The organism is Exiguobacterium sp. s183 (genome assembly GCF_018617655.1).
Classification (GTDB): Bacteria; Bacillota; Bacilli; order Exiguobacteriales; family Exiguobacteriaceae; genus Exiguobacterium; species Exiguobacterium aestuarii_A.
In genome coordinates, this window is the sequence record NZ_JACSKN010000003.1 from 56,538 (window position 1) to 287,223 (window position 230,686).

At 48.9% G+C, this 230,686-nt stretch carries 227 protein-coding genes, 1 other RNA gene, 1 pseudogene and 3 other annotated features (2 of these 232 only partly in view); of the genes and pseudogenes, 63 read left to right on the forward strand and 166 right to left on the reverse strand.

Annotated features, from left to right (window positions below; all coding sequences use genetic code 11):
* From alaS to KNP62_RS08655, 3 genes are all read right to left on the reverse strand, one after another.
* Nucleotides 1-77: the start of an alanine--tRNA ligase gene (gene alaS, locus KNP62_RS08645; RefSeq protein WP_214785244.1), read on the reverse strand. The gene continues 2,566 nt to the left of window position 1, outside the view; 77 of the gene's 2,643 nt are visible here — the first part of the coding sequence; the start codon lies at nt 75-77; its stop codon lies beyond the left edge, outside the window.
* A 309-nt stretch (nt 78-386) separates the two neighbouring features.
* Nucleotides 387-2,594, reverse strand: coding sequence for an SF1B family DNA helicase RecD2 (gene recD2, locus KNP62_RS08650; protein ID WP_251125647.1), 2,208 nt, complete (start codon nt 2,592-2,594; stop codon nt 387-389).
* 70 nt (nt 2,595-2,664) lie between these two features.
* Nucleotides 2,665-3,351, reverse strand: coding sequence for a hypothetical protein (locus KNP62_RS08655; RefSeq protein ID WP_214785246.1), 687 nt, complete (start codon nt 3,349-3,351; stop codon nt 2,665-2,667).
* A 115-nt stretch (nt 3,352-3,466) separates the two neighbouring features.
* Here KNP62_RS08655 and KNP62_RS08660 point away from each other — a divergent pair, with 115 nt between their 5' ends.
* Nucleotides 3,467-4,015 carry a VOC family protein gene (locus tag KNP62_RS08660; RefSeq protein WP_214785247.1) on the forward strand — a complete coding sequence of 183 codons (549 nt, stop codon included), beginning with the start codon at nt 3,467-3,469 and terminating at the stop codon, nt 4,013-4,015.
* A gap of 57 nt (nt 4,016-4,072) precedes the next feature.
* On the opposite strand, the gene KNP62_RS08665 is transcribed toward KNP62_RS08660, so the two are convergent.
* From KNP62_RS08665 to cymR, 4 genes are read right to left on the reverse strand one after another with little or no spacing between them, the layout of a single operon-like run.
* Complete coding sequence (locus tag KNP62_RS08665; protein ID WP_214760583.1) at nt 4,073-4,732, reverse strand: tetratricopeptide repeat protein; 660 nt, start codon at nt 4,730-4,732, stop codon at nt 4,073-4,075.
* Nucleotides 4,733-4,742: 10 nt separating this feature from the next.
* Nucleotides 4,743-5,864 (reverse strand): tRNA 2-thiouridine(34) synthase MnmA, encoded by a 1,122-nt coding sequence (mnmA, locus tag KNP62_RS08670; RefSeq protein WP_214785248.1) that lies wholly within the window; start codon nt 5,862-5,864, stop codon nt 4,743-4,745.
* Nucleotides 5,865-7,001 (reverse strand): cysteine desulfurase family protein, encoded by a 1,137-nt coding sequence (locus KNP62_RS08675; RefSeq protein ID WP_214785249.1) that lies wholly within the window; start codon nt 6,999-7,001, stop codon nt 5,865-5,867.
* A gap of 18 nt (nt 7,002-7,019) precedes the next feature.
* Nucleotides 7,020-7,427, reverse strand: a complete 408-nt coding sequence (cymR, locus tag KNP62_RS08680; protein ID WP_214695418.1) for a cysteine metabolism transcriptional regulator CymR — start codon at nt 7,425-7,427, stop codon at nt 7,020-7,022.
* Nucleotides 7,428-7,487: 60 nt separating this feature from the next.
* Between cymR and KNP62_RS08685 the strand changes: the two genes are divergently transcribed.
* Complete coding sequence (locus KNP62_RS08685; protein WP_214785250.1) at nt 7,488-8,804, forward strand: replication-associated recombination protein A; 1,317 nt, start codon at nt 7,488-7,490, stop codon at nt 8,802-8,804.
* A gap of 12 nt (nt 8,805-8,816) precedes the next feature.
* Here the strand turns inward: KNP62_RS08685 and KNP62_RS08690 are convergent, their stop codons facing one another.
* The 3 genes from KNP62_RS08690 to KNP62_RS08700 all read right to left on the reverse strand — a co-directional run bounded on the left by KNP62_RS08690 (nt 8,817) and on the right by KNP62_RS08700 (nt 11,155).
* Complete coding sequence (locus KNP62_RS08690) at nt 8,817-9,584, reverse strand: tRNA threonylcarbamoyladenosine dehydratase (protein WP_214785251.1); 768 nt, start codon at nt 9,582-9,584, stop codon at nt 8,817-8,819.
* Nucleotides 9,585-9,679: 95 nt separating this feature from the next.
* Nucleotides 9,680-9,866, reverse strand: a non-coding RNA gene (ssrS, locus tag KNP62_RS08695) — 6S RNA.
* A gap of 74 nt (nt 9,867-9,940) precedes the next feature.
* Nucleotides 9,941-11,155, reverse strand: coding sequence for a DASH family cryptochrome (locus KNP62_RS08700; RefSeq protein WP_214785252.1), 1,215 nt, complete (start codon nt 11,153-11,155; stop codon nt 9,941-9,943).
* Between the two features lie 336 nt (nt 11,156-11,491).
* Here KNP62_RS08700 and KNP62_RS08705 point away from each other — a divergent pair, with 336 nt between their 5' ends.
* Complete coding sequence (locus KNP62_RS08705; RefSeq protein ID WP_214785253.1) at nt 11,492-12,145, forward strand: YczE/YyaS/YitT family protein; 654 nt, start codon at nt 11,492-11,494, stop codon at nt 12,143-12,145.
* Between the two features lie 27 nt (nt 12,146-12,172).
* On the opposite strand, the gene KNP62_RS08710 is transcribed toward KNP62_RS08705, so the two are convergent.
* Together KNP62_RS08710 and KNP62_RS08715 are read right to left on the reverse strand one after the other, a co-directional pair.
* Nucleotides 12,173-13,213 (reverse strand): alcohol dehydrogenase family protein, encoded by a 1,041-nt coding sequence (locus KNP62_RS08710; protein WP_214785254.1) that lies wholly within the window; start codon nt 13,211-13,213, stop codon nt 12,173-12,175.
* 101 nt (nt 13,214-13,314) lie between these two features.
* Nucleotides 13,315-15,027, reverse strand: coding sequence for an ABC transporter ATP-binding protein (locus KNP62_RS08715; RefSeq protein WP_214785255.1), 1,713 nt, complete (start codon nt 15,025-15,027; stop codon nt 13,315-13,317).
* A gap of 120 nt (nt 15,028-15,147) precedes the next feature.
* On the opposite strand from KNP62_RS08715, the gene KNP62_RS08720 reads away from it, so the two are divergent.
* Complete coding sequence (locus KNP62_RS08720) at nt 15,148-15,498, forward strand: iron-sulfur cluster biosynthesis family protein (protein WP_214748512.1); 351 nt, start codon at nt 15,148-15,150, stop codon at nt 15,496-15,498.
* On the forward strand, nt 15,471-15,692 hold the full coding sequence (locus KNP62_RS08725; RefSeq protein ID WP_214785256.1) for a hypothetical protein: 222 nt from the start codon (nt 15,471-15,473) through the stop codon (nt 15,690-15,692). The genes KNP62_RS08720 and KNP62_RS08725 overlap by 28 nt, the downstream gene beginning before the upstream one ends.
* Before the next feature lie 114 nt (nt 15,693-15,806).
* Here the strand turns inward: KNP62_RS08725 and KNP62_RS08730 are convergent, their stop codons facing one another.
* The 8 genes and pseudogenes from KNP62_RS08730 to secD all read right to left on the reverse strand — a co-directional run bounded on the left by KNP62_RS08730 (nt 15,807) and on the right by secD (nt 28,440).
* The gene (locus tag KNP62_RS08730) at nt 15,807-16,985 is read right to left on the reverse strand and encodes a hypothetical protein (protein WP_214785257.1); all 1,179 of its coding nucleotides are present in this window, start codon (nt 16,983-16,985) and stop codon (nt 15,807-15,809) included.
* Nucleotides 16,986-17,102: 117 nt separating this feature from the next.
* Nucleotides 17,103-18,875, reverse strand: coding sequence for an aspartate--tRNA ligase (gene aspS, locus KNP62_RS08735; protein WP_214785258.1), 1,773 nt, complete (start codon nt 18,873-18,875; stop codon nt 17,103-17,105).
* Entirely contained in the window at nt 18,872-20,152 is a 1,281-nt protein-coding gene (gene hisS / locus KNP62_RS08740; protein WP_251125666.1) for a histidine--tRNA ligase, read from the reverse strand. The genes aspS and hisS overlap by 4 nt, the downstream gene beginning before the upstream one ends.
* A gap of 44 nt (nt 20,153-20,196) precedes the next feature.
* Nucleotides 20,197-20,431 (reverse strand) — a binding site (T-box leader).
* A 38-nt stretch (nt 20,432-20,469) separates the two neighbouring features.
* A complete protein-coding gene (gene dtd / locus KNP62_RS08745; protein ID WP_031421442.1) occupies nt 20,470-20,913 on the reverse strand; it encodes a D-aminoacyl-tRNA deacylase in 444 nt (147 codons plus the stop codon).
* Between the two features lie 16 nt (nt 20,914-20,929).
* Nucleotides 20,930-23,119, reverse strand: coding sequence for a RelA/SpoT family protein (locus KNP62_RS08750; protein WP_074035181.1), 2,190 nt, complete (start codon nt 23,117-23,119; stop codon nt 20,930-20,932).
* Nucleotides 23,120-23,308: 189 nt separating this feature from the next.
* Nucleotides 23,309-23,827: an adenine phosphoribosyltransferase gene (locus tag KNP62_RS08755; protein ID WP_074035183.1), complete on the reverse strand. Its 519-nt coding sequence runs from the start codon at nt 23,825-23,827 to the stop codon at nt 23,309-23,311.
* 1 nt (nt 23,828) lies between these two features.
* Nucleotides 23,829-26,123: a single-stranded-DNA-specific exonuclease RecJ gene (recJ, locus tag KNP62_RS08760; RefSeq protein WP_214785260.1), complete on the reverse strand. Its 2,295-nt coding sequence runs from the start codon at nt 26,121-26,123 to the stop codon at nt 23,829-23,831.
* Between the two features lie 99 nt (nt 26,124-26,222).
* Nucleotides 26,223-28,440: pseudogene (gene secD, locus KNP62_RS15740) on the reverse strand (protein translocase subunit SecD).
* A gap of 211 nt (nt 28,441-28,651) precedes the next feature.
* On the opposite strand from secD, the gene zupT reads away from it, so the two are divergent.
* Nucleotides 28,652-29,512 (forward strand): zinc transporter ZupT, encoded by an 861-nt coding sequence (gene zupT / locus KNP62_RS08775; protein ID WP_214785262.1) that lies wholly within the window; start codon nt 28,652-28,654, stop codon nt 29,510-29,512.
* Between the two features lie 36 nt (nt 29,513-29,548).
* Here the strand turns inward: zupT and KNP62_RS08780 are convergent, their stop codons facing one another.
* From KNP62_RS08780 to KNP62_RS08820, 9 genes are all read right to left on the reverse strand, one after another.
* A complete protein-coding gene (locus KNP62_RS08780) occupies nt 29,549-31,321 on the reverse strand; it encodes a methyl-accepting chemotaxis protein (RefSeq protein ID WP_214785263.1) in 1,773 nt (590 codons plus the stop codon).
* A 181-nt stretch (nt 31,322-31,502) separates the two neighbouring features.
* Nucleotides 31,503-31,781, reverse strand: a complete 279-nt coding sequence (yajC, locus tag KNP62_RS08785) for a preprotein translocase subunit YajC (protein WP_211781462.1) — start codon at nt 31,779-31,781, stop codon at nt 31,503-31,505.
* A gap of 84 nt (nt 31,782-31,865) precedes the next feature.
* A complete protein-coding gene (gene tgt / locus KNP62_RS08790; protein ID WP_015881169.1) occupies nt 31,866-33,011 on the reverse strand; it encodes a tRNA guanosine(34) transglycosylase Tgt in 1,146 nt (381 codons plus the stop codon).
* Nucleotides 33,008-34,051, reverse strand: coding sequence for a tRNA preQ1(34) S-adenosylmethionine ribosyltransferase-isomerase QueA (gene queA / locus KNP62_RS08795; protein WP_214785422.1), 1,044 nt, complete (start codon nt 34,049-34,051; stop codon nt 33,008-33,010). The genes tgt and queA overlap by 4 nt, the downstream gene beginning before the upstream one ends.
* Nucleotides 34,052-34,069: 18 nt before the next feature.
* Nucleotides 34,070-35,071, reverse strand: a complete 1,002-nt coding sequence (gene ruvB / locus KNP62_RS08800; protein ID WP_214695364.1) for a Holliday junction branch migration DNA helicase RuvB — start codon at nt 35,069-35,071, stop codon at nt 34,070-34,072.
* A 10-nt stretch (nt 35,072-35,081) separates the two neighbouring features.
* On the reverse strand, nt 35,082-35,669 hold the full coding sequence (gene ruvA / locus KNP62_RS08805) for a Holliday junction branch migration protein RuvA (RefSeq protein ID WP_015881166.1): 588 nt from the start codon (nt 35,667-35,669) through the stop codon (nt 35,082-35,084).
* Nucleotides 35,670-35,762: 93 nt separating this feature from the next.
* The gene (gene nadA / locus KNP62_RS08810; RefSeq protein WP_214785264.1) at nt 35,763-36,842 is read right to left on the reverse strand and encodes a quinolinate synthase NadA; all 1,080 of its coding nucleotides are present in this window, start codon (nt 36,840-36,842) and stop codon (nt 35,763-35,765) included.
* Nucleotides 36,805-37,674, reverse strand: coding sequence for a carboxylating nicotinate-nucleotide diphosphorylase (nadC, locus tag KNP62_RS08815; RefSeq protein WP_214785265.1), 870 nt, complete (start codon nt 37,672-37,674; stop codon nt 36,805-36,807). Before nadC ends, nadA begins: the two co-directional genes overlap by 38 nt.
* Nucleotides 37,628-39,061 carry an L-aspartate oxidase gene (locus KNP62_RS08820; RefSeq protein WP_214785266.1) on the reverse strand — a complete coding sequence of 478 codons (1,434 nt, stop codon included), beginning with the start codon at nt 39,059-39,061 and terminating at the stop codon, nt 37,628-37,630. The genes nadC and KNP62_RS08820 overlap by 47 nt, the downstream gene beginning before the upstream one ends.
* A 95-nt stretch (nt 39,062-39,156) precedes the next feature.
* Here KNP62_RS08820 and KNP62_RS08825 point away from each other — a divergent pair, with 95 nt between their 5' ends.
* The 4 genes from KNP62_RS08825 (at nt 39,157) to KNP62_RS08840 (ending at nt 42,383) form a co-directional block, all read left to right on the forward strand.
* A complete protein-coding gene (locus tag KNP62_RS08825; protein WP_214695356.1) occupies nt 39,157-40,287 on the forward strand; it encodes a cysteine desulfurase family protein in 1,131 nt (376 codons plus the stop codon).
* Nucleotides 40,265-40,804, forward strand: coding sequence for a transcription repressor NadR (locus KNP62_RS08830; protein ID WP_214695354.1), 540 nt, complete (start codon nt 40,265-40,267; stop codon nt 40,802-40,804). Before KNP62_RS08825 ends, KNP62_RS08830 begins: the two co-directional genes overlap by 23 nt.
* A gap of 107 nt (nt 40,805-40,911) precedes the next feature.
* Nucleotides 40,912-41,490 carry a DedA family protein gene (locus KNP62_RS08835; RefSeq protein ID WP_214785267.1) on the forward strand — a complete coding sequence of 193 codons (579 nt, stop codon included), beginning with the start codon at nt 40,912-40,914 and terminating at the stop codon, nt 41,488-41,490.
* 119 nt (nt 41,491-41,609) lie between these two features.
* Nucleotides 41,610-42,383: an NUDIX domain-containing protein gene (locus KNP62_RS08840; protein WP_214785268.1), complete on the forward strand. Its 774-nt coding sequence runs from the start codon at nt 41,610-41,612 to the stop codon at nt 42,381-42,383.
* 43 nt (nt 42,384-42,426) lie between these two features.
* On the opposite strand, the gene KNP62_RS15745 is transcribed toward KNP62_RS08840, so the two are convergent.
* From KNP62_RS15745 to KNP62_RS08965, 25 genes are all read right to left on the reverse strand, one after another.
* The gene (locus KNP62_RS15745; protein WP_214785269.1) at nt 42,427-43,704 is read right to left on the reverse strand and encodes a hemolysin family protein; all 1,278 of its coding nucleotides are present in this window, start codon (nt 43,702-43,704) and stop codon (nt 42,427-42,429) included.
* A 43-nt stretch (nt 43,705-43,747) separates the two neighbouring features.
* Nucleotides 43,748-45,037 carry a GTPase ObgE gene (obgE, locus tag KNP62_RS08850; protein WP_074035227.1) on the reverse strand — a complete coding sequence of 430 codons (1,290 nt, stop codon included), beginning with the start codon at nt 45,035-45,037 and terminating at the stop codon, nt 43,748-43,750.
* Nucleotides 45,038-45,478: a Spo0B domain-containing protein gene (locus tag KNP62_RS08855; RefSeq protein WP_214760561.1), complete on the reverse strand. Its 441-nt coding sequence runs from the start codon at nt 45,476-45,478 to the stop codon at nt 45,038-45,040.
* 66 nt (nt 45,479-45,544) lie between these two features.
* Complete coding sequence (gene rpmA, locus KNP62_RS08860; RefSeq protein ID WP_015881155.1) at nt 45,545-45,826, reverse strand: 50S ribosomal protein L27; 282 nt, start codon at nt 45,824-45,826, stop codon at nt 45,545-45,547.
* Between the two features lie 12 nt (nt 45,827-45,838).
* Nucleotides 45,839-46,174, reverse strand: coding sequence for a ribosomal-processing cysteine protease Prp (locus KNP62_RS08865; RefSeq protein ID WP_074035231.1), 336 nt, complete (start codon nt 46,172-46,174; stop codon nt 45,839-45,841).
* Between the two features lie 3 nt (nt 46,175-46,177).
* A complete protein-coding gene (gene rplU, locus KNP62_RS08870) occupies nt 46,178-46,486 on the reverse strand; it encodes a 50S ribosomal protein L21 (protein WP_015881153.1) in 309 nt (102 codons plus the stop codon).
* A 15-nt stretch (nt 46,487-46,501) separates the two neighbouring features.
* Nucleotides 46,502-46,574: a sequence feature (ribosomal protein L21 leader region), on the reverse strand.
* 55 nt (nt 46,575-46,629) lie between these two features.
* Entirely contained in the window at nt 46,630-47,955 is a 1,326-nt protein-coding gene (locus tag KNP62_RS08875) for a ribonuclease E/G (protein WP_214785270.1), read from the reverse strand.
* Between the two features lie 43 nt (nt 47,956-47,998).
* Nucleotides 47,999-48,856, reverse strand: a complete 858-nt coding sequence (minD, locus tag KNP62_RS08880) for a septum site-determining protein MinD (RefSeq protein WP_214695335.1) — start codon at nt 48,854-48,856, stop codon at nt 47,999-48,001.
* Between the two features lie 5 nt (nt 48,857-48,861).
* Nucleotides 48,862-49,530: a septum site-determining protein MinC gene (locus KNP62_RS08885; RefSeq protein ID WP_251125649.1), complete on the reverse strand. Its 669-nt coding sequence runs from the start codon at nt 49,528-49,530 to the stop codon at nt 48,862-48,864.
* A 5-nt stretch (nt 49,531-49,535) separates the two neighbouring features.
* The gene (mreD, locus tag KNP62_RS08890; RefSeq protein ID WP_083600174.1) at nt 49,536-50,030 is read right to left on the reverse strand and encodes a rod shape-determining protein MreD; all 495 of its coding nucleotides are present in this window, start codon (nt 50,028-50,030) and stop codon (nt 49,536-49,538) included.
* A 1-nt stretch (nt 50,031) separates the two neighbouring features.
* Nucleotides 50,032-50,922: a rod shape-determining protein MreC gene (gene mreC, locus KNP62_RS08895; protein ID WP_074035245.1), complete on the reverse strand. Its 891-nt coding sequence runs from the start codon at nt 50,920-50,922 to the stop codon at nt 50,032-50,034.
* 13 nt (nt 50,923-50,935) lie between these two features.
* The gene (locus KNP62_RS08900; RefSeq protein WP_214695333.1) at nt 50,936-51,973 is read right to left on the reverse strand and encodes a rod shape-determining protein; all 1,038 of its coding nucleotides are present in this window, start codon (nt 51,971-51,973) and stop codon (nt 50,936-50,938) included.
* 613 nt (nt 51,974-52,586) lie between these two features.
* The gene (locus tag KNP62_RS08905; protein WP_214785272.1) at nt 52,587-52,820 is read right to left on the reverse strand and encodes a hypothetical protein; all 234 of its coding nucleotides are present in this window, start codon (nt 52,818-52,820) and stop codon (nt 52,587-52,589) included.
* A gap of 44 nt (nt 52,821-52,864) precedes the next feature.
* The gene (locus KNP62_RS08910; RefSeq protein ID WP_214785273.1) at nt 52,865-53,230 is read right to left on the reverse strand and encodes a hypothetical protein; all 366 of its coding nucleotides are present in this window, start codon (nt 53,228-53,230) and stop codon (nt 52,865-52,867) included.
* A 223-nt stretch (nt 53,231-53,453) separates the two neighbouring features.
* Nucleotides 53,454-54,083, reverse strand: coding sequence for a RadC family protein (radC, locus tag KNP62_RS08915; protein ID WP_214785274.1), 630 nt, complete (start codon nt 54,081-54,083; stop codon nt 53,454-53,456).
* A gap of 23 nt (nt 54,084-54,106) precedes the next feature.
* Nucleotides 54,107-54,691: a Maf family protein gene (locus KNP62_RS08920; RefSeq protein WP_214785275.1), complete on the reverse strand. Its 585-nt coding sequence runs from the start codon at nt 54,689-54,691 to the stop codon at nt 54,107-54,109.
* 141 nt (nt 54,692-54,832) lie between these two features.
* Complete coding sequence (locus KNP62_RS08925; protein ID WP_214785276.1) at nt 54,833-55,540, reverse strand: hypothetical protein; 708 nt, start codon at nt 55,538-55,540, stop codon at nt 54,833-54,835.
* Nucleotides 55,537-57,105 (reverse strand): pilus assembly protein PilM, encoded by a 1,569-nt coding sequence (gene pilM, locus KNP62_RS08930; RefSeq protein ID WP_214785277.1) that lies wholly within the window; start codon nt 57,103-57,105, stop codon nt 55,537-55,539. Before pilM ends, KNP62_RS08925 begins: the two co-directional genes overlap by 4 nt.
* A gap of 13 nt (nt 57,106-57,118) precedes the next feature.
* Nucleotides 57,119-57,871 (reverse strand): prepilin peptidase, encoded by a 753-nt coding sequence (locus KNP62_RS08935; RefSeq protein ID WP_214785278.1) that lies wholly within the window; start codon nt 57,869-57,871, stop codon nt 57,119-57,121.
* 86 nt (nt 57,872-57,957) lie between these two features.
* A complete protein-coding gene (locus tag KNP62_RS08940) occupies nt 57,958-58,425 on the reverse strand; it encodes a prepilin-type N-terminal cleavage/methylation domain-containing protein (RefSeq protein ID WP_214785279.1) in 468 nt (155 codons plus the stop codon).
* Nucleotides 58,426-58,566: 141 nt separating this feature from the next.
* Nucleotides 58,567-59,784, reverse strand: a complete 1,218-nt coding sequence (locus KNP62_RS08945; protein ID WP_214785280.1) for a type II secretion system F family protein — start codon at nt 59,782-59,784, stop codon at nt 58,567-58,569.
* Between the two features lie 6 nt (nt 59,785-59,790).
* On the reverse strand, nt 59,791-60,828 hold the full coding sequence (locus tag KNP62_RS08950) for a type IV pilus twitching motility protein PilT (RefSeq protein WP_214785281.1): 1,038 nt from the start codon (nt 60,826-60,828) through the stop codon (nt 59,791-59,793).
* The gene (locus KNP62_RS08955) at nt 60,821-62,491 is read right to left on the reverse strand and encodes a GspE/PulE family protein (protein WP_214785282.1); all 1,671 of its coding nucleotides are present in this window, start codon (nt 62,489-62,491) and stop codon (nt 60,821-60,823) included. Before KNP62_RS08955 ends, KNP62_RS08950 begins: the two co-directional genes overlap by 8 nt.
* Nucleotide 62,492: 1 nt before the next feature.
* Nucleotides 62,493-62,777: a hypothetical protein gene (locus KNP62_RS08960; RefSeq protein WP_074032840.1), complete on the reverse strand. Its 285-nt coding sequence runs from the start codon at nt 62,775-62,777 to the stop codon at nt 62,493-62,495.
* A complete protein-coding gene (locus KNP62_RS08965; protein WP_214785283.1) occupies nt 62,774-63,985 on the reverse strand; it encodes a G5 domain-containing protein in 1,212 nt (403 codons plus the stop codon). The genes KNP62_RS08960 and KNP62_RS08965 overlap by 4 nt, the downstream gene beginning before the upstream one ends.
* A 158-nt stretch (nt 63,986-64,143) precedes the next feature.
* On the opposite strand from KNP62_RS08965, the gene KNP62_RS08970 reads away from it, so the two are divergent.
* Genes KNP62_RS08970 through KNP62_RS08980 form a run of 3 tightly spaced genes read left to right on the forward strand, consistent with a single transcriptional unit; the run spans nt 64,144 to nt 66,749 of the window.
* Nucleotides 64,144-64,593 (forward strand): prepilin-type N-terminal cleavage/methylation domain-containing protein, encoded by a 450-nt coding sequence (locus tag KNP62_RS08970; protein ID WP_214785284.1) that lies wholly within the window; start codon nt 64,144-64,146, stop codon nt 64,591-64,593.
* Complete coding sequence (locus KNP62_RS08975) at nt 64,535-65,095, forward strand: PilW family protein (RefSeq protein WP_214785285.1); 561 nt, start codon at nt 64,535-64,537, stop codon at nt 65,093-65,095. Before KNP62_RS08970 ends, KNP62_RS08975 begins: the two co-directional genes overlap by 59 nt.
* Before the next feature lie 16 nt (nt 65,096-65,111).
* Complete coding sequence (locus KNP62_RS08980) at nt 65,112-66,749, forward strand: hypothetical protein (RefSeq protein ID WP_214785286.1); 1,638 nt, start codon at nt 65,112-65,114, stop codon at nt 66,747-66,749.
* A 45-nt stretch (nt 66,750-66,794) separates the two neighbouring features.
* On the opposite strand, the gene KNP62_RS08985 is transcribed toward KNP62_RS08980, so the two are convergent.
* Nucleotides 66,795-67,814, reverse strand: coding sequence for a hypothetical protein (locus KNP62_RS08985; protein ID WP_214785287.1), 1,020 nt, complete (start codon nt 67,812-67,814; stop codon nt 66,795-66,797).
* 575 nt (nt 67,815-68,389) lie between these two features.
* Complete coding sequence (locus tag KNP62_RS08990) at nt 68,390-69,604, reverse strand: bifunctional folylpolyglutamate synthase/dihydrofolate synthase (RefSeq protein ID WP_214785288.1); 1,215 nt, start codon at nt 69,602-69,604, stop codon at nt 68,390-68,392.
* Nucleotides 69,605-69,713: 109 nt separating this feature from the next.
* On the opposite strand from KNP62_RS08990, the gene KNP62_RS08995 reads away from it, so the two are divergent.
* From KNP62_RS08995 to KNP62_RS09010, 4 genes are all read left to right on the forward strand, one after another.
* Entirely contained in the window at nt 69,714-71,150 is a 1,437-nt protein-coding gene (locus KNP62_RS08995) for a protein adenylyltransferase SelO (protein ID WP_214785289.1), read from the forward strand.
* 89 nt (nt 71,151-71,239) lie between these two features.
* The gene (locus KNP62_RS09000) at nt 71,240-71,416 is read left to right on the forward strand and encodes a hypothetical protein (RefSeq protein WP_158024788.1); all 177 of its coding nucleotides are present in this window, start codon (nt 71,240-71,242) and stop codon (nt 71,414-71,416) included.
* A complete protein-coding gene (locus KNP62_RS09005) occupies nt 71,413-71,607 on the forward strand; it encodes a hypothetical protein (protein WP_214785290.1) in 195 nt (64 codons plus the stop codon). The genes KNP62_RS09000 and KNP62_RS09005 overlap by 4 nt, the downstream gene beginning before the upstream one ends.
* On the forward strand, nt 71,604-71,780 hold the full coding sequence (locus KNP62_RS09010; protein WP_214760521.1) for a hypothetical protein: 177 nt from the start codon (nt 71,604-71,606) through the stop codon (nt 71,778-71,780). Before KNP62_RS09005 ends, KNP62_RS09010 begins: the two co-directional genes overlap by 4 nt.
* A gap of 16 nt (nt 71,781-71,796) precedes the next feature.
* Here the strand turns inward: KNP62_RS09010 and KNP62_RS09015 are convergent, their stop codons facing one another.
* The 24 genes from KNP62_RS09015 to KNP62_RS09130 all read right to left on the reverse strand — a co-directional run bounded on the left by KNP62_RS09015 (nt 71,797) and on the right by KNP62_RS09130 (nt 97,549).
* Nucleotides 71,797-72,552: a hypothetical protein gene (locus KNP62_RS09015; protein WP_214785291.1), complete on the reverse strand. Its 756-nt coding sequence runs from the start codon at nt 72,550-72,552 to the stop codon at nt 71,797-71,799.
* An 82-nt stretch (nt 72,553-72,634) separates the two neighbouring features.
* Nucleotides 72,635-73,387 carry a hypothetical protein gene (locus KNP62_RS09020; RefSeq protein ID WP_214785292.1) on the reverse strand — a complete coding sequence of 251 codons (753 nt, stop codon included), beginning with the start codon at nt 73,385-73,387 and terminating at the stop codon, nt 72,635-72,637.
* Between the two features lie 94 nt (nt 73,388-73,481).
* Nucleotides 73,482-76,133, reverse strand: coding sequence for a valine--tRNA ligase (locus KNP62_RS09025; protein ID WP_214785293.1), 2,652 nt, complete (start codon nt 76,131-76,133; stop codon nt 73,482-73,484).
* A 57-nt stretch (nt 76,134-76,190) separates the two neighbouring features.
* Nucleotides 76,191-76,413: a binding site (T-box leader), on the reverse strand.
* Nucleotides 76,414-76,460: 47 nt separating this feature from the next.
* Complete coding sequence (gene hemL / locus KNP62_RS09030) at nt 76,461-77,765, reverse strand: glutamate-1-semialdehyde 2,1-aminomutase (RefSeq protein WP_214785294.1); 1,305 nt, start codon at nt 77,763-77,765, stop codon at nt 76,461-76,463.
* Nucleotides 77,762-78,742 carry a porphobilinogen synthase gene (gene hemB, locus KNP62_RS09035; protein ID WP_015881120.1) on the reverse strand — a complete coding sequence of 327 codons (981 nt, stop codon included), beginning with the start codon at nt 78,740-78,742 and terminating at the stop codon, nt 77,762-77,764. The genes hemL and hemB overlap by 4 nt, the downstream gene beginning before the upstream one ends.
* On the reverse strand, nt 78,739-79,434 hold the full coding sequence (locus tag KNP62_RS09040; protein WP_353047528.1) for a uroporphyrinogen-III synthase: 696 nt from the start codon (nt 79,432-79,434) through the stop codon (nt 78,739-78,741). The genes hemB and KNP62_RS09040 overlap by 4 nt, the downstream gene beginning before the upstream one ends.
* Nucleotides 79,397-80,314 (reverse strand): hydroxymethylbilane synthase, encoded by a 918-nt coding sequence (hemC, locus tag KNP62_RS09045; RefSeq protein ID WP_214785295.1) that lies wholly within the window; start codon nt 80,312-80,314, stop codon nt 79,397-79,399. Before hemC ends, KNP62_RS09040 begins: the two co-directional genes overlap by 38 nt.
* A gap of 53 nt (nt 80,315-80,367) precedes the next feature.
* The gene (hemA, locus tag KNP62_RS09050; protein ID WP_214760507.1) at nt 80,368-81,714 is read right to left on the reverse strand and encodes a glutamyl-tRNA reductase; all 1,347 of its coding nucleotides are present in this window, start codon (nt 81,712-81,714) and stop codon (nt 80,368-80,370) included.
* 183 nt (nt 81,715-81,897) lie between these two features.
* Complete coding sequence (locus tag KNP62_RS09055) at nt 81,898-83,067, reverse strand: AI-2E family transporter (protein ID WP_214785296.1); 1,170 nt, start codon at nt 83,065-83,067, stop codon at nt 81,898-81,900.
* Nucleotides 83,068-83,177: 110 nt separating this feature from the next.
* A complete protein-coding gene (gene yihA / locus KNP62_RS09060; protein WP_074032795.1) occupies nt 83,178-83,771 on the reverse strand; it encodes a ribosome biogenesis GTP-binding protein YihA/YsxC in 594 nt (197 codons plus the stop codon).
* Entirely contained in the window at nt 83,772-86,072 is a 2,301-nt protein-coding gene (gene lon / locus KNP62_RS09065) for an endopeptidase La (protein WP_214785297.1), read from the reverse strand.
* 73 nt (nt 86,073-86,145) lie between these two features.
* Nucleotides 86,146-87,414 (reverse strand): ATP-dependent protease ATP-binding subunit ClpX, encoded by a 1,269-nt coding sequence (gene clpX, locus KNP62_RS09070; protein ID WP_015881113.1) that lies wholly within the window; start codon nt 87,412-87,414, stop codon nt 86,146-86,148.
* A 211-nt stretch (nt 87,415-87,625) separates the two neighbouring features.
* A complete protein-coding gene (gene tig / locus KNP62_RS09075) occupies nt 87,626-88,918 on the reverse strand; it encodes a trigger factor (RefSeq protein ID WP_214749748.1) in 1,293 nt (430 codons plus the stop codon).
* Between the two features lie 89 nt (nt 88,919-89,007).
* On the reverse strand, nt 89,008-89,919 hold the full coding sequence (locus tag KNP62_RS09080) for a hypothetical protein (protein WP_214749751.1): 912 nt from the start codon (nt 89,917-89,919) through the stop codon (nt 89,008-89,010).
* Between the two features lie 250 nt (nt 89,920-90,169).
* Entirely contained in the window at nt 90,170-90,583 is a 414-nt protein-coding gene (locus KNP62_RS09085; RefSeq protein WP_074032786.1) for a group I intron-associated PD-(D/E)XK endonuclease, read from the reverse strand.
* 226 nt (nt 90,584-90,809) lie between these two features.
* Entirely contained in the window at nt 90,810-91,322 is a 513-nt protein-coding gene (locus tag KNP62_RS09090; protein WP_074032782.1) for a metallophosphoesterase family protein, read from the reverse strand.
* 5 nt (nt 91,323-91,327) lie between these two features.
* Nucleotides 91,328-91,918 (reverse strand): XTP/dITP diphosphatase, encoded by a 591-nt coding sequence (locus tag KNP62_RS09095; protein ID WP_214695264.1) that lies wholly within the window; start codon nt 91,916-91,918, stop codon nt 91,328-91,330.
* Nucleotides 91,915-92,664 carry a ribonuclease PH gene (gene rph / locus KNP62_RS09100; protein ID WP_214785298.1) on the reverse strand — a complete coding sequence of 250 codons (750 nt, stop codon included), beginning with the start codon at nt 92,662-92,664 and terminating at the stop codon, nt 91,915-91,917. Before rph ends, KNP62_RS09095 begins: the two co-directional genes overlap by 4 nt.
* Nucleotides 92,657-93,460, reverse strand: a complete 804-nt coding sequence (gene racE / locus KNP62_RS09105; protein ID WP_214785299.1) for a glutamate racemase — start codon at nt 93,458-93,460, stop codon at nt 92,657-92,659. Before racE ends, rph begins: the two co-directional genes overlap by 8 nt.
* 113 nt (nt 93,461-93,573) lie before the next feature.
* Nucleotides 93,574-93,837 (reverse strand): phosphocarrier protein HPr, encoded by a 264-nt coding sequence (locus KNP62_RS09110; RefSeq protein ID WP_015881106.1) that lies wholly within the window; start codon nt 93,835-93,837, stop codon nt 93,574-93,576.
* Between the two features lie 74 nt (nt 93,838-93,911).
* Nucleotides 93,912-94,352, reverse strand: a complete 441-nt coding sequence (locus tag KNP62_RS09115) for an acyl-CoA thioesterase (protein ID WP_147537790.1) — start codon at nt 94,350-94,352, stop codon at nt 93,912-93,914.
* An 8-nt stretch (nt 94,353-94,360) separates the two neighbouring features.
* A complete protein-coding gene (gene sdhB / locus KNP62_RS09120) occupies nt 94,361-95,149 on the reverse strand; it encodes a succinate dehydrogenase iron-sulfur subunit (RefSeq protein WP_214785424.1) in 789 nt (262 codons plus the stop codon).
* Between the two features lie 8 nt (nt 95,150-95,157).
* Complete coding sequence (gene sdhA, locus KNP62_RS09125; RefSeq protein WP_074032768.1) at nt 95,158-96,915, reverse strand: succinate dehydrogenase flavoprotein subunit; 1,758 nt, start codon at nt 96,913-96,915, stop codon at nt 95,158-95,160.
* A 16-nt stretch (nt 96,916-96,931) separates the two neighbouring features.
* Nucleotides 96,932-97,549, reverse strand: coding sequence for a succinate dehydrogenase cytochrome b558 subunit (locus KNP62_RS09130; protein ID WP_015881102.1), 618 nt, complete (start codon nt 97,547-97,549; stop codon nt 96,932-96,934).
* Between the two features lie 223 nt (nt 97,550-97,772).
* Between KNP62_RS09130 and KNP62_RS09135 the strand changes: the two genes are divergently transcribed.
* The gene (locus KNP62_RS09135; RefSeq protein WP_251125650.1) at nt 97,773-98,165 is read left to right on the forward strand and encodes a YslB family protein; all 393 of its coding nucleotides are present in this window, start codon (nt 97,773-97,775) and stop codon (nt 98,163-98,165) included.
* Between the two features lie 25 nt (nt 98,166-98,190).
* Here the strand turns inward: KNP62_RS09135 and KNP62_RS09140 are convergent, their stop codons facing one another.
* Both KNP62_RS09140 and uvrC read right to left on the reverse strand, forming a co-directional pair.
* Entirely contained in the window at nt 98,191-98,967 is a 777-nt protein-coding gene (locus KNP62_RS09140; protein ID WP_214785301.1) for an aminoglycoside adenylyltransferase domain-containing protein, read from the reverse strand.
* Nucleotides 98,964-100,754 (reverse strand): excinuclease ABC subunit UvrC, encoded by a 1,791-nt coding sequence (gene uvrC, locus KNP62_RS09145; protein ID WP_074032756.1) that lies wholly within the window; start codon nt 100,752-100,754, stop codon nt 98,964-98,966. The genes KNP62_RS09140 and uvrC overlap by 4 nt, the downstream gene beginning before the upstream one ends.
* Nucleotides 100,755-100,824: 70 nt before the next feature.
* Between uvrC and KNP62_RS09150 the strand changes: the two genes are divergently transcribed.
* Nucleotides 100,825-102,138 (forward strand): dihydrolipoyl dehydrogenase family protein, encoded by a 1,314-nt coding sequence (locus tag KNP62_RS09150; RefSeq protein ID WP_214785302.1) that lies wholly within the window; start codon nt 100,825-100,827, stop codon nt 102,136-102,138.
* A gap of 42 nt (nt 102,139-102,180) precedes the next feature.
* Here the strand turns inward: KNP62_RS09150 and mnhG are convergent, their stop codons facing one another.
* The 16 genes from mnhG to KNP62_RS09230 all read right to left on the reverse strand — a co-directional run bounded on the left by mnhG (nt 102,181) and on the right by KNP62_RS09230 (nt 115,895).
* Nucleotides 102,181-102,540, reverse strand: a complete 360-nt coding sequence (gene mnhG, locus KNP62_RS09155; protein ID WP_015881097.1) for a monovalent cation/H(+) antiporter subunit G — start codon at nt 102,538-102,540, stop codon at nt 102,181-102,183.
* Nucleotides 102,518-102,814, reverse strand: a complete 297-nt coding sequence (locus KNP62_RS09160; protein WP_026826530.1) for a Na(+)/H(+) antiporter subunit F1 — start codon at nt 102,812-102,814, stop codon at nt 102,518-102,520. The genes mnhG and KNP62_RS09160 overlap by 23 nt, the downstream gene beginning before the upstream one ends.
* A complete protein-coding gene (locus tag KNP62_RS09165; protein WP_214785303.1) occupies nt 102,814-103,299 on the reverse strand; it encodes a Na+/H+ antiporter subunit E in 486 nt (161 codons plus the stop codon). The genes KNP62_RS09160 and KNP62_RS09165 overlap by 1 nt, the downstream gene beginning before the upstream one ends.
* A gap of 7 nt (nt 103,300-103,306) precedes the next feature.
* Complete coding sequence (locus KNP62_RS09170; RefSeq protein ID WP_214785304.1) at nt 103,307-104,791, reverse strand: Na+/H+ antiporter subunit D; 1,485 nt, start codon at nt 104,789-104,791, stop codon at nt 103,307-103,309.
* Nucleotides 104,784-105,125 (reverse strand): Na(+)/H(+) antiporter subunit C, encoded by a 342-nt coding sequence (locus KNP62_RS09175; RefSeq protein WP_015881093.1) that lies wholly within the window; start codon nt 105,123-105,125, stop codon nt 104,784-104,786. The genes KNP62_RS09170 and KNP62_RS09175 overlap by 8 nt, the downstream gene beginning before the upstream one ends.
* Complete coding sequence (locus KNP62_RS09180; protein ID WP_214785305.1) at nt 105,125-105,562, reverse strand: Na(+)/H(+) antiporter subunit B; 438 nt, start codon at nt 105,560-105,562, stop codon at nt 105,125-105,127. The genes KNP62_RS09175 and KNP62_RS09180 overlap by 1 nt, the downstream gene beginning before the upstream one ends.
* Nucleotides 105,534-107,975, reverse strand: a complete 2,442-nt coding sequence (locus KNP62_RS09185; protein WP_214785306.1) for a Na+/H+ antiporter subunit A — start codon at nt 107,973-107,975, stop codon at nt 105,534-105,536. The genes KNP62_RS09180 and KNP62_RS09185 overlap by 29 nt, the downstream gene beginning before the upstream one ends.
* Nucleotides 107,976-108,322: 347 nt before the next feature.
* Nucleotides 108,323-108,637 carry a thioredoxin gene (trxA, locus tag KNP62_RS09190; RefSeq protein WP_015881090.1) on the reverse strand — a complete coding sequence of 105 codons (315 nt, stop codon included), beginning with the start codon at nt 108,635-108,637 and terminating at the stop codon, nt 108,323-108,325.
* Nucleotides 108,638-108,744: 107 nt separating this feature from the next.
* The gene (locus KNP62_RS09195; protein WP_214695236.1) at nt 108,745-109,710 is read right to left on the reverse strand and encodes an electron transfer flavoprotein subunit alpha/FixB family protein; all 966 of its coding nucleotides are present in this window, start codon (nt 109,708-109,710) and stop codon (nt 108,745-108,747) included.
* A 14-nt stretch (nt 109,711-109,724) separates the two neighbouring features.
* On the reverse strand, nt 109,725-110,498 hold the full coding sequence (locus tag KNP62_RS09200; RefSeq protein WP_214785307.1) for an electron transfer flavoprotein subunit beta/FixA family protein: 774 nt from the start codon (nt 110,496-110,498) through the stop codon (nt 109,725-109,727).
* A gap of 80 nt (nt 110,499-110,578) precedes the next feature.
* A complete protein-coding gene (locus tag KNP62_RS09205; protein ID WP_214695232.1) occupies nt 110,579-111,157 on the reverse strand; it encodes a fatty acid metabolism transcriptional regulator FadR in 579 nt (192 codons plus the stop codon).
* A 79-nt stretch (nt 111,158-111,236) separates the two neighbouring features.
* A complete protein-coding gene (locus KNP62_RS09210) occupies nt 111,237-112,910 on the reverse strand; it encodes an AMP-binding protein (RefSeq protein ID WP_214785308.1) in 1,674 nt (557 codons plus the stop codon).
* Nucleotides 112,911-113,046: 136 nt separating this feature from the next.
* The gene (locus KNP62_RS09215; RefSeq protein ID WP_214785309.1) at nt 113,047-113,511 is read right to left on the reverse strand and encodes a DUF4825 domain-containing protein; all 465 of its coding nucleotides are present in this window, start codon (nt 113,509-113,511) and stop codon (nt 113,047-113,049) included.
* A 12-nt stretch (nt 113,512-113,523) separates the two neighbouring features.
* A complete protein-coding gene (locus KNP62_RS09220) occupies nt 113,524-114,648 on the reverse strand; it encodes an ABC transporter permease subunit (RefSeq protein ID WP_214785310.1) in 1,125 nt (374 codons plus the stop codon).
* Nucleotides 114,638-115,519 (reverse strand): ABC transporter ATP-binding protein, encoded by an 882-nt coding sequence (locus KNP62_RS09225; protein ID WP_214785311.1) that lies wholly within the window; start codon nt 115,517-115,519, stop codon nt 114,638-114,640. The genes KNP62_RS09220 and KNP62_RS09225 overlap by 11 nt, the downstream gene beginning before the upstream one ends.
* Nucleotides 115,506-115,895 carry a GntR family transcriptional regulator gene (locus KNP62_RS09230; RefSeq protein WP_074032742.1) on the reverse strand — a complete coding sequence of 130 codons (390 nt, stop codon included), beginning with the start codon at nt 115,893-115,895 and terminating at the stop codon, nt 115,506-115,508. The genes KNP62_RS09225 and KNP62_RS09230 overlap by 14 nt, the downstream gene beginning before the upstream one ends.
* 183 nt (nt 115,896-116,078) lie before the next feature.
* Here KNP62_RS09230 and KNP62_RS09235 point away from each other — a divergent pair, with 183 nt between their 5' ends.
* From KNP62_RS09235 to KNP62_RS09255, 5 genes are all read left to right on the forward strand, one after another.
* Nucleotides 116,079-116,843, forward strand: coding sequence for a hypothetical protein (locus tag KNP62_RS09235; RefSeq protein ID WP_251125651.1), 765 nt, complete (start codon nt 116,079-116,081; stop codon nt 116,841-116,843).
* A 106-nt stretch (nt 116,844-116,949) separates the two neighbouring features.
* The gene (locus KNP62_RS09240) at nt 116,950-117,360 is read left to right on the forward strand and encodes a MarR family winged helix-turn-helix transcriptional regulator (RefSeq protein ID WP_214691163.1); all 411 of its coding nucleotides are present in this window, start codon (nt 116,950-116,952) and stop codon (nt 117,358-117,360) included.
* 23 nt (nt 117,361-117,383) lie between these two features.
* Nucleotides 117,384-118,022 carry a nitroreductase family protein gene (locus KNP62_RS09245; RefSeq protein ID WP_214785313.1) on the forward strand — a complete coding sequence of 213 codons (639 nt, stop codon included), beginning with the start codon at nt 117,384-117,386 and terminating at the stop codon, nt 118,020-118,022.
* Nucleotides 118,023-118,049: 27 nt separating this feature from the next.
* A complete protein-coding gene (locus KNP62_RS09250; protein ID WP_026826548.1) occupies nt 118,050-118,334 on the forward strand; it encodes a putative quinol monooxygenase in 285 nt (94 codons plus the stop codon).
* 1 nt (nt 118,335) lies between these two features.
* Entirely contained in the window at nt 118,336-118,695 is a 360-nt protein-coding gene (locus KNP62_RS09255; protein WP_214785314.1) for a DUF1304 domain-containing protein, read from the forward strand.
* Between the two features lie 101 nt (nt 118,696-118,796).
* Here KNP62_RS09255 and KNP62_RS09260 read toward each other — a convergent pair whose 3' ends face one another.
* The 8 genes from KNP62_RS09260 to KNP62_RS09295 all read right to left on the reverse strand — a co-directional run bounded on the left by KNP62_RS09260 (nt 118,797) and on the right by KNP62_RS09295 (nt 131,282).
* Nucleotides 118,797-120,335, reverse strand: coding sequence for a hypothetical protein (locus KNP62_RS09260; protein WP_214785315.1), 1,539 nt, complete (start codon nt 120,333-120,335; stop codon nt 118,797-118,799).
* 128 nt (nt 120,336-120,463) lie between these two features.
* On the reverse strand, nt 120,464-120,721 hold the full coding sequence (locus tag KNP62_RS09265) for a hypothetical protein (RefSeq protein WP_015881071.1): 258 nt from the start codon (nt 120,719-120,721) through the stop codon (nt 120,464-120,466).
* Nucleotides 120,722-120,735: 14 nt separating this feature from the next.
* Nucleotides 120,736-121,200, reverse strand: coding sequence for a hypothetical protein (locus KNP62_RS09270; RefSeq protein WP_214785316.1), 465 nt, complete (start codon nt 121,198-121,200; stop codon nt 120,736-120,738).
* A 2-nt stretch (nt 121,201-121,202) separates the two neighbouring features.
* A complete protein-coding gene (locus KNP62_RS09275) occupies nt 121,203-123,557 on the reverse strand; it encodes a DEAD/DEAH box helicase family protein (RefSeq protein ID WP_251125652.1) in 2,355 nt (784 codons plus the stop codon).
* Nucleotides 123,550-123,879: a nucleoside triphosphate pyrophosphohydrolase gene (locus KNP62_RS09280; RefSeq protein ID WP_214785317.1), complete on the reverse strand. Its 330-nt coding sequence runs from the start codon at nt 123,877-123,879 to the stop codon at nt 123,550-123,552. The genes KNP62_RS09275 and KNP62_RS09280 overlap by 8 nt, the downstream gene beginning before the upstream one ends.
* Nucleotides 123,880-124,815: 936 nt before the next feature.
* On the reverse strand, nt 124,816-127,785 hold the full coding sequence (locus KNP62_RS09285) for a type I restriction endonuclease subunit R (RefSeq protein ID WP_214785318.1): 2,970 nt from the start codon (nt 127,783-127,785) through the stop codon (nt 124,816-124,818).
* Nucleotides 127,785-129,149, reverse strand: coding sequence for a restriction endonuclease subunit S (locus KNP62_RS09290; RefSeq protein WP_214785319.1), 1,365 nt, complete (start codon nt 129,147-129,149; stop codon nt 127,785-127,787). The genes KNP62_RS09285 and KNP62_RS09290 overlap by 1 nt, the downstream gene beginning before the upstream one ends.
* A 6-nt stretch (nt 129,150-129,155) precedes the next feature.
* A complete protein-coding gene (locus tag KNP62_RS09295) occupies nt 129,156-131,282 on the reverse strand; it encodes a type I restriction-modification system subunit M (protein WP_214785320.1) in 2,127 nt (708 codons plus the stop codon).
* Between the two features lie 224 nt (nt 131,283-131,506).
* On the opposite strand from KNP62_RS09295, the gene KNP62_RS09300 reads away from it, so the two are divergent.
* The 4 genes from KNP62_RS09300 (at nt 131,507) to KNP62_RS09315 (ending at nt 138,977) form a co-directional block, all read left to right on the forward strand.
* Entirely contained in the window at nt 131,507-132,442 is a 936-nt protein-coding gene (locus KNP62_RS09300) for an IS30 family transposase (RefSeq protein ID WP_214785321.1), read from the forward strand.
* Nucleotides 132,443-132,953: 511 nt separating this feature from the next.
* Nucleotides 132,954-134,987, forward strand: a complete 2,034-nt coding sequence (locus tag KNP62_RS09305; protein WP_214785322.1) for an ATP-dependent nuclease — start codon at nt 132,954-132,956, stop codon at nt 134,985-134,987.
* Nucleotides 134,968-136,851, forward strand: coding sequence for a UvrD-helicase domain-containing protein (locus tag KNP62_RS09310; RefSeq protein WP_214785323.1), 1,884 nt, complete (start codon nt 134,968-134,970; stop codon nt 136,849-136,851). The genes KNP62_RS09305 and KNP62_RS09310 overlap by 20 nt, the downstream gene beginning before the upstream one ends.
* A gap of 578 nt (nt 136,852-137,429) precedes the next feature.
* On the forward strand, nt 137,430-138,977 hold the full coding sequence (locus KNP62_RS09315; RefSeq protein WP_214785324.1) for an ISL3 family transposase: 1,548 nt from the start codon (nt 137,430-137,432) through the stop codon (nt 138,975-138,977).
* Nucleotides 138,978-139,018: 41 nt separating this feature from the next.
* On the opposite strand, the gene KNP62_RS09320 is transcribed toward KNP62_RS09315, so the two are convergent.
* Both KNP62_RS09320 and istA read right to left on the reverse strand, forming a co-directional pair.
* Nucleotides 139,019-139,303, reverse strand: coding sequence for a helix-turn-helix domain-containing protein (locus tag KNP62_RS09320; protein ID WP_214785325.1), 285 nt, complete (start codon nt 139,301-139,303; stop codon nt 139,019-139,021).
* A gap of 65 nt (nt 139,304-139,368) precedes the next feature.
* On the reverse strand, nt 139,369-140,736 hold the full coding sequence (gene istA, locus KNP62_RS09325; RefSeq protein ID WP_251125653.1) for an IS21 family transposase: 1,368 nt from the start codon (nt 140,734-140,736) through the stop codon (nt 139,369-139,371).
* Nucleotides 140,737-141,077: 341 nt separating this feature from the next.
* Between istA and KNP62_RS09330 the strand changes: the two genes are divergently transcribed.
* Complete coding sequence (locus tag KNP62_RS09330) at nt 141,078-142,085, forward strand: FtsX-like permease family protein (RefSeq protein WP_251125654.1); 1,008 nt, start codon at nt 141,078-141,080, stop codon at nt 142,083-142,085.
* A gap of 38 nt (nt 142,086-142,123) precedes the next feature.
* On the opposite strand, the gene KNP62_RS09335 is transcribed toward KNP62_RS09330, so the two are convergent.
* The 7 genes from KNP62_RS09335 to zapA form a co-directional block, all read right to left on the reverse strand.
* Complete coding sequence (locus KNP62_RS09335) at nt 142,124-142,588, reverse strand: hypothetical protein (RefSeq protein WP_214785326.1); 465 nt, start codon at nt 142,586-142,588, stop codon at nt 142,124-142,126.
* Nucleotides 142,589-142,621: 33 nt separating this feature from the next.
* Entirely contained in the window at nt 142,622-143,455 is an 834-nt protein-coding gene (locus tag KNP62_RS09340) for an EcsC family protein (protein ID WP_214785327.1), read from the reverse strand.
* 253 nt (nt 143,456-143,708) lie between these two features.
* Nucleotides 143,709-144,119, reverse strand: a complete 411-nt coding sequence (locus KNP62_RS09345) for a DUF350 domain-containing protein (RefSeq protein ID WP_031421322.1) — start codon at nt 144,117-144,119, stop codon at nt 143,709-143,711.
* A 12-nt stretch (nt 144,120-144,131) separates the two neighbouring features.
* Nucleotides 144,132-146,486: an endonuclease MutS2 gene (locus KNP62_RS09350; RefSeq protein WP_214785328.1), complete on the reverse strand. Its 2,355-nt coding sequence runs from the start codon at nt 146,484-146,486 to the stop codon at nt 144,132-144,134.
* Nucleotides 146,487-146,501: 15 nt separating this feature from the next.
* Nucleotides 146,502-148,196 carry a DNA polymerase/3'-5' exonuclease PolX gene (gene polX, locus KNP62_RS09355; protein ID WP_214785329.1) on the reverse strand — a complete coding sequence of 565 codons (1,695 nt, stop codon included), beginning with the start codon at nt 148,194-148,196 and terminating at the stop codon, nt 146,502-146,504.
* A gap of 67 nt (nt 148,197-148,263) precedes the next feature.
* Nucleotides 148,264-148,800, reverse strand: a complete 537-nt coding sequence (locus KNP62_RS09360) for a CvpA family protein (protein ID WP_074032727.1) — start codon at nt 148,798-148,800, stop codon at nt 148,264-148,266.
* Between the two features lie 8 nt (nt 148,801-148,808).
* The gene (gene zapA / locus KNP62_RS09365; protein ID WP_015881047.1) at nt 148,809-149,030 is read right to left on the reverse strand and encodes a cell division protein ZapA; all 222 of its coding nucleotides are present in this window, start codon (nt 149,028-149,030) and stop codon (nt 148,809-148,811) included.
* A 217-nt stretch (nt 149,031-149,247) separates the two neighbouring features.
* Between zapA and KNP62_RS09370 the strand changes: the two genes are divergently transcribed.
* The 3 genes from KNP62_RS09370 (at nt 149,248) to KNP62_RS09380 (ending at nt 151,586) form a co-directional block, all read left to right on the forward strand.
* Nucleotides 149,248-150,456: a dicarboxylate/amino acid:cation symporter gene (locus tag KNP62_RS09370; protein ID WP_251125655.1), complete on the forward strand. Its 1,209-nt coding sequence runs from the start codon at nt 149,248-149,250 to the stop codon at nt 150,454-150,456.
* A 70-nt stretch (nt 150,457-150,526) separates the two neighbouring features.
* Nucleotides 150,527-151,372 (forward strand): GNAT family N-acetyltransferase, encoded by an 846-nt coding sequence (locus tag KNP62_RS09375; RefSeq protein WP_214785331.1) that lies wholly within the window; start codon nt 150,527-150,529, stop codon nt 151,370-151,372.
* Nucleotides 151,373-151,415: 43 nt separating this feature from the next.
* Nucleotides 151,416-151,586, forward strand: a complete 171-nt coding sequence (locus KNP62_RS09380) for a hypothetical protein (protein ID WP_198929991.1) — start codon at nt 151,416-151,418, stop codon at nt 151,584-151,586.
* Between the two features lie 34 nt (nt 151,587-151,620).
* Here the strand turns inward: KNP62_RS09380 and KNP62_RS09385 are convergent, their stop codons facing one another.
* A complete protein-coding gene (locus tag KNP62_RS09385; RefSeq protein WP_214785332.1) occupies nt 151,621-152,922 on the reverse strand; it encodes a murein hydrolase activator EnvC family protein in 1,302 nt (433 codons plus the stop codon).
* A gap of 294 nt (nt 152,923-153,216) precedes the next feature.
* Entirely contained in the window at nt 153,217-153,735 is a 519-nt protein-coding gene (locus KNP62_RS09390) for a VanZ family protein (RefSeq protein WP_214785333.1), read from the reverse strand.
* Nucleotides 153,736-153,897: 162 nt separating this feature from the next.
* On the opposite strand from KNP62_RS09390, the gene KNP62_RS09395 reads away from it, so the two are divergent.
* Nucleotides 153,898-154,371, forward strand: coding sequence for a glutathione peroxidase (locus KNP62_RS09395; RefSeq protein WP_074032722.1), 474 nt, complete (start codon nt 153,898-153,900; stop codon nt 154,369-154,371).
* 35 nt (nt 154,372-154,406) lie between these two features.
* Here KNP62_RS09395 and KNP62_RS09400 read toward each other — a convergent pair whose 3' ends face one another.
* Both KNP62_RS09400 and KNP62_RS09405 read right to left on the reverse strand, forming a co-directional pair.
* Complete coding sequence (locus KNP62_RS09400; RefSeq protein WP_214785334.1) at nt 154,407-155,321, reverse strand: CAP domain-containing protein; 915 nt, start codon at nt 155,319-155,321, stop codon at nt 154,407-154,409.
* A gap of 13 nt (nt 155,322-155,334) precedes the next feature.
* Nucleotides 155,335-155,787: a MarR family winged helix-turn-helix transcriptional regulator gene (locus KNP62_RS09405; RefSeq protein ID WP_214695145.1), complete on the reverse strand. Its 453-nt coding sequence runs from the start codon at nt 155,785-155,787 to the stop codon at nt 155,335-155,337.
* Nucleotides 155,788-155,904: 117 nt separating this feature from the next.
* Between KNP62_RS09405 and KNP62_RS09410 the strand changes: the two genes are divergently transcribed.
* The 3 genes from KNP62_RS09410 (at nt 155,905) to KNP62_RS09420 (ending at nt 158,496) form a co-directional block, all read left to right on the forward strand.
* Nucleotides 155,905-156,318, forward strand: a complete 414-nt coding sequence (locus KNP62_RS09410; protein WP_074032719.1) for an organic hydroperoxide resistance protein — start codon at nt 155,905-155,907, stop codon at nt 156,316-156,318.
* Between the two features lie 93 nt (nt 156,319-156,411).
* Nucleotides 156,412-157,257, forward strand: coding sequence for a metallophosphoesterase (locus tag KNP62_RS09415; protein ID WP_214785335.1), 846 nt, complete (start codon nt 156,412-156,414; stop codon nt 157,255-157,257).
* A 99-nt stretch (nt 157,258-157,356) separates the two neighbouring features.
* Nucleotides 157,357-158,496: an alcohol dehydrogenase catalytic domain-containing protein gene (locus KNP62_RS09420; RefSeq protein ID WP_214785336.1), complete on the forward strand. Its 1,140-nt coding sequence runs from the start codon at nt 157,357-157,359 to the stop codon at nt 158,494-158,496.
* 35 nt (nt 158,497-158,531) lie between these two features.
* Here KNP62_RS09420 and KNP62_RS09425 read toward each other — a convergent pair whose 3' ends face one another.
* From KNP62_RS09425 to abc-f, 3 genes are all read right to left on the reverse strand, one after another.
* A complete protein-coding gene (locus KNP62_RS09425) occupies nt 158,532-159,434 on the reverse strand; it encodes a cation diffusion facilitator family transporter (protein ID WP_214785337.1) in 903 nt (300 codons plus the stop codon).
* 108 nt (nt 159,435-159,542) lie between these two features.
* Nucleotides 159,543-160,301 carry a hypothetical protein gene (locus KNP62_RS09430; RefSeq protein WP_214785338.1) on the reverse strand — a complete coding sequence of 253 codons (759 nt, stop codon included), beginning with the start codon at nt 160,299-160,301 and terminating at the stop codon, nt 159,543-159,545.
* Nucleotides 160,302-160,312: 11 nt separating this feature from the next.
* A complete protein-coding gene (abc-f, locus tag KNP62_RS09435) occupies nt 160,313-162,010 on the reverse strand; it encodes a ribosomal protection-like ABC-F family protein (protein ID WP_214785339.1) in 1,698 nt (565 codons plus the stop codon).
* 368 nt (nt 162,011-162,378) lie between these two features.
* Between abc-f and KNP62_RS09440 the strand changes: the two genes are divergently transcribed.
* The 3 genes from KNP62_RS09440 (at nt 162,379) to KNP62_RS09450 (ending at nt 164,806) form a co-directional block, all read left to right on the forward strand.
* The gene (locus tag KNP62_RS09440) at nt 162,379-163,284 is read left to right on the forward strand and encodes an MBL fold metallo-hydrolase (RefSeq protein ID WP_251125656.1); all 906 of its coding nucleotides are present in this window, start codon (nt 162,379-162,381) and stop codon (nt 163,282-163,284) included.
* Nucleotides 163,285-163,345: 61 nt separating this feature from the next.
* A complete protein-coding gene (locus KNP62_RS09445) occupies nt 163,346-164,179 on the forward strand; it encodes an aldo/keto reductase (protein ID WP_214785341.1) in 834 nt (277 codons plus the stop codon).
* A 12-nt stretch (nt 164,180-164,191) separates the two neighbouring features.
* On the forward strand, nt 164,192-164,806 hold the full coding sequence (locus KNP62_RS09450; RefSeq protein WP_214785342.1) for a PH domain-containing protein: 615 nt from the start codon (nt 164,192-164,194) through the stop codon (nt 164,804-164,806).
* Nucleotides 164,807-165,028: 222 nt separating this feature from the next.
* Here KNP62_RS09450 and tnpB read toward each other — a convergent pair whose 3' ends face one another.
* Entirely contained in the window at nt 165,029-166,117 is a 1,089-nt protein-coding gene (gene tnpB / locus KNP62_RS09455) for an IS200/IS605 family element RNA-guided endonuclease TnpB (RefSeq protein WP_214785343.1), read from the reverse strand.
* 127 nt (nt 166,118-166,244) lie between these two features.
* On the opposite strand from tnpB, the gene KNP62_RS09460 reads away from it, so the two are divergent.
* A complete protein-coding gene (locus KNP62_RS09460) occupies nt 166,245-166,517 on the forward strand; it encodes a hypothetical protein (RefSeq protein ID WP_214785344.1) in 273 nt (90 codons plus the stop codon).
* 38 nt (nt 166,518-166,555) lie between these two features.
* On the opposite strand, the gene KNP62_RS09465 is transcribed toward KNP62_RS09460, so the two are convergent.
* Nucleotides 166,556-167,074, reverse strand: coding sequence for a DUF1836 domain-containing protein (locus tag KNP62_RS09465; RefSeq protein WP_214747800.1), 519 nt, complete (start codon nt 167,072-167,074; stop codon nt 166,556-166,558).
* 126 nt (nt 167,075-167,200) lie between these two features.
* Between KNP62_RS09465 and trhA the strand changes: the two genes are divergently transcribed.
* The 3 genes from trhA to KNP62_RS09480 all read left to right on the forward strand — a co-directional run bounded on the left by trhA (nt 167,201) and on the right by KNP62_RS09480 (nt 169,943).
* Entirely contained in the window at nt 167,201-167,845 is a 645-nt protein-coding gene (trhA, locus tag KNP62_RS09470) for a PAQR family membrane homeostasis protein TrhA (RefSeq protein WP_074032708.1), read from the forward strand.
* Nucleotides 167,846-167,932: 87 nt separating this feature from the next.
* Nucleotides 167,933-168,628 (forward strand): DsbA family oxidoreductase, encoded by a 696-nt coding sequence (locus KNP62_RS09475; RefSeq protein ID WP_214697332.1) that lies wholly within the window; start codon nt 167,933-167,935, stop codon nt 168,626-168,628.
* 97 nt (nt 168,629-168,725) lie between these two features.
* A complete protein-coding gene (locus tag KNP62_RS09480; protein WP_214785345.1) occupies nt 168,726-169,943 on the forward strand; it encodes an MFS transporter in 1,218 nt (405 codons plus the stop codon).
* A 22-nt stretch (nt 169,944-169,965) separates the two neighbouring features.
* Here the strand turns inward: KNP62_RS09480 and KNP62_RS09485 are convergent, their stop codons facing one another.
* The gene (locus KNP62_RS09485) at nt 169,966-171,060 is read right to left on the reverse strand and encodes an MBL fold metallo-hydrolase (protein WP_214785346.1); all 1,095 of its coding nucleotides are present in this window, start codon (nt 171,058-171,060) and stop codon (nt 169,966-169,968) included.
* A gap of 183 nt (nt 171,061-171,243) precedes the next feature.
* On the opposite strand from KNP62_RS09485, the gene KNP62_RS09490 reads away from it, so the two are divergent.
* Complete coding sequence (locus KNP62_RS09490; protein WP_214785347.1) at nt 171,244-171,966, forward strand: DUF4386 domain-containing protein; 723 nt, start codon at nt 171,244-171,246, stop codon at nt 171,964-171,966.
* On the opposite strand, the gene KNP62_RS09495 is transcribed toward KNP62_RS09490, so the two are convergent.
* The 4 genes from KNP62_RS09495 to KNP62_RS09510 all read right to left on the reverse strand — a co-directional run bounded on the left by KNP62_RS09495 (nt 171,926) and on the right by KNP62_RS09510 (nt 174,287).
* The gene (locus tag KNP62_RS09495) at nt 171,926-172,519 is read right to left on the reverse strand and encodes a Crp/Fnr family transcriptional regulator (RefSeq protein WP_214785348.1); all 594 of its coding nucleotides are present in this window, start codon (nt 172,517-172,519) and stop codon (nt 171,926-171,928) included. The genes KNP62_RS09490 and KNP62_RS09495 overlap by 41 nt on opposite strands.
* 104 nt (nt 172,520-172,623) lie before the next feature.
* Entirely contained in the window at nt 172,624-173,211 is a 588-nt protein-coding gene (locus KNP62_RS09500; RefSeq protein ID WP_285800613.1) for an SCO family protein, read from the reverse strand.
* A 4-nt stretch (nt 173,212-173,215) separates the two neighbouring features.
* Nucleotides 173,216-173,629: a disulfide oxidoreductase gene (locus KNP62_RS09505; protein WP_214785349.1), complete on the reverse strand. Its 414-nt coding sequence runs from the start codon at nt 173,627-173,629 to the stop codon at nt 173,216-173,218.
* 1 nt (nt 173,630) lies between these two features.
* Nucleotides 173,631-174,287: a DsbA family protein gene (locus tag KNP62_RS09510; protein ID WP_214785350.1), complete on the reverse strand. Its 657-nt coding sequence runs from the start codon at nt 174,285-174,287 to the stop codon at nt 173,631-173,633.
* A gap of 123 nt (nt 174,288-174,410) precedes the next feature.
* On the opposite strand from KNP62_RS09510, the gene KNP62_RS15680 reads away from it, so the two are divergent.
* A complete protein-coding gene (locus KNP62_RS15680) occupies nt 174,411-176,003 on the forward strand; it encodes a diguanylate cyclase domain-containing protein (protein WP_214785351.1) in 1,593 nt (530 codons plus the stop codon).
* A gap of 47 nt (nt 176,004-176,050) precedes the next feature.
* Here KNP62_RS15680 and KNP62_RS09520 read toward each other — a convergent pair whose 3' ends face one another.
* The 3 genes from KNP62_RS09520 to KNP62_RS09530 all read right to left on the reverse strand — a co-directional run bounded on the left by KNP62_RS09520 (nt 176,051) and on the right by KNP62_RS09530 (nt 181,016).
* Complete coding sequence (locus KNP62_RS09520) at nt 176,051-176,725, reverse strand: DUF6241 domain-containing protein (RefSeq protein ID WP_214785352.1); 675 nt, start codon at nt 176,723-176,725, stop codon at nt 176,051-176,053.
* Nucleotides 176,726-176,870: 145 nt separating this feature from the next.
* Nucleotides 176,871-178,145 (reverse strand): 2-oxoglutarate dehydrogenase complex dihydrolipoyllysine-residue succinyltransferase, encoded by a 1,275-nt coding sequence (gene odhB / locus KNP62_RS09525; protein WP_214696050.1) that lies wholly within the window; start codon nt 178,143-178,145, stop codon nt 176,871-176,873.
* 18 nt (nt 178,146-178,163) lie between these two features.
* Nucleotides 178,164-181,016 carry a 2-oxoglutarate dehydrogenase E1 component gene (locus KNP62_RS09530; RefSeq protein ID WP_214785353.1) on the reverse strand — a complete coding sequence of 951 codons (2,853 nt, stop codon included), beginning with the start codon at nt 181,014-181,016 and terminating at the stop codon, nt 178,164-178,166.
* Between the two features lie 337 nt (nt 181,017-181,353).
* Between KNP62_RS09530 and KNP62_RS09535 the strand changes: the two genes are divergently transcribed.
* The 3 genes from KNP62_RS09535 to KNP62_RS09545 all read left to right on the forward strand — a co-directional run bounded on the left by KNP62_RS09535 (nt 181,354) and on the right by KNP62_RS09545 (nt 183,362).
* A complete protein-coding gene (locus KNP62_RS09535; protein WP_214785354.1) occupies nt 181,354-182,286 on the forward strand; it encodes an ABC transporter ATP-binding protein in 933 nt (310 codons plus the stop codon).
* Nucleotides 182,264-183,001, forward strand: coding sequence for an ABC transporter permease (locus KNP62_RS09540; RefSeq protein WP_214785355.1), 738 nt, complete (start codon nt 182,264-182,266; stop codon nt 182,999-183,001). The genes KNP62_RS09535 and KNP62_RS09540 overlap by 23 nt, the downstream gene beginning before the upstream one ends.
* 166 nt (nt 183,002-183,167) lie before the next feature.
* Nucleotides 183,168-183,362: a hypothetical protein gene (locus KNP62_RS09545; protein ID WP_214696058.1), complete on the forward strand. Its 195-nt coding sequence runs from the start codon at nt 183,168-183,170 to the stop codon at nt 183,360-183,362.
* 42 nt (nt 183,363-183,404) lie between these two features.
* Here the strand turns inward: KNP62_RS09545 and KNP62_RS09550 are convergent, their stop codons facing one another.
* Together KNP62_RS09550 and KNP62_RS09555 are read right to left on the reverse strand one after the other, a co-directional pair.
* Nucleotides 183,405-184,184, reverse strand: coding sequence for a sulfite exporter TauE/SafE family protein (locus tag KNP62_RS09550; protein WP_214785356.1), 780 nt, complete (start codon nt 184,182-184,184; stop codon nt 183,405-183,407).
* A gap of 32 nt (nt 184,185-184,216) precedes the next feature.
* Complete coding sequence (locus tag KNP62_RS09555; RefSeq protein ID WP_251125657.1) at nt 184,217-184,591, reverse strand: rhodanese-like domain-containing protein; 375 nt, start codon at nt 184,589-184,591, stop codon at nt 184,217-184,219.
* 115 nt (nt 184,592-184,706) lie between these two features.
* On the opposite strand from KNP62_RS09555, the gene KNP62_RS09560 reads away from it, so the two are divergent.
* The 3 genes from KNP62_RS09560 to KNP62_RS15750 all read left to right on the forward strand — a co-directional run bounded on the left by KNP62_RS09560 (nt 184,707) and on the right by KNP62_RS15750 (nt 187,625).
* The gene (locus KNP62_RS09560; protein WP_015881009.1) at nt 184,707-185,003 is read left to right on the forward strand and encodes a rhodanese-like domain-containing protein; all 297 of its coding nucleotides are present in this window, start codon (nt 184,707-184,709) and stop codon (nt 185,001-185,003) included.
* A 33-nt stretch (nt 185,004-185,036) separates the two neighbouring features.
* Nucleotides 185,037-186,437 carry an MBL fold metallo-hydrolase gene (locus KNP62_RS09565; RefSeq protein WP_214785357.1) on the forward strand — a complete coding sequence of 467 codons (1,401 nt, stop codon included), beginning with the start codon at nt 185,037-185,039 and terminating at the stop codon, nt 186,435-186,437.
* 66 nt (nt 186,438-186,503) lie between these two features.
* Complete coding sequence (locus KNP62_RS15750; protein ID WP_214785358.1) at nt 186,504-187,625, forward strand: TlpA family protein disulfide reductase; 1,122 nt, start codon at nt 186,504-186,506, stop codon at nt 187,623-187,625.
* A 41-nt stretch (nt 187,626-187,666) separates the two neighbouring features.
* Here the strand turns inward: KNP62_RS15750 and nfsA are convergent, their stop codons facing one another.
* Nucleotides 187,667-188,416 (reverse strand): oxygen-insensitive NADPH nitroreductase, encoded by a 750-nt coding sequence (gene nfsA, locus KNP62_RS09575; RefSeq protein WP_214785359.1) that lies wholly within the window; start codon nt 188,414-188,416, stop codon nt 187,667-187,669.
* 171 nt (nt 188,417-188,587) lie between these two features.
* Here nfsA and KNP62_RS09580 point away from each other — a divergent pair, with 171 nt between their 5' ends.
* Nucleotides 188,588-189,481 carry a DNA/RNA non-specific endonuclease gene (locus KNP62_RS09580; protein ID WP_214785360.1) on the forward strand — a complete coding sequence of 298 codons (894 nt, stop codon included), beginning with the start codon at nt 188,588-188,590 and terminating at the stop codon, nt 189,479-189,481.
* An 88-nt stretch (nt 189,482-189,569) separates the two neighbouring features.
* Here KNP62_RS09580 and KNP62_RS09585 read toward each other — a convergent pair whose 3' ends face one another.
* Entirely contained in the window at nt 189,570-191,039 is a 1,470-nt protein-coding gene (locus tag KNP62_RS09585) for a catalase (RefSeq protein WP_214785361.1), read from the reverse strand.
* 83 nt (nt 191,040-191,122) lie between these two features.
* Nucleotides 191,123-191,719 (reverse strand): DUF2238 domain-containing protein, encoded by a 597-nt coding sequence (locus KNP62_RS09590; RefSeq protein ID WP_214785362.1) that lies wholly within the window; start codon nt 191,717-191,719, stop codon nt 191,123-191,125.
* 155 nt (nt 191,720-191,874) lie between these two features.
* Here KNP62_RS09590 and KNP62_RS09595 point away from each other — a divergent pair, with 155 nt between their 5' ends.
* Both KNP62_RS09595 and KNP62_RS09600 read left to right on the forward strand, forming a co-directional pair.
* Nucleotides 191,875-192,288, forward strand: a complete 414-nt coding sequence (locus KNP62_RS09595; protein WP_214761047.1) for a VOC family protein — start codon at nt 191,875-191,877, stop codon at nt 192,286-192,288.
* Nucleotides 192,289-192,389: 101 nt separating this feature from the next.
* On the forward strand, nt 192,390-192,938 hold the full coding sequence (locus KNP62_RS09600; protein WP_214785363.1) for a GrpB family protein: 549 nt from the start codon (nt 192,390-192,392) through the stop codon (nt 192,936-192,938).
* A 42-nt stretch (nt 192,939-192,980) separates the two neighbouring features.
* On the opposite strand, the gene KNP62_RS09605 is transcribed toward KNP62_RS09600, so the two are convergent.
* The 11 genes from KNP62_RS09605 to KNP62_RS09655 form a co-directional block, all read right to left on the reverse strand.
* Nucleotides 192,981-193,706, reverse strand: a complete 726-nt coding sequence (locus KNP62_RS09605) for a class I SAM-dependent DNA methyltransferase (RefSeq protein WP_214785364.1) — start codon at nt 193,704-193,706, stop codon at nt 192,981-192,983.
* Entirely contained in the window at nt 193,706-194,053 is a 348-nt protein-coding gene (gene rsfS / locus KNP62_RS09610; protein ID WP_074032684.1) for a ribosome silencing factor, read from the reverse strand. Before rsfS ends, KNP62_RS09605 begins: the two co-directional genes overlap by 1 nt.
* Before the next feature lie 10 nt (nt 194,054-194,063).
* On the reverse strand, nt 194,064-194,621 hold the full coding sequence (gene yqeK, locus KNP62_RS09615; RefSeq protein ID WP_214785365.1) for a bis(5'-nucleosyl)-tetraphosphatase (symmetrical) YqeK: 558 nt from the start codon (nt 194,619-194,621) through the stop codon (nt 194,064-194,066).
* Nucleotides 194,611-195,180: a nicotinate-nucleotide adenylyltransferase gene (locus tag KNP62_RS09620; RefSeq protein WP_214785366.1), complete on the reverse strand. Its 570-nt coding sequence runs from the start codon at nt 195,178-195,180 to the stop codon at nt 194,611-194,613. The genes yqeK and KNP62_RS09620 overlap by 11 nt, the downstream gene beginning before the upstream one ends.
* Entirely contained in the window at nt 195,177-195,473 is a 297-nt protein-coding gene (yhbY, locus tag KNP62_RS09625) for a ribosome assembly RNA-binding protein YhbY (protein ID WP_074032681.1), read from the reverse strand. Before yhbY ends, KNP62_RS09620 begins: the two co-directional genes overlap by 4 nt.
* Before the next feature lie 6 nt (nt 195,474-195,479).
* On the reverse strand, nt 195,480-196,265 hold the full coding sequence (gene aroE, locus KNP62_RS09630) for a shikimate dehydrogenase (protein WP_214785367.1): 786 nt from the start codon (nt 196,263-196,265) through the stop codon (nt 195,480-195,482).
* A complete protein-coding gene (yqeH, locus tag KNP62_RS09635) occupies nt 196,262-197,374 on the reverse strand; it encodes a ribosome biogenesis GTPase YqeH (protein WP_015880995.1) in 1,113 nt (370 codons plus the stop codon). The genes aroE and yqeH overlap by 4 nt, the downstream gene beginning before the upstream one ends.
* A gap of 133 nt (nt 197,375-197,507) precedes the next feature.
* Nucleotides 197,508-198,134, reverse strand: coding sequence for a YqeG family HAD IIIA-type phosphatase (locus KNP62_RS09640; RefSeq protein ID WP_214785368.1), 627 nt, complete (start codon nt 198,132-198,134; stop codon nt 197,508-197,510).
* Between the two features lie 125 nt (nt 198,135-198,259).
* Nucleotides 198,260-199,039 carry a phosphatidylserine decarboxylase gene (locus KNP62_RS09645; protein ID WP_214785369.1) on the reverse strand — a complete coding sequence of 260 codons (780 nt, stop codon included), beginning with the start codon at nt 199,037-199,039 and terminating at the stop codon, nt 198,260-198,262.
* Nucleotides 199,036-199,458, reverse strand: a complete 423-nt coding sequence (locus tag KNP62_RS09650) for a thioredoxin family protein (RefSeq protein ID WP_214696100.1) — start codon at nt 199,456-199,458, stop codon at nt 199,036-199,038. The genes KNP62_RS09645 and KNP62_RS09650 overlap by 4 nt, the downstream gene beginning before the upstream one ends.
* Before the next feature lie 75 nt (nt 199,459-199,533).
* Nucleotides 199,534-199,728: a YjzD family protein gene (locus KNP62_RS09655; protein ID WP_074032676.1), complete on the reverse strand. Its 195-nt coding sequence runs from the start codon at nt 199,726-199,728 to the stop codon at nt 199,534-199,536.
* Between the two features lie 162 nt (nt 199,729-199,890).
* Here KNP62_RS09655 and KNP62_RS09660 point away from each other — a divergent pair, with 162 nt between their 5' ends.
* The gene (locus KNP62_RS09660; RefSeq protein ID WP_211781573.1) at nt 199,891-200,703 is read left to right on the forward strand and encodes a Cof-type HAD-IIB family hydrolase; all 813 of its coding nucleotides are present in this window, start codon (nt 199,891-199,893) and stop codon (nt 200,701-200,703) included.
* A 50-nt stretch (nt 200,704-200,753) separates the two neighbouring features.
* Here the strand turns inward: KNP62_RS09660 and KNP62_RS09665 are convergent, their stop codons facing one another.
* The 9 genes from KNP62_RS09665 to KNP62_RS09705 all read right to left on the reverse strand — a co-directional run bounded on the left by KNP62_RS09665 (nt 200,754) and on the right by KNP62_RS09705 (nt 210,987).
* Nucleotides 200,754-201,602, reverse strand: a complete 849-nt coding sequence (locus tag KNP62_RS09665) for a YitT family protein (RefSeq protein ID WP_074032674.1) — start codon at nt 201,600-201,602, stop codon at nt 200,754-200,756.
* Between the two features lie 146 nt (nt 201,603-201,748).
* Complete coding sequence (locus KNP62_RS09670) at nt 201,749-204,046, reverse strand: glycoside hydrolase family 65 protein (protein WP_214785370.1); 2,298 nt, start codon at nt 204,044-204,046, stop codon at nt 201,749-201,751.
* A 215-nt stretch (nt 204,047-204,261) separates the two neighbouring features.
* Nucleotides 204,262-204,411, reverse strand: a complete 150-nt coding sequence (locus KNP62_RS09675; protein WP_214785371.1) for a hypothetical protein — start codon at nt 204,409-204,411, stop codon at nt 204,262-204,264.
* Nucleotides 204,412-204,444: 33 nt separating this feature from the next.
* Nucleotides 204,445-204,675 carry a general stress protein gene (locus KNP62_RS09680; RefSeq protein WP_214785372.1) on the reverse strand — a complete coding sequence of 77 codons (231 nt, stop codon included), beginning with the start codon at nt 204,673-204,675 and terminating at the stop codon, nt 204,445-204,447.
* A gap of 116 nt (nt 204,676-204,791) precedes the next feature.
* Entirely contained in the window at nt 204,792-205,847 is a 1,056-nt protein-coding gene (locus KNP62_RS09685) for a LacI family DNA-binding transcriptional regulator (protein WP_214785373.1), read from the reverse strand.
* Between the two features lie 55 nt (nt 205,848-205,902).
* The gene (locus KNP62_RS09690) at nt 205,903-207,405 is read right to left on the reverse strand and encodes an alpha-amylase family glycosyl hydrolase (protein ID WP_214785374.1); all 1,503 of its coding nucleotides are present in this window, start codon (nt 207,403-207,405) and stop codon (nt 205,903-205,905) included.
* A gap of 23 nt (nt 207,406-207,428) precedes the next feature.
* Nucleotides 207,429-208,262, reverse strand: a complete 834-nt coding sequence (locus KNP62_RS09695; RefSeq protein WP_074037639.1) for a sugar ABC transporter permease — start codon at nt 208,260-208,262, stop codon at nt 207,429-207,431.
* A gap of 1 nt (nt 208,263) precedes the next feature.
* Nucleotides 208,264-209,616 carry a sugar ABC transporter permease gene (locus KNP62_RS09700; protein WP_074032667.1) on the reverse strand — a complete coding sequence of 451 codons (1,353 nt, stop codon included), beginning with the start codon at nt 209,614-209,616 and terminating at the stop codon, nt 208,264-208,266.
* A 105-nt stretch (nt 209,617-209,721) separates the two neighbouring features.
* The gene (locus tag KNP62_RS09705; RefSeq protein WP_074037640.1) at nt 209,722-210,987 is read right to left on the reverse strand and encodes an extracellular solute-binding protein; all 1,266 of its coding nucleotides are present in this window, start codon (nt 210,985-210,987) and stop codon (nt 209,722-209,724) included.
* Between the two features lie 371 nt (nt 210,988-211,358).
* Here KNP62_RS09705 and KNP62_RS09710 point away from each other — a divergent pair, with 371 nt between their 5' ends.
* Both KNP62_RS09710 and KNP62_RS09715 read left to right on the forward strand, forming a co-directional pair.
* Nucleotides 211,359-213,143, forward strand: coding sequence for a glycoside hydrolase family 13 protein (locus KNP62_RS09710; protein WP_214785375.1), 1,785 nt, complete (start codon nt 211,359-211,361; stop codon nt 213,141-213,143).
* Nucleotides 213,144-213,303: 160 nt separating this feature from the next.
* Nucleotides 213,304-214,662, forward strand: a complete 1,359-nt coding sequence (locus KNP62_RS09715; protein WP_211781580.1) for an MATE family efflux transporter — start codon at nt 213,304-213,306, stop codon at nt 214,660-214,662.
* 23 nt (nt 214,663-214,685) lie between these two features.
* Here KNP62_RS09715 and KNP62_RS09720 read toward each other — a convergent pair whose 3' ends face one another.
* Entirely contained in the window at nt 214,686-215,420 is a 735-nt protein-coding gene (locus KNP62_RS09720; RefSeq protein ID WP_214785376.1) for an enoyl-CoA hydratase/isomerase family protein, read from the reverse strand.
* 151 nt (nt 215,421-215,571) lie between these two features.
* Between KNP62_RS09720 and ybaK the strand changes: the two genes are divergently transcribed.
* The 6 genes from ybaK (at nt 215,572) to KNP62_RS09750 (ending at nt 220,818) form a co-directional block, all read left to right on the forward strand.
* Nucleotides 215,572-216,036, forward strand: coding sequence for a Cys-tRNA(Pro) deacylase (gene ybaK, locus KNP62_RS09725; RefSeq protein WP_214785377.1), 465 nt, complete (start codon nt 215,572-215,574; stop codon nt 216,034-216,036).
* A gap of 19 nt (nt 216,037-216,055) precedes the next feature.
* A complete protein-coding gene (pssA, locus tag KNP62_RS09730) occupies nt 216,056-216,754 on the forward strand; it encodes a CDP-diacylglycerol--serine O-phosphatidyltransferase (protein WP_031421233.1) in 699 nt (232 codons plus the stop codon).
* 89 nt (nt 216,755-216,843) lie between these two features.
* A complete protein-coding gene (locus tag KNP62_RS09735; RefSeq protein ID WP_214785378.1) occupies nt 216,844-217,593 on the forward strand; it encodes a carotenoid biosynthesis protein in 750 nt (249 codons plus the stop codon).
* Nucleotides 217,559-218,257, forward strand: coding sequence for a lysophospholipid acyltransferase family protein (locus KNP62_RS09740; RefSeq protein WP_214785379.1), 699 nt, complete (start codon nt 217,559-217,561; stop codon nt 218,255-218,257). Before KNP62_RS09735 ends, KNP62_RS09740 begins: the two co-directional genes overlap by 35 nt.
* The gene (locus KNP62_RS09745) at nt 218,254-219,321 is read left to right on the forward strand and encodes a glycosyltransferase family 2 protein (protein WP_214785380.1); all 1,068 of its coding nucleotides are present in this window, start codon (nt 218,254-218,256) and stop codon (nt 219,319-219,321) included. The genes KNP62_RS09740 and KNP62_RS09745 overlap by 4 nt, the downstream gene beginning before the upstream one ends.
* 30 nt (nt 219,322-219,351) lie before the next feature.
* On the forward strand, nt 219,352-220,818 hold the full coding sequence (locus tag KNP62_RS09750; RefSeq protein ID WP_214785381.1) for a phytoene desaturase family protein: 1,467 nt from the start codon (nt 219,352-219,354) through the stop codon (nt 220,816-220,818).
* Nucleotides 220,819-221,260: 442 nt separating this feature from the next.
* Here the strand turns inward: KNP62_RS09750 and KNP62_RS09755 are convergent, their stop codons facing one another.
* The 8 genes from KNP62_RS09755 to KNP62_RS09790 form a co-directional block, all read right to left on the reverse strand.
* Entirely contained in the window at nt 221,261-222,103 is an 843-nt protein-coding gene (locus tag KNP62_RS09755; protein WP_445236742.1) for a phytoene/squalene synthase family protein, read from the reverse strand.
* The gene (locus KNP62_RS09760) at nt 222,069-223,547 is read right to left on the reverse strand and encodes a phytoene desaturase family protein (RefSeq protein WP_214785383.1); all 1,479 of its coding nucleotides are present in this window, start codon (nt 223,545-223,547) and stop codon (nt 222,069-222,071) included. Before KNP62_RS09760 ends, KNP62_RS09755 begins: the two co-directional genes overlap by 35 nt.
* Entirely contained in the window at nt 223,544-225,037 is a 1,494-nt protein-coding gene (locus KNP62_RS09765; protein ID WP_214785384.1) for a phytoene desaturase family protein, read from the reverse strand. Before KNP62_RS09765 ends, KNP62_RS09760 begins: the two co-directional genes overlap by 4 nt.
* A gap of 69 nt (nt 225,038-225,106) precedes the next feature.
* Nucleotides 225,107-226,138 (reverse strand): class I SAM-dependent methyltransferase, encoded by a 1,032-nt coding sequence (locus KNP62_RS09770; protein WP_214785385.1) that lies wholly within the window; start codon nt 226,136-226,138, stop codon nt 225,107-225,109.
* A 100-nt stretch (nt 226,139-226,238) separates the two neighbouring features.
* Nucleotides 226,239-226,622 carry a YisL family protein gene (locus KNP62_RS09775; protein ID WP_214696141.1) on the reverse strand — a complete coding sequence of 128 codons (384 nt, stop codon included), beginning with the start codon at nt 226,620-226,622 and terminating at the stop codon, nt 226,239-226,241.
* A gap of 117 nt (nt 226,623-226,739) precedes the next feature.
* On the reverse strand, nt 226,740-229,298 hold the full coding sequence (locus KNP62_RS09780; protein WP_214785386.1) for a sensor histidine kinase: 2,559 nt from the start codon (nt 229,296-229,298) through the stop codon (nt 226,740-226,742).
* Nucleotides 229,295-229,657, reverse strand: coding sequence for a response regulator (locus KNP62_RS09785; RefSeq protein WP_074032651.1), 363 nt, complete (start codon nt 229,655-229,657; stop codon nt 229,295-229,297). The genes KNP62_RS09780 and KNP62_RS09785 overlap by 4 nt, the downstream gene beginning before the upstream one ends.
* A 134-nt stretch (nt 229,658-229,791) precedes the next feature.
* On the reverse strand, nt 229,792-230,686 hold the 3' end of the coding sequence (locus KNP62_RS09790) for an ABC transporter ATP-binding protein (RefSeq protein WP_285800615.1). Its footprint extends 977 nt past the window's final position; only the last 895 of its 1,872 coding nucleotides appear in the window; its start codon lies off the right edge, out of view — the gene reads right to left on this strand; it ends in the stop codon at nt 229,792-229,794.

Consider the following 230,686-nt stretch of genomic DNA (forward strand, 5'->3'; position numbering starts at 1 on the left):
CTGTGACCTTTTGATTTGAAGAAATCTAAGTACATTTGGCGAATCTGTGCGCCAGTCAATGATTTGAGCGGTTTCATGAACAATTCCTCCTTATTTCTGAACGAAACGAAAAAAAGCGATGCCTGCCCCTGTGGAAAGGGACGAAAGCATCGCTTCGTGGTACCACCCTCGTTCGCACGGTAAACACCGTGCCTCGAACATCCGTTAACGTGGATGAGGCGCCCAGGTTGAGTGGGGACTCCAGAATAGCTTCGGTCGGCCGACCTCCATCTTCTCGCAGCCTAGGAAGATGTCTCTGTAGAGGCGGTGACGACGTACTCATTTCCTTCATCGTCTGTATCGTTTCAGTTGTCTATTCGTCATTATCACATGCGCTTATGAAGACGTCAAGACTTCCCGCCTAAGCGTTCGACCAATTTTGTCCGCCGTACGGGTTCTTCTTCTCGCGTTGCCGCCTCGAGTGCCCGTACGTCCCCAAACAACAGCAAGCTTTTCTTCGCCCGTGTCACGGCCGTATAAATCAAGTTTCGCGATGAGCGGAAGCCGCCGTTAAAGAAGACCGGCATGAGTACGATTGGGAACTCGGACCCTTGTGACTTATGAATCGTGATGGCGTAGGCGTGGGTGAACTGATCCCATTCACTACGGTTATATTCGACTTCCGTCTGATCGAATCGGATATAAATTTTATCGACTTTATCAACGTTCTCTTTCGCGTAGAAGATGTTCGTGATCTCACCGATGTCCCCGTTATAGACGTTCTCCTCGGCGTTGTTGACGAGTTGTAGCACTTTATCCCCATTTCGATAAATACGCGTCCCATGTTTCACTTCACGGGCACTCGATTTTGGATTGAACACGTGTTGAAGCGCTTCGTTCAGCCCATCGATTCCGCATACACCTCGATATGTCGGCGCGAGCACTTGGATATCAAATGGTGAATATCCTTTCCGGAGGGCCGCTCCTGCCATCTGACAAATCGCTTGAAGCGCCGTCTCTTGGTTCGCCGTGTAGAAGCGACGGTCCGGGAGCGCCGCCAATAAATCTTCTGGCATCTTTTTGGCGTTCAAGGAATGGGCGAGCCGTAAAATACTCGACTCCGACGCCTGACGGTGGACGACGTCGAGGCGGACGACGGGAATCCCATCCGTCGCCATTAGATCGGCGAGCACTTGTCCCGGTCCGACTGACGGGAGCTGATCGCGGTCCCCGACGAACAAGATTTTCATCCCGTTCGGTACCGCTTTGAGTAAGCTTCTGAATAAGAAAATATCAATCATCGACGCTTCGTCGACGATGAGCACTTTCCCCGCAAGTGGGTTCGTCTCATCGACTTGGAACGAACTTCCGTCAAATTTCAAGAGACGGTGAATCGTCGATGCCGGAAGACCCGTCGATTCACTGAGTCGCTTCGCGGCCCGACCCGTCGGTGCGGCCAAGACGAACGGGAACGGTTGGTTCGGTACGGGCTCTAACTTCCAGTCGAAGACGTCACTGAGTGCGTGAATAATCCCACGAACGACCGTCGTCTTCCCCGTACCCGGCCCACCGGTGAGCACCATGAGTGGCGATTTGAGCGCAAGCTCGATCGCTTCTCGCTGTTGGGTCGCATATTCAATCGAAAACATCTCCTCGACACGTCCGACCGCGTCAAAGATGGTCGTCATGTCCACGTCTTCCGTCGTCGATGTCGCCATGATACGCGCCAATTCCTCTGCCGCCTTTCGTTCAGCGCGGAACACCCGAGGATGATAGACGACCCCGTCATCGATGACGACCCGCTCGTCTTTTGCGAGCGACTCTAATGCCGTGACGAGTGCGTCACCTGGGTCTGCCCCGATGATTCGAGGCATCTCCGCTTCAAGTTGCTCCGCTGTCACGTAGAGGTGACCGTTCCCTTGTTCGAGTTCTAACACGTAAAGCACCGCTGCCGCGATACGTTCAGGATGAATGCCTTGAATCCCGAAATGCGCGGCGATGGCATCCGCCGTCTTAAATCCGATGCCTTGTACATCGTACATGAGTGCATACGGATTCTTCTCGATCGTCTCCATCGCCCGTCCTTCATATTCTTTATGAATCTTTGAGGCGAGACGCGGTGTCACGTCAAACGGAGCGAGAAACAAGAGCAGTTGGTCGACCCCGTATAAGACGTTCAGACGTTCCGTGATCACACGCGCCTGCTTTTCTTTTAATCCCTCGACTTCCGAGAGAATACTCGGATGCTTCACGATTTGGTCGATACAGTCGTCCCCAAGGGAATCCGCAATCTTTTGCGCCGTCTTTTGTCCGATCCCGGGAAAGGAACCGTTCGTCAAAAAGCGGACGGCGGCCCGTTTCGTCATCGGAACGACGCGACGAATCCAATCCGCCTTCATCTGTTTTCCGAATCGGGGATGTTCGACGAGACGACCGTGCGCCTTATACGTTTCCCCTTTTTCGATACCGACCCCGACGCCAGCGATGACCATCTCGGTCTCGTCCGTCTCAAAGTTCTTTTCTTTTATTCGTACGAGCGCAATGGTATGCGCTTCTTCTTCTGATTGAAACAGGACTCGAATGACTTTTCCAGTCAACTCGTAAGGTGCTGCCATCATATCCGACACCTCCAGCTATTTTTCCATCATTCATTATAGCCCGAGATGAATCGATTGAACAAATGACCTAGTCGAACAGACTCAAGATTTGCTCGATTCGGTCAAGGTCAACGACTTCCAAAATGCGAATAAGTTGTTCAAGGTCGACCCGGTCCAAAATCCGCTCGACTTGTTCGAGGTCCACCTCTTCAATCAAGCGTTGGATCCGGTCTAAGTCACCTGACGCCTCGTACGCCTCAAGTCTCGTGAAGAGTTCTGTCTTCTCGATTCGAATCGAATCCTCCAACATCCCCCGCGTGCCAAACAGGACGAGACCGATGACCGCTAACTGAATCAACCAATTCGTCACGACTTTCCAGAATGGGACGGTCTGTCCAATCAATGGGATGAGCGGGATGAACGTCAATTGTAGGAATAAGATTCCGACCTGAACGTATACGTTCGGAATCAACAAACCTAAAATCGCAAGAATCAACGGAACGATCCAGCCAATCCCAACATGTTCAGACGTGAGTTGCCAGGACTTCTCTTCCGCGTACACATAATGAACAATCCATCCGACAATGAGGAGCGCCACGAATAGAATGAGCAACAGCGTTAAAAGCCCCTGCGGTTCGACGACAACTTGATATAAAATCGTGTTCGTCCACTTCCCATCCGCAAGTCGCTGGTTCACCGTTTCAAATAATTGCGTGAACCACACATACTCAATAATAAAAAATAAAATGACACTGACCATGCTATATTTTCGCAAACGATTCGACCTCCTTCTATAAAGTGTCATTCCCTCACTTCAAGACAGCTAGTCGCGTTTTTGATTTGAAGAAAGCGGGAACTGTTCGAATGACACATTGAAGGAGGAGTCATACATGGGTAAACGAATTCCAGTCAGCGGATTATGTGAACTTGTATTAGAAGTGACAGATATGGAAGAAGCCGTATCCTTTTGGCATGAAAAATTAGGTCTCCCCGTCGTCGAACAATGGGTCGGAGACGATGCCGAGCCAAGTGAATCGCAAGAACAAGCGAATGAGCCATGGGCAACGTGGCTCTACATCGGAGGGAATACGCGGCTAGGGCTTTGGCTGAAACGTAACTTTACAGAAGAAGAGGATGCGAACCGAAAACAGGACGTGACCGAGTGGGACACGCTCTATGATGAAGGTGGGGTCCACGTCCACTGTGCGTTCTTCGTTCCGATGGAGTCGTTTGAAAAGGCACTCGAGATCCTAGATGAGACCGATGTGCCTGTAAAACTACGGACGTGGGACGAGGACGAGACAAAGAATGGGAAAGAACGCTCGGCATACTTTAAAGACCCGAGCCACAACATCATCGAACTGTATACGAAAAATATGGACGAGGCATACGGCGACTTCGCCGGAGAACCCGTCAAAATCACGACGAAACAACTTTAATTGCCACCAAAAAAAGTGCCATCGCTCCATTGCGATGGCACTTTCCTATTCAAGAGATCAGTTCCCGAGCAGTGCGTCCATCTTCGCGATGGCATCACGTGCGAGTTCGTGATCCGGTTGCATCTCCAAGACGCGTTGAAGTTCGGCATACGTCCGTTCCTGGTCACCCAAGAACGCATACGCGATTGCCAAGTTGTAACGGGCATCCGTATGGCTCGCATCGAGGTCGAGCGTCTCTTCTAACGCGACGACCGCTTCTTCAAGCTGTTCGCTTTGTGCGAGTGCAAGTCCGTATTGGAACGTGATTTCCACGTCTTCCGGCGATTGTTTCTTCGCTTCACGCAGGCGCGGCATCGCACGAACGAAGTCACCCATCGCTTTGTACGTCAAGCCGAGCATGAAATGAAGATCGGCATCATCCATCCCCGAGAGGAGCGCTTGGCGAAGCGACGCTTCTGCCGTCTCCAATTGCTCGAGTTCATAGGCAAGGGCACCTTTCGCATAATGCGCGGCACCGAACGAGCCATCGAGTTCAATCGCTTTGTCATAAAAGATGACGGCACGATCGTAATCGTTGATCGCCTGAAGCAACGTCCCCATGTTGACGAAACCAGTCGGGTCCGTCGGGTTCGCTTCAATCGCCTCATTGAAATGTTTGGCTGCCTGTTCGAATTCACCTTGTTGCATCGCTTGGATGCCTTGTTCGTTTGCGTTCATATCAATCACCTCATCCGATATAGTCGAGTCGTTTTCCGTTTCGGTACGCTTCGTCAATCGTTGCCCCACCGAGACAGATGTCGCCGTCATAGAAGACGACCGCTTGTCCAGGAGTGATGGCACGTTGTGGCTCGTCGAACTTGACGAGTACTTCGCCGCCCTCAAGTGGAGCGACCGTGACCGGCACGTCTTGTTGACGATAGCGGAACTTCGCTGTCGCCCGGAACTCTCCTGAAGGAGCAGCCCCTGTCCAAGACAGTTTCGAAGCGAGGAGCGCATCTGAATAGAGCGCGTCGTGATGGAAGCCTTGTCCGACGAACAAGACGTTGTTCTCGACGTCTTTCCCGACGACGAACCAAGGGTCCCCGTCGCCACCGATTCCGAGACCGTGACGCTGTCCGAGCGTGTAATACATCAACCCGTCATGACGCCCTTTGACGACACCGTCGAGCGTCCGCATTTCACCTGGCTGTGACGGCAGGTATTCCGACAAGAACTCCTTGAAGTTCCGCTCACCGATAAAGCAGATTCCGGTCGAATCTTTTTTCTTCGCTGTCGCGAGTCCTGCTTCTTCAGCAATGACACGTACATCCTTTTTGTCCATATGACCAATCGGGAACATCGTCCGCGCGAGCTGGTCTTGAGACAATTGGTTCAAGAAATACGTTTGGTCTTTGTTGTCGTCTTTCCCGCGCAACAAGCGGTGTTCGCCGTCGACGTATTCCACTTGTGCATAATGGCCGGTTGCGACAAAGTCCGCACCGAGTCGAAGCGCATGGTCAAGAAACGCCTTGAATTTGATTTCTTTGTTACACATGACGTCCGGGTTCGGTGTACGACCGAGACGATATTCTGCCAAGAAATACTCAAAGACACGGTCCCAATATTCTTTTTCAAAGTTGACCGCATAATATGGGATCCCGATTTGGTTCGCGACGGCGATGACGTCTTCATAGTCCTCTGTCGCCGTACATACACCATTTTCGTCCGTGTCATCCCAGTTTTTCATAAAAATCCCGATGACGTTATACCCTTGTTCTTTCAATACGTGGGCCGTCACCGATGAATCGACGCCACCTGACATCCCGACGACGACCGTCGTCTCTTCAGGGGCTTTCGTGCGTAAATTCATCTATCTCACTCCGTTCATAAATGTCGAGACGACTTCTTGTAGTCGCTCCGCGAGCCGTTTCGCGCCCTCGACCGAGTTACCGTGGCCAAAACTGATTCGAACAGACTGACGCGTCCGTTCTGAATCCCCGTACATCGCCGACAATACGTGGGACGGTTCGACCGACCCTGCCGTGCAGGCACTTCCGCTTGAAATCGCCATGCCCCGCATATCCATCATGATGAGGAAGGGTTCAAGGTCAATTCCAGGAAGGTATAGGTTCACGATGTGAGGTAAACGATTTGATCCGTTCACCTCATAAGATACGCCTAGTTCGTCAAGGCGCTGACGTAGTGCCAGATCGAGCGACTCATAGAGAGCCACTCGGTCCTCACGCTCTGCCATGACGAGTTCAGCTGCTTTTTGGAATCCGACGGCACCCGGAACATTTTCCGTGCCGGCTCTACGTTTACGTTCTTGTTGTCCACCAAAAGAACGTGACGCTAATTTTACACCTGTTTTCATGAAAAGAAAACCGATACCTTTTGGTCCATTCACTTTATGTGCGGACGCCGACAATAAATCGACATGAATCGCCTTTACATCAATCAGTTCTGTCCCGAGGGCTTGTACCGCATCGGTATGGAAAATAGCTTGATGGTCTCGCAACAACTCACCGATTTCTTGAATCGGTTGGCGTGTCCCGACTTCGTTATTGCCGTACATGACCGATACGAGAATCGTGTCATCCCGTAAGGCTGAACGCACGGCGTCGACAGTGACGGATCCCGACGCATCGACATCGAGATACGTGACCTCGAAGCCCTCACGCTCGAGCTGTTCCATCGCATGAAGAACGGCATGGTGCTCGACTTTTGTCGTGATGATATGTTTGCCTTTTTCCTGATGGGCATATGCCGCACCGAACAAGGCATAGTTATCTGACTCCGTCCCACCCGACGTAAAGACGATCTCGTTTGGTGAAGCACCGATCCATTTCGCGAGGACGCGACGTGACGAATCGAGCGCCGCCCGCGCGTTACGCCCAATTCCGTGAATGCTCGACGCGTTGCCGTACGTCTCTAAAAAGTAAGGGGTCATCGCCTCGAGGACTTCTGGTCGCATCGGTGTCGTCGCAGCGTGATCAAAATAGTTCATGTAAGGGTCACCTCGTTCTTAAATATAAAACATATAGCCGTCTGACTCTTCCTCGGCAAGGTCGGCGAGTGTCGTTTCGTCAAGGACGGTATCGATGGCTTCTTTGATTTTATCCCAAAGCTTCCGTTTCACCGCATCATCTGCTTCAGATTCCTCGACCACGGCTAACGGCCCTTCGAGTAAGCGAATGATTTCACCCGCCGTCACTTCTTCTGCCGGTTTGACGAGCTGATAGCCACCGTACGCGCCGCGTACACTCTTGACGAGTCCACCATTACGGAGTGGACCGATCAATTGCTCCAAATAATGCTCCGGCAACTCATGGCGTGCCGCAATCTTCTTTAAGCTGAGCGGCTTGTTGTCAGTTTCTCGCGCCAACGCAATCATGATCGTTAAGCCATAACGGCCCTTAGTAGATATTTTCATCTTCAAGTCTCCTTCTGTTATACTAATCGAACAAACGTTTGTCGAAAGGAATGGTTACGTATGCCTGATTTGTTTCATCAATCGAATGGCGGACCGCTCGCCAACCGCATGCGCCCCGAAACGTTAGATGACGTCATCGGACAGCGCCATATCATCGGTGAGGGCAAGCTACTTCGCCGTGCCATCGAAGCCGACCGACTCGGCACGATTATCCTATACGGTCCACCGGGCACTGGGAAGACGACACTCGCCCGTGTCATTTCGAATTACACGAAAGCGACATTTGTCCAATTGAACGCCGTCACAGCCAAACTCGATGAATTGCGGAACGTCATTCGTGAAGCGGAGTCCCGGTTTGACTATGAGGACGAGCGCACGATTCTCTTTTTAGATGAGATTCATCGATTTAATAAGCTCCAGCAGGACGCGCTCCTCCCTGCCCTTGAGTCCGGAAAACTCGTCCTCATCGGAGCGACGACCGAAAACCCAAGCTTTGAAGTGAACGCAGCCCTCTTGTCACGGGCAACCGTGTTTCGGCTTGAGCCACCAGGTGCCGAGGAGTTACGTATCGTCCTCGAGCGTGCACTACACGACTCACGTGGGCTCGGAAATTACCCGGTGAAGATGGATGAAGCTGCCGCTGACCATTATATCAAAATGGCAGATGGTGACTACCGTGTCCTATTGAACGCACTCGAACTCGCCGTCTTGACAACACCAGAAGTAGATGGACAAATTCACATCACGCTCGAGGTCGCGGAAGAGTCTATTCAACAGAAGTCAATCAAATACGATAAGACGGGTGACCGACATTACGACGTCATCTCGGCGTTTATCAAATCGATTCGTGGGTCGGATCCTGATGCGGCGCTATACTGGTTAGCCGTCATGATCGAAGCTGGCGAATCGCCGCGCTTCATCATGCGTCGCCTTTACGTCCATGCTGCCGAAGATATCGGAATGAGCGATCCGAACGCACTACTCATCGTGGATGCGGCGGCTCGAGCGAGCGAATACATCGGTTTCCCGGAAGCCCGCATCCCGATTGCCGAAGCTGTCATCTATTTGGCGACCGCACCAAAATCAAATGCGGTCATCACCGCCATCGACAAGGCACTCCATCACGTCCGTACAGTTGAGGGTGGACCTGTACCCGTACATCTCCGTGATGCTCATAGTCCAGGGGCTCGCGAACTCGGAAACGGGGTCGGATATAAATACCCACATGATGAAAAAGATGGGTTCGTTCCTCAAAACTACTGGCCAGAAAACTTAGCCCGAAAACGACCAACCTACTATAAACCGACGCCACGTGGATTCGAGCAACAGATTCGAAAACGGCTCGATTATTGGGAAAAACGACGCGACTCGAAATGAGCCAGCGTCGTTTTATTTTTGGATGCGGTTGATGTCGACGCCCGCTTTTTCGAGCAAATCGTTAATCACGTAACCGGCAGCCACAAGTCCTGCAACCGATGGGACGAAGGCGTTCGAACTCGGTGGCATCTTCGCTTTGCGGATCGGAGCGTCTTTCTTCCCGACGACTTCATTCACGTCTTCGCGTGTCACGATCGGAGATTCATCTGAGAAGACGACCGGAACACCTTTGTAGATTTTTTCTTTACGTAGACGGGTACGGACCATCTTCGCGATCGGGTCGTATGACGTGTCTTTAATGTCGACGACTTTGATACGTGTCGGGTCCATCTTGTTTGCCATCCCCATACTCGAGATGACCGGGATGCCGCGACGCTTACATTCCACGATTAAATGAATCTTATAGATGATCGTATCTGAGGCGTCGATGACGTAATCGATATTTTGAGCGAAGAACTCTTCGTATGTCTCTTCTGTATAAAACATTTTCAATTGGACGAGGTCTAAGTCCGGGTTAATGTCGAGAAGACGCTTCCCCATCGCTTCGACTTTCGGTTGACCGACTGTCGACAATAATGCATGGATTTGACGGTTGACGTTCGTGATGTCGATGTCATCTTTGTCGACGAGGACGATGCGCCCGACGCCACTGCGCGCAAGTGCCTCTGCCGCAAACGAGCCGACGCCACCGACACCTAAAATCGCGACCGTTTTATTCTTTAGAGCATCAAGGCCTTCAGAGCCGATGGCCAATTCATTTCGTGAAAACTGGTGTAACATATTTCTTCCTCCAACTAATTCTATTTTCTCATACTATTTTACTCGGAATTATAATCAAAAAAAAGACGTCTCGCGACGTATTTACAAAAAAATCGATGGGGCCCGGAGTGCCGTGACGATGCCCTGCTTTTGAACCTGCGTATGCAGGTGGGTGACCTAGCGTTTCCTTCACAAGTCCTCCTGCACGTGATGAGGCAGTTGATCTGGTTAGCAGTTCGGTCTCCCGTATTCAAAGTGTTGGCTCAAAATAACGAAGGCGGCTCTCGTACACCTCAGGTATCCCATCTGTTGATTTAACTATAGCGCTTCTGTAAAAAGAAGTCAATGAGAAACACCGACTTCTCGTGACAGTTTGGTCACAACCATTTGTTACGAAACGCACGATCTGGATCATACGTGAACTGCTGACGATCGATGTTGAAACGTCGGTCACGTGAGTCGTTTCCGACACCCGCCTGGTACGCCCAATTCCCCCAATTGCTCGCGACATCATAATCAATCAGTTTCGATTCAAAGTAGGCAGCCCCGTAGCGCCAGTCCTGCTTTAACTCTTTGGCAAAATAATTGGCCACGATTTGCCGTCCCCGATTGGACATCCAGCCCGTCGCATTCAATTCACGCATGAACGCATCGACGAAATCGACGCCCGTCTCTCCCCGTCGCCACTTTTCAATGACATCCGCCTCGACGCGCCAGTCTTTTCGCTTCGACCGGATACCTTGTGCCCGAAACAATTTCTTCCCTTGTTCGAGCGCAACCCATTGGAAAAATTCACGCCACAAGAGTTCAAAGTAGAGCCAATAGGTCGATTCGTTCACCCCATGCGTTCGTTCATGCGCTTCAAGTTCAAAGAACACCCGTCGTGGCGATAATGACCCGTTCGCTAAATACGCAGACAACTTCGTCGAGTCATCGACTCCAAACCCATTCCTCGTCTCTTTATATGTTCGAATCGGTACGGACAAATAGTCATTCAACCGACGCTTCGCAGCCAGTTCGCCACCTTTAAACGGAAATGCCGTCCTTGGGTCTTGCTCGACTTTTTGAAGCGGAAACGGGAACGTCACCTCGCGTGTAGCAGCAGTCGCCTTTCGGGAAATTAGTTCACGAGGACGGACATCATATTCGACCGCTTTTCTAAACTCTGTGAAAAGAAACGGCATTTTTTCAAACGGGATGTCATCCTCTTCAAATAACGTGAATCCATCGAACGCCTCGTACTCCCCTTTCCACTTTTTCATCACCTCTTCTTCACGCCGGCGCTCATTGTACCCGATGGCCCGTTGAAACAAGAGACGGTCGGTCGGGTCGAGCGTTTCGAGCGGATGACCGACATGAACAAAAAATGGGATTCCGAGCGCATCCAATGAACCGGCCACATCCTCCAACGACTCCTTCAGGAAATGGAGTCGTTCGCTCCCGAGCGGAATGACGCCATAACGATTTTCAGCGAGCTGTTTTGGACTGATAAAGTAATGACCTTCAATCGGATCATCATGACGCAATGCTTCCTCGAGGGGTAAATGATCATCGACACGTAAATCGTTTTGATACCAAATGATTGTTTTCATGAATAGACCTCCTCCACTCCTTAGTATGATGGGTTTATATGCAGTCCATAAGAATAGAATGTGCTAGAGATATGTTTTTAAAATCAATTTGTGTGGAATATATTCTTTTAGAAGAGAAAGGGGTGCAACATAATGGCTAAAAGAGGCAAAATGGGAACATTGATTAAAATCGCGACGGCGGTCGCACCGTTCGTCTACGATTACTATAAAAAGAACAAAGCAAAGAAATCACCGAAGAAATGAATCCAGCGTCTCAGCCAACAAGCTGAGGCGTTTTTTTCATGTTTTCAAACCGAGTGTGCTAAGATAAATCAATCATTTCATGGAAACGAGGCGATGTTCGTGCAAGTCCGATCCATCCACTTTTTACGTATTCTCTTCAAATGGGGTCTTTTCATGACCGGGCTGTTCTTGCTCGCACTCGGGTCATCTATCATGATCACGGCAGATCTTGGTGTCTCTACATGGGACGTCCTGCATATCGGGATTGCCCACCACCTTCCGATTTCAATCGGAACGGTGATTTTATGCGTGGGACTTCTACTCGTCCTATTCAAATACATACTCGACCGAATCCGTCCTCAATTCGGCACGCTCGTCAACGCGGTGTTTGTCGGGGTATTTATGAACCTGATTTTGAACGAGCAATGGCTCCCGACATTCGATGGATTATTTGTAAACGTCGTTTGGCTCACGTTCGGGATATTCGTGATGGGAATGGGAGCCGGCTTGTACGTCGCCGTCGGATATGGAGCCGGTCCACGCGATGGATTGACACTCGCCTTAGCAGACCGGTTTAACACGTCTGTCCGTTCCATGCGGACCTGGATGGAGCTGATCGCCTGTCTCATCGGTTGGGCGCTCGGGGGACCGCTCTTCTTCGGTACCGTCCTATCCATCTTCCTCATCGGTCCGTTCTTCCAGTTCTGGTTGGAACGCTTCCGTCTGTTCATCGCCTACGTCGATCGCTTGAAAGTCAAATTTGCATGAAAAAGAGAGGGATCACCCCCCTCTCTTTTATGTGTTCGGAATCAAGACAATCTTTCCGAACTTACCGGATTGTTTGAAATACGTTTGTGCCTCACGCGCCTCTTCGAGCGGGAACGTCCGATCAATGACCGGTTTCAGCTTCCCTTCTGCAATCGACCGCAACATTTCTGCGAATTCATAGCGTGTCCCGAGCACAGACCCGTACATGGCGATATGCTTCAAGTAGAGTGTCCGGAAGTCGAGATGGGTCGTCTGTCCGCCAGCAGAACCGGATATACAGAACTTCCCGCCCTTCTTCAATACTTGAAGAGACACACCAAACAACGCATCTCCGACAACGTCAAGCACGGCATCGACCGGACCACCGTTCGCAACGATGATGTCTTCCGCAAGCGTCTCAGAACGATAAGAAAAGACTTCCGTCGCCCCAAACGCCTTTAACTCTCTCTCATTCTTCAAATCACCAACGATGGCGAACACTTTCGCACCAAAAACGTTCGCGGCAATTTGAACGTTGAGCGAACCGACGCCACCGCTCGCACCCGTGACGACAATCGTTTCACCGGTACGGATGTGTAACTGCTCGTTCATATGCCATGCCGTGAGTCCACTCACGGAAAAGACCGCACTCTGGACAAAATCATCAAGTGGCATATCAAAACAAAGGTCAGCCGGCCAGGCTACGTATTCTGCGTAACCTCCGTCATATTCCGACCCGATAAAGGACATATCGTCCGACAAATGTTCTTTTCGTTCAGGACCGCTCGAGGTGAATGGGAACAAGACGACGTGTCGTCCCATCCAAGCTTGATCGACCCCATCCCCGAGCTCGACGACTTCACCTGTGATGTCTGAACCGGGAATGCGTGGGAACTGGACGCCTTCCGGGCGCCACCCTGACTTCTCGCCAGTTCCATACGCCCCTTCTCGCATCCATATTTCTGTATTGTTAATGGCACAGGCGCGTACCTTAATCAGCACTTCTCCAGTTTTTGGTGTCGGTTTTGGGATATCGACCACTTGGAGTTGATCGACATCACCGTATCCTACGACTTGTACAGCTTTCATGGTGAATCTTCCTCCTTCTCTTTCGTTCATCCATATGTATTTACCCACGAACCACCTATATCACGCCAGAAAGGCCACCTTTTAGAGAGGTGACCTTCCGTTTACAGTTGTTGACGTTGTAATAGGTTCGTGAAGACGCCGCCTTTTTGGCTAAGCTCTTCATGCGTTCCATCTTCTACGATTCCTTCCGCCGTCACGACAAGAATGCGATCGGCATTTTTTACTGTCGCTAAACGGTGGGCGATGATAAGCGTCGTCCGATTCGCAGCCAGTTCATTGAGTGAATCTTGAATGATGGCCTCCGTTTCCGTGTCGAGCGCCGAGGTCGCCTCATCCAAAATCAAAATCGGCGGATTTTTCAAGAACATGCGCGCAATGGCGATGCGCTGTTTCTGACCACCCGAGAGCTTCAGTCCACGTTCCCCGATTTGTGTGTCGAGACCGTGCTCGAGTTCCTCGACGAGCGTCCCAAGATGTGCCTTCTCGACCGCATGCATGATATCCGCATCGCTCGCATCGAGCTTCCCGTAAGCGATATTCTCACGTAGCGTACCCGCAAACAAGAAGACGTCCTGTTGCACGATTCCGATTTGACGACGTAAGCTCTCTTTCGTCATGTCGCGGATATCCATGCCGTCGATCGAGATGGCACCATTCGTCACATCATAAAAGCGTGGGATGAGTGAACAGATGGTCGTTTTACCCGCTCCGCTCGTCCCAACTAACGCGACGGTAGTCCCTGCCTTGATCGACAAGTCGATATCCGTCAACACTTGACGGTAGTCCGAGTAGCCAAACGAGACGTCGTCAAAGACGATATCGCCTTTCAACGTCTCGACTTCAATCGCATTCGCACGATTCTCGATGTCTGGCTCCTCATCGAGCAACTGCGTGAATCGCTTGAACCCGGCCATCCCTTTCGGATACATCTCTAAAAGTGCCGTGATCTTTTCAATCGGCTTGATAAGTAAGTTCATGTACAAGATGAACCCGACGAGCTGTCCGTATGATAACTGACCCTCGTACGTTAAGTACGCCCCGTAGACGAGGACGAGCAACGTCATCAGACGCGTCGTGATGTAAATGCCCGCGAGCGATGTACTCATGACACGATATGCCTCAATCTTCGAGCCACGATAGAAATTGTTGTCTTTTTGGAAACGTCCGATCTCGAACGCCTCGTTCGTAAACGACTGGACGACACGTGCCCCAGACACACTGTCCTCGACACGTGCGTTCACTTCTCCGATGTTCGTGTACATCTTTTGCCACGCCTTGTTCATATTCTTATTCGCATACGTGATCATGATGATCAGGAACGGTACCGCGACAACGGTGACGAGTGCGAGTTCCGGGTCGATCGAGAACATGATCCCGAACGCACCGAGCAACGTCATGATGGCGATAAAGAAGTCTTCCGGTCCATGGTGCGCCACTTCCCCGATGTCGAACAAGTCGTTCGTCACCCGGCTCATCAAATGTCCGGTCTTATGATTATCAAAGAATCGGAACGACTGTTTATGGATATGTGTGAACAACTCTTCCCGCATGTCTGTCTCGATGTTGATCCCGAGCTTATGCCCCCAGTAGTTGACAACATACTGCATCATCATGGCCAATATGTATAGAATCAACAGACCGATGCTGACGATGATAATCCAGTTCCATTCCCCACCCGGCAACAAGTCATCGATGAACCATTGAACGGCGAGCGGAAACCCGAGTTCAAGCAATCCGACGAGAATCGCGAATGAAAAATCGAGCAGGAATAACTTTTTATGTGGTCGATAATAACTAAAAAAACGTGAAATCATTCTCTTTCCCCCTTCTCAACACTCTAAGTGTACGCTTTTTTCCGAAAGGTGGAAAACAGGATGCATCCCTTTTTCATTCTTTTTTCAATCGGCGTATAATGAAAGTAAGGAGTGATACACATGCATGTACACATTACAGAACGTGCGCTCGAACGAATCGAGTCATTGAAAGGCGAACGTGAGGGACAAATGCACCTTTTCTATGAGACGGAAGGTTGCGGCTGTGGAAATAGCGGGATTTTCGAAATTCGATACGTCACGGAGAAGACCCCAGAAGACGTCGAAATCGAATCGAACCTTGGTCCGATCTTAATCAAAAACTGGACGAAAGTATTTTTAGACGAACAGATGAAAATCGACTTCCTTGAAGACCGTCGTACGCTCGTCTTGAAAAGTGACGGACAAGTATTCAATTCCAACCTTCTCGTCACGGACGGTACAGGTTGTCAGTTGAACGTCCCGAGCCGATGAAACAGACGCTGAAACAACATCCGAGACTGCTCATTCTCTTTTTCGCGAGTTTCGGGCTTGGCCTGCTTGGAATTTATTTAGCGTTCATCGATTCAGTCTATACGATGTCCGCAGTCATCGCCTCGCTGTTTGCGTTTGGTTTTGCGTTGCAGCGAACAGCAAAGTATATGCAACGCGATGAGGAAAAGAATTAAGGGAGATATCGTCTTTCAGGGACGAATCTTCCTTTTTTATATTCAAAAGAAAAGGGTTCGCATTTGCGAACCCCCTCCCTTCATAAAACCGTACTACCGATGACATTCATCGTTTTACTTCACATCAATGACGTAGAAACGAACCAATCCCTCACCATCTAATTCAGCATACGCTAATTTGCCATCTTTAAAGACCGGCTTGGATACCGTTCCACCGTCATTCGGTAAATACGAAACGGTCTCTTCTTTTAAATCCGCGATAAGCAATCGATTCATCCCTTCACGGAACAATATATAATCGTCACGCAAATAGCGAAACGCATCGAACGTAATGTTTTTCTGCGAGCCGTTATACACGTATTTTACAGGGGACGGAGTTGCGGATATAAATTCGACTCTTCCCTCTTTGCCAAGGGAGACAAACTTGCTTCCTCGTTCGAAATCAATCAATGCCCCACCTTCTTCATCAAATGAACCATCGGTCGTGACTAATCTACTCGTCAGGTCACCTTTGTTGAAGATACTTTTATGTAGGATTAATCCTTCCTCACCCGAGCGATAATCAAAGATATATTCCCCGTCACGCTTTCCCTCTTCTTGGAGCGTAAATGCCTCAATCGTTTGAATCGAATCCGACATCGGTGAGAACTGCATGACCGTCGTCTTCGTATCCGATGCCGACGCCTCATAATCGACCCATGTGACGGTATCATCTGAAGCTGTTACATAAGGAACGGGCGTCTCAAACCGACTAGTCCCTTCCGCTATTTGTTCAGGCTTTTGTTCATCCAACGACATCGTAAAAATCGACCATTCATATGCATACCCTTCAGCCTGTACATATTCAACCCAAAATACTTCATCTTGAATCCCGACAAGATTCCCAATCGTTTTTGAGGACGTATGAATAAGATCGTTTGTATTACGCCCCGTATCGTATACATTTATTTGACTGCTGCTTTCTTCAATCAACTCCGTATAGACGATTCGGTTGCCAGTGATGTGCTCTGGTGCGATCATCGGTACTTGATCTGCAAAGAATAAAGATAAGTCATACGATTCCACTTCCCCAATCGGTTCGCTCTCTCCCGCACTTTGTAAACGGATGGCTGGTTCCGATGTTTCCTCCGGTTCGGATGTTGCTGGTGCATCCGGTGTCGATTCTGTCGTCGACTCCGTCTTTTGAACAACCTCTTCCACTTCTGGTGCAGCTTCTGTGTCATCCGTACACCCGGATAACACCGTTGCAACCCCTAGACATACCCCTAATGCCAACGTATTAATTCGCTTCAACATTTCCCCTACTTTCAAAATACATTTTATTCCATAATCGTATCATAACCTTATACAAAGTTGTCAGAAAAATATAAAAAAGGATTCGCCGAGAACGACGAATCCTGTTTAAGCGTATTATTTTTTCTCTTTCACTGCCGTACGAATCGACAACTCTTCAAGTTGTGCGTCCGCGACCGGGCTCGGTGCTTGCGTGAGCAAGTCGCTTGCCGAAGCCGTTTTCGGGAAGGCGATCGTGTCGCGAAGGTTCGAACGACCTGCAAGAATCATGACGAGACGGTCGAGACCGAGTGCGATTCCCGCGTGTGGTGGCGTGCCGTATTCGAACGCTTCGAGCAAGAAGCCGAACTGTTCAACTGCTTCTTCTTGCGTGAAGCCGAGCAATTTGAACATGCGTTCCTGAATGTCACGCTCGTAAATACGCTGTGAGCCACCACCGAGCTCGTAACCGTTCAAGACGAGGTCATAGGCGATGGCGCGTACGCTTGCCGGGTCTGTCTCGAGAAGATGAAGGTCTTCACGGTTCGGCATCGTGAACGGGTGGTGGTTCGCATAGAAGCGACCGTCTTCTTCTTCAAACGTCACGAGTGGGAAGTCTGTCACCCATAGGAAGTTGAATTTCGACTCGTCGATGAGACCGAGGTCGTGTCCGAGTTTGACGCGGAGTGCGCCAAGGCTGTCTGCGACGACAGTTGGTTTCGATGCGACGAAGAGGAGAAGGTCTCCTGCTTCTGCATTCGTCGCTTCGATCAACTTCTGTGCGTATGTTTCGTCGAAGAACTTCGCGATCGGACCGTTCAAGCCTTCCGCTGTCACTTTGAGCCATGCGAGACCTTTCGCACCGTAGACCGCTGTGAACTCTTGAAGCTTGTCGATGTCTTTACGTGAGAAGTTGTCCGCCTCACCTTTGACATTGATCGCTTTGACTTGTCCGTTTGATTCGAGTGCTGCGTCGAACACTTTGAAGCCGGCACCTTTCACGGCGTCAGCCACATCGATGAGTTCGAGGCCAAAACGTGTGTCCGGCTTATCTGAACCGAAACGGCGCATCGCTTCTTCGTGAGTCATTCGTTCGAACTTCGCTGGTGTATCCGTACGACCGAGCGTCGATTCCATGACTTGTCCCATCATTGATTCCATCATCGCCATCAAGTCTTCGATGTCCATGAAGCTCGTCTCGATGTCGACTTGTGTGAACTCAGGCTGACGGTCTGCACGAAGGTCTTCGTCACGGAAGCAGCGTGCGATTTGGAAGTAACGGTCAAATCCTGCGACCATGAGCAACTGTTTGAAGAGCTGTGGTGATTGCGGGAGTGCGTAGAACTCACCACCGTGGACACGGCTCGGTACGAGATAGTCACGTGCGCCTTCTGGTGTCGACTTCGTCAAAATCGGCGTTTCGACTTCGAGGAACTCTTGCTCCGTCAAGAAGTTACGAATCGTGTTCGACGTCTTCGAGCGGAGACGGAACGTCTCTTGAAGCGCTGGACGACGAAGGTCGAGGTAACGGTATTTGAGGCGAAGGTCCTCTGAGACGTTTTCCGCTTCGTCACCGATCGGGATTGGTGTCATCTTCGCCGCGTTCAAGATGTTGATCTCAGACGCGATGACTTCGATGTTTCCTGTCGGCATGTTCGGGTTCTTGTTCTCACGTTCGAGAACCGTTCCTTTCACGTCGAGGACATACTCGCTACGAATCGTCTCCGCGAGTTGGTGGACTGCTTCGTTTTCTGGGCGTACGACGACTTGGACGATCCCTGTGCGGTCACGAAGATCGATGAAGATGAGTCCTCCGAGGTCACGACGTTTTTGTACCCATCCTTTTAATTGTACTTCTTGGCCGATGAGTGACTCTGTCACGCGGCCGTTCATATGTGTGCGTCCGATCATTGTCCTGCTCCTTCCGATAGTTCACGAATTTTGTCTGCGACGGCCGAGAGTGGCACGTCGACTTGTTCACCAGTCGTCATATCTTTCAAGGCGGCTGCCCCACGTTCGACTTCGTCATCCCCTAAGATGACTGTGAACTTGGCTTTCAGGCGGTCCGCCTGTTTGAATTGTCCTTTGAACTTGCGTCCTTGATAATCACGGTCAGCCTTGAACCCTTCCATGCGGAGGAGTTGCAAGAGGCGTGTCGCCGTCAATTCGACTTCTTTCTCACCTTGGGCGACGATGAAGACATCAAGGCCTGTCTCGAGTTCAGGCAAGACCCCTTCATTCTCCAATGCGAGGATGAGGCGCTCCAATCCAATCCCAAACCCGATTCCCGGCATGTCCGGTCCACCGATATCCTGTACGAGACCGTTATAGCGTCCGCCACCACAAAGTGTCGTGATGGCTCCGAATCCTTCTGCCTCGGACATGATTTCAAACGCCGTGTGCGTATAGTAATCGAGTCCACGAACGAGCGTCGGGTCGACTTCATAAGCAACGCCGAGTGCGTCGAGCTGTGCGAGCACTTGGTCGAAATAAGCTTTCGACTCTTCGTTCAAATATTCAAGGATTGACGGTGCTGTCTTCATCGACGGGTGATCGCGATCGACCTTACAATCCAAGATGCGAAGCGGGTTCTTGTAAAGACGTAACTGGCAGTCTTGGCAAAGTTCGTCTGCCACCGGCTCGAAGTGACGGATGAGCGCATCGCGGTGGGCGTTGCGGCTTTCCGCGTCCCCAAGCGAGTTGACGACGACTTTGATTTTCTGAAGCCCAAACGACTTGTAGATCGAGTAGGCGAGGCTGATGACTTCAGCGTCAACGGCTGGATCGCTACTGCCGATTGCTTCGACACCGTATTGGTGAAGCTGACGGAAGCGGCCTTTTTGAGGACGCTCATAGCGGAACATCGGTCCCATGTAGTAGAGCTTCGTCGGTTGGTCCGGATTTCCGAACAGTTTGTTCGTCACGAACGCACGGACGACAGATGCCGTTCCTTCTGGGCGAAGTGTGTACTCGTCTTTCCCTTTCTTCACGAGCGTGAACATCTCTTTTTGTACGATGTCCGTCGTTTCCCCGACACTGCGTGTGAACAGGTTCGTTGTTTCAAAGATTGGTGTGCGGATCTCTTTATAGTTGTAACGGGCGCTCATGTCGCGAAGTTTTTCCTCGACATATTGCCACGTCTCGACCGTGCCCGGAAGCAGGTCTTGTGTACCGCGTGGTGCTTTCATCATCACATTTCCCTCCTTAAAAAATACAAAAAGGCCCTCGTCCGCAAAGGGACGAGAGCCTGTGTAAGTTTCCCGTGGTACCACCCTCGTTGCAGAGCCATTACTTGAAACTCTGCCACTCGAAATCGGTTAACGCCCGATGAGACGGCTCCCCCTACTTGTTTTCAAGGGAGCACCTCCAAAGTGTCGTTCGGGTCATCATCCAGTCGATGCTTTCAGCCAAGGCATCGCTCTCTTTGCTGGTGGGTTGACCGTACTCTTCTTTATCATAGGTGTTTGACTATATGCTTCATGATGCCGAATCAAGCCGGCATCTGTCAAGCGTTTTTTTCGAGCATGAGTGTGACCGGTCCGTCATTGACGAGTGCGACGTCCATCATCGCACCGAAGCGTCCCGTCTCGACGACGAGCCCGTTCGACCGGAGTCGCTCATTGAATTTTTCATAGAGCGTCTCGGCCATGTCCGGTTTTGCGGCCTTTGTGAAAGCAGGTCGCCGTCCTTTCATCGTATCTCCATACAATGTGAATTGTGAGACCGACAAGATTTGACCGGACACATCTTGAATCGATAAGTTCATCTTTTCTTGATCGTCCTCGAAGACGCGGAGCCCGGTCACCTTGTCGGCGAGCCAGTTCACTTCCTCTTCTGTATCTTCATGTGTCACACCGACGAGAAGCAAGTACCCGGCGTTGATTGCCCCGACGACTTCTTCCTCGACTGTGACCGATGCTTCTTTCACTCGTTGCAATAATACACGCACGTTCCTCTTCCTTTCGTCACGTCATCATGACTCGGCTGACCGAATACACGTCTGAGATTTGTTTGATGCGCTCGACGACTTTCTGCAAGTGATTCACGTTCGGAATCGAAATCGTCATCGAGATGCGGGCTTGTTTGTTTTGGTCGCCCCGACCACTGACGGCCACGATATTCGTATTCGTCGCCGATACCGCTTGAAGGACGTCGTTCAAGAGACCTGAACGATCATATCCCGTGATCTCGATATCGACGTTATAGTTCTTCTCTTTCGCCTGTCCGACTTCCCATTCGACGTCAAGGAGACGCTCCGGGTGTTGTTCATTGACGATGTTCAAGCAGTCTTTCCGGTGAATCGAGACGCCGCGTCCACGGGTAATGTATCCGACGATTTCATCTCCTGGGACCGGGTTACAGCAACGGCTCATACGGACGAGCATGTTGTCGATCCCTTTGACCGTTACGCCCGCTTCCGTCGTTTTCTTCTTCGGTGCCTGACTGACTTTTAGTTCGCTGATCGCTTCAGAAAGTTCGAGTTTCGGCTCTTTCCGCTGTTTCTCCGTCAATTTATGTGCGACTTGGGCGGCCGTGATGCCTTGGTAACCGACAGCGGCATACATCTCTTCCTCGTTCCCGAAGTTGAACTTCTCGACGACGATACTGAGTGCCGGCTCATCGATCACTTCTTTCGGTTCAAAACCGAGTTTTTTGATTTCTGCCTCGACGAGATCTTTCCCTTTCTCGACGTTCTCTTCACGCTGTTGACGTTTGAACCATTGACGAATCTTGTTCTTCGCCTGACTCGAAACCGCGAGTTTCAACCAGTCCTTGCTCGGTCCATAACTGTGCTTCGATGTGATGATCTCAATGATGTCACCCGTCTCGAGTTTATAGTCGAGCGGCACCATCCGACCGTTCACTTTCGCACCCGTCATTCGATGACCGATTTCCGTATGGATCCGGTAGGCGTAGTCGATCGGGACAGAGCCTTTCGGCAATTCGAATACGTCCCCTTTCGGTGTGAAGACGTAGAGCATATCGCTAAAGAAGTCGACTTTGAGCGATTCCATGAATTCCTCAGCATCGGTCGTATCTTTTTGCAATTCAAGAATCTCACGCAGGTGCGCAATCTTCTCATCGAACCCGTTCGTCGAGACGTTCTTCCCTTCTTTATACGCCCAGTGTGCCGCAATCCCGAACTCGGCGATAAAATGCATGTCTTTCGTCCGAATCTGAACTTCGAGCGGCTCACCTTTCGGCCCGATCACGGTCGTATGGAGCGACTGATACATGTTCGGCTTCGGCATGGCGATATAATCTTTGAAGCGTCCTGGCATCGGCTTATATTGCGTGTGGATGATCCCAAGTACCGCATAACAATCGCGGATCGAGTCGACGATAATCCGAACCGCCATCAAGTCATAAATTTCATTGAATTCTTTTTTATGCTTCACCATCTTATTGTAGATGGAATAGATATGTTTCGGTCGGCCGTTTACATCGGCATCGATATGCACTTCTTCAAGAACTCCGTTCACTTCCGTGATGACAGAAGTGACGAGTGCTTCTCGTTCCGTCCGTTTTTGTTTCATCATCGAGACGATTTTATAATATTGTTGCGGGTTGATATAACGTAACGAAATATCCTCGAGCTCCCACTTAATCGTCGAGATCCCCATCCGGTGTGCGAGCGGGGCAAAGATCTCTAGCGTCTCTTCGGCCTTTTGGACTTGCTTTTCTTTCGGCATATGCTGAAGTGTCCGCATGTTGTGAAGACGGTCCGCGAGTTTGATCAAGATGACGCGCACGTCTTCCGCCATCGCGATAATCATCTTCCGATGGTTCTCGGCGAGTTCTTCTTTTTTCGACTTGTATTTAATCTTACCAAGTTTCGTGACGCCATCGACGAGCATGGCCACGTCCGGACCAAAGTCGTCCGTCAATTGCTGTAACGAAATGTCCGTATCTTCGACAACATCATGTAAAAGCGCTCCGATAATCGTCGTGGCATCTAAGCCGATATCAACGAGAATACCGGCCACTTGGACCGGATGGAGGATATAGGGCTCGCCCGAACGTCGGAACTGACCGGTATGATGAAGTTTTGCGTATTCGTAAGCGCGTTTCACTTCGGCTATATCGTCGTCACCCATATACTCCCCGAGCGCGTCGAGAAGATCCTCAATACTTACGATTTGTTTTTTGGTCATAACATTCGACACCCTTTTTCTTACCGCTCCTATCGACTCAGATTCGTCGCAGCATGGTAGTAGTTTATATACAAGATTCTCTAATTTTTATAACCATTATCGAAAAAATCTGACGACCTGTCAAAGGTTGTAGGTTATTTTCCTCAAAAACTATTCAAAAACGGGAAGCATATGCTTCCCGTTTAAACATTAGTCTTCGTATCGGATGAGTGAGAAGACGTCATATCCTTCAAGACGCTCACGTCCACCGAGTCCGTCGAGTTCAATCAAGAACCCGATTCCTGCCACAACTCCACCGAGTTGTTCAATCATTTTGATTGTCGCTTCAATTGTACCACCTGTTGCGAGCAAGTCGTCGAGGATGACTACTTGTTGTCCAGGTTGGATTGAATCTTTGTGCATCGTTAAGATGTCTGTTCCGTACTCGAGACCGTATGATACACGTACAGTCTCACGTGGTAACTTTCCTTCTTTACGTACAGGTACGAACCCGAGTTCAAGTGCATAGGCTGCCGGGCAACCGACGACAAATCCGCGCGCTTCCGGTCCAGCAATCAACTCTGCTCCACGTTCACGTGCATAAGCGACGAGCTCATCTACCGATTTCTTGTAGACTTCGCCATTTTGCATGAGTGACGTGATGTCTTTGAAGCTGATTCCTTCCTTCGGGTAATCCGCTACTTCTTTAATATGATGTTTGAAATCCATTTTATGTGTATGCCTCCTGCATCTTGTTCGATCGCAACGATTGTAACCGCTCTTTGAGCTCCGCCAATGACGCGTATACGAAACGCTCTTCGAGTTGTTGGCGCCCAATCCGGCGTTGATAGCACGGCGCCTCGGTCAAATCGCGTTTCGGTGCTTCTGGATTGACTCCAGGCAGTCCGTCTTCCATTGTAACAAGAAATTCGAGTTCAGAGAATACTTGATGCATAAATTGAATCGTATTTTTTGACCATTTTCGCTCTTTTGACAGACGAATCAGGTTTTCACGTAGATTTTTCCGTTCGCATGTCGCCATGTGTATATAATACGTTCGGAAATCCTCGCGTGATGGTAGACGCTCAAAGAACGAGTCTCCTTGACCGAACGCGCAATAAATTCGCTCGACGCCTTCATGGAGTTTTTCTGCAAGAACGTCTTCATCGTCAGGCAAATCGAGCAGGACGACGAAACGATTGAGCGGTTCGTCTCCTTCATGGAGCGGGTAGTCTTCCGTTGTTCCCTGGAACGACAAGAACGACGTATGTTCTTTCGGTAAGTCTTTCAGCTCTTGTACCGATTTTTTCTTCCCGCGATAGTCGAACACTTGGAAGTCATCGACGCGTAAGTCTTGAATCATGAGCTGCGGTTTTCGCATCCCGTTCCATTCATTCACTTGAAGACTGCCCATCACGGAGATGTGGGCCATCTGCGAGATTTCCGAGACGACATGCCCGAACCCGAAGCCGATGCCGTCGAGCTCACGCTTGTCTCCGGCGAGCTGCACTTTCAAATGTGTCGCATCGCGTCCGATTTGACGAATGTCACGAAGTTTCGCATCTGCGACGACGACGCGTGGAGACGGGTTGCCCATGCCGAACGGCGCCAGTTTCGCAATCTCTGAAATCAAATCGAGCGAGACGTCATTGACCGTCAGCTTTAAATCGACGTTGACCCGTGGCACGAATACGTCATCTGGAATTATTTCCGCTTGGCGATTCAGTCGTTCACGCAATTCGGCGACGTTCTCGGACTGAAGCGTCATCCCGGCAGCGGCCGGATGCCCCCCGAAGTGCGGCAAGATGTCTTCATTTTTCGAGAGTTCTTTAAATAAGTCAAACCCGTCAATCGAGCGACCCGAACCTTTCGCCTTGCCCGTCTCCGGGTCGTGGCAAAGGAGAATGACCGGACGATAGTACGCCTCGACGAGACGAGAGGCGACGATCCCGACGACACCCGGGTTCCACTTCTCACTCGCGACGACGAGCACACGGTCCTCTGTCATCGATGCTTCGACGAGTTCTTTCGCTTCAGCCGTAATCGTTTTGACGATATCTTGACGTTCTTTATTTTGCTTATCGAGCTGTTTCGCAAGTTCAAGCGCTTCTTCAACGTGTTCGGCAAGGAGCATTTGAAGCGCCGGCATCGCTGAATCGAGACGGCCCGCCGCATTGATCCGTGGACCGAACGCGAAACCGACCGATTCTTCGTTCAACACGCTATCACCGAGACCACACACTTCACGTAGTGCTAAAATACCTGGTCGTTTCGAAGCTTCGAGTGCCGCAATCCCTTTTTTCGCGAGCAATCGGTTCTCACCGTCGAGTGGGACGAGGTCGGCGATCGTTCCGAGTACTGCCAAATCAAGCAGTTCTTCTGGCATTCTTCCTAAAACGGCATGTGCCACTTTGAGGGCGACACCTGCACCGGCGAGTTTATCGTATGGATATCTCGGGTCGATGTGTGGGTGGATAATGGCATACGCGTCCGGCAATGTCTCTTTCGGCTCGTGGTGGTCCGTGATGATCAAATCGACACCAAGGTCTTTTAACAGTGTCGCTTCTTCAATCCCTGAGATTCCACAGTCCACGGTGATCACCAAGGTGAACCCTTCGTTCGCTGCCCATTGGAACGCTTCCTTGTTCGGTCCATACCCTTCCGTGAAACGGTTTGGGATATAGCACTCGGCCATGACACCAATCTCGGTCAAGGCGTGCCACATGACCGAAGAGGCACTGACACCATCGACATCGTAGTCACCATAGATGAGCACCATTTCACCCTCGTCCGCTGCCTGCTTGATCCGGGATACGACTTTTTCCATCTGTTCAAACAAATACGGGTCATGAAAGACGAGTTCTTCCTCGGCATACAAAAATGCCTTGGCCGCTTCTACATCCTGATGTCCACGCTGAACGAGCAACGTCGCGAGTTGTGCTGATATATTTAATTCGTTTTGTAAACGTGTGACGTCGTCCGGGTTCGTTTCCGGATAGAGCCACTGTTTCTTCGAATGGTACATGTCCTTCACTCCAATCAATTGTAGATTATAGCAGACCACGTGAAAGATGTGCCGTCTTGACATTTAAAAAGGTCTCCCGTTTAAAGGGAGACCCACTCATTACGCCTCTGTGACCGGCGTATCTTTTTTCTTGTTGATGGTCGTGCGTTTAATAAGGAGCCACAAATACGATGCAATGAAGATCGAAGAATACATCCCCATGAGGAGTCCAACGATGAGCGCGAGCGAGAAGCTTTGAATTGATTCTGCACCGAACGCATACAAGGCTATGGCTGTAACGAGTACTGTGATGACCGTATTCACGGACCGAACGATTGTCTCTTGAATCGACTTGTTGATGATCGACTCATAGACGTCCATCGACTTGATTTTTCGTTCTTTCTCATACGATGTGATATTCTCGCGGACCCGGTCGAACGTAACAATCGTATCGTTGACGGAATAACCGATAATCGTCAGGATCGCTGCGATGAAGTACAAGTTGACCTCAATATCAAAGAGTGAAAATGCGACGATCATGAAGAAGGCATCGTGTAACATCGCCACCACGGTCGCAACCGCATAGGAGAACTGGAAACGGACCGTGATATACAGGATGATCCCAATCGACGCAACGGCTACCGCGTACAAAGCATTTTTCGCCAAGTCACGACCGACTTGAGCCGAGACGGTGCTGATGTTCGGGTCGTTCCCGAACTGTTCTGTGAACGCCGTCTTGACGTTCGCGACTTCCTCTTGACCCAATTGTCCAACAAACGTCACGTATGCCAAACGTCCTTCATCAGCATATTGGACGCTCGAAATCTCTTGGTTGACACCGGCATCGTTGAACGCTTGTGTGAATTCTTCTTGCGAGACACGTTCTTCTGTTAAAATCTCGACACGTGTTCCTGAAGCAAAGTCAATCCCAAGGTTCAATCCTCGGAAGAACAAGAGACCGATTCCGAGAACGACGATTGCTGTCGAAACCAAGAACATCGTGCGCATATGTTTGACGTAATTCCATTCAGTAAGCTTAAAGTTCACGGATTTCACTCTCCTTCACACCAAACCATCCTTTACGTTTGTCGAACAGACGACTTGAGACAAGGAGGTGCATCAAATAACGTGAGATGAATACGTTCGAGATGAACGTCATCCCGATTGAGATCATGAGCATGACGGCGAACCCTTTGACCGAGCTTTGTCCAAAGTAGAACAAGACCGCAGCCGAGATGAGCGTCGTCAAGTTGGCATCAATGATCGTACTGAGGGAACGACGGTTACCTGCACGGAATGCCGACAAGACCGACTTCCCAGAGCGGAGCTCATCTTTGATTCGTTCCGCCGTGATGATGTTCGCATCGACCGCCATCCCGACCCCGAGGACGAGTGCCGCAATCCCTGGGAGCGTCAAGACCGCATTGATTCCATTGAAGAACAACATGATCAAGTTAATATACAGTACAAGCGTGATGATCGACACGAGTCCAGGTAGACGATAGAAGAACAACATGAAGATGAACACGGCAATGATCCCGATTGTAGCGGCAAATACCGTTTCTTCTAATGCGTCTTGACCGAACTGAGCCGATACCGACGTCGAGTAGATTTCGTCAAGTTTGACCGGGAGCGCCCCTGCGTTCAAGATGTCCGCAAGGCGTTGACCGCTTTCCGCGTCAATTCCACCACCTGAGATGATGGCTTTATCCGATAAGATCGGACTCGTTACCGAAGCATCTGACACAATTTTCGAGTTCTCTTTTTGAACTTCTTCCTCATATGTGTCGCCCTCTTCATAGTCGAGCCAGATGACCAGACGGTTCTCAGGAGCTGGACGTTGTGCAATCTCAGATGTCACTTCGCCAAACTTGTCGGCCGATTGAAGTGTCAGCTCAACGACCGGTTGTCCTTGTTGGTTGTAGCTGAGCGCTGCCCCACGCGGCGCCAAGTCTTTCCCGTCGAGCAAGACGTTGTCATCCACGTCACGGAACGTCAATTGTGCTGTTGACGAGATGACTTCGCGCGCTTCATTTTGGTTCGATACGCCAGCGAGCTGGACACGGATTCGATTGTTCTCTTCGATTCGAACGTCCGGTTCGGAAACCCCTAGGACGTTGATTCGGTTGTTGATGGCGCGAACGGTTGCATTCATCGCCGACTCGTCGATGACGTCGCCGTCTTCGAGCGGTTGTACTTCATACAAAACTTCGAATCCACCTTTTAAGTCGAGTCCGAGGTTTGTGTTCTTGACGATCCAAGGTGTCGAGAACACAGCGAGCAGGATCGTCGCAATCATGATGATCGCGAAAATCGCAATGTTGCCTTTTTTGTACATACGACTATTTCCTTTCTAAACCACTGTTCTTGATGTAACTTCTCTCGTTAACATTACAAATTTTCTAAACATTTATCAATCATTTTCCTAAAATTGTAACGTCTATTCACGTAAATGTAGCGTTAATTTGCATATAAGACTAAATGTTGCACAAGGGCAAAACTTCATGTATGATGTAGCTAACATCACAACATCAAAGGAGTCTTTCCACATGGACAGCACAATCATTTTTGCGTTTCTCCTCACCTTGTTCGCAGGGCTTGCGACGGGAATCGGGAGTATGATCGCATTCTTTGCGAAACGAACAAACACGGCTTTCTTGTCCATCTCTCTCGGATTTTCAGGCGGTGTCATGATTTACGTATCGTTCATCGAGATTTTCCCAAAGGCACTTGAGGAACTTGTCGGTGCACACGGGGAATATACCGGAACGATTTACACCGTCCTCGCGTTCTTCGGGGGAATGTTCTTGATTGGTATGATTGATAAGTTCATCCCGAAAATGGAGAACCCGCACGAGGTCAAGTTCGTTGAATCGATGCAGAACGATCCGTCAACGCAAGAGTTGGCAACGACAGCAACAAATGAAGCGGCTCCACTCAATCATCCTGAGACACAAAGTCGTCTAAAGAAAATGGGAGTCTTCATGGCACTCGCCATCGGGATTCACAACTTCCCGGAAGGACTTGCGACGTTCATCTCGGCGCTTGATGACCCAACCGTCGGTGTGGCCATCGCCATCGCCATCGCACTGCATAACATTCCGGAAGGGATCGCCGTCTCCGTCCCGATTTATTATGCGACAGGATCACGAAAGAAGGCGTTCAAACTTTCGATGTTATCCGGTCTCGCCGAACCAGCTGGGGCTGCCATCGGATTTTTAATTCTCATGCCGTTCTTGAGCGACACGGTCTTCGGACTGTTGTTTGCAGCAGTCGGAGGGATCATGGTCTTCATTTCGCTCGACGAGTTGCTTCCTGCCGCCCGTGAGTATGGGCATGCCCATCATTCGATGTATGGAATGGTCGCCGGAATGATCGTCATGGCGACGAGTCTTATCCTATTAATGTAACGAGCAATGCCCTGACGCGAGGCGTCAGGGCATTTGTCATGTCGTCTTAAACACATGGACGACATCCTTTAATTCAGACGACATATGGCTCATCGTTTCGGCGATGCTGTTGATTTCTTGGATCGCCGCGAGTTGTTCTTCGACATTGGCCCCCGCCTCTTCGACGCTTCGTTGTGTCGAGACGGCGTTCGTGGACATATCCTCGACCGAAACGGCAACTTCTGTCGTATTGGCACTGACTTCTTCTGTCGCCGCGGCAATCTCACTCATCTGACGCGACGTCTCTTCGATGACCGATACAATCTCACGGAACGCCGAGGCGACTTCACCCATCTGTGATACCCCACTCTCGACATGCACGCTCGATTCTTCGAACGCCGACTCGACTTGCTCCGTGTCTCGCTGGATGTCACGGACGACAGTCTGAATTTGGATGGCAGATTGCTTCGACTCCTCGGCAAGCTTTCTCACTTCTGCCGCGACGACCGCGAAGCCTTTCCCATGTTCACCCGCACGTGCCGCCTCGATGGCCGCATTGAGCGCAAGCAAGTTCGTCTGTTCCGTGATGGCCGTGATCGAACGCGTAATCTTCTCAATCTCAAGCGACTGGTTCGAAAGTCGGGTCACCATCTGTTGCGTGAGCTCATTGGCTCGACGTATCTCTTGCATTCGTTGCTCTGCTAATTGAACGGTCTCAAGCCCACCGTTTGCCGCTTCAAGTGTATGAATCGTCTGTTCGTTCACTCCTTGTGACGCTGCGGCAATCTGGTTCAACCCATCGACCGCTTGATTGACGCCAATCGTCCCTTCTTCCGCTCGTTTAGACGATCCTTGGGCCGCCACATTCATGTCTTCAAACAAACGAGAGACACCTTGAGTCGTTGTCGCCACGTGTTCCGTACTCGCATACAGTTCTTCAGAATAGGCAGTGACTTTCTCGGAAGCCTCGCCAACTCGACGAATCAATCCGACGAGGTTATGTTTCATCTCGTTGAAAGCCGTGACAAGGTCTCCGAGCTCATCGTTTGAGGCGACCTCAATATCTTCGCCCGTCAAATCGCCGCTTGCCATGATTCGCGCTTGACGACCAAGTCGATTGATCGGTTTTAAGAAGAGGCGTTGCAGGGCGAGCAAGGACAAGATTCCGATTACGACACCGACGACGCTGATGACAAGCATCCAGAGGATTGAACTCTCCGCTTCGGCCTGTACAGCTTTCGTCTCGGATGCGAGGAGTTCGCCCTTGTATTCGACAAGGTCTGTCACCGTCATCCGAACACGGTCCGTTGTCGGAGTCACACTCGTGTTGAGGACCGTTTTATACCCAATCTCATCTTGTTGCTGGCGAAGTTCGATGGCGCGACTCATCTCACGGTCCAACAACTCATTAAATTTCTCCAAATCCCCCAACCAAGATAAAATCTTCTCATCTGAAGAGGATGCTTTCAGTGAAGCCATCAACTCGTCACGCTGCTCTTGGACACTTTGCAGACTGATGAGTGTTTTCGGATTGGCAACGAGCATATAGTAGTTCAAATAACGTTCTGCATCGGTCACCGCAAGCGACAGATTTTCAGCCAACAGCATCTCCTGCGTCCCCTCGCTCAACACCCGGTCATATGCAGCAGTCGATTGTCTCAGCTGATATGAACCGAGCGCTCCGACAAGGACGAGCGCGATAATTGTGGGAACTAGCGCAATCGACATTCGTCTTCTGAGAGAAGAACGCCCTTTCTGTTTTGTACCGCTCCGCTTCCATGTCCACCCTTTCCACTTCTTCATCGGTCGTACCAATCGTTTCACGTCCATGTCATCCGTTCTCCTTCATCTCGAATTTCTTCTCACTTTGACATTAATGCAAACGTTTTCATGAATCAAATCGATTTTTCGAAATGAGGTGGATGAATCACCGAATTGACATACTTTGTCAAAAAACAGTCGCTTTTCTATAAAAAAAGCGTCTGACCATAATGGTCAGACGCTTACTGGCTTATTCCTCAAATGAGGCATTCGCTTTTTTCACGACTTCCGCAACTGCGCTTCGGTTGAAACGGAGAAGCGATTGATCGCATTTCAAAACGACATGTGTGTCTTCGATTTGATGAACGACGCCGTGTAAACCGCCGATTGTGACAACGTTGTCGCCACGCTCGAGGGCGTTTTGCATCGCTTGAACTTCTTTTTGGCGTTTCGTCTGTGGACGAATCAACAAGAAGTAAAATACGACGAAAATCAAGATCATTGGTAATAACGCAACGATTGTTTCCATGAGTAACATTCACCCTTTCCTTCAATATCAGGTTCATTATACCGTGAAACTGAAGCATTGTCACACAATGTCCGACACGTTTGCTTAGAAATTCTTCGCGTTCGGCTTGTTGTAGCCGTATTCTTCGAAGAACTCTTCTTTGAAATCGAGCAAACGGTCTTCGCGAATCGCTTGACGAACCTGCTCCATCAACTTCACAAGGAAGTGAAGGTTGTGTGTCGTACATAAGTGAAGGCCGAACATCTCGTCCGCACGAATCAAATGATGGACATAGGCACGTGAGTAGTTCTTACACGTGTTGCAGTCACACTTCTCATCGATCGGGCCGAAGTCTGTCTTATACTTCGCTTGCTTGATTGTGACGCGACCTTTCGAAGTCATGAGCGTCCCGTTCCGTGCAATCCGTGTCGGGAGGACACAGTCGAACATATCGATTCCACGAATCGACCCTTCAATCAATGCATCCGGCGAACCGACACCCATCAAATAACGTGGTTTGTTTTCCGGCATGAGCGGCGTCGTGAACTCGAGGGCACGATACATGACGTCTTTCGGTTCACCGACCGAGAGACCGCCGACCGCATATCCTGGGAAATCGAGTGAGACGAGATCTTGTGCACTTTGACGACGAAGGTCCTCATATTCCCCACCTTGAATGATCCCGAAGAGCGCTTGGTCTTCTGGACGCTCGTGTGCCTCAAGGCAACGTTCTGCCCAACGGCTCGTGCGTTCGACCGACTTCTTCATGTATTCATGCGTCGCCGGATAAGGTGGGCACTCATCGAATGCCATCATGATATCCGAGCCGAGCGCGTTTTGAATCTCCATCGCCTTTTCCGGTGACAAGAACAACTTGTCGCCGTTCAAGTGGTTTCGGAAATGCACGCCTTCTTCTTGAATGTTTCGGAGGTCGGCAAGTGAGAACACTTGGAAGCCGCCTGAGTCCGTGAGAATCGCGCCGTCCCAGTTCATGAACTTATGAAGCCCGCCAGCTTGTTTGATGACCTCATGTCCCGGGCGGACCCATAGATGATACGTGTTCGACAAGATAATGTTCGCACCCATCGCCTTGACTTGTTCTGGTGCCATCGTCTTGACACTCGCTTGCGTCCCGACCGGCATAAAGACCGGTGTTTCGAACGACCCGTGCGGCGTATGGACGATTCCGTGCCGCGCTCCGGTCTGTTTACATGTGTGAATGTGTTCGTATGTGACTGCGTGTTTTGTCATTTTGTTACTTCCTTCCTCGTGATGAGCATCGCGTCTCCAAAACTGAAGAAGCGGTATCGTTCTGCGACCGCAGTCCGATAAGCGTGTAAGATGATGTCGCGCGTCGCGAATGCCGAGACGAGCATGACGAGTGTCGATTTAGGCAAGTGGAAGTTCGTGATCAATCCATCGATTGCTTTCAATTCGACACCAGGGTAGATAAAGATATCCGTCCAGCCCGATGACTCGACGAAGTCCCCATGGTCTCGCATGATTGTCTCGAGCGTGCGTGTCGATGTCGTACCGACCGCAAAGATGCGACCGCCACTCGACCGGACATCTCGGAGCGCTTCAGCCGATTGAGCTGACAACTCGAAATATTCGCTATGCATCGTATGTTCTTCAATCGAATCAGCCGTCACCGGACGGAACGTACCGAGACCGACGTGAAGCGTGAGCGGGATCAACCGAACCCCTTTCGCCTTCGCTGCCTCGAGCAGTTCTTCTGTGAAATGGAGACCTGCTGTCGGAGCGGCTGCACTGCCACGTTCCCGCGCATAGACCGTTTGATAACGATCTTGGTCATCGAGTTGTTCACGGATGTACGGTGGGAGTGGCATCGTTCCGAGTTCGTCTAAAATCTCGTAGAAGATACCGTCGTAGCCGAACTTGAAGCGACGTCCACCTTCCGGGAGTTCCTCGACGCATTCCGCGCGGAGAAGTCCGTCACCGAATTCGACGATGGAACCGACGCGAACTTTTTTCGCCGGTTTGACGAGTGCTTCCCATACGTCGTCCTCCGTCTGCTTCAACAAGAGCAACTCGACTTTCCCGCCTGTTTCTTGTTTCGCTCCGAAGAGACGAGCCGGTAAGACGCGCGAATCGTTGACGACGAGCGCATCTCCCTCGTTCAAGTAGTCGAGCACGTCACGGAAATGACGATGCTCGATGTCTCCTGTCTCACGGTCCAATACGAGCAGACGTGAGCTCGTCCGATCGAGCAACGGAACTTGCGCAATCAACTCTTCAGGCAATTCAAAATCATAATCGTTTACGTTCAATTGAATGTCTTGCATACCTTACTCCTCTTCCTCTTCATAACCAAAATGCGACTTGGCAAACTGTGTGATCATCCGTCCTCGCGGCGTCCGCTGCAAGAACCCTTGTTGTAATAAATATGGCTCGTAGACGTCTTCGATCGTCTGAGCATCCTCGCCGATGGTTGCGGCGAGCGTCTCAAGCCCGACCGGTCCCCCTCCAAATCGTTCCACCATGGCCCGAAGCAATCGGTGGTCGACTTCATCGAGTCCGAGCGCATCGACGTGTAGACGGTCGAGCGCATCGGATGCGAGCACTGGATCGATTTCTTTCGTGCCGGCTACCTGAGCGAAGTCACGGACTCGACGCAAGAGACGATTGGCGATTCGTGGTGTCCCTCGCGAGCGCTTCGCAATCGCGCCACTCGCCTCAGGTGAGATCGAAAGGCGGAACAGCTGGGCCGTCCGACTGACGATGGCCGCGAGTTCATGTGGCTCATAGTATTCAAGTTTCAATGTGACCCCGAAACGGTCCCGAAGCGGCGCCGATAACATCCCGGCCCGCGTCGTCGCCCCGACGAGTGTGAACGGTGGCAAATCGATGCGTACGCTTCGCGCCATCTCGCCTTGTCCGTAGACGATATCGAGACAGTAGTCTTCCATCGCTGGATAGAGAATCTCTTCAATCGTCCGACTCAACCGGTGAATCTCATCGATAAATAAGACGTCACCCGGCTCAAGTGTCGAGAGGATTGCTGCCAGGTCACCCGGTCGTTCAATCGCCGGTCCGGCGGTCGTCTTGATGCCGACGCCCATCTCGTTGGCGATAATTTGCGCGAGCGTCGTCTTCCCGAGTCCCGGTGGTCCATACAATAGGACGTGGTCGAGCGTCTCACTGCGAAGTTTGGCGGCCTGGATGAAGACCGACAAATTGCCTTTCGCCTTTTCCTGCCCGATATATTGCTCGAAGCGCTGCGGACGTAAGCTCCACTCTTCAGAGTCTTCATATTGCTGATGAGATTGTGACAACAATCGTTCGTCCATAGCTTCCTCCTTATTTCAATAACAGCTGTAGCGCGCGTTTTATGTACGCGTCGGTCGTCAAGATCTCCCCGCTCAATGCTTTGCGGACTTTCGCGATCTCTCGTTCAGAATATCCGAGGGCGACGAGCGCCTCACACGCCTCGTCTAGTTCTGATGCACCTTGTGCGAACAATCCTTCGTTCGGCACATAATCTGGTGCAAGTTCGGATAACTTCCCTTTCAAGTCGAGTGCCATCTGTTTGGCCGTCTTCTTCCCGACTCCCGGGAACTTCGTCAAATACTTCTCATTCTCGGTTTCAATCGCATCGATCAATGCGTCGATATCTCCAGAGGCGACGATGGCGAGTGCCCCTTTCGGTCCAATACCGCTCACGCTAAGGAGTTTATTGAAGAGCTCCCGTTCTCGGCGTGACCGGAAACCGTATAGCGTCTGTTGATCTTCACGGACGTAATGATGCGTAAACACGATTACATGTTCGTCTTGTTCACGATAAAAAAACGGGTTAGGCACATGTACTTTGTAGCCGACGCCCGAGACATCTAACGTTATATATTCCGCACACACATAGGCGACGGGTCCTTTTACGAATTCAATCACGGTGTAATCTCCTTTTCGGTCGGAAAAACTGCATTTATTGTACCATAACGAGCGATATGAAAAAAGGACAGGCGTTTGCCTGTCCTGAAGCGATTACCGTGCGAGCATACGTTCAAGTGCACGTTTCGACCACTCTGTCGTCTCAGCATCGACGCGAATGACGTTCACAGGGTCCGTCTCGAGCGACTCGAGCGCCCAGAGGAGATGTTGCAAGTCGATTCGGTTCATCGTCAGACATGGACACATGAACGGGTTCAACGAGACGATATCGAGATGCGGGTACGTCGCCGCCAATCGGTTCACGAGGTTCATCTCCGTCCCGACCGCCCATTTTGTCCCGGGTTCGCTCGCATCAATCTTGTCGATGATATATGACGTCGATCCTGCCTCGTCGGCTGCCTGCACGACATCAAACGTACATTCCGGATGGACGATGATGCGACGATCCGGTTCGCGCTCACGGAACGCTTGAATTTGCGAGACGGTAAACTTCTCATGGACAGAACAATGGCCTTTCCAAAGAATGACCCGAATCTGTTCGAGGTCTCCTTCTGCCACTAGTTCTTCGCGGAGCGGATCCCAGACGGCCATCGCCTCGAGTGGGATACCGAGGTCATACGCCGTATTCCGTCCGAGATGCTGATCAGGAAGGAACAAAATGCGCTCTCCTGCCTCTAGTGCCCAACGGACGATCTCATGCGCGTTCGACGATGTGACCGTCGCCCCGCCATGACGTCCGACAAACGCTTTGATGGCTGCCGTCGAATTGACGTATGTAATCGGGATGATGCCTTCCCCGAACTGCTCCGTCAACTCTTCCCACGCAATCTCCGTCTGGTCGATATCAGCCATGTCTGCCATGGAGCAACCGGCCCGCATATCAGGCAAGACGACAATCTGATCGTCGCGTGTCAACATATCTGCTGTCTCCGCCATGAAATGCACGCCACAGAAGACGATAAATTCCGCTTCGCTCATCTGTTCTGCGAGCCGTGCGAGCTGGAGCGAATCTCCTGTCGCGTCCGCGAATTGGACGACCTCGTCTTTTTGATAATGATGCGCAGGTAAGAAGAGACGTGTCCCGAGCCGGTCCTTGACCGTTTGAATCCGCGTCTCCATTTCCTCCACTGACAGATTAGCGTACGTCGGTGGGAGTGTTCCGAGTAGTTGCATGTTTCATTCCTCCTTGTAAATTCATACTGCAGTCGAGCGCCCGTACCGAGTGGGTCAACTGACCGAGTGAGATGACATCGATGCGAATCCCTCGATAGTCGTCAATCGAGTCGAGCGTGATGCCGCCAGACACTTCGATGGTGATATGGTCCGGAATATGCGGGACCCATTCTCGCAGTTCATCCGGCGTTCGATTATCGAGCATTACAATATCCGGATTCGCTTGAACGGCTTCTAAGAGCTGGGCTAACGATTCGACCTCGACTTCGATCGGAGTCGTATGACCGACTCTCGAACGTGCGGCGTGAATGGCTTCTGTCACACCGCCGAGTGCGACGATATGGTTGTCTTTGATCATGACGGCATCGTCGAGGCGGAGTCGATGGTTGTAGCCGCCACCGACACGAACGGCGTACTTCTCAAGCATGCGGAGTCCTGGTGTCGTTTTCCGCGTATCCGTGACGTGAATCGAGTCGTCATCGAGCGCATCGACACATTGACGTGTCATCGTCGCAATCCCGCTCACACGCTGAATCACATTCAATAGGACGCGTTCCGTCTCTAATAGGACACGGGTCTTCCCTTTCAAGATGATCAGTTCATCGCCTGGTTCAATCCGCTTCCCGTCATCTTGGCAATCCACCAATTCGAGTTGCTGCATCTTAGCGAGCTCTTGGACGATCGGCTTCCCGCAGAAGACGCCTTGCTCTTTTGCGATGATGGTCGCGATTGACTCGTCGTGTTCATCAATCAATTCACTCGATAGATCGCCATATCCGATATCCTCAATCAGAAACTGTCGTAGCTGTTCGCGTAGATAAATCGTGTTCATCGTACCTCTCCATTTCGAGGATGCTTTGCGCGATGAGGCGCGCCGCATCAAGTTGTAAAGTTTGTTCACTTAATTGTCTTGTCACGTGTTTCGTCATGGTCAACGTTTGGGTATTTTGTAAGAAACATTTTATTTCGTCGTGATTCGGTGAAATCGTCAACCACTTGCCGATTTGATGACGGAGCGAACGGAACGTGTCAGGTGAGATGTCATACGCCATCACATCACTCGTCGCAAAGCCTCTTTCCTTCACTCGAATCGCCTCAGCGACACGTTTTCCGAACACCCAGCATTCCAAGAGTGAATTTGAGGCCAGTCGATTCGTCCCGTGTACACCTGCTTCCGCCACTTCTCCGACGGCATACAATCCGTCGACGTCCGTTCGACCCGCGTCATCCACTTCGATTCCGCCCATATGAAAATGGAGCCCTGGGCGAACGGGGATTTGGCGAAGGTCGATGCCTAACTTGTCACACGTCGTTGCGAGTTTCGGGAACCGCTCACGTAGTCGCGTCACACTAGTCGTATCAAGAAAGACGGGTCCAACTCGGTCTGTTAAGACACGGGCCACCACGTCTCGAGGGGCGAGACTCCCAAGCGGGTGATGCGCCATCACATCGTTTCCGTATGGATCGACGAGCTTCGCACCGGCACCACGGAGCGCTTCGGTGACGAGATGAGGTTCCTCTGCGGCCAATAAGGTCGGGTGAAATTGGATCCGTTGTAAGTTCGTCAGTTTGGCCCCGCATCGATTTGCCAAGACGAGACCATCACCGGTCACCGTCTGAGCGTTCGAAGTCCAATCGACAAGTCCACCGATTCCACCGGTCGCGAGAACGACGGCACCTGCCTCGATGTGTAGCCATTTTTCTTTCTGAAACGCCATCGCACCGATAACTCGTCCTTCCTTCATCACAAGGTCATGGACGAGGACGTGTTCGAGTATGTTCACGTTGTCCGGTAAAGACTGACGCAAGTGCCGCATGACATGTCGACCGGTCTCGTCGCCCCCGGCATGAAAGATGCGATGCAACCGATGAGCCCCTTCCCGCCCGAGGGCATACCCGTCCTCGTCACGATCGAAGTGGACACCGAACCGTTCCATCTCTTCAATCGCTCGACGTCCTTCTTCCACGAGAATGTCGACGCGTTCCGAACACGATGTCTGATTCGAAGCAAGCATCGTGTCTTCTTTATGTGCCTCACTCGTCTCCTCGAGATACGAGCTCGCAATCCCTCCTTGTGCCAAATCGGAGTTCGTCGACGTCGCCTCCCCTTTGGAAACGAGGAGGACAGACAATGAGGATGGCACATGTAGCGCCGTCGCGACGGCGGCAAGTCCCGTTCCAATAATCAAAATGTCGGTTTTCTCTATATGTAAAGACACCTGTATATCACCTGTTTTTCATATGTAATGTTGACTTGTAAACTAGTTTCGCATAATTTTGTGTAGAAGACAACATGAGAAAAGGGGAGTCCATGATGAACCGCTACTTCGACTACGCCGCTACACATCCTATGACACACGCAGCATTAGACCATTACGTGGCTATGGCCAAAAACGTTTATGGAAACCCATCATCACTCCACGCGCACGGATATATGGCTGAAGATTATTTGACAGAGGCACGGCGCTTACTTAAACAAGCACTCGGACTCGACGTCTTACGTGGGAAATTATTGTTTACCGGAAGTGGTTCTGAAAGTAACTACATCGCACTGACGAGCTTACGGAAGCGCATGAAAGGCAAAGAAGTGATCACGTCCTGGCATGAACATGATTCGGTCGCCCTTTTGCTTGAAGAATGGGAACGCGAAGGGGTCATCGTCCATCGTTTGAAACTGAAAGACGGAAAGTTTGATTTAGAGACGTTCACACACTTACTCGACCGTGATATCGGACTCGTCACACTCCAACACGTCAATTCCGACACAGGATGGGTGTTGCCGCTCCATCACATCCAATGTCTCCTAAAATATAAAAAGATTCTCTTTCACGTGGATGGGGTACAGGCACTGGGGAAAATCCCGATTTCTGTGGAAGGAATCGACGCCTACTCGTTCAGCGCCCATAAGGTCGGTGGACCAAAAGGGATTGGCGCCCTCTATATGGAACGCTTGATTCCCCCACCTTACTACCCGGGTCATCACCAATACGGGATTCGTCCGGGTACGATCGACGTTCCAGGAATCAGCGCCTTCGTCAAAGCGCTCGGGGAACGTCAGGATCAACTGACACGTTTTCAGAGAAATTTCATGGCGTTTCGTGCTATCTTGAAAGAGAAGACGTCAGCGTATGTCCATTGGCTCGAGTTTGACGAACAAAGTCCCGCTATCTTTTCCTTCGTATCCCATCAACGCGACGGACAATGGTGGATGACCGAGCTCGACGATCTCGGGTTCCAAGTATCCGCCGGGTCAGCATGTCGCGCCGGTCAGAACGGACCGAACCGCATGCTCGAAGCACTCGGATATGAGACGAGCGCCTGCCACGGACTCGTCCGCATTTCCTTCGGCGCGCAAACGACCGTCGAAGACACATCGGCCCTCGCCGATGCCATCGTCACTTTAGCAAGGAGAGTCGAACATCATGAACAAACGTTTAGCCGGTGAAGAACGCCGTCGCACTTTACTTCAACTGATCGAATCGAGCAATGAACCGATCACTGGATCTGAACTGGCAAGGCACGTATCCGTCAGTCGCCAGGTCATCGTCCAAGATTTGTCGCTCTTAAAAGCGAAAGGTCACCAAATCGTCGCCACCGCGCGCGGTTACGTTTATTTGCACGGCGACTTCACCCCGTCTACTTATTCAAAAAAGGTGGCTTGCCGCCATACGGCAGAAGAGATGGAGGCAGAGATGAACGCCATCGTCGATGAAGGGGTCACCATCAAAGATGTCATCATCGACCACCCCGTTTACGGATCCATCACGGGACAGCTCATGGTGAAGAGTCGACGTGACGTCCGCGCCTTCCTCGAACGGGTCAAGGCACACGGGGCCTCACCGCTCTCGCAATTGACCGGAGGATTACATGTCCATACACTTGAAGCCGATCATCAGGAAGCGATTGATGCCGCGGTGAAAGAGCTTGACCGGCTCGGTATTCTCGTATCCGAATTAGATTGAAGAGATGTCACGAATATGTGACATCTCTTCTTTTTCTTTTCAGTCATGTCCGTTATACTGATGGATGGAACAAGTTTCCTGCAATCACTTTGAAAGGAGATCTCGTCATGAACGTCCTCGAGCACATGCTTGCCGTATGTGGTGTTTTCAGCATTCCTCTCGGCATCTTCATCCAATTCATCCCGAACGAACTCGTTCTCGCATATGGCGGCTTTCTCGTCGATTCGCATGACGCGTCTTTCTTCCTGATGTTCCTACTGGCGTGGGTTTCCTTCACGCTCAGTCAGATCGGTCTGTACTGGATTGGTCGATATGGTGGGCGTCCCGTCGCCTTGAAGCTGTATCGTTATTTCCGGATTCGGCAAGACAAGCAACTGCGGGCCGAGCGCTGGTTTGAGAAATACGGGGCATGGATCGTCTGTCTCAGCCTGTTCTGGCGCCAGCTGTTCGCGGTCAGTGCCGGCGTGATGCGCCTGTCGTTCCGAAAGTTCTTGTCGGTGACGACCGTCATTTTTGCCGTCTGGTCATTCATCTTCATTCATGTCGGGATGATGCTCGGCAACAACTGGCGGATGATTGGCCACTTCATGGACGACATCCTGCCCTTCCTGGCGCTCGCCATCGGAATTTTTCTCGTCGTCCGTCATCTTCGTCAGCAACCAAAACATGTGAAAGAATCAGCGTAACGAACGCTGATTCTTTTTTTGTCGGAAAGGGAAACGCTATCATCTGTCGAATAAGAACCATGTAAGCGAATCGCGGTCACACAAACAGGACACCGCACAACGAAAAAGGAGGAATCACCATGTTCCATCGCCGTAAAACGTATACGATTCGACCTGAACGCCTGCAAGAATTCACCGACTTCTTCCATACATACATCTATCCGATTCAAGCGTCCCATGGCGCCCGACTCGTCGGACGCTGGGTGACCGAAGACAAGTCGGAGGTCATGGCACTATGGGAATACCGGGACCGTGAACACTATGAACAAGTCGAGCGGGACTACCGCGGTAGCATGTTACGACGGGACGCCATGAAGCAGCGCGCCCGCCTCGGAAAAGACCTGTATATCAAGTCGAGCGAAGAGTTCATGATGCCGACCGGTCACTATACGCCACCGCGTGCAATCGTCTGTGTGACAGCGTATATCACGAATGAAGCAGGTGAGGTCCTCCTCGTCAAAAACATGCACCGAAACGACTCCTTCGAGATGCCGGGCGGACAGGTGGAAGAGCACGAGTCGCTCGTCGACGCCATCCACCGTGAAGTGGACGAAGAGACAGGCGTGAAAATCGAGGTCGAAGGCATCACGGGAATTTATCAAAACGTGTCGTCCCGCGTCCTCTGCGTCACGTTCCGTGCAAAATATGTATCCGGGGACCTCAGACCACAAGCCGGGGAAACACAGGAAGTCGGATTCTACAAAGTCGATTCGCGTAACGTCGGTGACTATATCAAACGGGAGCACTTCCAGATGCGCTTCCTCGATGCGATCGACCCTGTATATATGCCATACGCCATCTACAAAGTACGTCCATACGAATTGATTGAGCGCATCGAGCGCCAATCGGTGTAACGCAAAAAGGGATGATCCGCTACGCGCGAATCATCCCTTTTCTTTATGCTTCTTCTTGTAGATCTTCTTGCTGTGATTGTCCAGTCTCCACTAACAGTTTCCGGACACGGCGTTTTTCCACGTGGAGAACGGTGAACGTCATGTCTTGATACGTGACTTGTGCACCTTTCTCCGGAATGTCGCCGAGTAATTCAACGAACCAACCGCCCATCGTGTTGGAATCGACGTCTGGTTCCGCAATCCCCATCTCTTCGGCGAATTCATCGACGTTCATGTCAGCCATACACTCGTAGACCCCTTCACGGAGACGTCGGAGATAGACGACAGATTCGTCGTGCTCATCCCAGATGTCGCCGACGAGTTCTTCAAGCATGTCTTCTAACGTGATGAGACCCGCCGTGCCCCCGAATTCATCGAGGACGACAGCCATGTGAGATTGTTTCTGTTGGAGAATCGGAAGTAGTTCAATCAATTTCGTCTGTGGTGACACGTATGTGAGCGGTCGGATGAGCGAACGGACATCCGTCACTTCATCCTTCATCATCGAACGTAAGAAGTCACGTTCTGACAAGACACCGATGACGTTGTCAATCGAGTCTTTGTAGACCGGCAAACGTGAATGTCCTCCACTGAAAATCGTGTCTTTGATTTCATCGAGCGAATCGTCGATGTCGACAGCCAAAATATCGATTCGCGGCGTCAAGACGTCATCGACGGTAATATCGTTGAAGGCGAAGGCGCTATGGACGAGCTCAGCTTCCGTCTCACCAAGCACACCTTCCTCTTCTCCCATATCGACGAGCACTTTCAACTCTTCTTCCGTGACGGACGGTTCCTTGTCTTTCATCCCGATCATCCGAAGCGTCAACTTCTTCAACCCAGTGAAAATCATCGTCACCGGTTTGAGGACTTTGACGAGGAACACGAGAATCCCGCTGATGAGAAGCGAATACTTCTCCGCAAACTCTTTGGCGAGCGACTTCGGTAAAATCTCACCGAAGATCAAAATGATGACAGTCGTCGCGAACGTCGACACGAGAAGACCCGTACCGCCACTAAAAATCGACGTGGCGATGGCGGTCGATACCGTCGCCGAACCGATGTTGACAATGTTGTTCCCGACGAGGATCGTCGAGAGCGTATCGTCAAAGCGGTCGACGAGACTGAGGACGCGTTTTGCGGCTTTGTCGCCGTCTTCTGCCATCCGAATCATCCGAACACGGTTTACACTCGAAAGCGCCGTTTCTGCTGATGAGAAAAACGCTGACAACATGACGAGAACTACATATAGAATTAAACTTGACGAGGGCACAGGGTCCACGTTAGCTTCACACTCCGTTTCTTCTTAACAAATAATTTTTTTCTTACTCCACGAACTCGAATTCGAAGTCGAGAATCGCAACGACGCTGCCGTCTTCGGCACCGAGCTTACGAAGATCATCATCGACGCCCATCTGACGCATTTGACGAGCGAATCGTTTGATCGACTCATCATGGTCAAAGTTCGTCATCTTGAAGAGCTTCTCGATGCGTGGGCCCGTGATCACGAAGCGATCGTATTCATCGATGTGGATCTGATAGCCTTTCTCTTCCTTCTCATAACGATACACGACACGAGGCGTCGCTGTCTTCTCTTCAAGCTCATCGAGTGGGAATTCAGGTGTCGTATCGACAAAGTTCGCCACTTCGATCAACAAGTTACGAAGGCCATCTTGTGCGAGGGCAGAAATTGGGAAGACTTTGACATCGTCTCCTACTTTCTTCTTGAACTCTTCAAGATGTTCCTCTGCGTCCGGCATATCCATTTTGTTCGCCACGACGACTTGCGGACGCTCGAGAAGACGTAAGTTATACGACTCAAGCTCACGGTTGATTGTCGTGTAATCTTCGAACGGATCGCGTCCTTCCATCCCACTCATATCGATCATGTGAACGATGACTTTCGTCCGTTCGATATGACGAAGGAATTGGTGACCGAGACCGACGCCTTGGCTAGCCCCTTCAATCAAACCTGGAAGGTCGGCCATAACGAAGCTGCGGTCGTCCGCTGTCTTGACGACACCGAGGTTCGGTGTGATCGTCGTAAAGTGGTACGCCCCGATTTTCGGACGTGCCGACGAAACGACAGATAGAAGCGTTGATTTCCCGACAGACGGGAAACCGACGAGTCCGACGTCTGCGAGGAGTTTCAATTCAAGACGCAATTCACGCTCTTGACCTGGTTCACCGTTCTCCGCGATTTCTGGAGCCGGGTTGGCCGGTGTCGCGAAACGACAGTTCCCACGTCCACCACGTCCACCTTTGGCGATCGTCGCTTGTTGTCCGTGCTCCGTCAAGTCGGCGATGACCGTATCCGTCTCTGCGTCGAATACGATGGTACCAGGTGGGACTTTGACGATGAGCGGCTTCGCTTTACGTCCGTGCATCCCTTTTGACATTCCTTTTTCGCCATCATGGGCGATAAACTTCTTCGAATAACGGAAATCAACGAGTGTGCGCAATCCTTCTTCTACTTCGAAGACGACGTCTCCACCGTGACCACCGTCACCACCTGCAGGTCCACCATCTGGGACATACTTTTCGCGACGGAAGGCAACCATCCCTTTTCCGCCGTCTCCAGCTTTTACAAAAATATTAACCTGATCGACAAACATTTATTTCCCCTCCTTTATGTGAAACGTAGTCATCTCTACGTTCTGTTCGTACACATCGGCTGACGTGAACACATCTTCCGGGACTTCTCCCGTGACGCGAACCATCAGTCCGTCCGTGAACGTCACATGAATCGGCCCGTCCGTGTCTTTCAACAAGCGGACAAGCATCTCTGCCACTCGCGCATCATCGATGGCGAGTTGGTCGGTCGAAATCGTATACGTCATCCGTCCTTCCCAATTCGCTTGAATCACGACAAGGCTCGTCTGTGGCACATTCAACCGAACGAGCGCACTCTCCTCGTCGGCCTGTTTCCGATAGCGTTCGTAAAGTTCCTCGAGCTTAGTCGGATCGAGTGCCGCATAGAGCGAGATCAATTGAAGCCGATTCATCCATTCGTGACGGACGGTCGATAAAAGCTCGAGTGTCTGTTCTGAATCCATTTGATCCTCTCCTAGAAAAAAAGACTCTAACCAAAAAAGTGGCTAGAGTCTTCTGCGTCGTTCAACTTACGCGACTGGGTAAACGCTCACTTGTTTCTTGTCGCGACCAAGACGCTCATAGCGTACTACGCCGTCAACTTTCGCAAACAAAGTGTCGTCGCCACCACGGCCAACGTTTTCACCTGGGTGAATCTTTGTACCGCGTTGGCGGTAAAGGATTGATCCAGCTGAAACTGTTTGTCCGTCAGCGCGTTTTGCACCGAGACGTTTCGAAATTGAGTCACGACCGTTTTTAGTCGAACCAACTCCCTTTTTCGAAGCGAAGAACTGAAGGTTCAATTGTAACATGAGGTCCACCTCCTATTGTTCAATTTGGATATATTCACCGTAGCTTTGGGCGACCGTGTCTAACTGCACGAGCATCCCTTCTAATAACAGTTGGGTGCGTTCCATATCCTGCGGTGATAAGTCAGGATACGTCTCGACATAAAAGTAACCACCCTCTGTTTGATCTGCCATTTCTACAAGAAGCGATTGACCCGCAAGCGTTTCGACGGCGTTATAGGCACCAAATATGATGGCTGAAACACCGGCGCACACCAAGTCAGAACCAGGTTCTGCAAAGTTGGCATGACCAGTCACTTCGACGGAGCGAATCGAGTTCGCCTCGTCTCGTCTTACCTTGACCCGAATCATAGCTTACGCTTCGATTTTCTCGATGCGAACTTTCGTGTAAGGCTGACGGTGACCTTGCTTACGACGGTAGTTTTTCTTAGCTTTCATTTTGAAGACAGTGATCTTCTTAGCGCGGCCGTGTTTTACCACAGTACCGACAACTTTAGCGCCTTCTACGAGTGGAGCGCCGACTTTAACATCGTCACCACCAACGAAAAGAACCTCACCGAATTCTACAGTACCTTCGACATCAGCATCGAGTTTTTCGATGTAGATCTCTTGACCTGCTTCAACTTTGATTTGCTTACCACCAGTTTTGATGATTGCGTACATATACGTGCACCTCCTTGTTAAACTCAGACTCGCCATCCTGGGCAGGGCAAATACCTTTAAAACCCGTTCTGTGCGGTTGTAGCCATTTGGGTGCTTCCAAACGAACTAACGTTATAGATAATACCACTCTCAATTATTCATTGTCAACGGCGAGATAAGAAATTCTGACATTCTGCAGACGTCCCGTAAAAGGCGAACTCTGGCTCCCCTTCGATGAGGTGCACGTCGATGTCGAATTCATGCCAGGAAGCGTCATGCCACTTTTTCGGTAGTGCGAGCACGACCGCCTCGTATTGCCCGCTCAAATCAAGGAGTGCGCGTTCAAACTGCGAGAAGACAGCCAGTTTCGACGGCTTGCCTCCATACGTCATTCGGTCTTGAATCGAGCGTCCGGTCCGCTCCCGTGACAATTCGAATAACCCCATTCGTGTGAATCCGTACACTTCGACGCGTCGTGGGTCACGTGCCCCGAGCTCTTTCATCTTTTTCAGGAGACGGGTCTGACCATCTTTCGAACCGCGTAGGAAGTCGATGACAATCATGCCGCCGATGTTACGTAAACGCAACTGCTCCATGATCGTATAGAGCGCTGCTTCATTGATTGTGTCGGCCGCGCGTCCCTTGTCTTTGACGGCGACGTTCTTCCCGCTGTTGACGTCGATGACGGTCATCGTCTCGACTTGTTCGATTAAGACGAACGCCCCGCCATCTAACCAAACGGCACGACTCTCGAGCTTTTCAATCGCCTCGTCGAGACGCTTCGCCTCAGGGATGCGCCCTTTCCCGATGTGACGTTTCACAGGAACGTCCAAGCGTTCAACGCGAGCTTGTCCTTCCTTGTCGTTCAAGAGGACCGATTCGACCGCATGACGCCGTACGAAATGTTCACACAGTAGTTCGTCTTGTCCGTATCGCTGTTCGATTACAGCTTTCGCACGATCTCGGAGCAGATCGAGTTCTTCCTGTAAGGCGTCTGGTGCCACTTGTCCGGCCTCCGTCCGAAACAGGACCCCTTCCTCTTCTGTAAGGGCACCCGACTTCGAGAGACGGTCCTGCGTGACGAGGTCGAGCTTGCGACTGAACAGTTTCCGACGACCGTACGGGAAGTAGACGAGATAGCGTCCACCGAACCGAATGTTTTCGGTCACTTTATGATGCTTGCCGTTGATGCCTTCTTTCGTCACTTGTACGAGTCGTTTTTCCCCGACGACAGCCGCTTGTCCGATGGCAGGCACGTCCGGATACGAGGCAAGTGCGCGAAGCGTCTCCGCAATCGGTAAAAAGAACGTCGTCTCCCCGTCCGTCAAAAAAGCTGCGCCGAGTGACGGGTGGATCCGTTCAATCGCAGCCTCGACGATTGTACCGACCGACAGTTGGTCGACGAAGCGTTCTTCGACCTCGAGTAACCGTTCCCCGTCCACGAGCATCGCCCGTTCAATGGAAGGTGTTCGTTCGTAGATTAACTTCATGTGCACCTCTCCTTTCGACAGAAAAAGGCAACTTTCGTTGCCTTTACGCTTTTTTCATTCCAAATTTCATCATGAGTCGTGCCCAGAAGCCGACCGGCGCCGTCTCTGTCTGAATCGACATGAGCGGGACCGATTCGCCGAGGATGCGACGTGTGATGTTGCGGTACGCTTGTCCGGCATTGTTGTCCGGGTTCATCGTGACCGGCACCCCGCGGTTCGCAGCGGCAATGACTTCCTCATCGTCGATGACGACGCCAAGGAGGTCGATCGACAAGATGCGCATGATGTCATCGATATCGAGCATATCACCCGATTCGACGAGGTGGTTCTTCACCCGGTTGACGACGAGTTTCGGTGCTTCGATGTGACTCGCTTGCTCGAGCATCCCGATGATGCGGTCCGCGTCTTGAACGGCCGCCTTCTCAGGCGTCGTGACGACAATCGCCTCGTCCGCTCCGGCAATCGCGTTCATGAACCCTTGCTCGATCCCAGCAGGACAGTCGATCAAGACGAAATCATATTCCGTCTTCAACTGGTCGACAATCTCTTTCACTTGCTCAGGATTGACCGACGTCTTGTCTTTCGACTGCGCGGCCGGAAGTAAGTACATCTCTTCAAACCGCTTGTCGCGAACGAGCGCCTGATTCAACTTACATTGTCCCGTGATGACATCGACGAGGTTATAAATGCTCCGGTTGTCGAGTCCGAGAATGATATCGAGGTTACGCAACCCGATATCCGTATCGACGAGACAGACCGAGTGTCCAGACAAGGCGAGCCCCGTCCCGATGTTGGCGGTCGTCGTCGTTTTCCCGACGCCCCCTTTTCCTGATGTCACGACGATGGCTCTGCCGTTTTTCACTTCTTTTTCTGTATGTACAGGCTCCACTACTTGCTCCATTCCACTCACCCTCTCTGTAATTCCATTGCATATGCGTCTTTCAGACCGGTCATGACGTGGCGGAGACGTGTCATCTCAATCCCGTCATTCGTCTGATACGCACAACCCATCTCAATCTCAGGAAGTTCTTCCTCATCGTCGGACGTGAGAACATGTTCGCCGATTGCCAAAAACTTCGGATGGAGGAGGCTTGCGGTAATGACCGCTTCTTCCCATCCTTCGACACCCGCACGCACATTTCCTCGTATCGTGCCCAAACAATAAATACTTCCTGTCGCCCGGACCTCAGAACCAGGGTTGATATCCCCAATTACAAGCACCGAACCATCAAACGCGAGGACCTGCCCACTGCGAATCGTCCCGCTATGATAGTGGAACGTCTTTCTGCCGTACGTCGTTTTCGCTTCTTCCGTCAACATGACATCGCTCGACAAGTCTTCAATATAAAAAACGCCATGACGAGCGACGACCTCACGAATTTGACGTGTCAGCTCCTCGTCAAGATAACGAGTACCCGCGTGCAACTTCAGGGCAATCTTACCGGACGGCGGCTCCATTTCTTGTAATGTCGCTTCAAAGTCCGTAAGCACCTCGTCGATGCCACTCTTCGGATTGAAGTGGATGGCAATTCCGTTGCGATGTCCTTTAATCGTAATGTGTCGTTTACGCTCCATCATGGCTACCCTCTTTTCACAACAGGTCTGATCGTCACATACCGCATCATCGGATAATAAAGAATCACGATGGCGATGGCATTGACGAGCACGGTCCCTGGAATCTGTTCAATCAATAGTGTTTGAATCGTCATCAACGTCCCACCGATTGCTGCCATGATCCCGTATATCGCAACTGTGAATACGACAATCATGAACGTGAAGGTGATGGTGACGGAGAAGAAGTTCTCACCTATATATTTTAACACGAAGCTGGCTAAGAGAGGAATGAGTGAAAAAGTAAATACATAAATTCCGAGCAAGTCGGTGTAGACGATATCATACAGCAATCCGAATACAAGACCGAACCCGAGCGCCGTCTCCCATCGACCGTACAGACTGACGAACATCAGCCCGATCAAGGTCAATAAAAGATACGGCGTGGCATAGTGCCACGAGAAAATCGATGCCCATGTTCCTTCAATAAGAAAAAGGAGGAACAGGGCGATGAACACTTTCATGTTACTCACCCGCTGCTCCTCCTTCCTCGGGACCCGTTAGAAACGGTTCGTCTAGTGTCCGATCAATCACGTACATTTGTGAGAACTCATTGAAGTCGGCCTCCGGTTTGATCCGGGCGACTTGAGAGACGCCATATTCGTCTGTCTCGATCGACTCGATCGTACCGATGACGAGTCCGGCCGGGTAACGTCCTCCGAGTCCAGAGGTCGATACAATTTCTCCTTCTTTCAGCTTGACGCTATTCGATACTTTCGTGAAGAATAACTCGTTCGTCTCCGTATCGAAGCCGTCAATCGTCCCATACGTCGCTTTGCCGTCAGCATCTTTGACGACAGCCGAGACGTTGTTCGTCCGGTTGTTGTCGCTGAGCAGCTGCACTTGTGACGTATAGGCACTCGTTTGAATGACACGACCGACCATCCCGCTCGCCGCGGTCACGGCCATGCCTTTCTCAACGCCGCTTTCAGAACCGACGTTGATGGTGACGTAGCGTTGCCAATCGTTCGGTGTCCGCCCGATGACCTCCGCCGGAATGAGGTCGAAGTCGCGTAACGACTCGTCTTTCGCTTCGACCATTTTTCGAAGCTCCTCATTCTCACGGCGCAAATCATCCGCCTCAACCGATACCTCAGCATACTTCGCCAAATGTTCTTTCAGTTGACGGTTCTCTTCGTAGATGTCGCGGACGTCCGAGATGGATGAGACGGTCGAGTCCATCCATCCGATTGGTACCGCGAACACTCGCTGGAACGTGCCGACCACATCACGCGTGACGTCTTGGTACCAGGCTGATTCCGATCGTCCTCGAATCGAAACCCCTAAAATGACGAAAAACAAGATCAGTACAATTAGCGTGATGATGAGCTTTTTATTACGTACGAATCGGCTCATCGTGTCTCACCTCTCATCGACGTGACGAGATGCCTGATTTCGAACGGAGGACGTCCATCATTTCAAGAGATTTTCCTGTACCGACTGCTACACAGTCGAGTGGCTCATCCGCAACGAGTGTCGGGATGTGCGTCTCGTCTGAGATGACGTCGTCCAAGTTTTTGAGGAGCGCGCCGCCGCCAGTCAAGACGATTCCACGGTCCATCACGTCAGCCGCGAGTTCTGGTGGTGTTTGTTCAAGTGTCTGCTTGACACCTGCCAAGATCGCTTCGACTGTATCTGAGAGTGCTTCGCACACTTCTGTAGACGATACTTCGATTTGTTTCGGAAGTCCTGTCACGAGGTCGCGACCACGGATTTCCATCTTCTCCGCCTCGTTTGATGCGTCGATACGTGCTGAACCGACTTCCATCTTGAGCGTCTCGGCCGTACGTTCCCCGATCATGAGGTTGTACTTGTTTTTGATGTAACGAATAATGGCGTCATCCATTTCGTCACCACCGACACGAATCGATTGGCTTGTCACGATGCCGCCGAGTGAGATCACTGCGACTTCGGTCGTACCGCCACCGATATCCACGACCATCGAGCCAGTCGGTTCCCAAACCGGGAGACCTGCTCCGATTGCTGCCGCGAACGGTTCTTCGATTGTATAAGCTTCACGAGCGCCTGCTTGTTTTGCCGCGTCTTCAACAGCGCGTTTTTCAACAGACGTGATGCCACTTGGCACACAAATCATGACGTTCGTCTTCGATGAGAACAAACCGCCTTTTGATTTTTGAGCTTGCTCCATGAAGTATTTGATCATCGTTGCTGTCGTTTCAAAGTCAGCGATAACGCCGTCTTTCATCGGACGACGAGCAGAGACGTTCCCTGGTGTGCGTCCAATCATATCTTTGGCCTGGTTACCAACGGCCTCAATTCTACCTGTATCTGTGCGGAACGCCACAACGGACGGTTCACGAACAACAATTCCTTGACCCTTTACGTAAACGAGCGTGTTAGCCGTTCCAAGGTCGATTCCGATTTCTCGGTTAAAACTACGAAACATAGGTGTTGCTCCTCTCTTCGTTACACTATTTTTTATTATAACGGAAAAATCATGTTTGAAAACGTTCATTCGATTACAGGTTATTTACAATAACCGCATCTCAGTCCTGTCTCACCGTCTACTAGTTTGCCTTCTTTTGAGGAAAAAGGCAAATCAAAAAAGCAGACGCGAGTGGGCGTCTGCCTAAGAGAGAACGGTTACAAACCAGGTTGGAGCGGAAGTAGTAACATCGCGCCTTGACACTCCCACGATTAAAACCGTGGGATTCTGAAGTGCTTGTGCGAGCGCAGTCCATTTCTGTTTTGCTCAAGCCTTCAGATGAGGGTGTGCCATCACCCTTCCTGAGACAGACCGTATAGGTTCTCAGGCTGGTGGACTGTTACCATCCACCACAGGTCGTTGCAGGCGTGTCTATCTGATGTTTTAGCGTCTTTTGCATGACGACAGGCATCGTTTTACCGGTCATATGTTTTCATGACCGAACCGTATACGATTTTCAAGGGACGATGGACACAGGCGTTTTAGAGACTTGTTCTTGTCTATGGGATAAGTATACCAGAACGTCGGATGTGAAAACATCCGAACTCACTTTCATCCCATGCCTAAAGGCGGGCTATGCCCGATATGGGCTTTTCCGTTCGTAAAATCTGTAAAAGAAGACTGAGAAGATCAGGACCGGTCGAAAGAAGCGGGACGGCTTCAAGCGCGTCGCTCCGGCTAAAAAGCTCGTCGTCGTCATGACGAATATGTAAATGCCGGTGTACATGAGAAGTAAGCGTACGAGTACCGTACAGATGCCGAGTTGGTCGAGTTGGTCGAGTTGGTCGAGTTCGTTGAATGCGAGCACGATTAGACCGAGGTAGGCGATGAGCGATATTCAATTGATATCGGCTAATTCATCGAATTGTTTATCCTAGTTTTTTTTACTAGTTTTGATTCTGTGACTAACACAATCGGATAAACCATAATCAAGACTAATGTAATATACATGGAAAGTTCAAACATAGTTTGAAACATTTCTAGAGACCATCTACCTTCACCGATTATCCAATAGGCAATTTGATTTGAGATCCCTATTCCATCGTTTGCTTCAGGTATTAAACTTTGCGTGTAATTTTGACTAAGACTAATTGTCCCTAAGACTGATAGGGCGACTGCAATCCCAATACCTTTAGAAAATGCATTGTGAATACCAAGATTTTTGAAAATCAATATAGAACAGATTGTTATTACTAAACAACCGAATATATAAATCATTGCTCTCCTCCTACTAATTGATAAAAAACGGTTTAAAATGAATGATTGTTCTGTCTTTATATTCAATTGAAGTTTGTAGATTCCTGTAATTTAACGATTATTCTATATAAATTTAATTTACAATAATCAAACGATAGCACACTTACTTAATGATGATTAATTTTACAAAGTTAAGTAATTATTCCATATATGAAAAGGACAGGTGAACTCACCTGCCCTTAATTCACCCATTCATATATCCCCGCTGCTTCATGCTGACGTAGTGGTCTTCTCCAATGATGACGTGATCAAGACAGGCGATGCCGACGATATTACCCGCTTCAACCAACCGTTCGGACACCTCGATGTCTTCCCGACTCGGCGTCGCGTCCCCGCTCGGATGATTGTGCACGGCAATAAAGCACGCCGCCGATAACTTGAGCGCTTCGCGGAACACGTCGCGCGGATGCACAATCGACGAATTGAGTCCACCGACAAAGAGCGTCTTCCGGGCGATGAGTTGATTCTTCGTATTCAAATACAGACAAACGAAATGCTCCTGATTCAAAAGCCGCAATTCATCCCGCAACAACTCATACGCATCTTGCGGCGACCGAATCGTCGGCATACTCGCTTTCGGTTCTTCGACGTATCGAATCCCAATCGTGAACGCGGCCAGGAGTTGCTCTGCTTTCTTCTTCGTCATCCCTTCGATTTTGCACAAGTCATGGACGGACGCCTGTGACAGCGCCCGTAACGTCGGATACACATCCGAGATGCGGCGTGCCGTCTCCATCGGGTCCGGTCCACGTCCTCCGATTTGAAGCAATCTCGCGATGGCGGTCTCTACACTACGGTCAATCACCATGGTCATTCCTTCACCTACTTTCAAGGCATTCACAGGAAGCGAGGTGTCACCCCATGCCGTTCGAGCGTCTTGACGAGAGGATGAATCGGTAAGCCGACGACGTTATAAAAATCACCTTCGATTTTCTCGACGAAAAGACCACCCGACCCTTGGATGCCATATGCTCCTGCCTTGTCATACGGTTCTGTGGAATCAAGGTAATCTTCCATCCAACTTTCCGGAATCACATCGAACGTCACATGCGTCGTCGTGACGAACAAGTCCTGCGTCGCACCGATAATGCTCACGCCCGTCAGCACTTCATGGGTCGAGCCGGACAAGCGTTGGAGCATCCGTTTCGCATCCTCTCGGTCCGCTGGCTTCTCCAAGATGACGCCGTCTAAGACGACGACCGTGTCCGCACCAATCACGATAGCATCTCGATGATCCCGTGCCACATCCATCGCTTTCTCACGAGCGAGACGGGCGACATAATCGCTCGGGGACTCCTTGCCGTCCGTTCCTTCCGTCACGTTCGATGGGATGACCTCATGCTCGATTCCCGCTTTACGCAGTAACTCCGTACGTCGTGGTGACATCGAGGCGAGAATGACACGCTTCTGTGTTGAATTCATTGTATCGACTCCTTCTCTTCTTCTAAAACGGGCTTCCTTGCCGTTTCACACTTCTCTGTTGATTGTAGGCAACACGGGTCGTAAACACAATCACTCGGGTCGAAAAAAACGCCCCTTCATTTTCTGAAGGGACGTGTCGATTTATGGTGTCGTATAGTCGTAAACCGGGATATCCTTCTGTTCGAAGGCTGGTTCCGGGATGTAACGATCTGGAATGAGTTGATCGAGGTCCGGGCGATAGAAGGCATCTAGCTCGACCGTAAAATCAAGCGCCTGTACTTCTTCGACCGTATTCGGTCCTGTCTCGGCTGGTCCTGTGAATTGAATCGTCCGCAACACATGGATGCGGTTCATCGACTCAATCGATTCTAAAAACGAGACGAGGGCATCATACGTTTCGGCCTGAAGGGTCACGGTCGAACGAATTGTCGAGGCGTTGACCGGTGCGACGTCTGTCGGTTCAGCCGGTTCATTCGTCTCACTGACGTCGGCCGGATTGAACGGCTCGACTGTCTCAGGTACCTCTGACTCGGCCACCAAGCCGTCCGCGAAGGCGATGCTTGTCACATCGACGCCAGCGAGCAAGCTTGCCTGTGACAACGCCTCGACGACCGTATCGAGTGCAGGTGCCGTCGGAACACGCGTCTGGAGCGTTTGTGAGTCTGCCACGTCAACGGCTTTCCCTTCCTGACGCAACAGTTCAAGCTTCGTCCGTTCGAGCGAGAGGTCTCGCTCGAGCGCTTCGACTTCTCCTTGTTTGATGAAGTACGTATAGCCGAAGTAAGCCGGTGCTAGGATGGCTGCGAGGAGGCAAATCGCAAATAGCGCATAAATTGTCGAACGTTTCATTGACTCACCACCTCCGCATCTGCTTCCTCTTCTTCAGTCAATTCTTCCTCCACATCTTGGAACATGAACGTGAACTCTCCGATGTAGCGTGGAAGCGGGTTTTCTTCGAATGAATTTTCCTCTTCTTCCTCTTCTACCGCCTTCAATTCTGTCGTCACGCCGAGAAGTTTCACGTCAAGGAAGCGTTCATCGGTCATAAGCGAACGTTGGAAGGCGTTCAAATCCTCGAGCGTTTCAAATTGTGTCCGTACGCTCATAATCGATCCGTCCGCGTAGTTATACGTCAACACGTAACCCGTCGGAGGCAATTGTTCGGTCAGCGCCCGAAGTGCCGGCACCGCATCTTTCTCCATGTCCGTCAACGCCGTCACGGTCTGGTCGAGCGAGAGCACTTGTTGTGCTTTCGAGTTCACTTGTTCCGTTTGATAGATTTCAACAAGTTGGAGTTCCTCTTCAATACGTGCTTGTTCTGCTTCCAATTGCCCCACCTCATAGTACAGGTAACCGGCAGCGCCTCCTCCGAGGAGAAGTGCGACAAGTCCCGTCACGATTGGCCAACGGAGCGTCACATCGGTCGAGTTGATGAAGTTCGTATCCTGGTCCCGTTGAAGGGTCGCCATCCCGAGTAAAGGAAGCATCTGATGCGATAGCGGTGTCCCATGGGCAATCGCGAGCGGTTGTTCGACTCGAGTCACGGAGACGAGAGATTCGGCTTGAATCATGCGGACGAGGTCATCCACTTCAGATACTGTACCCGAGACGTACAAGTGGTCGATGGCACGACCATCCGTCCGTAGCGAGTAACGATAGAAATCAAGGAATCGGGCGAGTTCGTTCAACCAGTCATCCATCTGGTTCGCTTTCATCTCATCCGTTCCGTTGTATGTATACGTCACTACGCCGTCTTTCGTCCCGACTTGGTACGGAAGGTCTGACTCGATGGAACGAATGAAGCGAATCTGTCCTTCTTCTAACACCAACAATTGATGCGAGAATGGTGTCACGTGCCAAATGAGCGTCGACTGGAGCGAATCGATGTCTGATAAACGCATGACGCCGTTCGCGACTGCGACCGAGCGAGGCGTGATTTTCTTCAATGCGAGACCACGTTTTTTCATATACGAGCGCAGTGACTTCGTCAGCTCAATCGATACGGCATGGAGCATGACGTCCGTCTTGACCCCGTCTTCACCTAACACTTCATAATCGAACGACACATCGTCGAACGGTAAGATGATGGAACTACCGATTTCCATGAACAAGTAGCCACGGATCTCATCCTTCGGAATCGTAGAAGGAATCTCAACTTTCCGTGACAACACTTCTGTCTCATCCAATGCGACCGCACACGTCATACCGCGACGGACTTTCAACTTGCGGCAGAGTTCGTCGAAGGCGAGACTGAACGCCGTCTCATCGAGAATCTTCCCTTCGCCATACGCATCTTTCGCCAACTGAACTGAGGCGCTTCGCTTGAACACACCTTGTTTGATGACGGCACCGTGGATGCTGAGCGCATCAAACGAAAAATAGGTGACCGTCCCTTTCTCTATCCCACGACTCATGATCGTTTTCCCCCTACATCAACTCATAATACCAATCAAAAAAGCTTTCACTAAACCAAAACGTCAACATCGTCCCGAGTGCGATCGATGGCACGAACGGAATCGGTTGTTTGCGTCCAATTTTCTTTGAAGCGATCAAGGCCACTCCGACAACCGCACCAATCAAACTCGATAAGAACAACGCGACGAGCACATCCCGAGGACCGAGCACGAGACCGATCATGGTAAACAATTTGACATCACCTGCCCCAAGTCCCCCTTTTGAGACGAAAAAGACGGTCGCTAAAAGAGAAAATCCAAGGAGCGCCCCAGCAAGGGGTGACCACCACGTGGCACCTGCTACATATGTAAGGACGAGTAATATCGGTGCCGTTACACGCAAGATGACGTTCGGCACGAGCATCGTTGATAAATCAGACATCGCGAGCGCCAACAACGTCGATAAAAAGGCGAACGCGAGAAGCGTCGTCATGCTAAATCCGTAAAGCGCAAAGCTATAGCCATATCCGATGGCTCCGAGCAATTCAAAGATCGGATACGTCGGCGCGATCCGCTCGCCACACCCACGGCATCTCCCACGAAGGGCGAGATAGCCGAATATCGGGATGAGTTCCCACGGTGACAATTCGTGACCGCAAGACGGACAATGTGAACGCGGTGTCACGATGGATTGTTGACGTGGCACGCGGAGCCCGACGACGTTGGTGAACGACGTGATAACCGCCCCGAGGACGATGCTATATAAGAATCCAATCAATTCAATCAAGGGAGGATCCTCCTTTTGTCAGTGTATGCCAAAAACAGAAAACCGGCTAGGCTGAGCGAGTGCCCAGCGCCAGCCGGAGAAAAATATTAGTCTTCGTCTTTTTCTTTTTCTAATTCTGTTTTGTTTAAATTCGATTCTTGAGATGCTTTAAAATTATATTTTGGTTCTTCGCTAGTTAAAGTGACGGCATAACTGTATTTTCCTTCTGATTCGGTAATAGCTACTGAAGCTACCGAATAAGAGTCTGAACCAGTTTTATCAAATGGATCTTTCAAACCGGAAATATATTTCGCGCCTTCGCCAGTTGTAAAGTCAAGATTACTCGCGCCAGGGTTTGATGCAGTATGCAATTTCGCCGCACTTACCATCTGTTTCGCATCGGCAACCATTGCATCCTTCTTCGAGTTCTCGATAATCCCACCAATCGCAACGACCGCGATAGCTGCGATAATTCCTAAAATAACAACGACGACGAGCAACTCGACGAGTGTGAGTCCACGCTCATCTTTTAATTGTTTGGCATCTTGCCAAATCATTTTCAACTTCTCTACCATGATTCATTCTCCCCTTTGTGTGTTGTGCTGCATGTAAGCTAGATTCATTACGAAAGACCTAATATAAAAGTAGAACAATTTTACTATACCTTCTAAATATAGTATTGAAAAGGTATATTTTCAAAAGTTTGCATATTCCGTTTACTGATTTTGAATATCGCCATAGATTTGGAACATCGGAACGACGATCGAGATGACGATCACCCCAACGACGCTCGCTAGGACAACGATGAGAAGTGGCTCGATGATCGACTTGAGTCGATCCGTCGTCGTCTCGACCTCTGTCTCATAAAACTCGGCGACTTCGTTTAACATCGAGTCCAAATCCCCACTTTCTTCCCCGACCGCAATCATTTGCGTCATGAGCGGCGGAAAGTTCGAGTTACGCATGAGCGGCTCGTGGAGCGGAATCCCTTGTGCCATCATTTCACGTGCTTCCGTCAATCCTTTTCGAATGACGCGGTTCGACACGATACGTTCTGTAATCTCAATGGCTGTCAAAATCGGAACCGCCGCCTGTAACAGGACGGCTAGACTTCGCGTCAGTAGCGCGATTTGCGACTTCGTAACAATCGGTCCGAAAATCGGCATCTTGAGCAGCAAGCGATCGATGACAAATCGTTCTCGATCCCGCTTCAACATCCAGGTGAACACAAACACCCCGAGTATGGCGATGGCGAGTAAGAGCCACCAGAACGCCGCGATAAAGTCTGAAACGGCCACGACGATTCTCGTGATGAGCGGGAGCTCACCTCCGAGTTGACCAAATATGCTTGCGAACGTCGGAACGACGTTCACCATCAAGAATGCGACAACGCCGATGGCGACAATCGAAACGACCAACGGATACGTAAGGGCAGAGATGACTTTCCGCTTCACATCATACTGTTTCTGGAGTTGGAGCCCAATCTGGTCAAGCGCCTCCTCCAAGTTCCCGCTCGTCTCACCGGCAAGTGCCATCGAACTGAAGAAGTTCGAAAAGACGCGTGGATGCTTTTTGATCGCCTCGGAATAGGCAATCCCTTCTTTCAAGTCGTCCTCGACTTGACTGAGCGTCTTCTTCAAGACTTTTGATTCGGTCTGTACCCGCAAGATAGATGTTGCGCGGACAATCGGCACCCCCGCCCGGATGAGCGTCGCGAACTGCCTGACATACATGATCAGATGTTCGATCTTGACCCGTTCCGGTAGGATGTTGACCTCTTTGTTTAGTCCGGTCGACTCGAGTTCGGACAAGTCCGTCACGAGAATCGATTCTTGGCGTAACTTATCTTTTGCCTCCCGAAGCGAGACGGCCGTGATGCGACCCTTCTTGCGCTTCCCGTTCAGGAGCTTTCCTTCATACTGAAATATCGCCATCACTCATCACCTCATCTCTTCTGTCGGGACGGCGTTCGGATTGATGATCCCTTGCCGTACGAGCTGTTCAATCGCGGCATCCATCGACTGCATGCCATGCTGGCGACTCGTCTGGATGACGGTCGGAAGCTGGAACTCTTTTTCATTTCGAATCAAGTTGGCGACAGCCGGGTTCCCTAACATGATCTCCATGGCGGCGACACGGCCTTTTGGCACGTCGATCCGTGGGAACAGCCGTTGACTGACGACGCCGAGCAAGACGTTCGCGAGCTGCGTCCGGATTTGATCTTGCTGCTCGGAAGGGAACGCATCGATGATTCGGCTCACGGTCGACATCGCACTCGACGTATGGAGCGTCGCCATGACGAGGTGCCCCGTCTCGGCTGCTGTCATCGCCGTCGAAATCGTTTCTAAGTCACGCATCTCCCCGAGCAAAATGACGTCCGGGTCTTGTCGTAAAGCAGCTCGTAGACCGCTCACGAACTTCATGACGTCCGAGCCGATTTCACGTTGGTCGACGATGCTTTGGTCGTGTGAATGTAAATACTCAATCGGATCTTCTAACGTGATGATTCGCTTCCGTTGCGTCCGGTTGATCTCGTGGATCATCGCCGCAAGTGTCGTCGATTTCCCAGAACCGGTCGGCCCCGTCACGAGGATAAGACCATGCGGCTTCTCAATTAATCGCTTCAACACTGTCGGCAAGTTGAGTTCATTTAATGTTGGGATTTCCCCGGAAATGGAACGAAATGCGATCGCAATCGTTCCCCGCTGATAATAGGCGTTGACACGGAAGCGTGAGACACGTGGCACCCCGAACGAGAAGTCGAGATCACGCTCATGTTCGAGGCGTTCCCGCATGTCTTCCGTCATAATTTCTTTTAAGTATCCTTCAAGATGTTGAGGCAATACTTTCTCCTCGCCCATCGTGATCAAACTCCCATCCACCCGGATGATTGGTGGAGAACCCGCCGTCAAATGAATGTCTGAGGCGCGTCGCTCGACCGCATTCGTCAAGATGACTTCAATCGATTGATTAATCATAAGCACTCTCCGTAATGACCGTTCGTAATATTTCTTCCGTCGTTGTCAATCCGGCTGCAACTTTTTCTAGCCCGTCAGCTAATAAGAACGTCGCCCCTTGTGACTTCGCATATTCCACCATCTCAGACTCGGTCGCCTGGTTCATGATCATCCGTCGTAATCCTTCGTTAATTGGAATTACTTCATGGATGGCGAGACGCCCTCGGTATCCTGTCGAGTTGCATGAAGAACATCCTTTTCCACGAACAATTCGGTCGATGTGAATGCCTTCTGCCTCGAAGAGACGTTGTTCACTTTTCGAGACCGGCTCTGCCTGACCACAGTCACGACAGACGCGTCGTACGAGACGTTGCGCGACGAGCCCGGTCGTCGAAGCGGCGACGAGGAACGGTTCGACCCCCATGTCGACGAGACGGGTGATGGAACTGATGGCCGAGTTTGTATGTAGTGTCGATAGGACGAGGTGGCCCGTAAGTGAGGCCCGAATGGCAATCTCGGCTGTTTCGGTGTCACGAATCTCCCCGACCATGACGATGTTCGGGTCTTGTCGTAGAATCGAACGAAGACCGGATGCGAACGTCAAACCGACTTTGGAGTTGACCTGAACTTGGTTGATGCCATCGAGCTGATACTCGACCGGGTCTTCTACCGTAATGATGTTTTTCGTCTCGTCATTCAACTCTACTAGTGAGGCATAGAGAGTCGACGACTTCCCTGAACCGGTCGGACCGGTAATGAGAATAATGCCGTTCGGACGTTTGAGCATTTCACGATATGCTTGCTCGTTTCGTTCCCCGAATCCTAGTTTCGTCAAATCTGTTAGCCCTTGCGACGAGTCAAGCACTCGAATAACAATCTTCTCCCCGTACATCGTTGGGAGTGTCGACACACGGAAGTCATAGGCGCGATTGCGTAACGTATACTTGATCCGTCCGTCTTGCGGAAGACGACTTTCCGTGATGTCGAGGTTACTCATGACTTTAAGGCGCGTCAGCATGACACTTTGAATTTTCTTCGGATAAATCGTTTCCGTACGCAAATCTCCATCAATCCGAAACCGGACATGAAGTTGTTTTTCATGTGGGTCGAAATGGATATCCGAAGCTCGTTGATCGATTGCGCTTAAAAAGATTTGGTTCACGAGGCGAATGATTGGTGCATCGTCCCGATTCATCGTTTCTTGTTGATCCATCTCCGGTGCATCTTCTTTTAAAATCTCGACGAGCGACTGATCCATCTCATAATAACGACTGATCGTCTTCCGAATCTGTTCACGTGTCGAAATACCAATCTCGATATTCATCCCGGTCTGCAGACGGACATCATCAATCGCAATCAAATCGAGCGGATCGGCAGTCGCAATATGAAGCGTGTTTCCAATCAATTGATATGGCATGACGTCATGTTTTTGTGCCAATGCTTTCGGCACGAGCTTCGTGACCGTCACGTTGATATCCTGAGCATACAGCTCGATAATCGGCACATGCAGTTGTTCATGAATCATCTGAATCAATTGCGTTTCGGTAATGTGGTTCAACCGAATGAGTGTATCCCCCAGCTTTTCACCTGGTCGTTTTTGTTCGAGCGCTTCATCGAGCTGACTCGTCGTAATGAGTCCGGCCTCGATGAGCATCTCGCCGAGTCTTCGTTTCGTTCGTCTCACGTTACTTCACCATCCTTTGAGGAGCCTCCTCTTGCTCGACTTCCCTCTCTTCGACGAAAGTACTAGCCGTCACTCCACCAATCAATATGACAACGAGTAGGAACCACGCCCACCATGCTTGCGTCAACGACTCCGTCACCATGTAGTAAATTCCTGCTGAAAGAAGTGCTGTCCATACACTGATGAGCAGTTTCGTCTCACGTTTTTTCATTGATGGGACAGACAAGGCGAACAACGTCAATGTGGCCAATACCCAAAAACCAAGTAAAATCATATAACCAATCATCCGACTGCCTCCTGATCTGCAGGGTCTTCTTCAAATACGGGCGGTTCTTCAAAGTTGTCATTTAGTTCATCGTCAAAAGTCGGGTCTTCTTCCACCTCTTCATCCGGGAATGTTGGAATGACCGGTTCGACCGGTTCAGGTGGCGGAAGTGGAACCGAGCTCTTCGTCACGATTTCCGGTGTCGGGGCATAAAAATCAAATCCGAGCAATTCCATCGTTTCTCCTTCTTCCGTCACTTTGACACGATACAACTTCCCTGACTGGCCCGTTTGTCCGGACTGTGTGACAGATGAACTGCCTGAAGGAAGCGATGAAGAAAAACGGACGACTTTTTGATAAGGAACCGACGTCACTTCTTCCACTCGCGCCTCGTAAGCCGAATCAAACGGTTGACCTAGTAATTGGACGGTCACGGCATTCCCTTCATTCAAGACGAGAATGGCGTATGACGACTCTTCACGGTTTTGCACCGCAAAGTTTGATCGGGCATCCACTTTCGTGTCATATCCAAGTTCCATTCCAGATAGAAGTGTCTCGTGTGGCACACGTTCGAGAATGGCGAACGGCGTGGCGGCAAACATGCGATAGAACGAAGAACCGAGTGTCGTGAGTGCCTCAAAGTCTTCGCCGAATGATTTGAGGCTGAAGATATCCCCTGCTGCCATCTCGAATCCGTTCATTCGGTCGAGCGTCGACTGCATCGCCGGAGTCGGACTCACGGTGAATGAAGCGACAACTTCACTTTCCGCCGCGACTTGTTCTAAAGTGACCGTCGACTCGAGCATCGATGCCGCATCCATCAATACCGGTGCAATCATCGTCATCGTCACCGGTTGTCCATCAAGGTATGGCTCGACTTTTGTTTCATCGACTGTAGCCAACAATGGATAATCTCCCGCCTCGGTGATGGAATCAAGTGTATTCGGCACATCGAATGTCACGACCTCTTTTCCAATCTCGATGATGGTTCCGTCCATCAAATTGACCGAAAACGGCAACGTATTAAAATCTTTAATGGCGTTATCGAGACGGACGTCAGCTTCTTCCTTCGTCATCTCAGAAACGTCTACACCGGCGAGCGTTGTTTCTGTATATGTAGCGCTTGACTCGGCGGACGCATCTAAGTAATTGACGAGTCCGATGGTCGGCAATGTCACGAGTGCGACGAGTCCGATCAAAATGAAAAGATGCATCCCATACCGCTTCATGTAAAAATCCCCCTATGTCTTATATGTCTACTATTCTATGTATCCGTTCAGTGTATAACTTTAGTATAATATGTATTGTACAAAAAATAACAATTTATTCATTATTCCATACGTTATTTACCGATTGTTTCACTTTTTTTGAATAGGAGGTCAACGTTTTGTCGCATAACGAAAAAGGATTTACGCTCGTTGAAGTGCTCGTCTCGATTGTCGTCGTCTCCATCTTGGCAGGAGCCATGATGAGTATCTTCTCGCAAAGTCTTCAAATTACCTCTTCTGACTTAGATCGAACTGTCGCAAATCAAATTGCGCAAAACACGTTACATACGATTGAACGTCGTTCGAAGGAAATCGACACCGCATTTTCCATTGATGCATTGAAGACAGATGTGAATGGCATATGTGATTTATGTTCGGCCACAATCAACGGTCGTGATTATTCGATTGACATTGATTCTATTCAAACTTCTTCGAACGTCATGGACGTGACAATCATTGTCGACTCCGATACGTTGCTCCAACCAATCACATTGAAAGGAGTCGTGACCGATGCAAGTCTTCATGAAAAGTTCCCTGAAACGAGCAATCCTGAAGCTACAACGCTCTGAAGAAGGTGTCACACTCGTTGAATTGTTGTTGGCGCTCGTTATTTCCACCATCTTCGCTGGAATCATCATCACGGTATTTTTATCCGGTACCCTCGGCTTTCGTTTGACGAATGATTCGAGTTCACTTCGTGCAGAAGCAGACTATCTGATTGCCTCGGTCATGCAGGATTTGAATCAAACGAAATTTGATGCGATGTCTGAAAGTAATGGGGTCTATACGTTTCACGTCTTAAATGACCCGAAAGTATCGGCGAATGGGATTTTGTATCGTGAAAGCGGCTATATCGATACCGGCAAGACATTATCCGCTGCTTCCTTCTCCTCTTCTTCGAATGATGTTGTCCTTCAATCGATGGACATTTCGATTGTTGACGGTGCAGTCGAAGCGAGAGTCAATCAGCCATCCTACTATAAGTCTGGCTTGATTGAACTGACAATCACACTATCTCCAGCCAATGATCCATCTGAGACGAAGACATTCAAGAGTGCCATCCCATTCTGAAAAGGAGTTTGTACCTATGAAGCAAGATGAACGAGGTTACGTCCTCATTCTTGTCCTCGTGACCATGGCGGCATTAGCCGTCTTGTCACTTGCTGCCATCCAAGTCAATTTGGCGACAAATAAGCAGACCATCATTCGCGTCGACGAGACACAACTCGATGCCGATGTCAAAAGTACATTAAATTTGCTAGTTGCTGATTTAAAGACAACATTTCCGATTCACGATGAAGCGGATGTACCCAATTACATGAAATCGGAGCAAGCCTTTCAAGACGAAATCAATTCGTTACTCGTGAGTAATCAATCATATACCGGAAACCAATTGTCCGGAGATAACGATGTCGTCTATTCGATTGAACGCTCTACTGCAGATCGAACCGATGCCCCATTCACGACTGTACTCACACTGACAGCAACGGGAACAACCGTCCCAAAAGCCGAGCAACCAAAACAAACGGCTACGTATACACAAGAAGTATATGTGACCGCCCTGCCATCTTTTTTGTATTACGTTCTCGGGTCTGACGAACAGCTGACAGTCAATGGTCCACCTAAAATCACAGGAAACATCTTTGTCGGAAACAGTGATGCCTCGACGGATGAATTAAACGTTCAACGAACCGCATTCTACCAACTAGGTTCAACAAAGAAATCACTTGAAAATAGTTCGACGAGTCGATTTTATTTGGACGGAAAAATCGATTTAGCACCTGGAGCGACTTGTGAAGGTTGCGACTTAAACGAATATTTCACGAGTGACACGACACCGATTGCAGGAGAAAAACCACAGATTGGTGAGATTGATTCATCCTTCTCACCATTCAATTTCGACTATTCGATTATCCAATACGTCAACCGTTTTCAATCAGGTACAAAGCTGAGCTACGAGAATGCGCCGGGTACTTCCATTTTTAATAGCGGACGAATACCAGCAATCTCAAGTCCTCCTTACTTGGAGCAGCCCAACCTCGGCTTGACTGAATATATCGACAAGCAGCAGATTGATGGGATTGATTCTCTGAAAATCATCACTTCACCCGTCGCCGCTTCAACCATTATTAGTGAATCGGTCGCGAGCTCTAACGTGCCACTCTTATTTGATGGGGACGTGATCATCGAGGCGGTACGTCCAATCACAATCAGTCGACCACTTATTGTGAATGGAAACCTCACGATTCGAGGAAATGTTGCATTCAATACGACCGTATATGCTTTAAAAGATGCCTTTATCGACCGTGCCACAATTACAGGTGTCAGTCAGTCGCAAAACAGTTCCCTCGTCCTCTTGGCGAAAGGGAAAGTACTATTGAATCGAATCAATGAATTTGAACGCACGACGACACCGCTTCAAGCATTTTTATATAGTGACTCAGAGGAGAAGAGTAAACTATATGCGGTTGGCTCACTCATCAATATAAAAGGTGGTCTTTATAGTCGTGGTCCACTAGAAATTAATACGTTACGGGGGAGGTTCCTATTACCACCCCAAAGTGCAAAAGAAGCTCACTTCGCAACAGATAACCAGACTCAGACCGACAATATTGAAGAATCTCGCCTGATCATGACGTATAACGAAGGCGTGTTTGAACAAATCAATACGTTACCTGTTTCCAACCAGCTTCAGCTATTCACGGCACGCCCGGTCAAACAATGAACATAAAAAAGAAGCCGACATCAAATCGGCTTCTTTTTCGTATACTTAGTAAAAATCACCCGCCGGTGTATCGACACCAGGGTTTGGATCTGTGCCATCTTTCACTTGGACGTAGAAATATTGAGAGATTGGTTTTGGCCCCCCACCGTTCGGGAATGAAGCACTGACATCTTGTGTAACGAGCCCCACTTTCGCAAGCCCTGGTTTCAACAGTTTGAGTTCTCCCCGTTCGACCGTTAGCACATCTGTTCCTTCCAATACCTTCAATCCATAGCCCGTGACGTTTGCCGTATCTGGATAGAAGGTGATTTGTCTACTGTACGAATATGGGCTGTCACTCATGTAAAGGATGACGTTCGGCGTCGAAATCAACTGCGGGTATTCTTTGACGTCAATCAACGTGCTTTTAGATTGCCCTGGATAATCTGTAAGTTTACCAAGTATTGTGACGCCACCCTCGCTCCCATGTTCGGCACGAACCGTTGCAACGTTTGCTCCAGTTTCAGAGACAGACAATGCAGTAGATGAGGACGTCCAGTCAACTCCTAGTGGTCCAGTCAACTTAGACCCATCTAATTTCGTCTGGTCTAAAGTAATACTCGCAGATTGTTTGATGAGTGTACCTTGCGCATCTTGATATACCCATAGTTCATTCGGTTTCGGGTTCAATGCGAGATTTGGCAACTTGACAATCACTTTTAAATCATTCGACTTAACGACATGACCATTCGGATACGTATATGTCGCTCGAATTGTCGTCTCCCCTACTGTTTTAGGAGAAATCGCAACATTAGCCCCATTTGATTTCAGCCCGATAATGTTATCGTTGTCGCTTTCCCATTTTAGCTTAGAGGAATCGATGTTGCCCGTGGCGTCTACGTTCGTATTAGCCCCTTCTCCTATATACAACGTCAACGTCTTCGGAATGGTTAAAGTCGTTCCTTTCACCGTAACGATTTGAGATGATAACGTTCCTGGACTGCCATTTATGTCACGATCATGCTTCGTTGTACCTTGTCCAGAATGCTCCGCATAAAAGGTATACGCAAACTTACCTGAATTCAATGTAAATATTCCAGGTGTTGTCGCGGTTAAAGGAATGGAGAATTCAGATATCAGTGAGTTTTTATTCAGTACTTTGTTACATTTATTATCATTCTTCCCCTTCTCCTTCATACATTCTAGCGAAAACTTTCCTGTTAACTCTCGCGTCTCTTTATTGAAAGCAAAACCTTCAGGTAAGTCTTTATTATCAGGTACCGTAAACTCCTTAGGAATCTTCTCCACAATTTCCGCATTCCATTTGATTAGTTCATAGGAATTTAGACTAGGACGGCCTTTCACTTCATTTAGAATTTTTTGGAGGTCAAAGGTATACGTCAACGTAAAGATTGATTGCACCCAATCTTCGTCTGGAGATATCGTTCGAATGACTTCACCATTAACTGGTGTCGTTATCGGATAATCGCTATCTTTCTTAGCAAACGTTGAGGAGTAAATGGAAAGGATGAATACTGTCGCAATCAATATGATCAGGCCGTACTTGGATCTCGGATGCTTGAACATGGAAAGTCCTCCAGTCGGTTTGTCGTCACACTTCTTCAGTTAATTCATACCCTTTCCAATCCCAATTAACAAGTTCATTTTTTCAAACTTTGGAAATGAGTTCTTACTTCACTAATGAAATAAAGAGACCCGGTCACAATCAACGTCTTACTCGTCGGCGCTTCCATCCAATCGTTTAGCCATTCTTTCCATTCAACGAAGCGTGCTCCATCTTTTATAAGCTGCTCTTTCGTTCTCGCACGTGGAAAATCAAACGTCGTCTCATACACGTCGCCAATCCCTTGAAGGGCGTGAATCATCGTGTCACGGTCCTTGTCCGCCAAAATCGCCGTCAGGACTGTCACGTCTCGTTCTTGTTTGGCTTGAAGGACCAACGCCTCGATCCCTTCCTGGTTATGCGCCCCGTCCAAAATCACTCGTGGTCGTTTGGAGACGAGTTCATATCGCCCCGGATGTTGTGCCCGCTCAAGACCCGAACGAATCGCCTCTTCTTTCCAGCCGAGATGACGCGCTACCGCTACGGCACATGCTCCGTTATAGGCTTGATGATGGCCCGTCAATCCGAGCACGACAGGTGTCATACCTTCATACGTCACAATCGTCTCAGCCCCGTCCTCGATTTCTGTCACAAGTGTTCGTACATCATGAATCGAAGCGCCTACGTCTTCTCCTTTTTGAAGCAACAGTTCAATCAACTTTTCCTCACCGACACTATGGAACATCGGCACGTCACGCTTCATGATGCCGTACTTCTCCATCGCAATCTCTTCAAGCGTATCGCCGAGAATCCCTTGATGATCATGTCCAATCGAAGTCACGACGGTCGCAAGTGGATGTGTCAACACGTTCGTCGAGTCCAGTCGTCCCCCGAGACCGACTTCCCAAATGATCACATCAGGGCGTGTGTCGTCAAAATAGCACCATGCCATCATCGTCAACAGTTCAAACTCCGTCAGCGTCTCTGGTGATTTGTCCGCACACGCTTTGACACGGTTCGCCACGTCGACGAGCGCGTCTTCTTGAATCGGTTCCCCGTTCAACATAATCCGTTCCTCGAACTGAATGATATAAGGCGACGTGAACGTTCCGACGGATAATCCATTCTCCATCGCCATCGCCCGTAAAAATGCAACGGTCGACCCTTTTCCGTTCGTCCCTGCCACATGAATGGATGGACGTTCTTCTAATCCTAACTGCTCAATCATCCAGTTCATCCGCTCAAGACCCGGTTTGATACCGAAGCGAAGCTGTCCACTCAACCAATCAAATACATCTTGTCTCGTCTTCATCTTCCACACTCCTACTGTTTACACTTCTGTTTCATCTTATCAAAATTCACGACAGCCGTTATGGAAAACAGTCTGTGCTATACTCGAAGCGAAGAAGGAGGCATGCGCCATGACAACTGACTGGAACTTCGAGGCGACGTATCTCGAACTGCGTGACATTTTTTACGACCGTGGACCCATCCATCCGGTCGACAATCCGACACTCGTCTTGTTTAACGATCCATTAGCCGCTTCGCTCGGACTTGATGCAGAAACACTTAAACAAGACATCGATTTACTTGCCGGTAATCGTCAAACCGAGACGTCGTTCTCGCAAGCCTACGCCGGACATCAATTCGGTAACTTGACGATGCTCGGGGACGGACGGGCCCTCATGCTTGGGGAACACGTGACTCCGAACGGGAAGCGTGTCGATGTACAGCTCAAAGGTTCCGGACCGACGGAGTACTCTAGAGGTGGCGACGGACGGGCCGCCCTCGGGCCGATGGTACGGGAATTTATCATCAGTGAGGCGATGCATGCTCTCGGCATCCCGACGAACCGTGCACTCGCTGTCGTGCAGTCCGGGGAAGCCATCATGCGTCAAGGTCCAAAGCACGGAGCTATCCTGACCCGGGTCGCCTCGAGTCATTTGCGTGTCGGGACGTTCCAATTCGCGGCAGGTGCCGGCTCCATCGATGACGTCATCGCGCTCGCGGAGTTTGCAATCAAACGTCACGACCCTGACTTGATTGATGCACCCGATCGCTACGAACAGTTTCTCGGACGCGTCGTCGAAAGACAGGCGAGACTCATCGCTAACTGGCAACTCGTCGGGTTCATTCACGGGGTGATGAATACGGACAATATGTTCATCAGTGGAGAATGTCTCGATTACGGACCGTGCGCATTTATGGATACTTATCATCCGGAGACGGTCTTCAGTTCGATCGACCGGGAAGGACGCTATGCCTACGGAAATCAACCGTACATCGGGTCTTGGAACCTTGCCCGACTCGCAGAGACATTGCTGCCGCTTCTTGGTGAGACGAAAGAAGAAGCGGTCGATGTGGCGAACAAACAACTCACCCGCTATACGGAGTTGTATAAAGAAGCCTACTTTACCGGACTCGCGCATAAGATCGGCATATACGTCCGAAAAGACGGTGACGATGCACTAACCGATGAACTGCTCCGCTTGATGATGGAGACAGAAGCAGATTATACGAATACGTTCCGCTCGTTGACGCTCGGTGAAATCGATTCGCTTTCATTTGCAACTCGGGAAGATGGGAAGGCATGGATCGATGCTTGGCAAAAACGCCTAAGCGAACAAGGTCTACCAGACGAGGACGTAAGTCGAATCATGCGCCAATACAACCCGGCCGTCATTCCTCGAAATCATCACGTCGAAAAAGCAATCCAAGCAGCAGAACGGGGTGACTTCGGTCCGACCGAGGCGCTACTCACGATTTTACGTGATCCTTATAACTACGACCAACCATCTAAATACGTATCGGCAGGTCCAACTCGGACGTATCCCTACCAGACGTTTTGTGGCACATGAACCATTTCGCATTCGCGAGATGGTTTTTTTGAATCATTTTCCAATCTTTTAACGTAGGATAAGGTATTCCAAAATGGAGGTACTTATATATGCGCTTACTCACCTCACTCGTCTCATTAGGATTTGCCTGTTTACTCGCACTCGAACTTTGGCAAGCCCCATACTTAAGCAATATCGTTTGGGCGATGCCGGTCTTTTTCTTGAGCGTGTCGTTCGTCCAGTACATGAAACATCTGAATGAGTCGGAATGGAGTGACACAAAATGAAAAAGCTGATCCCATTGATGATCCTCATCACCACTTCAGCATCTTATGTAGTGTATAGTCTTTATTTAACTTTAGTCGATCAACCGATTCAGCCACAATTGACCGGTGTGGCGATTGGTCTTCTTTTCACGTCTTCATACTACGTCACAACAGGCCGTGTGCCGTTTTGGAGTGAAGAGGAAGAGGCATGAAACGCATCTATATCGCTCTCTTGGTTATTGGTGCGACTCTATATTCCACGTATATCGTCCACCTGTTTCGAATCGGTTTCACCACCCCACTGTATACTCAACTCCCGATGCTATTGGGGATTGGAGTCATCGTCTGGTGGCTCGTACAAACAAGACCCGAACGTCGCTCTTGACGCTCGGGCCTTGATATTATTCTGAATCCTGAAAAGGAAATGATCCTGATGAAGGTTCCGGTAGAGAATCAGCTAGCTTCAACAACTCCTCTTCCGAGATATTTCCCGTTATGATGATCAGCTTACCTTGAGATAAGTAATATAAGCCGTTCCCGTATGCTTGCTCCATTATGTATAGTTTTGGCTGATCCGATATCTCCCCTTCGATTTCAGTGAAATCGTCCGTCGCAATAATACTGATGAGGTGTGTCTCATCGTATAACGTCCAAAGCTTCACCGGCCAATCGTTAACTGAATAGTCAGAGCTGATGACTTCCATCTCTTTGACTGGAAGATTTAATCCCTGAGTAGACGCACTGGACGTATCGGGTACCCCGAAGCGTTGCATCCCGCGTTGCGCCCATCCTTTCTTTTCATCATGAATGAATACGCCAAACGGGTTCGCACGGTCAGGAACGGTCATCGCAACTAAACCGATTCCTCCGACCATCGTCTCCGTTAAAATGTGATCCTTCGACAACTGTTTTGTTGAGCCATCTTCATATTGAAGGGTGATTTGTGCCACGACTGCGTCAGAGACCTTTTCTGTCCCTGGTGGTACTTCGGCAATCATCGTCCCTGTCACTTCTGCGTCGGGAAATTGTGATTCATCGATTCCTTCCACTTGCTCTACTTTTTTCACCTCAACCGTCTCCACAGACTTCGTCTCTTTTGGTGCCATACACCCCGCTAGTCCCAACACAAGAACACAGATTACCCCGATTCGTTTCATTTCATATCCCCTCTACAATGATTCATAATGTTTACTTTCTCCAAAGCATCGATCCAACATCTCTTTTGTACATGAAGAATCTTTATTCTGCATCATCAAAAGGAAACGACACAGATGAAGGTTCCGGTAGAGAATCAGCTAGCTTCAACAACTCCTCTTCCGAGACATTTCCTGTTACAAGAATCAGTTTGTCTTGACTGATGAAGTAGATTCCATTGCCGCTCGGCTGATTCAATCGATAATACTCCACTCCATCCTCCTGACGATTGATCCACTCACCGTCGCCCACACTGAATGCATCAGTCATCAAAATGGTGACTAGTTGCGTCTCATCATATAATGTCCACAGTTTTACAGGTCGTTCCACGTCATCGATTTCACTATCGATTGTATACATCAAATCTTGTGGGAGCGCCAAGTCGTGACGTCTTTTATCAGAAGCGTCAGTAATCCCAAAATGCTTCATCCCGTGCATGACCCATTCCTTGTCACGTGAATAGTGATATACCCCGAAGGAAGGTGTTTGGTTCGGATGACCAATCGCGATCAATCCGATGTCTCCGACTGTCGTCTCATAGATGACATCGTTTTTAGAAAGGTGTCCTTCTGACCCGTCCTTGTATTGAAGTGTGATTTGCTGAACCACCGCATCTGATAGCGATTCGGTGCCTTTTCGTACATCTTCAATGAGCGTGCCCACCCATTCACTCGTGGATGCTTGGGATTCTTCACTCGTTTCAATTTTCTCTATATCTGTACCGTCCTCTGTCTCTTCTGATGTCGTACATCCAGTCAGCCCCAATACAAGAACACACATTACCCCGATTCGTCTCATCTCATATCCCCTTTTCTACGTCTACCTCTCCAAATTCTACCAAAACACAAAAAAACCTTCTTCAGAGAATTAATCTCTAAAGAAGGTCATGGTCTTACTTACGCAATTCTTCCAAACGGGCGCGGACCGCGTCACGCTTGTCGAGGTAATCTTTTTCTTTTGCTTTCTCTTCGTCGATGACGTGAGCCGGTGCCTTGGCGATGAAGCCTTGGTTTCCGAGTTTCTTCTGTACGCGCTCGACTTCTTTCTCATACTTCGCCACTTCTTTTTCAAGACGAGCGATTTCTTCTTCGAAATTGATGAGGTCTGCCAGCGGGATGAAGAGCTCCGCTCCTGTCATGATCGCGGACATCGACTTATCGGGAGCCGTGAGGCCACGTCCGATTTCAAGCTCTGTCGCGTTCGTGAACTTGCCGATCGTCATTTCGTTCGCGCTCAAGTGACCTTGTGTCGCATCGTCGCTCGTCGAGATGAAGAGCTGGATCGGTTTTGACATCGGTGCATTCACTTCTGCACGGATGTTACGAACCGAGCGGATGACGTTCATCACAGCGTCAAACGCTGGAACCGAATCTGCGAAGTGAAGGTCGTCACGACGCGTTGGGTAGCTTGCACGAACGATCGAATCGCCTTCGTGCGGTAAGTGCTGCCAAATTTCTTCTGTCAAGAACGGCATGAACGGGTGCATGAGACGCATGATTGAATCGAGCGTATGCGCGAGGACCGAACGTGTCGTGTGCTTCGCGGCTTCGTCCTCACCGTAGAGCGTGAGTTTCGCCATCTCGATGTACCAGTTACAGAACTCTTCCCAGATGAAGTTGTACAAGTAACGTCCAGCTTCACCGAACTCGTACTTATCGACGAGGCGTGTCACTTGGTCGATCGTATCGTTCAAGCGTGTCAAAATCCACTTGTCAGCAAGCGTCTTCTCGCCCGTGAGGTCGATCTCTTCCACTTTGAGTCCGTCCATGTTCATGAGAGCGAAACGGCTCGCGTTCCAAATCTTGTTCGAGAAGTTCCATGTCGACTCGATCTTCTCCCAATAGAAACGAAGGTCGTTCCCTGGTGTCGAACCCGTGAGGAGGAACCAACGGAGTGAATCCGCTCCGTACTGGTCGATGACTTCCATCGGGTCAACGCCGTTACCGAGTGATTTCGACATCTTGCGTCCTTCCGAGTCACGGATAAGACCGTGGATGAGGACATCGTTGAACGGTTGCTTCCCTGTGAACTCGAGTGATTGGAAGATCATGCGTGATACCCAGAAGAAGATGATGTCGTATCCCGTAACGAGTGCGCTCGTCGGGAAGTAACGGTTGAAGTCCGGTGCGTCCGTGTCCGGCCAGCCCATCGTTGAGAACGGCCAGAGCGCTGACGAGAACCATGTGTCGAGGACGTCCTCGTCTTGTGTCCAATTCTCACTGTCCGCCGGTGCTTCTTTTCCTACATACACTTCGCCTGTCTCGTTATGATACCAAGCCGGGATGCGGTGACCCCACCAAAGTTGACGGCTGATACACCAGTCGCGGATGTTCTCCATCCAACGGAGGTATGTGCCTTCGAAGCGTTCTGGGACGAAGTTGACTTTCGTGTCGTCGTTTCCTTGTGCTTCGAGTGCCGCTTTTGAGAGTGGCTCCATATCAACGAACCATTGTTTCGAAAGGTATGGCTCGATGACTGCGCCTGAACGCTCTGAGTGACCGACCGAGTGCGTGTGTGGCTCAATCTTCACGAGTGTGCCGTCCGCCTCTAAGTCTTTAACGAGTTGCTTGCGGCATTCGAAGCGATCGAGCCCTTCGTAAATGCCCGCGTTCTCGTTCATCTTCCCGCCTTCGTCCATGACGAGGATACGTGGAAGTTCGTGACGGTTTCCAATTTCAAAGTCATTCGGGTCGTGGGCTGGCGTGATTTTCACGCAACCTGTACCGAACTCCATGTCGACGTAGTCGTCCGCAACGATCGGAATCTCACGGTTCATGACCGGAAGCATGATCGTCTTGCCGATGAGGTGTGTGTAACGCTCATCTTTCGGGTTGACGGCAACCGCCGTATCCCCGAGCATCGTCTCTGGACGTGTCGTCGCGATTTCGATGTGACCTGAACCGTCAGCGAGTGGATACTTCATGTGATAGAACGCACCCTCGACTTCTTGATAAATAACCTCGATATCCGAAACGGCTGTCTTTTGAGCCGGGTCCCAGTTGACGATATATTCGCCACGGTAGATCAAACCTTTTTCATACAAGCGAACGAATACTTCTTGAACGGCTTTTGAGAGCCCTTCATCGAGTGTGAAGCGTTCACGTGAATAGTCGAGGCCGAGGCCGAGTTTAGACCATTGGTCGCGAATCGTCTTCGCGTACTCGTCTTTCCATTCCCACGTCTTCTCGAGGAACTTCTCACGTCCGAGGTCGTAACGCATGACGCCTTCTTCGCGGAGCTTTTGTTCGACTTTCGCCTGTGTCGCGATGCCGGCATGGTCCATCCCTGGTAGCCAGAGCACGTCATAACCTTGCATGCGCTTGAGACGCGTCAACAAATCTTGGAGCGTCGTGTCCCAAGCGTGACCGAGGTGAAGTTTCCCCGTAACGTTCGGTGGTGGGATGACGATCGTGTACGGTTGTTTCGAATCGTCCTCGTCTGCTTTAAATACATCATTTTCTAACCAGTAGTCGTACCATTTTGACTCCGTCGCACTTGGGTCGTACTTCGTCGGCATGGTGATTTCGTTTGTCTCATGGGCCATGTGTGGCGCCTCCTCTATATAATAATGAACACAAAAACGGCTTCTCTCGTCCTATACGCTAAGGACGAAAGAAGCCGTGATCTTCCGCGGTACCACCTTAGTTCGCCAACAAGTGGCGCCCTCAAAATCGAATAACGGTCGATGGACCGAACTTTCTTACTCCATTCAGAAAGTCAGCTCCGAGGCGACTTCCGCGTCCATCCCTCGCAACCTTTCACCAAGCGGTCGCGTCTCTAAAAAGGAATGGATGATGCGTACTACTCCTCATCAAAGCAATTCATCATATCTGTTAAATAATTGTAGCGACAGAAACGTCAGCAGTCAAGATTAGAGTGAAAACTCTTCTTGAAGCTCTTTAAACGTCGCTTCGACCGCTGCAATCGTCTTCTCGATATCCTCATCCGTATGCGCCGTCGAGAGGAACAATCCTTCGAACTGTGACGGTGGCAAGAATACGCCGCGCGCTGCCATCTTCTGATAGTACGAACGGAACATCTCGAGGTTCGCCGATTTCGCTTTTTCGAAGTTCGTCACTTTCTCATTCGTAAAGAAGAAACCAAACATCGAGCCGGCACGGTTCGTGTCGTGCGGGATGTTGTATTTCTCACCAGCTTGCGTGAAACCTTCCGCGAGACGGTCTGCTTTACGCTCGAACTCCTCGTAGTGCTCCGGTTTGAGTTGCGAGAGTGTCGTGTAACCAGCAATCATCGCGAGTGGGTTACCCGAGAGCGTACCCGCTTGATAGATTGGACCTTGCGGTGCAATCTGTTCCATGATTTCGCGTTTCCCGCCGTAAGCACCGACCGGAAGTCCGCCGCCGATGACCTTACCGAGACACGTGAGGTCCGGTGTGACACCGAAGTATCCTTGTGCACAGTTGTACCCGACACGGAAGCCTGTCATGACCTCATCAAAGATGAGAAGCGCTCCATTTTGTTCCGTGATTTCACGAAGTCCTTCGAGGAATCCTGGTTGTGGTGGCACGAAGCCCATGTTTCCAGCTGCCGGTTCGACGATGACACCAGCGAGGTCGTCACCGTATTTCTCAAACGCGACGCGGACAGCGTCCAAGTCGTTGTAAGGAACGGTGAGCGTATGGCTCGCGAGCTCTTTCGGTACACCTGGTGAGTCCGGGAGACCGAGTGTTGCGACACCAGAACCGGCTTTAATGAGAAGCGAGTCGCCGTGTCCGTGGTAGCATCCTTCGAACTTCAAGATCTTCGTCTTCCCTGTATAGCCGCGTGCGAGGCGAAGTGCTGCCATCGTCGCTTCCGTACCCGAGTTGACCATACGAACCATCTCGATTGATGGGACGCGGTCGATGACGAGTTCTGCCATCTTCGTCTCAAGCTCGGTCGGCGTTCCGAACGTCCAGCCTTTTTCAGCTTGTTCTTGGATCGCTTTCGTGACGACAGGGTCACGGTGACCGAGGATAAGTGGTCCCCATGAGAGGACGTAATCGATATACTCGTTACCATCGATGTCATAGACGCGTGAACCTGCACCACGTTCGGCGAAGATTGGTGTCATACCGACCGATTTGTAGGCACGGACCGGACTGTTGACACCGCCTGGCATGAGTGGGCGGGCTTGTTCGAACGCTTCTTGTGAGCGCGTTTGGTTGTATGTCATGCGTAGTCTCCTTCCAAATAGCGACAAACGTCTTTTGCGAAATACGTGACGATGAGATCTGCACCGGCACGTTTGAATCCGACCATCGTCTCCATGACGATGCGTTCTTCGTCGACCCAGTCGTTGAGTGACGCAGCTTTGATCATCGCGTACTCTCCGCTCACGTTATACGCCACGATTGGCATATCGAGTGAGTCGCGCATGTCACGGATGATGTCCATGAACGCGAGAGCCGGTTTGACAATCATGAAGTCGGCACCTTGTTCGACGTCCGATTGTGACTCGCGGAACGCCTCACGACGGTTCGCCGGGTCCATCTGATAGCCTTTACGGTCGCCTTCACCAGGAGCCGATTGGGCAGCGTCACGGAACGGTCCGTAATACGCCGACGCATATTTTACGCCATAGCTCATGATTGGGATGTGGCTGAATCCGTTTTGGTCGAGACCTTCACGGATGGCTGCGACGAATCCGTCCATCATCGAGCTCGGCGCGATGATATCGGCACCCGCTTGTGCTTGCGTAATGGCTGTCTGGACGTGAAGCGGAAGCGATGCGTCGTTATCGACGTCCCCGTCCTTCACGAGGCCACAGTGACCTGTAGACGTATATTCACATAGACACGTATCGGCAATGACCGTGAGCTGTGGCGCCCACTCTTTCACTTTACGGATCGCTTCTTGTACGATGCCGTGGTCATGATACGCTTCACTGCCTTCCGGATCTTTATGTTCCGGTACGCCGAACAAGAGCACGGATTGGAGACCGAGGTCGACGATTTCTTTGATCTCTTCTTCGAGTCGGTCAAGTGAATAATTAAAGACGCCAGGCATCGAGCTGACTTCACGTTTGATGTTAGTCCCTTCAATGATGAAGAGTGGGTAAATCAAATCTTCTTTCCGAACATGATTTTCACGTACGAGGGCACGCATCGACTTCGATGAGCGAAGACGACGGTGACGGTCAAACTGGTTCATGAAAAATCCTCCCCTACACACTGTATTAATGCATCCATAGTATAACATTCTGGCACTCGTACCGGTAACGTCGACACTTGTCGGACGGCACGTTCGGTCACTTCGCCGATGGCGTACCACGTCCCGGTGAAGCGGGACAAGTGCGGTGTGAGCGCCTCGACGGCCGATGGGCTCAAGACGAGCAGTGCCTTCACGGTCTCGAGTTGTTGCTGTTGCGCCGGTGTCAACGGCACTGGGATCGTCTCGTAGACGACCCAGTCCTGCACGTGAGAGAGCATCGTCATGTGCTTCGTGTTCGCCAAATTCCCACGCGCGAACAAGACGACCTCATCGGCGGAAACGATATCGCGTAACTGCTCAAAGAGCGCCTCACCCGTATACGTCTCCGGCATGAGCGAAACGGTAAACCCTTCCGCTTCAAGCGCCCGTTTCGTTTTCTCACCGACAGCAGCGACTTTGACGTCACGCTTCAGATTTTGAAGCGCGGGCACCGCGTTTTGACTCGTGACGACGAGCCAGTCGAATCGTTCCACGGGTGGCGGGACGTGCGTCTCTCTCGTCTGAATGAGCGGGACATGATGAACGGAAAGACCGCTCGCCTCGAGCAGCGCCCGTTGCGAAGCGGTCATTCGTTTCGTTCCCGTGTACCAGACGTCACTCATTGACCGAGGCGAGGATTTCACGCCCGCCACGTCCGAGCAATTCTTCTGCGACGTCCATTCCGAGTGCGATTCCGTCCGTTGACGTTTTCGTCACGCGGAGCACTTCTTTCCCGTCCACTGACGCGATGAGGCCCGTGAGCGTCACTTCGTCACCGTCGACCGTCGCGTAACCGCCGACTGGGACGTGACAGCTGCCTTCGATGGCTTTTAAGAAAGTCCGTTCCGCTGTCGCGGCTTTTGCCGTCACATCATCATGTAACAACTGAAGCACTGCCGTTACCTCTGCATCGTCTTTACGGCTCTCGATCGCAAGAACGCCTTGTCCGACAGCAGGTACCATGACGTCCGGGTCAAGCGCTTCAAAGTCGACACGGTCCGTCCAACCCATCCGTTCGAGCCCGGCTTTCGCGAGCAAGATGGCGTTGTAATTCTCCGAATCTAACTTCTTCAGACGCGTGTCGATGTTTCCGCGAATCCATTGAATCTCAAGATCGGGACGTGCCGCTAAAATTTGTGCCCCACGACGGAGCGAGCTCGTTCCGACGATTGAACCTTTCGGAAGCGTCTCGAACGTGTAGCCGTTCTCGCAGATGAGGACGTCACGCGCGTCGACACGTTTCGGCATGCAGCTGATATAGAGCTCTTCCGGAAGTTCGGCTGGTACGTCTTTCATGCTGTGGACAGCGAAATCGATGTCCCCGTCGAGCATCTGTTGTTGAATCTCTTTGACGAATAGACCTTTCCCGCCGACTTTTGACAATTGTACGTCGACGATTTGATCCCCTTTCGTCACGATTTCTTTAATCTCGAACTCATTTTGTGCTCCGGCTTGTTTCAATTGTTCGATGACCCATTTCGTTTGAGTCATGGCAAGTTGGGAACGGCGTGAGCCGACGATGATTTTTCGCATGTTGAGTCTCTCCTTCATAGAAAAAGGCGACACACGTCGCCTTTTATATCTTGTTAGCGCATCAATGCGCGAAGTGGTGCTTTCGCAGAAGTGGCATCTGTTTCTTCCACTTCGTCTACTGGTTGTTCTGGTAACTCGACATCGAGTCCGAACGTCTCGACGAATTGGGCGATTCGAACGTTCGCGTCCGGCTGTGCCGCTGCGTCTTTAATATAGTCGATCGGGTCACGAAGCATCTGGTTGATGATGGACTTCATATGCTTCCCGATGACTTTCTTGTCGCGCGCCGACAAGTGGTCGAGCTTACGCTCTAGACTCGTCATCGTGTCTTCTTGAATATCAAGGGCACGGGCACGCAACTCGTTCATGATCGGTACGACACCGAGCGTGACGAGCCATGTTTGGAACTCTTGAATCGCTTCATCGATTTTCATCTCGATCTTCTCGGCCTCGAGGAGACGAGCTTCGAGATTCTTGTTGACGATTCCATTCAAATCATCGACATCGAACAAATGAACACCTGGAAGTGTCGCGACCGCTGGATCGATATCTCGCGGCACAGCAATGTCAATGAGAAGAAGTGGACGTTCACGGCGCAACAATTGTGCCGCTGCCACATCGTCATATCCGATGACGGCGTCTTTCGCTCCGGTCGAACTGATCAAAATATCCGCATCGAGTAAACCACATGCGATTTCACGAATCGAATGGGCACGGCCTTTGAACTTGTCCGCAACAGCTTTCGCTTTGCTCTCCGTCCGGTTGAAGACGGCGATCTGTTTGGCACCAGCCTCGAACAAGTTGAGTGTTGTCAATTCACCGGTCTCCCCGGCTCCGACGACGACAACTTGCTTATCTTCGAGCTGTTGGTACATTTCTTGCGCGAGCGTCACGGCAGCCGAGCTGACCGATACAGACATTTCCCCAATTTGCGTGTCCGTATGGGCGCGCTTGGCGAGTGTGACCGCTTCTTTGAATAATTTGTTGAAGACAGTTCCTGTCGTTCCATGCTCTTGAGCACGGAAGAAACTCGTCTTCACCTGACCTAAAATTTGTGTTTCCCCGATGATCATCGAGTCGAGGCCCGATGTGACACGGAACAAGTGGCGAATCGCCTCTTCCCCTTCTCGAATCGACAAGTATGGTGTGAACTGCTCCATCTCTAGATTGAACCAGTTCGCCAAGAAACGTTTCGTGTAATAACGTCCAGTATGGAGTTGATCTGTCACGACGTACAGCTCCGTCCGGTTACACGTAGACAAAATAACCGACTCGAAAATGCTCTTCTCTTCGCGAAGTGCAATCATCGCATCCACGATTTCTTGCTCCCCAAACGAGAACTGCTCCCGAATCGCGACAGGGGCTGTCTTGTTATTTAGTCCAACGACGACAATATGCATGTATCTCTTCCCCTCATCTAAAATCCACCGACGGTTGTCTCTTCTTTTTTCAATCTCTACCGTACATTATAACAGTTCTTATCTGGTAACTATAATCTTCTGTTTGATTTTCCTGAAATAAAATAAGAACTTTTTGTGACAAAAAGAAGTAGAAATGGCGAAACCCCATTTCTACCCTTCTTCTTATGAATGTGGTGAGTTTGGATCCGTAATAATAGAGCTTTCCGTCTCTTCTTTGTCCAAATATTGTTTACGCTCTTTTAGTTTATAGATGCGAACGATATTCTGGACAACTGTTTTGGCGACCGCATAGAACGGTACGGCGATGAGCATCCCGATGATCCCGGCCAAGTTCCCAGCCACGAGCAAGACGATGATAATCGTGAGCGGATGTACTTTTAAGGACTTCCCTTGAATGAGCGGCGAGATGACGTTCGATTCGATCTGCTGCACGATGATGATGACGACGATGACCCAGATGACTTTGATTGGATCTTGAATGAACGCCACGATGACAGCCGGTACGGCACCTAAGAACGGTCCAACGTATGGGATGATGTTCGTCACCATCATGAAGAGTGCGAGCAGGATAGCATAATCCACACCGACGATCCAAAGACCGATGAGCGACGTGATCCCGACGAAGAACGCGACGAGCAGTTGAGCGTTGACATAGCTTCGCACCGTCTCGTGCATGTCATGCAAGATGTGACGCGTCTCTTTCTCATAGCTTGATGGCAAGAGTTTGACGATAGCGTCCGGCAGACGCTTCCCGTCAAGCAACATGTAAAGAAGCATGAACGGGATGACGACGATTGTGATGACCGCCGACGTCACGAATCCGACGACTTGCCCGAATGACGACGCGATGTTTCCGAACAAATCTCCTAAATACGACGTGATGTTCGTCGTCAAATTGCGGAACATCTCATCATTTTGTGCCATGAAGCGCGACAAGAACTCATTTTGGAGCAACGTGTCACGAACGGCGAACGCTTGTTGTTGAAGCTCTTTCGCGATACTCGGCATCGCATTGATGAGCGACGTGATCTGTTCGCCTAACACCGGTCCGAGGATACTGAAGACGAGTGTGAAAATCAGGACGAGACCGATCAACGTAATCGCTACAGCTAAAGTCCTCTTCCCTTTCAACCGTTTTTCTAAAAAGTCGACGATGCCGACCAAGAAATAAAAGAAGAGCCCGGCCACAATGAGTGGGACCGTGACGAGTGCCAAAATAACTTGAATCGGTTCAAACACGAATGAGATCTCCGTTCCGACCCAAATGACTAAAAAGATGGTCAGCGTCCAAAAGAGGGCGCGGTACCATTTGTTTTCAAACATGCGCTGCATTTCTCCACCTCGTTTACGATTATGACTATGTACTAACTATGATTATACGATAATTACCCGCTTGCGGGATGAGAAAAACAAAAAGGCGAAGGAATCCCTTCGCCCATACTTCATTCACCTTCCGTGATGAGTGCATAAATTGCTTTCCACGCATCGTCTTTTCCTTCTGCTGTTTCGGCTGAGAAAGCGACGAAACGGTCAGATGGATCGAACTGAAGCTTACGTTTTACCGCTGCCTCGTGCTTTTGACGCTGGCTCTTCTTGATCTTATCGAGCTTCGTCGCTACGACGATGACAGGAATGTCATAGTGCTTCAAGAAGTTGTACATCGTCACATCGTCACCCGTCGGTTCATGACGGATATCGACGAGTAAGACGACGCCGCGAAGCGCCTCTTGGCTCGTCAAATATTGCTCCATCATGACGCCCCACTTCTCACGCTCTGTCTTTGATACTTTCGCGTAACCGTATCCTGGAACGTCAACGAACATGATTTCATCATTGATATTGAAGAAGTTGAGGGTCTGAGTCTTTCCTGGTTTTGAAGACGTCCGTGCGAGCGCCTTCCGTTGGCAAATCTTATTGATAAACGACGACTTCCCGACGTTCGACCGTCCGGCAAGCGCCACTTCCGGCAACTCATGGACCGGATAATGGTCTGGCGCGACGGCACTCGTCACGAATTCTGCTTTGTTGATCTTCATTTAATTTCCTCCAAATGCTACATCTAGTACTTCATCGAGGGTCGTCACGGGAACGAACGTCAGTTTCTCACGCACCGTTTCTTGAATGTCATCGATGTCTCGCTCATTATCTTTCGGAATGACAATGGTCGTCAACCCGGCCCGATGAGCGGCGAGCGCTTTTTCTTTCAATCCACCAATCGGTAAGACGCGTCCACGAAGTGTGATCTCCCCCGTCATCCCGACATCGCGATGGACTTTCCTCCCGGTCAACGCGGAAATGAGTGCTGTCGCAATCGTGATCCCGGCCGACGGTCCGTCTTTCGGTACGGCACCTTCCGGAACGTGGATATGGATGTCTTGTCGCTCATAAAACGTCGGGTCAATCCCGAACCGCTCCGCATTCGCACGGACATAGCTATATGCCGTCTGTGCCGACTCCTGCATCACGTCACCGAGTTTACCCGTCAACTGAAGCTTGCCTTTACCAGGTGCGAGCGCCACTTCGATTGTGAGCGTGTCTCCACCGAACGCCGTGTAGGCAAGACCTGTCACTGCACCGATCGAGTCCTCGGTCTCTCCTTTTCCGTAACGATACTTCGGTTTTCCGAGATACGTGATGATGGCTTTCTTCGAAATCGTGACCCGTTTCTTCTCACCGATCGCGATTTGTTTCGCTGCTTTACGGCAGAGCGAACCGATGACGCGTTCTAAGTTCCGGACACCCGCTTCACGTGTGTAGCGGCGTACGACTTCATAGAGCGCATCTTCTTTGATCGTCAATTGGCTCTTCTTCAATCCGTGCTCTTTCAATTGTTTCGGCAATAAGTGACGCTTCGCGATTTCGACTTTCTCGAGCTCCGTATACCCACCGATTTGGATGAGTTCCATCCGGTCAAGGAGTGGTGCCGGAATTTGCGAGACATCGTTCGCTGTCGCGATGAAGAGGACGTTCGACAAATCGAACGGTTCTTCGATGTAGTGGTCCGAGAACGATACGTTTTGCTCTGGGTCGAGTACTTCGAGCATCGCCGACGCTGGGTCTCCTCTGAAGTCAGAAGCCATCTTGTCGATTTCATCGAGTAAGAAGACCGGGTTCTTGCTTTCCGCTTGCTTCAACCCGCGGATGACACGTCCTGGCATCGCGCCGATATACGTCCGGCGGTGACCACGGATTTCTGCCTCATCGCGTACCCCACCGAGTGAGACACGAACGAAGTGACGTTCAAGCGCCGAGGCGATCGAACGGGCGAGCGACGTCTTCCCGACCCCTGGAGGTCCGGCGAGACAAAGGATTGGTCCACGAAGCGAGTTCGTCAACTGACGAACGGCCAAGTATTCGAGGATTCGGTCTTTCACCGATTCTAGGCCGTAATGGTCATCGTCGAGGACGTCTGCCGCATGTTTCACATCGAGCTTGTCTTCCGTCTCGATGCCCCATGGAAGGGATACGACCCAGTCGAGATAGTTACGGATGACCGCATATTCCGGCGACGTTTGTGGGACGACGTTCAATCGCTCTGCTTCACGCATGACGTTCTTTCGAGTCGTCTCTGGCAAGTCGAGCGCTTCTAACTTCTCGCGGAGGCGATTCGGCTCAGACTCTTGTGTTTGGTCACCGAGCTCTTGTTGAATCGTCTTCATCTGTTCCCGTAAGTAGTACTCTCGCTGTGACTGCTCAATCGACTTCTTCGTCCGCTCGCGCATCTCTTGCTCGAGCTCGATCACTTCCACCTCGTGTGCGATGATTTCAAGCAGTTCAAGCCCTCGTTTGACCGCATCTGCTTCTTCGAGCATCGCTTGGCGAAGTTCGACATCGACATCTAGTTTCGACGTGATATAGTCCGTGAGCGACTCGAGTCGCTCATACATCTCGAAACGACGACGTTCGTCCGGGGACATGCCTTTAATGTTGGCGACAAGTTTTCCGAACTGCTCTTTCAACAGACGGACGAGCGCCGTACGTTCGACCTCTTCCCCTTCAGCAAGCTCGAGTGGTTCGACGTTGGCGAACCAGCCTTCATCCGTCGATTCGACCGAGTCGACGCGGACTCGCTCTTTCCCGACGATGCGAACCCGAATCGTCTCGTTCGACAATTCGCTCATCTTGGCGATATGAACACGCGTTCCAATCGTGTACAAGTCTTCCGGTTCTGGTGATTCGTTTCCGGTCTCTTTTTGAGTGACGACAATTAAATCTGTCTCATGCTCCTTTGCAGCAAGGAGCGCCCGAAGTGATAACGGGCGTCCGACATCGATTGTCACACCGATGAGCGGATATACGACGACTCCTCGCAACGGAAGGATTGGTAATTTTTCCATCTACAACGCCTCCTGTGCAAAAAGGCCCAAAACTCGGAGTGTGCCGAGTGTTTGAGCCTTCTTCGTTAACAAATTATGCTGTCTCTTTGTTGTCCCCTGTCTGTTCGACGGTACCATCACGAAGGACGTATTTCGGACCGGCAAGACCCGTAATCGTTTCATCTGTGATGATGACTTTCTCGATATCGTCACGCGATGGGACGGTGAACATCACATCGAGCATCATTTCTTCGATAATCGAGCGGAGACCGCGCGCGCCAGTCTTACGTTTGATCGCAAGTTTGGCGATTTCGATCAATGCCTCGTCTGTGAACGTCAATTCGACATCGTCAAGCTCGAGCATTTTCTCGTACTGACGAACGAGGGCATTTTTCGGCTTCGTCAAGATTTCAACGAGCGCTTCCTCATCGAGTGTCGTGAGCGTCGCCATGACTGGCAAACGACCGATGAACTCAGGAATCAAACCGAATTTTTGAAGGTCTTCAGGAAGTGCGCGGGCGAGCAAGTCTTCTTGCGTCAACTCGCGATTCTCTTGATCGTTTCCGAAACCGATGACTTTCTTCCCGATTCGGCGTTTGACGACCGATTCAATCCCGGCGAATGCTCCGCCGACGATGAAGAGAATGTTTGTCGTATCGATTTGGATGAATTCTTGATGCGGATGCTTACGTCCACCTTGTGGCGGTACGCTTGCTGTCGTGCCTTCAAGAATTTTAAGGAGTGCCTGCTGAACGCCTTCACCAGATACGTCACGCGTAATCGATGGGTTTTCAGACTTACGAGCAATCTTATCGATCTCATCAATATAGATGATTCCTTTTTCAGCCTTCTCGACATCATAGTCAGCTGATTGAATCAATTTGAGCAAGATATTTTCGACATCTTCACCGACGTAACCCGCTTCCGTCAAGCTTGTCGCATCCGCGATTGCGAATGGGACGTTCAAGACGCGAGCCATCGTCTGGGCGAGAAGCGTCTTCCCGCTACCAGTTGGTCCGATCATGACGATGTTCGACTTCGCAAGTTCGACATCATCCGAACGGCCGCCGGCGTTGATACGTTTATAGTGGTTATAGACAGCGACTGAAAGCGCACGTTTCGCGCGGTCTTGTCCAATGACATAATCGTCTAAAATGTTACGAATCTCTTGTGGTTTCGGAATGTCTTTAAATTCGACTTCTTCCTCTACACCGAGCTCTTCCTCAACGATTTCATTGCAAAGTTCGATACACTCATCGCAAATGTATACGCCTGGTCCGGCGACTAACTTACGAACTTGTTCTTGCGATTTTCCGCAAAACGAGCATTTGAGTTGCCCCTTTTCCTCGTTAAATTTGAACATTCGATACACCCCTTCTGTGGTGAAAATGGATGTAAGTGCGATAAATCGCGATTTGTATTTTCTGGTGCGATGCACCGTGAAAAGACATTTTACATCTCTGCGTTGAAATAATTGTAGCATGAACATATTGCGACTTCAAAGAATTACACATCCAAAGTGTTGTGACAGAAAAAAGGACGACCGCTAAGCAGTCGTCCCACTAATAATCAACTTACTTCGCCTTACCGTTTTCAACGAGGATGTCGATCGCTTTACGGAATTTGAGGTCACCTTTAAGTGTCTCAAGACCGCCCTGTGGAGCGAGCATCGTACGGAGTTGGTCCGGTGCGATGTTGTAAAGTTTAGACATTTCTTCAAGCTCTTTCTCAGCATCTTCGTCAGATACTTCGATTGCTTCTTTGTCAGCGATCGCTTTCAAGACGAGACGAGCTTTAACGCGCTCTTCAGCTTGCTCTTTCATCTCTTCGCGCATTGCTTCTTCAGAAGTACCAGTGAGTTCGAAGTACATGTTAAGGTCGATTCCTTGTGAAGATACGCGTGAACCGAACTCTTGAACCATGCGGTCTACTTCTTGGTCAACGAGAACTTGTGGTACGTCGATTGTCGCGTTAGCAGTTGCCTGCTCAACGAGTTGGTCTCGCATTGTACCTTCAGCTTCTTGTTTCTTACCAGCTTCTAAACGCTCACGGATGCTCGCTTTCAACTCGTCGAGTGTCGAAACAGACTCGTCGATGTCTTTTGCAAACTCGTCGTCGAGTTCAGGAACTTGTTTTGTTTTCACTTCGTGAAGTTTGACTTTGAATGTCGCTGGTTTACCCGCTAAGTTTTCAGCGTGGTACTCTTCAGGGAATGTTACTTCAACGTCTTTTTCTTCACCAGCAGTCATGCCGACCATTTGCTCTTCGAATCCTGGGATGAATTGACCAGAACCGATTTCGAGTGTGTAGTTCTCAGCTGTGCCGCCTTCGAACTGCTCACCGTCAGCGAAACCTGCGAAATCAAATACAGCTGTATCGCCGTTTTCGATTGCACCTTCTTTAACAGCGAGTTCTGCGCCTTGCTGTTGAAGTGCTTCAAGTTCTGCTGTTACTTCGTCTTCTGTTACTTCAGTTGAAACAGCTTCGTACTCGAGGCCTTTGTATTCGCCAAGCTCAGCTTCTGGCTCAACCACGAATGTCACTTTGAAAGCGACTGGTTTGCCTTTCTCGAGCGTGCCGTCTACATCGATGTTTTCGAGCGCGATTGGTTCGAAACCAGCTTCTTCAACCGCACCTTGGATTGTGTCGCGGTAGAGAATGTCGAGCGCATCTTGATAGAGCGCTTCTTCTCCATACATTTTGTTGAACATTGGGCGTGGCAATTTACCTTTACGGAAGCCAGGCACGTTCAAGTCTTTGACGACTGTTTTAAATGCGGCGTCAACTGCTTTATCAAAAGCTTCTGCAGGAGCTTCGTACGTGAGTACGCCTTGGCTACCTGATGTTTTTTCCCATTTTGCTGTCATGCTAAGTCCCTCCAACAATTCGTTTATACCGTACAAAAATGTACAACAATCCGTATTATAGCATAAATCCTCGGTATGCACACAAGGATTTAGTCTAATAACGCCTGTGTGAAGCGCAGATCCGCCTCTAAAATCGCAGCTGCCAAACCGTCGACTGCCTCGTCATGCAAAATCGCTTGTTTCGCCTGTACGAGCGCCTGTTCCACGTCCGCTTTTTCGGCTGGCACATACGGATAATGCGTGTACATATAGTTCATCAACAACTGAGTCCCGATCTCATCGCCCTCAACTGATTTCTGAAGCGAGAGGACGGTCTTCTCCCACGTCTCGATGTGCGATGTCGCTTCCATTTGCGACATCTCGTTTGTCGAATCCCCATCCGACCACTTGATGACCGCGAGTTCGGCAAACGCCTTCTCTAACACGATTAATTTGACGAGCTTCGGTCGCTTGGATACGAGTAGCTCATGAAGCACATTGTCGAGCACCGAATCGATATTGAAATGAACATGTTGCAACGCCTCGATTTGTTCCCCTGTACTGCCGCGCGTCAACGTCCGTTTCAATTTGGCGATGGCCGCAGGAAACTCGGTCATTTTCAACACTTGAAGCACCTGATGTGCCTGTGTGTTGACCGTATCCTTTTTGTCTTGCCATTCGAGATACTGGTTGATCCAGTGCGCCGCTTCAAACGGCTGGTCCCGCATGATGTAATACTGCGCAATCTGTAATCCGCCCGAAGCCGGTTCTTCCGCTTCCGCCATCTGGATGGCGACGAGTTCCTGCAACTTCTCGAGCGTTTCCGGGTCGTCCGGTTTTTCCATCGCACATTGGAAGATTTCCATGAAAATAAACGGGTCACCCGGAATCGCCTGATACCAATCCCATAAAATCGGTTCGATCCGCTGTCGTTCCCCAGAGGCATCTGCTTCTTGAATCATCTTATGCAGGCGCGACCAATTCCCGGGGAACGGATAGTCCTGGTCCTTTTCCTTCTCCATCTTCCCTCACCCTCTCTTCCATTCCCTTTCATCTTCCGTTAGGACGCGATTCCTTGTCAATCGATTTCCCGGAAAATGAAAAAAGAGACGTTCTCCGTAGAGAACATCTCTATTTTAATGGAAGCGTCCCAAGAGGGATTCGAACCCCCGACCGACGGCTTAGCTTACCACCATGACTTTCGTCACCAACATCGTGTTGTTTGTAGTCTGGACTATATCTTCACCGTTTCAGGTGCGACACGTGTAGTCTCTACGGAACCTCACGATAATCATCTGCAAAAAGAATATTTTGCTTTTGATTATTCTTTGGTGTTTTTACCCTCAATGAAATAGATTTTTCAAAAAGATTCGGTTCAAAGTAATAACAGGTATCAGTCTGTGGACAATATACACAGTATACATCAATTTCATCTTTGTTTATAAACCGCGTCTGAACTCCACTCGCGGTACTATAGCTTGAACGAAACCGAACATTTAGAACCCCGTTTGTGTTTAGTTCTCTGTACTTAACTTGAATCCGTTTAAACTGGTTGTCTTTGTAAACAACTAAGTCAAACGGTGCATGTTCAGTTGCAGGGAACAAAATCATAAACCCTTTTTGATATAAATCTACTTGAGCCTTTAAAACACCTAAATCTCCCTTACTTTTTGTGTGATGATACATAAAACATCACTCCTTAAGAGATCGTAAGTTTCCTCGGTATTACCATCAGCATCATCTGTTAAGGCTTCACCGATATAGTGTCGTCCACTTTATAGGTTTCTGTTTCCCTATAAAGGCTCCTATTAGTCTTGAAGGCCGTTGCTCTATCCTGCTGAGCTATTGGGACATTGACATGAAAACTATAATAGAAAAATGGTTTCCTGTCAATCGATTTCCCATTCGAAACTCATAGTTTTCCTGCGATGTCCAAATCTTCGACGTGAGAACCGTCTTCCGAGCGATAAAAACGTACCGCCGCTTCCCCGTTCTCTAGGTCAAGAAGCGCATACGTTTTGTCCGAACGTCCCCGTGGCATCCGAATCGAACCCGGGTTGATGTAGACGACCCCGTCTTCGATCAAAGCACCCGCCACATGCGAGTGACCGAACAAGACGACGTTCGCGCCGACTTCTTCAGCCCGGTAACGCAGCCGATTCAAGTCGAATTTGACGTCGTGATGATGCCCGTGGACGATGAGGATTGTGCCGGCATCCGTCGTCTCGATCCGTTCGAGCGGAAGGTCTCCCCCAAAATCACAATTCCCACGGACCGTTCGATAGGGCAATAGATGTTCATCGACAAGTGCAAGTTGTGAATCGCCGCAATGGAACGCGTCATCAATCTCCGCCTCGTGTCGTTCAAAAATCGTTGTCAATTCTTCCGTCAGACCATGACTATCACTCACTATTAGAAAACGCATAAGCTTCATCCTTTCATGAATGGAATGATTTCTGCCTCCAGTTTTCGTAATGCCTGTCCACGGTGACTGACGACCGCTTTTTCTTCACGTTCGAGTTCGGCCGCCGTCTTGTGGAGCGATGGAACGATAAAGAGCGGGTCGTATCCAAAACCGTTCTCGCCACGTGGGGAATAGCCGATTGTCCCTTCAATTGTTCCGCGAACGGTCAACGTCTCTCCTGTCGGTTTCGCCAGACAGAGGGCACAGACGAAGCGGGCCACGCGATTCGTTTCGCCGTTCAATTTTTCAAGAAGAAGCGCATTGTTCGCCTCATCCGATTTTTCAGGACCGGCGAAGCGAGCTGAATATACACCAGGTGCCCCGTCGAGCGCGTCGACTTCAAGACCGGAGTCGTCCGCGAGTACGGCATGCCCGAAATAGGCAGCCGCTTCCGTCGCTTTTAACGCCGCATTTTCTTCAAATGTCGTCCCTGTCTCATCTGTTTCCGGCGCATCCGGATAGTCGAGTAGTGATTCGACCTCAAATCCGAGCGGTGTTAACATCCCTTCTAGTTCTTTCACTTTTCCAGGATTGTGTGTCGCAATGATCAACTTCATAATGTCTCCTCCGAACGTTCTCCGACGTACCACCAAGAAGCACCGAGCGCCTCTTGTGCCGTCTTGAATAATGATTCGATTCCGTGTTGTGCAAGCGCGAGCATCTCGTTCATCTCTTGAAGCGTGAACGTCGCCTCTTCACCTGTCCCCTGTACTTCGACGAAACGACCGCTTGCCGTCATGACGACGTTCATGTCGACTTCAGCCGCCACATCTTCCATATAGTCCAAATCGAGAACGAGTTCATCGGTACGTCCGACCGAGATGGCCGCGACGCCTTCTTTGATTGGTGTATCGTCGAGTTTCCCTTGACGGATCAAACGATCGACGGCGAGGACGAGGGCACAAAAACCACCCGTGATGGATGCCGTACGCGTACCGCCATCCGCTTGGATAACGTCACAGTCAATCCAAATCGTGCGTTCGCCGAGACGTTCCAAGTCAACGACCGAACGGAGTGATCGGGCGATGAGACGCTGAATCTCCATCGTTCGACCCGATTGCTTCCCACGTACCGCTTCTCGGACAGTCCGGTCACCTGTCGCACGTGGCAACATGGCATACTCGGCATTGATCCAGCCTTGCTTCTTCCCACGAAGGAAGTTCGGAACACGTTCTTCGACAGTCGCTGTACAAATCACTTTCGTATCACCAATCGAAATGAGGACAGACCCTTCCGCATGCTTGTTCACATGCGGTACGATCTCGACTGTTCGTAATTCATCAAATTGTCTCGTATCACGCAATGCCGGTCACCTCGACTTTCTCCGCATGGACCGGACGACCGAGCCATTCGCTCGCTAGTCGGTCAAATAGTTCAATATCCCCCGTCGCATAAAAGGCATGGGATGGGACAGTATCTAATCCGTTCTCGAGCTCTTGATAATCAAGCATCGCTGCGACTTCGAGCGCCGTCTCGTCACCAGACGAGATGAGGTGCACGTTCGGCCCGACCACGTCCTGGATAACAGGAGCAAGGATCGGATAATGCGTACAACCGAGAATGAGTGTATCCATCTCGGAAGGTTGTAGCGGACGCAGCGTCTCTTCCACGATTTGACGGACGCGCTCTCCTGAAACGTCTCCCGCTTCGACGAGCGGGACGAACGGTGGGCAAGCGAGTGAGTACACGTCGACCTCACCAGCTACGTGACGAAGCGCCTTCTCATAAGAAGCGCTCTCAATCGTCATCTTCGTACCGATGACACCGATATGTTTGTTTCGCGTCCCTTTGACGGCCGCACGGGCACCTGGGTCGATGACACCGATGACCGGGATATCGAGGCGTTTCCGCGCCTCTTTCAAAACGACTGCCGTCGCCGTGTTACACGCGATGACAATCATTTTGACGTCTTTCTTCAATAGAAACTCAATGAGTTCCCATGTATAAGCTTCAATCTCATCGTGCGGACGCGGCCCGTATGGACAGCGTTCCGTATCGCCGATATAGATAATTTCTTCTTTAGGGAGCTGGCGCATCAATTCTTTGACTACCGTCAACCCGCCGACTCCTGAATCGAGGACTCCAATCGCTCGTTTCATTTTGCATCACTTCCATTCTCACCTATCTTACCAAAAAACATCAGACGGAAAAAGAAACGTTCCCATGACAAAAAAAGACGAGGTCGCCAGTGGCGCCTCGTCCCTTACCCGAATTACTGAGCAAGACCTTCGCTAGTGAGCATGTCAGAAAGCGTGTTGATCGCTTCTTCTGCATCTTCACCTTCAGCAGTGATCTTGATTGTAGAATCTTTTGCGATACCGAGTGAAAGTACACCCATGATCGACTTCAAGTTAACTGTTTTACCATTGTACTCGAGGTTGATGTCTGACTGGAACTTAGAAGCTGTGTTAACCAACTGAGTAGCTGGACGAGCGTGAATTCCTGAATCAGCAACGACTGTGAACGTTTTTTCCATGAGATGATGGTCTCCCTTCAAAATTCAATTCTACAGGCGAACCGGCAGAATATTTTTTGTTTGTGAACTCATTATCAAATGATAGCGGATTCGCAAAAATTCTGCAAGCGGTTTTTATATTCCGGAGTCCATTCCGTTGGACGACCTTCCTTCGTCAAATGAACGAGGCTCGTTCGTCCCGCGAAGAGGAGTTGTTCTCCGTCATATGCCCCGTAATGAATATCACATGAAGTGTTTCCGACCGTCAAGATATTGGCATGCACGGTCAGCTGTTGACGTGGCATGACTTGTCGAACATAGTCACATTGCGCATCGGCGACGACGACAAACCCGTCCTTCAAGGAGAATCCTGTCGCTTCTAACAACTCAATTCGCGCATCTTCGAAATAGATGAACGGGATCGTGTTGTTCATGTGACCGTACGGATCGCACTCCGAAAAGCGAACTTTTACATCGAGCGCGATCCCTGCTTTGACACGTGTTTCCCAACCTGGCTCTCGAAAGTACTTGGTCATCGGCTCGCTTACGCCTCGACCGCAGAACCGGTGCGACCTTTGTCACTACCGAAGAACTGTTTGAACGAATGAAGCGTCGTTTGACGGTTCATCGAAGCGATTGACGTCGTGAGCGGGATGCCTTTCGGACAAACTTCGACACAGTTTTGTGCGTTTCCGCACTGCATGATGCCGCCGTCTTCCATAAGGGCTTCGAGGCGGTCTTCCGCGTGGAAGGCACCTGTTGGATGCGAGTTGAAGAGACGGACTTGCGAGATTGCTGCTGGACCGATGAAGTCCGATTTGTCGTTGACGTTCGGACACGCTTCAAGACAAACCCCACAGGTCATACATTTTGATAACTCGTACGCCCATTGGCGTTTGTTTTCTGGCATACGCGGTCCTGGACCGAGGTCATACGTTCCATCGATCGGAACCCATGCCTTCACTTTTTTCAACGCGTCGAACATACGCTGACGGTCGACTTGAAGGTCACGGATAACCGGGAACGTCTTCATCGGCGCGAGGCGGATCGGTTGCTCGAGTTTATCGACGAGCGCTGTACACGACTGGCGTGGCTTCCCGTTGATGATCATCGAGCACGCACCACATACTTCCTCGAGACAGTTCATGTCCCAGTTGATCGGTGTCGTCTTGTCCCCGTTCGCGTTGACCGGATTACGGCGGATTTCCATCAGTGCCGAGATGACGTTCATGTTCGGACGGTACGGCACCGTGAATTCTTCAGTATACGTTGCTTGATCCGGTCCATCTTGGCGTTCGATGATGAAGCGGATGTCTTTTTGTTCAGAGTGCATTGGCGTCGTCATTTCGTCTTCGCCCCTTTCTTCGAGTAATCCCGTTTACGTGGCGGGATTAACGAAACATCGATGTCTTCATACGAGATATCGACTTCCCCATCTTTGTAACGTGCCATCGTCGTCTTCATGAACTGCTCGTCATTACGTTCCGGGAATTCCGGTTTGTAATGGGCACCACGGCTCTCGTCCCGCTTGAGTGCGCCGAGTGTGATGACGCGTGCGAGGTCGAGCATATGGTCGAGCTGTCGAATGAACGATGCCCCTTGATTGCTCCAGCGTGCCGTATCCGTAGCCGAGATGTTATGGAAACGTTCACGCAATTCTTGGATTTTTTTGTCCGTCGCTTCGAGCTTGTCGTTATAACGAACGACTGTGACGTTGTCCGTCATGAGTTCACCGAGTTCACGGTGGATTTGATACGCGTTCTCTGTCCCGTCCATCGCAAGGATGTCGTTGAAGCGTTCGATCTCTTCACGCTCGTTGAAGTTGAAGAGTGCGTCAGAGACGCTTTCTGTCGCTTGGTCGAGACCACGCATGTAGTTGACCGCTGCAGGACCTGCTTCCATTCCGCCGTGAACGGCTGAGAGAAGTGAGTTTGCGCCGAGACGGTTCGCACCGTGCATCGAGTAGTCACATTCACCGGCTGCGAAGAGTCCAGGGATGTTTGTCATTTGATCGTAGTCGACCCACAGTCCGCCCATCGAATAGTGGACTGCCGGGAAGATCTTCATCGGTACTTTACGCGGGTCATCCCCTACGAATTTCTCGTAGATTTCGAGGATCCCACCAAGTTTGATGTCGAGTTCTTTCGAATCTTTGTGAGACAAGTCGAGGTACACCATGTTCTCGCCGTTGACGCCGAGTTTTTGGTTCACACATACATCGAAGATCTCACGTGTCGCGATGTCACGCGGTACGAGGTTCCCGTATGCTGGATATTTCTCTTCGAGGAAGTACCATGGCTTCCCATCTTTGTATGTCCAGACACGTCCACCTTCCCCACGAGCCGATTCACTCATGAGACGAAGTTTGTCGTCCCCAGGAATCGCAGTCGGGTGAATTTGGATGAACTCCCCGTTCGCGTAGACTGCACCTTGGCGGTAAACCGCTGCCGCTGCTTGCCCTGTGTTGATGACCGAGTTTGTCGACTTACCGAAGATGACCCCTGGGCCACCTGTCGCCAAGATCACCGCGTCCGATGGGAACGCTTTAATTTCCATCGAGCGCAAATCCTGACAGACCGCACCGCGGCAGATCCCTTCTTCATCGATGACGGCACGAAGGAATTCCCATCCCTCATATTTCTCGACAAGACCTTGTGCTTCATAACGACGAACCTGCTCATCGAGTGCATAGAGAAGTTGTTGACCAGTTGTCGCTCCAGCGTATGCCGTACGGTGGTGAAGCGTTCCACCGAAACGACGGAAGTCTAAGAGACCTTCTGGCGTACGGTTGAACATGACACCCATCCGGTCGAACATGTGGATGATTTTCGGTGCATTCTCTGCCATTTTTTGAACAGGTGGTTGGTTAGCGAGGAAGTCGCCTCCGTAGACCGTGTCGTCAAAGTGTTGCCAAGGAGAATCACCTTCCCCTTTCGTGTTGACGGCCCCGTTGATGCCACCTTGGGCACAAACTGAATGTGAACGCTTGACCGGTACAAGCGAGAATAGTTTTACCGGAACACCCATCTCTGCCGACTTGATTGTCGCCATGAGTCCAGCTAGACCGCCACCGATGACGATCAAACTTTGATTTGCCATGTAAAATTCCCCCTAATTACAAGATGCCTGCAAACGTCAAAATCGAACGGATGCCGACAAAAGATAGTGCCAAGAACACGACACCTGATACGTAGCTCATGAGACGTTGCGAACGAGGTGACTGTGTGATTCCCCACGTGATCGAGAACGACCAAAGACCGTTCGCGAAGTGGAACGTAGCCGAAAGGATTCCGACTATGTAGAAGATTAACATGAGCGGGTTGTCGACGATGTTTTGCATCATCTCCGCATTGACTTCTACCCCGCGTAATTTCGCTAAGCGCGTTTCCCAAACGTGCCATGCGATAAAGATGACGAGGAAGACCCCTGTGAAGCGTTGGAAGAGATACAACCAGTTGCGTGCGTATGAATAACGGTTCGAGTTAATCGACCCGAGAAACGCATAGTACACGCCGTACACGCCGTGGAAGATCATCGGCAATGCGATAATCGTCACTTCAAGGAAGTACAAATACGGTAAGTTCTCCATGAATTTTGCTGCTTTGTTGAATGACTCCACCCCATCGACGATGTAGTAGTTGACCGATAAGTGAACGATCAAAAACAAACCGATTGGAATGACCCCAAGTAGCGAATGGACTTTACGACTGAAGTAGTCACGATGCGCTGCCATTCTAGTTCCCCCTTTTTTACGAGCATTGGCTCGTATTGTCAATAAAAGCGTTTTCAAATGCAGATATAGCTTTCTGACTCCTATTCTACTCTTGTGAAAATTGTATGACAAGATAACCTAGCCGATTTGTGCCACATTCTTTTCAAAAATACAGGATGACCAAATTCCGATTGGTCGTTATAATGATATAGAGAGATTGGAGTGATGGGATAGAATGGAAACGATGAGCCAACCAATTTTCGCGATTGAACTTCTTCGCGACTATGTGTTGACGGACTTGCTTGGTGAAGATTACGCCCAAGTCATCTATTGGTCAGGAAAACGGGTCGCCCGCAAATTCCCGACGATGTCTGACGATGAACTGACTGCATTCTTCGATGAGGCAGGTTGGGGAGCGTTGACGCTCAAAAAGGAACGTGGGAGTAAATTTACATACGAACTCATCCCACCGCCCACGACCCAAGCCAAGGCGACCGGTTACTATCAGCTCGAAGCTGGATTTTTAGCCGAACAGATTGCAGGTCGTTTCCAGTGCGTCGCGGAAGGATATGCCGATCCCGCCCGAAAAATTGTCCAAATCACCGTCCAACTAGACCGGAAAGACGATTACGAATAAGAGTCGATGCGTTTCGCATCGACTCTTATTTTTGTTTAGTGTGAAGTTGTTGACGCATGTAGCGACGGAATTCGTTGAGTTCATGTTGATCAAACGTCACGTCTTCCCCTTCATAGCCCTGAGTCGCCTTACGAACGACCGCTAAAACATTTCCCGGAAAATGTCCGTTCTCTATCACCCAACCGAGCGCTTCTTGTTTCGAGAGAAGGACACGTTCTTGTTCATAGGCCAGTCCGCGTAACAAGTTCAACACGCAATAGATCGGATTTTCATCCATCGTATCGAGACAGTCGAACGCATCTGCCCGAATCGCATCAGAAAAATGAGCGGAATCGAATCCGCAGAGCAATTGATGAAGTGGCTGTCCGCGCCAAGTGATGCCTCGTTCTAAAATCATCAACATATGAGCTGCCAAATCCGGATCGGTGAATCCTTGTTGCAATTCGGTTCGCTCTTCCCTACCTGCCTTTTCAAAACGTGAGCGCCACCCTTCACTATAGTGAAACTCGAAGGGACTCGGGTGACACCAGTCTTTTAGCTGCGCCGTCGTCATGATGCTCAGTTCGAGCGGATATGGTTCGTTGGAGTATGAGAGGCAACAGTCGATGAGTTTTTGTCGTTCCTCCCGAGTCAATGCGTTCGATACGACGAGCAACAAATCTACATCACTTCGTTTCGGATGAAAGCCACCCATTGCTAATGAACCATGAATGTATATATGCTGAACGGTTGATAGAAATTCATCAATCGCTTTCACGAATGTAGCGATTGTATTCTCCACGTCTGTCGGAAGCTGTCTCATTCATCCGTATCCTCGTGCACATATTGAAGGACGGTCTCCGCCAGTTTTTCCGGTAGTCCCGCTTCTTTCAATTGTTCGAGTGAGGCCAGACGAATCTGTTTCATCGACCCGAAATGACGGATGAGCTGTTGACGACGCTTCGGACCGACTCCCGGAATCTCATCTAAAATCGATTTTGTCATCTTCTTCGTGCGCAAGCTGCGGTGGAAGGTGATGGCGAAACGGTGGACCTCGTCTTGCATCCGCTGTAATAGATAAAAAGCACTCGATCGTGGATGAAGTTCCACGACCGCACCATGTTCTCCGAACAACAGTTGGCTCGTCCGATGTCGGTCATCCTTTTTGAGTGAGCCGACCGGCAAGTCGAGCCCGAACTCATTTTGGATGACGTCGAGCGCTGCATTCAATTGCCCGATTCCTCCATCAATCAATAGGAGATCCGGTAGACGCTTGTCTTCCGTCAACAGACGGCGGAACCGTCGCCGCACGACTTCGCGCATCGTCTCATAATCATCGGGTCCTTGGACGGTCCGAATCTTATATTTCCGATACTCTTTCTTGAGCGGCTTCCCGTCTTCAAAGACGACGAGCGCCGATACGGCGTCCGCCCCTTGAATGTTCGCGTTATCGATGATATCGACACGCGACAAGTTCGGGATGCCGATTGCTTCCCCGAGTTCACGCATCGCGAGTAACGTCCGCTCTTCGTCTCGGGCGAGCAATTCGAACTTCTCGTTCAAGGCAATCGTTGCATTCTTCGTCGCCAAATCGAGCAGTTGCTTCTTCGCCCCACGTTTCGGTTGCATCACTTTCGTGCCGATGGCGTCATTTAATAAATCGAGACGGACCGTCTCTGGTACGAGGATTTCTTTTGGCACGACGTTTTGTTCATAGAACTGGACGATAAAACTTTCGAGTTCTTCGGAAGGCTCTCCATGCATCGGGAAGAGCGAGACATCTCGCTCGATCATCTTACCGCCTCGCATGTAGAACACTTGGACACACATCCAGCCTCGGTCAAGCGTATAACCGAAGACGTCTCGCGCCGTCGGGTCGGCCGTAATCATGTTCTGTTTGTTCATGATCGATTCGACCGCTCGAATCTGATCGCGTAGTTCAGCCGCCCGCTCGAACTGCATGTCCTCAGCGGCACGTCCCATCTCCACATTCAGCTTGGCGAGCGTCTCGCTTGTCTCACCGTTCAGGAAACGACGAATCTCGTTGACGATCTCTTTTTGCGAATCCGTGTCGACCGCGAGCTCACAAGGTCCCAGACATTGCCCGATGTGATAATAGAGACAAAGTTTCTTCGGCATCGGCTGACATTTACGGAGCGGGTAGAGTTTATCGAGCAGACGTTTCGTCTCGTTCGCTGCGTAAGCGTTCGGATACGGTCCGAAGTAATGTCCACCGTCTTTCTTCAGCTTACGTGTCGTCAATAGACGCGGATATGGTTCGTTCGTGATTTTGATGTACGGATACGTCTTGTCATCTTTCAGGCGAATGTTGTACTTCGGGTCGTGCTTTTTGATGAGCGTCATTTCAAGAAGCAACGCCTCGAGTTCGCTCGCCGTTACGATGTACTCGAAGTCACGGATCTCTGCGACGAGACGCATCGTCTTGATATCGTGTGCACCCGTGAAGTAAGAGCGGACACGATTCTTAAGATTTTTCGCCTTCCCTACATAGATGACCTCACCATATTCATTTTTATGCAAATAGCAACCCGGTTCGTCCGGGAGTAGTGCCAATTTATGTTTAATGTGATCGGTATGACTCAATTCCATTCACCTCAGTTTAGCTTCCTCCTGGACGGGAAAAAGAGTGTGATATCTCGTCAGAGGAGGATTTTATATTATGAAACGATACGATGTCATTATTGTCGGTAGCGGATCAGCCGCGAGCCAAGTCGCCACGATTTTACGTGACGCCGGTAAAGAGATTGCTATCATTGAAAACTGGACGTTCGGAGGAACGTGTCCCCAGCGTGGATGTGACCCGAAAAAAATGCTCGCCGAAGGTGCCGAACTTCTCGCCCGTACGGAACGTATGCGCGAGCTCGGCGTCGAAGGAAGCCTATCCCTCGATTGGTCGTCCTTTAAAAAGCGGATTGATGAATATCGCTTCTCGATTCCTACGTCAAAAACGCAACATTGGAACGAGATGAACATTGATTTATATCAAGGGGAGCCTCACTTTATCGATGAAGACTCGATCGTCATCGATGGTCACGAGCTCTCCGCCCCTCAATTTTTAATCGCGACGGGCCAAACACCACGTCCTCTCGACATCCCAGGTGGCGAACTGGCCATCACGAGCGATGATGTGTTCGACCTCGACACGTTACCGAAATCGATTCATATTGTCGGTGCCGGTTATATCGCTTTTGAATTCGCCCATATCTTCCGACGCTTCGGAAGCGACGTGACCCTTCTCATTCGTTCACGTGCGCTGAAGGCATTCGACCCGAACGTCGTCCATCGGCTCCTCGAAGAATCAAAACGAATCGGGATCACTGTCCGACACGACGTCGAACCGACACGAATCGACGGGAACGTCTTAACGTTATCAGATGACTCTACCCTTGAAGGAGTTGTCCTTAACGCCACCGGGCGAATTCCAAGCATCGAGCGACTTCATCTCGAAGCAGCAGGCGTCAATGCCGATCATCATGGTGTTCAGGTGAACGAGCATCTCCAGACGAGCAACCCGAATATATACGCCGCCGGAGACGTCGCTAATAGTCCAAATCCCGCACTCACTCCGTTCGCCGGTCAGGAAGGTCGTCTCGCTGCATTGAACATGCTTCACGGGAATACGCGGGCACTTCCCGAGCGCCCAGCACCGACCATCGTCTATGCGACCCCACCGATTGCCAAAGTGGGGCTCACTGTGGAGGAAGCGGAAGCCGAGGGCATCGACTTCGACGTGAAAGAAACGGACATGTCCCATTTCCTCACCTATTCACGCATCAATGACACGACCGCCTATTCGAAAGTATTGTTGAGTGCGGAAGGTCATATTATCGGCGCACATCTGATTGGACACCATGCCCCGGAACTCATCAATCTGTTCTCTTTCATTATACAGAACAAACTGTCGCATCAACACGTGAAGCACTTAGAAGTCGCCTATCCGACGGCTGCCTCCGACCTGACCTATCTCATCTAAACAAAAGACGGGACTCGCCACACGGCGAATCCCGTCTTTCTCTTATTCGATTCCTTTATCCTTGTCTTCTTTCAATGCGTCTTGTAACGACTTCTCCCAAAGCGGGACTCCCTTCGCGTGGGCCGCACGTGAGATGAGGTGACCCCCGACAGGAGCCGTCAAGAGGACGAAGAAGAGACCGAGCAAGAGTCTTGCGTCAAATACCCGTTCATCGACATACACGTGAAGCACGGCCGCAAAGAGGACGAACATGACACCGAGTGTCGCGCTCTTTGAGGCAGCGTGTGTTCTAGAATAAATATCTGGGAGACGGATGAGACCGATCGCGGCGACGACCGTGAAGAAGACGCCGATGATCGTGAAGATGCCGGTAATGAGATCAAAGATCATTGTCGCGGTCATGTTGGATAATCTCTCCCCTCTCTAAGAATTTCGAGAACGCCACCGTTCCGATGAAGGCCAAAATACTGAGTAGCAAGATGACTTCAAAATATAAGGTCGTATCGAGCAGGATCGACAGTAACGCGACGACCGAGATGAGTGCGATCCCGATTGAGTCGAGGGCGATGACCCGGTCTGCCGTCGTCGGTCCTTTGACGACGCGATACAACATCATCAACATCGCAAGCAAGAGAATGGCGAGCGAGATGTAGATGAGAATGTCTAGTAAATCCATCACTCTGTCGCCTCCTTAATGCTTGATTCAAAGTTATCATAAATGTCTTTTTGTAATGCTTCCTTATCCGGCATGTTGAGCGCGTGGATATAGAGCACGGAATTGTCTTTTGACACCTGAACGACGAGCGTCCCTGGTGTGAGCGTGATCAGCATTGAGAGCAAGCTGACTTTCCAGCCTTTGTCGAGAGACGTCTCATACCGGAAGATTCCTGGTTGAATCTTGAGCTTTGGACTAAGGACGAGACGTAACACCTCGAAGTTCGCGAGGAAAAGTTCCCGGATGAAGATGAGGAGCAGTTTAAACAGACGCCAGACGCGTGTGAAGTAAAAGCTGCCTCCCCCTGACTTGAAGAATCGGCGCATCATGAACAAGATGAGCAATCCGAGTAGATACCCAACGAAGAATCCGCTCGTTGTGAACGATCCCGTGAGGAACATCCAGATGAACGCCAAGAAAAAGTTAATCAAAAGTTGATAAGCCATCTGTGTTTCACTCCTTTATCACGGCATCGATATAGATTTCTGGATTGACGAGCGGCTCAATCGCTTGCGTGATATACGGATGGATGGCTTCTGCCCCAAATCCGTATGCGACCGCAATGATGAGCAACAAGAATACCGGCACAATCAAACGTTTTGTATACGGTACGAGTGGTCCATCATACTCACGCTTCGCCTCTCCCCAGAATCCGTTCAAGAAGATCTTCATGACCGAATAGAGGACGAAGAGACTTGATAAGAGGACGAGAAGTGGTCCGAACAGTTCTCCTTCGTCCATCCCGCCTGATACGATCAATAACTTCCCGAAGAATCCACTAAGTGGCGGAATCCCTGCAAGCGAGAGCGCTGCGATGAAGAACGTCCATCCGAACAGCGGGAAGCGTGTGATGAGTCCACCCATATCGCGCAGTTGACCGGATTTGGTGATCCCAATCATCATCCCGACGAGCATGAAGAGAACTGCCTTGATGATCATGTCGTGAATCAAGTAGTAGAGCGACCCTTCAAGGGACGTCTGCGTGTTGACCGAGATCCCGTACAAAATGACCCCGACCGCAATCATGATGTTGTAGATGATGATCAGCTTCACGTCGTTATAAGCGATGGCACCTGTCATCCCGATGAAGATCGTGAGGACAGCGAGCACCATAAGGAACGTCTGTAAAAACTCACCGTTCCCATCAAACAGTAACGTGTACGTCCGTAAAATCGAGTAGACCCCGACTTTCGTCAAGAGTGCACCGAACATCGCGAGAATCGGTGTCGGTGCGACTACATACGCCCCAGGGAGCCAGTAGTGAAGTGGGACGAGTGCCCCTTTCATCCCGAAGACGATGACAAACATCACACCGATGACGGTAATGACGTCCGGGTTATCGACGAGCGGAATCTTCATCGCCAAGTCTGCCAAGTTGAGCGTACCTGTAACGCCATAGAGCAAGGCGACCGACATGACGAAGAGTGCCGAGGCGATGATGTTCACGAGCAAGTATTTGATGGACTCACGTAACTGGACGCCACGTCCACCGAGTACAATCAACACGTATGAAGACATCAAGAAGACCTCGAAGAAGACGAACAAGTTGAAGATATCACCTGTCGTGAAGGCACCGTTCACCCCGACGAGCAAGAAGAGCATCGAGATGTACAAGTAGTTGCCTTCATATGAGTCTGAGAAGTAATGGACGGCGAACCACACGATGAAGAGCGTGAGGAGAGTCGACGTCGTCACGAGTAGGGCTGACAACATATCCGATACGAGCGTGATCCCGAACGGTGCTTGCCAGTTCCCGAGGTTGAGGGTTTGAATCCCTTCCGTGGAGACCGTGTGCACAAGGAAGAGTGACACGATCGCCGTAATAACTAAAGCTCCAAGAGCCATCACACGCTGCAGCTGGACCCGTTTTGGCATGAACATCATGATGATGGCCGCAAGCGCAGGAATGACGATTGGAAAGACCGGTAAGTTAATCATACGATTCTGTTCCTTTCATTTCTTCCATATTGTCCGTGCTGAGCTCCTGATACGTGCGGTAGGCAAGTACGAGGAAGAACGCCGTCACCCCGAAACTGATGACGATTGCCGTCAAGACGAGCGCTTGCGGTAACGGGTCTGTGAATTCAGTCACACCGTCGACGAGGACAGGGGCTGCCCCTGTCTTCAAACCTGCCGTCGTCAAGACGAGAAGGTGTGCCGCGTGACTGAACAAGGCTGTGCCGATGATGATGCGTAACAAACTTCTTGAGAGAACAAGATAGACGGCACACATCGTCAAGACACCGATAATGATGCTAACGAAGATTTCCATTATTCACTCTCTCCAATCGTTTGTATAATCGTCAAGGTGATTCCGATGACTACGAGATAAACCCCTAAGTCGAACGCAATCGCCGTGTGGAGCGTCTGTTCACCGAGAAGTGGTAAGTCGAACTTCCCGTAAGCATGCGTCAAGAACGGACGACCCAAGAATACCGAGTGAAGACCTGTCGCGAGTGCAATCAACAATCCACTTGCCGTCATGAGACGGTAGTCGATTGGGAGCACGTTCGCGAGCGTCTTCGAATCAAATGCGAGTAGCAACAAGACGAGTGCCGCGGATGTCATCAATCCACCGATGAACCCTCCACCTGGTGAATAATGACCGGCAAAGAACAAATCGATCGAGAAGATGACGATGATGAAGAAAATGATAATCGCGGCCGTCTGCAAAATGACGTCATTGACGCGTTTGCTGTTTTGCTTCATGTGCACCTTCTCCTTTCGTACGTCGTGTTGTTCTAAATTTAATCATCGTGTAAATCCCGAAAGCCGCAATTCCGAGAACGACGATTTCAAACAAAGTATCAAATCCACGGAAGTCGACGAGGACGACGTTAACCATGTTTTTACCTGCTGCAAGCTCATACACGTTCTCTTTGTAATACTCAGAGATCGACGTGAGCGATTTGTTCGTGAGCGCCATGAAGCTGAGAAGCGTCACGGTCGTCCCGACGAGAATGGCCACAATGGCATTCCCGACTTTGAAACGCATCCGTACTTCCTTCTTGCTGATGTCCGGCATGTGATAGAACACGAGCAAGAACAAGGCAACCGAGACCGTCTCGATGACGAGCTGTGTGAGTGCCAAGTCAGGTGCACCGAAGAAGACGAAGAACAGTGCCACGCCGTACCCGACAACCCCGAGTAAGATGATGGACGGGAGACGCGACTTCATGAAGAGAATCGCGAGCGCCGCAAGCATGACGACAGCGCCTAGCACGTATTCATACGGTGCAATCTCTGCCAAGTTCTCGAACGAGAATCGGTACATGTCGAACCACCAGATGCTAAAGAGCATCATGCCTGAGAGGAAGACGAAAATATAGATCAAATACGACCGGATGAAACCAGTCATGTAGTTGTCTTTAAAGCGATATGCCGCCTTGTTTGACCAGACGAGCGTACCATCGTATATCCCGTTGAGCGTCAAACGATGTGGGATCCGATTGTAGATGCCCATCCATTTGCCCATTTGCCAGAACAACAATGAACCGAGAAGGATAACCCCGATTGTCATATATAGTTCAGGCGTGAGACCGTGCCAGAAATAAATATCTACCTTTACATCTTGCCCTTGCGCGACGAGTGTCGGATAAATCGACTCGACGGCCGGTTTGATGAGCGAGTTCGACAAAACGTTCGGGAAGAACCCGAGACCTACAACGAGAAGCGCGAGGATGGCCGGCGAAATCAACATGCCGATCGGCGCCTCATGCGGTTGTTTTGGCAATTGATCGAACTTCGCTTTGCCCATGAACGTCCGTGTAAACAGCATGATGCTGTAGATGAACGTGAACACACTTCCGACGAACGCGATGACCGGAAGTAAGATTCCAATCGTATCGAGTGCGAAGAAGTCGGCCGAGAAGACTTTCGTCGTCGCCTTCAAGAACATCTCTTTACTCAAGAAACCATTAAACGGCGGAAGACCGGCCATTGATAACGAACCGATGACGGCAATCGTGAACGTGATCGGCATGACCGTCATCAGACCGCCAAGCTTACGAATGTCACGTGTACCCGTCTCGTGGTCGACAATCCCGGCCATCATAAAGAGCGAGCCTTTGAATGTCGCGTGGTTGATCAAATGGAAGATTGCTGCGATCGTCGCGACCATAAAGATATTGTCATCCATACCGTCATAGTGGAGCGCAGCCGCACCAAGACCAAGGAGTGACATAATCAACCCGAGCTGACTGACTGTCGAGAATGCCAAGATTCCCTTCAAGTCGGTCTGCTTTACAGCGTTGAACGAGCCCCAGAACATCGTAAACATCCCGACCCCGGCAATCGTCCATAGCCAGACTGATGACTCTTGGAACACCGGGCTCATACGGGCCACGAGGTAGAGACCCGCCTTAACCATCGTTGCCGAGTGGAGGTACGCACTGACCGGAGTCGGTGCTTCCATCGCGTCAGGCAACCAGATGTGGAACGGGAACTGCGCTGATTTCGTGAACGCCCCGAGCAAGATGAGAATCATCGCGGCAAGGAAGAACGGGCTCTCGGCGATGACGCCAGAATTCGCGACCATATCACGAATGCTGTACGAACCAATCATCGACTCGAGTAAGACAATCCCCCCGAGCATCGACAATCCTCCGAATACGGTGAGAAGCATCGACTTCTGCGCGCCATAACGTGAACGCTCTTTCTCATACCAGTAACCAATCAACAGGAATGATGAAATCGATGTGAGCTCCCAGAACATATACATGACAATCATGTTGTCCGAGAGAACGACCCCGAGCATCGCACTCATGAACATCAAGAGATACACATAGAAATGCCCGAGTGACTCTTTGTCCTTATTCAAATAGTAAATTGAATATAAGACAACGAGTGCGCCGATCCCCGTGATGAGGAGGGCGAACAGTAGACTGAGTCCGTCGACGTATGCCGTGAAGTTGATCCCGAGGGACGGCATCCACGCAATCGTCTCTGTCACGACGTCCCCTGCACTCGTGATCGGAATGAATCCGGCGAAGTAGGTGACGAGCACGACCGGTACGATCAAGACGAACCAGCCTGTATGAATTTGCTTCATCCCCCGAAACAAGAACGGGATGAACGGTGCCGCGAGAAGCGGCAACAAAATAGCTAAATGTAACAGCGACAAGAAAATTCCTCCTTCGAACAGAGTCGTACAATAGATCGAGCCGTAAAGTAAGGTCACTTGACTCCATCATGTCTTCCTCATGAGTATAGCGTAAATTTTCAGTCTGTTTCCATGATAAAAGCTTCCAGTCTGCGCACGCCCTCACTAAAATTCCGAATCTTTTAAATATGAAGGAAGCCGACGGAATTTCTTCAAAAAAAATTTTGAAATCAGACGATATGTATCGGATTTTTCCGTAAATGAGGGGGTGTGGAATAACTCAACCTATTCCCTACTTGCCTGTCCTTTTCCTTCTTTTCCGTTCGACAAAACAAAAAAGCAGCCGATACAGGTCGGCTGCTACGCAATTATTGTGCTGTTGCGATAAACTCTTTCAATGCTTCTTTTGGTTGGAAGCCCATTGTTTTCGAAACAGGCTCGCCATCTTTGAACATCATGAGTGTCGGGATACTTTGGATTTGGAAAGCACCTGCGACTTCAGGGTTTTCGTCGACGTCGAGTTTCACGATTTGGACTTGGTCACCCATTTCTTGATCGAGTTCTTCGAGAACTGGCGCGATCATGCGACATGGTCCACACCAAGTTGCCCAGAAATCAACGAGGACTACGCCCTCTTTTACATCTTGTTCAAACGATTGAGTCGTTGCGTGTTTAATAGCCATTTGTAAAAACCTCCCCAATAAGATGAGAGAGCTCTGATATAGAACTCTCATGCAATTCATGTTCAGAGTATACCACGGAGGGTAACAACCCCAAAACGTTTTGCTTATTAGCTATTGACGAGGTGCTTGCGGAACTCTTCTGTCAACATTGGGACGACATCGAACAAGTCACCGACGATGCCATAGTCCGCCACACTGAAGATGTTCGCTTCCGGATCCTTGTTGATCGCGACGATGACCTTCGCGTTACTCATCCCTGCCAAGTGTTGGATTGCTCCAGAGATTCCGCATGCGATATAAAGGTCTGGTGTGACGACTTTACCCGTTTGTCCGATTTGAAGCGCGTAGTCGCAGTAGTCGGCGTCACATGCTCCACGTGAAGCACCGACTGCTCCCCCGAGAAGTTCAGCTAACTCTTCAAGTGGTTTGAAGCCGTCTTCGCTCTTCACGCCACGACCGCCTGCGACGATGACTTTCGCTTCCGCCAAGTCGACTTTCCCAGTCGCCTTACGAACGACTTCTTTGACAATCATCGCGAGGTCTTTCAATTCGACTGCTGGCGTTTCAACTGAGACGCTTGCACCTGCTTGACGCGCGAGTGCGTCGATGTTGTTCGGACGAATTGTGAAGAACATGACCGAGTCTTTGAACTTCACTTTCTCGAACGCCTTCCCTGAATAGATCGGGCGAACGAATTCAGCGTCACGACCTGTTCCTTCGATAGAGACGACGTCACTGATGAGTCCAGCATCGAGACGTGCCGCGAGTTTCGGTGCGATGTCTTTCCCGAGAGCTGTGTGACCGAGGACAATCATGTCCGGACTTTCTTGCTCGATCAGCTGACGGAGTACTTGCCCGTAGCCGTCTGGCGTATAGTGTTTGAGACGATCGTCTTCAACGACGAGGACACGGCTTGCGCCATACTCCCCGAGTTCTTGCGCGAGTGATTGCACGTGATCCCCAATCACGACTGCCGTCACATCGTCTGTCAATTGCTTCGCCGCAGCGATGGCTTCGAATGATACGTTACGTAACGCGCCTTCACGCGCTTCTGCGAGTACTAAAGCTTTCATCTATGATCTCCCCCTTAAATGACTTTCGCTTCCGTGCGAAGAAGTTGTACGAGCTCGCTCACTTGTGTCGACATGTCGCCTTCAAGGATACGGCCGGCTTTCTTCTCTTCTGGCAAGAATCGTTCAATCGTCTCGATTTTCGCTTCGATTTCATCTTCATCGAGATCGATGTCCATGAGTTCAAGTTCTTCGAGTGGTTTCTTCTTCGCTTTCATGATCCCAGGCAAGCTCGGGTAACGTGGTTCGTTCAACCCTTGTTGCGCCGTCACGAGAAGTGGGAGTGCGACTTCGATGACTTCTGTATCGCCTTCGACGTCACGTGTGACCGTAGCCGTCGTGCCATCGATTTCAAGAGCCGTGATCGTCGTCACGTAGTTCATGTCGAGAAGTTCTGCGACACGTGGTGCGACTTGTCCGCTACCGCCATCGATTGCAACGTTCCCTGCCAAGATGAGGTCTGCATCCTGTTCTTTCAAGTATGTGGCGAGCACTTTTGAAATCGTGACGTGGTCTGCATCTTCGACATCGTCCTCGATCGAGATTCGGACAGCTTTGTCCGCTCCCATGGCGAGTGCCGTACGAAGCTCTTTGTCCGCGTCTTCCGGTCCTACCGTGACGACCGTGACCTCTCCCCCGAGTGCGTCACGTTTTTGAATCGCTTCTTCGACCGCATATTCGTCATACGGGTTGATGATGAACTCAGCGCCGTCTTCTTGAATTTCCCCATTCTCGAGCTGAATCGCTTCCTCAGTATCAAACGTACGTTTCAGCAAAACAAAAATATTCATGGTTGATCCCCCTTTAGTCAATTCTTTCCCATCATTCATGAATCAGCATTCATTTTTTGAGCTAGTGATAGGGCTCACTGTTAAGTAAGCCCCTTCTTTAACATATGGTGCACATTCGGAAGCGTCGACATCAAGTCGTACTTGAAGCCGCTCGCCATCCAGCTCGTCACAACCTCATCGATTGTGCCGAAAATCATCTGACGGGCGAGTCGATAATCTAGATCCTTGTCGAACTCTCCTGTCTCGATTCCGTGTTTGACGACCGAATCGATCAAATTCAAATATGGTTTGAGCACTTCTCCGATTTTTTGGCGAAGCACCAAGTTCGACTGTCGCAGTTCGATTTGTGTCACGACGGCAAGGTCGTAATCGGCCGACAGTTGTTTTAAATGTGATTCGATCAACTGATACAACTGATCTCCGGCTGTCGTCTCGTTCCCGATTTGTTGTTTCGAGTAGTCGATGAACAGCCCCATCTTCGCTTGGAACAACTCGATCAAGAGATGCTCCTTGTTTTTGAAGTACAAATAGATCGTGCCGTCCGCGACACCCGCCTCTTTGGCGATGGCTGTCACCTTTGCACCGTGATAGCCATGATTGGCAATTACTTTGACCGCCGCATCAATGATTCGGTCACTTTTCGAAATATGATTTGTCATTAACCCCAAGCTCCTTACCGCTGCAGAAAAATGAATGATGGTTCATTCATTTATTATTCTATCATGCATACGCTTGGTGTCAACTGCTTTGTTTCACTTGTTTCGCCTTCTCTTCGTCGACGAGAACACGGCGTAAAATCTTACCGACGAACGTCTTCGGCAACTCGTCACGGAACTCGTACAGCTTCGGCACTTTATAAGCCGCGAGCTTCTCACGACAATGCTTGTCGAGCTCTTCTTCGGTCACACTCGACCCGTCACGAAGGACGATGAACGCTTTGACCGTCTCACCACGATATGGGTCAGGAACACCGATACAGACCGCTTCCTTGACGGCCGGATGTTCGTAGAGCACTTCTTCGATTTCACGTGGATAGACGTTGAATCCACCGGCGATGATCATATCTTTCTTCCGGTCGACAATATAGAAGAATCCGTCCTCACCCATATAACCGAGGTCACCCGTCGCGAGCCATCCATCTTTCAAGACGGCTGCCGTCTCCTCCGGTTTTTGCCAATAGCCTTTCATGACTTGCGGACCACTCAGCATGATTTCACCAATCTCGCCGATATCCGCTTCCGTCTCTCCGTCTGCTTTTACTATTTTAGCAGAAGTATCCGACAGCGGCGCACCAATTGAGCCGACGATTCGCTTATCCCATAAGAAGTTCGCATGCGTGACCGGCGACGTCTCAGACAAACCATATCCTTCGACGATGCGACCGCCTGTGATCTTCTCGAACTCTTCTTGCACCTCAATCGGAAGCGGTGCCGAACCAGAGATACACGCTTCAATCGATGACAAGTCGTATTTTTTCAGTTTCGGGTCGTTCAAGATTCCGACGTACATCGTCGGAGCTCCTGGGAAGAAGTGCGGCTTTTTCTTTTGAATCGTCTTCAGGACATCCGTCACTTCGAAGCGCGGCACGAGCACGAGCTCATATCCGTTCGTGATCCCGAAGTTCAGACAGCACGACATCCCGTAGACATGGAAGAACGGAACGACACACAAGACGCGCTTCTCGTCCCCGCGATTATACTTATAGAATAAGTTCGTGATTTGATCCGCATTCGCCGTCAAGTTGAAGTGCGTCAACATGACGCCTTTCGGAAGTCCCGTCGTCCCTCCTGTATATTGAAGAACCGCGACGTCTTCTTTTGGATCGATGTCGAGCGGCGTGACCGGATTAAAGTCTTTGTAGTCTTTAAACGGCGTCGAGCCGGTCGTGTCGATGACAATATTATTTTCTCGTTTCACTTTGATCGGATACAGCTTGTTTTTCGGGAACGGTAAGTAATCGGCGATACTTGTCGTGATCACGGTTTGGATCTCCGTCTTTTCACTGACGCGAAGCGTTTTCGGATAGAGCAAGTCGAGGGTAATGACGATTTTGACGCCCGCATCCGTGATGAGGTTATCAAGCTCTCGTTCCGTATAAAGCGGGTTCGTCTGGACGACGGTCCCTCCTGCATAGAGCACGGCATAGAACGAGATGACGTATTGAGGACAGTTCGGGAGCATGAGGCTGACGCGGTCCCCTTTTTCAAGTCCTTTCGCTTGGAGCATCGTGGCGAGTCGACGTGCGGCATCATCGATCTCCGCGAAAGTCCACTCTTTCCCGATAAAGGAGACGGCCGTACGATTCGGATAATCCTTTGCTGCGCGAGACAATGCCTCATAGAGCGGCTTTACCTCGTAATCAATCGACTGGGGCATACCTTCTGGATAATCTTGTAACCACGGTTTGTTCATCGATGTTCCTCCTTGGAAATGAATACTCATTCAGTCAACTCTATTATAATGCTAAGAAAACGCTTTCATCTACCCTTTACCCGATAATTTTCAGAAAATATCAAAAAAAGCGATTGGATTTGTCATCCAATCGCTGTCATACCCGCCTAAAATAGGAATCTTTTGAATCCAGCTGTTCCAACTTCTGATTCATCAGTTGATGTAACTCATTCTCGTGACGAATGTTCGAGAAATCTGTTCCGAACCACGCTTCCATCTCTGGCCGGGAGAAGGCATACGTCCGGTTCGGGAAAGCGAAGCGGACGATCTCCGCATTCGGAATGAGTGTGAAGTAAGTAGCCGCATTCCGAATCGCGAGGCGCTCTTGCTCCGCTCGCTCCATCTCTGGATCTTCATAACGGACGGTCAACCCATAAGGACGCTTCTTCGTCTGCAACTCGACCGATTGATAGCATTCGTGTAGCGGCAAACTCCCGGCAATCCCGACGACGGCGGCATTGTCCCCGACTTTCGAACCTTTATATTCAAAGACGTTCGGTTCCGGATTCGTGCAACCTACTAGTGAGATGGCGAGAACGAGCAACAGACAGAAGCGTTTCATAGGTGTCCCTCCTTACGATTTGAGTTTCAAGTTGAAGCGGTAGAGCAAGCGTTTGGCGAGTAAGTGTGCCAGGAAGGCCGCAATCACGAAGCCAATCACATACAAGATCATGTTTTGCGGGTACGAGATGACCGAGAACAATACGCCACCTAACATCGCGAAGCAGATGACGATGACGATATGGATGAGCCACAACCAGCTCGAGAACATGAAGAAGCGTCCATTGTTCTCTTGTGGTGCTTCCTTGAACATCCACAACCCAAGACCGAATGTGAGCACGATGTTCGCGATCGCAAGGATCGGGGCATACGTGATAAAGTCATTCCACACCGATTGATCGGTATACACTGAATACATATCGACATTGAAAATATTGTTTAGCGGTGACAAAATCCGCATCGGGATACTCTCGAACGCTTCATCAAAGAACGAGAAGAGTCGATCTGGGAAAAAGGCGTAGAGTGAACCTTGGACGAGGAGTAAAATCCCCATCGGAAAGACGAGCGCGACAAACGTCCAAATGACTTGTGAGATGGACTCTCCGCCAAACGATCCCATCCATAATGAGAGCGAGAAGAACGAAATTCCGGATAGCATCAAGAATAGAATCATCGCGATCACCTTGAACTCTTTTCCTTCCATCAAGAAAGAGTAATCGGAGAAGCGGATGATGAGGAACATCAACGTGCCGCCAATCAAGGTCGATGTTACAATTCCTGTCGCACCGAGCACCCATTTCGATATGTATAGCTGGGTACGCGTGTACGGTAACGACATCGTGAAATCGGACATTTGGCTGTTGCGTTCACTTCCGATCAACACGGACGCCATGAGGGCCCCAAAGATGACAAACAAGAAAATGACACCGCCTGACGGAATGAGTCCGTTTAGACCCCCGAGGTATCCGTATCCAGATCCATCCCCGAAGAAGTCTTCCGGCACCATCTCGTTCACATCACCTGTCACGATATCCGGGAAGTCGCTCGGGTTTTGTTTAATTTCAAGAATCTGTTGTTCGTACGCATACATATCCGTCCATACCGGCACCGTGAAGGCGACGATCCCTAAGAAGACGAGCAAGATCCAAAGCAGTGACACTTGTTTCCAATCTTTTTTCAACAACACTTTAGACGGCATGAACTTCTCCTCCTAACTGAATACGGAACACGTCTTCGAGAGACATCGGGATCTCTTCGATGAGCATCGGATTGTATGAATCGATGAACGCCTCGAGCTCGTCCGTCCGTTCTTTCGCCATGAATAGCACGACACGTCCTGTCACACTAATGATTTCGATATCTTTTCGTTCGAGCAACTCGACCGGGACATGGTCGTTGAAGACGACTTGCCACTTGATGCTGAGGGCACGCGCCTCTTCGAGCGACATGATTGCTTTGACGCGCCCTTTCTCGATCATGATGATGCGGTCGGCGATTCGTTCGAGCTCATGCAGCTGGTGACTCGAGACGATGATCGAGCAGTTCCGCTTCTCGACCTGGGCGATCATCAGTTTCAACACGTCTGACTTGGCGACGACGTCCAAACCGTCCGTCGGTTCATCAAGCAGGTAGTATTTCGCTTGGACGGCGAAAGCGAGTGATAACGTGACGAGCGCCTTCTGTCCTTTTGACAGCTGGCGAATCTTTTTGTTCTCGATGTTGTAACGCGTCAACGTCTCACGGAAGGCGGAACGATTGAACGATGGATAGATCGATTCGTAGAAGTCCGTCGCCTCGTTTACCGTATAATGTTTGAGCGCATCCGCTGAATCCGGTACGAAGATGACGTCCCGCTTCAATCCGGCGTCTTTAAAGATACTTTTCGTTCCATATAGCACGTCTCCCTGATCGGGGCGGATGATTCCAACCATCGTCCGGAGAAGTGTCGTCTTGCCGGCACCGTTACGCCCGACGAGCGCAACGATTTCTCCTGATTCGACGGTAAAGTCAATTCCGTCAATAATCGTTTGACGGTCGATTTGTTTACTCAATTGCTCAACTTTCAGCATTGGCTTCCCCTACTTTCTCATATTCGGTCCGCAATACGTCGATGGCTTCTTCTAATGGCACATTCGCATAATGGCAATCAATCGCAATCTTCTTGATTGATGCGATAACCGGTTCTCTTGATGCATCATCGTCTACCCAGTCTTCAGAGACGAACGTCCCACGCCCGCGCCGCATCTCGAGGAGGCCGAGTCGCTCCAACTCCTGATACGCCTTACTAACCGTATTTGGATTGATGACGAGGTCGGTGGCAAGTTCACGTACAGACATCACCTTGTCTCCCGGACGTAAGATGCCGCGGATGACGAGTTCTTTCGTTTGATTGACGATTTGTTCGTAAAGCGGTTCTGAACTCTTCATATCAATTTTGTATAACATGGGTCACACCCTCTCATAGTCAATGTCACTCTTTAAGTGTATTATATGTATTAGTACACGTAATTGCAATAGTATTTCGAGGGCACTTTCAGTTTACAGGGAAATGGAAATGATTTGAATAAGACTTTGGACCGAGGTTTCTCCTCGATTTATCAGGTACATTGGGAAAGAGGCGACGAAATGATGAAAAAACGAATCGTGGCAGGCATTGTCGGAGGGCTTCTCGCTGGAGGGTTCTTCGTTTATACGACGATTGAAAAATCCGAGGCACGAGATGTATATAGTACTTATGTAAAAGAAACGTATCAGGAACAACCCGACATCGAACTGTCACGTGATTGGAAGATGGGCGGTTATGTCGGGGAAGTCACATTGACGAACGAACCGTTCGCCGGCACTTATTTTCTTGAGACGTATGGAGATGGCTCCATCCATGACAACGTGCTCGAGACGTATTGGGAACGTGAGGCGGAACGAACGATTCACGAGCGGCTCGTATCGGAAGGAATCTTAAAAAAAGAAGAGACCGTCCGTGCGGAGGTGCCGATCGGTGTGTCCGATGAAACACAAGCCAACGTCAGCCCGACCCCGACGTCTATCTATGAAACGAATCCGGAAACGTATCTCGACGTCTCAATCATGTTTCATGAAGACTGGAACAACACGGACGAACAAAAACAGCGCATTCTCAACGTCATCCGTGAAATCGAGTCTGACGTTTATTTGATCCATTTCTCGTTCGACGGGAAGCCAGGTGGCAATGACGACTATACAGAACGGTACATGATGTTCACGCGTGAAGCGTCTGATATCGACCCGTCATTCCTCGACGTGCGGACGATTGAGGATTTGAACGCCTACGACCGTCTTTACGGATTCGACGAGACGACGTTCATGACAGAATATCATTTTGATGGCACCCCCATCGAAGACGAGACGACACGATAATTTCGGTGTCGTCTTTTTTTGAGCGTTTGACTTTACAAGCAATCCGAAACGTTTTATCGTTTGACAAGTCAACGATTGATAAGTCAATTGAGAAAGGTGGGACGCAATGGACCTACGTGAAATCAGCCGATTACTTTACCAAATCAAGTTGGCGGAACAAAACGTCGCATCGTCGTTCGAACGGGAAACAGGATTCAGCCTGACCCGCTACGAGATGCTACAAGTCGTCAAAGAACGAGGCGTTTGTTCGCAACGTCTAATTAAAGAAGAAATGAAAATCGACAATGCCGCCATCACCAGACACTTAAAGATCCTCGAAGAAAAAGGATATGTCGTCAGAGAGCGGAACGCGGAGAACCATCGCGAGATGTTCGTTCGTGTGACAGAGAAAGCAGAGCAAGACCTCGGGCACTGCGAGCGAGACGAACGGGCCAACCACCTCGTCTTACAAGCCTTGTCCGCTGAAGAGATTCAACACTTATCCGGACTGCTTCAAAAACTGAACAGTCACGCCTAAACAGAGAAAGAAGGAATTCACCAATGGCAACTACATTCGAAAACAACACATTCAAAGACGTCATGTTCGGTCGTAAATCAATCCGTGTCTATGACGAGAACGTGAAAATCTCACAAGAAGAGATGCTCGAGATGATTCAGGAAGCAACGACTGCCCCATCATCGGTCAACATGCAACCATGGCGCTTCGTCGTCGTTGAAAGCCCAGAAGCGAAAGAGACGCTCAAGCCGCTCATCAAATTCAACACGCGTCAAAACGACACGTCTTCTGCGATGCTCCTCATCTTCGGAGACATGGAGTGCTACGAGTACGGCGAACAAATCTACGATCAAGCGGTCGCAGAAGGCAAAATGCCACAAGAAGTTCGTGATCAACAGCTCGGCGCAATCATCCCTTACTACAAAAACCTCTCGAAACAAGAGATGAACGACATCGTGAAGATTGATGCGAGTCTCGCAGCGATGCAATTCATGCTCACAGCACGTGCACACGGCTATGACACGAACCCAATCGGTGGTTTCGAGAAAGACCAACTCGCAGAAGCGTTCGGTCTCGACAAAGACCGTTATGTACCGGTCATGATCTTGTCTGTCGGGAAAGCGGCAGAAGAAGGTTACCAATCTGTACGTCTTGACGCTCAAACGGTCACTTCATTCAAATAATTTATTTAATAATCGGAGGAATCAACCATGATCTTAGTCAACGCCACATTTGACATCCAAGCATCACAACGCGAGAACTTCTTGCGTGACATCCAAGTCTTGATCGACTCATCAAAACAAGAAGCGGGCTGCGTCGGATATGACCTATACGAGTCAACGTCTGTCGAGAACCGTTTCGTCATGATCGAGAACTGGGAAGACCAAGCCGCTCTCGAGCAACACAACCAAAACCCGGTCCTCATCAACTTCGCACAAAACGTTGCGAACTACGTGTCTGCGAAACCTGTCGTGCAAGTAGCGGCGGTCAACTAATATGTCGACGCTCACCCTTGTGCTCGGGAGGCTCGTCGCCATAGAATTCTTCTACATCTTCTATTTAGAGACGATTGCGACAGCATCTTCCTCGACGTCACGCGTCTTCCGTCTATCGAGAGACGAACTGACGAGAGACTCAGTATCGGTTTTATTCAAAAATCAAGGCGTCTATAATGGATTGATTGGAGTCGGGCTCTTGTACGGACTCTACCTCTCCCCTAATCCAGTCGAGATTGTCACGATGATCCTGACCTATATCATTCTCGTTGCCCTATATGGCAGTATCACAAGTGACAAGAAGATTATCCTGACACAAGGTGGGCTCGCCATCTTGACGTTGATCTCGATGGTGATGTGATGACAGAAAAAGCGTTCGACCTGAGAAAAGGTCGGACGCTTTTTGTCATTCCAAATTCATAAAAAAACCGCCCTGACCGAAGTCAGAGCGGAATTGAGGTCTTATAAGACGAAAATCGCTGCAGATACACCGACGACACCGACGAGCGCCATCGCATATACCGGCACACGTGGCATTTCACCATTGTTATCGAGTGCTTTCCCGAACATGTAGAAGACGATTGGGTGCACGAGGAACGGCATCGAGAAGATGAGCGGGATGAGAAGCGAGGCTTCCGTCCCGAACATTCCGCCTTGGACCGCCGCGAACAAGCCGAAGTGCGAGATTGCTGACGATTGTGCCATCGTCGTGTAATCAAACGCAATTGTGCTGAACGCCAAGAGGACGAGACCACCGAAGACGGCCATCATCTGCCATCCGAACGAGAACTGCATAAGGGCTTTGACTTCTTTGAAGTCTTCCCCGTTCGCCGCGCGTAAGTTTTTCAACGCGAGCACCGTGAGAACGAGACCAATCAAGACGATGATGGCTGTCGGCCAAACCCAGAGCGCGCCGTTGTCGGCACTGACCGCGAGGATCGAGAAGACGAAGATATGTCCGAAGAACGGGATGTTGATCATGATTGGCGCACGTTTCGCCGCCACTTGACCGAAGTCCCCAGCCGTACACGCACCTGTGAGACCACTGTGTGAAAGTGACCCCGCCATACCTGGCGCGAGGTTACGAATGTGACCCGTACGAGCGAACCACATGATGAGTGCGATCCCACCGAACATCCAGAACAACTGACCGAAGAAACCGTAGACGAGAATCGAGTTCATGCCTTCGATGGCGAACGCGTCACCGATTCGTGAACCACCAACCATGAAGTTGGCAGCCAAGACGACCGGAATCCCTGCGAAGAGAAGCGCGCGGACAGTCGGTCCATACGTCCAGTTATGGAAGATGGCACCGAGTGCTGATGAAATCAACATCGCAAAGAAGATTTGCGGAAGTGCGATAATCGGCTGAACTGCTGTCGCAATCAAGAACGAGACGAACAAGATAACAAGCAAGAGGACTGTCTCGATGACACCTTTTTGCATGTATACTTTCTTGTCCTGAATCTGAGCTTTATGGTCGATGAGTAAGAACGACACCGCAAGACCGAGAAGTGCGAGGATTGGGTAGTAAAGCGCAATCCCTTCTGCCATACCTGGCTCGATTGCCATACGGAAGAATCCTTCCAAACCGACGAGCAAGAAGAACGAACGAAGGATAAAGATGAACTGCGTACGTCCTGTTCCGAGGAACATCTCCTCTTTTGCAGGAACGACGATATCTTCCATGTCGAGCTCTTGTTTGCTTAAGATTTTACGAAGTTCCTGTCCACCGACGAAGAACGAAACGATTAATGCGATGATTGTCGTCCGTGACAAGAAGTCGACGAGCGGGAATTCAGAAAGTCCCGGTGTCGCGATGCCGAGCTCGACCATACCGAAGCCGAGACCAAGACCGAAGATGACGATGACGAGGATCGGCGAGAAGCGCGTTCCAGCCACGACCATACGAGATAAAATGACCATTGGGATGATGAAGGCCATAAGCAACCAGAATTGGTTGATGAGTTGCATTTGAGATAATTGCTGTACAAGTTCCATTGACTAACCCCTAACATAATTTTTAGCACACAATATCGAAGTGTACAGGAATGAACATTATGTGACAATAGGGTGTGATGTTTTGTAAACATTGAAAGCGGAACCAAGTGAAATTGGTCCCGCTTTCGTTAGTTATTGGATTGTCTAAGACCCCAAATGCCTTTATTTCCCGTGGAATAAAAAAGGTCTTCTTTTCCGGTAAAGCTCGCTGAATCACTGGAATGCGCACGGATTTGTTTATTGACATGCCCTTTCCAATCTTTATATCGATCGAGCTCGAGTTGATAATACGATTTTTCGACATACGCATAAATGTCTTTTAAAGATGCAGTCCCACCATGGTGTTGGAGGGCGAATTGGATTTTGCGTAGTAATAGGCGTTTCACATTACCCCACCTTTCTACTTCTGTTTCATTTCAATGTAGTCTTCTAATTTGTTTTCAACCGCTAATTGAATAGCAGCATGCGCTTGTTTAGTCGGAATGCAGTACTCTTCTCTGACAATGAGTTTCCCATTCGCATTCTCAAATGGTGATTTACCTGTTCTTAGTGATTCTGTCGTCAAGGCTTTAAATGGTAGCGAATTTAGATGACGTTCGATTTCCTTCTGTGAGAATGATTCTTGAAATATTTTAGAGATGCCATTTAAAGAATGTTCTTCACTTTGCTTCCTTACCAAATCATAGTACTCTTTTGCAATCACATCAGCTGATAATGGGTGAAACCAATCTTCATATCCTCTGTTGAGCATGACTTGGATAACATTCATTTTATATGTACCTTGACGCGCAAAACCATCAATAAAGTTACAAAAAGACTGTATAGCAATCTCTGATGAGTTGATAGTTGTTTCCTCGTTCAGCATGCTCACCCTTTCGCTTTCCGACTAAAGTAGTAATGTAACCGAACATCTACAATTTGTTTCACCCATTTATAAACCACCGGATTACGGAGTCTCTCATTGAATTCGATATGCAAGGTTCCATCTTCTACATAAAACGGTCCTTTGGCAATTTTATCGAATGGCATTCGTAACAATAATTTTTCAATTCTTTGTTGATGGAAAGGTTGCTGAAAGTCTTTCGTCTTTCCATCAATCTGCTGACGATATGGTTTATTTTTAATGTAGTCATAAAAAGGAAGAGCGGCTTCAGAGGCTTTGAGTGGATTGTACCAATTCTCTTCTCCTCGTTTCAGCATAATAGAAAGTACAATCATTTTATAGCTTTTGGTCATGCTCGTGTATTCCACCTCGACTAGAAGCGACTTCACATCATTGTATATTATCGTTTCTTCCTCACTTAGTTCTCCGAGTTTATGCAAGAATCCGAAGAACCCACCAAGCTTTCTCCATTCGGAACGATACGCATCAATAGAGTACTCTCCTCGTTGGATTAATTCCATGTAGCTCGGGCGTCTACCCATTTCTTCTTTCACCATGAAATAATTTTGTTCAAGTAATTGCTGACGCGTTGAGGAACGTGTCACCATTTTCTTCAGTAAATCAACAGTCTGTAAATCAAACTCAATTGTACATGACGAAGGTAGATCAATCGTAGTTGGTAAGGAACTCACTGTATCCTGTCGGCTAGTCGTCAACAAAGCCAGTTTCTTATCAATATTTTTATAGTTCCCAATTAAATCGATAATCGTACAGTGCGTCTTTCCTTTTGATAGACGTAGCCCTCGTCCAATTTGTTGGGTGAATACTGTCAATGATTCAGTCGGACGACAGAACAATAGCGTATCGATTTCAGGAATATCGACACCTTCATTAAATAGATTCACTGCAAAAATGATGTCCAATTGTCCTTGCTTTAATTGGGCAATTACTTCCGTTCGATCATACTCGGCCTGACTATGAAGTGCTACCGCTTGTACTCCTTGCCTCCTGAAATAATCAGCCAAATATTCAGCTTGTATAACGGAAGAACAAAAGCCGAGTGCTCTCGATTGATGATGTTCTGCCCACGCCTTATAAATCTTCTCGGCAACACTTTCTTTTAACTGCTCTGCTAATAATTCCTCTTGATCATAACGACGTCCATTGATTAGTCGGATTTGAGAATAGTCGATTTCATCGTATATTCCTACATAATGAAACGGGGTTAAAAACGATTTTTCAATCGCTTCCGTAAAGTGCATCTGGAAGGCGACGTTATCATCACAAAGCGCATATACGTCTCCCCCGTCTAAGCGGTCAGGCGTCGCAGTCAAACCTAACAAAAATTTCGGCTTAAAATAATCTAATACACGACGATAGGACGGGGCTGCTGAATGATGAAACTCATCTACGATAATCAAATCGAATTGCTCTGGATTATATTGTTCCATTCTTTGTTTCGAAGCTAAAGTTTGAATCGAGGCGAACACGACATCAGCAGTTTCCTGATCTCGTGATTCACCTCCGAGTAATAGTCCGGTCTTCCAGTCGGTCGCAACATTGAGGAATGACTTTTCTGCCTGTAACAAAAGTTCTTTTTGATGCGCGACGAAAAGGACACGTTTGAATTGACGAGCAAAAAATGCACTCAAATATGTCTTTCCTAATCCGGTCGCCAAAACAAGCATCGCCTTTTTCCGACCTTCCGCCATCGTTTCCCGAAGTGCCAACAATGCTGCGTCTTGAACAGATGTCGGTGTAATCGAATCATCTTCTATGTAAACAGGAGAATGTTCAGCGACCTCCAGTTCTTTCATTCTATCCTTCCGCGCTTCATACTCTTCACGATAAGGCTGTAAGGAGACTAGATTCATCATTTGCGCATATTCACTATAAAATAATTCATGGAACGCAGCGACTGACTCTTCAAACACTTCTTCTGATACACTCGAAGGAATTTCAACATTCCATTCCACTCCATGACTGAGCGCGCTATGTGATAAGTTCGACGACCCGACAAAAAATGTACCGCTATTGTATGTGCGGAATAAATATGCTTTTGGATGGAACGACCTTCCCTTTGAGCGATAGAGCCTGAGCTCGATGTTCGGGATTTTCAGAAGCATATCCAGCGCATCAGGGTTGGTGAGATACAGATAGTCTCCCACTAAGATTCTGACTTGCGCACCGCGTTCATCCGCTTTTCTTAACGAAGCGGATAATTCTTTCACTCCCGACACTTGAGCAAACGCGACGACCATATAAATTTCAGTCGCCGCGTCTATGTGTTCTTTTAAAGGGGTGCCGAGGTTGCTTGTATGGAGTCGTAAATCACTCATGATCCAGAACCTCTTCTAAAAATAGTCCTTTTTCAAATCCGCCTCGTTTTTTACGTTTCTCTTCACGAATCTGATTCAATTCATCAAAGTCTGCCCCATGCATATTTCCGAGTGTATAGACCAACTCCAAAATGTCAGCTAACTCTTCAAGAGACTCTTCATCAATGTTCGTTTCTTCATACTCTTTGATTTCTTCGTATAGTTTTAATCGTGCTTGCTCAAAGTGTTCGGCTTGAGTAAGTTGCTTCACAATCGGGATTTTTCCTGATTCGTGAATGATTTCAGGGATACGGTCACGGATGAGTTTGTTGTATTTAGGCATTGTATTTCTCCTTTCACTCTATTTATCAGAAAGCTAACTTCACTAGGAGTGGTGGTCAACAAACTCAGATTACGGTTCATCACCATAGTCTCTTTTCAAAACAAGTTCCATTTTCTTCAAAGTGAAAAAAGCCCATGACGCTCTCCTCGAATAGAATGCAGTCACTACATCATACATTTAGACAGAGGAAATATCATGAGCTATACCCATCTCACCACAATGAAACGTGTTAAAATAGATATTTAGCTAGAGCTAGGGCCCACAGCGAGACGAATCGAGACTTACGAAGAGACGCTACAAGAGGGCGAAGTCCAACTACAGCACCAAGACGAAGCTCGACGATACACCTCGCCGGATAATCATCAAAAAGCTGCAGGCTACTTGATTGCTGGAACAGACTCGCGGTCACCTCTACACAAGCAAAATCGCCATCTCCAACATCTATTGTTGGATTTATTAAAGGACAAATTGAAGTGTCCTCGACTGCGCTGCGCTAGAAGGTGAAACGCCCAGAGGCCGTCAAGACGCGATGGGAATCAACGATTGCCTTCTTCGGACAGGGGCAATGAAAGACATACTTAGCGACGTTCACCGAGGGAAAGAACCATTTCTATCTTACCCTGCCGGACCAAACGAAGGCGACGACTGACCGGCTCAAAGAGTTCAATGGTCACAAGCGCGTCCTAGCGACGCTCAGAGTACCGATGTATTTCGCCAATCCGTACTCATCTGGCAACGAAGAAGAAACGAGAACGCCATTAGATTCCTCCACAAGTTCTTTCCAAAAGGAAAGGACTTCGCATAATACATGATGAAATCACGGACGCGCTCGCCAAGATTAACAAGCGACTGTGAAACCGCATACGAGGTCTTCTACGAGAAAGTGGTGCGCTTAATTCGATAAACCTTCATTTATATTAACTTTCATTACGTTTATCAGCTAATTTTCGGACTGCCGGAGTACACATCGCCATCTGTATTGTATGTTAGTGTAAACACCATATCTGATAACCATTTCTTAAAAGAGTCGTTATCATTGTACTGCTTAAACACTTCCATGTTGTCAGACATAAGGTTAATGACAGCTCGATTTAAGGCTTTTTGGCTCTCAATTTTTGCATTTTGCTTATCAGAGTTTTTCATCGCATTCTGATAATCTTTATCTTTTGCGACAATTTCCGGGATAGCAGCAATATGTTTCTTAACCTGGTCTTCGTCCCTCCAAGGTATATTTCCAAAGAGGTCATGGAAGGTTTCGAGAATATTGCTCAGTAAATCCAACTCTACTTCTGATTTCCCACCCATTGCCGATGTAGGTACTGGTGCAATTTCATACTCTTCCTTATCCTCTAGTACAATTGACATTTTAGCTTGTGCTTCGGCCCTGTAACTATCTAAGTCAATGGCTTCGAGGATACCAATTGATAGGTCTTCTTCTTTTGGTGCAGGTAGCTTTGGTATCAAGAAGTTTAGGAAGATTGAAAGTCTTTCCCACTCGGGGTTCCCATAAGGTAAAATGGATGCCAAAAATCCGTACGTGCGTACAAATGCCTTCGCCTTACTCTTGAAGTCAATTTGACCATCTTCATCCAAATCATCTTCATAATGCTTTGCACAGACATCAAGAATTGGGTCTAACTTATCTCGTTCCGCTCCATTAAGGTACAGCTCAACTAGGTTTTCAATATGTGTATCTGTGAAAACATGATATCGTCTGATGTCACTTTCTAAGTCATTCAACTTATCCGGGTCAGTCTCTTCTGAAAGCACCGTTGTTTTATAATACTTGGAAAAAGCATCTTGAATCGTAATTGTTTCATTTGCAAAGTCAAGTACGAACGTATCATGTTTCTGTGGATGAGCTCGATTCAAACGAGAAAGAGTTTGAACTGCTTTAATGTCTGTCAACACCTTATCAACATACATCGTATGAAGAAGCGGCTCATCGTAACCTGTTTGGAATTTATTTGCCACAACAAGGAGACGGTATGGGTCCTTTTTGAGTTTTTTCTCAATCTCATTACTCGGGAACCCATTAACTGAGCTCTCTGTTACCTTTTTCCCACCGTACTCGTGCTCACCTGAAAAGGCAACAATCGGTTTAAACTGACTTTTACGTTTTTCTAGATATGCAGATATTGAATAATAGTACTGGATTGCTCGTTCAATGCTGCTAGTTACAACCATAGCACGAGCATGACCACCAATTTTTCCTTTTGCAATCACTTGGTCATGAAAATGGTCTACCATAATTTCAGACTTTAGTTCGATTGCTTTTTCATTGGACTCAACGTACTTTCTCAGCTTTTTTTGTGCCTTCTTTTTGTCAAATTTCGGGTCATCTTCTACTATCTTGGCAATCTTATAGTAACTCTTAATTGGCGTATAATCTTTTAATACGTCCAAAATGAAGCCTTCCTGAATGGCTTGTTTCATCGTATAGACATGAAACGGTCGATGTTTAATCTTTCCGTCCTTTGGATAAGGAACACCAAACATTTCAAGCGTTTTATTCTTTGGGGTTGCTGTGAATGCAAAGTAACTCGCATTGTTAAGCATTTTTCTCCCCTCTAGTATCTTTAAAATCTTATCTTCTGTCGTTTCATTTTCCGCATCTTCGTATTGGTCAGAAAGTGCCATATTCATTTTGGCCGACATGTTTCCACTCTGACTAGAATGAGCTTCATCAATGATGATAGCAAACTTGTTTTTTCGGTGTTCGTTTCCGATGTCATCAAGAATGTACGGGAATTTATGCACGATAGTGATGATGATTTTTTTACCGTCTTGAAGTAGTTCCCTTAAGTCTCCCGAACTCTCTGCATGCCCCACGGTATTCGATACCTGCATAAATCCTTTGATGGTATTCTTAATCTGCTTATCGAGATTAATTCGGTCAGTGACAACGATAACTGAATCAAAGAAATTCTTACCGTCTTTTGACAATGAAACCAGTTGATGAGCAAGCCAAGCAATCGAGTTCGATTTTCCACTTCCTGCACTATGTTGGATAAGATATTTTTGACCAACACCCTTCTCACTGACATCAGCCAGGATAGACTTTACACCTGCTAATTGGTGATATCGAGGGAAGATTTGGGTACGCTTTACCTTTTTAGTTTCTTGGTCTTTCTCCTCAACAATTTGTGCATAGTTCTCAATGATATTTGCAAGTTCACTCTTCACAAAAATTTGTTTCCAAAGATAGTCCGTCTTGATTCCATCAGGATTAGGAGGATTCCCAGCTCCATTTTTATATCCTTTGTTAAAAGGGAGGAACCAAGATTTCTTACCGTCAAGTTTCGTACACATGCGGACTTCATTGTCATCAACTGCAAAATGAACCATACATCGTCCAAATTGAAAGAGTAATTCACGAGGGTCCCGGTCTATCTTATACTGATAAACCGCATCCTCAACATTCTGCTTCGTCAGTTGATTCTTAAGTTCACATGTAATGATAGGAAGACCGTTAAGAAAGATTACGAAATCAAGAGCGAGTTTCATGTTGTCTCTCGAATACATCAACTGTCTCGTTACACTAAATACATTTTTTGCATACAGTGCTTTGGCTGTTTCATTTGCTTCAGAAGGGGTCAGGTAAAATAAATCGAGTGTAACTGGATAGATTTTCAGTCCGTTTCTTAAAACTTCAATTACACCATTTTTCGTAATTTCTCCTTGCAAGCGATTCAACAACTTTGCTTTGTTGCTATCGCTTTTATAAACTCCTAACATCTCTAACTTTTCTTTTTGAGTATCCTCTAAAAACCGAAAAAAACGTGTCTCATCTATTGCATAGTCTTTATTGTAGTCACTGTTTTGCCCTTGCTCATATCCATTTTGATTCACAATATGGTTAACAATCAATGTCTCTAGTCCTGATTCTCTGGTGTTGGTTGCCATTAAACCTCACACTCCTCGCCCTCTAAGACTTCCTCCATTTCAATCACTTCTTCGTTAACTTCTTCAAAATCGACCTCATTTACATTATTATCAAACATAATATGACGTACATCTACTTTTCCTGTAACAACATCTGAAATAAGTCGGTTCTTGTACTCAATAATTAAATCAATTTCCCGTTGAGTATTAGATATAGTACTGTCAATCTTTGAAATACTTTCTTTAATAAAAGACACAATTTCAATCTGTTCTTCAAGTGGTGGTAATGGCACTTTCACACGGAGAAATCTGTCAGTTGAAATAACTTTTCTTAAACCAGTATATAAAGGTTTTAATGCTTTTTTTTGGTCTAAAGAGAGATAATAGTAATATAAATAATCTTTTGATTGTCTTGCTTTAAAAACTGTATATGCACCTGTAATCATTCCAGTTAAATTTGATAGCCCAATTGTACGGGGAGTTTCATCAATATCAAAAAGACAAAACACAAGGTCGTTAACATATACTTTTTGATATGTGGAAAAATCTGATGGGAATTTTCCCTTTCCGTTATCCAAATCTCGAGGAATAATACCATTTGTGGTTAATGATAAAAGCTTATAATTAACATGGTTTTCTCCTACCGTCTCTTTTCTAAGACTTAAAAGGTTTTTATTCCGTGTTATTTCCCAGTGTTCAGGAATATCTTGTACCCACTCAATTCCACTTGATTTTAGCTTGACATTTTGGTTAATACCTTTTGTTACTGCCTCATTAATTACAGCTTGTTTCTGCTCTTTTAATACAGAAATGAGTTTTTTCTTGTCTTTTATAAATTTATTTATTTTAACAAGCTGATAATCAAGGTAAGTTACTATTTTGTCTTGCTCTTCTAACGGTGGTATAGGCAGAACAATTTCTTTAAAATCATTAACATCTATGTTTTTACCTTGCCTAATACCAGTTACATTTCTTTGAAGCTCTCCTATAAAAACATGACTTTTAAATAGATACTTGTAATATTGTTGATTTTGGTTTGTTCGTTCTTCTAAAATATTATAAGCTGGACTAACTATTCCTCTATATTTTGAGTATTCTAATCCGCCTTGAAAAGAACGCAAACTAATAACAAAATTTCCTTCTTTAACAAGTTTAAATGTATCTAAATTTCCCGTCGGCATTACAACTCTTGTTTTTAATAAAGAACGAGGAATAACTCCTTGACTTTGTGTTGCTGATAATAATTGTTCGTATTGATGATTTTTAATAGATGTTTCAATAAACAATCGTTTTGATTTTGCTTCTGACCAATGTGTTGGGATTTTCTCTAACCATGATTGTTTAGCTTTTTTATATTCTTCATAAGGTTTCAAATTAGTTTCCAACTTCCTTTACCCCCTTATGATATCCTGAAGCAATCCATCTGTTTGAGCCTCTAGTGCTTTAATATCAGCAGAAATTTCTTCAAGAGTCCGCAATTGTACAGGCTTGTAAAAATATTTTGTAAAACTTATTTCGTAACCAATTTGTGTTTTACTTTCATCAATCCACGCATCAGATGTAAAAGGTAGTATTTCATCCTTAAAAAATTGCTCAATTCCACCAACGTGTAGTAAAGGAATTTGCTCTGTATCTCTTAAATTACTATCCGCTTCATACTCTACAATGCAATTATCCCCATTAATAATTACATTGAAAAGGCCAACTAAAGGGTTTGATTCAATTTTTTCAAGTTTATGAATCTTTTTAATGACTTTTTCAGCACTCTCGTCGACTTTTGCAAGATGATTTTTAATCATATTAAGCCTTTTTGCTGGTAGCTTCTCATTCAAGTCTTTTGCAATCTCACTTAATTCAATAACAAATTTGTTATAGTCTTTTACAATAGAGTAATTGTATTTTTCTGCTGTTTTTTCAATAATTTTAGCAAGCATTTTGTCCTTATGTTGCTCACATAATTTTATAAACATCATTAAGTTCTCTTTTGCTAGGTCTACACTTAAGCGTAAAGGTCGTTCAACCGTTATCTTGTGGTAGCCAAATTCTTGGTTAGCAAAAATCTGCGAGTGTTCTGTAGCCTCAAAGTTAATTAACATCTCTGATATTTGTCCTCTTAATTCAGAAGTCAACTCGCAACTTTTTTTTCCAAGGTTTTTACGAAGAGGGCTTTTTAAGCCAGTGGCATCAATTAGCTGTACCTTTCCTCGACGGTGAGGCGCTTTTCTATTAGTAACCACCCAAATAAAAGTGGCAATTTCAGTGTTATAAAACATATTCTCAGGCAATGCTATTATGGCTTCCAACCAATCATTTTCAATAATATATCTTCTAAGATTGCTTTCTCCTTGTCCAGCTTCACCAGTAAAAAGGGAAGAGCCATTATGTACTTCGACAATACGACTCCCAAGTTCTGTATCATGTTTCATTTTACTTAGTTTATTTGCAAGAAATAGCATTTGCCCGTCACTAGAACGAGGAATCATTTTAAATTCGGACTCTCCGTTATGGGTTACAATAAAACGTGGGTCCGAAATATCAGCCTTCCCACCTAGTCGCTCCAAATCCGTTTTCCAGCTCTTTCCGTATGGTGGATTCGATAACATGAAATCAAAGTTAAGCGTTGGATACCCATCATTTGATAATGTCGAACCGAACGCTACATTATCATCTTGTAACGATTCACCTTTAATTAATAAGTCTGCTTTTGTTATCGCATACGTTTCTGGATTGATTTCTTGTCCATATAAATATGTGTTGATTTCCTTGCCGTATTCTTTTGCCAATTGATGCAGACGCTCGTCAGCAATGGTCAACATTCCACCAGTTCCACATGCTCCATCGTAAACAAGATAAGGAGCATTTTTGATTTTATCGGCAATAGGCAAGAAAGTAATGTCTGCCATAAGTTCTACAACATCACGAGGGGTAAAGTGTTCTCCGGCCTCCTCGTTGTTCTCTTCATTAAAACGGCGAATAAGCTCTTCAAAGATGACACCCATCGTATGGTTATCAAGTCCCGGTATCTTAACATCGTCATTATCATCTAATATTGGTTTTGGACTTAAGTTAATAGTAGGGCTTACAAATTTCTCAATTACAGCACCTAAGATATCCGCTTCAATCATCGTATCTATCTGATTACGAAACTTAAACTTTTCAAGAATTTCTTGTACGTTCGGTGAAAAGCCATCTAGATAAGCAATAAAGTCAGCCTTCAATTGTTGCTGCTTAGCACGTGACTTCAAGTCTTTAAGAGTGAAAGGTGACGTGTTACAGAACGATTGCCCTGCTACACTACATAGAGCATCTGTTTGATTAATAACACCAGCTTCATCTAGATTTTTTTTCATCTGTAAAACCGCATCTTTTGTTGGTTCTAAAACAGCATCCAAACGACGAATAACGGTCATTGGCAAGATAACATCTCGATATTTCCCACGCACATATACATCTCTAAGGCAATCATCAGCAATGCCCCATATAAAACTAACAATTTGATTATAAGTCTGATTGTTCATTTTAACTTCCTCCAAATAAATGATACTTAGCACAATTCTATCATATAAATTGTTTATATTTTTGAGATTCGTAGTGAAAAAAAGAAAAGTATCCGTCCATTTTTTAACAAATGATGAATTATAAAATTAAGTGCAACACCCAAAAGTGAACACAAAAAAGCCCATGACGCTTTCCTCGTGTAAAATGAAGTCACCACAACACACATTCAGACGGAGGAAATCGCATGAGCTACACCAATCTTACCACAACGGAACGCGTGAAAATAGAGACGTATCTGGAGCTTGGGATGTCCATCCGGTCCATCGCGAGACGGCTCGGGCGACAGCCCTCGACCGTCTCGCGGGAGATCAGACGGAACCCCGACTATGTGGCTGAACGTGCCCAGAAACGCTACGAGATGGCGAAGACCAACTGTGGCGCCAAGACGAAACTCGACGACACGATGCGCCGGACGATCGTCGAGAAGCTGCGTGCGACCTGGTCCCCGGAACAGATCGTGGGACGGCTCTTCAACGGAAAGCTCGCCTTCTCCACCATCTACCGTTGGATCTATGCGGGACGAATCGACGTGCCCCTGACCGTGCTCCGCCAGAAAGGGAAACGTCAAAAACCGACCGAGACGCGCGGACGCATCAACGTCGGACTCCCCATCTCGCAACGACCGCCAGAGGTCAAGGGGCGCCGGACGTTCGGGCACTGGGAGCTCGACACCGTCGTCTCCGGACGAGGGAAGTCGAAGGCGTGCGTCGCGACGTTCATCGAGCGGAAGAGCCGGTTCTATCTCGCCCTGCCGATCGCGGACCGCACCGCGGCCTCGATGGAGGGGGCGATTCATGCGGTGCACGGCGCCTTCCCGGATGGCACGTTCGAGACGGCGACGACGGACCGGGGCAAGAAGTTCAGTGGTCACGAGCGCATCCAGGCGTCGCTCGGCGTGCCGATGTATTTCGCCGACCCATACTCATCGTGGCAACGGGGGAGCAACGAGAACGCCAACGGGCTCCTCCGCGAGTTCTTCCCGAAAGGAACGGACTTCGCGCAGGTGGCGCACGACGAACTCGCGGACGCGCTCGCCAAGATTAACGGGCGACCGAGAAAATGCCTGAACTGGAAAACCGCACACGAGGTCTTCACCGAGGAAGTGTTGCGCTTAATTTGACAAACCGTCAATGAAAATAAACAGTTGGCTTAGTTGGACAAAAAAATGTGGGAAATACAGAACTGGTCTATCATTATCAACACTATACTTAAAGTTGCTGCCATTATGAGATCTCTGCAAAACAATGCTTTTGAAGGTGAAGTTTACTTCAATTTAGGAGAACTTCTAAGAGAAGTATCCAGACAATGTTTTTATATAAAAAATAGAGAGAAAGTTACCATTAGTGCAAACCTTTTCCTTTGAGTATTTCTGTATTAGATAAGACATAGTGAAAAATTGTAACACGCTGTGTATCTCTAATGGGTTGGTTTGACGGATCCTCAAAAATAGAACTTATCAATAACCGTTATGGTGAAATATAGAATTCGTATGGATTTAGAGCGAGAATACACGTATGCCAAATAGAATTAGGTATTGAGACTTTATTGGGTTACATAAAGGCGGTTTGAAGTTAGTGAAGGTGTTTTATAATTGATTATAATTAAAATCTGATAAAAGGGAGTTGATTTTTTTGAAAATAACTAAATTAATTGTTAATAACTTTCGTTCCTTTGGACCAAGTAATACTGAGATAGAATTAGAAAAATTGTCAGTTCTAGTTGGAGCAAATAGTAGTGGCAAAACTTCTGCCATCCAAGCTCTATTAAAAATTTTTAGCCCTTATCAAAGAGATCGATTAATAGAAAGGTCAGATTTCCATATACCTGCTAATGAAAATCCTTTAGATTATGATGAGGCTTCACTTTCTATAGAGGCTGTAATAGATTTTAACGAACTAGGAAATGATGCTGAGCAGGTAAGCACTGCTATTCCTCCGCATTTTAATCATATGGTTGCAGGTGAAGTTGATGGAAGTCCTTATGTACGTATAAGGCTAAAAGCTGAGTTATCAGAAGGTAATACTTTAGAAGGAAATATTGAGCAAGCATTATATTATGTCCTATCTCCATTAGGAACGAAAGCAGAGGATGAAGATTTACAGCCAGTTAAAGCTAGTGAGCGATCCCAAATTCAAATGATATATATACCTGCAACAAGAGACCCGGCCGTACAATTAAAAAATGCATCAGGATCTATCTTAGGGAGGATTTTAAAAGGAATTAACTGGCCTAAAGAAATTAATAGTGACATACAAGAAAAAATGAAGCAAGTTGATGGGATTTTTGATGAAGTAAATGGTGTTAAACGGTTAAGAGAAATACTTAATAGTCAATGGAGAAAATACCATAATGATTTTCGCTATCGTTCAACTATGGTGGCTTTCAACCATGCAGATTTAGACTCAATTCTAAAAAAGGTAGAGGTTTATTTTGAACCAACTGAAACAGGAAGCAAATATAAGGTGGATCAATTAGGTGATGGGCTACGCTCAATTTTTTACTTAACTATAGTAAATTCTTTTTTAGAAATTGAGAATGAGGCATTACAAGATGAAACTGAGGAAGATAAAAAAGTGTATAAACTTCAACCACCAGTGTTGACGTTACTAGCCGTAGAAGAGCCAGAAAATCATATTTCTCCGCACTTGCTTGGTCGAATAATGAAAACCTTAACTGACGTTTCTGAAAATGATAATGCACAAGTTTTAGTTGCTACCCACTCACCTTCGATGATTAAAAGAGTTGACCCAAAGTCAATTCTCCATTTTAGAATCGATCAAAAAGCAATAAGAACTATCGTAAATTCAATAATACTTCCTGAGAAAGATAAAGAAGATGAATATAAATATATAAAAGCTGCAATTATGGCATATCCAGAACTGTATTTTTCACAATTAGTTGTTTTAGGAGAAGGTGAAAGTGAAGAGATTATACTTCCAAAGATAATTAACCTTTTAGATACTGATTTAGATCAAAGCAATATTTCTATCGTTCCATTGGGCGGAAGACACGTAAATCATTTTTGGAAATTACTACATCAGTTGAATATCCCTTATTTAACTTTATTGGATTTAGATTTAGAACGAAATGGAGGTGGATGGGGTCGAATTAAATATGCATTACAGCAATTGATCGAAATAGGTTTTGATAAGCGTGAGTTACTATCTGTACAAAACGGAGTATTAAGTGATGATCAATTTTCTCAGATGCATACATGGTCTATAGAGAAGGTAGATGAGAGGGAAAATCTATATTCTTGGGTTGAATTTTTAGAGAGTTATGGGGTTTACTTTTCAGCTCCACTAGATATTGATTTCCTAATGATTGAAAGTTTTTTAGAGGCATATAAAAAGCTAGTTCCTATACATGGAGGCCCAAAGGGTGTAGATAAAGCGAAAGGTTCTATTGAATATTCTGATCGCTTGGAAAAGGGAGTCAGAGCAACCTTAAAAACCGAGGGAGGTTCTGGATTCACTTATTCAGAAGAACAGAAAGAATTAATGATTTGGTATGATTACTTTTTCTTAGGTAGAGGTAAACCAAGTACTCATATTATGGCATTAGAAAATATAGATTCCAACCTATTAAGTGAGCAATTGCCAATTCCACTACAAAAGTTAATGAAGGGAATTAAATCAATTATTGATGGTGATTTTTCTGAATAACTATGTAAAAAAAGAATCTTGGATTCCAAAAGACGATGTAGTTTTAGAAAGCGCTGCGCAAGATGTAGTAAAGTACGAGAAAAATGCTTATGTGTTAGCTGGTCCCGGAGCAGGAAAAACCGAATTGTTGGCACAGAAAGCTTGTTATTTGTTAGAAACAAACACGAGCACTTATCCTGCCAGAATACTTGCTATAAGTTTTAAGAAAGATGCAGCTAAGAATTTAAAAGAACGAGTTGAAAAACGATCAGGAAAAGAATTTGCAAATAGATTTGTGTCCTTAACATATGACTCATTTGCAAAACAACTGATGGATAGATTTCGTTTAGCTATACCTGAATTTTATAGACCAACTCCGGAGTATGAAATAGTTAATTTTAATAGAAGAGATGTAACCAAACTTAGAGAAGAAGCAGAAGAACCTAGTGAGGGCAATGGGTGGAATTACTACTTTGATTATGAACTTTTTGCTAAGACTTACGCCAATGATAGACTACCATTACAAACGGACAAAATAAATTCAATAGAATCATGGTATAAGTTTCAACTTTGGAAAAACTATATTAATGATAAAGAAAATTCAATGTTAACCTTCCCCATGATTTCAAGAATTGTTGAATACTTATTTAGGTCAAACCCCAAGATTTTAAGAGCAATCAGAGCTACATATAGTCATGTATTTTTAGATGAATTTCAGGACACAACATTAATTCAGTACGACTTAATTAGAACAATTTTTATGGATTCAACTGTTTCAGTGACCGCTGTGGGTGACCTTAAACAAAAGATTATGGGTTGGGCAGGTGCGATGGAGGGCGTATTTAATCAATTTAAGGAAGACTTTAAGGCTAAAGAATTTGAGATGGTTTTAAATCATAGGTCTGCTCCTAATTTAGTCCGAATTCAAACATCAATAATAAATGACATGATGGGTGGTTCAACAGTAATATCACCATCTGACAAATGGAAGAATGAGAAAGAGGGAATATGCGAAATATGGAACTTTGCCTATGCTTCTGAAGAAGCAAAAAAATTGGCAATAGAAATTAAAACGTGGATTGATCAAGAAAAACTTGAACGGAGAGATATAGGTATTTTAGTTAGACAACGGGCAGATATGTATTGTGACATGCTTATAGATGAATTAAGTAATTTAGGAATACACTCAAGGATAGAGGATCAATGGCAAGACTTACTATCGGAAAATTTTATGAAAAATATAATCGATGTATTTTTTTTAGCCACAACAGATCGTGATCCTAATGCTTGGTCTAGTTTAATATCGAATGTATTAAGTTTACGTGGCGATAATGAAACAGAATCTTATCAAGTAGAAAAAGAAATTAATAGTTTTATAGTTGAATTTAAAGGGACTCTAAAAGATGAGACAATAAAAGTGACCGAAAAAGTAGTAGAGCAATGGTTATTCAAAATTTTAACTTTGGTAGGATTAGAATTAATTAAAAGTAGCTATCCAGAGTATAGAAAAGGAGATTATTTAGAAAGAAAAGTAAAACAAACTGCGGAGTTTCTTTTTTATTCATATGAAAAACATAAGGTTTGGAATAAAGCAGTAGACGATTTTCTGGGGATTTATTCAATTCCGATTATGTCAATTCATAAAAGTAAAGGTCTTGAGTTTGAAACTGTGATTTTATTGGGACTAGAAGACGGAGCTTTTTGGAATTTTGAGAACTTCCCAGATGACGAAACATTTACTTTTTTTGTTGCAATGTCTAGAGCAAAAACTCGAATGATTTTTACCTTCTGTAAAAACCGTTTCTATGGACAAGATAGATCTAAGATAAATGTTATTTATCAAATGCTGGAGAATGCGGACGTTAAACAATTCGAATGGACTTAAATCTGTTGATTTTAAAATCAGATAGGTTACTAATAATAAATAAAGCATTGTTAAAAAATAAGTTTACCAATGCTTTATTTTGCCCATTAAAATTGTATAACTAATTAAATCAAGTTTTTTTGAAAGAACTCTGTAATGTCCTCAAATGGGATGATATCAGTCTTGTCATACAAATCTGTATGACTAGCATTCGGAATCACCGTCAATTCTTTATTATCACCTTTAAATTTATTAAACGCGTCTTGACTAAAGTATAAAGAATGAGCTTTCTCACCATGTATCAAGAGAACCGCATTACGAATTTCATTGCTATATTGTAATAGCGGCATGTTCATAAATGATAATGAGGTATTGATATTCCATCCATCATTAGAATTTAATGAGCGCTCATGATACCCACGACTTGTTTTATAATAATCGAAATAATCTTTTACGAACGATGGCGCATCTTCTGGAAGAGGGTCTACTACTCCACCGGCTCTTGCATGTATTTTGCAATACAAATGTGGTTCTTACGCAATGTTGGTGAGGTAATGATGCTGACATTATGGGAATAAAATCAAAAAGGATTGATTTCCATGAACGAGTTGGAGTTCTTAGATGATCGCCTGTGTGTCACGAGTGCTCACTCACACGATGGGGTGAGACACTGTGCCACTCGTCTCGTGTCCAGCGGTGCATTCTGTCCAGACTGTGGTCGGTTTTGTCACCGACGTCACAGTTTCACGACACGGCGGCTAAAAGACTTCTCAGGAATACATCAGGTTTTCCGTCTGAACATTCAAGTACCGAAATGGTTCTGCGACAACTCAATATGCCAACGTTCCATCTTTACAGAGCGATTGCCGTGGGCCATTTCTCATTCGCGGAGAACGCTCCGTACGGAGCGTGTGTTGTCCACTTTAATGTTGGCCATGAGTGCGAAGGAAGCCGAGCGTGTCACGACCGTCCTAGGTTTTCGAATCAGTCACGACACGCTACTTAGGGTGCTACGACGCGTTCCCGTCCCGAGCCCCTGTGCTGAGGTGATCGGCATTGATGACTCCGCCTTCAAAAAGGGTCACCGATACGGGACCATCATCTGTGACGCGACAACCCATCGTCCCATCGACCTGCTGCGGACCCGCAAAGCAGACACGTTGAAGGATTGGCTTGTGAATCTGGAGAAACGGCCTATCCGCGCATCGGTCGATCGATTCCCAGCCTATCAAGAGGCATTGCTCGACCAGGACATCGTAGTGGTGAGCGACCGCTTCCACCTCGTAGATAACCTATGGCGATGCCTCAATTCGATATGCCAGCGTGTCCTCCCCTCTCGAATCCCTGTAAATCCGAAAGGTGCCGTATCATACGGTTTGAAACCGCAACATCCGACTGGACCCGAGAACGAGACAAAACGACCGTTGGTCGAAAGGGTTCAAAGCATGCACCGCCAAGGGATGAGTCTGAATGCGATCGCCCAGATGCTCAGCTTGAATTGGAGGACCGTCAAAAAATACAGTGATCCGGCTTACGAACCCTCCCCGCCGAAACGACAAAGACCTCACTTGATCGATCGTTTCATGCCACAATTGAGGGAATGTGTCCGAAATCGATACACACTCCAGGAAACGGACGCTCATCTGAGACAATTAGGTTACAGAGGCTCGTTTGGCGCGGTCCGTCACCGTTCACGCGACGCTCGGAGTGAGGGTCTTCCCGAACCCCAGGTTTTCGTATCACGCAAGGATGCCTGTCGTCTACTCTGGCAATGGCCTGTCACTAGGCCGGATGACACCATCGATGTCTCGTACCTGTTGGTCCGTTACGAAGACCTCGCCATCCCGTTCTGTTTCATTCAAGGATTTCGGGAAGCTATTCGGGAACGGGACGCGGGATATCTCCTTTCGTTGATCACCAATCCACAAGTCACATCACATCCCGGACTGAAGCGTTTCGTGGGTCGCCTCAAACAAAATGTAGAGGTGATCCTGGCGGCCTGTCAGTTTGAAGAAAGCAATGGTTACGTGGAAGGAAACGTCAATCGTCTAAAGATGATGAAGCGACTCATGTACAGAAGGGGAAATTTTGACTTGCTCAGAATTCGGGTGCTTTGTCGAAATCCCGATCCGAGTTGTGCTCACTGATATTCCAAAAAAATGAGCGACCACCTTCGGGCGATTGCTCATCATCGTTCACCAACATTGCGTAAGAACCACATTTGTATTGCAAAATACAGGAGGGCCCGGATGATCGGATAGTAGGCGTCAACCACAGATTCACGGTTCCTTCTATCAGGCTTTCGATACCCGTTGAGATATTTGTTGACCGTCCTGCGGTCGACCCCCATTTCTCTAGCGATCTGGCTTTTATTGATTTTCATGTTCATCGTCTCCATCATGTCGTTGAATTTCTGTAGGTCCGTAAGTTCGTTCACCTCGAACGTCGTGTCTACGTTTAATTGAATTTGCATAGTCGTTCACCTCGTGAACAAGTATGCGAGAAGGAGACAAAATTGTACATTCTTATCCCATCACTTTAGGACACATTAAAAGTATCATTTATACGCGTGAACCCGTGGTCTTCTTTTGATCGATTCGACCGTTCGGTAACGCTCGAAGCTCGTGCCGCCTTTTTCTTTTGCCGGTCTAAGATGCTTTTATAGACGCTGATGGTAGGCTGCGACGCGACCTCGAGTAAGCTCTTGGCGGCCGCCTCCATCTGGTCGTTCGAATGTTCCTTGTTCAGGTTCCGAATGACCGCCAGGAAGCCAAGCGCCTTTTTCTCCACATTGTTCTCGAGAATGTACGTCACGAACTTCTCCATGTTGGTACCTACGGTACGCGCCCATGCTCGGTTGCTCTCCGGGTTGTGGTCGAGATAGAGGCGATGGTTGTCGGGCATATGGTCGGTGTTCGTCGAGTACTGTCCGATTGCGCCCTTCAGGCGCGTATGGGAGGCGATTCTGACGTCCTTGAAATAGATCTCGATTAAGTTCGCCGTCAGGCGCACATCGACGTCTTCGCGGGTATAATCATAAGGGACGGAATAAAACATGCGTTCAACTTGGATGTGGTAGTTCAGTTGTACTTTCGCGGTTCGCCATTCCGTCATCTTGAAGCGTGTTTTCGGTAAGGGGCGCAAGGTCGCGCTCTCCTCTTCCGTGAACACGCTTTTTCTTGAACCGCTTCTTTTTTGGAACTCCTGGGTGTGCATCTCCTCGAGCCTCGAATGGATTTCCTTGTTCAGGTCTTCGATGTGGAAGCACTGGTAATTCCGTAACGCCGCGATGATCTGAGGTGAAAGGAAGCCACCCGCGCCCTCGGCGCTCGGCTTGTCTTTCGGTTTGCGGATACGGCTAGGCACGACGACCGTCCGATAATGGTCCGCCAGCTCACGGTAAGCCTCATTCACCTGTGAGTCGCCTCGACGATGCTTCGTGATTCCGGTCTTGAGGTTGTCCGGGACCAGCGTCTCGGTGACGCCGCCGAAGTATTCAAAGGCGTGTACGTGCGCAGTCAGCCATGATCGCGACTTCATGTCGAGGAAGGCCTCGGCGTAAAAATATTGGCTGTACGGAAGCGCAGCGACAAAGACATAGGCCTCAATCTCCTCGCCGGCGGCACTGTCCATGATTTTCAGCGTCGCTCCGGCCCAGTCGACCTCCAAGACCTCGCCCGGCTTACGACGGATGGGCATGGTCAGCTTGTACTTCTTTGCGTATGATCCATACTTCTCTGTGAAGGAGCGATAGGCATACGGGATTCTACCTGCGTCTCTCGCCATGCTGCAGTATTCATGGTGAAGCAGCTTCAATGTCACGTTCTTCTTCTGTAGCTCCTTATGGATCATCTCAAAATCGACAGGGTGGTAACCCTTTTTTATCGGTTCACGCTCAGGGAACAAGAACTCATACAGCCTTTTTTTGTCATCCTGTCTTCTAAGCTGTCGATGCCACGTTCAGTGGCGCGTTGAATCACATCGCTCACCGTGTTCCTCGAATGTCCCGTGCTCGCACTGATCGCGCGTTGACTGATCCCATCAAAATGAAGTTCCAGTATCTTACGACCATCTATCAAAACAGAACCCCCATACTTCAATGTCATGCCGACGGCATGCATCTCAAGTATAGGGGAGAAAAGGCATCAAGAGTATAAGTGGAATAGTGTCCGCACTGAGTGGATCAGTTGTCCGCACTCGGTGGCTCAGAAGAATGCACAAGTGGCTCATTTTAAATGCAATAATCAATGGGGGTCGCCTTACTCATTGCGATGCTGACGACGACCGAGATCATGTGGCAAAACGTCTCTGAACGAAAACCACAACTCGCCGTCTTGAAAGCGCTCGGTTGGCAGAATACGTCCATCCGTCGTCTCGTCTTGACAGAAGGTGCATTGACCGGATTCTTCGCCGGACTACTCGGTGTGACCTTCACCATCGTTATCGTCACCATCATGTATCAACAGTTCCCGACTTCAGAGCTACCATTCTTGTTTGCGACCATTCTCATCCCGGTCGTAACAGGGGTCTTAGGTGCACTGCTTCCGGCCGAACGCGCTGTCCGAATCACACCGGCTGAAGCAATTGGTGGGCACGTCGTCAACCAAAAACAAGTCGAGAAACGCTTCCGCTTCGTCCTCGGGACGACGGCGACTGCACTCGTCGTCGGAATCATCAGCTTGTTCGTCTTCACGTCACCAGAAGTCAAGCCGGTCACGGAAGAGGCGAAAGCGACACCAGCACCGACTGCGCAGACGACGGGTGCGAAACAGGCTGATTTTAAATCAGATAAACCAAAAGTAGCCAAAGCCACAACACCAAAAGAAGATGATCTTCAAAAAATCATGAACCTCGGCACGTTTCAAACGTTTATTGGAGATCCACAAATGAAAAAACGTGAATTCCAAGTGGGTGAACCTGTTTACGCTTCTCCGGACGGAACCGAACCGGAAGATGGCAAACGATTCGTCAGCCTACCGATCTCGTTGTACAATGAACCAGATCAGTATGAGGGCACTATGGATTATCGTCCAAACGGTTTCCGCCTGTACACGCCAGATGGGACGGAGTACAGTCCGGTCGACATGGTCAACCACAATAAGAAAGCATTTCGGGGTGGCTTCATTTACACACCAGGTGAGAAATCCGAAATTGATTTAGTCTTCCTTGTTCCAGAGAAAGAGAAGACGCTCGTCTTGTATGCGTCAAGCGGGGCGATGCCGAAAGTGTATACCGTCAAAATTGATGTTCCGTAAACGAAACAACGTCGCCCTGATTCGAGGCGACGTTGTTTTTATTCGGCTTCTTCCACGATTTCGACACGTACTCCCGTGTCCCCGACTTTCCCTAAATCTTCTACGGTCGGGTCTTCATACGCCAGGACATGAAACTCCTGCTCGATTGTGCGGATGACATAATGCGAGAGCGTCCCCCGCTCGCTGTTCACTCGATTTGTTCCCATCCCTTCATGTACGTATGACATGAAACGGGACGTCGTCAGCTTCACGATTGGGTGGTCGTTCCATAATCCTTCTTCCTTCAGACCGTGCTCTTCAAGTGTTCCAAGAAAGAGCGCATACTGTTCGAACCGAATCCGGATACGGTCGCGCTCAGCGTCCCATGTGAGAAGCATTGTCGGGTCCGAAGCTCCAAAGAACGTCCACTCTAGAGGATAATACGCCTCATTCTTCATTTGAAAGGATTCCGTGTCGAGTACGTAGCGCTCGGTCGACATCAAGTAGTGTAAGTCTAGATTCATGAATGATCCCCCCCTAGAACATACAATGTCTCCTTATATGACTTCCACGTCTTTACGTGATTCCTCATCGATTTCTACAAATTCTGCTTCGATGATTTCAAGATTCTCACGCTTTACTGCTTCCACACTTTCAACAAACTCCGCTTCCGTCATGTTGATCCCTTCTTCAAGCGCATGCATGAGACGATTGCCCATCTTTGTCATCGATGAGTACGTGATTCCTCCTGAAATGACACCACCTGCGAGTGGGATCATCTTCGAAATCCCTTTTGCGAACGTGTCTCTCGTCATCTTCACCCCGATCATCGCTGACATTTTCTTGATGATTGGATAGTACACCGTTTTCATCAATGCTTTGTTCGGGATTTTTTTCAAAGCTTCTTTCGATAGTTGTGCGGACAATGCTTTGATGGTAGCCGTCGCGCCGCCCACGCCGAACATGACACCTAAAAAGAGAATCAATTCTCCATTCACACGTTCGACATCTAGTTCCCCGTCTTCCCAAAAGTCATCGTACCCATATAAATATCCGATTTCTTGCGCTAAACGAAGTGCGAAACCGAAGAATTGCGCCGTATCGGCCGGAATCGTTGCTGCGAGACCGATGCCTCCTGGTAGACCGGCCGCAAACGACACACTCGAACTCTTCATCGTTTGATTGGCAATATTACGCTTCGCTACCTTTCTGATCACTGAAAGAGGAACATTCGCCTCAAGCGGTCCTTTCTCAACAACTTCTGCCAACTGATTCGCCGGTACGTGCTTACTGAAACTTTGTGCTAAAAACTCTTTACGGTCTACTTTCACCCCAGGTAATTTCACAGCATTTGTCATCAATACTTCAAACACTTCTGACCCGTTCGCCATAACCTGCACCTCAACCTTCTTATGTATCTCATTCCAAAATCTAGTTTCAGTATATACGGTTCCTCACACGAATTGTAAAATATTTTCCTATTACCGATATATTTTATATTCAGGGTTGCAAAAATAAAAAAAGGGAGCATCCGAACGGATCCTCCACTTTCCTCAATAAAAGATATACCATAGCGCCGCTGCCACTAAGAACAGCCCGGCCCCGATGAACAAAATTTTTGCCAATCGTTCGTATACCATGTCTTCACCTCACCAATGCCGCGCCGACGACGAGGGAGACCCCAATCGACAGCAAGAATGCCAACAACCCGACGGCGATATTCCCTTGTTGAATCTCATCGTTCACCTTCAGTGTCGGTGTCAAAAATTCAAACAACCAGTATGTCGCGAGGAGTAAAATGAATCCAAAACCACCCCCGACGAAGATGTCGATTGTGCTATCATGATGGCTCTCGACGACCCGGAAGATGTTGGCGAGACCGACAATCTTCCCGCCTGTCGCCAAGGCGACGGCAATATTTCCTTTTTGAATCTCACGCCAGTTGCTGTACGGCGTTGTCACCTCGAAGATGGCAAGACCGACGACAATCATCAGTCCCGCCATCGAATAGAGGCCGAACGATTCCAGCATGACGGCAAACGTAATCGTACCCATTCCCGACTCCCCTTACTTCAGTTCGACGACCGTGACACCGAGTCCACCTTCGCCCATTCCTCCTGGGCGTTGGCTCTTCACGTGACGATGTCCTTTTAAAAATTCTTGTGTCGCCTGACGCATCGCTCCTGTACCTAAACCATGGATGATCCGGACGTTGTCATAGCCTGACACAAGTGCTTCATCGATATACTTATCTAGACGCATGAGACCTTCTTCGACACGGACGCCGCGGAGGTCGAGCTCGGATTTCGTCGAACTCTGACGTTTGAGCGAGCTCCCTTTCGATTGAAGCGGCTTCTCTTTCGATGGACCGATCTTCTGAAGGTCATCCGCTTTGACGTTCACTTTCATGATGCCGACTTGGACGTTATACTCATTGTCGTTGATTTGTTTCACGATGTAGCCTTTTTGGTTGAACGTCGTCACTTTCACTTCTTCGCCTTTACTGAACGTACGTTTCTGCTGGGCTTTTTGTTTCACTTTTTGAATTTTTTTCTCTTGAAGCGTCGGTTTTGCCGACTCGAGCTCTTTCTTCGCCGCGATAATCTCGTGCTCTTTGACGATGCCCTGCTCCCGGAGTTTCTTCAAGCGGTCGATGACTTCGTTCGCCTGACGCTTCGCCTGTTCGACGGCCTTCTCGGCTTTTGCCTCGGCCGCGCTGTACAAGTTGTCGCGTTCGCGTTCGAATTCGGTCATCTTCTCTTCAAACGCTGCCTGCTCTTCTTCGAAGTCATGGCGTTTGACGAGGAGTTCCTGTTCGAGCTGCTCGGCGCGTTGTTTCGCCGCTTCGAGCTCATTGATCATCGACTCGACCGACTCCGCGTCACTACCGACGTGGCTACGTGCCTTGTCGATGACTTGCTCGGGCAGTCCGAGGCGACGGCTAATCTCGAAAGCGTTCGAACGACCCGGTACACCGATTAAAAGGCGATACGTCGGGCTGAGCGATTCAATATCGAACTCCATCGAGGCGTTCATGACGCCTTCGCGGTTATAGGCGTATGCCTTTAGTTCCGAATAGTGCGTCGTTGCCGCGACACGTGCCCCGCGACGTTTCACTTCATCGAGAATCGCGATGGCGAGGGCGGCCCCTTCTTGCGGGTCCGTCCCGGCACCGAGCTCATCGAAGAGGACAAGTGACATGAAGTCGATCTTGTCGAGCATGCCGACGATGTTCGTCATATGCGAGCTGAACGTCGAGAGACTCTGCTCGATTGATTGCTCATCGCCAATATCGGCATAGACGGCGTCAAACACAGAGAGCTCTGTTCCGAATTCTGCCGGCACGTAGAGACCTGACTGTACCATCAACTGGAGGAGTCCAATCGTCTTCAACGTGACCGTCTTCCCGCCGGTGTTTGGTCCGGTGATGACGAGCGACGTATAGTCTTCCCCGAGCTCGACCGTGATCGGCACGACCTCATCTTTCGGAATGAACGGGTGACGTGCTTGTTTCAACTTGATCTCACGGTTGTCGTTCAACTTCGGCTCGGTCGCTTTCATCTCTTGTCCGTAAGCGACTTTCGCAAAGATGAAATCGAGTTCGGCCAACACATCGAGGTTCGTCATGATCGCATCATGCACCCCACCGACTTCGTTCGAGAGCGCACTCAAAATCCGATCGATTTCGGCGCGTTCCTTCAAGCGAACTTCTTGAATCTCGTTGTTGATCGAGACGATGGCTTGCGGCTCGATGAAGAGCGTCTGACCAGAAGCCGACTGGTCATGGACAATCCCGCCGAACGCCTGGCGATATTCTTGTTTGACCGGCACGACATAGCGGTCGTTTCGAATCGTGACGATGGCGTCTGAAAGCATCTTCGCGTTGTTGCGGAGGATGTTGTCGATTCGTGAACGGACACTGCCTTCATAGCTACGGAGCTGTGTGCGAAGTCCACGGAGTTGTGAGCTCGCCGAGTCTTGGACCGTACCTTGGTCATCGATCGCATGACGAATCGACTGTTCGACTTCGATGAGCTTCGTCAACTTGTCCGCATACTCATCCAGACGTGGAATCCGAATCTCTTCGTTGTCCTCGTGCAGCTTCTCGAAGAAGTTCTTCACTTGACGCCCGCCATACATGACGGCAGCGACAGCGAGCAGTTCGCTCGTCGAGAGGACCGAGCCGATAGCAGCCCGCTTCACTTCCGCGCGGACGTCCGTGAGCCCACCGAGTGGCAAACGGTCACGGAGACGCACGACCTCGGTCGCCTCTTTCGTCACATTCAAATTTGAGAGTACCCGGTCGTACGAGTAGTCCGGTTGCATCTTGAGCGCCAAATCTTTCCCGAGAGAGCTCGATGCATGTCCGGCAAGCTGTTGACGCAATTTTTCATATTCTAATACGCGTAACGCGTGATCCATCTAGCATGTTCCTTTCTATCGCTTCGCTCCGAAGAACGCCTTGGCGTCTTCAAAGGAGAAGCAGTTGATAATATCCGATGGTTCGAGATAGGCTTTCCGTGCGTGTAACACGCCGAGTGCCATATCTTCCATCATGTCTGGGTGGTGTGTGTCGGTGTTGATCATTACTTTGACGCCCGCCGCCTTCGCTTTCTTCAGTGTCGAGGCCGTCAAATCGAGGCGGTTCGGGTTCGCGTTCAATTCAAGCGCCGTTCCCGTCTCTTTTGCGAGGGCAATCAACTTGTCCTCGTCAATCGGATAACCGTCGCGACGACCGATGAGTCGTCCCGTCGGATGCGCGATCACGTTGACGTATGGTGAACGGCAAGCGTTCTCGAGACGTGCCATGATCTCGTCGACGGATTGGTCCATCTTCGAGTGGATCGAGGCGACGACATAGTCGAGCGTCTCTAAAAATTCTGGCTCGTAGTCGAGCGTTCCGTCAGGACGGATATCCATCTCGACGCCACGCAACACGTTCATCTCATGTTTCTTTGCTGCTTCACGAATTTCCTCACCTTGTGCCTCGAGTCGTTTTTCGGTCAAGCCATTGACGAACGTCAAATACTTCCCGTGGTCGGTGATGGCCATCCACTCATAGCCGCGCCCTTTCATCGCCACGACAATCTCATCGACGGTCAACTTCCCGTCCGACCAGACCGTGTGCATATGCGCGTCTGCCTTGATGTCCTCGAGCGTGACGAGTTTTGACAAGTCATGCTCGAACTCGGCGTGCCCTTCCCGAAGCTCGGGTGGGATGAACGGGAGTCCGTACCGTTCGAACAGCTCTTCTTCCGTTTCCGGTTGCCACAGCCCGTCTACCGTTTCGACTCCGTATTCCGAAATCGACTCCCCTTTCGCTTTCGCGAGTTGGCGCATGCGGACGTTGTGGTCTTTCGAGCCTGTGAAATGGTGAAGCGTCGCGGCGAATGCGCCCGGTTCGACCATCCGGAAGTCGACCGATACCATTTCCTCACGTTCGAGGACGAGCGATACTTTCGTCTCCCCTGACGCGATCACTTCATTGATGAACGGCAAAGCGAGGAGTTTCTCCCGAAGCGCGATCGGCTCCTCGGTCGCAATGATAAAGTCGAGGTCTTTACACGTCTCTTCTGCTCGGCGGAAGCTTCCCCCGACGGAATGACGTAAGACGAGCTCTTCTTTCTCCAACACGTCGTTGATCTCTTCGACGATCGGTCGCATGACCGCATAAGCCAATCGTTCCGGACGCGACTCGAGGTTCTTCGCTGCGACGAGTAGCTTCTCGACACTCTTCGCCCCAAATCCCGGGAGTGAAGCCGCCGTCCCGTCTTCAAGCACACGGATGAGGGACTCTAAATCGACGACCCCGACTTCACGGAGTTTGGCGAGTTTCTTCCCGCCGAGTCCTTGAATTTTCAAAAGCTTCATCAAACCGAACGGGATCTCTTCTTGCAGCGCTTCGAGCACCTCACTGCGACCTGTATCGCGATACTCCTCAAGGACGGCCGCCGTCCCTTTGCCAATCCCTGAGATGGACGTCAAGTCGTCGATGTCCTCGAGCTCGAGGTCCGTATTCTCTAGAGCCGTTGCGGCCTTACGGAACGCATTGATTTTAAACGGGTTCTCCCCTTTGATCTCCATATATTGCGCGATCTTCTCGAGCAACATCATCGCTTCTACTTTATTCATAAGCTTCCCCCTCTTCACACAGAAAAGACCGAGATACAAGCACTAGCTTGCATTCCGGCCTGTCGTGTCACAACATCTTATTTGAAAACCAATCTGATAGATATGGCGTGTCTTGAATGATAAATGTCGCAAGCGACGAATTGTCGACGGCATTTTGAACGCCTGCCATCGGCACGAACGCAATCACCCAAAGGATGAAGAATGTGATGACATATGCCTCGAAGAATCCGAGGACTGCTCCGATCAACCCTTTTAATTGGCGCAAGATCGGCAAGTCTGTCAAGAAGTCGAGCATCGCCAAGATGAGATGCAAGACAAGTTTCGTGATGAGGAACAAGACGACGAACCAAAAGACGTTATAAAACGTCATCTCAATCCCTGAAAGCGAGTTGAGGTCCAAGACGCCGCCAGGGAGCGTTCCATCAAGCTGAGACGGATACGGGATCCAGAGCTTGAACGCTTCGGCTAAATCTTTATAGTACGTGTTGGCGACGAGAAAACTGATGATGAGCGCGACCCAATGGCCGAGCTGTAGAATCGCGCCACGACGGAAGCCGTTGACGATTCCAATAAACAAGAAAAACAGTATAAGTAGCGTAACCATGGATTGATTTATTCTCCCATATTTCGTTTAGTTTTGACGTGGTCGCTCGCGATTTGAATCGCAGCCAAGACCGCCGCCTGACGAGCATCTAAATGAGGGGATTGTTCACGAATCTCGCGGATCTTACTGTCGACCAAAAAGCCTACTTCCCTCACATGATCAGCGGGTTCTTCGCTCACGATCGTATAGTCTTGACCCGCAATGTGAATCGTTGTTCGTTGTAACTGCACGCGCACCCCTCCTTTACGTCTGTCAGCATTAATCATAACATCGTTTTTATATTAGGAAAAGGAGAAGCCCCTTCCCTTGATATGTACAACATTTTCTATTACCCTTTTATGAAGTTGTCAAACGTCTTTCTTCAGGAAAATTGCAAGAGATGGTGGCATCATTTCGTAAAATGTGCGAAAATATCAACTATTCAAACAAACAGAAAGGGTGATTGATTTGAAATTACGCATTGGCCTCTTAGGTCGCATCATCATCGCGATCGCTTTCGGGATTCTGCTCGGGAGCATCGTACCAGAAAGTCAGAACTGGATCGTTCGGACGTTCGTGACGTTCAACACGGTCTTCGGGCAGTTCTTAGGCTTCGCCATCCCACTGATCATTCTTGCTTTCATCATCCCAGGAATCGGGGAACTTGGTAAAGGAGCAGGAAAGTTAGTCGGACTCACAGCACTCATCGCTTACGCTTCAACAATTGTCGCAGGGACGCTCGCATATTTTGCAACGAGCAACTTGTTCCCGCAAATTTTGACACGGTCGACGGAAGGAGCCGAAAACCCAGAAGAAGCCTTATTGAAAGGGTTCATGGAATTTGAGATTCCACCGGTATTCGGTGTCATGACCGCACTCATTTTAGCTTTCGTCATCGGGATCGGGATTGCCGCGATTGAAAGCAAACGGTCACTCGACCTCGCCATGGATTTCCGCGATATCATCGAGCTCTTAATCAGTAAAGTCATTATTCCATTACTCCCATTCCACATCGCCGGAATTTTCATGAACATGACGTACGCCGGTCAGGTCGCTGAGATCCTCTCGGTGTTCTCGCTTGTCTTCGTCACAATCATCGTCCTTCATTTGACGATGCTTATGATCCAATATTCAATCGCAGGTGGTCTCAACAAAGAGAATCCGTTCAAGTTGCTCAAGACGATGATGCCGGCTTACTTCACAGCCATCGGGACGCAATCATCGGCCGCGACGATTCCTGTCACGCTTCGCCAAGCGAAGTTGAACAACACGGATGAGGGTGTCGCAAACTTTGTCATCCCGCTCTCGGCAACGATTCACTTGTCAGGCTCGACAATCACACTCACATCGGTCGGTGTCGCACTCATGTACTTGAACGGCATGCCGATGTCTTACGCAATCGTCCTTCCATTTATCCTCGCACTCGGTGTGACGATGATTGCAGCACCTGGTGTTCCAGGTGGAGCCGTTATGGCATCGCTCGGATTGTTCGGCTCGATCCTCGGGTTCGACGCGACGATGCAGAGCTTGGTCATCGCACTCTACTTGGCGCAAGATAGCTTCGGGACAGCTACAAACGTCACAGGTGACGGTGCCATCGCAAAAATTATCCACTACTTCAAACACAACACGAAACTTCTCGACAATACAGCGTCGAAACAAGAAGATATCGCATAACGTACAACGCATAAACGGGCAAGCCATCAGGTTTGTCCGTTTTTGTCTACATCGAATAGGAGAGATACATATGGAATGGATTGAATGGAAAGACCCGAATCACTTCGCTGACCGCGTCATGGACGCATTGTTAAAAGAAGAAGCCAAGAACAGCTTAATGATCGGCGTTTTGAATAACGTGATTCAAGGCGTTTATGAGGCGTTTCATCAATTTACCGTCGAAGAGAATGGTAAACTCCTCGCCATCCTTCAAGTGACACCGCCCCATCCGCTCCATTACATCGTCGTGGACTCGGAACAAGTGGAAAAACTCCCCGCTTTCATCATCCCGCACCTTCTCGAAAACGAGATCCCGTTCACCGAGGTGGTCTCAGAACGTGCTCAAGCCGAACGGTTCGGGAAAGCGTGGCAAGAAATCACATCTGGGACGAGTGAGATGTTCATGTCACAAGGTCTTTATCGACTCGACGAAGTGGAAGACATCGAGATGGCGAAAGGCCACATGCGAAAAGCGACAACAGCCGATCAAGCACAACTCGAAGCTTGGTATAGTGCCTTTGAAGCCGAGTCAGGACTTCGCTCTTCACCTCCTGAGAAAGTGACGAAAGCTGTGCAGACGATGCTTGACAGGGAAGAAGCCGTCTTTTGGGAAGTCGACGAACAGGTCGTCTCGTGTGCGAAACGCGCACGTCCGACCGAGAACGGCATCACCGTCTCTTTCGTCTATACGTCACCTGACGCACGTGGTAGAGGTTACGCGCGGAGTCTCGTTGCAGACCTTAGCCGCCAGTTACTTGAGACGAAATCGTTCTGTGTCCTCTATACGGACTTGACGAACCCGACTTCAAACAAAATCTATCAAGAAGTCGGGTACGAACAGATCATGGACTCTGCCTGGGTCCGACTCGCTAGATGAAACGAATCGCCTCCCCTATACTATTAGGTGGAGGCGATTTTTCATGGCTAGATTCCGAATTGTTTTACGTGCACTTGGCGTGGCACTCCTTCTTTATATGTTAATCGTCGGTGGACAGAGCGTCCTTGATGACCCGAACATCGATACGCTATGGCTCAGTGTCATCGGTGCCGCACTCTTGACGTTTATCGTGTATCAGACAACAAAAAAGTGATCGACGCGTTCGTCGATCACTATATTTGTGTTGATTAGAAGAATGATGCTGGGTTGACTGTGCTTCCCGCGCTCGATGAAGAGTACGAGTAGCCGCCACGGTGAATCTCGAAGTGAAGGTGTGAACCTGTCGAGTTCCCTGTGCTACCCATGCCGCCAAGGTTTTGACCTTGTGACACGCGTTGACCCGCTTTAACTGAGACCGAGCTCATGTGTGCGTATACTGTCGTCCACACTTGTCCGTTGATGACGTGTGCGATCATGACGTGGTTTCCGTATGCGCCACCCCAACCTGCACGAAGGACCGTACCAGTTTGTGCTGCATAGATCGGTGTACCAACTGGACCTGCGATATCAAGACCGTTATGGAACGAGTATCCGTTCGCACCGCTCGCTGCGCCCCATCCTTGTGAGAGGCGACCGCTTGCTGGACGTTGGAACATCCCACCGCTCGCTGGTGCAGACGCTACAGGTGTTGACGCTGAAGCGCTAGAACCACTGTTGCTTGAGCTTGCACTTTGTTTCTTCTTAGCAGCTGCTGCTTCTGCCGCTGCACGACGTGCTTCTTCTTCAGCACGACGTTGTGCTTCGATTTCTGCTTGAATCGCTTGTTCTTGAGCTTTGAGCGTATCTTCCATTTCTTGTAGACTCATGAGTTTTGATTCGAACTTCACTTTTTCAGCTTCGAGTTTCTTGATTTTCGCTGCACGCTCTTTCATTTTTTGATCGAGCTCTTTTTGGCGTTTTTCAAGCTCTTCTTTTTGCTTTACGAGTGAATCGCGTTCTGCTTTTAATTCAGCTTGCGCTTTTGCAAGTTTTTCTTTCGTTGCTTCATATTCTTCGAAGATCTGTTGGTCGTTCTCTTGAATCGTACCAGCTGTGATCATACGTGTGATCAAGTCACCGAAGTCTTTTGAACCGAAGATGAACTCAGCCCAGTTGACTGACGAGCCACCGTTCTTTTGCATCGTCGCCATGCGGTCTTTCATGAGTTCTTCTTGTGCTTTCATTTTTGCTTCGTATTTTTTGATTTGCTCTTGAAGCTTTTGAATTTTTTCTTCAGTTGCACGGATCTCAGCTTTTTTCTGAGCGACATCGTTGATGACGTCTTGGAGTTCAGCATCTAACTTGTTGATCTCTTGTTGCTCTTTGCTGATGGCTTGTTCACGTGATTGAATCGAAGAGTTTGCTTTCGACTGCTCGCTGCTATTCTTTTGTCGTTGTTCTTGTACTTTCTTCTGCTTCTCTGTAAGTGAGGCTGCATAAGTCGGTGACGTTCCGCCGATCAAGAGTGCGCCTAGAGTGACTGTGGCTGCAAATTTCTTCAAGTTACCCAATGTGCTTCCCTCCGCTGATTCCTGTGTATTTTTTATCTATAATCGTTCAAGTATTTTCTATAAGATATGTTGCGATATTTCATTCGCTCTGTGACTCATTATAGCAATCTAAACCAAAAGTTATTTTACACTTATATTTCATTCGTATGACATTGACCTAATTTAGGTTTTATCCCTTAAAAAACGTGGGTATAGACAATATTTTATTTGGTTTGTTGTCACAAAATAGTTTTTAAAATAAGAAAAGCACTTTAAGAAAGCGCTTTTCACATAACAACCTATATCATTTTTTGACTACCTTAATGCCACATATCCGGCTCGTTTCCCTCGTTTTCGTTTTGAACGAAGTATTAAGAAGCCACCGATGAGCACCACTCCAGCAATTGCCCCACTGCTGTCCAATAGGACATCTTGCAGTAACGGCGTCCGCTCCGGTGTCAAACTCTGATGATACTCATCAAAGATGGCGACCGTATTGGCGAGCGTCCAAGCGAACAATAGATTCAGCCCGGCATGAAGGCTCGTTCTCGAAATCGCCTTGACGAACAAGGCGCCAAGAGCGAAAAAGGTGACGAAATGTGCCGTTTTCCGCATCAAGAACTCGATAAGCCCGACTGTCCCTAACGTGTCGAGTGACACTTCTTTTCCTGCATAGTCAAACTCGACGTTCGCTAACGTCGGCTCAATCCAGCTCCAATCGAATCGCTCGAGTGGTGAAACGATCGACTGATCTGAGTAAGGTGTTGCACTCGAGAAGAATAATCCAATCAAAATGAGCGCGATCCATATAAATTCATTTTTTAAAAGTCGCATAACACCGTTCCTTTCTACAACGAGTTTCATTATACGGATTGTACTTCACGAAATATGTAACAGCGACATCATGATTTTATAACAATTTGATTGCACGCAACGCGTTCAAAGTCGAGATAGCGGATTTCTCTTGGTATACTACAGAAAAAAGGGGGATTCAATATGATTTATGATTTTGAAGCATTGGACATGAAAGGTCAGTTACAACCGTTAGCTACATATAAGGGAGACGTCTTACTCATCGTCAATACAGCGAGTAAGTGTGGATTCACGCCACAGCTCGAAGGTCTCGAGTCGCTATACAACTCGTATAAGGGGCAAGGTCTTCAGATTTTAGGTTTCCCTTGCAACCAGTTCGGACATCAAGACCCGGGCTCAAATGAAGAGATTCAAGAGTTCTGTCAACTTAACTATGGCGTATCGTTCCCGATGTTTGCGAAAGTCGATGTGAACGGAAAAGATGCGCACCCACTCTTTACGTATCTCTCAAAAGAAGCACCTGGACTGCTCGGATCGAAAACAATCAAATGGAACTTCACAAAGTTCTTAGTCGACCGTGATGGAAACGTCGTCGAACGCTTCTCGCCACAGACGACACCGGCCGAGATTGAGGATGCGGTCAAAAAACTCATCTAACACAAAAAGGATGGCTCCGAGGTGGAGTCATCCTTTTATCTAGGGGTAATGAAGTTGATCGTATAGAACGGACTGTTTTCATCATTATAGGCGAGCCCGACGGCAGCATGACTGAATCGAGGTTGCATGATGTTCTCACGATGCCCCTTCGAATTCATCAGCCCCCAATGCGCATGGAACACGCTCATCTGCCCCATGGCCAAATTCTCTCCGGCCATCGAGTACGACAGTCCCGCTTCATCCATCCGGTCAAACGGGTCGCGTCCTTCCGGGTCCGTATGACTGAAGAAGTCGTTCTCCGCCATGTTCTGACTGTGCGCCCGAACGACCGGATAGAGTGGCTCATAATCAGCGAGCGCACTCAACTCATATTTTTCACGGTCCCAGTTCATCAGGATTCGCATCAACTGTTCGTTCGCGACGGTCCCTTCCGCAGAAATGTCACCGTAGTAACCGTCACTCGCCTCTTCCACTCGGCGGTCAACCGACAAGACTCCTTTCAAGCGGTCGTCGTCATGTTGGTCGAAGAAGAGCGTGACATATTGTCCATCAATCGCAAACACCGAAAAGGATGGATCGTCCGGGATCAGGTAGCGATTCAATCCTTTGTTGTAGGACGTCACTTTCTCAAAGCCGATTTCCTCGACTTGGTCACGTGTCGTCTCATCAAGCACGAGACCGCGATACGTGCTTCCTGTCTCGAACTGATAAAACCCCTTTTTGGCGCCGTCCTCGTCAATGAGTTCAAGGCCACGATCTCCGCCACGTTCGACCAGGTACCAATCATGCCCGGCATATTGGCTCGTAAACTTCGGTGCATCCGTCGCACGTTCCGTCGCCACCTCAGACTCGACCTGAATGCTCGTCGGGGCAGAGACGTTCGGCATTTCATATTGCCAAGCCATATACAATCCAATCCCTATCAAGAGGATGATCAATTTTCGAAACATGGCTCCTCCTTCCTTACTGCTCGCGCTGACGCTCCCCGAAATCGTGAAGTCTCTCCTTGATATCGGTGAGCATCCCCATGTATGCGACATATGTCGCTTCGTCTATATTTAGCATACCACTGACTTGTAACGGCACATCTGCTGCCTGCTCACGCAACGCGCTGCCACGATCGGTCAAACGGACGATGACTTTTCGCTCATCGTCTGTCGCACGACTCTTTTCGACATATCCGATTTGAATCAATCGTTTCACGAGGGGGGACAACGTGCCCGAGTCGAGTGTCAGCCTCATTCCGAGCTGACGCAAATCGATGCCATCCTCTTCCCATAAGACGAGCATGACCAGATACTGACTATATGTCAGGTTTAGCGGTTCTAAAATTGGGCGATATAAACGGGTAAGCTCTTTTGAAGCGGTATACAATTGAAAACATATTTGGTGTTCGAGTTTTAAAGTTTGTTCCATACGTAATCCTCCGTACTCTTCTTTAGCCAAGCATATCACTTGCGAAACTTTTTGACTGCTCTATAATTTAAATTGTGCACAACTTAATTGTTTAAAATGAAATGGAGGAATTGAATCATGAAATCACTATTCACAGCATCAGCAACTGCAATCGGTGGCCGCGAAGGTCATGTGAAATCGACAGACGGTGTCATTGACATGGACGTCTCAATGCCAGGCGCGAAACACGTCGACGGTGCGACAAACCCAGAACAACTTTTCGCAGCGGGATATGCGGCTTGCTTCGGTAGTGCTCTCAACCTCATCATCGGGAAAGAACGTGTGAAAACAGACGGATCGAGCGTCACAGGTCATGTCACATTGAACCAAAACGATGAAGGGTTCTTCATTTCAGTCGAGCTTGAAGTCGAAATCAAAGGTGTCGACCAAGCGACAGCAGAACGCCTCGTTGAAGAAGCACACCAAGTGTGCCCTTATTCAAAAGCGACGCGCGGCAATGTCGATGTGAAATTGACAGCCAAAGCAGCATAATCATCCATCCCGCTCTTCAGGAGCGGGATTTTTTTGCTTAACCCTGCCTATCGGAGTAAGATAGAGACACAATTAAGAAAGGAGGGAGCACTGATGAAAAAACGTAAATCAACTTTTGTGTTGATCGCACTCGGTTTCTTGCTGTTCACGGCGACGTATAATGGGCTGACCGTCCAAACGTATGAGGTGATATCTGAAAAGCTGTCTGCTGACGAATCGCTTCGCATCGTGCTCCTTTCTGATCTACATAGCGCCTCGTACGGCTATAAACAATCGATTTTAATCGATCAAGTCCGTGCGCAAAAACCGGACCTGATCGTCATGCCTGGTGACCTGATTGATCGCTATCGTTCCCCCGAACCTGCTTTCGAACTCGTCGAAGGACTCGCCGGGATTGCGCCGATGTATTTCGTGACCGGCAACCACGAAATCGATGACTCTGACGACTACATTCGTCATGATGCCAAAAACGTATTCCGTTCTCTTGGCGTGACCGTTCTCGAAAACGAATGGGAACCGATCACCGTCAATGGAATCGAACTCGTCATCGGTGGATTAGAAGATCCGTTACGAACGTATGCCGAAAATATTTACGGAAGTTGGGAAACGGACGTCACGACAGCAATGCAAGATTTTGATTCAACCAACACGTTCAACCTGCTCCTTTCCCATCGAGCCGAAATGGTCGACACGTATGCCGACTTACCGTTCGACCTCGTCTTGTCCGGTCATGCCCACGGCGGACAAGTGAGGATCCCATATTTATTGAACGGTTTATTCGCCCCTGACCAAGGATTTTTCCCGAAATACGCGGGCGGTCTTTATGAACACGAAACGTTCACCCACGTGATCGGACGGGGATTCAATTATAGCTTTAACGTGCCTCGCATCTACAACCCACCAGAGATTGTGGTAATTGATGTGCACGGAAAAAAATAAGTCCTAGAATTTTTTGCATATTGCTTCACTTTTTTTAAAGAAGGGTAAAGACACTTTGTTGTCATCAACCCGTCTTTGTAAAAGAAGGAGATGTTAAATATGCGCGCCGTAACATATCAAGGAGCTAAGAAGATTCAAGTAAAAGATGTGAAAGATCCTGAGATCGAAAACCGTGAAGAAATTATTGTAAAGATTACTTCTACGGCTATTTGTGGATCAGACCTTCATATCTACCAAGGGAATATGCCTACTCGCCACGGATTCATCATAGGTCATGAACCGATGGGGATTGTCGAAGAAACCGGACCTGATGTAACAAAGGTCAAAAAAGGCGATCGAGTCGTACTTCCATTTAACGTATCTTGTGGTCACTGTTTTTATTGTACGAATGAGATGGAGAGCCAGTGCGATAATTCTAATCACGCTCCACATACAGATGCTGGTGGCCTGTTCGGATATACTGAGCAATTCGGTGATCACCCTGGCGGACAAGCAGAATTTTTAAAGGTTCCTTACGGCAATTTTATGCCACTTGTTATTCCTGAATCGTGTGAACTTGAAGATGAAGCGCTTCTCTTTTTATCTGACGTAATTCCTACCGCTTGGTGGAGTCTAGATAATGCCGGTATGAAAGCAGGTGACACTGTGGTCGTCCTTGGTTCCGGTCCTGTCGGGTTAATGACACAAAAATTGGCCTGGGTACGTGGTGCCAAGCGGGTTATTGCTGTGGACCCTGAACTTTATCGATTAAATCGGGCCAAACTCTCAAACAAAGTAGAAACGGTTCTCTTAAAAAACCCGACGGAAACAGGGAAATATATTTATGAAATAACTGGTGGCGGAGCAGATGTAGTTGTCGACTGTGTGGGAATTGACGGAAAAAAATCTCCTATTGAAAAAATAGAACAAAAACTTATGATTCAAGGTGGAACACTTAGCGCAATCAAAGTAGCGAAAGAAGCTGTTCGTAAATTCGGGGTCGTCCAACTCACGGGCGTTTACCCAATGAATTATAACCAATTTCCGATGGGGGACTTTTTCACTCGTAACGTCACTTTAAAAACTGGTCAAGCACCTGTGATTCACTACATGCCCGAGCTGTTTCAGATGATTGTGGATAAAAAGTTTGATCCGACCGACATCATTACGCATCGCCTCTCCCTTGAGGAAGCCGCTAACGCCTATCACTTATTTAACGAACATTTAGATGACTGCGTTAAGGTGGTCTTGAAACCATAAAAAAGTGGTGTCAGTGAAAACTGACACCACTTTTTTTACCAAATGATTCGTTCCTCGCAACATTGTCGCTCACGTTCGACTTGCACCGTTGAGCGCTCGAACGTCCCATATTTACGAATCCGTTCCGTCACTTGACGTAACACGACCTGGTCGTCCGTGTCTTCTCCGATCAACACATGGCACGTCGCCGCATGCTCACTCGATGAGATTGACCAGACATGCAGGTCGTGTACTTCTTTCACCCCTTCGACTGTGGCAATCTCTGCTTGCATCGCCCGGACATCGATTTGTTCCGGTGACCCTTCCATCAGGATGTGAATCGCATCGCGCGTCACGCGATAACCGCTAATCAAGATGAGAATGGCGACAAACGCACTCGCGACCGGGTCCGCCCACGTCCATCCGAACAACATAATCAAGAGTGCTGCCGTGATGGCACCGACCGATCCGAGTAAGTCTCCGAACACGTGAAGCAACGCACTCTTCACGTTCAAATTATCTTTCTCTCCGCGCATCAAAATCCAAGCGGCGAGGATATTGACGAGTAGTCCAATGATGGCGACCACGAGCATTCCCCCACTCAAAATTTCTGGTGGAGCACTCAATCGCTGATATGCCTCGAATAAGATATAAATCGAGATGACGAGTAAGGTCAGCCCGTTAATGAATGCCGCTAAAATTTCAAAGCGTCGATATCCAAACGTACGGTTCGGTGTCGCCGCCTTCGCCCCGAATCGAACGGCTAGGAAACTGAGTCCTAAAGCTGCTGCATCTCCGAGCATATGACCCGCATCGGATAAGAGTGCCAAACTGTTCGTCCATAGTCCGCCGATGACCTCGACGACCATGAACGTCGCAATCAACAGAAAAGCGAGGAACAGCGCACGCTGATTCGTGGAATGATGATGGTGATGGTCGTGATCATGATGATGTCCCATAACTGACGCCTCCTTCTACTTCTTATCTTATTCCATTTTCCCTAAACATTCAAACGTACATTTGAATGAAACATCATAAAAAACGGGAGATTTCTCTCCCGTCTTGTCTCACTTGTGCTCGAGACGCACGCGCATCACACCGCTGTATGGGAACAACTTCAACTGAACCGTCTCCCCTTCGTACCAAATCCCAGTTGCTTGTTCGTTCGTTGGTGTCACATCAGGCGTCGCGACTGCCTGACGGTCCCAATCGATGGCACGCACTTTTTGGTCCCGTACCATCAAGAAGAATCCATCATAGAAATGATATTCGTTCACTTGGTCACGCTGAACGGCAGTCGGGCTACCGAGTTCGGCGCGCACGGTCGCCACATCTTTGCCAATCCAATCAAGGACGGTCTCCGAAGCGCTCGGGACGACTTGTTGCCATGCGGCAATCACGTCATCGTCCGACAAGGCCGGTGCTTCCGTCGTCACACTTTCTTCCGTGACCCACCCCGTCATACGCTCATTCAACTGTACTTTCACGAAGCCACTGACCGTCTCCAAACGTTCGAAACGATCACCGAGGTCGGCCTCATAGACGACTGCGACACGGTCATCTGCATAGACTTTCGTATACGGTTGCCCGATATAGATTGTATCTGCAGACTCGGTTTTGGTATCGGTCGGCTGTTCCGACTCGGAATCGACCATCTCGGTCGCAATCTCATCTGATTTCGGTAAAGCAGACTTTTCTTTTTTGTCGATCAGTGCCGCGAACGCGATGATCCCGACTAAAGCGAGGACCAAGGCTACCGTCGTCGTCACCCGGAACACTCGTTTACGCTTTCGTGTCGTTGCGCGCGACAATCTTCCTCCATTCATGTTCTTCACTCCTACTCGATTCGATTCATTCCACTCGTTTCGTCAAATGGTAGGAGGTTTCCTGCCTCATCAAAAAATTTCAAGTCGTGTTTTGTCAATTCGTCCATCGTTTGCATCATCTGCTCGACATCGACGGGTTCATCGTTCTCCATATTCTCACGAATACGAATCGTTTTACCGAGCTCGATCGTCCGCGAGGTCAAACGATGAAAATAACGGTCATGCGTAATGAGAAGCAATCCACCCGGGTACACGGACAACGCCGTCTCGATTTGTTCCCGTGTCGCCACATCTAAATAGTTCGTCGGTTCGTCGAGTGCCAACAGATGCGCATCGGAGAAATAGAGAATCAAGAAGGCAATCCGACACTTCTCGCCCATACTCGCCTCATTGATCGGTCGATGCACCTCATCCCGACGGAACAAAAAGTGAGCGAGCAGTGTCCGAGCCTCTGTCTCTCCGATGTCACTCTGGGCAAGTAACGCATCGAGCAGTGTCCCCGTCTTCGGTAAACGTTCGAGCGTTTGCGAGAAATACCCAATCTTCAGACGAGGATGCCGCTTGATCACACCAGAAAGCGGCGTTCTTTCACCAATCAGTACATTCAACAACGTCGTCTTTCCGCTTCCGTTCGGTCCGATGATGGAGAGACGTTCTCCTTTTTGAATCGAGAAGGAAATCGGTTCATAGAACGGTTCGTGGTATCCAAACGTCACCTCTTCACACGTCAGCCATGTCTTCGCTTCGAGCTCATCTGCCGCAAATTGGACGGAGATGGTCTTCTCTTCTTTCGGCTTTCGTGGACGGTTATCTTCTAGCTGTTTTAACTTCTGTTCCCTTGCCTTCATTTTGACAGCGAGATTGGCCGCTCCTTTTTGCGCACCCGGACTGCGGACACTGGCTGTCGCTTTCGCCTTCAAGTGCCAGCCTTTGTATTGGGCAATCATATCGAGCAATTCTGTTTTGCGGCTCACGTAGCGGGCATGGGCTCGCTCGTCACGCAGGCGTTCGTCCTCTTTTTGACGTCGATACGCCGTATAGTTCCCCGGATATCTGGTGACTTCCCCATCCGACAGTTCGAGGATGACCGTCGCGACATCATCCATCAATTGACGGTCGTGGGAGATGATCAGCACCGTTCCGTCGAATCGATTCAGCCATTTCGTGAGCCAGTCAATCGACTCGACATCCAGATGGTTCGTCGGCTCGTCGAGTAGGACGACGTCGACCCGCTTCATCGTCAACGTTGAGAGTTGTGCCCGTGTCTTCTCTCCCCCGCTCAAATCGTTGATGTTTTGGTCAAGTTGACCGTCCAACCCGAGTCGGGTCAACGCTTTGATTGCCTCTTGCTCCAAGTTATACACATCGAGTGCGAGCGCTCGTTCATAGGAACGCATGACTCGCATCTCATCACCAGACGACACCTCTTCGTAGAGGGCGTACCGTTCAGGTTCGCTCCGCATCACCCACTCGAGTAGTGACATATCTTCGGATTCAATCGTCTGTCGGACGAGCCCAACTTCACCTTGACATTCGATCGCCCCGGCTTGTGGCGTCAATTCCCCTATCACGAGTCGGAAGAGTGTCGTCTTCCCACTTCCATTCAACCCGAATAACACAGCGCGTTCTCCGGCTACGACCTCAAACGAGACCGCTTCAAATAATGGTTTCCGGTCGTAATCGAACCGGACTTGTTTCATAGCTAACATCTGTTTCACCTCGCTCATTTTTCCGATACGCGATGAAACAAAAAACACCATCCGCTCAAAAGGCGATGGTGTGAAGGAATCCGTTCAAAGAGGAAAAGAGGACGCTTCCCGCACTTGAAAAATGGACACACTTCACCCGTGACTGTTCAAGCGAACAGTGATGATTCGTCTCATCGTTGGAGTGAACGTGTTTTTTTCATGGCACGGTGTACCTCTCTTTCCTAAGTTACTGCCACCTTATCAAATTGAAAGCGGATTCGCAAGAGCGCACCCCACAATCTCCCATTTTTTCTACTCCTTTAGGCGGATGCGATGTACGCTTCCCCGCGTTATGATGACAGTATATTCGAACAGTGAGGTGAGGCATGATGCGTCGACGCATCCTCGTTCCGAGTGCCGTCTTGGCGAGCGTCGGAACGTTTCTTTATACACGATTCAAACGACGGCTCCCCCGCCCACGTTTTAAATGGCCGGAACGTCCAGAACTGACAACCATCGATGAGACGCATGTGCAAGCGACGTGGATTGGGCATTCGACCGTCCTCATCCATTGGTATGGACTCAAAATTTTGACGGACCCCGTCTTCTCCAAACGAATCGGTGTCCATTTAGGACCACTGACAATCGGCATGAAACGTCACACGGCCCCCGCCCTCTCCATCGAGGATGTCGGACCGGTTGACGTCATCTTGCTCAGTCACGCCCATATGGACCACTTTGACCATAAAAGTTTAAAACGACTCATCACCCGCGAGACGATCGTCGTCTCCGCTCCAGGGACGAGTCGCCTGCTCCGTCGATACCTGAGTCTGCAGACGCTCGAGCTACATCCGCATGACAAAGTGACCTTGGCGAACGGGCTTGATGTCCGGGCCATCCCTGTCAAACATTGGGGCAACCGTTTCCCATGGGACAAACATATGGGCTATAACGGCTATCTATTAAAATACAAAGGGATCCGAATGCTGTTTGCGGGAGACACGGCATACACCGACTCCTTCAAAGGGCTCGCCGACCGTGAACCGATTGACCTCGCGTTCTTCCCAATCGGCGCTTATCAACCGGACTCGTTCCAAGAGGCGCACTGTACCCCCGAACAGGCTTGGATGATGTACAAAGAGAGCGGGGCGAAACGCTTCTTCCCGATGCATTGGGACACGTTCGTCCTCTCTTATGAGCCGGTCGAGGAGCCGTATCACCGTCTCGTCGCGGCCGCAAAACTGGACCGTGACCAAATTGTGATCAAATCACATGGGGAAAGCATCCGCCTGTAGTTTTTCCTTTCCCTTCATCCAAATTTTCGGTAACGTTAAAGACGAGAGGGAGGGATTTGTTATGGAATGGACGACGTTGAATAATGACGTCAAGATGCCGATGCTCGGGCTCGGTGTGTATAAGGTGGAAGACGGCGCAGTGACGGTCGATACGGTCAAAGCTGCGCTCGAAGCGGATTATCGTTTAATTGATACAGCCGCGATTTATCAAAACGAAGAAAGTGTCGGGCAAGCGCTTCGTGAAGCAGGCATTTCTCGGGAGGATGTGTTTGTGACGACGAAGCTTTGGAATGAGTTCCACGGATTCGATGAGGCGCTCCAAGCGTTTCAGGATAGTCTTGACCGACTCGGTCTTGAGTATGTCGATTTGTTCCTCATCCACTGGCCGATGCCCCGTTTCGGGAAGTTCGTCGAAACGTATAAGGCACTCGAACAGTTATACGAAGAAGGACGTGTCCGCGCAATCGGCGTCTCGAACTTTGAAGTCGAGCATTTAGAACAAATCATTCAGTCGTGCTCAATCGTCCCGGCCGTGAACCAAGTCGAGATCCATCCGTATTTGTCTCAAAAGGAATTGATTGCTTTCTGCAAACGATATGACATTCAGATTCAGGCATGGAGTCCACTCATGAAAGGACGCGAAGCGCTCGAAGACGACACGATTGTCGAAATTGCGAACCGTCACGGCAAGTCACCGGCTCAAGTCATCTTGCGCTGGCACTTACAAAACGGGGTCGCCGTCATCCCGAAATCGGTGACACCGAGTCGAATCAAAGAGAATATACAGGTATTCGACTTCACGTTGACGAAAGAAGAGATGGCGGCCATCGATGCGCTCAACCGTGATGAGCGGACCGGCTCCGACCCGAAAGAAATGCATAAAATCCATTACTAAGGAGTGAATGACATGTTCAAAAAACTGGCTTCTGATTTGACTGGCTTCAGCGACATCGGTGAGGTGATCGATCCGTCCGACTTCGATAAGGCAGATGCGGATGATTACGTCCTTCACGAGGACAATGAAAAGATTTATTTCTTGATCAAGTCAAAATCAGATGAGTATTGTTTCACCAACTTGTCGATGATCCACCTTGATGGAACGAGCGCCATCAGTTCGAAACGCGTCCTCTATCGTTATCCGTATGCCCATTATCCGATCAAGCATGTCATGTTTGAGACGGCGGGTACGGTCGACCTCGATGTCGAAGTCAAATTCACAATCGGCGACAAACCTTACTCGATTGATATCAACAAAAAGCAAATCGAACATGTGAAAGATTTGTATAAGGCACTTCTCGCAATCGAGGAGATTCAACGGGAAGGTCGTCGTATGATGGAGTATGCGAACACGTCGCTCACACACTCGGTGTCGATTTTGAGCGGGCTCCGCGAAGGCGACATGAACGTACCGAACACGTTCAAGGAATTGAACGAGCAATCGTTCGATTGGCTACAACGTCACTATCATGAATGGAACCGTAAAGACTTCGGAGCGGTATACGAGAAGTACATCAATAACTGATGGATGGTGACCAGATGGACCTTATGTGGATCTTGATTCTGTTTGGATTGTTCATGTTTGTGCTATTCACTGTATTCGTAAGCAGCGCACTTCAACTCTTATGTGAACTACTCGCCACTTATTTGCTTCGCAAATTGAAGGGGAGCTTCTTGGGAAGACCGTACTTTTACTAGCCACGGTTGTTGACCAAGCTCGTCGGGCAGTCCCTGCCCTGAAGGATTGTCAGTCGGCCAGCCTCAATAGGTTGAGGCTCGCGTTGATGTCACGGTCATGATGCGCGCCACAGGCACACGTCCATTCACGGACATTCATCGTCTGCCTCTGACCTTTCTCGCCACAAGAAGAACAGATCTGCGTCGATGCGAACCATTGATCCGCCTTGATGAGCGTCCGTCCGTAGAAGTTTGATTTGTATTCGAGTTGACGGACGAACTCGTACCAACTGACGTCCCCGATGGACTTGGCGAGCTTATGGTTTTGCATCATGTCCTTCGACTTCAATGTCTCCACGACGATGACTTGGTTCTCGTCAACGATCCGTCTCGACAGCTTGTGAAGGAAGTCCTTGCGTTGGTTGGCAATCTTTTCGTGTTTCTTGGCCAGAAGTAATTTGGCTTTTTCACGATTCTTGCTCCCGATCTTCTTTCGCGACAGCGCCCGTTGCGCCTTGTTGACCTTCGCTTCGGATTGTCGGAGGAAGCGAGGGTTGTCGATCTTCTCCGAGACCATCGCGTCGTTCGTCATGACGGCGAAATGTTTTAGGCCGAGATCGATCCCGACCTTGTTCTTGGCTGGGATCCATGGTGCATCGTCCTGTTCGACGAGGATGGAGATGAAGAACTTGCCTGTCTTGGTCATCGAGACCGTCGCTGAACGGATGACGCCCTCGAACGGGCGATGTTGGCTGAACCGCACGAACCCGACCTTTAGCAGACGGACCTTGCCCGCCTCGATGCGGATCGTGCCATGCTGGTTGTTCGTCGTGTAGGAGGCGCGCGACCGCCGTCTCGATTTGAAGTTCGGGAAGCCGGCCGTCCCGGCGAAGAACTTCGCGAACGCGGTGTCGAGGTTCAGTTTCGCGTTCGCGAGCGCGAGGCTGTCCGCCTCGGCGAGGAACGGGAACAGGGGCTTGTAGGAGGCGGGTGTCGCCGGTTTCCGTCTCGTTCCGCTCCCCGCCTTCGCCTCCTCGCGGATGGCGATGCGGTCCTCGAGCAGCTTGTTGTAGATGAACCGGGCGCAGCCGATCGTCTTGATGAGGAACTCGACCTGTGCCGGCGTCGGGTGGAGCCTGTATGTGTAGCCTTTCAGCATGTCCGTCCCTCCTCCCTCCAGAAGATTGTGAATCATCTTCCTCATCCGATACCCGCGGAGGGGGAGGGAGAATCTGACGGAATGACGAACTTTTGTTCGCTACATCTGTCACAGGGAGAGCAAACTGTTGGACCGGGCGATTCATCTCCCACCTACGCCGGGCTACGCCCCGAGACGCTTAGAGGAGGGAGAATTCTCGCCTGATTTAGTTAAACAGATTCATCCGTTCGTCCATGTTACTGTCATGTCAGGCTTGATCTTTTTGTATAATCGCATCCTAGATCATCCACAACTAATATGGGTCCTCGTGTTTCTTGTGTTCATCAGCTATAGCGCACCACTCATGGTGATGAAGATCTATGCTAAAGGCGAACGTATGGAACAAGAACGGTCCAAATAAAATGTCCCCCAGACGCTATTGAAGGTCTGGGGGACATTTTATTCCTCATCAATCAACTGCTCGGCCAATCGTTGATACAAGTGGCTCATGTGCACGGCAGATGCAATGGCGAGCGTTCGCTGCACACCGTTCTCTTTTTCGACCGATGCATGTAACAGCGTGTCCGCCTGAGTTTCAAACGCTTCTAAATTCTTCACTTTTTGCGTTTGATACGCTTCATAAAAGTCCTCGAGTGAGAACGTCTCGTCTGACTCGTTCAACGGTCGGAGCGTCTCTTTGATGTCATTGATTGACAGGAGACCTTTCATCTCATAGATCAAACTGAGTAACATCAGATGTTCGTTCGTATACTTTTTATTTTTGACAGGATGGAACAACTTGCCCTTGGCGTAGTTGTTGATCATCGTCTTCGTCAAAATCGTCTCATCCTCGTCCCGCTTCATCTTCCCATAATGTTGCTCGAACAATTGGATGACCTGGTCCATGTATAAATCGACAGTCGGCAATACGTCCCTCGGGAGCGTCCCTTCCGTTTCGGTAATATTCTTCGCTTTCATCCGTCTCACCTCACCTTCAAGTATAAAGAAAACTCTCATTTGTCGAAAGGTACACCTTGCTGTTTGTTCCTCTTCAGTATATCATGTAGTTATCGATACTACATGATGTGATAAGGAGTGTTTTACATGAATTCGATTTTCCGTGAACCGATCAACGCGCTAACGCATCTCGCTGGCGCGGTACTCGCTTTCATTGCGCTGATTGCGATGGTCGTCAAAGCTTCACTACTCGGCTCGCCCCTTGCGATTATGGCTGCGATTTTATTCGGGATCAGCCTCGTCTTTCTTTACTTATCGTCAGGTCTTTACCATAGCATCATCGCCTCACCGAACGTCATCGCCTTCTTCCGGAGAATCGACCATGCGATGATTTACGCATTGATTGCGGGTACATATGCGCCGCTCACGCTACTCGCGCTCGAGGGACCGACACGCTGGGTCCTCTTCGGTACCGTACACGCACTCGCCTTGTTCGGCATCGTCTTCAAACTCGTCTGGTTCCATGCCCCACGTTTCTTATCGACCGCGCTCTACATCGGGATGGGCTGGCTGTCCGTCTTCTTTATCGGACCGCTCCATGACGTGATTGGTAACGCCGGCATCTTCTGGCTCGTCCTCGGGGGCGTCATGTATACGATTGGTGGGCTCATCTACGGGTTCAAGCCAAAATTCGTCAATTGGCGGGGATGGGGATTCCATGAAGTGTTCCATTTGTTCATTTTGTTCGGAAGCTTTGCCCACTTCGTCTGCGTCTTCTGGTACGTCTTTTAAGTCCTCCTCGTGGAGGACTTTTTTTGTGAGCCGTTTCCTGTACTTTGAATTCAAGATTTCCTACACTAAGGACAGGAGGGATTCATGATGAAAATTGAAGTATGGTCAGATTATGTCTGCCCGTTTTGTTATATCGGGAAGCGTCGTCTAGAAGAGGCGCTCGAACAGTTCCCACAGGCAGACCAAGTGGAAGTCGAATTCAAGAGTTTCGAGCTCGACCCGAACGCGCCGACGAACGATTCACGCACCATTTATGAGGCACTCGCAACGAAATATCGTATGCCGATTGAGCAAGCAAAAGGAACGACGGCACAAGTCGCGGCTCAAGCCCGCGAAGTCGGACTCGATTACGACTTTGAGAACATGGTCGTCACGGGTACGCTCGACTCGCATCGTTTGACGCATTATGCGAAGACGGTCGGGAAAGAAAAAGAATTGTCGGAAGCGTTGCTTCAAGCTTACTTTGTCGATGCCAAACATATCGGGAACCACGATGTCCTGCTTGAAATCGCAACAAGCGTTGGTCTTGACCATGACGCTGTCCGTGACGTCTTGACGACTGACGTGTATACGGAAGACGTTCGTGCCGAAGAGAAGCGCGCAAGCGACCTTGGCATCACAGGTGTTCCGTTCTTCGTATTCGACAACAAATACGGAGTGTCTGGTGCTCAACCGACGGAAGCGTTCACGCAAGTGCTCGAAAAAGTCTGGTCTGAGAACAACCCGACAATCCAAGTCCTTTCGAACGGTGCGACGTGCACCGACGACAACTGTGATATTTGATTGATGAAGAAGCCGACATTCGGCTTCTTTTTTGTGGTATTCTCCACCCTACTACTTGATAATAGTGATTAGCATATAAGAATCGAGGACTACATCTATGTGGAAAAATCGGAACGTCTGGATCATCTTGATGGGCGAATTCGTCGCCGGTCTTGGTTTATGGCTTGGTATCATTGGCAATTTGGAATTCATGCAAGACCGCGTCCCCTCTGACTTTGTGAAGGCGGTCATTCTCGCCATCGGGTTACTCGCCGGGGTCGCCATCGGTCCGCTCGCCGGACGCCTCACCGACCAAGGCTCTAAGAAAAACATCATGCTCATCTCAAGCATCGTCCGAGCGCTCAGCGTGCTCTTCATGTTCGTTGCCATCGAGACGAATTCGGTCGTGTGGATGGTCGTCTTTTTAATTATTTTACAAGGGTCGGCGGCTTTTTACTTCCCTGCCCTACAGGCAGCGATTCCGCTCATCGTGAAAGAACGGGAACTTCTCGCCTTGAACGGCGTCCATATGAACGTTTCGACGTTATCACGTGTCATCGGGACGGCGATTGCCGGTGTCTTGTTGACACTGATTTCGCTCCGTAACGTCTATGCGCTTTCGCTCGTCGCCTATCTGTTGCTTGCGGTCGCGACGCTCTTCTTAAAGCTAGATGAATCGAAGACACCGTCGGCGAAAAAGATCGATGCGAAGGCGTCGAGTGGCTTCAAAGATGTCTTCCCAATCATCAAATCAATCCCGGTCATCTTCATGACGCTCGTCATGACGCTCATCCCCCTCCTCTTTATCGGAGGGTTCAACTTGCTCGTCATCAACATCAGTGAGTTGCAGGATTCGACCGCGATCAAAGGATGGATTTATACGGCGGAAGGACTCGCCTTCATGACAGGTGCCTTCATGATCAAACGGATTGGTGAAAAATTCTCGGCGTTCTCGATTTTATTCTCGTTCTCGTTTTTGATTGGTGTCGCACAACTGATGCTATATTTTGCGGACATCCCGTTCATGTCGATTGCGGCGTTCGTCCTCTTCGGCTTCTCGGTCGGTTGCTTTTTCCCGACGGCGGTCACGATTTTCCAGACACGGATGCCAAAAGAATATCACGGGCGCTTCTTCTCGTTCCGAAACATGCTCGACCGCATTATCTTCCAAATCGTCCTTCTCGTGACAGGATTCTTCCTCGATTTGATCGGACTTCAGCTCATGGTCGTCTTGTTTGGAATCAGTTCGATTGCGATGACCGCAGCGTTCCTCGTCTATACACGTAAACATAAACTGCATATTGAAGAAGACTCTGCTGAGAAGATCTCTTCTTAATTAAAACAAGCGATGACCGATGTCATCGCTTGTTTGCGTCTTCGAGCTCTCGCCACCATGTCGTCGTATCATTCCGACCGTCGAGTGTGATCCGCTCCCCAATCTTCGGAGTGAGGACGACCTCTTTCGGTAAGAGGGACGCCATCTGTTCCGCCGGGTCAAACCAATCGTGGAACGACAGCGTGAACGCCCCCCAATGAATCGGCATCATTTGGTCAGCGCGTAAATCGTGAAACGCCTGTGCCGTCTCTTCCGGCTGCATATGGACGTCTGGCCAGCGCACGTCATATTGTCCGCATTCGAGTGCGGCGAAATCGAACGGTCCGTACTGTTCACCAATCATCTTGAAGTGCGGCGCGTAGCCGCTGTCCCCGCTGAAGAAGAGACGATCTGTCTCGCCGAGGACGACCCATGACGCCCATAACGTGCTGTTGCGATCCGTCAGAGAACGACCGGAGAAGTGACGTGCCGGCGTACAGACGAACGTCCAATTCCCGAACGTATACGACTCGTTCCAATCTCTCTCCACGATTCGCTCAGCACCGACACCCCATCGTTTCAAATGACTCCCTACACCGAGTGGCACGATGAACATGGCGACCTTGTCTTTAATCGCAAGGATCGTCCCATAGTCGAGATGGTCGTAATGGTCATGCGTCAACAAGACGACATCGATTTCAGGCAAGTTCTCGAGGTCGAACGGCAAATCTTCACTGAAACGCTCATTTTTGGCAAACGGAAGCGGCGATGGGTTGCGTCCGAACATCGGGTCGACGAGCATCGTCTTCCCGTCCATTTGTACCATGAGCGCCGAATGACCGAGCCAGTAAATTCTCGTGAAGCTCGAACCTGTCTTCTCCTCGAAATCGATGGGCACAATCGGAAGGCGTTCACTCGGCTTACGAAGCGACGTCACATCACGATAGTCACGAGCCATCGACACCATGTCCTCTGCGGAAAAGTTCATCGGTGTCTCGTATTGATTACGGAATTTCCCGTTGACCTGGTTCGGGGATTGAATTGATTTCGGTTTTCGTCCGAGTGGTTTGTACTGTGTCAGAATCGTCCCGGTGACAGCCGCCATTCCGACTAATGAGAGCAACATCGTCTTTTTCATCTAGATCCTCTTTTCTACAAGTTCGTTGCATTGATTATAACGTGCATGTCTTCATCTGATATCGGTTAGTATGCAGATTCACTTATTTTTCAAAAAAAATGGCGTGTTCTTGACTTAAGTCAATGTGAGCCCGCTCCCATCCTTTTATGATGGAGACAAGATCATTCGAAAGGAGTTTTTCTCATGACCCATTCAACTGTCCGTTCACAACGGCGTGCCGCGCTTTGGTCTGGAATCGCACTCGTCCTCATGGCACTCGTCGCCTTTTTCGCGCAAGGCTACGTCTACCAATCACTCGTCATCGAAAATGAGGCGATGACAACATATGAGAACTTAGTCAGTCATCCGACGCTGTTCCGTTTCGGTATCATCGGCTGGGGGATCATTGTCGTGCTGGACTTGATTGTCGCCTACGGACTATATCGTTTCTTCAAACCGTTCCACACCACATTCGCATTACTCATCGGAACACTTCGCTACCTTTATACGCTCATTCTCGCCCTCGCTGTTTTACGTCTCGCAGAAGCCGAGCGTCTCCTCGATACTTCCACTTCAGCTAGACAAGTGTATGAAACGGTCACGTCATTTGAAACCATTTGGTCGCTTGGCTTAATCGTGTTCGGTCTTCACCTCATCGCAGTCGGATGGATTGCGATGCGGACCCAATTCATTCCAAGAACGATTGGCATCTTGCTTGTCGTTGCCGGTTTCAGTTATACGATTGTTCATGCCCTTTACCAATTCCAAACGCTTGAAAGCATGACAACTTTACTTGAGCTCACCCTCATGCTCCCGATGTTCGTCGGCGAATTGGCCTTTGCCGTATGGTTGATCGTGAAAGGAAGAATACTTCCTAGACATGATATCACTCGACAATCCGCAGGTGACGCGTCGCCCGCTTCTTGATCCGACTGAGTGACTCCGGTGTGATACCGAGATAGCTCGCCAGTTGATACTGTGGGACCCGGTGAACCAAGTCGGGTCTCTTCTCCATCATGGCCTGATACCGTTCCTCCGGTGTGGATGACATGAACGAGGCGAAAGTATCCCGCATCGTTCCCATATCTTCTTGCATCATGTCACGCGTCATCGTCTCAAGGACAGGATTCTCCTCGTATTGTTTCTGCTCTGTCGCAAGGTCTCCGACGACGAGGCAACATTCTTCTATACACGCTAACGAATACGGTGATCGTCCATCTGCATGATGTTTCGTCAATATGGTGATACTCTGTTCTTCCGTGATGAAATCGACAGTGTGCTCGTTCCCGTCTTCGTCGACTTTATATTGACGAATGCAACCACTCAGTACGAAATAGCATTTAGTCGGGACGTCTCCTTGATGCAATAGAGTTGTCCCTTTCGGAAACGTGGCAATCGGTACATCCGCTACTAACCGTTCACACTCGTCGTCATTCAAATCCGTAAACCGTTTCATGTATCGAATCAAGACGTCTTTCATCCCGTCCACTCCTTTTCAAGGAAATCGATCTAGTCCTTCCAGTATAGCAGGTTTCATCAATCAAAAAGACCTGCCCCCACCGCTTTGGTGGGGCAGGTCTTCAGTTAAGATTTTTGTAAGATTTTAATGTCGTTGATGATGTCTTCCGTCGGGACGTTTTGGAAACCAGGATACGCTTTGATGATCTTCCCTTCCTGGTCGACCAAATAGAAATACGTCGCGTGGTCGACTTGTGTACCTTCTTCAGGCTTCCGGACGAGCGCTTTAAAATTCTCTTGCGCGAACGTTTCGATTTCGTCTTGTGAGTAGCCCGACAAGAACTGCCAATCTGCTTTCGAAAGGTCATAACCGCTCATGAATTCTTTCATCTTCTCCGGAGTGTCCACGGTCGGGTCGACACTGAACGAGACGAATTGCACGTCTTCGACGCCCTCTTCTTCGAGCGCTTCATTCAGCTTCGTCATGTTGTACGTCATCGGCGGGCAGACCGTCTCACAGCTTGTGAAGACGAAGTCTGCCATCCACACTTTCCCTTTTAAATCGTCGAGACTGACCATCTCTTCTTCTTGGTTCATGTATTCAAACGATTCGACTTCCCAGTTGAGCGGGTCCTCGATTTCTTGTCCGCATCCTGCTAGGACGATGAGCATCGTTATCAAACTACCGATCCACCATTTCTTCACACGTTCCAACTCCTTATCGCTTTTTGACATTCCACATGAGGATGGTGATGAGCGTGAAAGCCGTCAATGCGAGGAACGGAATCGTGATGAATCCGAGCCAGTTGATGTATTGACCGCTGCACGGAACACCTTGTGCACAAGGCTGAATTTCTGCAAATCCCGGCACTTTTTGTACCAAGTAATGGTAAAGTGAAACAAAACCGCCTATGATAGTAAGCGGTAACACATATTTTCGCACCGCCCGATCTTCCGTGAAGACGGCAATCCCTAGGATAATCGTCAGCGGATACATAAAGATGCGTTGAATCCAGCAAAGCTCACATGGCACGAACTCCCGAATCTCACTGAAATAGAGACTCCCGAGTGTCGCCGTCAACGCGACGAGCCAAGCGAGATACAATCCGTACTTTTCGAAAAGTGACTTCATCTTATAGATCCTGCTCGATCAACTGTTGGATTTGTTCGTAGTCGAACGGGTCCTCGAGCATCACACCGTTAATCATGATTGAAGGTGTGAATTGAACACCGTTCTCTTTCACAAGCCCGTCGTCCGTACTGACTTTTTCGAGCACGGTCGAGTTTTCGCCAAGGTCTTGTTCAAGTTTTGCCAAGTCGACCGATGTCGTCTCACCTGCGATTTCTTTCAACTTCTCGACCGTCACCCATGCATTGTCGTGTTGTTGTGAAGCCGGTTGCGCGTCATAGAGCGCTTTATGGAACTTCCAGAACGATTCAGGATCTTGCTCGTACACCGACTCGGAAGCGAGGGATGCCAAAATCGATTCTTGTCCGTGGAACAAGACGTTAATATAGCTGAAACTGACATCTTCCTTGTCGAGATAATCCGCTTTCAGTTGCGGATAAATCGTTTCGCCCCACTGTTTACACGATGGACATTTATAATCTCCGAACTCGACAACCGATACTTTCGCGTCCGAGTCTCCGAGTGTCGGTTGTCCCTTGATCGACACGTGATCGCCTCGGTCGGCCGTTATCGGCTCATCTTGATTGAGCAAGACGAACACCAATGCAATCAATGCGACCGCGACGACGGTCATGATGACCAACCATTGATTCTTTTTCATTCTCTTCACCTCTATTTATTTTTCGACTCGTCTTTCATTATAGCGGAAGCTCTTTCACCTATCACGTGTTCGACTCGTTTTTCATAATTGTCTTCATTTCAAGCTTTAGGAGGTTTTACTCGCATGATCAAGTCTTTTACGATGCGCCTCGGACTCATTTTGGCGCTTAGCATTGCCACGCTCGTCTTTTTACTAACGATTGCACTCACATCCCTGATCAGTCATCGGGCATCTGATTCGCTCGAACAAGAAATCGGGGAACGTCTTTCTACGACATCACATCAATTGGCGGACAAACTCGACTTTTATATGTGGTCACGCTATCAAGAGGTCCAACTTTTACAAGGGCTCGACCTAGAAGACCCGGATGCGACACGACGACTCCTCAATCAAGTCCAATCGAATATTCCGGCATTCTCTTGGATGGGTGTCACGGATGCGGAAGGGACTGTCGTCGCTTCTACGAACGGCATACTCGAAGAGGCGTCCATCGCCGAGCGACCGGTTTATCTCGAAGCGAAAGAAGCACCTTTTATCGGTGACGTTCACGAGGCGGTCCTCTTAGCTGAACTGTTACCGAATCCGACGGGTGAACCGCTCCAATTCGTCGATATCAGTGTCCCCTTATTTCAAGACGGGACGTTTCAAGGGGTGCTTGCCACTCACTTGAGTTGGGCATGGGGAAAAGAAGTACTCGGACATTTTAATCGGACGCTCCATGAACAAGTCGACGATACGGATTTGTTCGTCGTCAGTGAGCGAGACAACGTGGTGCTCCTCGGTCCAGACGACCTAATCGGAAAACCGCTCCCCGTGTCGTTTACGGAAGGAGCTTCCGTGAAAGAATGGGAGGATGGACGGGACTATCTGACGGGGATGTCGATTGGGGAAGGGTATGATGAATATCCTGGACTCGGTTGGCGTGTCGTCGTCCGTCAACCGGCAGCCATCGCTTTCGCACCAGTTGACGCGCTAGAAACGAGAATTCTATGGATTGGTCTCTTCGCATCGCTTGTGACGGCCGTTCTCGGTTGGTTACTCGCTTCCGTCGTGACGAGACCGTTGAAACGAATTACTGAAACGGCTTCGCTCATGGAGCAAGGAAAAGTAGATAAATTTCCGCATCAATCCGGAATCAAAGAGATTGAGTCACTCGCATTCGCACTGGAATCGCTCGTCACATCCCTTACAGAGTCAGAATCGGAACGGGTGCACTTTGAGCTCCTTGCGAACCGTGATGCGCTGACCGGTCTCTCGAACCGCGTCGCCTTACGTGAGCAGTTGAATCAACTGCACACTTCGAAAGAGCCATACGTTTTCTTTTATATCGACCTCGATGGGTTCAAGGCGGTAAATGATACATACGGTCATGCGGTCGGCGATGAATTGTTAGTCGAAGTCGCACGGCGGCTACAAACACTTACAATCGATGACATCTATCCGGTCCGCTTGAGCGGGGATGAGTTCTTTCTCATGTTCCCAAGACATGAACGTTCGATTCAAGATATTCAAGAAATCGGAACATCCATCATTGATACGCTCTCAACCCCTGTGATGCTCGGTCTCCTGTCGGTAAAGGTCGGGGCAAGTATCGGCGCATCGATTTGGTCGCCAGCCGAGCCTCCACACGTCGCCATCGAACAAGCGGACGACGCCTTATATCGGTCAAAAGCGAACGGGAAAAAGCGGCTTTCGTTCCATGAGTCGTTCGAATGATTACTGGCACCCATACGAAAAGGAGTTCGTGATGAACTCCTTTTTGCTTACTCTTCGGTTTCCATATTCACGTCTTCCTTCTGCTCTTCCTCTTCGGGCATCGGCTCCAAATCCATCGTATATACGTATTCCTCACCGAAGTTGTTTAAGATGAACAACTCTTCTTCCGCACGTGTCGCGAGTCCGTTCGAAAATCCGATGACGGCGTACATCTCCTCTAGAAGAAGATCTTGTTCTTTGTCAATCTCATCAAAGATGGCTTGTTCCCATCGTTCGATGATTTGACCGAGTTGACGATAATCTTCGGACTTGATTTTATTCTTGTCCCGTAGCAACTCTAAATAGTCGCGGACCTCTTTCAGATTGTCGTGCGTCATCGGGATGGCACCCGCTTTTTCTGTCGCCAAGATTTTTTGGTGCGTCATCAGATGCATCGCATCGACGAGATTCCCTTTGTTTAATTTTTTCTCATCGTCAAAGACGAGTCCCGTCGTCTCCTGCGGGTCGATCCGGCGCGTCACGTTTTGACGCTGTCCGAGCGGGTCTTCTTCTTTGATGATGTCAATCAATTCAAGCGCTCGTTCATACTCTTCTTCCGTCAAATTGTCCCGGTCGAGCTCACTTTGATTCGGTCCCATCCAATACTGATAGAATGCATATGTAGCAATGATCACTATTACTAAAACAAGTCCCATCCAAGGAAACCATTTTTTCCATTTCATTTACCATTCACGCCCTTTTACTGATTCTCTCCATCAAGGATAACATATATACCTTGCTAAAAATTCCAATAAAAGGTTTTTTGTCTTGACCTTAAACAAAAAAGTACCCGCCTCCTGATATCGGAGCGGGTACTTCCTCTACATCTTATGCTTCGAACAACAATTGTTCTGGATCTTCAATCATCTCTTTGATGTGCTTGAGGAATGTCACAGCCTCACGACCATCTACGATTCGGTGGTCATATGAGAGTGCGACATACATCATCGGACGGTTTTCCATCGTGTCCGCGTCGATTGCGACTGGGCGGAGTTGAATCGAGTGCATCCCAAGGATAGCAACTTGTGGTCCGTTCAAGATTGGTGTTGAAAGAAGTGAACCGAACACGCCACCGTTTGTGATCGTGAACGTACCACCAGTGAGGTCACTCAAACCAAGCTTGTTGTTACGCGCTTTATCCGCAAGGTGAAGAATGTCCTTCTCGATTTCACCAAAGTTTTTACGATCCGCTTCACGGACGACAGGGACGACGAGACCGTCTGGCGCCGATACGGCAATCCCGATATCGTAGTACTTCTTCAAGACGATTTCATTCCCTTGGATTTCAGCGTTCAAGTAAGGCATGCGCTTAAGAGCCGCGACCGCTGCTTTCGTGAAGAATGACATGAAGCCGAGTTTGACATCATTGTCTTTCACGAACTTCTCTTGGCGACGTTTACGAAGCGCCATGACCGCCGACATATCGATTTCGTTGAACGTCGTGAGCATTGCTGCCGTCTGTTGCACTTCTACGAGACGGTTGGCAATCGTTTGACGACGACGTGTCATCTTGATGCGCTCTTCTTCTTTCCCACTTGCCGCCGGTTGTGGTGCTGGAGCTGCAGCAGCTGGTTTTTGCTCTTTCACAGCTGGTTTGTCTTCATGTTTTGAAACGTCATGGACATTGATGCGTCCCATCGGATCGTTCGTTTGAACGGCCGAGAGGTCGATGCCTTTCTCACGAGCGAGTTTACGGGCAGCAGGTGTTGCGATTGGTCCTTTACCTGGGCTCGCGACGTGTTCTTCGCGTTTCTCGACTTTCTTGCCTTCTTCAACAGACTCCGTTTTCTTCTCAGTCGGCGCTTCTGTTTTTGTTTCTGTCGCGTTTTCTGTCTTCGTCTTCGTCGCGACAGCTGTTCCGCCACCAGAACCTGAACCGAGACGTGCGATGACGTCGCCAACTTGAACCGTATCCCCTTCTCCGGCAAGTTGTTCTTCTAACACACCCGCTTCGTCAGCTGGGACTTCGATATTGACTTTATCGGTCTCGAGCTCGACGATGGCTTCCCCTTTTTCGACTTGGTCGCCTGGCTGTTTGAGCCATGTCGCGACCGTTCCTTCCGTAATGGATTCTGCTAATTCAGGTACTTTAATTTCGACCACAATGAGTTCCCCCTTAACTTATTTACGATCTTTTTGGTATGTGCTCGTGCCTGCACCGCTCGAGACGACGTCGCGAGAGAGTGCTTCACGGATGATGCGTGCTTGTTCTTGTTTATGGGCTGTCGGATTTCCTTCAGCCGGACTTGAGCGACGGCGACGACCGATATAACGAACGTCGAGTCGGTTCGTCGTGACCGCTTCAAGGCGAGGCTCGATGTACGTCCAAGCCCCCATGTTTTTCGGTTCTTCTTGTACCCAGACGATTTCGCGCGCGTTCGGATAACGGCTGATGACGTCACGAATCTCACGTACCGGGAACGGGTAGATTTCTTCGACCCGAATGATGTGCAAGAAGTCGAGTGACTCTTCTGACTTGCCGACCGCTTCCGCGAGGTCGATCGCCATCTTCCCTGTGCAGAAGACGAGACGTTCGACTTTCTCTGCGTTCTCACCGAGACCTGGCTGTTCAACGATTGGTTTGAAGCTCTCTTCCGTGAACGCCTCGATTGGTGACGTCGCGAGCGGATGACGAAGCAGACTCTTCGGTGTCATGATGATCATCGGACGAATCTCTTCCTTGCTAAGCATTTCAGCTTGGCGACGGAGAATATGGAAATATTGTGCCGCAGACGAAAGGTTTGCGACTGTCCAGTTTTTCTCACCGGCAAGCGTCAAGTAACGCTCCATCCGTGCACTCGAGTGCTCTGGTCCTTGTCCTTCGTAACCGTGTGGCAAAAGCATGACAAGCCCTGATTTTTGACCCCATTTCGCACGACCGGCCGAGATGAACTGGTCGAACATGACTTGCGCCGAGTTCGCAAAGTCACCGTACTGGGCTTCCCACAATACAAGCGTGTCTTGGGCGAATACGTTATACCCATATTCAAATCCGAGAACTGATCCTTCTGAAAGCGGGCTGTTGTAGACAGAGAACGAAGCTTTCGCCGTCGACAGCTGATGAAGTGGTGAGAACTTCTTACCTGACTCGACATCGTTTAACATGATGTTCCGTTGGGCGAACGTTCCGCGCTCCGAATCTTGACCGCTCAAGCGTACCGGCGTACCGTCTGAAAGAATCGAAGCGAAGGCAAGCGTTTCCGCATGACCCCAGTCGATTTTCCCACCTTCACCGAAAGCGTCACGGCGACGGTCGAGTACTTTTTGAAGTTTGTGGAAGACACCGAATCCTTCCGGCCAGTCAAGCAACTCTTCGTTCAATTGCGTGAGAAGTTCGAGATTCACGCTCGTATCGACTTTCGGGAATCCTTTATGGACCGCGTCCGGCAAGACGATGTCAGCATCCTCTTCTTCAGAAGGAACGAGGTCGCGTGCTGCTTTAAGCGCCTCTTCGATCTTTTGTTCGATTTGAGCTTTCTCATCTTTTGTCATGACGCCTTCTGCCTCAAGTTGCTCGGCATATACGTGACGGACAGACTGATGTCCTTTGATTGCTTTATAAAGAAGCGGGTTCGTATTCATCGGTTCGTCCATTTCGTTGTGACCGTAGCGACGATACCCAATCAAATCGACCAAGATGTCTTTATGGAACTTGGCACGATATTCACTGATCAATTTTGCGACGGCGACACATGCTTCAGGGTCATCTGCATTCACGTGGAATACTGGAATTTCATACCCTTTGGCGATATCACTCGCGTAACGTGTCGAACGTGAATCGTTCGGGTCCGTCGTGAAACCGATGGTGTTGTTCGCAATGACGTGAACCGTTCCACCCGTACGATAACCCGTCAAGTTCGTCATGTTGAGCGTCTCCGCGACAATTCCTTGTCCTGGGAACGCCGCATCTCCATGAATCAAGATCGAAGCTGCCAAATCATCCTGCTGGACAGCCGATCCTTTTTCAGAACGATCATCTTGTGCGGCACGTGTGTACCCTTCGACGACAGATCCGACGAATTCAAGGTGACTCGGGTTGTTCGCCAAGTTGAGACGTACTTCTCTTTGTTGTTCGACGACTTTGCGGTCAAGTCCAAGGTGATATTTCACGTCGCCTGACCAACCAAAGTTGATGCCGATTGATCCTTCAGACGGAATCAATTCTTTATTCGGTGCATGTTGGAACTCCGCAAAAATCATCTCGTATGGCTTGCCGAGTACGTGAGCGAGTACGTTCAAACGTCCACGGTGTGCCATCCCAATGTTGATGTGTTCAGATCCGCTCGAGATGAGTCCCCCGACCATCGCGTCGAGTAACGGCACCATCGCATCCAATCCTTCGATGGAGAAGCGCTTCTGTCCAACATACGTTTTATGAAGGAATGATTCAAACAGTTCTGTCTCAGCTAGACGTTTGAACAATTCGATTTTTTCTTCTTTTGAGAAGGTTTGTTTCAATGCGCCTTGTTCGACTTGACGGCGAATCCACTTCTTCTCTTCCATATCGTCTAGGTGACGGAGTTCGATTGCAACCGTCCCTGTATAGACGTCAAGCAAGTGACGGAATAACTCAAGGGCACTCGCATTTGGTTTTGGTGCATCGTCCGAAAGAAGACGGGCAGGAATTTGTTTTAAATCTTCTTCTGTCAAATCATAACGAGACAGTTCGAACAATTCCTGTTCACGCGGATGGTCTTTCAACGGATAAATATCCGCCGCCTTATGACCGAACGCACGGATATCGTTGACGAGACGTGTCGCCGAAACGACTTTCTCTAAGTCAAACGACGGACCCGAGACCGGTACTTCTGTCGGTGATGATTCTGGTGCCCCGTTCTCGTCGAAGTAACGACGTGTCTCCTCATCGACCGATGACGGGTCTTCCAAATATTGCTCGTACAGTTCAATGATGTAGCCTAAGTTAGGACCATAAAATGCTTGCGATCTCTCGTGAACATTCGACGACTCTCCCATTGAATAAATCCCCCTTATCCATTCCTAAACGTCCAATCTGTGAACGCTTTCATTTTAACATGTAGCCCGAAGCAGTTCACTCTTCTCTTACCCTAGTGAACAAAACCAAATCTTGCCTCTTACGCTCAACTTCATACTACACCTTTCATGCTAGAAAGACCCTTACAAATTCACAATTCGTCCATACTATTTCGATAAGTTTTGCTTATCGATAAATTGTGTCTCAGCGAATTTGTTTCAAACATTTCAAAAAAAGATGAAACCTTATTTCAAACAAGCCCGTAGAAGGGGATGTAGGAAGAACACTATCACTCTTAAAAGAAAGTTAGGTGACCACATGTTATCCGTACAAAATGTCCATAAGAAAATGGGAAAAGCAACGGTATTGACGAATGTCAGCTTTGATGTCGTCCCAGGTGAAATCTTCGGTTTCCTCGGACCGAACGGTGCCGGGAAGACGACAACCATTCGAATCATTACAGGTCTCATGCCTGCAACACACGGGACCGTGACGGTCGATGGGTATGACGTCGCGAACAACCGCCAAGAGGCGCTCAGCCGAATCGGAGCCATTGTCGAAAATCCGGCGTTCTATCCGTACATGACCGGTCGTGAGAATTTGATTCACGCCATGAACTTGATTCCGAACTTAAAGAAAGTCGATTTGAACGCACTTGGTGCGCTCGTCGGACTCGATGGAAAGCTCGATATGAAAGTGAAACAGTATTCGCTTGGGATGAAACAACGCCTCGGGATCGCCCGTGCTTTGTTGCATAATCCAAAGGTACTTATCCTTGATGAGCCGACAAACGGTCTCGACCCAGCCGGGATTGCTGATCTCCGAAATTACTTACGCCACCTCGCAGACCATCGTGGGATTGCCATCCTCATCTCGAGCCACTTGTTGAGTGAGATGGAACTGATCACGGACCGCTTCGCCATCATTGACCAAGGACAAATCAAATCAGTAGAAGACGGTCAGACGAAAGCCGATAGCGTCATCCTCTGTAAAGTAGCGAAAGAACAAATGAACGATGCGCTCGATGTCGCAGCCCTTGCCTTTGACGATGTAAAAATCGTTCAACAGTCTGCCGAGTCGTTCATCGTGCCACGTCAAGAGACGGATATCCCCGTCCTATTGAAACAGTTGATTGAGCGTGATATCGCCGTCTATCAGATCGGCATGAAACACGAGTCACTCGAAGAACAATTCTTGAAATTGACGAAAAAAGAAGGAGGTACAAACAATGCGTTCATTACTCAGCAATGAATGGATGAAGTGGCGCCGCACGATTAAACCTTACGTCGCCTTAGGTGTGTACACTGCGATCATCCTCATCGTCTATGCCGTATTGGCGAGCGGAGATGGGGCACCGGAAGCTGCGTCGTTCTTTGAATTCTCAACGATGGGCGCCATCGCCTTCCTCAGCATCTTTACCATCGTCTTTACAGCCGAGATGGTCGGGAATGAGTTGAAATTTGATACGCTGAAGCACCTCTTGATGAGTCCGTATTCCCGAGACCGCATCTTGTTGTCAAAACTCGTTATGGCCGTTCTCGTCATGTTGCTCCAATTCGTCTTTATTTTAGTCGTCGCGTTCGGGTTCTCACTCACGTTAGACGGCTCTGTCACATGGGACGTCGTTCGCCCTATTCTCATCAGTGTGAGCGGACCAATCTTCATCATCTTCTTGACGCTCATGTTCTCGGTCGTCTTCAAGTCAGTCGGCGTCGTCATCGGTTTTACGGTGCTCGCGAACTTCGCCTCAAGTATCATTGGGGGTCTTCTCGTTGCCTGGAAACCTGAACTCGCAAAATGGATCGTCTTCTTGCATTCAGACCTTTCTATTTATGATGTGAATCCAGAATTCATGAAAGCGATGGATGCTACGATGGGCTTCTCCATCTTCTATGTCGCCCTTCATATCATCGCCTTCTATCTCATCACGGCATTTATGTTCCGTAGCAAAACGTTCGCGGAATGAGAACAGGTCCCTTTTGATTCAAACGAATCGAAAGGGACTGTTGTTCGTCTTCATATGTGTGATGACTTCAAGACACCTTTGTCACACAAATTCAACATTCTGTCAGAAGTCTCTCACCTGTATGCGATATGATGAAAGTAACAGCACTTAAGAAGGATGTGACAATATGGCTCTCACGATTGGATTAGCATTGCTCGTCTGTTTGATTGCACTTATTTTTACCATCATGGTCGGACTTGGAAAAGACCGCTCGACGTACAGCCAAAAGAAGAGCTGGTCGATGGTTTCTTGGCTCTACATCATTTTGCTCCCTGTCTCGTTTATCGGACTCGGACTTCTCTATTATTTCATTACGAAATAACGCAAAAAAATCACGATGCCTGGATAGAGGCATCGTGATTTTTTATGCGATTAGGTCGCTCCAAATTTTGATGGTACTCGCTAAGATCAATAACGCCAAAATCCATTGAAGCGCTTTTGTATTCATATTCTTCCCGACATTCGCTCCGATTGGTGCAGCGATCAGACTCGCGATAATCATAATGATTGCCGGACCCCAAACGATTTGATCGGTGATGATTTTACCGAACGTCGACCCGATCGACGAGATGAATGTGATGGCGAGTGAACTTGCGATTGCCATCTTCGTCGGGATGCGCAAGACGACAAGCATAATCGGCATGAGAATGAATGCCCCTGCCGCTCCGACGATACCAGCTGCAATCCCGACGACGAAAGCTGAACTGGCCGCGATCACCTTGTTGAACTGCACTTGGTCAAGTGGCATATCGTCCACTTGCGGTTTCGGTAAGAACATCATGATCGTCGCAATCGTCGCGAGTACGGCGTAAACGACATTGATCATCGTCTCCGATAAAATCGTCGACCCGTATCCTCCAATGAAGCTTCCGATTAAGACTGACACACCCATATAGAGGATTAACTGTTTGTTTAAGTATCCACCTTTACGATAGGCATAGATTCCACCTATTGTCGCAAAGAACACTTGAATCGCACTGATTCCTGATACTTCGTGGGCACTGAACGCCGCAAATCCTAAGATTGGTGGAATGTATAACAACATCGGATACTTGATGATCGACCCACCAATCCCGACCATCCCTGAAATGAACGACCCGATAAACCCAATTAGAAAGATTGTAATGATAAACCCGAACTCCATATTGACTCCTCCATTTAATTCGTATTCTCTACTTAATTAACCGATTCCCAAGCCATCATTCCGCCTGATACGTCATAGATTTCCGTATAGCCGGCATCCTGTAATTGACTAGCAGCCTGGGCACTTCGGTTACCGCTTCGACAAATGACGTAGATTGGTTCGTCTTTCGGATACAACAGTTGGTTTGCATCTAATGAAGAAAGTGGTGCGTTCACCGCCCCTTCGATATGCCCCCCCTCGTATTCAGATACTTCACGTACATCAAGAAGCGTTATTTCCTCGTTTTCCAATTTGTTTTGTAGAGTTTCAGCATCAATTTTCGTGATTTCATCCTTTTCTGATGTGATTACAAAGATAAAAATCACCATAACAACCAAAATCCCAACAAATAAGGAAATTTTCTTCATGTTTTTCCCTCCAATTCTTTTCACTTGCGCTCATTATACCTTAGGGGGTATATTAAAGCCAACGAAACATTCTCGTTGCCAAAAACCTTAAACACGAAAAGGAGATCAAAGACTCATGAAGACGATTACGACTACTGAATTAGAAGCGTTACTTCAAGCTGACGACTCACTCAACCTCATCGATGTACGAGAGGTTGATGAATATGCTGGAGGTCACATTAAACAAGCGAAAAACGTACCACTTTCTGAATTCGGGGCAAAAGTCGATGAGCTCGATCGCTCTAAACCGATTCACGTCATTTGCGCAGCCGGTGGACGCAGCATGAACGCATCTGCTTACCTCGACTCACTCGGATTCGATGTCACGAACGTCGACGGTGGGATGATGAGCTGGCAAGGCGAAGTCGAATAAAACCATTACATTCATTTATAGGGGGAAATCCACATGCTATTACGTTATTTTTATGATGAGAAATTAGCACAAGCTTCATATATGGTCGGATGCCAAATGACAGGAGAAGCCATCGTCATCGATCCGGCCCGTAACATCGAGCCATATCTTCAAGAAGCGAAAAAAGAAGGCATGAACATTGTCGCAACAGCTGAGACACACATTCATGCGGACTTTGTATCGGGATCACTCGAACTTGCGAAGCGCACAGGTTCGAAAGCTTATTTATCAGATGAAGGCGATGCTTCTTGGAAGTATGCGTTCGCCAAAGACATCGACGCACAACTCGTCAAAGAAGGCGACACGTTCAAAATCGGAAACGTGACACTTGAAGTCATGCACACACCGGGTCACACACCAGAACACATTTCGTTCCTTCTGTATGACCGGAACCAGACACAACCGATGGGTATCTTCACAGGCGACTTCGTCTTCGTCGGAGATATCGGTCGCCCCGACCTTCTTGAAGAAGCAGCCGGTGTGAAAGGAACGACGACAATCGGCGCGGAACAAATGTTTGATTCACTCAAGAAATTCATGGCGCTTCCTGACTTCGTTCAAGTTTGGCCAGGACACGGTGCAGGCAGTGCTTGCGGGAAAGCGCTCGGCGCGATTCCAACGTCGACGGTCGGTTATGAGAAAGCGACGAACTGGGCGCTTCAAATGACGGACAAAGATGCCTTCATCAAAGAGTTGACGACGGATCAACCAGAACCGCCGAACTACTTCGCCATGATGAAGAAAGTGAACAAAGAAGGCATTCAAGTGACGACAGACGTCGCTCGTCCTGAAGTTGTCGGTTCAGATCGCCTTGATACACTCGTCGAAGAGACGCAAGTCGTCGACACGCGTAAAGGGGAAGACTTTGCGAACGGACACGTACCTGGGACAATCAACATCCCATACAACAACAAGTTCGTCTCGTGGGCTGGCTGGCTCGTCAACTTCGACAAAGACATCACACTCATCGCAAGTGCGGAAGATGTCGATCAAGTACAGACCGACCTTCAATCAATCGGTCTCGACCGTCTTCGCTTCATCGTTCCGGTCGAAGAGCTCGACGCTTCACTCTTGACGGAAACGTATACGGACGTGACGGTAGAAGAAGCAATCGAAGCTGCAGAAAAAGGTGACGTCTTCGTCCTCGACGTTCGTAACGCGACAGAATGGAACGCGAGCCATTACGAAAAGGCAGAGCGCATCTTGCTCGGTAAACTCACACGTGATCACGAAGGTCTTCCGACCGATCAAACGATTGCGGTCCACTGTGCATCAGGCGTACGCTCACGCATGGCTGCAAGTGTCCTTCAATCGCTCGGCTACAAAGATATCCACAATATCCTTGGTGGCTACGGCGCAATGAAGACTGTCTTGAACGCTCAACAAATCAAGTAATGTTATACTGACTATGAATATGGCGCCCGCTTCGAGAGGGGCGCCTTTTGTTTAGGAGGGAAAGACGTGGTCGCTATCGGTCCACTTAACATTCGTGTCGATTTACTCATTTTTTTAGTAAGCCTTGGTATCCTTTACGGGATCTTTCGTTTCCTCGGTCTGAAGAGTAAGCAACGTGAAGCCGTCATCGGTACATGGTTTTATGGATTCCTTGCCTGGAAAGGAAGCGCCATCCTCATCGGTCTGTTGACGACTCGTGATATTTCTCTTGCTCTCTATGCTACAGGAGGGGTATGGTCTCAATGGATCGCGGCCGTTGTTGTCCTTTGGCTCGTCTATCGACTCGATCGAGACCTTTTAGGATATTGGATGCTGAGCGGGCTCCTCATCTGGCTCGGGATGACGCTCGCGGTTCCGGTATACGGGACGATATTCTCTCTACCCGACCAGCCGATTCATCTTTGGAGTGCTGTCCTTATCCTCATACTATTCGGGATGACATGGCGTTGGATGCATGCACCGACTCGAGGACACCTCCTTTGGACCGTCCTTGGCGCATCTAGTACCTGGCTGTTTCAGTCGTATGCGGTTGGACAAGTTCAATGGTGGATGATGGGCATCTCCTTCATCCTGCTCGGGCTTTCGCTCTATGTCGCTCGTCCTTCAAGAAGAGTCATACAATTGAGTATCGGTGCTCTCGTCTTGCTCGCGATCGTGAATGCTGCCCTACCGGAACGCGCGACACAAACGATCATGACAGAGACGGCATCGACCGGGCTAAACATCGGGCAAATTCCCCCATCGTTTGAGTTACAACGAACTGACGGGAGTACGTTCGACTTAGCAGCGTTACGCGGTCAACAAGTCGTCGTTAACTTTTGGGCGTCCTGGTGTCCTCCGTGTCGTGCAGAAATGCCGGACATGGCGGCGTTCGCGAAAGAGCGAGACGACGTGACGATTGTCGCCGTCAACACGACGACGAGCGAACGTGACCCGGACAATGCCATCTCGTTCGTCGAACCGTACGAAGATGCGTTTACTGTCGTCTATGACCGTGACGGTCAAGTCGGAGATGCGTACCGGATTCAGGCGATGCCGACGACATATGTGCTCGATGAATCCGGTGTGATCATCGCAAAACAATTCGGTGCCATCGATAAGAATTGGCTCAATGCTCAAGTAAATTGAACATAACAAAACCGCCGACAGTGATTTGTCGGCGGTTTATCTTATTGCTTCAAATATCCTTGTGCTTTCAAGAAGTCTTTGACGTCAAGACGCGTTGATTTTGACAACATGCGTCCCATCTGTCCAGTCCACGTGTCTTTACGCGGGTTCGAGCCACGGACCATATAGTAATCGTGGATCAACGCATCGTAATCGGAAAGGGACTGCTTCATACGTTCTGGATTCGCTTCATACGTGTTCTCATGATAAACATGCTGGAACGGCAAGCGTGGTTTTTGATCTTCGACTGAGGCCGGTACACCGACGGCCATACCGAAGAGCGGGATGACCCGTTCCGGCAATTCGAGCACTTCTTTGACCGCAAAAAGGTCGTTCCGAATGCCACCGATATAACAGATGCCGAGCCCCATCGACTCTGCCGCTACGGCCGCATTTTGTGAGGCGAGTGCAGCGTCAATCACAGCGACAAGCAACTTCTCATCAGTCTCAAGCGTCGCAGACACTTCCGCTTCCTGTAGCTCACCAATCATTTCATGGCGATGCAAATCCGCACAAAAGACGAAAAAGTGACCGTTCTCGACGACATAGGACTGGTTGCCCGCAATCTCGGCAAGTCGTTTCTTCTTCGCTTCATCGGTCACCCCGATGATGGAATAGGCTTGGATAAAGCTAGACGTCGATGCGCGTTGAGCGCTCTCAACGATGGTTCGGATTTGTTCATCTGTTAATGTCTCGTCCGTAAAGTCACGGACGGAACGGTGGTTCAATAATGTCTCAATCACTTCGTTCATACGTTCTTCCCCCTTTTTTTCAATCTTGGCACAAGCTTTCTGAATCCACAAATGAGAGGAATCCGTCGGGCACATTTTGAAGGAGGACGCTCACTTCTCGTTTTCTTATGCTATCATTATAGACTACATAGAAAATACGATAGCGTAACTTCGAAATAAGGAGCGAGATATATGAAAAGAATGCCATTTTACATTCCATTCCTGCTTGGGGTACTGTTCCTCTCCGGTTGTATGGATACCGATGTGAGCGTCCCGACGTCGACTGAAGAAACCGTCGAAGAGGAACCGACACAAGAAGAACAGACAACCGAGACGCCTTCACCTGAACAGGAAGAAGATTTATTTGAAGGCTATACACAAATTGAGGTCGATGGCGGTGATCAGTCCGGAACACGGGAAGCGAATGTCGTCGTCGATATCGGCTTCGGCGACCGTGAGTACTGGGCGTTCACGAACGAGCATGGTCAATTGATTCGTGTTATCGCCGACGAAATCACGCTTCAAGACGATGAGACCGAAGACGTCAATTCTTCTGGTCGCTATTATTCAGACGAGGCGAAAGTTCCGGGTGTCGAAGACCCGAATCTCGATGAAGGTCATATCATCGCTGATTCGCTCGGTGGTGTCTCGAATGCCTATAACATCACACCACAAAACAGTGCACTCAACCGCTACGGGGACCAGGCGTTCATGGAAGATGTCATTCGAAAGGCTGGCGGTGCGAAAGACTTTGAGGCGATCATTACCTATCCGAACACGACGACACAGATTCCTTCCCGCTACCAGTATACGTATACCGTACGAGGCAACACGGTCACGGATACCTATGGTAACGAGGACCCGGAAGAAGTGAACGAATCGCTCGATTTTACGGACGACTCTCCACCTGACGTGACGACGGAACCGGTCGAGGAGCGAGACTTATCCGATATCGACGTTGACGGAAACGGACAAGTGACGATCAAAGAAGCGAAAAACGCCGGATTCGAGATGCCGATCACACGTGATCATTGGTTGTATCAATACATGGACGACCGAGACGGTGACGGGATGGTCGGTGAATAAGTACAATAGACGAGACGTTCCTCTATGAAAGGAGCGTCTTTTTGCATTCAAAAAAAAAAAACCGCGGCACAAGACCGCGGTTACATGCTTAGTTCGACATTTGGTTCAAGAATGGTGCGAGATCAACGTTCAACTCGTTCGAGAGACGCTCCCCGAGTTCACGATCCGCACGATAGAAGTTGCAAATCAAGAGGAGAACCGTCTTCTCATGACGAACTTCTTTGATATGCGCGACGAGGTTACGGATTAGCGCGTCCTTCTCTTCCTGAGAATAACGGCGATACACTTCTCCGGCCTGACCGAAGTCGTTCGTCTTCTCAATCTTCTGACGACCTGTCACGCCTGTAATCGGTTGCGGCGTTTCAATATAGTCCGCGTTCGGCTTCGGTGCGTCTTCATAGCGGTTTGGCTCGTAGTTGACCGGACTCGTCTGTTGCTTGAACGGCATCGCCCCGTCACGCTGGTTGTTCGCGACTTGAGCGAACGGGCAGTTGATCGGAAGTTGGAGATAGTTCGGTCCGATACGGTGACGCTGCGTATCCGAATACGAGAAGAGTCGTCCTTGGAGCATCTTGTCTTCCGACGGCTGGATTCCTGGGACGAGAACCCCCGGGTTGAAGCCGACAGATTCTGTCTCGGCGAAGAAGTTGTCGACGTTCTTATTGAGCGTCATCGTTCCGACCAATTGATACGGGATGACGTCTTCGAACCAATCTTTCGTCGCATCGAGTGGGTCAAAGTCGAAGTTGTCCATGTCCGCTGGGTCTAAAATTTGCACATATAGATCCCATTCCGGATAGTCTCCTTGCTCAATCGCGTTGAACAAGTCACGTGTCGCGTGGTTGAAATCTTCCGCCTGAATCTTCGCGGCTTCTTCCATTGACAAGTTTTGAATGCCTTGCTTCGGTACCCAGCGCATCTTTATGTACACCGTGTTGCCGAATTCATTCACCCACTTGAAGGAATGGACGGATGACCCTCGCATGTGGCGATACGATGCTGGGATTCCCTCGTCACTGAAGAGATGCACGAGCATGTTCGTTGATTCCGGTGTGAGCGACATGAAGTCGAAGAAGCGGTCTGGGTCTTGAAGATTTGTTTGTGGGTCCGGTTTGAGCGAGTGAATCACGTCCGGGAATTTAATCGCGTCACGGATGAAGAAGACCGGCAAGTTGTTTCCGACGAAGTCATAGTTTCCTTCTTCTGTGTAGAACTTGACGGCGAAACCACGTGGATCACGAAGCGTTTCTGGTGAACCTAAGCCGTGGATGACGGTCGAGAAACGCGCAAACACAGGCGTCTCTTGTCCCTCTTCTTGCAAGAATGCCGCTTTTGTATATCGTTTCATACTATTTTTTACAGTGAAGACACCATGCGCCCCTGCCCCTCTCGCGTGAACGACGCGTTCTGGTACACGTTCACGATCGAAATGCGCTAATTTCTCAATTAGTTGGTAGTCTTCGAGAAGCGTCGGGCCCCGACGACCCGCAGTGATGGAGTTGGCGTTATCCCCGATTGGTACGCCTTGGTTAGTAGTTAGTTGACGGTGTTGATCCATATGATTGCCTCCCATTATTTATAATCATTACAATCTTGATATTAATAAAAAATTAGAATGATTACAAATAAAAAGCTCGTGAATCACGAACTTTTTTTTACCTGTTTCTTTTGTTTGGCTTTTTCACGTTGATGGAGCGTCACGACGAAGAACGCGGCGAGCACTCCACCAAATGACCCGGCGATGATGTCGACCATCGTATCGTCGTTCCCGTTCCCTTGCATCGTCGTGTTTAAGACAACGTCGGATGTAAATTCATACATTTCCCAAAGCGCCGCTCCAGCCATAGAAAAGACAACGATATAGACGAATAAAAATCGTTTCGGAATTTCGGTTCGAATGTCGTCATCGAGTCGACTGAAAAAGTCGAACCCTAAAAATGCGAGAAAGATACCGCTCAAAAGATGAAGGAATGTGTCCCACCAGCCGTTCCCGTACAGCCCGACGATGGACCCTAAATACTGTGAGGCAAATAAGAACAGGATATATGCGACCTTCATCTTGCTATCGAGCTCTGTTTTGAACATCTTCTCAATGAAAAACGGGATGAGACCAGAGATGATCCCGGCTCCCGCCACACTCGCATCGAACCAGGATTCTTCAATGATTGATGTCACGAGCATGACCGCCATGAACAAGACGAATCCGAATTCGAGGATACGCCCTTTCGAGAGCTTCATGTTACTTCGCCTTCTTTCGTCTAGTTTGTTCTCTATAAGCTCTATTCCCAACTCTCAATCGTGTTCAACCACACAATCAAATTTAGTTGGACTCACTTGTTTTTTACGAACATTCGTTCTACAATGTATATTATGAATCCTAGGAGGAACTTGCTATGCCGATCAATCCGTATCTCAACTTTAATGGGAATTGCCGCGACGCCGTAAACTTCTATGCGGACGTATTCAACCATGCCGCTCCAGACATCATGACGTTCGGTGACCAACCTGGTCCAGACGGTCAACCGGTGCCGAGTGAAATGGCCAATCTCGTGCTGCATACCCGACTATCGATTCACGGCTCATCGCTCATGTTTTCTGATGCGATGCCTGACGGACCGGTCACGTTCGGGGACAACGTCACACTCGCCGTCGTCACGGACGACCTCGATGCCATCCACCGCGAGTTCGAAGCGCTAGCGGTGAACGGCCGTGTCTTGATGCCGCTTCAAGAGACGTTTTGGAGCAAAGCGTATGGTATGCTCGAAGATCAGTTCGGTGTCCAATGGCAGTTTAGCCACGAAGCATGATCGTCCAAAAGACCTCAAACACATTTTTATGATGAGGTCTTTTGTTCGTTTCAAGATTAGCTTCGCCATAGAAAGTACTTTCAAGGAGATGAATCAAACTCATGAAAGAAGAGAATCCTGATCACTTAACTATTCCTGTTTGGGCATATGAGGCGATTGAAATAGAAGATGCAAATATGCAATGGGAAACATATGGTCTACGTGAAACAAGAGAGTTGTCTGACGTACTTTCAAAATTTGATATTAAGGGAGTAGAACATATAGGTAGTACAGCGGTTCCCGGTCTACCTGCAAAACCCATTATTGATGTGATGATTCGAATCGAATCATTTGTAAATATGAATGCGATTGTTGATACTTTAACCGCATATGGTTGGCACTATGTACCACCTGAATTGGATGGAAAGCCATGGCGCAGATTTTTTGTGAAAGTGAAAGATGATAAACGAGTTGCTCATTTGCATCTCATGAAAGGCACAGCAAAACGGTGGGAAGAACAAATTGAATTTCGAGACAAGTTACGGGACTCTCCTTTGCTCGCAAAGGAATACGGGCTTCTAAAAAAGCAGTTAGCGACTGAATTTCGTGAGGACAGAGAAAAATATACTGAAGCCAAAGCTGAATTTATAAATCGAGTATTAAACTCCTGATACAGATGAAGACCCCATCGCTAATCTACGATGGGGTCTTCCTTATTTTTGGGCAACGAAGAAGATGCGTTCGGCATCCGCTCCCGGTGCATGTTCGGTGAAATCAGAAGTGACCGATTTGACGTGGAACCCGGCACCAATCAACCATTGCATGTACTGTCCTGGTTCATATGTCCGTTGTTCATGCGTCTCTTCGATCCGTTCGTACGTCCCGTCTTCAAGCGCGACGAAGAACGTCAAATCATGAACGACCGAGAGCGGTGCCTCTCCCGGGTCGGCAAACCAGATATACGAGCAATCTTCCCCGTTTGACGCGTACGTCTTTTGGTTGAAGAGCGTCTGCATCTTATTCGGCGCATGGACATCAAAGATGAACAGCCCGCCCGGTTTGAGTTGGTTGAAGACAGATTCGAACGTGTCGATCACATCTGCCTCATCCCGCAGGTAGCAGAGTGAGTCACAGAGGATCGTCACGGCATCGACCGGTTCCGGTAACTCCAACTCACGCATATCTTGTTCCCAAAGTGGCAACTCGATTTCTGCTTCGAGTGCCTTTTCTTGTGCGACTTCGAGCATCGACTCCGATAAGTCGATCCCCATCACATCGTAATGTTCGGCGAGGCGAATCGTAGCCGATCCTGTCCCACATCCGACATCCGCGAGTGTCGCGCCATCTTGGACGTGACGACGCACGAAAGCGACCCACTCATCATACGGAGCGTCTTTCATTAACTCGTCGTATACATAGGCGAATCCTTCGTATGCCATTAGCCGACTTCCACTTCGACGTGCGGTGCGTCAGCCCACAATTTCTCTAGGTTGTAGTAATCACGGTCGTCACGATGGAAGATGTGGACGACGACGTTCTCGAGGTCAGCGAGTACCCAACGTGCCGTGTCCATTCCTTCAAACTTGTGGAGTGGTAGGTCGTTTTCGCCAGCGACATCTTTGATCTCACGCGCGATTGCTTCGACTTGCTTCTCCGAGTTCCCGTGACAGATGACGAAGTAATCCGCGATCGGCGAGATCCCTTCCATGTCGAGTACAACGATTTCCTCGGCACGTTTATCGTCAGCCGCTTTAACAATCAATTCTAATTCTTCTCTTGCAGTCATATTGACCCTCCTAAGGTGTATTCACAAAATCATTATACGTTTCAATCGTCAGTGGAAAAATGCGCACCGACTTCTTCAATAAAAATTCAATCGTTTGGCGCAGTGTCGCGACAACCGCCCCTTCGAGCGAATGCGCTGCCTCTACTCGCAGGCGATCAACCCCTGGATAATTCCGATTCGGTTCGATGGCATCGGCCACGAACAGGATCTGATCGAGACGAGACATCCCAGGCTCTCCCGTCGTATGATTCCGAATCGCCGATAATACGGTTTCCTCGAGTTCATACCGACGGGCAAGCAAGATCGCACCGACCGGCGCATGCAACAATTCGTCCCCGTACTCAAGAAGACTTGAATCAAGTCCCTCTTCGATGACGACTTGACGCATCTCTTCCGTGTCAAAGTACTTGGCGTAGTCATGAAGCATTGCTGCTAGACGAGCCTCTTCGACGTTCTCGCCGTACTGAACCGCCATCCGCTCTGCCGTCTCGACGACACCGAGCGTATGGATATAGCGTTTTTCTGGTAGCGTCTGTTTAATCAACTCATGCGCTTCTTCAAACGTCATACAGCTTATGCTCCTTCACATACGTCTCGACGAGTGCCGGGACCAAATATTTGATGGATTTGCCTCGCTTCGCCCGCTCCCGAATATCGGTGGACGAAATCTCAAGTTGCGGCATATCGATTGGACGAACGTCCGCCTTCTCTGGAATCAAGTAACGCGTCCCAGGACGGGCGACGGCACCGAATGCAACGAGACGGATAAGTGTCTCATAGTCGTGCCACGATTCGAGTGCGACGAGCGAATCCGCTCCGATCAAGAAATAGAACGTATCGTCTGGATGCTGTTCAATCAACCGCTTCATCGTCTCCACCGTATAGGACGGCTCACTCCGCTCAAACTCAATCAGGTTCAATTTGAACTCTGACTGACCTTGAATGGCGCGGCGGGTCATCTCGATTCGATGGTCTGCCGAGCTGAAGCCGACCTTGTGTGGCGGAATCGCAGCCGGTAAAAACCAGACTTCATCGAGCTCAAGTTGTTCGCGAGCTTGTTCGGCGATCAACAGATGACCGAGATGCGGCGGGTCGAACGTGCCCCCCATCAAACCGATGCGGCTCATGGGAGTTTGATTTGGCGATTTTCTTTCTCAGTCGCCTCTTTGTATAAGACGATGACTTTACCAATGACTTGAACAACCTCAGCTTTTGTACCTTCTGATAATTCGCCGGCCACGTCTTTTGGTGTGTCCATGCAGTTTTGAAGTACTTGAACTTTGATCAATTCGCGTTTTTCGAGTGCGTCCACGATATCTTTACACATCGCTTCGCTGACCCCATTCTTCCCAACTTGATAGATTGGTGAGAGATGGTGCGCTTCTGCGCGTAAAAAGCGTTTTTGTTTACCTGATAGCATAGTATATTATTCCTCCAATAATCCTTCGATTAACTTTTTTCCGATGGTTTCGTCCGGTTTCACGCCCGTCCATTTTTCGAACGAGAGCGCGCCTTGCCCGACGAACATGGCTACCCCTGTCACAATGATGGCCCCGCGATGTTTCGCTTCACGAAGCATCGGGGTGACAAGTGGACGATATATGATATCACAAACGATCGTGTTTTGTCGTAGTCCTTCTAATGAAAGTGGTGTCGAGCTCTTGTCCATGCCGACAGAAGTCGTCTGAATGATGACCTCATATTGCGAGACATCGACCTTTTCGAACGTCGTATACGAGACATTGAACGTATCTGCGAGTTCTTTCGCCCGTTCGACTGTCCGATTGACAATCGTCACCCGACGCGTCGGTAGTGCCTGTACGATTCCACGCGCAGCCCCACCCGCACCGATGACGAGGACTTGTCCTGTCCAATCGGTGAACGGTGTCAGTGCTTGGACGAGCCCAGCACCGTCCGTATTCGTTCCGACAAGGCGTCCATCTCGCTTATACACTGTGTTGACGGCACCGGCAAGTTTCGCTGCCTCATCGAGTTCATCGACATAACGAACGACCGCTTCTTTATAGGGAATAGTGACGTTGAATCCGTCCCATTCTCCGCCCCGCATCGCTTCAAACAGTGCCGGTAAGTCGCTCGCCATGGCGTCAATAGCCTCATAACGCCCGAAAAGCCCAGACGCCCTCAACCACTGCTCGTGCAGCTGGGGAGAGAGCGAATGAGCAATCGGGTGGCCGATGACAGCCAGATTCATACGAGCGCCTCGCGGAGCGTGACTGCGACGCCTTTCGGAGCCCAAGCCGCAATGCGACCGCCTTTACCGTGAATCGCGACCCATCCGAGGCCACTGAACACGATGTCTGTCTTCACACCGTCTCGTAAGCTGAATTCATGGCGTACGAGTGGTGGTAAGATTTCGAGCGTCTTCTCGTTCGGGGGATTGAGCATTTTCCCAATATGCTGGTCATAGAGCTCATCCGCGCGTTCGAGTTTCGTACGGTGTGCTTTCAACTCGTTCGACATATAGATGACGAACGAGCGTTTATTGCCTTCCAAGTAATCCAAGCGTGCCAAACCGCCAAAGTAGAGCGTCTGTTGCGGGTTTAATTGGAACACATGTGGTTTGATTTCTTTTTTCGGCGTGATCGTCTTCAAATCTTTTGCATCGACGTAATGCGCCATTTGATGACGGTTGATGATCCCTGGTGTATCGTACAAGTTCGCATCATCATCAAGTGGGATGTCGATCAAGTCAAGCGTCGTTCCCGGGAAATGACTGACGGTGATGATGGCTTCATCCTCTTCACCGAAACGCTTGATCACCTGGTTGATGAGTGTCGATTTCCCGACATTCGTACAACCGACGACAAAGACGTCTTTGCCTTTACGGTAATATTCAATCTTCTCCGCGAGTTCATCGATCCCGTGTCCTTTTTTCGCACTGATCAAATGAACGTCAATCGGGTTCAAGCCGAGCTCTTTCGCTTCAGCCTTCATCCAGTTCGCCATCCGGTTCGGGTTGACGGATTTCGGCAACAAGTCAACCTTGTTCCCGACTAAGAGGACCGGGTTCGACCCGACAGAGCGTTGTAGACCCGGGAGCCAGCTGCCATTGAAGTCGAAAATATCGACAATCTTGATGACGAGTGCCTCTTTTGAACTGATTCCGTTCAAGATGCGCAAGAAGTCATCGTCTGACAACTCGACGTCTTGAACTTGGTTGTAATGCTTCAATTTGAAGCAACGTTGGCAAATGACGATTTCTCGGTCAAGTGCCGATTTTGGTGCATAGCCGACCCCGTTCGGGTCTTCCGTTTGGATGGCTACGCCGCACCCAGCGCAATATCGTTTGGTTTCTTCCATAGTTGTGCTTACTGCCGTTCAGGTTTCCCCTTCTTCATTCACTGTAGCACCTCGCTGCTACTCCTGAAGCGTTAATTCCGACGCCTTGGTCGCCGTACATGGGCAGCCTCCTTCTTCCTGTGCGTTCGAGGTCTTATTCATCTTTTTTATGTGAATCTTTGGAATGTGGATGCATCGCTTCGCCGATTTTTTCAGCAACCGCGACTTTCGCCCGCTGCGCGTCGACAGCAAGCTCTTCCACTTTTTTCGTGATCAATACATACTTCCCGCGACGCTTCATATGCGCAAAGACAACCTTCTCAAGCATCCGATTGAATTTCGTGACAAGCCCGTCCGTTTTAACGACCGGTTGAACGTGGATGACATGGATGCCGGCCATATTCGCACCGAGTACGTCTGTAAACAACTGATCCCCTAAGAAAATGGCTTCTTTCGGCGAATAACCATATTTCGAGAGTGCAGCCTTAAACCCAGAAGGTAATGGCTTCTTGGCACGAGCGACATAATGAAGTCCAAGCGGCTCCGTAAACGTCCGTACACGGTTCTCGTTATTATTTGATACGACAATCACATCGAAACCGTATGATTTCACTTTTTCAAGCCACATCAATAAAAGCTCAGGCGCATGCGGAACATCCCACGCCACGAGTGTATTATCAAGGTCGGTCAAAATGACGCGTACCCCACGGTCTTTCAATTCTTGTAAGTCGATGTCAAACACAGTCGCGACGAACTGTTTCGGATAAAGTCGATTAAACACGTAAAATTCCTCCAATTAGCTAAACGATTCAACTACTTATACAAGTATTGATATCCCTTCTATGGTAAACGAAAACCGACCAAACGACTAGTCTATCGTTCGGTCGGAAGAAAATTGATACAAAATTAGTTGGTTTTGATTGTCCCGATGACGTCACCGAGTCGAACCGGACCCATTTTTCCATGGTCCATTTGAATCGCATCCTTCTCAAAGCAAAGGACGACGGTCGAACCGAATGAGAAGTATCCGACCTCTTGCCCTTTCTCCGCTTGATCGCCCTCAAGCGTCCACTCAATCGTGTTCACGTTCAAGGCACCGACCATGATATGCTCATACGTCCCAGCTGGACTGTCAAAGCGTGTCACACGACGGTAGTTACGAGAGAGTGGTCTCACCGTCTCCGTCAATCCAAGCTCGTTTACGGGTGCCGAGCGGTCCCCGAGTTCGTAGTGACTGAGCACGCGACCCGAGAGAGGCGTATGGACGCGGTGATAATCACGCGGGCTGAGGTACAGGACGACGACCGTTCCGTCAGCGTAACGTCTCGCCTCTTGTTGAGAACCAAGTAATTCCGCAAGTGTATACGACTGACCTTTCACCTCAAAACGGCTATCCTCTGAGATCGATTCGATGACCGATAACTTTCCGTCACACGGTGAGACGAGTGTCTCGGACGATTCATCGATTGTACGCGCTCCCGGTTTCAAATGACGTGTGAAGAACGCATGGAGCGACGGATAGGCATGAAGCGGTTGAGCTGCTTCCTCCACCGCAATGTCATACACTTTGGCAAATGAAGGAATCAAGTGGCGACTTACGCTTGATTCCGCAAAGCGCTTCAAGCGTGTGGCAATCCAAGGCGAGGCGTTCAACTCAAATAACGTTTGGTAGAAACGACGCTTCATTCCTCTTTTGCCTCCTCATTTTTAAAGAATGTTTCGTATTGTTGTTCAGAGACCGCACCTTCAATGCGACCGACTTCTTTTCCATCTTCGAATCGAATGATCGTCGGTGTTCCATTGATGCCGTATGTTTCCCATACGTTATGGTCTGCCAAGTTGATCGATACCGCATCGTATTCTTCGATGAGTGGTTCGACATACGGTTTCACTTGCTCACAATATTCACAGCCTGTTTGCCAGAAGTAAGCGACGACCTCGCCATCCTGGTCCAACTGTTGCTGCAATTCGTCTGCGGTGACGGCATTGACGCCCTCTTCTTCATTGGCTCCGTTTAAAAAGAACAACAGACCGATTCCGATGACGATAATCGCTCCGATGATGGCGAACGTGATAAAATTCGCGCGTTTTTCAGGGTTTTTCATATGCATGATCCTCCTCTTATGTTGGATAAAGAAAAAAGACTGACTCATGCACGAGTCAGTTTGATTGTAGACGGCTTACTTCTCTTGTGCAACGTCGCTGATTCCCATGTCTTGGTTTAAGACATCGAGAAGTGCAACGAAGATTGTGATGGCCACGCCAAATCCTGTCGCGAGCATCGCGTTGAACTCTACACCATCAACAGCAGAAATGATAAACACCGCTGTATTTGAGAGCACAATCGCCCAGATCAATGTCACTAAATAACGCATTGAACGTCCCCTCCATCTCACAGATGATTCGTAAAAATTCATACGACATTAGTATAGCATTGTTCGAATGGAATATGCGACTTCGATTGTATATTCTTTCCGTCGAATCGAAAAATGTGATACGGTCGTAGAAACATCATTGTGAAGAAAAGAGGATGACTGATGTCACGTTATTTAATCGCAGTTGATTTAGATGGAACGTTATTAAGAGATGATAAAACAATTAGTGAACGAAATCTCCGTGCCCTTCAAGCGGCACGTGAAGCTGGCCATGAAGTCATGATCGCGACAGGGCGTCCAAAGCGCCATTCAATCATGTACTATGAGCAAATGGGATTGACGACTCCGCTCGTCAACTTCAACGGTGCCCTCGTGCATCACCCGAAAGATGCGAATTATGCGGTCACACACCGCCCGATTCCACTCAAAACCGCACACGATATCATAGAAGAGGTCGCCGATACGAAAGCCCATAACATCGTCGTCGAAGTGACCGACCACGTTTATTTCCAAAAAGACCCGCAAGAGTTTTACAGCCCGTATGCAGAACGTGCGCTCAGCGTCACGTCTGGTAACTTGTTGACGCACTTGCAGGATGAGCCGACGTCACTATTGATTCACGCGACAAAAGACCACGTGGCGCACGTCCGCTCGCAGCTTGACGACATTCATGCCGAGGCCGTATTGAACCGTCAATGGCGCATGCCGGAGCACATGATTGAAGTCATGAGCAAAAACACGTCGAAGGCACTCGGACTCCAGGAAGTCTCGAAACACTTGAACATCGACCGGAAACACATCATCGCTTTCGGTGATGAAGAAAACGACCTCGAGATGCTCGACTATGTCGGGACAGGTGTCGCGATGGGGAATGCCATCGACCAACTGAAAAACGTGGCCAATGAAGTGACAGCTTCGAACATGGACGACGGGATCGCCCTCTTCTTAGAAGAGCGACTTGGCATCAAGGCATAACGAAAGCACCGACCTAGAAAAGTCGGTGCTTTTTGTAATTCGTCTACTTTTTAGCGACGGAACGTTCCTTCTACGTCCTCTGTCGGCAAGATATTGATCCAAACGGATGGGTCTGCATCTTTACAGATGCGCGTGATCTCACGCACCTCGTGTCGTTGCGCAACCATCATGAGCGTTGCCTTCTCGACTTTCGAGTACGTGCCGATTGCCGGCATGAGCGTGATGCCACGGAACACGTGTTGATGCAATTCTTTCGTCACTTCATCTGGATGGTTCGTTACGATGAAGAGTGTTTGACGCTGTGTATTCGTATAAATCTCATCGATAACTTTTGACGTCACATACAAGAAGACGATCGTATAGAGCGCTGTCGGCCATCCAAACAAGGCACCCGCTGCGAGCGCGATCATCATGTTCATCAAGAAGAGGTAGACACCGACCGAGTTGTTCGTGAATTTCGCAAGAATCAACGCGACGATGTCAAAGCCTCCCGTCGAGGCACCGTACCGAATCGTAATCCCCGATCCGATCGCCAAAAGCACACCGCCGAACACGGCGTTCAATAACGGGTCGTCCGAGAGGAGCTGCGATTGCGGAAGCATACGAATGAACAACGTAACCGAGGCAACACTGACAAGCGTATGGATCATCATATTCCGCCCGAGCATAAAATAACTAACGACGAGCAGTGGTGCGTTCAGAATAAAGAACCAGAGCCCTTCCCCTAGTTCAAACGGTGTACCAGCTAGTAGTGCTGTCAAGATTTGGGCAAGGCCCGTAAATCCTGTCGAATAGACGCCGGCTGGAATTAAAAATAATGTCATGGATAAGGCAACGAACAATCCTCCGATGATCGAGACAACCCCGATTCGTGTATGTTCTTTAACGGCTTCCGTCAAGCTTCAACTCCCCTTTCTCAAAATAGCTAAGAATCAAGATAACATAGATTATTCATGCTGCATACAGCAAATATGCAGGAAATCCGATAAGTTTTTCATACAAAAACAAGCCGACCGAGGTCGGCTTGTTCGTATGAAGCAATTGGTCACGCTTTCACTGTTTCAATTGTAATCGATTCATTCGCAGGAACCGTTACTGCATTTCCATACACGTGAAGCGTTACATCTGTACCACCTGTTTGTTGGATTGTCACTTGTTCACGTGATGATGTGACCGTCAAGTGATGGCCACGCCAGAGCATGTTGAACGAGTAACCGTTCCAGTCCTTCGGAATCATCGGGCTGAACGAAAGGTGATCCCCTTGGATGCGCATGCCTGCGAAACCATGAACGATGGACATCCATGAGCCGACCATCGATGTGATGTGCAACCCATCTTCTGTATCGTTGTTGTAGTTGTCGAGGTCAAGACGTGCTGAACGTTGATACAGTTCAACCGCTTTGTCCTCATACCCGACTTCTGCCGCAATGATCGAATAGACACATGGCGACAAACTCGACTCATGAACCGTGCGTGGCTCATAGAAATCGAAGTTCGCACGTTTCTGTTCAAGCGTGAAGCGATCACCGAACGTGTAGAGTCCTTGTAGGACGTCCGCTTGTTTGATGAAGTTTGAGCGAAGGATGCGATCCCACGACCAGTTTTGGTTAAGTGGAAGGTGTTTCGGATCGAGGTCCTTCACCAAAATCTGCTCTTTATCCATGAAGCCATCCTGTTGCATGAAGACATCTGGCACGAGGTCATCTTTTGGATAGTACATCTTTGTTTGGATATCCGCCCACTTCGCAAGTTCAGCGTCTGTGATGCCAAGTGTCGACACGAGCTCTTCGAGACGTGCAGGTTCTGCTTCTTTCAAGTAGTTATACACTTCTTGCGTGTACTCGAGCGTCCACGCGGCAATCAAGTTCGTGTACCAGTTGTTGTTGACGTTATTGTCGTATTCGTTCGGACCTGTGACGCCTAGGATCATATACACGTCTTTGTGTGGCACAAAGTTGACGCGGCTAGCCCAGTAACGCGAGATCTCGACCAATACTTCAAGTCCGTATTGTCCAAGGTAAGACTTATCGCCTGTGAAGTTCGTGTAGTTGAAGATCGCATGGGCGATTGCACCGTTCCGGTGAATCTCTTCATGCGTGATTTCCCACTCGTTGTGACACTCTTCCCCGTTCATCGTGACCATCGGGTAAAGCGCACCTTCCATACCGACATTCTTCACAGCGTTCTCTTTTGCTTGTGGCAATTGATTGTGACGGTATTTGAGCAAGTTCCATGAGACCTCTGGTTTGGTCGTCGCCAAGTAGAAGTGGAGGCAATAGGCTTCCGTATCCCAATACGTCGCACCGCCGTACTTCTCGCCTGTGAATCCTTTCGGTCCGATATTGAGACGCGAATCTTCACCTGTATACGTCTGATACATGTTGAAGATGTTGAAACGGATTCCTTGTTGCGCTTCGATATCTCCATCGATTCGAACGTCCGCATCTTCCCAACGTGCGAGCCATGCTTCCGTCTGTTCAGTGAGAAGCGTCTCAAAGCCCTTTTCAAACGCCGCTTCGACGCGTTTCATCCCTGCAGATTGAAGGTCTTCAATCGCATGGTCGCGGTTCGTCACGACAGATACATATTTATAGGCTGTCGCTGTCTCGCCAGCAGTCACATTGACCGTGAATTTGTTCGCCACGAAGAGGTCTGTCGCTTCGAGCACTTCGCAACGAGCGCCTTCTACGTCCGCAATCATCGATGCCGTAACGTGCCAATCGAGTTTTTTCGTCTTCGTCGTCACGAAACCGAAGCGTTCTTCGATGCCACGGTCGACCGGGAGCCAGAACTTCTCATCGTAGTTCGAATCTTCGTTCTCGACATCGCCGTCTAAGTATGGTGTGAACTCGATTTTCGCTTCATAGTTCACAGGTGTGACGTTGTAACGAATCGCTAATACTTCTTTGTCGACGATGGAGAAGAAACGGACGACTTCTACGTTTGTCTCTTCTGTCCCGTTCATCAATGTGAACGTTCGCGTGAGGACACCACGCTGCATATCCAATTCACGTGTAAAGTCCTTCACGTCCCATTTCGCCAAATCGACAGGTGTCCCATTAATCGCGACGCGTAGACCGATGACGTTTGTCGCATTCAATACTTTGGCAAAGTATTCAGGATATCCGTTCTTCCACCAACCGACACGTGTTTTGTCCGGGTAATAGACGCCCGCCACATAGAATCCTTGGTGCGTATCATTCGAGTAATCTTCCTCGAAATTTCCTCGCATTCCCATGTGCCCGTTTCCGAGCGATGTGATCGATTCAGCAAGACGGTTTTCTTTCGGGTGAAGACCTTCTTCTGTTACTTTCCATTCATCGACTGCAAACAATCGTTTCATCTGTCTGCCACTCCTTTTTCTCTACAAGGCTACCTTCGATGGACAACAAGTTCGTGCAACCGTTTGTCTATGAAAGCGCTGTATTTAATCTCACCTTTCATTTTACACAACTGAAGAGAGAATGCAATCGTTTGCATAAAACTTTTTCTTTCTTTTTTTCGTCACATTTTTTAGAGAAAAAAACTGCCTCCCACGGAGACAGCCTAAATGGATTATCACTTTTGATTTTCTTCATCCTCACCGAACGCCGCATTCGCTTCGTGCCCTTCGAATAGAGCGCTCCGACCATCATTGAACCCCGTATCTGGTTCATCGATGACGAGCACATATCCACCTTGTTTCAATTGTGCATGTGCTTGCCCCACTTCATCATCTGAGATGCCTAAATCGTGTAGCGCCTATTTCATATCTTTGCCCTGACTTGTATCGTCCTGAAGGTTGTCTAACCAAGACGCGTCACCGTTTTCCACGTTTACGTTCGTCTCATGTTTGAGCACATGGACAGCGTCTTCCTGTTCGGTCACGACATATAGTTCTCCTTCATCGTAGCCATTTTCATTCAGTTCGTTCATTTTAGAAAGCAGGCTCTCTTTCGTATCGTATGTTCCGACAAATCGTTTTTCACTCATCTCAATCCATCCTTTCAATTTCAATCCGTTCGTGAGAAATGTTCCCCACTTCAGGCGACTTCAATCAACAGGATATGCAAAAGACGACCTCGCTCCTCGCGAGATCGTCTAGACGATTAAGAATTTGATTCGAGCGTCTCCGCTTTACTCTTTTTTTGTCCACATGATTGGCGGACGACCAAATAGTGTGGAACGATGACACGTTTTCCGTATGGTGGGGCATTATCGCTAATTTGTTCAATCAAGCAATTTGTCGCCTCAAAGCCGAGACCGAAAATGTTGATCTCGACCGAAGTGAGCGGCGGGTTCGAGTGTTCGGCGATATAGACGTTATTGAAACTGACGACAGCCACATCTTCAGGAATCTTGAGTCCCATTTCGCTGAGGGTACTGATGACCCCGAGTGCCATCATGTCATCACTGACGACGACAGCTGTCGGTGGCTCTTCATTTTGAAGCAGTTCACGGACGGCTTTTGCGCCACCTTTCGTCATGAACTCAGCCCGGGCAATATAGTCCTCACATACCGGGATGCCCGCTTCCATGAGTGCCGTCGCGTATCCGTTCCGGCGGTCTTGTGTCACGGCGAGTTTGTCCGATCCCCCGATGAAGGCGATGCGACGGTGACCTAGATTATAGAGGTGCTTCGTCACTTCGCGTCCGGCCAAATAGTTGTCCGTATCGACGTAAGTAATCGAAGAAGCGTCCCCGAACGGCTTCCCGACCACGACGAACGGAAACTTCGTCTGTCGCAAATATTGGACGACTTGGTCGTCTTCACGTGAATAGAGGACGATGACACCGTCGACACGGCGTCCTTGTACCATCTCGATCACACCCGATAATACCTCTTCTTCTGTCACACCGGTCGTCATATAGAGTGAATAACCGTTTTGATGCGCCTTCGTGCTGATTCCTCGCAATACCTCTGGGAAGAATGGGTTTTGGAGAGTCTTTGTTGCCGCGCTCGGCATAACGAGACCAATTGACTGTGTCGAGCGGTTGGCAAGACTTCTCGCATGAATGTTCGGATGATAACCGAGCTCTTCCATCGAGCTTCTGACCCGTTCTTTTGTCTTCTGACTGATTCTTGGACTGTTGGCGATGACGCGAGATACCGTCGACGGTGCGACGTTCGCGTGCTTCGCAACATCTTTAATTGTGATTTGCATGGTGTTCCCCCCTGCTTCCGTGAATTCATTTCGTGCCTTTCGGCGTGTCATATCTTTATTTGCGGCGCTTCCACATGACCAAACCTGTCAAGAAAATCGGAATCGTGACAACGATTAACCCAATCATCCACGGATTTACCGATGACTCCTCAACAATGTAAGCGTTCGCACTTTCGCCAGATAGTTCAATTGTAAACGTTCCGCGTTGATCTGTGACCAGTTGTGAGAATAATAGACCACGAAGTCTTGTATCTTCCCCGATTTCACTGACCTCGATTTCAATCTCTCGATCCTCACTGTTCATGTTGATCGCATATAACGCGACGTCATCCCCATCTTTACGTTCAAAGACGGCCATTCCGTCCTCCGATGCAATCATACGTTGTTCACCTGTCGCAAAAACAGGATACTCTTCACGCATGCGGTTCATCGTTGCGACGTATTCGTGTAACTCTTCATTTCCCGGGAATTCAGTCATGACACGGTTCGCCGGGTCGGCTCCACCTGTCTGAGCATTTTCTGTTCCTTGGAAGACGATTGGCATACCCGGTGACGCATAGAGTGCGAACAACCCAAGACGTAACCGTCGTTCCGCCGATTCCACGCCGCCGAGTTCAGCCATATGCATGAACCGTTCGACATCATGGTTATCGAGGAACGTCGCCATCTGATTCGGGTCGTTAAAGAACGTTTCGGCATAGCTTGCGGCAACATCGATCTCATCGACGTTCGCCTGCTGTTGCGTCATCGTTTTTGATACCCGGTCGTAGAATGTAAAGTTCGTGATGCTGTTGAATCCAAGGTCGTCATATTGCGCGACATATTGTGGGTCTGGGTCAAATACTTCAGCGAGTAAGTAAAAATCTGGGTCGACCGACCGAACACCTTCGACAAAGTCTTTCCAGAACGCTTTATCGACGTGACGGACCGTGTCGAGACGGTAACCATCGATATCTGTCTCTTCGATCCAGTACTTCGCCGCGTCGATCAAATACGATTTGACTTCCGGGTCTTCTGTCTTAAAGTCCGGTAAGTCGAATAACCAGTGCGTCTCGACCTGCTCCTGGTCTTTCCAGAATACGATCGGCAACTGTTCGTGGAACCATTCCGGTTTTTCTTCCACCCATGGATGGTTCGGGCCGACGTGGTTGACGACGAAGTCGAGAATGACTTTCATGTCTCGCTTGTGTGCTTCCGCGACAAGTTCTTGTAAATCTTCTTTCGTCCCGAATTGCGGGTCGATGTTATAAAAATCCTTAATCCAATACCCGTGATAGCCGTCCGGCATATTTTCAAAAACGGGTGTCAACCAAATCGATGTGAAGCCGAGTGACTCGATATAATCGAGCTTTTCGATGACCCCACGGATGTCTCCGCCATGAAACGCTTTCGGATCATCTTTGTCGACTTGCTCATTGTTGTCCGGGTTCCCGTCAACAAATCGGTCGACCATAATAAAATACATGCGTTCTTGTTCCCAAGTAGCAGCTTCCTTTGCACCGACGATTGTCGGAAACAAAAGAAGCGACAGGAGCACGAGCACGACGCCTCGCCTCATATCGCTTCCTCCTTTTACGAGTATTATCCTTTCGTACCACCCGCTGTAAGACCAGAAACGAAGTAGCGTTGGAACATGAAGAACAAGATGACGATCGGAAGGGCTGAAAGAACCGCACCCGCCGCGAATAACGTGAAGTTATTATCGAACTGTTTCGAGATCATGTTGTAAAGACCAACTGCCAATGTTTGTTTCTCTGGTGAACGAAGGACGAGCGATGCCAAGATAAAGTCGTTGAATGGTCCCATGAAGTTAAAGAGAGCAATCGTTGCGACAATCGGCTTCGCAAGTGGCAAGATGATTTGCCAGAAGATTCGGAGGTGACCTGCACCATCCATGCGGGCAGCTTCGTCAAGTTCTTTTGGAATCGTGTCGAAGTACCCTTTCGCCAAGTACGTGTTCATCGGAATCGCACCGCCTGCATAGAGCAAGATAAGTGCTGTATGTGTGTCAAGAAGGTTGAGCATGTTGAGCAATACATAAATCGCGATGATCGCAACGAACTGTGGCACCATTTGAAGGACAAGGAACAAGACGAGTGAGTTCTTCCGTCCGACGAAACGGTAGCGTGAGAAGACGTAACCAGTAATCGTCACCAAGACGACAGAGAGCGCCATCGTGATGAAAGCGATTTTCAACGTGTTCACATACCATAAACTATAATCCGAAATCGTTAGGTCAAACAAGTTTTTATAGTGAATAAACGTCGGGTTAGCTGGAATAATTGTTGACGTAATCGTACGCCCCGGGTTGAATGATGTACCGACAACCCAAAGCATCGGATAGAGAATGATGATCGACGCAAGCGTCAAGATGACATACGAGATCGCCAAATTGATTCGTTTTTGTTTTTTCATATCAGATCATATCCTCGTCTTTGAAAGATTTTGTCCGACGGAACTGGATCACGGCAAGTGTCATGATGAAGAATGACAAGATGAGTGTGATCGCAGCCGCAAGTCCGTATTGCGGGTTGGCACCGAGAGACAATTTGTAAATCCAAGAAATCAAGATGTCGGTACCGCCGGCCGTTTGTCCAGGTACAGCAGGGCCACCGCCATTAAAGAGATAAATGATGTTGAAGTTATTGAAGTTGAACGTGAACTGCGTGATCAAGATCGGTGCAGTTGCGAACAAGAGCATCGGCAATGTGATCAAACGGAACTTATCAAAGATGGTTGCTCCGTCAATCGTTGCTGCTTCATATAAGTCACCAGGAATCGACTGAAGGACACCTGTCATAAGCGTCATGATGAACGGGAATCCGAGCCACCATTGAATGAGAACGAGTGCTGTTCGTGTCGCCGTCGGATCGGTCATCCAGTTGACTGGGTCAAGACCGAGTGCCGGCAAGATCGTCGTATTGAATACCCCGAACGATTCGTTGAACATCGAACGGAAGATCAAGATCGTGATGAATGCTGGAACTGCCCAAGAAAGAATCAAGATTGAGCGGAACAAGCGACGGAAACGAAGACCTTCTTGGTTCAAGAGTACCGCAAGGAAGATCCCGATTGCGATAACACCTGTCGTTGAAGCGACCGTCCAGACAAGCGTCCAGCCGAGTACGCCGACGAACGTGTCACGGAAGATATCGATTTCAAAAATACGCGTGAAGTTCTCGAATCCGACCCATTCGACGAGTTTCGCTGGTGGTGCGTTGTTATAGCGATAGTTCGTGAAGGCGATCAAGAACGTAAAGATCAATGGAAGAATAACGGTAAACACTAACAAAATGAGTGATGGGATTAACATTAAGTATGGGAATCCATGGTCACGCAAGTTGCGAAGTTGCATTTGGAACGATGGAAGGTTTAGATGCTGATCACGAGCGCGACCGACACGATAGGCGTCACGAATGTTCCAAACATAGAACGCGATTCCGAAGAAAAGTAAAATTAACGCGACAATCCCCTCGACCATCAAGAAGATGGAGTGGTCGTTACGAGGTCCTGGCACTTCACCAAGCGTGATCAATCCCCAAAGTCCTCCACGGTCACCTGGTCCGGCGCCCGCCCCTTTGAAAAATAGATCATAGTTTACGGCAAAATAAGATACGACGACGATAAAGAACGCTACCGCCTTCGCGTATTGTTTGTTATATAACTGTCCGAGTCCCGGAATGATGGAAAGTAGTCCCGCGTTCCGAGCATGGTTTGTAGGCTTGTCCGGGCGTTGGTCCGGTGTTTTAGGGTTCGCAATTGCAGCCATCCTCAGTTTCTCCTTTCGATTTGAGCAAATCAATCAAGCAAACGTTTGCTCAATGCTAGAAAATGAGGGGGAACGCCATGTGGCGCACCCCGTCATTTCAATTCCTTATTGGTTGTTTGCTTGGATTTGTTGCTCGATGACTTTCACTGCATCGTCTGCAGATTTTTGTGCATCTTGTTTACCAGTCGCTACAAGCTGAAGTGCTTGTGCCATTGGCTCCCAAACTTGTCCCATTTCAGGAATGTTCGGCATTGGGATTGCGTTTGTCGCTTGGTCGAATACCGCTTTCGCAACTTCGTTCGACGTGATTGTTTCGTTCGACTCGAGTGCTGCTACTGGTGGGATCTCGTTGTATGCTTCAAACATTGCCAATGCGTTTTCTTCGTTCGTCAACTCTTGAAGGAACATTTCAGCCCACTCTTGGTTTTCTGTGTAAGCTGAAAGGGCATATGTTTTCACACCCATGAACGTCTTGATTGGCTCACCGTTCGGAAGTGTTGGCATTGGAGCCGCTCCGAGGTTTACGCCTGCATCTGTGTAACCAGCTACAGCCCATGGTCCGTTCATGACTGAATGTGCTTTCTTCTCAGTGAAGAGTTGGTCCATCGCTTGGCCGCCAGACTCACCGATCAATCCTTTAGGGAAGAGGCCTTCTTCGTACCATTTGCCGATGTATTCGAATCCTTCAACTGCGCCTTCGTTGTTCAAACCGATATCAGCTGGGTCGAGTGCGCCACCGTCTTCTTTGAACACGTATCCGCCGAATCCAGCGACAACACCGTGTGCGAAGTAGAAGTTATCCCAAAGTGCGAGGAATCCGTACTCGCCGTCAGCTTTCACATCGTTTGACAACTTGTAGAGGTCGTCCATTGATGCTGGAGCTTCAGCCATCAAATCTTTGTTGTACATGAGAACTGGTGTCTCAACTGATTTTGGATATCCATAAGCTTGACCATCGAACATGACAGCTGATTTCGCAGCGTCTGTGAATGCGTCAAGTGATCCTTCGTCAGCGATTGGAGCCAAGTGACCTTGGTCAGCGATTGTACCGATTTGGTCGTGCGGTACGAGAACGATGTCTGGACCTTTTCCAGCTGGACCGTCAAGCGCAAGCTTGTCTTTTTGGTCTGTCATCTGTACTTCGACGACTTCAACTTTTACGCCATGCTCTTCTTCGAACGCCTTCGCAACTTCTTTCGTTGTTTCAGACTTTTCGATGTCTTCCCAGATGACGATCTTTTCAGGTTTGTTCTCGCTTGAAGAACCACCTTCGTTAGAAGATCCGTTGTCTGTTCCGCCACCACATGCAGCAAGTGCACCGAATGCGAATACTGCTGTTGAAAGTCCTGCTACCATTTTTTTCATCTTCATGATGAAAAACCTCCCCAAGGAAATAGTATGGTCAGATTTGCGCAATCGCACGACCACGTCAATTTTAAAACTCCGCTACGAAATTGACACGGTAGTGAAAACGTTTGCATCCTCACCTCAATTTTTATTATACAGTTGTGAAAGCGTTTTACAAGTCTTTTTTTTACACTTTTTTTACGTCTGTTGACCCATTTATGTAATTTATAAAATTTTGTTCTCAAATCTTCACTTTTTATGAGTTTCAGCAATTGACAAAATGTAAACGCTTTATTACCCTTTGCTTGAGCAAACGTTTTCGCAACACCTATTCTCTTTGATTCACAGTGTTGTAAAATGATGTCATCCCCTATAAAGAAAGGAATGTTTTCCTTATGATGAAAGAAGCGATTTATCATCGTGCTATGTCCCCGTTCGTTTACAAATATGACCGTGAGACGATCCACATCCGTTTTCATACGAAACGTGGTGATATTGAATCGGTCGATTTGATTTGGAACGACCCTTATGATTGGCATTCTGAAGACCCAGCTATGTGGAACTTTGACCCGGACAAGCCGAGCTACTGGCGTACATACGAGACTCCAATGGAGAAAATCGGTTTTGACGACGCCTATGACTACTGGTTCATCGCCATCAAACCACCGTTCCGTCGCCTTCGCTACGGATTCCGTTTGAATGATGGACAAGAGACAGCCGTCTATACCGAAAAAGGATGGTTCGAAGAAAAACCACTCGATGATACGGGCTATTACTTCTGTGTCCCGTTCATCAATCCGATTGATATCTTCCACGCACCGTCATGGGTGAAGGACACGGTTTGGTATCAAATCTTCCCGGATCGCTTTGCCAATGGAGATGCTTCACTTAATCCAGAAGAGACACTGCCATGGAACTCGACAGAGCCGACAATCACAAACTTCTTCGGTGGGGATTTCCAAGGGGTGATTGACCATATCGACCACTTGGTCGAACTCGGGATTACCGGAATCTATTTCTGCCCGATTTTTAAAGCGACGACGAACCACAAGTACGATACGCTCGACTATATGGAAATCGATCCACAGTTCGGGACAAAAGAGAAATTTAAAGAAATGGTCGACCTCTTGCACGAGAATGGCATCAAGGTCATGCTCGATGCCGTCTTCAATCATGTCGGATATCACCACCCATGGTTCCAAGATGTCGTCGAGAACGGTCCGGCGTCTGAGTATCGCGATTGGTTCTATCTCCGTGAATTCCCAATCGTGACGGAGCCGAAGCCGAACTACGATACGTTCGCGTTCGAAAAGAACATGCCGAAGATCAATACGGAGCATCCAGAGTTGAAAGCTTACTTATTAGATGTCGCCCGTTACTGGGTCGAAGAATTTGGCATCGACGGATGGCGCCTAGACGTCGCCAACGAAGTTGATCATGCGTTCTGGCGTGACTTCCGAAAAGCCGTCAAGCAAGCGAACCCGGAAGCCTACATCCTCGGGGAAATTTGGCACGACGCTCAACCTTGGCTACAAGGCGACCAGTTCGATGCCGTCATGAACTATCCATTCACGAACGCGAGCTTGAACTATTTCGCACTCGACCGGACGACGGCTTCTGAGTTCCGCAACGAATTGACGCGCGTCGAGATGATGAACACGATGAACGTTAACGAAGTCACGTTCAACTTGATCGACTCACATGATACGCCACGTGCGTTGACGCGGGCGAAAGGTCATAAAGGAAAGTTCAAGCTATTGATGACCTCGATGCTCACATACACAGGTAGCCCATGTATTTACTATGGGGATGAAATCGGACTCGAGGGAGAACAAGACCCGGGTTGCCGCCGCTGTATGCCGTGGGACGAAGCCGAAGAAGACCGTAACCTCTTCCGTTACATTCAAAAGCTCATCCAGCTACGGAAAGACCATCCCGTACTAGCGAATGCCGGCTCGTATCGCTTCAACTTGGTCGACGACGCCAACAATGCCGTCATCATCGAACGATGCACGAAAGATGAGACGTACTTGGTCTACTTCAACAACTCGGACTCTACTTCGAAACTAAGTCCGCTCGGTTATCGTGGCGCCGCCTACGACTTGTTACATGACCGCGATCTCGAGTCACTCGAAATTGAACTAGCACCATTTAGTGCAGCTATTCTGAAATTGAAATAATTTCGAAAATCACCTGATTTCTTCGGGTGATTTTTTTGTTGAAAATAATTTAGCAACCCCCCTATCTTTTTCATTTCATAAGGAGTAAGATGACCTTTGACATTTTTACAAAACAAATAGTTAACAGAAAGAATTATAGAGAAAAGGGAGAATACACTACATGCAGACGAAACAAACGGAACAGCTCACCCTGTTCAAACTGTCGTGGCCGATTTTCATCGAACTTGCCCTCCACATGGGAACCGGGATCATCGCCACATTGATGCTCGCACATTACTCAGACGCCGCCGCTTCGGCCGTCGGGGTTGCCAACCAAATTTTAAACGTGTTCTTGATTGTCTTCAGTGTGACGTCTGTCGGGGCGACCATTTTGATTGGTCAGGCCATCGGAGCTGGGCGCATGAAGAAGAGTCGTGACTTCGCCCGCTCCGCCGTCAGTTTGAATATGTGGCTCGGTGCAATCATGGTCGTCGTCATCTTCTTGTTCGGTGAAACGTTTTTGCGCCTATTCGGTCTATCGGATGAACTGTTTGCACACGGGCTGTTGTTCCTGCAAATCGTCGGCTTGTCGTTATTCACCGAAGCGCTCATCATGGCGCTCAGTTCGATCCTCCGAAGTCACGGGATGACGAAACATGCCATGCTCGCGACGCTTCTGATTGATATCATCACTGCTGTTGGTGCCATCTTTGCCGTTACCGGCTGGTTCGGACTTCCGGTCACTGGCGTTGCCGGTGTCGCTTGGGCCATCGTGATTGCACGATTCGCCGCCATGGTCCTGTTGTTCTGGCTCGTCAAACGGAAACTTATGATCCGCTTCCCGTTAAAAGAAGTGATTCGTCCGAAGAAAGACGACATCCAGTCGCTCCTTCAAATCGGTGTCCCTTCTGCCGGAGAGAACTTGTCTTATCAAGCTTCACAGATCATCATCACCGGTTTCATTGCGACGATGGGAGAAGCTTCCCTCGCCGCACGGGTATACGTCATGAACTTGTCGATGCTCGCCTTCTTGTTCACCGTCGCCGTCGCGCAAGGGACACAGCTCTTGATTGCGCGAGATATCGGGGGCAAACGTTTCAAAGAGGCGTATCATCGCGCCGTCAAAACATTGAAGATTGCCATGTTCGCCTCGTTCGTCGCCTCTCTCGGATTGGCGGTGTTCAGCGAGTCGCTACTCGGTCTCTTCACGTCAAATCCTGACATCATCGCGGTCGGAGTGCCAATCTTATGGGCAACGCTCATTTTAGAGCCAGGGCGCGCCATGAACATCGTCTTGATGGGATCGTTGAAGTCCGTTGGGGACGTCCGCTTCCCGGTCATGATTGGGATTGCCTCGATGTGGGGTGTCGCCGTGGCATTCAGCTACTTGTTCGGTCTTCAAATGGGGCTCGGCATCCTTGGGATTTGGCTCGCCTTCTCCCTCGATGAGTGGTTCCGCGGATTCTTCGCGTTCCGTCGTTGGAAATATGGGACATGGCAACAAAAAGGCTTCCAGTTCGAAGCCAAATCAACCACGTAAAAAAGCGGCCGCGGCCGCTTTTTTCATTTCATTAAAAATGCCTGCATCGCCTGGCGGTGTACGTCCGTGTCCCCACACTTTCGTTGCCAATCGATTTCTTCATTCAATCCCTCTTCAAATGAAGTGGCTCGCATGAGTGCCTTCATCCCTTGTACAGCAACCGGTGATTTCGCAGCGAGCGTCTCAGCGTATGACGTCAATCGCTCCGTATACATCGCATCTTCCACGAGCTCTGTGACGAGTCCGAATGTGTGCGCCGCCTCTGAGTCAATCGTACTACCACTCCAGAGCCAATCTAACGCAAGGTCGTCGCGCATGAGTCGACGTAAGTGATACGGTCCTCCTGCATCCGCGACCAACCCGATTTTGATGAACGCCGAGCTGAATTTCGTCGACTTGGCGACGATTCGGACATCAGCTGCAAGTGCCAAACTGAGTCCCGCTCCCGCCACGACGCCATGAATGCCCGCGATGATTGGCTTACGGCATGAGAAGAGCGCACGGACGAGTGGATGATACACCTCTTCTAAATATTCCCCGTAATCTGCATCGCTCTCGATCGTTAAATCTTGTCCAGATGAGAATGCCCGTCCTTCGCCGACAAGGACGATGACGCGAACCGCGTCGTCCTGATCAAATTCATCGATTGCCGTTTTCATTTCACGTAGCAACGTCTCGTTCAAGGCATTCAGCTTTTCAGGTCGGTTCAGTTTCAACCACCCTACCCCATTGTGTGTCGTCAATTGAATCGTCTCCACTTTCATTCCCCCTTATAAAATGAATCACTGTTCATTTCTTCGTTATTCCGTCAAACTCCTTCCTTTACTGAAAAGTTTTTTGAAGTTCAATTGCCGTGAAGTTGGTTGATTTGCTATTCTAAAAGGAGTCGGTCACGAAAGGATGAGTCAGATGCAACTGACAAACGCCGCTCGGCAACTGAAACAAAAGAAGATTCCGTTCGCTTATCATACGTATGAAGTCGATGAAACCGATGTCTCTGCCAAGCATGTTGCGGAGACGCTTCAGAAATCGCTCGATGAACTGTACAAAACGATTTGTCTCGTGAACGAGAAAAAACAATACGCCTTCTTTCTCATTTCCGGAGAGCGTGACATTGATTTAAAGGCAGCCGCGAAAGCTTGGGGAGCGAAGAAAGCATCGCCTGTCCCAATGAAAGAGCTCGAGTCACTGACCGGATACATCCGGGGTGGAGTCTCTCCCATCGGGGCGAAGAAGCCGTTCCCCGTATATCTGCACGAGGCAGCTAAAGAGAAAGAGACCATCACAATCTCTGCCGGGAAACGTGGTTATCAAATCGAGTTGAAGCCAAAAGATTTACTGCAATTCACAAACGGTCGCTGGTTCAGCCAATGACCTTACTGGGGGCAAAATTATGTGGAAAGAACGCATCCGTTCGTGGGTTCCAAACTCCTTTACGTTCGGAAACTTATTTTGTGGTGTCGTCGCGATTGTCTACGCCGCACGTGGTGACTTCTCAAACGCCACACTATTAATCATCATCGCGATGATGCTCGATAGTTTAGACGGGCGCCTCGCCCGTATGCTCGGAGTCGCTGGGGACTTTGGGAAGGAGCTAGACTCGCTCGCTGACATCGTTACGTTCGGTGTCGCACCGGCAATGCTCGCCTATTATACGTTTTTCATTGATTACGGCAATTATGGATTGTTCTTTGCGGCACTCTTTCCGCTATTCGGTGCATACCGTCTCGCCCGCTTCAACTTGTCTGCGACAAACGTTGCGGCAAGTTACTTCTCAGGCGTCCCGATTACGGCCGCCGGTGGACTTCTCGCCGTCATCACGACGTTCGGGGACCGCGTCAGCGAACTGTTGACACCGATTTTCTTCACAGGGCTCGCCCTGTTGATGGTCAGCCGTGTCCGCATCCCGAGTTTTAAAGATGTGCCACTGCCACGTCACTCGTTCATCATTACGATCAGCCTCGTCTATGTGACGTACATGATGTTCGCACGTTGGAAAGAATGGCCGACGTTCTGGTTTATCGCCGTCCCGTTTTATGTCTTATTCATCGCTTTCTCGTTCGTGAAAAGACGGAAACGGATGGCCAATTAAGAGTCTCGTTCGACGAGGCTCTTTTTTTGTACATGCATTTGTTAGACGAAGACTAAGATGAGCTTTAGAATGAAAGAAGAGGTGATGGAATGAAAGTGTATCCGTTTATTTGGAAATGGTTTATTGTCTGGTATTTCATTGGGTTGATCTTAGTCGGATTCGATTTGCTTCCGCCTTGGTTAGAATGGGCGAACCCCGTCTTTTTATGGCTCGCCGGCGCGATTGGTGGAACGATTCTTTATCAAGGGATTCGACAAGGTGTTTGGATTGTTCCGTTTATTTTCTTCGGTTCGATCGCCGTCGAGACACTTGGCGTAAAAACAGGGTTCCCGTTCAGCGAATACGTCTATGCCGAGGCATTCGGTCCGACAGTCTTTGGAGTCCCTGTCACAATCGGTGCGGCGTGGCTCGCTGTCATTGGCTCTAGTTTTGCCGTGGCTCGACTCTTCACGTTTCGCAACAACATTTTATGGCTCGTCCCGATTCTCGCCGTATGGCTCGATATGGCAATCGATCCTGTAGCAGCAAACGTGAAAGGCTACTGGGAATGGGCAAATGACGGCTTGTATTATGATATCCCGACGCAAAACTTTATCGGTTGGTTCGGGTTATCCCTTATTTTCTCATGGTTGTTACAGCGTCACGAACGAGCTGTCGATTCTTTGTTCATCCAGCACGGCGTTTACTTGTTCGTCATGCTTCATGCCCTCTTTGGCGTCACGGCCGTGAACGCAGGTCTCTATGGAATCGGCTTCCTGAGCATTCTGACGTCTGGGGTGATTCTTTTAGAAAGGAGAGTTCGCGATGATCGAGTCACACAAAAAGAAATGGTTCAATAACGTATTCTCAACATTCGTAAGGGAACGTCAAATTCGTCCGACGTTTCATAATATTTTTATTCGAACCGATGACATCCCGACGCCTGGTTTAATCTTAAGTACGCACAGTGCTTGGTGGGATGGACTCGTCATGTATATGGTAAATGAACATTTTTTGAGACATGACATCCATGTGTTGATGGACGAGGACGGATTGCGTCGTTTCCCGTTCTTTCGTCACCTTGGGGCCTTCTCTGTAAAAAAAGGAAGTCTATCCGATGTTCGTGGTTCCCTCGCCTACGCGAATGAGTTGATCGCTTCAGGCAAATCGGTATGGATGTATCCACAAGGTCGAGAAGTCCCTCAAGAAATGCGTCCGATTGAAATCGAATCTGGGGCGACCCTGTTACTGAATGAGCGTCCCCTTCATTTATGTGCCATGTATTATGCATTTGAAAGCCATGCCGAGCCCGTTGTCTACGTCCGATTCCGAAAATACAGCGTGACCTCGTCGACTCGGAGAACTCAAAAACAAGAGATTGCGCAAGCGCTCGAGCAGTTGTATGACGATGTCAGAGATGACGTCATCACACGTTCGACCGCCTATGCTCCTTTGTTCCGTCCGCGACGCAATCTAGCCGAATGGACAGAAACGTTCGTTCGACTCGGGAGGAGGGGCTCATGATTCTTTGGTTCGTGACCCTCTGCATGCTCATCTTCACACTCGTGAATCTGGCATTTTTACGACCACTCGCAAAACCCGGGAAAGCTATGGCGACAGCCGTCTGCATCCCGATGCGGAACGAGTCACGACATGTCGACCGATTGATTACTAATTTACAAATGGCGATCCCGGAGAATACTCATGTCTACATTTATGAAGACCGCTCCGAAGACGATACATATGAACGATTACATCGCGCAATCGGAGACGATTCCCGATTCACCGTCATTCAGGGAGTCCCTTTACCTGATGACTGGGCCGGGAAAGTCCATGCCTGTCATCAGCTCGCAACACATACGACTGAACCGTATCTCCTCTTTTTAGATGCGGACGTCACCATCGATTCGAGCTTCATCGCCCGCATGCATGCGACACTCGCACGTGAAAAGGCTGTCTTTTTATCCGGATTCCCTCAATTTCCGACATCGACATTTCTCGGGAAATTGTTGATTCCGATGCAACATGTGCTCATCGCCCAACACCTGCCTTTGTTCTGGCGAAAAGTGAAACACCCAGCATTCGCGGCGGCGAACGGAATGAACGTACTTGTCGAACGAAATAGTTACGAAGAGATTGGTGGGCACGCTTCGATCCGTTCATCGTTGATTGATGACATCGATTTATGTCGTATGTTCAAGCGTCATCAAAAAGTGACGTCACTCGTTCAAGTCGCCCCGTTCATCTCTTGTGATATGTATGAGACGAATGAAGAAGTATGGAGCGGGTTTTCAAAAAACGTATTCAAGGGAATGAATGAATCAGTAGGACTCGCCTTGTACTTCTTGACGTATTACGGGATTCAATTGACCGCCATGTTCGCATGGCTATTTTCACCAAGTTGGCAAACGATCAGTGCGGCACTCTTCGTACTCCTCGCCCGACTTGCTGTCGACATAAAATCTCATGGATCCGGTACATGGTTGCATCCAATCAGCTTGATCGCTTATCTGACCTTACTCGGGAACGCCGTCATCCGTAAATGGAGACGTCTACCGATCACGTGGAAAGGTCGCCATTATTCCTAATCGAGCGTTTTACTTAAGGGGGACAAATGTATGAAACAAATTGTTGTCATTGGAGCAGGGTTAGGTGGCCTGAGCGCTGCCGTCACGCTCGCCACACACGGCTATGACGTCACGGTCATTGAGAAGAATGAACATGTCGGTGGAAAACTTATGCCCGTCATCACCGACGGGCACCGTTTCGACTTCGGTCCGAACACCATCACGATGCCAGATGTCTTTCGTTCCGTCATCCGAAACAGCGGTGCCAATCCTGATGACTATTTTGAATTGATCAAACTCGATCAACATACCGTCAATTATTATTCGGACGGCTCCTCGTTCACATTTAGCGCCAATCGGGCACAGCTTGAATCGGAAGTGCGACGATTGACGAATGACCAAATGAAGAAAAATCAATTACAAGCTTATTTAGATGAAGCAGAGAAGTTGTTCCGAATCGCGAACGAACGCTTCTTCACCCGTATGGAGACAAAATTAGATCCCGGTCTTTGGGCGGACATGGTAAAAGTACACCCGCTGCAAAGTCTGCATGCCCTTCATCAGAAATACTTCAAAGACAAGCGCATCATCCAGGCACTCGACCGATATGCGACATACATCGGCAGTAGCCCATACGTGACACCTGGCACGTTCGCACTCATCTCTCATTTAGAATTGAATGAAGGGGTCTATTTTGCCAAGGGAGGCAACTGGAACATCGCCAAAGGGTTTGCGAAGCGAGCGAGTGAACTCGGGGTGACGTTCCGACTCGGACACGAAGTGACGAAAATTGAAGTCTTGAACGGGAAAGCCCATGAAGTCGTCGTTGATGACAAAGAAGTCATCTCTTGCGATGCTGTTCTGCTCAATGGCGAGCTGCTCACGCAATATCCTCGACTTGTCGATGCGAAAGACCGTCCTTCTTTCCCGGTCCCAACTCGCGATACCGTCGAGCCGTCCATCTCTGCATTCGTGTTAATGATCGGGTTATCGAAACGCTTGAACCTTGCTCATCATAACGTCTATTTCTCTGACGACTACGAGCGAGAATTTAAGGCACTCTTCCAAGAAGAACGCTATGCAGACGAGCCGACCATCTATATCTCCAATTCATCCGCAACTGACCCATCGATGGGAGAGGCAGGAGACAACTTGTTCATCCTCGTCAATGCTCCCGCGCATTTGACGGACATTGATGCCGATACGTATGAGCATTTGATACGTCGTCGGTTGCGCGCGTTCGGTGTCGATTGGGAAGAAGAAGAGGTTCTCTTCCACCGACGTGTGACACCACAAGACTTGAGCCGTGACTTTTATGCATATTACGGTGCTCTTTATGGCACGTCGGCCAACTCGAAAAAAGGTGCATTCTTTAGACCAGCAGCCCGCTCGACGGACGTGTCGAACATCTGGTTTGCAGGTGGTTCGACCCATCCTGGGGGAGGGAGCCCAATGGTCACGCTTTCAGGACAATTCGCGGCACGATCGATGTTAGAGGACATACCTCTGACAATATGAACATTTTGTGAACGCGAGTTTCGACACTTGTCGACAATTGAAAGACGTGATAATATCATATTCGAGTTCAAGCAGTTCTGTAACGTTGGTTACACCTGTAGCGATCGAATGGCTTCCCCGAGCCTCATCGCGTTTTGAACTTGTCACACCCGAGAAAAAGTGATGAGCGAGTTTCCCCACTCGTATCCCGTAGTTGAGACAGCTTGCGTATGATGTTCCCCCTTAGTCCATCAAGCATCCTGTTTCAACGAAGATGTCCCAACTGATTCATTCCCCATGAATCCCGGCACATCTTTAGGGCTTTATCACAAATCGATTCATTCATTTCCCCGATGAATGGATCACATAACGCTTACGCCACTTTTGGTCCCCCGCCAAAAGTGGTTTTTTTTGCGCAAAAAAACTGTAGACGCCTAAAAGCGCCTACAGTAAACCTGACCTCTTATAGTTTTGCTAGCAACTTTCCTTTTTGAAGCGTCGATACGTATGCACGCTTTGTGAAGACGTCATATCCGTTTGCTCGAGCCGCATCTAAAATTCCTTCGTATAGGAGCGCTGCCGCTTGAACTGGCTTTCGACTGGCCAGTGGATAGAGGTGATGGGTTCCACGTGCGCGTTCATACAAGAACTCCGCGCGTTTCGCCAACGCCTCCCATAGTTCGATAAAGGCAGGTGTCACTTCTCGTTGCTGTAACATCTCTTCAGTTACACCGAACTGTCGCATCATCGTCCGTGGTAAATAAATGCGATCTCGGTTCAAATCTTCCCCGACATCTCGCAAAATATTTGTCAGTTGCATCGCAATTCCAAGGTCAATGGCCCCTTGCCGAAGCTGACGTTTTGTAGCGGCATCTTGATTCGGAACAAGAATCGGGAGTAGCATCAGACCGACCGTACTCGCCGCATAGTAGCTATATTGCTCGGTCTCTTCGAGCGTCTCATATCGCGACTTATGTAAATCCCACTTCATCCCTTCTGCTAGCTCGAAGAAGGGATCGACGTCCATTTCATAGCGCTGCCAGACATCTCGAAGGGCAACCCACAGTGCATCGTCTTGATCATACCCGGCCAAAAAACGATCGAACGCATGCAAAAACGACGCCAGACTTTCTTCTGGACGGTCCGATTCATCGACTGCATCATCAAGGGTCCGACAAAACGTATACACGGCCATGACCGCTTGACGATCTGGTTTTGAGAGCAAAGAGAAGGCCCGATAAAAAGTCAGCGAGCCTTTCTTCATGATTTCCTCACATTGACGATACGCTTCTTGTGTCGTCACGATGTATTGCCCCCATTTCTTCTTCCATTTTTTTCACGAGTAACTGTGACCCAATCATGACGATTGGCACGCCACCACATGGATGGACAGATGCACCAACCGCATACAATCGTTCGATTTTCGGGAACGGTCTTGCCTGTGGCTTGAAGGCAGCTGATTGAGACAACTTCGGTGCAATCCCAAAGCTTCCTCCTTCAAATAGACCGAAACGCTCGGCATCCATCGGTGTCCGGACTTTCATCTCGGTCACGCGCTCACGAAAACCTGGTACGAGTGCCTCGATTCGTTCGAATAGATGGTCAATCGTTCCTTGCGTCTCAAAGTCTTCCCGTTCCAATTTACGAGGTACCGGAACGAGGACATACAGCACGCTCGTTCCATCCGGCGCTAGTGTCGGATCAATCCGTGATGGATTGAACGTGTACATCGCCGGATACTCACTTAGTTTACCATCCTCAAAGATTGTGCGCATCGATCCTTCAAAATCGTTTGGCAAATCAAATTGATGGACCGGTAAATCGAGTGCGCCATCAACGGTAAAGTACAGAAGTAACGTACCGCTGGACGGTTCGTATGTCTTTGGTGTGACGCCATCAATGAGTCGCTCCATGAGTGGAAAGTCCCCGTTCACGACGACCGCGTCATAAGACACATACTCGTCATTGACCGTGACACCGTCCGCCACTCCGTTTGTGACGTGAACGCGATTGACGGTCGCATTCATCACGAAACGGACACCTCGACGCTTCAGCTCTTGTTCCATTTTCGCCGCAAGCGAGAAATATCCTCCTTTTACGTACCAGACGCCCTCTTCCTGTTCACGATACGGGATCAGTCCATATAAAGAAGGCGTCGCATAAGGATTTCCACCGATATAGAGTGTCTGCAAACTGTAGGCGACTCGTAGGCGTTCGTCCTCAAAGAAACGTTTCATGTTCGCATAGGCCGTTTCATATGCTTTCAGACGCATCAGGAGGAGCAACAGTTTAGGTTCGAATAGTTCCGTCTTTGATGCGTAACTTCGGTCCAAAAACGTATCGAACCCAATCCGATACTCTTCTTTCTTCTGCGACATATAATGACGAAACGCATCCCCTTCACCGAACGTCCGCTCGATTTCTTCAGCCTGCCGTTCGATATCGCGATATTTGTAGAATGATGTCCCGTCTTGATAACGCAAGCGATAGAGCGGGTCGACTTCGAGTAACTCGACTTCATTTTCTGGTAGCCCTGCTTCCATCAACTGTTGCTTCAGTTTACTCGGTAACAAGACGATTGTCGGCCCTTCGTCGACTTTCGCCCCATTCTCAAACTCAACATAGTTTAACCGTCCTCCGACGCGTGCTTCTTTCTCATAAATCGTGATAGTTAGCGACGGATTCCGTTTCGTCAATAAAAGGGCGGCATAAAGAGTGCCGACCCCGGCCCCGACAAAGCTGATGTTCATCGGCCGACACCTGCCCGTTCACGCAACAGGTTCGTCGTGATTCGCGCCGATTCAAAAATCGTCGGAAGCCCACTTCCCGGATGCGTTCCACCGCCGACGAGCCAGACGTTGTCGAGCTCTTCAAATTGGTTGTGCGGACGGAAATACATCATTTGCGATAGATTATGGCCAAGGTTAAACGTTGCTCCCTCATACACGCCGAACGTCTCCCAGTCTATTGGTGTCAACGTCTCCATCACCTCGATATGTTGTCGGATGCCTCTGTACGGAGACCGTGTTTCAAGGGCGTCGAGTACACGTTCTGTCATCGTCGTCTGCAGCTCGTCCCATGGGAGACCGGATAAGTTATTCGGTACCGGTACGAGCACGTAAAGCGATGACTTTCCTGCAGGCGCGAGCGTCGGGTCGATGCGTGAGGCGTTTTGAACGTAGAATGAGAAATCCTCGCTCAGTTTCAACTCTTGCGTCATCTCTTTGACGTTCAACTCATAATCGTCTGCAAAGTGAATCGAATGGTGCGCCACGTCTTCGTATATGTGATCAAGTCCGAGATAGAGCATGAACGTCGAGCACGAATAGCGCTTCTTCTTCAGTTGAGCTGGACTCCACTTCGAGAGTTTACCTTCAGGGACAAGCGACGTCATCGCATGTGCAAAATCAGCACCGATTACGACTTCGTCGAACGCATAATGGACACTTCCGGCCACGAGACCTGTCACTTTCTTGTCCTCCATGAGGAGGCGCTCCACCGGTTCTCCTAGACGAATGGAGCCACCTTCTTCTTCCACGACTTTCGCCATCGCATGGCAAAGTTGATTCACTCCCCCAATCGGGTGATGAACCCCATATGCGTGTTCCATATACGATAAAATGGAGAAACCACCCGGGCATTCCCAAGCGGACATGCCTAAATATTTTGCTTGGAAGGTAAACGCATACTTCAGTTCTTCGCTCGTGAAGTACTCGGATAAGACATCATAAAGCGACTTCCCAATCGACAGAAACGGCAGTGCTTTGAGCACACGTAATGATACATAATCGGTCAATTTATCATGAGCGGTCTGTAAGACAGGCATCAACTTGGACAGCTTAATCGCCTGTTCGCTCATGAATCGCTCATATCCTTCTCCATTTCCCGGGAATTGTGCTTCGATGGCTTGATGCATCTGGTCACGATCTGTCGTCATCGAGAGCTGACGCGTGCCGCGATCGAAATACAAATCATACATCGGTTCCAGTCGTTTCATCTCGACGTAATCATGTAAATCGCGTCCCGTTTCTTCAAAGATTTCTTCTAAAATATAAGGCATGTTTAAAAATGTAGGTCCTCGGTCAAACGTGAATTCGCCGACTTGCAGGCGTGATGTCCTCCCTCCGACAAACGGTTGTTTCTCAAATACGGTGACGTCTACCCCACGATGCGCCAGTAGCATCGCAGCAGCCAATCCACCAGGTCCTGCCCCTATTACGGCAACTCTTTGTTTCGACACACTCAACAACTCCCTATGTGAATAGTCTCTTATGCTTCTCTATCATTATAGAAATGACCGGAGACAAGTTCAATTTTCAATCGGTTGATTGAGCAGGTTCTTTCTTCCTCGCTCGGCGATGACGATGTACCAAGATCCTTCTGGGATGAATGGGATGAATCGAATTTGTTCAAATCCGACTTCTTGCATCTGTCGGCGTAATCGTGGAATGGTCGGGAGCGGATACAAGTTGTCATGGAGAGTCATAAATGCGTTGAATGCGGAAGCGAATCGTCCGCCGAGTGCCGTCTCCGCAAGCGGCGTCACGAGGACTGCTACCCCGCTCTCTTCTAAACGACCTCGAAGTCTTTCAAGCAGCTTGATTCGTTCCTCTGGAGAAAAGTAATAGAGCATATTGTTCATCATGACAGCATCGAACTGCTCGTCTGTTTCCCAGTTCATGAAGTCGGCGACTTCAAAATGAATATCGCCCCGTTCATCACGAGACCGCGCCTCTTCGATGACCTCTTCCTCTAAATCAATACCTGTCAGTTCCCAACTTGGTTCGAGTGCTTGTAATTTACGTAAATAGCCACCGTGTCCACATCCGATATCAAGCATCGATTGGACATTTGCTTGGCGCAATAACTGCTGTACAATCGGGAACGCGACCGTTTCCACAAGGGTCGACGTTTTCGCGACGACTTGACCGTGCTCTGCCCCATCGAATGTCTTTTGTTTTCCAGACTCTAAAAATTCCGGATAAGCAATCAACGCAGGGATGTGGAGTTCCATCATCTCTTGCAACATGAATCCGATGCTTCGTTCGTCGTTACCGGATAATTGATATTTTAAGCCACGTGTCGGATAGTAGCGCCAGCCTCTCTTCTTCAAATGACGTACTGCGACTCCGACTTCTAACCAACGCTCTAGTGCAAGTTGCGTCACCGGGCGTTTGAGTCGCAAGTTCATTTCCGCCACGCTTGCGCCACCTTGAAGCGCATCGAAAAAGCCAAACTTATATCCGATATATCCGTGCCATAGTGGTAAAAATGATTCTGTTTGTTTCATCCATTTCCGTGCATGTAATACGCGTGTCCATTCAGTCATTTGTTGATCCATCGTTTCACCTCATCGTCATGATTACTGATTTTTTTATTTTCCCCTAATAATTTGTGTACAAACAAAAAATTCCCACTTCGGTGTGCGAAGTGGGAAAATCTTATTGAATGAAGCTGTTGAAGAATGATTGGCCATATGGTAATGCGTAACCGATAAAGATTGTCACAAGTGCCAATACAATAAATCCGCCGAACAAGGCGTTTGATGGTTTTTTCTTTTTCACTTTGACGAGCGTCATCTCACCGAAGATTAGTGTCAATAAACCGACTGTGATTTTCACGTGATAGAACGTGCCGCCTCCGTTTAATTGAAGGTAGAGATAAAGTCCTGTTCCGAATGCGATGAGTAACATGAGTCGAAACGCCATATGTGCGATCTTTCCACTCTTGTTGCCGTTCTTATAACCGATATAGGCCACGGCAAACAAAATAAGTAACAAAATCCAGCTCGTAACGTGCGTGTGCAAGAATGCAATCAGTGGCATTCTAATGCCCCCCTTTATGTTGTTGTACAGTCTTCATTGTACACGAACCTTCTCCTGATTGGTCAAGCGAACGCTTACTAAAAAAAATGAGCCATCCTTCAAGGATGACTCATTTCATTATACTGGTGTCGTCTCTGCCTCTTGGACAGCATATTCATAGCTAGGAATTTCAACGATGAAGGTCGACCCTTCGTGTTGAATCGATTCCACATGAATTTGACCGTTATGGCCACGGACGATTTCTTGACAGATCGGTAACCCAAGACCCGTTCCGCCGATTTCGCGGCTATCGGAGTTATCGACGCGATAGAACTTATCGAATAATCGATCGAGCGCGTCGCTCGGAATTCCAATCCCTTCGTCCTTCACTTTGATCGATACGATATGCTCATGATGGGCAAGCTCCACCGTAATCTTTCCACCACGTGGAGAATACTTCACGGCATTCGACAATAGATTACTCATCAGCTGCTTGAACTTCTGGCAGTCAACGAACAACTCATAAGGACGAGCATCATCCGCAATCAATTCGAATTCGTGCTTCAAGGAAGACGCTTCATAAAACGTCAACATATCACGGACGACCGGTTCGATATCAAGTTGTTCCCGGTCGTACATTTGACTACCGGATTCCATCCGCTGCACATCGAGGAAGTCGTTGACGAGGTGCGTCAGACGTTCTGTCTCTGCATGGATTGTCTCTAAATATTTTGCTTGTTTCTCATTTGGTAACTGTTTCTTCACCATCAATTCTGTAAATCCATAGATGGATGAGAGCGGTGTTCGCAATTCATGAGAAATCGTAGAGATGAATTCACTCTTCAATCTTTCAGCCTCTGTCTCACTCGTAATATCCCGGAAGACGAGAAGCGTCCCCTTCGATAGACCGCCGACGATAATCCGCTCCGCATACATCTGCAAGTTCATCTCACCTTTACGAATCGAGAAGCTGACACTTTCATGCGGGAAATCATCAGTGAACAAACGATTCGTATATTTCATAAAGTCTTCGGCCTGATCAACCGTCTCAACAAGCTGGTTTCGCCACTCTTCCCATGACTCTTCTTCAAGGTCTGTCATACTGACATCACTTAATTCTGGGAACATCTCGTAGAGTGGTCGGTTCACAAACACATCATCGGTCGCATGTTCAATATAGACGACCGCTTCCCGAATCGAGTCAAGAATGCGTTCCGTCTTTCCTTTCTCCCGTTTCATCTCTTCGAATAGACGCATCCGTAAGAGCGAGAGTGAAAGCTGACGAGCGAACGACATGATGTCACCCATCTGCGTCTGTGTGAAACGATCTTTATAACGGACCAGATAGATGAACGCGATGATTGAATCATCCGTCGGGTCATGGACCGGCACCGCCGTCTCGAACATATAGTACGGGTACGGAAGAGGGTGGTCACTTGCGACTTGTTTCGATGAATGCACCGTCGTCTTCAACGTCATCGCTCGCGTCAATACAGAATTCTCACTATCGAGCAATTGACGTGACAACGTGTCATTCAAACCATGGCTCGTCACGCGGTACGTACCCGATTCATCGACGAAAACGAGGGCACCGACTTCCGAATCCGTAATCGTAACGAGTTTCTCGATAATCTCTGGATAAGCCGTAAGCGAATCACGTGACGCTAACGTCTCCGTCAATTCGTTTCGGTACGCGAGATGTTGTTCGTTTTGTTGTGTCTGTTCGAGAATCTCTTCAAGCTCTTGCTGCTGGGCCTGAAGTTCTTCTTGTTGAGCAATCAATTCTTCTTGTTGCGCTTGAAGTTCATGGTTCTTTTCAATCAAATGACGTTCATTGTCGCGAAGTGTCTCGGCCATCTTATGGAACGAGCGAGACATCGTCCCGATTTCGTCTTCACGCTTCATTTGATCACTCAAGTCGACGATTTCACCTTTCAACAAACGGTTCGATGCAATCGAGAGTTTTGAAATTAAGCGTGTTTGACGACGAAGGAACGGTTGAACGAATAACAAGATCAATGCGGCAAATGAGGCGATGCTCATAATCCACAAGAATTGAAGAATGTTATTGTTTTGGCGCCATTCCGCGTAGACGTTTTCTTTTTCAGAAGCCATCAACTGACGGTAGTTTTCAAGAGACGACTCCACTTCATCAATCGGCCCTAAAATATCGATGCCACGCTCCGGATTAAATTGGACGAGACCTTGATCAATCAATCGTTGCGCCGTCGGTAACTCGGCAATCGTTTCGGCATCGATAAACGTTTCCGTAATCTCACCATCTAATTGTGCCTGCGCATATTCATACGTCACCGGAATGATGACGTCATAGTAGAAGTCATGGAACTGTTGCAAATCTTCTGCGAATAATTCACCTTGGCGAGTTTGTACCTGTGTTTTAAACCAGTTAATTTCTTGTTGGAACTTTGCTTCGTTCGCACTTGAACGTTCTAGCGACGCCGTATCACCAAACAAAAGATACCCGCGCGTGTCATATTGATCGGCTTGCCATTCATCCCAAAGCGTCGTCAAACGATCGACGCGTTCGTCTACTTGACGTAAACGAGCCTCATTCGCCTCGAGTCGATTCTCGATATACACATATGTCAGAACCGATCCAACCAACGCAATGGCGAGGAATGAATAGAGGACGACCATGATGTCTCGCCCAAGTTTTTGTTTAAACCACCTTTTCACTTCACGATGCCTCCTATGATTTTAACGAGTTCAAGTGGGCTGAACGGTTTTGAAATGAAGTAGTCGACCCCAATCTCATTCGCGCAATCACGGTCAGATTGTTGGCTTTTCGCTGTCAACATCATCACTTTCGTATCTTGTCGCCCTGGTAACTTCCGTACTTTTTCAATGACCTCAAGCCCTGTCATCCCAGGCATCATATGGTCCACAATCACCAAATCATATTCGTTCTCTTCAATCAATCGATAGGCCTCTACGCCATCTTGTGCCTCATCGATATCGTATCCTTCGTCTTCTAATGTATCCATCACAAGCATGCGTAGTACTTCTTCGTCTTCCGCAAGTAAGATTTTAACCATAATCGTTCCTCCATTTTTTATCCCATTTTTTTATTTTAACGGATTTGTAATTGTTACACAAAATAAAAAGACGTACGAAACTCATCTTCGTACGTCTTTTGCCTAATCAATAGCGCGCAAAACCTGTATTCTTCTTATACAACTTCTTTTTCAGCGAACTGACTATTATATAAATCTTCATAAAATCCACCTGCTTCGAGCAGTGATTCGTGTGTGCCTTGTTCGATGACGCGACCTTGGTCCATCACTAAGATGAGATCCGCATCCTTGATGGTCGATAAACGGTGTGCAATGACAAAACTCGTTCGCCCATTCATCAACCGCTTCATCGCCTGTTGAATCAAAATCTCGGTGCGCGTATCCACACTCGATGTCGCCTCGTCCAAAATCATAATCGGCGGATTTGCGAGAACCGCTCGCGCAATCGTCAGTAATTGCTTTTGACCTTGTGAGATATTATTCGCTTCTTCATTCAAGACGGTGTCATATCCGTCTGGCAACGTCCGGATGAACGAGTCCGCATGCGCCGTCTTCGCCGCGTTGACAATTTCATCTTCTGTCGCACCGGTTTTCCCGTAAGCGATGTTGTCACGGATTGTCCCATTAAACAACCACGTATCCTGTAAGACCATCCCGAACGTATGACGTAAATCTTGTCTCGACATTTTACGCGAGTCTTTCCCATCAATCAAAATCTCTCCATCGTTCAATTCATAGAAACGCATGAGAAGGTTGATTAATGTTGTTTTCCCGGCACCGGTCGGACCGACGATGGCTACCGTTTGTCCCGTCTTCACGTCGAGATTCATATCTTGAATGAGTAGATTCTCTCCATATCCAAAATCGACGTGACGGAATGCGACATTCCCTTCAGCTCGCTCCAATCGATAAGTCGTTACTTCTTTCACTTCTTCCTCTTCGTCTAACAACTCGAATACCCGTTCCGCTGCAGCGACCGTCGACTGGACGATGTTTGCGATGTTCGCTGTTTGCGTAATCGGCTGGGTGAACTGTCGCGTGTACGTGATA

Bases quoted from the DNA above. Each gene is read 5' to 3' on its own strand.
- recD2 (WP_251125647.1), bottom strand. From the start codon at position 2,594: ATGGCAGCACCTTACGAGTTGACTGGAAAAGTCATTCGAGTCCTGTTT.
- KNP62_RS08660 (WP_214785247.1), top strand. From the start codon at position 3,467: ATGGGTAAACGAATTCCAGTCAGCGGATTATGTGAACTTGTATTAGAA.
- KNP62_RS08665 (WP_214760583.1), bottom strand. From the start codon at position 4,732: ATGAACGCAAACGAACAAGGCATCCAAGCGATGCAACAAGGTGAATTC.
- mnmA (WP_214785248.1), bottom strand. From the start codon at position 5,864: ATGAATTTACGCACGAAAGCCCCTGAAGAGACGACGGTCGTCGTCGGG.
- KNP62_RS08675 (WP_214785249.1), bottom strand. From the start codon at position 7,001: ATGAACTATTTTGATCACGCTGCGACGACACCGATGCGACCAGAAGTC.
- cymR (WP_214695418.1), bottom strand. From the start codon at position 7,427: ATGAAAATATCTACTAAGGGCCGTTATGGCTTAACGATCATGATTGCG.
- KNP62_RS08685 (WP_214785250.1), top strand. From the start codon at position 7,488: ATGCCTGATTTGTTTCATCAATCGAATGGCGGACCGCTCGCCAACCGC.
- KNP62_RS08690 (WP_214785251.1), bottom strand. From the start codon at position 9,584: ATGTTACACCAGTTTTCACGAAATGAATTGGCCATCGGCTCTGAAGGC.
- KNP62_RS08700 (WP_214785252.1), bottom strand. From the start codon at position 11,155: ATGAAAACAATCATTTGGTATCAAAACGATTTACGTGTCGATGATCAT.
- KNP62_RS08705 (WP_214785253.1), top strand. From the start codon at position 11,492: ATGTTCGTGCAAGTCCGATCCATCCACTTTTTACGTATTCTCTTCAAA.
- KNP62_RS08710 (WP_214785254.1), bottom strand. From the start codon at position 13,213: ATGAAAGCTGTACAAGTCGTAGGATACGGTGATGTCGATCAACTCCAA.
- KNP62_RS08715 (WP_214785255.1), bottom strand. From the start codon at position 15,027: ATGATTTCACGTTTTTTTAGTTATTATCGACCACATAAAAAGTTATTC.
- KNP62_RS08720 (WP_214748512.1), top strand. From the start codon at position 15,148: ATGCATGTACACATTACAGAACGTGCGCTCGAACGAATCGAGTCATTG.
- aspS (WP_214785258.1), bottom strand. From the start codon at position 18,875: ATGATCGGACGCACACATATGAACGGCCGCGTGACAGAGTCACTCATC.
- hisS (WP_251125666.1), bottom strand. From the start codon at position 20,152: ATGAAAGCACCACGCGGTACACAAGACCTGCTTCCGGGCACGGTCGAG.
- KNP62_RS08750 (WP_074035181.1), bottom strand. From the start codon at position 23,119: ATGACCAAAAAACAAATCGTAAGTATTGAGGATCTTCTCGACGCGCTC.
- KNP62_RS08755 (WP_074035183.1), bottom strand. From the start codon at position 23,827: ATGGATTTCAAACATCATATTAAAGAAGTAGCGGATTACCCGAAGGAA.
- recJ (WP_214785260.1), bottom strand. From the start codon at position 26,123: ATGTACCATTCGAAGAAACAGTGGCTCTATCCGGAAACGAACCCGGAC.
- zupT (WP_214785262.1), top strand. From the start codon at position 28,652: ATGGACAGCACAATCATTTTTGCGTTTCTCCTCACCTTGTTCGCAGGG.
- KNP62_RS08780 (WP_214785263.1), bottom strand. From the start codon at position 31,321: ATGGACGTGAAACGATTGGTACGACCGATGAAGAAGTGGAAAGGGTGG.
- yajC (WP_211781462.1), bottom strand. From the start codon at position 31,781: ATGGAAACAATCGTTGCGTTATTACCAATGATCTTGATTTTCGTCGTA.
- tgt (WP_015881169.1), bottom strand. From the start codon at position 33,011: ATGACAAAACACGCAGTCACATACGAACACATTCACACATGTAAACAG.
- ruvB (WP_214695364.1), bottom strand. From the start codon at position 35,071: ATGGACGAACGATTGTTGTCACAATCTCATCAGCAATATGAAGACTCT.
- nadA (WP_214785264.1), bottom strand. From the start codon at position 36,842: ATGCAACTACTCGGAACACTCCCACCGACGTACGCTAATCTGTCAGTG.
- nadC (WP_214785265.1), bottom strand. From the start codon at position 37,674: ATGAACACGATTTATCTACGCGAACAGCTACGACAGTTTCTGATTGAG.
- KNP62_RS08825 (WP_214695356.1), top strand. From the start codon at position 39,157: ATGAACCGCTACTTCGACTACGCCGCTACACATCCTATGACACACGCA.
- KNP62_RS08830 (WP_214695354.1), top strand. From the start codon at position 40,265: ATGAACAAACGTTTAGCCGGTGAAGAACGCCGTCGCACTTTACTTCAA.
- KNP62_RS08835 (WP_214785267.1), top strand. From the start codon at position 40,912: ATGAACGTCCTCGAGCACATGCTTGCCGTATGTGGTGTTTTCAGCATT.
- KNP62_RS08840 (WP_214785268.1), top strand. From the start codon at position 41,610: ATGTTCCATCGCCGTAAAACGTATACGATTCGACCTGAACGCCTGCAA.
- obgE (WP_074035227.1), bottom strand. From the start codon at position 45,037: ATGTTTGTCGATCAGGTTAATATTTTTGTAAAAGCTGGAGACGGCGGA.
- KNP62_RS08855 (WP_214760561.1), bottom strand. From the start codon at position 45,478: ATGGATTCAGAACAGACACTCGAGCTTTTATCGACCGTCCGTCACGAA.
- rpmA (WP_015881155.1), bottom strand. From the start codon at position 45,826: ATGTTACAATTGAACCTTCAGTTCTTCGCTTCGAAAAAGGGAGTTGGT.
- KNP62_RS08865 (WP_074035231.1), bottom strand. From the start codon at position 46,174: ATGATTCGGGTCAAGGTAAGACGAGACGAGGCGAACTCGATTCGCTCC.
- rplU (WP_015881153.1), bottom strand. From the start codon at position 46,486: ATGTACGCAATCATCAAAACTGGTGGTAAGCAAATCAAAGTTGAAGCA.
- KNP62_RS08875 (WP_214785270.1), bottom strand. From the start codon at position 47,955: ATGAAGTTAATCTACGAACGAACACCTTCCATTGAACGGGCGATGCTC.
- minD (WP_214695335.1), bottom strand. From the start codon at position 48,856: ATGGAGCAAGTAGTGGAGCCTGTACATACAGAAAAAGAAGTGAAAAAC.
- KNP62_RS08885 (WP_251125649.1), bottom strand. From the start codon at position 49,530: ATGGAGCGTAAACGACACATTACGATTAAAGGACATCGCAACGGAATT.
- mreD (WP_083600174.1), bottom strand. From the start codon at position 50,030: ATGAAAGTGTTCATCGCCCTGTTCCTCCTTTTTCTTATTGAAGGAACA.
- mreC (WP_074035245.1), bottom strand. From the start codon at position 50,922: ATGAGCCGATTCGTACGTAATAAAAAGCTCATCATCACGCTAATTGTA.
- KNP62_RS08900 (WP_214695333.1), bottom strand. From the start codon at position 51,973: ATGTTTCGTAGTTTTAACCGAGAAATCGGAATCGACCTTGGAACGGCT.
- KNP62_RS08910 (WP_214785273.1), bottom strand. From the start codon at position 53,230: ATGATTTATATATTCGGTTGTTTAGTAATAACAATCTGTTCTATATTG.
- radC (WP_214785274.1), bottom strand. From the start codon at position 54,083: ATGACCATGGTGATTGACCGTAGTGTAGAGACCGCCATCGCGAGATTG.
- KNP62_RS08920 (WP_214785275.1), bottom strand. From the start codon at position 54,691: ATGAATTCAACACAGAAGCGTGTCATTCTCGCCTCGATGTCACCACGA.
- KNP62_RS08925 (WP_214785276.1), bottom strand. From the start codon at position 55,540: ATGAAACGTTCGACAATTTATGCGCTATTTGCGATTTGCCTCCTCGCA.
- pilM (WP_214785277.1), bottom strand. From the start codon at position 57,105: ATGAGTCGTGGGATAGAGAAAGGGACGGTCACCTATTTTTCGTTTGAT.
- KNP62_RS08940 (WP_214785279.1), bottom strand. From the start codon at position 58,425: ATGGTAGAGAAGTTGAAAATGATTTGGCAAGATGCCAAACAATTAAAA.
- KNP62_RS08945 (WP_214785280.1), bottom strand. From the start codon at position 59,784: ATGGCGATATTTCAGTATGAAGGAAAGCTCCTGAACGGGAAGCGCAAG.
- KNP62_RS08950 (WP_214785281.1), bottom strand. From the start codon at position 60,828: ATGATTAATCAATCGATTGAAGTCATCTTGACGAATGCGGTCGAGCGA.
- KNP62_RS08960 (WP_074032840.1), bottom strand. From the start codon at position 62,777: ATGATTGGTTATATGATTTTACTTGGTTTTTGGGTATTGGCCACATTG.
- KNP62_RS08965 (WP_214785283.1), bottom strand. From the start codon at position 63,985: ATGAAGCGGTATGGGATGCATCTTTTCATTTTGATCGGACTCGTCGCA.
- KNP62_RS08975 (WP_214785285.1), top strand. From the start codon at position 64,535: ATGCAAGTCTTCATGAAAAGTTCCCTGAAACGAGCAATCCTGAAGCTA.
- KNP62_RS08980 (WP_214785286.1), top strand. From the start codon at position 65,112: ATGAAGCAAGATGAACGAGGTTACGTCCTCATTCTTGTCCTCGTGACC.
- KNP62_RS08990 (WP_214785288.1), bottom strand. From the start codon at position 69,604: ATGAAGACGAGACAAGATGTATTTGATTGGTTGAGTGGACAGCTTCGC.
- KNP62_RS08995 (WP_214785289.1), top strand. From the start codon at position 69,714: ATGACAACTGACTGGAACTTCGAGGCGACGTATCTCGAACTGCGTGAC.
- KNP62_RS09000 (WP_158024788.1), top strand. From the start codon at position 71,240: ATGCGCTTACTCACCTCACTCGTCTCATTAGGATTTGCCTGTTTACTC.
- KNP62_RS09005 (WP_214785290.1), top strand. From the start codon at position 71,413: ATGAAAAAGCTGATCCCATTGATGATCCTCATCACCACTTCAGCATCT.
- KNP62_RS09010 (WP_214760521.1), top strand. From the start codon at position 71,604: ATGAAACGCATCTATATCGCTCTCTTGGTTATTGGTGCGACTCTATAT.
- KNP62_RS09015 (WP_214785291.1), bottom strand. From the start codon at position 72,552: ATGAAACGAATCGGGGTAATCTGTGTTCTTGTGTTGGGACTAGCGGGG.
- KNP62_RS09020 (WP_214785292.1), bottom strand. From the start codon at position 73,387: ATGAGACGAATCGGGGTAATGTGTGTTCTTGTATTGGGGCTGACTGGA.
- KNP62_RS09025 (WP_214785293.1), bottom strand. From the start codon at position 76,133: ATGGCCCATGAGACAAACGAAATCACCATGCCGACGAAGTACGACCCA.
- hemL (WP_214785294.1), bottom strand. From the start codon at position 77,765: ATGACATACAACCAAACGCGCTCACAAGAAGCGTTCGAACAAGCCCGC.
- hemB (WP_015881120.1), bottom strand. From the start codon at position 78,742: ATGAACCAGTTTGACCGTCACCGTCGTCTTCGCTCATCGAAGTCGATG.
- hemC (WP_214785295.1), bottom strand. From the start codon at position 80,314: ATGCGAAAAATCATCGTCGGCTCACGCCGTTCCCAACTTGCCATGACT.
- hemA (WP_214760507.1), bottom strand. From the start codon at position 81,714: ATGCATATTGTCGTCGTTGGACTAAATAACAAGACAGCCCCTGTCGCG.
- KNP62_RS09055 (WP_214785296.1), bottom strand. From the start codon at position 83,067: ATGCAGCGCATGTTTGAAAACAAATGGTACCGCGCCCTCTTTTGGACG.
- yihA (WP_074032795.1), bottom strand. From the start codon at position 83,771: ATGAAGATCAACAAAGCAGAATTCGTGACGAGTGCCGTCGCGCCAGAC.
- lon (WP_214785297.1), bottom strand. From the start codon at position 86,072: ATGGAAAAATTACCAATCCTTCCGTTGCGAGGAGTCGTCGTATATCCG.
- clpX (WP_015881113.1), bottom strand. From the start codon at position 87,414: ATGTTCAAATTTAACGAGGAAAAGGGGCAACTCAAATGCTCGTTTTGC.
- tig (WP_214749748.1), bottom strand. From the start codon at position 88,918: ATGACAGCAAAATGGGAAAAAACATCAGGTAGCCAAGGCGTACTCACG.
- KNP62_RS09080 (WP_214749751.1), bottom strand. From the start codon at position 89,919: ATGGAGAAGGAAAAGGACCAGGACTATCCGTTCCCCGGGAATTGGTCG.
- KNP62_RS09085 (WP_074032786.1), bottom strand. From the start codon at position 90,583: ATGTATCATCACACAAAAAGTAAGGGAGATTTAGGTGTTTTAAAGGCT.
- KNP62_RS09090 (WP_074032782.1), bottom strand. From the start codon at position 91,322: ATGCGTTTTCTAATAGTGAGTGATAGTCATGGTCTGACGGAAGAATTG.
- KNP62_RS09095 (WP_214695264.1), bottom strand. From the start codon at position 91,918: ATGAAGTTGATCATTGCGACACACAATCCTGGAAAAGTGAAAGAACTA.
- racE (WP_214785299.1), bottom strand. From the start codon at position 93,460: ATGAAACGAGCGATTGGAGTCCTCGATTCAGGAGTCGGCGGGTTGACG.
- KNP62_RS09110 (WP_015881106.1), bottom strand. From the start codon at position 93,837: ATGGAAAAAACGTTCACAGTCGTTGCTGATTCAGGAATTCACGCTCGT.
- KNP62_RS09115 (WP_147537790.1), bottom strand. From the start codon at position 94,352: ATGACCAAGTACTTTCGAGAGCCAGGTTGGGAAACACGTGTCAAAGCA.
- sdhB (WP_214785424.1), bottom strand. From the start codon at position 95,149: ATGCACTCTGAACAAAAAGACATCCGCTTCATCATCGAACGCCAAGAT.
- sdhA (WP_074032768.1), bottom strand. From the start codon at position 96,915: ATGGCAAATCAAAGTTTGATCGTCATCGGTGGCGGTCTAGCTGGACTC.
- KNP62_RS09130 (WP_015881102.1), bottom strand. From the start codon at position 97,549: ATGGCAGCGCATCGTGACTACTTCAGTCGTAAAGTCCATTCGCTACTT.
- KNP62_RS09135 (WP_251125650.1), top strand. From the start codon at position 97,773: ATGAGCCAACCAATTTTCGCGATTGAACTTCTTCGCGACTATGTGTTG.
- KNP62_RS09140 (WP_214785301.1), bottom strand. From the start codon at position 98,967: ATGAGACAGCTTCCGACAGACGTGGAGAATACAATCGCTACATTCGTG.
- uvrC (WP_074032756.1), bottom strand. From the start codon at position 100,754: ATGGAATTGAGTCATACCGATCACATTAAACATAAATTGGCACTACTC.
- KNP62_RS09150 (WP_214785302.1), top strand. From the start codon at position 100,825: ATGAAACGATACGATGTCATTATTGTCGGTAGCGGATCAGCCGCGAGC.
- mnhG (WP_015881097.1), bottom strand. From the start codon at position 102,540: ATGACCGCGACAATGATCTTTGATCTCATTACCGGCATCTTCACGATC.
- KNP62_RS09160 (WP_026826530.1), bottom strand. From the start codon at position 102,814: ATGGATTTACTAGACATTCTCATCTACATCTCGCTCGCCATTCTCTTG.
- KNP62_RS09165 (WP_214785303.1), bottom strand. From the start codon at position 103,299: ATGGCTTATCAACTTTTGATTAACTTTTTCTTGGCGTTCATCTGGATG.
- KNP62_RS09170 (WP_214785304.1), bottom strand. From the start codon at position 104,791: ATGATTAACTTACCGGTCTTTCCAATCGTCATTCCTGCGCTTGCGGCC.
- KNP62_RS09175 (WP_015881093.1), bottom strand. From the start codon at position 105,125: ATGGAAATCTTCGTTAGCATCATTATCGGTGTCTTGACGATGTGTGCC.
- KNP62_RS09180 (WP_214785305.1), bottom strand. From the start codon at position 105,562: ATGAAGCAAAACAGCAAACGCGTCAATGACGTCATTTTGCAGACGGCC.
- trxA (WP_015881090.1), bottom strand. From the start codon at position 108,637: ATGGCTATTAAACACGCAACGACTCAATCGTTTGAACAAGATGTAAAA.
- KNP62_RS09195 (WP_214695236.1), bottom strand. From the start codon at position 109,710: ATGAAAGCTTTAGTACTCGCAGAAGCGCGTGAAGGCGCGTTACGTAAC.
- KNP62_RS09200 (WP_214785307.1), bottom strand. From the start codon at position 110,498: ATGAATATTTTTGTTTTGCTGAAACGTACGTTTGATACTGAGGAAGCG.
- KNP62_RS09205 (WP_214695232.1), bottom strand. From the start codon at position 111,157: ATGACAAATCATATTTCGAAAAGTGACCGAATCATTGATGCGGCGGTC.
- KNP62_RS09210 (WP_214785308.1), bottom strand. From the start codon at position 112,910: ATGAACAAACCGTGGTTACAAGATTATCCAGAAGGTATGCCCCAGTCG.
- KNP62_RS09215 (WP_214785309.1), bottom strand. From the start codon at position 113,511: ATGAAACGCTTCTGTCTGTTGCTCGTTCTCGCCATCTCACTAGTAGGT.
- KNP62_RS09220 (WP_214785310.1), bottom strand. From the start codon at position 114,648: ATGCCGTCTAAAGTGTTGTTGAAAAAAGATTGGAAACAAGTGTCACTG.
- KNP62_RS09225 (WP_214785311.1), bottom strand. From the start codon at position 115,519: ATGCTGAAAGTTGAGCAATTGAGTAAACAAATCGACCGTCAAACGATT.
- KNP62_RS09230 (WP_074032742.1), bottom strand. From the start codon at position 115,895: ATGTTATACAAAATTGATATGAAGAGTTCAGAACCGCTTTACGAACAA.
- KNP62_RS09235 (WP_251125651.1), top strand. From the start codon at position 116,079: ATGAAAAAACGAATCGTGGCAGGCATTGTCGGAGGGCTTCTCGCTGGA.
- KNP62_RS09240 (WP_214691163.1), top strand. From the start codon at position 116,950: ATGGACCTACGTGAAATCAGCCGATTACTTTACCAAATCAAGTTGGCG.
- KNP62_RS09245 (WP_214785313.1), top strand. From the start codon at position 117,384: ATGGCAACTACATTCGAAAACAACACATTCAAAGACGTCATGTTCGGT.
- KNP62_RS09250 (WP_026826548.1), top strand. From the start codon at position 118,050: ATGATCTTAGTCAACGCCACATTTGACATCCAAGCATCACAACGCGAG.
- KNP62_RS09255 (WP_214785314.1), top strand. From the start codon at position 118,336: ATGTCGACGCTCACCCTTGTGCTCGGGAGGCTCGTCGCCATAGAATTC.
- KNP62_RS09260 (WP_214785315.1), bottom strand. From the start codon at position 120,335: ATGGAACTTGTACAGCAATTATCTCAAATGCAACTCATCAACCAATTC.
- KNP62_RS09270 (WP_214785316.1), bottom strand. From the start codon at position 121,200: ATGCTGAACGAGGAAACAACTATCAACTCATCAGAGATTGCTATACAG.
- KNP62_RS09275 (WP_251125652.1), bottom strand. From the start codon at position 123,557: ATGAGTGATTTACGACTCCATACAAGCAACCTCGGCACCCCTTTAAAA.
- KNP62_RS09280 (WP_214785317.1), bottom strand. From the start codon at position 123,879: ATGCCTAAATACAACAAACTCATCCGTGACCGTATCCCTGAAATCATT.
- KNP62_RS09285 (WP_214785318.1), bottom strand. From the start codon at position 127,785: ATGGCAACCAACACCAGAGAATCAGGACTAGAGACATTGATTGTTAAC.
- KNP62_RS09295 (WP_214785320.1), bottom strand. From the start codon at position 131,282: ATGAACAATCAGACTTATAATCAAATTGTTAGTTTTATATGGGGCATT.
- KNP62_RS09300 (WP_214785321.1), top strand. From the start codon at position 131,507: ATGAGCTACACCAATCTTACCACAACGGAACGCGTGAAAATAGAGACG.
- KNP62_RS09310 (WP_214785323.1), top strand. From the start codon at position 134,968: ATGGTGATTTTTCTGAATAACTATGTAAAAAAAGAATCTTGGATTCCA.
- KNP62_RS09315 (WP_214785324.1), top strand. From the start codon at position 137,430: ATGAACGAGTTGGAGTTCTTAGATGATCGCCTGTGTGTCACGAGTGCT.
- KNP62_RS09320 (WP_214785325.1), bottom strand. From the start codon at position 139,303: ATGCAAATTCAATTAAACGTAGACACGACGTTCGAGGTGAACGAACTT.
- KNP62_RS09330 (WP_251125654.1), top strand. From the start codon at position 141,078: ATGGGGGTCGCCTTACTCATTGCGATGCTGACGACGACCGAGATCATG.
- KNP62_RS09335 (WP_214785326.1), bottom strand. From the start codon at position 142,588: ATGAATCTAGACTTACACTACTTGATGTCGACCGAGCGCTACGTACTC.
- KNP62_RS09340 (WP_214785327.1), bottom strand. From the start codon at position 143,455: ATGGCGAACGGGTCAGAAGTGTTTGAAGTATTGATGACAAATGCTGTG.
- KNP62_RS09345 (WP_031421322.1), bottom strand. From the start codon at position 144,119: ATGGGTACGATTACGTTTGCCGTCATGCTGGAATCGTTCGGCCTCTAT.
- KNP62_RS09350 (WP_214785328.1), bottom strand. From the start codon at position 146,486: ATGGATCACGCGTTACGCGTATTAGAATATGAAAAATTGCGTCAACAG.
- polX (WP_214785329.1), bottom strand. From the start codon at position 148,196: ATGAATAAAGTAGAAGCGATGATGTTGCTCGAGAAGATCGCGCAATAT.
- KNP62_RS09360 (WP_074032727.1), bottom strand. From the start codon at position 148,800: ATGGTTACGCTACTTATACTGTTTTTCTTGTTTATTGGAATCGTCAAC.
- KNP62_RS09375 (WP_214785331.1), top strand. From the start codon at position 150,527: ATGGAATGGATTGAATGGAAAGACCCGAATCACTTCGCTGACCGCGTC.
- KNP62_RS09380 (WP_198929991.1), top strand. From the start codon at position 151,416: ATGGCTAGATTCCGAATTGTTTTACGTGCACTTGGCGTGGCACTCCTT.
- KNP62_RS09390 (WP_214785333.1), bottom strand. From the start codon at position 153,735: ATGCGACTTTTAAAAAATGAATTTATATGGATCGCGCTCATTTTGATT.
- KNP62_RS09395 (WP_074032722.1), top strand. From the start codon at position 153,898: ATGATTTATGATTTTGAAGCATTGGACATGAAAGGTCAGTTACAACCG.
- KNP62_RS09400 (WP_214785334.1), bottom strand. From the start codon at position 155,321: ATGTTTCGAAAATTGATCATCCTCTTGATAGGGATTGGATTGTATATG.
- KNP62_RS09405 (WP_214695145.1), bottom strand. From the start codon at position 155,787: ATGGAACAAACTTTAAAACTCGAACACCAAATATGTTTTCAATTGTAT.
- KNP62_RS09410 (WP_074032719.1), top strand. From the start codon at position 155,905: ATGAAATCACTATTCACAGCATCAGCAACTGCAATCGGTGGCCGCGAA.
- KNP62_RS09415 (WP_214785335.1), top strand. From the start codon at position 156,412: ATGAAAAAACGTAAATCAACTTTTGTGTTGATCGCACTCGGTTTCTTG.
- KNP62_RS09420 (WP_214785336.1), top strand. From the start codon at position 157,357: ATGCGCGCCGTAACATATCAAGGAGCTAAGAAGATTCAAGTAAAAGAT.
- KNP62_RS09425 (WP_214785337.1), bottom strand. From the start codon at position 159,434: ATGGGACATCATCATGATCACGACCATCACCATCATCATTCCACGAAT.
- KNP62_RS09430 (WP_214785338.1), bottom strand. From the start codon at position 160,301: ATGAATGGAGGAAGATTGTCGCGCGCAACGACACGAAAGCGTAAACGA.
- abc-f (WP_214785339.1), bottom strand. From the start codon at position 162,010: ATGTTAGCTATGAAACAAGTCCGGTTCGATTACGACCGGAAACCATTA.
- KNP62_RS09440 (WP_251125656.1), top strand. From the start codon at position 162,379: ATGCGTCGACGCATCCTCGTTCCGAGTGCCGTCTTGGCGAGCGTCGGA.
- KNP62_RS09445 (WP_214785341.1), top strand. From the start codon at position 163,346: ATGGAATGGACGACGTTGAATAATGACGTCAAGATGCCGATGCTCGGG.
- KNP62_RS09450 (WP_214785342.1), top strand. From the start codon at position 164,192: ATGTTCAAAAAACTGGCTTCTGATTTGACTGGCTTCAGCGACATCGGT.
- tnpB (WP_214785343.1), bottom strand. From the start codon at position 166,117: ATGCTGAAAGGCTACACATACAGGCTCCACCCGACGCCGGCACAGGTC.
- KNP62_RS09465 (WP_214747800.1), bottom strand. From the start codon at position 167,074: ATGAAAGCGAAGAATATTACCGAAACGGAAGGGACGCTCCCGAGGGAC.
- trhA (WP_074032708.1), top strand. From the start codon at position 167,201: ATGAATTCGATTTTCCGTGAACCGATCAACGCGCTAACGCATCTCGCT.
- KNP62_RS09475 (WP_214697332.1), top strand. From the start codon at position 167,933: ATGAAAATTGAAGTATGGTCAGATTATGTCTGCCCGTTTTGTTATATC.
- KNP62_RS09480 (WP_214785345.1), top strand. From the start codon at position 168,726: ATGTGGAAAAATCGGAACGTCTGGATCATCTTGATGGGCGAATTCGTC.
- KNP62_RS09485 (WP_214785346.1), bottom strand. From the start codon at position 171,060: ATGAAAAAGACGATGTTGCTCTCATTAGTCGGAATGGCGGCTGTCACC.
- KNP62_RS09490 (WP_214785347.1), top strand. From the start codon at position 171,244: ATGACCCATTCAACTGTCCGTTCACAACGGCGTGCCGCGCTTTGGTCT.
- KNP62_RS09495 (WP_214785348.1), bottom strand. From the start codon at position 172,519: ATGAAAGACGTCTTGATTCGATACATGAAACGGTTTACGGATTTGAAT.
- KNP62_RS09505 (WP_214785349.1), bottom strand. From the start codon at position 173,629: ATGAAGTCACTTTTCGAAAAGTACGGATTGTATCTCGCTTGGCTCGTC.
- KNP62_RS09510 (WP_214785350.1), bottom strand. From the start codon at position 174,287: ATGAAAAAGAATCAATGGTTGGTCATCATGACCGTCGTCGCGGTCGCA.
- KNP62_RS15680 (WP_214785351.1), top strand. From the start codon at position 174,411: ATGATCAAGTCTTTTACGATGCGCCTCGGACTCATTTTGGCGCTTAGC.
- KNP62_RS09520 (WP_214785352.1), bottom strand. From the start codon at position 176,725: ATGAAATGGAAAAAATGGTTTCCTTGGATGGGACTTGTTTTAGTAATA.
- KNP62_RS09530 (WP_214785353.1), bottom strand. From the start codon at position 181,016: ATGGGAGAGTCGTCGAATGTTCACGAGAGATCGCAAGCATTTTATGGT.
- KNP62_RS09535 (WP_214785354.1), top strand. From the start codon at position 181,354: ATGTTATCCGTACAAAATGTCCATAAGAAAATGGGAAAAGCAACGGTA.
- KNP62_RS09540 (WP_214785355.1), top strand. From the start codon at position 182,264: ATGCGTTCATTACTCAGCAATGAATGGATGAAGTGGCGCCGCACGATT.
- KNP62_RS09545 (WP_214696058.1), top strand. From the start codon at position 183,168: ATGGCTCTCACGATTGGATTAGCATTGCTCGTCTGTTTGATTGCACTT.
- KNP62_RS09550 (WP_214785356.1), bottom strand. From the start codon at position 184,184: ATGGAGTTCGGGTTTATCATTACAATCTTTCTAATTGGGTTTATCGGG.
- KNP62_RS09555 (WP_251125657.1), bottom strand. From the start codon at position 184,591: ATGAAGAAAATTTCCTTATTTGTTGGGATTTTGGTTGTTATGGTGATT.
- KNP62_RS09560 (WP_015881009.1), top strand. From the start codon at position 184,707: ATGAAGACGATTACGACTACTGAATTAGAAGCGTTACTTCAAGCTGAC.
- KNP62_RS09565 (WP_214785357.1), top strand. From the start codon at position 185,037: ATGCTATTACGTTATTTTTATGATGAGAAATTAGCACAAGCTTCATAT.
- nfsA (WP_214785359.1), bottom strand. From the start codon at position 188,416: ATGAACGAAGTGATTGAGACATTATTGAACCACCGTTCCGTCCGTGAC.
- KNP62_RS09580 (WP_214785360.1), top strand. From the start codon at position 188,588: ATGAAAAGAATGCCATTTTACATTCCATTCCTGCTTGGGGTACTGTTC.
- KNP62_RS09585 (WP_214785361.1), bottom strand. From the start codon at position 191,039: ATGGATCAACACCGTCAACTAACTACTAACCAAGGCGTACCAATCGGG.
- KNP62_RS09590 (WP_214785362.1), bottom strand. From the start codon at position 191,719: ATGAAGCTCTCGAAAGGGCGTATCCTCGAATTCGGATTCGTCTTGTTC.
- KNP62_RS09595 (WP_214761047.1), top strand. From the start codon at position 191,875: ATGCCGATCAATCCGTATCTCAACTTTAATGGGAATTGCCGCGACGCC.
- KNP62_RS09600 (WP_214785363.1), top strand. From the start codon at position 192,390: ATGAAAGAAGAGAATCCTGATCACTTAACTATTCCTGTTTGGGCATAT.
- KNP62_RS09605 (WP_214785364.1), bottom strand. From the start codon at position 193,706: ATGGCATACGAAGGATTCGCCTATGTATACGACGAGTTAATGAAAGAC.
- rsfS (WP_074032684.1), bottom strand. From the start codon at position 194,053: ATGACTGCAAGAGAAGAATTAGAATTGATTGTTAAAGCGGCTGACGAT.
- yqeK (WP_214785365.1), bottom strand. From the start codon at position 194,621: ATGACGTTTGAAGAAGCGCATGAGTTGATTAAACAGACGCTACCAGAA.
- KNP62_RS09620 (WP_214785366.1), bottom strand. From the start codon at position 195,180: ATGAGCCGCATCGGTTTGATGGGGGGCACGTTCGACCCGCCGCATCTC.
- yhbY (WP_074032681.1), bottom strand. From the start codon at position 195,473: ATGCTATCAGGTAAACAAAAACGCTTTTTACGCGCAGAAGCGCACCAT.
- aroE (WP_214785367.1), bottom strand. From the start codon at position 196,265: ATGAATCTGGCTGTCATCGGCCACCCGATTGCTCATTCGCTCTCTCCC.
- yqeH (WP_015880995.1), bottom strand. From the start codon at position 197,374: ATGGAAGAAACCAAACGATATTGCGCTGGGTGCGGCGTAGCCATCCAA.
- KNP62_RS09645 (WP_214785369.1), bottom strand. From the start codon at position 199,039: ATGAAGCGTCGTTTCTACCAAACGTTATTTGAGTTGAACGCCTCGCCT.
- KNP62_RS09650 (WP_214696100.1), bottom strand. From the start codon at position 199,458: ATGAAAAACCCTGAAAAACGCGCGAATTTTATCACGTTCGCCATCATC.
- KNP62_RS09655 (WP_074032676.1), bottom strand. From the start codon at position 199,728: ATGCGTTATTTAGTGACATTGATCTGGGCGATTGTGCTCTCAAATACA.
- KNP62_RS09660 (WP_211781573.1), top strand. From the start codon at position 199,891: ATGTCACGTTATTTAATCGCAGTTGATTTAGATGGAACGTTATTAAGA.
- KNP62_RS09670 (WP_214785370.1), bottom strand. From the start codon at position 204,046: ATGAAACGATTGTTTGCAGTCGATGAATGGAAAGTAACAGAAGAAGGT.
- KNP62_RS09680 (WP_214785372.1), bottom strand. From the start codon at position 204,675: ATGAGTGAAAAACGATTTGTCGGAACATACGATACGAAAGAGAGCCTG.
- KNP62_RS09685 (WP_214785373.1), bottom strand. From the start codon at position 205,847: ATGCAAATCACAATTAAAGATGTTGCGAAGCACGCGAACGTCGCACCG.
- KNP62_RS09690 (WP_214785374.1), bottom strand. From the start codon at position 207,405: ATGAGGCGAGGCGTCGTGCTCGTGCTCCTGTCGCTTCTTTTGTTTCCG.
- KNP62_RS09695 (WP_074037639.1), bottom strand. From the start codon at position 208,262: ATGAAAAAACAAAAACGAATCAATTTGGCGATCTCGTATGTCATCTTG.
- KNP62_RS09700 (WP_074032667.1), bottom strand. From the start codon at position 209,616: ATGGCTGCAATTGCGAACCCTAAAACACCGGACCAACGCCCGGACAAG.
- KNP62_RS09705 (WP_074037640.1), bottom strand. From the start codon at position 210,987: ATGAAGATGAAAAAAATGGTAGCAGGACTTTCAACAGCAGTATTCGCA.
- KNP62_RS09710 (WP_214785375.1), top strand. From the start codon at position 211,359: ATGATGAAAGAAGCGATTTATCATCGTGCTATGTCCCCGTTCGTTTAC.
- KNP62_RS09715 (WP_211781580.1), top strand. From the start codon at position 213,304: ATGCAGACGAAACAAACGGAACAGCTCACCCTGTTCAAACTGTCGTGG.
- ybaK (WP_214785377.1), top strand. From the start codon at position 215,572: ATGCAACTGACAAACGCCGCTCGGCAACTGAAACAAAAGAAGATTCCG.
- pssA (WP_031421233.1), top strand. From the start codon at position 216,056: ATGTGGAAAGAACGCATCCGTTCGTGGGTTCCAAACTCCTTTACGTTC.
- KNP62_RS09735 (WP_214785378.1), top strand. From the start codon at position 216,844: ATGAAAGTGTATCCGTTTATTTGGAAATGGTTTATTGTCTGGTATTTC.
- KNP62_RS09740 (WP_214785379.1), top strand. From the start codon at position 217,559: ATGATCGAGTCACACAAAAAGAAATGGTTCAATAACGTATTCTCAACA.
- KNP62_RS09745 (WP_214785380.1), top strand. From the start codon at position 218,254: ATGATTCTTTGGTTCGTGACCCTCTGCATGCTCATCTTCACACTCGTG.
- KNP62_RS09750 (WP_214785381.1), top strand. From the start codon at position 219,352: ATGAAACAAATTGTTGTCATTGGAGCAGGGTTAGGTGGCCTGAGCGCT.
- KNP62_RS09760 (WP_214785383.1), bottom strand. From the start codon at position 223,547: ATGAACATCAGCTTTGTCGGGGCCGGGGTCGGCACTCTTTATGCCGCC.
- KNP62_RS09770 (WP_214785385.1), bottom strand. From the start codon at position 226,138: ATGGATCAACAAATGACTGAATGGACACGCGTATTACATGCACGGAAA.
- KNP62_RS09775 (WP_214696141.1), bottom strand. From the start codon at position 226,622: ATGCCACTGATTGCATTCTTGCACACGCACGTTACGAGCTGGATTTTG.
- KNP62_RS09785 (WP_074032651.1), bottom strand. From the start codon at position 229,657: ATGGTTAAAATCTTACTTGCGGAAGACGAAGAAGTACTACGCATGCTT.